Origin of the sequence: Roseateles chitinivorans (genome assembly GCF_050632235.1) — a bacterium.
GTDB classification, from domain to species: Bacteria; Pseudomonadota; Gammaproteobacteria; order Burkholderiales; family Burkholderiaceae_C; genus Roseateles; species Roseateles chitinivorans_A.
In genome coordinates this window covers 1,984,033-2,211,776 of record NZ_CP192584.1, presented here as the reverse complement: position 1 = coordinate 2,211,776, position 227,744 = coordinate 1,984,033, and the positions used below count along the sequence as shown (strand labels likewise).

At 67.9% G+C, this 227,744-nt stretch carries 183 protein-coding genes, 8 tRNA genes, 6 rRNA genes and 11 pseudogenes (2 of these 208 only partly in view); 81 read left to right on the top strand and 127 right to left on the bottom strand.

The features are described 5' to 3' along the window. From ACQ859_RS09920 to ACQ859_RS09910, 3 genes are all read right to left on the bottom strand, one after another. Positions 1 to 303, bottom strand: partial view of a polysaccharide deacetylase family protein gene (locus ACQ859_RS09920; RefSeq protein WP_431266507.1) — the start only. Its footprint begins 579 nt before the window's first position; only the first 303 of its 882 coding nucleotides appear in the window; its start codon is at positions 301 to 303; its stop codon lies beyond the left edge, outside the window. 116 nt (positions 304 to 419) lie between these two features. Beyond that, a complete protein-coding gene (locus tag ACQ859_RS09915; protein ID WP_431265626.1) occupies positions 420 to 1,433 on the bottom strand; it encodes a YncE family protein in 1,014 nt (337 codons plus the stop codon). Between the two features lie 339 nt (positions 1,434 to 1,772). Continuing rightward, positions 1,773 to 2,585 carry a TIGR00266 family protein gene (locus ACQ859_RS09910; RefSeq protein ID WP_088409026.1) on the bottom strand — a complete coding sequence of 271 codons (813 nt, stop codon included), beginning with the start codon at positions 2,583 to 2,585 and terminating at the stop codon, positions 1,773 to 1,775. 83 nt (positions 2,586 to 2,668) lie between these two features. On the opposite strand from ACQ859_RS09910, the gene ACQ859_RS09905 reads away from it, so the two are divergent. Next, a complete protein-coding gene (locus ACQ859_RS09905; protein ID WP_431258722.1) occupies positions 2,669 to 3,475 on the top strand; it encodes an IclR family transcriptional regulator domain-containing protein in 807 nt (268 codons plus the stop codon). A gap of 129 nt (positions 3,476 to 3,604) precedes the next feature. On the opposite strand, the pseudogene phbB reads toward ACQ859_RS09905, so the two are convergent. The 3 genes and pseudogenes from phbB to phaC form a co-directional block, all read right to left on the bottom strand. Next, positions 3,605 to 4,341, bottom strand: a pseudogene (gene phbB / locus ACQ859_RS09900) (acetoacetyl-CoA reductase). A 127-nt stretch (positions 4,342 to 4,468) separates the two neighbouring features. Beyond that, positions 4,469 to 5,656, bottom strand: coding sequence for an acetyl-CoA C-acetyltransferase (locus tag ACQ859_RS09895; RefSeq protein ID WP_431265625.1), 1,188 nt, complete (start codon positions 5,654 to 5,656; stop codon positions 4,469 to 4,471). 112 nt (positions 5,657 to 5,768) lie between these two features. After that, positions 5,769 to 7,541, bottom strand: coding sequence for a class I poly(R)-hydroxyalkanoic acid synthase (gene phaC, locus ACQ859_RS09890; protein ID WP_431265624.1), 1,773 nt, complete (start codon positions 7,539 to 7,541; stop codon positions 5,769 to 5,771). Between the two features lie 158 nt (positions 7,542 to 7,699). On the opposite strand from phaC, the gene ACQ859_RS09885 reads away from it, so the two are divergent. Next, positions 7,700 to 8,080 (top strand): hypothetical protein, encoded by a 381-nt coding sequence (locus ACQ859_RS09885; RefSeq protein ID WP_431265623.1) that lies wholly within the window; start codon positions 7,700 to 7,702, stop codon positions 8,078 to 8,080. Here ACQ859_RS09885 and pgeF read toward each other — a convergent pair. Next, positions 8,000 to 8,800 carry a peptidoglycan editing factor PgeF gene (gene pgeF / locus ACQ859_RS09880; protein WP_431265622.1) on the bottom strand — a complete coding sequence of 267 codons (801 nt, stop codon included), beginning with the start codon at positions 8,798 to 8,800 and terminating at the stop codon, positions 8,000 to 8,002. The genes ACQ859_RS09885 and pgeF overlap by 81 nt on opposite strands. Continuing rightward, positions 8,790 to 9,428, bottom strand: a complete 639-nt coding sequence (gene maiA / locus ACQ859_RS09875) for a maleylacetoacetate isomerase (protein ID WP_431266506.1) — start codon at positions 9,426 to 9,428, stop codon at positions 8,790 to 8,792. Before maiA ends, pgeF begins: the two co-directional genes overlap by 11 nt. A 52-nt stretch (positions 9,429 to 9,480) precedes the next feature. On the opposite strand from maiA, the gene ACQ859_RS09870 reads away from it, so the two are divergent. Further along, positions 9,481 to 10,029 (top strand): NUDIX hydrolase, encoded by a 549-nt coding sequence (locus ACQ859_RS09870; RefSeq protein ID WP_431265621.1) that lies wholly within the window; start codon positions 9,481 to 9,483, stop codon positions 10,027 to 10,029. Here ACQ859_RS09870 and ACQ859_RS09865 read toward each other — a convergent pair whose 3' ends face one another. The 4 genes from ACQ859_RS09865 to ACQ859_RS09850 all read right to left on the bottom strand — a co-directional run bounded on the left by ACQ859_RS09865 (position 10,030) and on the right by ACQ859_RS09850 (position 13,270). Beyond that, positions 10,030 to 10,320, bottom strand: coding sequence for a type II toxin-antitoxin system RelE/ParE family toxin (locus ACQ859_RS09865; protein ID WP_431265620.1), 291 nt, complete (start codon positions 10,318 to 10,320; stop codon positions 10,030 to 10,032). Further along, complete coding sequence (locus ACQ859_RS09860; protein ID WP_431265619.1) at positions 10,317 to 10,586, bottom strand: hypothetical protein; 270 nt, start codon at positions 10,584 to 10,586, stop codon at positions 10,317 to 10,319. Before ACQ859_RS09860 ends, ACQ859_RS09865 begins: the two co-directional genes overlap by 4 nt. A gap of 109 nt (positions 10,587 to 10,695) precedes the next feature. After that, positions 10,696 to 12,624 (bottom strand): EAL domain-containing protein, encoded by a 1,929-nt coding sequence (locus ACQ859_RS09855; RefSeq protein ID WP_431265618.1) that lies wholly within the window; start codon positions 12,622 to 12,624, stop codon positions 10,696 to 10,698. A 22-nt stretch (positions 12,625 to 12,646) separates the two neighbouring features. Continuing rightward, entirely contained in the window at positions 12,647 to 13,270 is a 624-nt protein-coding gene (locus ACQ859_RS09850) for a transglutaminase-like cysteine peptidase (protein ID WP_431261534.1), read from the bottom strand. Positions 13,271 to 13,489: 219 nt separating this feature from the next. Between ACQ859_RS09850 and ACQ859_RS09845 the strand changes: the two genes are divergently transcribed. After that, positions 13,490 to 14,356: an HDOD domain-containing protein gene (locus ACQ859_RS09845; protein WP_431265617.1), complete on the top strand. Its 867-nt coding sequence runs from the start codon at positions 13,490 to 13,492 to the stop codon at positions 14,354 to 14,356. A gap of 119 nt (positions 14,357 to 14,475) precedes the next feature. Here the strand turns inward: ACQ859_RS09845 and ACQ859_RS09840 are convergent, their stop codons facing one another. From ACQ859_RS09840 to aceE, 4 genes are read right to left on the bottom strand one after another with little or no spacing between them, the layout of a single operon-like run. Then, positions 14,476 to 15,360 (bottom strand): delta(1)-pyrroline-2-carboxylate reductase family protein, encoded by an 885-nt coding sequence (locus tag ACQ859_RS09840; protein WP_431265616.1) that lies wholly within the window; start codon positions 15,358 to 15,360, stop codon positions 14,476 to 14,478. Between the two features lie 17 nt (positions 15,361 to 15,377). After that, the gene (gene lpdA / locus ACQ859_RS09835) at positions 15,378 to 17,219 is read right to left on the bottom strand and encodes a dihydrolipoyl dehydrogenase (RefSeq protein WP_431265615.1); all 1,842 of its coding nucleotides are present in this window, start codon (positions 17,217 to 17,219) and stop codon (positions 15,378 to 15,380) included. 15 nt (positions 17,220 to 17,234) lie between these two features. Then, complete coding sequence (aceF, locus tag ACQ859_RS09830; RefSeq protein WP_431265614.1) at positions 17,235 to 18,929, bottom strand: dihydrolipoyllysine-residue acetyltransferase; 1,695 nt, start codon at positions 18,927 to 18,929, stop codon at positions 17,235 to 17,237. A gap of 24 nt (positions 18,930 to 18,953) precedes the next feature. Continuing rightward, positions 18,954 to 21,683 carry a pyruvate dehydrogenase (acetyl-transferring), homodimeric type gene (gene aceE, locus ACQ859_RS09825; RefSeq protein ID WP_431265613.1) on the bottom strand — a complete coding sequence of 910 codons (2,730 nt, stop codon included), beginning with the start codon at positions 21,681 to 21,683 and terminating at the stop codon, positions 18,954 to 18,956. Between the two features lie 435 nt (positions 21,684 to 22,118). Between aceE and ACQ859_RS09820 the strand changes: the two genes are divergently transcribed. The 3 genes from ACQ859_RS09820 to folD all read left to right on the top strand — a co-directional run bounded on the left by ACQ859_RS09820 (position 22,119) and on the right by folD (position 26,288). Continuing rightward, positions 22,119 to 24,680 (top strand): PAS domain-containing sensor histidine kinase, encoded by a 2,562-nt coding sequence (locus ACQ859_RS09820; RefSeq protein WP_431265612.1) that lies wholly within the window; start codon positions 22,119 to 22,121, stop codon positions 24,678 to 24,680. Continuing rightward, positions 24,677 to 25,309: a response regulator transcription factor gene (locus ACQ859_RS09815; RefSeq protein WP_067268997.1), complete on the top strand. Its 633-nt coding sequence runs from the start codon at positions 24,677 to 24,679 to the stop codon at positions 25,307 to 25,309. Before ACQ859_RS09820 ends, ACQ859_RS09815 begins: the two co-directional genes overlap by 4 nt. A gap of 121 nt (positions 25,310 to 25,430) precedes the next feature. Then, positions 25,431 to 26,288, top strand: a complete 858-nt coding sequence (folD, locus tag ACQ859_RS09810) for a bifunctional methylenetetrahydrofolate dehydrogenase/methenyltetrahydrofolate cyclohydrolase FolD (RefSeq protein WP_431265611.1) — start codon at positions 25,431 to 25,433, stop codon at positions 26,286 to 26,288. 301 nt (positions 26,289 to 26,589) lie between these two features. Here the strand turns inward: folD and ACQ859_RS09805 are convergent, their stop codons facing one another. Beyond that, positions 26,590 to 29,082 carry an ABC transporter permease gene (locus ACQ859_RS09805; protein WP_431265610.1) on the bottom strand — a complete coding sequence of 831 codons (2,493 nt, stop codon included), beginning with the start codon at positions 29,080 to 29,082 and terminating at the stop codon, positions 26,590 to 26,592. 276 nt (positions 29,083 to 29,358) lie between these two features. Between ACQ859_RS09805 and ACQ859_RS09800 the strand changes: the two genes are divergently transcribed. Next, complete coding sequence (locus tag ACQ859_RS09800) at positions 29,359 to 30,159, top strand: dioxygenase family protein (protein ID WP_431266505.1); 801 nt, start codon at positions 29,359 to 29,361, stop codon at positions 30,157 to 30,159. Positions 30,160 to 30,234: 75 nt separating this feature from the next. Here the strand turns inward: ACQ859_RS09800 and ACQ859_RS09795 are convergent, their stop codons facing one another. From ACQ859_RS09795 to ACQ859_RS09760, 8 genes are all read right to left on the bottom strand, one after another. Beyond that, positions 30,235 to 31,152, bottom strand: a complete 918-nt coding sequence (locus ACQ859_RS09795; RefSeq protein WP_431265609.1) for an aspartyl/asparaginyl beta-hydroxylase domain-containing protein — start codon at positions 31,150 to 31,152, stop codon at positions 30,235 to 30,237. Between the two features lie 30 nt (positions 31,153 to 31,182). Next, a complete protein-coding gene (locus ACQ859_RS09790) occupies positions 31,183 to 32,385 on the bottom strand; it encodes an MFS transporter (protein WP_431265608.1) in 1,203 nt (400 codons plus the stop codon). Positions 32,386 to 32,573: 188 nt separating this feature from the next. Further along, a tRNA-Gly gene (locus ACQ859_RS09785) sits at positions 32,574 to 32,648 on the bottom strand. Between the two features lie 48 nt (positions 32,649 to 32,696). After that, positions 32,697 to 33,206 carry a hypothetical protein gene (locus ACQ859_RS09780; protein ID WP_431265607.1) on the bottom strand — a complete coding sequence of 170 codons (510 nt, stop codon included), beginning with the start codon at positions 33,204 to 33,206 and terminating at the stop codon, positions 32,697 to 32,699. A 149-nt stretch (positions 33,207 to 33,355) separates the two neighbouring features. Further along, positions 33,356 to 34,186 carry a 2,5-didehydrogluconate reductase DkgB gene (dkgB, locus tag ACQ859_RS09775; protein ID WP_431265606.1) on the bottom strand — a complete coding sequence of 277 codons (831 nt, stop codon included), beginning with the start codon at positions 34,184 to 34,186 and terminating at the stop codon, positions 33,356 to 33,358. A 46-nt stretch (positions 34,187 to 34,232) separates the two neighbouring features. Then, positions 34,233 to 35,441, bottom strand: coding sequence for an MFS transporter (locus ACQ859_RS09770; RefSeq protein ID WP_431265605.1), 1,209 nt, complete (start codon positions 35,439 to 35,441; stop codon positions 34,233 to 34,235). A gap of 157 nt (positions 35,442 to 35,598) precedes the next feature. Continuing rightward, a complete protein-coding gene (locus ACQ859_RS09765; protein WP_431265604.1) occupies positions 35,599 to 35,793 on the bottom strand; it encodes a hypothetical protein in 195 nt (64 codons plus the stop codon). 64 nt (positions 35,794 to 35,857) lie between these two features. Then, entirely contained in the window at positions 35,858 to 36,367 is a 510-nt protein-coding gene (locus ACQ859_RS09760) for a type II toxin-antitoxin system RelE/ParE family toxin (RefSeq protein ID WP_431265603.1), read from the bottom strand. Positions 36,368 to 36,393: 26 nt separating this feature from the next. Here ACQ859_RS09760 and ACQ859_RS09755 point away from each other — a divergent pair, with 26 nt between their 5' ends. Then, the gene (locus tag ACQ859_RS09755; RefSeq protein WP_431265602.1) at positions 36,394 to 37,290 is read left to right on the top strand and encodes a LysR substrate-binding domain-containing protein; all 897 of its coding nucleotides are present in this window, start codon (positions 36,394 to 36,396) and stop codon (positions 37,288 to 37,290) included. 70 nt (positions 37,291 to 37,360) lie between these two features. Here the strand turns inward: ACQ859_RS09755 and ACQ859_RS09750 are convergent, their stop codons facing one another. After that, positions 37,361 to 38,839: an NAD-dependent succinate-semialdehyde dehydrogenase gene (locus tag ACQ859_RS09750; RefSeq protein WP_431266504.1), complete on the bottom strand. Its 1,479-nt coding sequence runs from the start codon at positions 38,837 to 38,839 to the stop codon at positions 37,361 to 37,363. Between the two features lie 271 nt (positions 38,840 to 39,110). Between ACQ859_RS09750 and alaS the strand changes: the two genes are divergently transcribed. Together alaS and ACQ859_RS09740 are read left to right on the top strand one after the other, a co-directional pair. Next, positions 39,111 to 41,744, top strand: coding sequence for an alanine--tRNA ligase (gene alaS / locus ACQ859_RS09745; protein WP_431265601.1), 2,634 nt, complete (start codon positions 39,111 to 39,113; stop codon positions 41,742 to 41,744). A 145-nt stretch (positions 41,745 to 41,889) separates the two neighbouring features. Further along, positions 41,890 to 42,642, top strand: a complete 753-nt coding sequence (locus ACQ859_RS09740) for a UPF0149 family protein (RefSeq protein WP_431265600.1) — start codon at positions 41,890 to 41,892, stop codon at positions 42,640 to 42,642. Between the two features lie 117 nt (positions 42,643 to 42,759). Here ACQ859_RS09740 and ACQ859_RS09735 read toward each other — a convergent pair whose 3' ends face one another. Next, on the bottom strand, positions 42,760 to 43,245 hold the full coding sequence (locus ACQ859_RS09735; protein ID WP_431258746.1) for an SET domain-containing protein: 486 nt from the start codon (positions 43,243 to 43,245) through the stop codon (positions 42,760 to 42,762). A 353-nt stretch (positions 43,246 to 43,598) separates the two neighbouring features. On the opposite strand from ACQ859_RS09735, the gene ACQ859_RS09730 reads away from it, so the two are divergent. Next, positions 43,599 to 44,204, top strand: a complete 606-nt coding sequence (locus tag ACQ859_RS09730) for a GNAT family N-acetyltransferase (protein ID WP_431265599.1) — start codon at positions 43,599 to 43,601, stop codon at positions 44,202 to 44,204. A 58-nt stretch (positions 44,205 to 44,262) separates the two neighbouring features. Here the strand turns inward: ACQ859_RS09730 and ACQ859_RS09725 are convergent, their stop codons facing one another. The 27 genes from ACQ859_RS09725 to polA all read right to left on the bottom strand — a co-directional run bounded on the left by ACQ859_RS09725 (position 44,263) and on the right by polA (position 79,717). Then, positions 44,263 to 46,152 carry a chemotaxis protein CheW gene (locus ACQ859_RS09725; RefSeq protein ID WP_431265598.1) on the bottom strand — a complete coding sequence of 630 codons (1,890 nt, stop codon included), beginning with the start codon at positions 46,150 to 46,152 and terminating at the stop codon, positions 44,263 to 44,265. Then, on the bottom strand, positions 46,068 to 46,874 hold the full coding sequence (locus ACQ859_RS09720) for a hypothetical protein (RefSeq protein ID WP_431265597.1): 807 nt from the start codon (positions 46,872 to 46,874) through the stop codon (positions 46,068 to 46,070). Before ACQ859_RS09720 ends, ACQ859_RS09725 begins: the two co-directional genes overlap by 85 nt. A gap of 201 nt (positions 46,875 to 47,075) precedes the next feature. Continuing rightward, positions 47,076 to 47,381: a hypothetical protein gene (locus ACQ859_RS09715; protein WP_431265596.1), complete on the bottom strand. Its 306-nt coding sequence runs from the start codon at positions 47,379 to 47,381 to the stop codon at positions 47,076 to 47,078. A gap of 24 nt (positions 47,382 to 47,405) precedes the next feature. Next, positions 47,406 to 49,478, bottom strand: a complete 2,073-nt coding sequence (gene pbpC, locus ACQ859_RS09710; protein ID WP_431265595.1) for a penicillin-binding protein 1C — start codon at positions 49,476 to 49,478, stop codon at positions 47,406 to 47,408. 214 nt (positions 49,479 to 49,692) lie between these two features. Continuing rightward, positions 49,693 to 51,837, bottom strand: coding sequence for an alpha-2-macroglobulin family protein (locus tag ACQ859_RS09705; RefSeq protein WP_431265594.1), 2,145 nt, complete (start codon positions 51,835 to 51,837; stop codon positions 49,693 to 49,695). Further along, positions 51,828 to 52,826: a hypothetical protein gene (locus tag ACQ859_RS09700; protein ID WP_431265593.1), complete on the bottom strand. Its 999-nt coding sequence runs from the start codon at positions 52,824 to 52,826 to the stop codon at positions 51,828 to 51,830. Before ACQ859_RS09700 ends, ACQ859_RS09705 begins: the two co-directional genes overlap by 10 nt. A gap of 1 nt (position 52,827) precedes the next feature. Next, on the bottom strand, positions 52,828 to 54,558 hold the full coding sequence (locus tag ACQ859_RS09695) for an MG2 domain-containing protein (protein ID WP_431265592.1): 1,731 nt from the start codon (positions 54,556 to 54,558) through the stop codon (positions 52,828 to 52,830). A gap of 1,122 nt (positions 54,559 to 55,680) precedes the next feature. Continuing rightward, positions 55,681 to 55,793, bottom strand: a 5S ribosomal RNA gene (gene rrf, locus ACQ859_RS09690). A 178-nt stretch (positions 55,794 to 55,971) separates the two neighbouring features. Beyond that, a 23S ribosomal RNA gene (locus tag ACQ859_RS09685) occupies positions 55,972 to 58,852 on the bottom strand. A gap of 302 nt (positions 58,853 to 59,154) precedes the next feature. Further along, positions 59,155 to 59,230 (bottom strand) — tRNA-Ala (locus tag ACQ859_RS09680). A 19-nt stretch (positions 59,231 to 59,249) separates the two neighbouring features. Next, positions 59,250 to 59,326 (bottom strand) — tRNA-Ile (locus ACQ859_RS09675). A 180-nt stretch (positions 59,327 to 59,506) separates the two neighbouring features. After that, a 16S ribosomal RNA gene (locus tag ACQ859_RS09670) occupies positions 59,507 to 61,035 on the bottom strand. A 366-nt stretch (positions 61,036 to 61,401) separates the two neighbouring features. Continuing rightward, positions 61,402 to 61,514: ribosomal RNA gene (gene rrf / locus ACQ859_RS09665) — 5S ribosomal RNA — on the bottom strand. A gap of 178 nt (positions 61,515 to 61,692) precedes the next feature. Continuing rightward, positions 61,693 to 64,572: ribosomal RNA gene (locus ACQ859_RS09660) — 23S ribosomal RNA — on the bottom strand. A gap of 302 nt (positions 64,573 to 64,874) precedes the next feature. Then, a tRNA-Ala gene (locus ACQ859_RS09655) sits at positions 64,875 to 64,950 on the bottom strand. A 19-nt stretch (positions 64,951 to 64,969) separates the two neighbouring features. Further along, a tRNA-Ile gene (locus tag ACQ859_RS09650) sits at positions 64,970 to 65,046 on the bottom strand. Between the two features lie 180 nt (positions 65,047 to 65,226). Next, positions 65,227 to 66,755 (bottom strand): 16S ribosomal RNA (locus ACQ859_RS09645). The 16S, 23S and 5S rRNA genes sit together here with 4 tRNA genes alongside, the layout of an rRNA operon. 554 nt (positions 66,756 to 67,309) lie before the next feature. After that, positions 67,310 to 68,818, bottom strand: coding sequence for a tripartite tricarboxylate transporter permease (locus ACQ859_RS09640; protein ID WP_431265591.1), 1,509 nt, complete (start codon positions 68,816 to 68,818; stop codon positions 67,310 to 67,312). 10 nt (positions 68,819 to 68,828) lie between these two features. After that, positions 68,829 to 69,296 carry a tripartite tricarboxylate transporter TctB family protein gene (locus ACQ859_RS09635; RefSeq protein ID WP_431265590.1) on the bottom strand — a complete coding sequence of 156 codons (468 nt, stop codon included), beginning with the start codon at positions 69,294 to 69,296 and terminating at the stop codon, positions 68,829 to 68,831. Positions 69,297 to 69,508: 212 nt separating this feature from the next. Continuing rightward, positions 69,509 to 71,389 carry a GspE/PulE family protein gene (locus ACQ859_RS09630; RefSeq protein ID WP_431265589.1) on the bottom strand — a complete coding sequence of 627 codons (1,881 nt, stop codon included), beginning with the start codon at positions 71,387 to 71,389 and terminating at the stop codon, positions 69,509 to 69,511. A 2-nt stretch (positions 71,390 to 71,391) separates the two neighbouring features. Further along, positions 71,392 to 72,225 carry a spermidine synthase gene (locus ACQ859_RS09625; protein WP_431265588.1) on the bottom strand — a complete coding sequence of 278 codons (834 nt, stop codon included), beginning with the start codon at positions 72,223 to 72,225 and terminating at the stop codon, positions 71,392 to 71,394. A gap of 40 nt (positions 72,226 to 72,265) precedes the next feature. Beyond that, positions 72,266 to 72,826: a DNA-deoxyinosine glycosylase gene (locus tag ACQ859_RS09620; protein ID WP_431265587.1), complete on the bottom strand. Its 561-nt coding sequence runs from the start codon at positions 72,824 to 72,826 to the stop codon at positions 72,266 to 72,268. Then, on the bottom strand, positions 72,819 to 73,652 hold the full coding sequence (locus ACQ859_RS09615; protein WP_431265586.1) for a TatD family hydrolase: 834 nt from the start codon (positions 73,650 to 73,652) through the stop codon (positions 72,819 to 72,821). The genes ACQ859_RS09620 and ACQ859_RS09615 overlap by 8 nt, the downstream gene beginning before the upstream one ends. A 45-nt stretch (positions 73,653 to 73,697) precedes the next feature. Next, entirely contained in the window at positions 73,698 to 74,588 is an 891-nt protein-coding gene (gene purU / locus ACQ859_RS09610; RefSeq protein ID WP_431265585.1) for a formyltetrahydrofolate deformylase, read from the bottom strand. A gap of 129 nt (positions 74,589 to 74,717) precedes the next feature. Continuing rightward, complete coding sequence (locus tag ACQ859_RS09605) at positions 74,718 to 75,452, bottom strand: ABC transporter ATP-binding protein (RefSeq protein ID WP_431265584.1); 735 nt, start codon at positions 75,450 to 75,452, stop codon at positions 74,718 to 74,720. Continuing rightward, positions 75,445 to 76,713, bottom strand: a complete 1,269-nt coding sequence (locus tag ACQ859_RS09600) for a lipoprotein-releasing ABC transporter permease subunit (protein ID WP_431265583.1) — start codon at positions 76,711 to 76,713, stop codon at positions 75,445 to 75,447. Before ACQ859_RS09600 ends, ACQ859_RS09605 begins: the two co-directional genes overlap by 8 nt. Before the next feature lie 226 nt (positions 76,714 to 76,939). Further along, on the bottom strand, positions 76,940 to 79,717 hold the full coding sequence (gene polA, locus ACQ859_RS09595) for a DNA polymerase I (RefSeq protein ID WP_431265582.1): 2,778 nt from the start codon (positions 79,715 to 79,717) through the stop codon (positions 76,940 to 76,942). A 113-nt stretch (positions 79,718 to 79,830) separates the two neighbouring features. On the opposite strand from polA, the gene ACQ859_RS09590 reads away from it, so the two are divergent. The 4 genes and pseudogenes from ACQ859_RS09590 to ACQ859_RS09575 all read left to right on the top strand — a co-directional run bounded on the left by ACQ859_RS09590 (position 79,831) and on the right by ACQ859_RS09575 (position 84,527). Continuing rightward, positions 79,831 to 80,181, top strand: a complete 351-nt coding sequence (locus tag ACQ859_RS09590; RefSeq protein ID WP_431265581.1) for a hypothetical protein — start codon at positions 79,831 to 79,833, stop codon at positions 80,179 to 80,181. A 54-nt stretch (positions 80,182 to 80,235) separates the two neighbouring features. Then, positions 80,236 to 81,218 (top strand): annotated as a pseudogene (locus ACQ859_RS09585) (homoserine kinase). After that, positions 81,196 to 82,059: a BPSS1780 family membrane protein gene (locus ACQ859_RS09580; RefSeq protein ID WP_431265580.1), complete on the top strand. Its 864-nt coding sequence runs from the start codon at positions 81,196 to 81,198 to the stop codon at positions 82,057 to 82,059. The pseudogene ACQ859_RS09585 and the gene ACQ859_RS09580 overlap by 23 nt, the downstream one beginning before the upstream one ends. A 251-nt stretch (positions 82,060 to 82,310) precedes the next feature. Then, entirely contained in the window at positions 82,311 to 84,527 is a 2,217-nt protein-coding gene (locus ACQ859_RS09575; RefSeq protein WP_431265579.1) for a PhoX family protein, read from the top strand. 1 nt (position 84,528) lies between these two features. On the opposite strand, the gene ACQ859_RS09570 is transcribed toward ACQ859_RS09575, so the two are convergent. The 3 genes and pseudogenes from ACQ859_RS09570 to ACQ859_RS09560 all read right to left on the bottom strand — a co-directional run bounded on the left by ACQ859_RS09570 (position 84,529) and on the right by ACQ859_RS09560 (position 88,652). Then, the gene (locus ACQ859_RS09570) at positions 84,529 to 85,767 is read right to left on the bottom strand and encodes a HipA domain-containing protein (protein WP_431265578.1); all 1,239 of its coding nucleotides are present in this window, start codon (positions 85,765 to 85,767) and stop codon (positions 84,529 to 84,531) included. Further along, positions 85,764 to 86,081, bottom strand: coding sequence for a helix-turn-helix transcriptional regulator (locus tag ACQ859_RS09565; RefSeq protein WP_088408724.1), 318 nt, complete (start codon positions 86,079 to 86,081; stop codon positions 85,764 to 85,766). Before ACQ859_RS09565 ends, ACQ859_RS09570 begins: the two co-directional genes overlap by 4 nt. Before the next feature lie 139 nt (positions 86,082 to 86,220). After that, a pseudogene (locus ACQ859_RS09560) lies at positions 86,221 to 88,652 on the bottom strand (UvrD-helicase domain-containing protein). 37 nt (positions 88,653 to 88,689) lie between these two features. Here ACQ859_RS09560 and ACQ859_RS09555 point away from each other — a divergent pair. Together ACQ859_RS09555 and ACQ859_RS09550 are read left to right on the top strand one after the other, a co-directional pair. After that, positions 88,690 to 89,147: pseudogene (locus ACQ859_RS09555) on the top strand (YchJ family protein). 324 nt (positions 89,148 to 89,471) lie between these two features. Beyond that, positions 89,472 to 90,233, top strand: a complete 762-nt coding sequence (locus ACQ859_RS09550; protein ID WP_431265577.1) for a pseudouridine synthase — start codon at positions 89,472 to 89,474, stop codon at positions 90,231 to 90,233. A 114-nt stretch (positions 90,234 to 90,347) separates the two neighbouring features. Here ACQ859_RS09550 and ACQ859_RS09545 read toward each other — a convergent pair whose 3' ends face one another. Both ACQ859_RS09545 and ACQ859_RS09540 read right to left on the bottom strand, forming a co-directional pair. Further along, positions 90,348 to 91,430 (bottom strand): WD40/YVTN/BNR-like repeat-containing protein, encoded by a 1,083-nt coding sequence (locus ACQ859_RS09545; protein WP_431265576.1) that lies wholly within the window; start codon positions 91,428 to 91,430, stop codon positions 90,348 to 90,350. 131 nt (positions 91,431 to 91,561) lie between these two features. Further along, a pseudogene (locus ACQ859_RS09540) lies at positions 91,562 to 91,830 on the bottom strand (MoaD/ThiS family protein). 70 nt (positions 91,831 to 91,900) lie between these two features. Here ACQ859_RS09540 and rarD point away from each other — a divergent pair. Then, positions 91,901 to 92,818: an EamA family transporter RarD gene (gene rarD / locus ACQ859_RS09535; protein ID WP_431265575.1), complete on the top strand. Its 918-nt coding sequence runs from the start codon at positions 91,901 to 91,903 to the stop codon at positions 92,816 to 92,818. Positions 92,819 to 93,029: 211 nt separating this feature from the next. On the opposite strand, the gene ahpF is transcribed toward rarD, so the two are convergent. The 3 genes from ahpF to lysA all read right to left on the bottom strand — a co-directional run bounded on the left by ahpF (position 93,030) and on the right by lysA (position 96,798). Then, a complete protein-coding gene (ahpF, locus tag ACQ859_RS09530; protein ID WP_431265574.1) occupies positions 93,030 to 94,583 on the bottom strand; it encodes an alkyl hydroperoxide reductase subunit F in 1,554 nt (517 codons plus the stop codon). 209 nt (positions 94,584 to 94,792) lie between these two features. Continuing rightward, positions 94,793 to 95,356, bottom strand: a complete 564-nt coding sequence (ahpC, locus tag ACQ859_RS09525; protein ID WP_067283909.1) for an alkyl hydroperoxide reductase subunit C — start codon at positions 95,354 to 95,356, stop codon at positions 94,793 to 94,795. A 179-nt stretch (positions 95,357 to 95,535) separates the two neighbouring features. After that, positions 95,536 to 96,798, bottom strand: a complete 1,263-nt coding sequence (gene lysA / locus ACQ859_RS09520; protein ID WP_431265573.1) for a diaminopimelate decarboxylase — start codon at positions 96,796 to 96,798, stop codon at positions 95,536 to 95,538. A gap of 121 nt (positions 96,799 to 96,919) precedes the next feature. Between lysA and ACQ859_RS09515 the strand changes: the two genes are divergently transcribed. Further along, positions 96,920 to 97,873, top strand: a complete 954-nt coding sequence (locus ACQ859_RS09515; protein WP_431265572.1) for a LysR family transcriptional regulator — start codon at positions 96,920 to 96,922, stop codon at positions 97,871 to 97,873. A gap of 51 nt (positions 97,874 to 97,924) precedes the next feature. Here the strand turns inward: ACQ859_RS09515 and dxs are convergent, their stop codons facing one another. The 3 genes and pseudogenes from dxs to xseB form a co-directional block, all read right to left on the bottom strand. Then, the gene (gene dxs / locus ACQ859_RS09510; protein ID WP_431265571.1) at positions 97,925 to 99,880 is read right to left on the bottom strand and encodes a 1-deoxy-D-xylulose-5-phosphate synthase; all 1,956 of its coding nucleotides are present in this window, start codon (positions 99,878 to 99,880) and stop codon (positions 97,925 to 97,927) included. A gap of 59 nt (positions 99,881 to 99,939) precedes the next feature. Next, a complete protein-coding gene (locus ACQ859_RS09505) occupies positions 99,940 to 100,800 on the bottom strand; it encodes a polyprenyl synthetase family protein (protein ID WP_431265570.1) in 861 nt (286 codons plus the stop codon). A gap of 27 nt (positions 100,801 to 100,827) precedes the next feature. Then, positions 100,828 to 101,087, bottom strand: a pseudogene (gene xseB / locus ACQ859_RS09500) (exodeoxyribonuclease VII small subunit). A gap of 311 nt (positions 101,088 to 101,398) precedes the next feature. On the opposite strand from xseB, the gene ACQ859_RS09495 reads away from it, so the two are divergent. The 4 genes from ACQ859_RS09495 (at position 101,399) to ACQ859_RS09480 (ending at position 105,076) form a co-directional block, all read left to right on the top strand. Continuing rightward, complete coding sequence (locus ACQ859_RS09495; protein WP_431265569.1) at positions 101,399 to 102,517, top strand: aromatic ring-hydroxylating oxygenase subunit alpha; 1,119 nt, start codon at positions 101,399 to 101,401, stop codon at positions 102,515 to 102,517. Between the two features lie 124 nt (positions 102,518 to 102,641). After that, positions 102,642 to 103,538 (top strand): DMT family transporter, encoded by an 897-nt coding sequence (locus ACQ859_RS09490; protein WP_431265568.1) that lies wholly within the window; start codon positions 102,642 to 102,644, stop codon positions 103,536 to 103,538. A gap of 6 nt (positions 103,539 to 103,544) precedes the next feature. Beyond that, entirely contained in the window at positions 103,545 to 104,465 is a 921-nt protein-coding gene (locus ACQ859_RS09485; protein WP_431265567.1) for a sulfurtransferase, read from the top strand. Positions 104,466 to 104,623: 158 nt separating this feature from the next. Further along, positions 104,624 to 105,076 (top strand): universal stress protein, encoded by a 453-nt coding sequence (locus ACQ859_RS09480; RefSeq protein WP_431265566.1) that lies wholly within the window; start codon positions 104,624 to 104,626, stop codon positions 105,074 to 105,076. A 52-nt stretch (positions 105,077 to 105,128) separates the two neighbouring features. Here ACQ859_RS09480 and ACQ859_RS09475 read toward each other — a convergent pair whose 3' ends face one another. Together ACQ859_RS09475 and ACQ859_RS09470 are read right to left on the bottom strand one after the other, a co-directional pair. Further along, positions 105,129 to 105,905, bottom strand: a complete 777-nt coding sequence (locus ACQ859_RS09475) for a ZIP family metal transporter (RefSeq protein WP_377156871.1) — start codon at positions 105,903 to 105,905, stop codon at positions 105,129 to 105,131. Between the two features lie 238 nt (positions 105,906 to 106,143). After that, on the bottom strand, positions 106,144 to 107,073 hold the full coding sequence (locus ACQ859_RS09470) for a dienelactone hydrolase family protein (protein WP_431265565.1): 930 nt from the start codon (positions 107,071 to 107,073) through the stop codon (positions 106,144 to 106,146). Positions 107,074 to 107,187: 114 nt separating this feature from the next. Between ACQ859_RS09470 and ACQ859_RS09465 the strand changes: the two genes are divergently transcribed. Then, the gene (locus tag ACQ859_RS09465) at positions 107,188 to 108,702 is read left to right on the top strand and encodes an exopolyphosphatase (protein WP_431265564.1); all 1,515 of its coding nucleotides are present in this window, start codon (positions 107,188 to 107,190) and stop codon (positions 108,700 to 108,702) included. Positions 108,703 to 108,894: 192 nt separating this feature from the next. On the opposite strand, the gene ppk1 is transcribed toward ACQ859_RS09465, so the two are convergent. Both ppk1 and ACQ859_RS09455 read right to left on the bottom strand, forming a co-directional pair. Further along, a complete protein-coding gene (ppk1, locus tag ACQ859_RS09460) occupies positions 108,895 to 110,955 on the bottom strand; it encodes a polyphosphate kinase 1 (protein ID WP_431265563.1) in 2,061 nt (686 codons plus the stop codon). 151 nt (positions 110,956 to 111,106) lie between these two features. Then, entirely contained in the window at positions 111,107 to 111,967 is an 861-nt protein-coding gene (locus ACQ859_RS09455) for a UDP-2,3-diacylglucosamine diphosphatase (protein WP_431265562.1), read from the bottom strand. An 81-nt stretch (positions 111,968 to 112,048) separates the two neighbouring features. Here ACQ859_RS09455 and ACQ859_RS09450 point away from each other — a divergent pair, with 81 nt between their 5' ends. Both ACQ859_RS09450 and recJ read left to right on the top strand, forming a co-directional pair. Beyond that, a complete protein-coding gene (locus tag ACQ859_RS09450; RefSeq protein ID WP_431265561.1) occupies positions 112,049 to 112,981 on the top strand; it encodes a hypothetical protein in 933 nt (310 codons plus the stop codon). Then, entirely contained in the window at positions 112,978 to 114,729 is a 1,752-nt protein-coding gene (gene recJ, locus ACQ859_RS09445; RefSeq protein WP_431265560.1) for a single-stranded-DNA-specific exonuclease RecJ, read from the top strand. The genes ACQ859_RS09450 and recJ overlap by 4 nt, the downstream gene beginning before the upstream one ends. Positions 114,730 to 114,785: 56 nt before the next feature. Here recJ and trxC read toward each other — a convergent pair whose 3' ends face one another. Further along, entirely contained in the window at positions 114,786 to 115,244 is a 459-nt protein-coding gene (trxC, locus tag ACQ859_RS09440; RefSeq protein WP_431265559.1) for a thioredoxin TrxC, read from the bottom strand. Between the two features lie 162 nt (positions 115,245 to 115,406). On the opposite strand from trxC, the gene ACQ859_RS09435 reads away from it, so the two are divergent. From ACQ859_RS09435 to ACQ859_RS09420, 4 genes are all read left to right on the top strand, one after another. Beyond that, positions 115,407 to 115,868: a host attachment protein gene (locus ACQ859_RS09435; RefSeq protein WP_431258784.1), complete on the top strand. Its 462-nt coding sequence runs from the start codon at positions 115,407 to 115,409 to the stop codon at positions 115,866 to 115,868. A 107-nt stretch (positions 115,869 to 115,975) separates the two neighbouring features. Beyond that, a complete protein-coding gene (locus tag ACQ859_RS09430) occupies positions 115,976 to 117,814 on the top strand; it encodes a bifunctional diguanylate cyclase/phosphodiesterase (RefSeq protein ID WP_431265558.1) in 1,839 nt (612 codons plus the stop codon). Positions 117,815 to 117,924: 110 nt separating this feature from the next. After that, positions 117,925 to 118,791: a 3',5'-nucleoside bisphosphate phosphatase gene (locus ACQ859_RS09425; RefSeq protein ID WP_431266503.1), complete on the top strand. Its 867-nt coding sequence runs from the start codon at positions 117,925 to 117,927 to the stop codon at positions 118,789 to 118,791. 147 nt (positions 118,792 to 118,938) lie between these two features. Beyond that, entirely contained in the window at positions 118,939 to 119,589 is a 651-nt protein-coding gene (locus ACQ859_RS09420; protein ID WP_431265557.1) for an L-threonylcarbamoyladenylate synthase, read from the top strand. A gap of 105 nt (positions 119,590 to 119,694) precedes the next feature. Here the strand turns inward: ACQ859_RS09420 and ACQ859_RS09415 are convergent, their stop codons facing one another. The 3 genes from ACQ859_RS09415 to ACQ859_RS09405 are packed head-to-tail and all read right to left on the bottom strand — an operon-like array spanning position 119,695 to position 121,328. After that, on the bottom strand, positions 119,695 to 120,045 hold the full coding sequence (locus ACQ859_RS09415; protein WP_431265556.1) for a RidA family protein: 351 nt from the start codon (positions 120,043 to 120,045) through the stop codon (positions 119,695 to 119,697). Then, complete coding sequence (gene plsY / locus ACQ859_RS09410; RefSeq protein WP_431265555.1) at positions 120,042 to 120,818, bottom strand: glycerol-3-phosphate 1-O-acyltransferase PlsY; 777 nt, start codon at positions 120,816 to 120,818, stop codon at positions 120,042 to 120,044. Before plsY ends, ACQ859_RS09415 begins: the two co-directional genes overlap by 4 nt. Positions 120,819 to 120,824: 6 nt before the next feature. After that, positions 120,825 to 121,328, bottom strand: coding sequence for an aminoacyl-tRNA deacylase (locus ACQ859_RS09405; RefSeq protein WP_431265554.1), 504 nt, complete (start codon positions 121,326 to 121,328; stop codon positions 120,825 to 120,827). A gap of 173 nt (positions 121,329 to 121,501) precedes the next feature. Between ACQ859_RS09405 and ACQ859_RS09400 the strand changes: the two genes are divergently transcribed. Further along, positions 121,502 to 122,611, top strand: a complete 1,110-nt coding sequence (locus ACQ859_RS09400; RefSeq protein WP_431265553.1) for a DNA alkylation repair protein — start codon at positions 121,502 to 121,504, stop codon at positions 122,609 to 122,611. A gap of 15 nt (positions 122,612 to 122,626) precedes the next feature. On the opposite strand, the gene ACQ859_RS09395 is transcribed toward ACQ859_RS09400, so the two are convergent. Then, positions 122,627 to 123,685 carry an aldo/keto reductase gene (locus ACQ859_RS09395; RefSeq protein ID WP_431265552.1) on the bottom strand — a complete coding sequence of 353 codons (1,059 nt, stop codon included), beginning with the start codon at positions 123,683 to 123,685 and terminating at the stop codon, positions 122,627 to 122,629. Between the two features lie 246 nt (positions 123,686 to 123,931). Between ACQ859_RS09395 and ACQ859_RS09390 the strand changes: the two genes are divergently transcribed. From ACQ859_RS09390 to ACQ859_RS09375, 4 genes are all read left to right on the top strand, one after another. After that, the gene (locus ACQ859_RS09390) at positions 123,932 to 124,483 is read left to right on the top strand and encodes a DUF2975 domain-containing protein (RefSeq protein ID WP_431265551.1); all 552 of its coding nucleotides are present in this window, start codon (positions 123,932 to 123,934) and stop codon (positions 124,481 to 124,483) included. 26 nt (positions 124,484 to 124,509) lie between these two features. After that, positions 124,510 to 124,752 (top strand): helix-turn-helix domain-containing protein, encoded by a 243-nt coding sequence (locus ACQ859_RS09385; protein WP_431265550.1) that lies wholly within the window; start codon positions 124,510 to 124,512, stop codon positions 124,750 to 124,752. A gap of 88 nt (positions 124,753 to 124,840) precedes the next feature. Beyond that, the gene (locus ACQ859_RS09380; RefSeq protein ID WP_431265549.1) at positions 124,841 to 125,455 is read left to right on the top strand and encodes a hypothetical protein; all 615 of its coding nucleotides are present in this window, start codon (positions 124,841 to 124,843) and stop codon (positions 125,453 to 125,455) included. A 142-nt stretch (positions 125,456 to 125,597) separates the two neighbouring features. Beyond that, on the top strand, positions 125,598 to 126,479 hold the full coding sequence (locus tag ACQ859_RS09375) for a hypothetical protein (protein WP_431265548.1): 882 nt from the start codon (positions 125,598 to 125,600) through the stop codon (positions 126,477 to 126,479). Positions 126,480 to 126,663: 184 nt separating this feature from the next. Here the strand turns inward: ACQ859_RS09375 and ACQ859_RS09370 are convergent, their stop codons facing one another. Next, positions 126,664 to 128,430: an acyl-CoA synthetase gene (locus ACQ859_RS09370; RefSeq protein WP_431265547.1), complete on the bottom strand. Its 1,767-nt coding sequence runs from the start codon at positions 128,428 to 128,430 to the stop codon at positions 126,664 to 126,666. 187 nt (positions 128,431 to 128,617) lie between these two features. Here ACQ859_RS09370 and arsC point away from each other — a divergent pair, with 187 nt between their 5' ends. After that, on the top strand, positions 128,618 to 128,968 hold the full coding sequence (arsC, locus tag ACQ859_RS09365; protein ID WP_431265546.1) for an arsenate reductase (glutaredoxin): 351 nt from the start codon (positions 128,618 to 128,620) through the stop codon (positions 128,966 to 128,968). A gap of 40 nt (positions 128,969 to 129,008) precedes the next feature. On the opposite strand, the gene ACQ859_RS09360 is transcribed toward arsC, so the two are convergent. Both ACQ859_RS09360 and ACQ859_RS09355 read right to left on the bottom strand, forming a co-directional pair. Continuing rightward, positions 129,009 to 129,584 (bottom strand): hypothetical protein, encoded by a 576-nt coding sequence (locus ACQ859_RS09360; protein ID WP_431265545.1) that lies wholly within the window; start codon positions 129,582 to 129,584, stop codon positions 129,009 to 129,011. A gap of 38 nt (positions 129,585 to 129,622) precedes the next feature. Continuing rightward, positions 129,623 to 130,117, bottom strand: a complete 495-nt coding sequence (locus ACQ859_RS09355; RefSeq protein ID WP_431265544.1) for a GNAT family N-acetyltransferase — start codon at positions 130,115 to 130,117, stop codon at positions 129,623 to 129,625. A gap of 120 nt (positions 130,118 to 130,237) precedes the next feature. Between ACQ859_RS09355 and ACQ859_RS09350 the strand changes: the two genes are divergently transcribed. After that, a complete protein-coding gene (locus ACQ859_RS09350) occupies positions 130,238 to 130,750 on the top strand; it encodes a hypothetical protein (protein ID WP_431265543.1) in 513 nt (170 codons plus the stop codon). 79 nt (positions 130,751 to 130,829) lie between these two features. Beyond that, positions 130,830 to 131,762, top strand: a complete 933-nt coding sequence (locus tag ACQ859_RS09345) for an alpha/beta fold hydrolase (RefSeq protein ID WP_431265542.1) — start codon at positions 130,830 to 130,832, stop codon at positions 131,760 to 131,762. A 28-nt stretch (positions 131,763 to 131,790) separates the two neighbouring features. Here ACQ859_RS09345 and ACQ859_RS09340 read toward each other — a convergent pair whose 3' ends face one another. Both ACQ859_RS09340 and ACQ859_RS09335 read right to left on the bottom strand, forming a co-directional pair. Beyond that, positions 131,791 to 133,026 carry an MFS transporter gene (locus ACQ859_RS09340; protein WP_431265541.1) on the bottom strand — a complete coding sequence of 412 codons (1,236 nt, stop codon included), beginning with the start codon at positions 133,024 to 133,026 and terminating at the stop codon, positions 131,791 to 131,793. A 132-nt stretch (positions 133,027 to 133,158) separates the two neighbouring features. After that, positions 133,159 to 133,935 (bottom strand): AraC family transcriptional regulator, encoded by a 777-nt coding sequence (locus tag ACQ859_RS09335; RefSeq protein ID WP_431265540.1) that lies wholly within the window; start codon positions 133,933 to 133,935, stop codon positions 133,159 to 133,161. Positions 133,936 to 134,025: 90 nt separating this feature from the next. Between ACQ859_RS09335 and ACQ859_RS09330 the strand changes: the two genes are divergently transcribed. Next, positions 134,026 to 135,996 (top strand): CocE/NonD family hydrolase, encoded by a 1,971-nt coding sequence (locus ACQ859_RS09330; protein WP_431265539.1) that lies wholly within the window; start codon positions 134,026 to 134,028, stop codon positions 135,994 to 135,996. Here the strand turns inward: ACQ859_RS09330 and ACQ859_RS09325 are convergent. Continuing rightward, on the bottom strand, positions 135,979 to 136,470 hold the full coding sequence (locus ACQ859_RS09325) for an acyl-CoA thioesterase (RefSeq protein ID WP_431265538.1): 492 nt from the start codon (positions 136,468 to 136,470) through the stop codon (positions 135,979 to 135,981). The genes ACQ859_RS09330 and ACQ859_RS09325 overlap by 18 nt on opposite strands. Positions 136,471 to 136,695: 225 nt before the next feature. Here ACQ859_RS09325 and ACQ859_RS09320 point away from each other — a divergent pair, with 225 nt between their 5' ends. Then, on the top strand, positions 136,696 to 137,556 hold the full coding sequence (locus ACQ859_RS09320; RefSeq protein WP_431265537.1) for a plasmid replication/partition related protein: 861 nt from the start codon (positions 136,696 to 136,698) through the stop codon (positions 137,554 to 137,556). Positions 137,557 to 137,813: 257 nt separating this feature from the next. On the opposite strand, the gene ACQ859_RS09315 is transcribed toward ACQ859_RS09320, so the two are convergent. After that, positions 137,814 to 138,134: a DUF4212 domain-containing protein gene (locus tag ACQ859_RS09315; protein WP_431265536.1), complete on the bottom strand. Its 321-nt coding sequence runs from the start codon at positions 138,132 to 138,134 to the stop codon at positions 137,814 to 137,816. Positions 138,135 to 138,312: 178 nt separating this feature from the next. Here ACQ859_RS09315 and prfB point away from each other — a divergent pair. The 3 genes from prfB (at position 138,313) to ACQ859_RS09300 (ending at position 143,317) form a co-directional block, all read left to right on the top strand. After that, positions 138,313 to 139,417 (top strand): peptide chain release factor 2 gene (gene prfB / locus ACQ859_RS09310; RefSeq protein WP_431265535.1). Its coding sequence is split into 2 segments (ribosomal slippage): positions 138,313 to 138,393 and positions 138,395 to 139,417, totalling 1,104 coding nucleotides; the frame shifts between segments, so codons are not numbered across the junction. 74 nt (positions 139,418 to 139,491) lie between these two features. After that, positions 139,492 to 142,224, top strand: coding sequence for an aminopeptidase N (gene pepN / locus ACQ859_RS09305; RefSeq protein ID WP_431265534.1), 2,733 nt, complete (start codon positions 139,492 to 139,494; stop codon positions 142,222 to 142,224). Between the two features lie 73 nt (positions 142,225 to 142,297). Further along, positions 142,298 to 143,317, top strand: a complete 1,020-nt coding sequence (locus ACQ859_RS09300) for a class 1 fructose-bisphosphatase (RefSeq protein WP_067283841.1) — start codon at positions 142,298 to 142,300, stop codon at positions 143,315 to 143,317. A 102-nt stretch (positions 143,318 to 143,419) separates the two neighbouring features. Here ACQ859_RS09300 and ACQ859_RS09295 read toward each other — a convergent pair whose 3' ends face one another. The 5 genes from ACQ859_RS09295 to ACQ859_RS09275 all read right to left on the bottom strand — a co-directional run bounded on the left by ACQ859_RS09295 (position 143,420) and on the right by ACQ859_RS09275 (position 147,877). Beyond that, entirely contained in the window at positions 143,420 to 144,805 is a 1,386-nt protein-coding gene (locus tag ACQ859_RS09295; RefSeq protein WP_431265533.1) for a DUF2130 domain-containing protein, read from the bottom strand. Positions 144,806 to 144,827: 22 nt separating this feature from the next. Next, positions 144,828 to 146,216, bottom strand: a complete 1,389-nt coding sequence (locus ACQ859_RS09290) for an alanine racemase (RefSeq protein WP_431265532.1) — start codon at positions 146,214 to 146,216, stop codon at positions 144,828 to 144,830. 95 nt (positions 146,217 to 146,311) lie between these two features. After that, positions 146,312 to 147,046 (bottom strand): hypothetical protein, encoded by a 735-nt coding sequence (locus ACQ859_RS09285; RefSeq protein ID WP_431265531.1) that lies wholly within the window; start codon positions 147,044 to 147,046, stop codon positions 146,312 to 146,314. Between the two features lie 204 nt (positions 147,047 to 147,250). After that, positions 147,251 to 147,326, bottom strand: a tRNA-Thr gene (locus ACQ859_RS09280). Positions 147,327 to 147,421: 95 nt separating this feature from the next. After that, positions 147,422 to 147,877: a MarR family winged helix-turn-helix transcriptional regulator gene (locus ACQ859_RS09275; RefSeq protein WP_431265530.1), complete on the bottom strand. Its 456-nt coding sequence runs from the start codon at positions 147,875 to 147,877 to the stop codon at positions 147,422 to 147,424. A 58-nt stretch (positions 147,878 to 147,935) separates the two neighbouring features. Here ACQ859_RS09275 and ACQ859_RS09270 point away from each other — a divergent pair, with 58 nt between their 5' ends. Next, positions 147,936 to 148,715: a siderophore-interacting protein gene (locus ACQ859_RS09270; protein WP_431265529.1), complete on the top strand. Its 780-nt coding sequence runs from the start codon at positions 147,936 to 147,938 to the stop codon at positions 148,713 to 148,715. A 75-nt stretch (positions 148,716 to 148,790) separates the two neighbouring features. After that, positions 148,791 to 149,180, top strand: coding sequence for a VanZ family protein (locus tag ACQ859_RS09265; protein WP_431265528.1), 390 nt, complete (start codon positions 148,791 to 148,793; stop codon positions 149,178 to 149,180). Here ACQ859_RS09265 and ACQ859_RS09260 read toward each other — a convergent pair. After that, on the bottom strand, positions 149,152 to 150,087 hold the full coding sequence (locus tag ACQ859_RS09260; RefSeq protein ID WP_431265527.1) for a helix-turn-helix domain-containing protein: 936 nt from the start codon (positions 150,085 to 150,087) through the stop codon (positions 149,152 to 149,154). The genes ACQ859_RS09265 and ACQ859_RS09260 overlap by 29 nt on opposite strands. A gap of 248 nt (positions 150,088 to 150,335) precedes the next feature. Between ACQ859_RS09260 and egtB the strand changes: the two genes are divergently transcribed. Further along, complete coding sequence (gene egtB / locus ACQ859_RS09255) at positions 150,336 to 151,619, top strand: ergothioneine biosynthesis protein EgtB (RefSeq protein WP_431265526.1); 1,284 nt, start codon at positions 150,336 to 150,338, stop codon at positions 151,617 to 151,619. Continuing rightward, the gene (gene egtD / locus ACQ859_RS09250; protein WP_431265525.1) at positions 151,616 to 152,530 is read left to right on the top strand and encodes an L-histidine N(alpha)-methyltransferase; all 915 of its coding nucleotides are present in this window, start codon (positions 151,616 to 151,618) and stop codon (positions 152,528 to 152,530) included. Before egtB ends, egtD begins: the two co-directional genes overlap by 4 nt. Before the next feature lie 69 nt (positions 152,531 to 152,599). Here the strand turns inward: egtD and ACQ859_RS09245 are convergent, their stop codons facing one another. The 4 genes from ACQ859_RS09245 to ACQ859_RS09230 form a co-directional block, all read right to left on the bottom strand. Further along, a complete protein-coding gene (locus tag ACQ859_RS09245) occupies positions 152,600 to 153,247 on the bottom strand; it encodes an N-acyl amino acid synthase FeeM domain-containing protein (RefSeq protein WP_431265524.1) in 648 nt (215 codons plus the stop codon). 574 nt (positions 153,248 to 153,821) lie between these two features. Next, complete coding sequence (locus tag ACQ859_RS09240; protein ID WP_431265523.1) at positions 153,822 to 155,201, bottom strand: lyase family protein; 1,380 nt, start codon at positions 155,199 to 155,201, stop codon at positions 153,822 to 153,824. 151 nt (positions 155,202 to 155,352) lie between these two features. Continuing rightward, positions 155,353 to 156,096 carry a SapC family protein gene (locus tag ACQ859_RS09235; protein WP_431265522.1) on the bottom strand — a complete coding sequence of 248 codons (744 nt, stop codon included), beginning with the start codon at positions 156,094 to 156,096 and terminating at the stop codon, positions 155,353 to 155,355. Continuing rightward, on the bottom strand, positions 156,093 to 157,394 hold the full coding sequence (locus ACQ859_RS09230; RefSeq protein ID WP_431258818.1) for a hemolysin family protein: 1,302 nt from the start codon (positions 157,392 to 157,394) through the stop codon (positions 156,093 to 156,095). Before ACQ859_RS09230 ends, ACQ859_RS09235 begins: the two co-directional genes overlap by 4 nt. 99 nt (positions 157,395 to 157,493) lie before the next feature. On the opposite strand from ACQ859_RS09230, the gene ACQ859_RS09225 reads away from it, so the two are divergent. The 5 genes from ACQ859_RS09225 to ACQ859_RS09205 all read left to right on the top strand — a co-directional run bounded on the left by ACQ859_RS09225 (position 157,494) and on the right by ACQ859_RS09205 (position 160,493). Next, complete coding sequence (locus tag ACQ859_RS09225; RefSeq protein WP_431265521.1) at positions 157,494 to 158,324, top strand: symmetrical bis(5'-nucleosyl)-tetraphosphatase; 831 nt, start codon at positions 157,494 to 157,496, stop codon at positions 158,322 to 158,324. Positions 158,325 to 158,419: 95 nt separating this feature from the next. Beyond that, positions 158,420 to 158,507, top strand: a tRNA-Ser gene (locus ACQ859_RS09220). 52 nt (positions 158,508 to 158,559) lie between these two features. Next, a complete protein-coding gene (locus ACQ859_RS09215; protein ID WP_431265520.1) occupies positions 158,560 to 158,994 on the top strand; it encodes a Panacea domain-containing protein in 435 nt (144 codons plus the stop codon). A 15-nt stretch (positions 158,995 to 159,009) separates the two neighbouring features. Continuing rightward, positions 159,010 to 159,612, top strand: coding sequence for a hypothetical protein (locus ACQ859_RS09210; RefSeq protein WP_431265519.1), 603 nt, complete (start codon positions 159,010 to 159,012; stop codon positions 159,610 to 159,612). Positions 159,613 to 159,617: 5 nt separating this feature from the next. Continuing rightward, the gene (locus ACQ859_RS09205; protein WP_431265518.1) at positions 159,618 to 160,493 is read left to right on the top strand and encodes a cyanophycinase; all 876 of its coding nucleotides are present in this window, start codon (positions 159,618 to 159,620) and stop codon (positions 160,491 to 160,493) included. A 7-nt stretch (positions 160,494 to 160,500) separates the two neighbouring features. Here ACQ859_RS09205 and ACQ859_RS09200 read toward each other — a convergent pair whose 3' ends face one another. Beyond that, complete coding sequence (locus tag ACQ859_RS09200) at positions 160,501 to 161,325, bottom strand: NAD(P)H-dependent oxidoreductase (protein ID WP_431265517.1); 825 nt, start codon at positions 161,323 to 161,325, stop codon at positions 160,501 to 160,503. Positions 161,326 to 161,425: 100 nt separating this feature from the next. On the opposite strand from ACQ859_RS09200, the pseudogene ACQ859_RS09195 reads away from it, so the two are divergent. From ACQ859_RS09195 to ACQ859_RS09185, 3 genes and pseudogenes are all read left to right on the top strand, one after another. Continuing rightward, positions 161,426 to 162,348, top strand: a pseudogene (locus tag ACQ859_RS09195) (LysR family transcriptional regulator). A 191-nt stretch (positions 162,349 to 162,539) separates the two neighbouring features. Continuing rightward, positions 162,540 to 162,965: a tripartite tricarboxylate transporter TctB family protein gene (locus tag ACQ859_RS09190; RefSeq protein ID WP_431265516.1), complete on the top strand. Its 426-nt coding sequence runs from the start codon at positions 162,540 to 162,542 to the stop codon at positions 162,963 to 162,965. A gap of 10 nt (positions 162,966 to 162,975) precedes the next feature. Further along, the gene (locus ACQ859_RS09185) at positions 162,976 to 164,532 is read left to right on the top strand and encodes a tripartite tricarboxylate transporter permease (RefSeq protein ID WP_431265515.1); all 1,557 of its coding nucleotides are present in this window, start codon (positions 162,976 to 162,978) and stop codon (positions 164,530 to 164,532) included. A 124-nt stretch (positions 164,533 to 164,656) separates the two neighbouring features. On the opposite strand, the gene ureG is transcribed toward ACQ859_RS09185, so the two are convergent. The 7 genes from ureG to ACQ859_RS09150 are packed head-to-tail and all read right to left on the bottom strand — an operon-like array spanning position 164,657 to position 169,695. Further along, positions 164,657 to 165,319: an urease accessory protein UreG gene (ureG, locus tag ACQ859_RS09180; protein WP_431265514.1), complete on the bottom strand. Its 663-nt coding sequence runs from the start codon at positions 165,317 to 165,319 to the stop codon at positions 164,657 to 164,659. Next, entirely contained in the window at positions 165,316 to 166,029 is a 714-nt protein-coding gene (locus ACQ859_RS09175) for an urease accessory protein UreF (RefSeq protein ID WP_431265513.1), read from the bottom strand. Before ACQ859_RS09175 ends, ureG begins: the two co-directional genes overlap by 4 nt. Continuing rightward, on the bottom strand, positions 166,013 to 166,648 hold the full coding sequence (gene ureE, locus ACQ859_RS09170) for an urease accessory protein UreE (protein ID WP_431265512.1): 636 nt from the start codon (positions 166,646 to 166,648) through the stop codon (positions 166,013 to 166,015). The genes ACQ859_RS09175 and ureE overlap by 17 nt, the downstream gene beginning before the upstream one ends. Beyond that, positions 166,649 to 168,367 (bottom strand): urease subunit alpha, encoded by a 1,719-nt coding sequence (gene ureC / locus ACQ859_RS09165; protein ID WP_431265511.1) that lies wholly within the window; start codon positions 168,365 to 168,367, stop codon positions 166,649 to 166,651. Then, a complete protein-coding gene (locus ACQ859_RS09160) occupies positions 168,367 to 168,672 on the bottom strand; it encodes an urease subunit beta (RefSeq protein ID WP_431048296.1) in 306 nt (101 codons plus the stop codon). The genes ureC and ACQ859_RS09160 overlap by 1 nt, the downstream gene beginning before the upstream one ends. A gap of 20 nt (positions 168,673 to 168,692) precedes the next feature. Then, positions 168,693 to 169,352 carry a HupE/UreJ family protein gene (locus ACQ859_RS09155; RefSeq protein WP_431265510.1) on the bottom strand — a complete coding sequence of 220 codons (660 nt, stop codon included), beginning with the start codon at positions 169,350 to 169,352 and terminating at the stop codon, positions 168,693 to 168,695. A 40-nt stretch (positions 169,353 to 169,392) separates the two neighbouring features. Next, on the bottom strand, positions 169,393 to 169,695 hold the full coding sequence (locus tag ACQ859_RS09150) for an urease subunit gamma (RefSeq protein ID WP_431258832.1): 303 nt from the start codon (positions 169,693 to 169,695) through the stop codon (positions 169,393 to 169,395). A 110-nt stretch (positions 169,696 to 169,805) separates the two neighbouring features. Here ACQ859_RS09150 and ACQ859_RS09145 point away from each other — a divergent pair, with 110 nt between their 5' ends. The 4 genes from ACQ859_RS09145 (at position 169,806) to ACQ859_RS09130 (ending at position 176,329) form a co-directional block, all read left to right on the top strand. Next, positions 169,806 to 173,273, top strand: a complete 3,468-nt coding sequence (locus tag ACQ859_RS09145; RefSeq protein WP_431265509.1) for a hybrid sensor histidine kinase/response regulator — start codon at positions 169,806 to 169,808, stop codon at positions 173,271 to 173,273. Between the two features lie 56 nt (positions 173,274 to 173,329). Beyond that, positions 173,330 to 174,379 carry a response regulator gene (locus tag ACQ859_RS09140; RefSeq protein ID WP_431265508.1) on the top strand — a complete coding sequence of 350 codons (1,050 nt, stop codon included), beginning with the start codon at positions 173,330 to 173,332 and terminating at the stop codon, positions 174,377 to 174,379. A gap of 170 nt (positions 174,380 to 174,549) precedes the next feature. Next, the gene (locus ACQ859_RS09135) at positions 174,550 to 175,371 is read left to right on the top strand and encodes an oxidoreductase (protein WP_431265507.1); all 822 of its coding nucleotides are present in this window, start codon (positions 174,550 to 174,552) and stop codon (positions 175,369 to 175,371) included. Positions 175,372 to 175,423: 52 nt separating this feature from the next. Next, positions 175,424 to 176,329 carry an AraC family transcriptional regulator ligand-binding domain-containing protein gene (locus tag ACQ859_RS09130; protein ID WP_431265506.1) on the top strand — a complete coding sequence of 302 codons (906 nt, stop codon included), beginning with the start codon at positions 175,424 to 175,426 and terminating at the stop codon, positions 176,327 to 176,329. Here ACQ859_RS09130 and ACQ859_RS09125 read toward each other — a convergent pair. Next, a complete protein-coding gene (locus ACQ859_RS09125) occupies positions 176,326 to 177,114 on the bottom strand; it encodes a hypothetical protein (RefSeq protein WP_431265505.1) in 789 nt (262 codons plus the stop codon). The two genes, ACQ859_RS09130 and ACQ859_RS09125, sit on opposite strands and share 4 nt — an antisense overlap. 2 nt (positions 177,115 to 177,116) lie before the next feature. After that, entirely contained in the window at positions 177,117 to 177,494 is a 378-nt protein-coding gene (locus ACQ859_RS09120) for a TA system antitoxin ParD family protein (protein WP_431265504.1), read from the bottom strand. Between the two features lie 124 nt (positions 177,495 to 177,618). Between ACQ859_RS09120 and ACQ859_RS09115 the strand changes: the two are divergent. Both ACQ859_RS09115 and ACQ859_RS09110 read left to right on the top strand, forming a co-directional pair. Continuing rightward, positions 177,619 to 178,088: pseudogene (locus ACQ859_RS09115) on the top strand (Rrf2 family transcriptional regulator). Continuing rightward, on the top strand, positions 178,078 to 178,971 hold the full coding sequence (locus ACQ859_RS09110; protein WP_431265503.1) for an NAD(P)/FAD-dependent oxidoreductase: 894 nt from the start codon (positions 178,078 to 178,080) through the stop codon (positions 178,969 to 178,971). Before ACQ859_RS09115 ends, ACQ859_RS09110 begins: the two are co-directional and overlap by 11 nt. Positions 178,972 to 179,056: 85 nt before the next feature. Here the strand turns inward: ACQ859_RS09110 and ACQ859_RS09105 are convergent, their stop codons facing one another. Next, positions 179,057 to 180,082, bottom strand: a complete 1,026-nt coding sequence (locus ACQ859_RS09105) for a hypothetical protein (RefSeq protein WP_431265502.1) — start codon at positions 180,080 to 180,082, stop codon at positions 179,057 to 179,059. Positions 180,083 to 180,278: 196 nt separating this feature from the next. Further along, positions 180,279 to 180,923 carry a prolyl hydroxylase family protein gene (locus tag ACQ859_RS09100; protein WP_431265501.1) on the bottom strand — a complete coding sequence of 215 codons (645 nt, stop codon included), beginning with the start codon at positions 180,921 to 180,923 and terminating at the stop codon, positions 180,279 to 180,281. A gap of 127 nt (positions 180,924 to 181,050) precedes the next feature. On the opposite strand from ACQ859_RS09100, the gene urtA reads away from it, so the two are divergent. The 5 genes from urtA (at position 181,051) to urtE (ending at position 186,970) form a co-directional block, all read left to right on the top strand. Beyond that, a complete protein-coding gene (urtA, locus tag ACQ859_RS09095; RefSeq protein ID WP_431265500.1) occupies positions 181,051 to 182,349 on the top strand; it encodes an urea ABC transporter substrate-binding protein in 1,299 nt (432 codons plus the stop codon). Between the two features lie 253 nt (positions 182,350 to 182,602). Continuing rightward, positions 182,603 to 184,198 carry an urea ABC transporter permease subunit UrtB gene (urtB, locus tag ACQ859_RS09090; protein WP_431265499.1) on the top strand — a complete coding sequence of 532 codons (1,596 nt, stop codon included), beginning with the start codon at positions 182,603 to 182,605 and terminating at the stop codon, positions 184,196 to 184,198. An 18-nt stretch (positions 184,199 to 184,216) separates the two neighbouring features. Further along, entirely contained in the window at positions 184,217 to 185,392 is a 1,176-nt protein-coding gene (urtC, locus tag ACQ859_RS09085) for an urea ABC transporter permease subunit UrtC (protein ID WP_431265498.1), read from the top strand. After that, positions 185,389 to 186,225 carry an urea ABC transporter ATP-binding protein UrtD gene (gene urtD / locus ACQ859_RS09080; protein ID WP_431265497.1) on the top strand — a complete coding sequence of 279 codons (837 nt, stop codon included), beginning with the start codon at positions 185,389 to 185,391 and terminating at the stop codon, positions 186,223 to 186,225. Before urtC ends, urtD begins: the two co-directional genes overlap by 4 nt. Positions 186,226 to 186,265: 40 nt before the next feature. After that, positions 186,266 to 186,970 carry an urea ABC transporter ATP-binding subunit UrtE gene (gene urtE, locus ACQ859_RS09075; protein ID WP_431265496.1) on the top strand — a complete coding sequence of 235 codons (705 nt, stop codon included), beginning with the start codon at positions 186,266 to 186,268 and terminating at the stop codon, positions 186,968 to 186,970. A 37-nt stretch (positions 186,971 to 187,007) separates the two neighbouring features. Here urtE and ACQ859_RS09070 read toward each other — a convergent pair whose 3' ends face one another. From ACQ859_RS09070 to ACQ859_RS09050, 5 genes and pseudogenes are all read right to left on the bottom strand, one after another. Beyond that, positions 187,008 to 187,934 carry a hypothetical protein gene (locus tag ACQ859_RS09070; RefSeq protein ID WP_431265495.1) on the bottom strand — a complete coding sequence of 309 codons (927 nt, stop codon included), beginning with the start codon at positions 187,932 to 187,934 and terminating at the stop codon, positions 187,008 to 187,010. A 157-nt stretch (positions 187,935 to 188,091) separates the two neighbouring features. Then, a complete protein-coding gene (locus ACQ859_RS09065) occupies positions 188,092 to 189,084 on the bottom strand; it encodes a Bug family tripartite tricarboxylate transporter substrate binding protein (protein ID WP_431265494.1) in 993 nt (330 codons plus the stop codon). A gap of 156 nt (positions 189,085 to 189,240) precedes the next feature. Then, on the bottom strand, positions 189,241 to 190,182 hold the full coding sequence (locus ACQ859_RS09060) for a hydroxymethylglutaryl-CoA lyase (protein WP_431266502.1): 942 nt from the start codon (positions 190,180 to 190,182) through the stop codon (positions 189,241 to 189,243). Positions 190,183 to 190,303: 121 nt separating this feature from the next. After that, on the bottom strand, positions 190,304 to 191,500 hold the full coding sequence (locus tag ACQ859_RS09055; RefSeq protein ID WP_431265493.1) for a CaiB/BaiF CoA transferase family protein: 1,197 nt from the start codon (positions 191,498 to 191,500) through the stop codon (positions 190,304 to 190,306). A 220-nt stretch (positions 191,501 to 191,720) separates the two neighbouring features. Further along, a pseudogene (locus ACQ859_RS09050) lies at positions 191,721 to 192,610 on the bottom strand (LysR family transcriptional regulator). A gap of 101 nt (positions 192,611 to 192,711) precedes the next feature. Here ACQ859_RS09050 and ACQ859_RS09045 point away from each other — a divergent pair. The 5 genes from ACQ859_RS09045 to mdoH all read left to right on the top strand — a co-directional run bounded on the left by ACQ859_RS09045 (position 192,712) and on the right by mdoH (position 200,036). Continuing rightward, positions 192,712 to 194,160: an ATP-binding protein gene (locus ACQ859_RS09045; RefSeq protein ID WP_431265492.1), complete on the top strand. Its 1,449-nt coding sequence runs from the start codon at positions 192,712 to 192,714 to the stop codon at positions 194,158 to 194,160. Positions 194,161 to 194,183: 23 nt separating this feature from the next. Continuing rightward, on the top strand, positions 194,184 to 194,711 hold the full coding sequence (locus tag ACQ859_RS09040) for a hypothetical protein (protein WP_431265491.1): 528 nt from the start codon (positions 194,184 to 194,186) through the stop codon (positions 194,709 to 194,711). 22 nt (positions 194,712 to 194,733) lie between these two features. Continuing rightward, complete coding sequence (locus ACQ859_RS09035; protein WP_088408824.1) at positions 194,734 to 196,095, top strand: sigma 54-interacting transcriptional regulator; 1,362 nt, start codon at positions 194,734 to 194,736, stop codon at positions 196,093 to 196,095. Between the two features lie 243 nt (positions 196,096 to 196,338). Then, the gene (locus tag ACQ859_RS09030; RefSeq protein ID WP_431265490.1) at positions 196,339 to 197,847 is read left to right on the top strand and encodes a glucan biosynthesis protein G; all 1,509 of its coding nucleotides are present in this window, start codon (positions 196,339 to 196,341) and stop codon (positions 197,845 to 197,847) included. A gap of 11 nt (positions 197,848 to 197,858) precedes the next feature. Continuing rightward, a complete protein-coding gene (gene mdoH / locus ACQ859_RS09025) occupies positions 197,859 to 200,036 on the top strand; it encodes a glucans biosynthesis glucosyltransferase MdoH (RefSeq protein ID WP_431265489.1) in 2,178 nt (725 codons plus the stop codon). Between the two features lie 306 nt (positions 200,037 to 200,342). Here mdoH and ACQ859_RS09020 read toward each other — a convergent pair whose 3' ends face one another. From ACQ859_RS09020 to ACQ859_RS08990, 7 genes are all read right to left on the bottom strand, one after another. Beyond that, positions 200,343 to 200,747 carry a GFA family protein gene (locus tag ACQ859_RS09020; RefSeq protein ID WP_088406050.1) on the bottom strand — a complete coding sequence of 135 codons (405 nt, stop codon included), beginning with the start codon at positions 200,745 to 200,747 and terminating at the stop codon, positions 200,343 to 200,345. 170 nt (positions 200,748 to 200,917) lie between these two features. Continuing rightward, positions 200,918 to 201,787: an urease accessory protein UreD gene (locus ACQ859_RS09015; RefSeq protein WP_431265488.1), complete on the bottom strand. Its 870-nt coding sequence runs from the start codon at positions 201,785 to 201,787 to the stop codon at positions 200,918 to 200,920. Then, positions 201,784 to 203,382 (bottom strand): ABC transporter substrate-binding protein, encoded by a 1,599-nt coding sequence (locus ACQ859_RS09010; protein WP_431265487.1) that lies wholly within the window; start codon positions 203,380 to 203,382, stop codon positions 201,784 to 201,786. The genes ACQ859_RS09015 and ACQ859_RS09010 overlap by 4 nt, the downstream gene beginning before the upstream one ends. Before the next feature lie 50 nt (positions 203,383 to 203,432). Next, positions 203,433 to 203,951: a hypothetical protein gene (locus ACQ859_RS09005; protein ID WP_431265486.1), complete on the bottom strand. Its 519-nt coding sequence runs from the start codon at positions 203,949 to 203,951 to the stop codon at positions 203,433 to 203,435. Beyond that, positions 203,912 to 204,547: an SDH family Clp fold serine proteinase gene (locus ACQ859_RS09000; protein WP_431265485.1), complete on the bottom strand. Its 636-nt coding sequence runs from the start codon at positions 204,545 to 204,547 to the stop codon at positions 203,912 to 203,914. The genes ACQ859_RS09005 and ACQ859_RS09000 overlap by 40 nt, the downstream gene beginning before the upstream one ends. A gap of 128 nt (positions 204,548 to 204,675) precedes the next feature. Beyond that, on the bottom strand, positions 204,676 to 205,947 hold the full coding sequence (locus ACQ859_RS08995; RefSeq protein WP_431265484.1) for an HD-GYP domain-containing protein: 1,272 nt from the start codon (positions 205,945 to 205,947) through the stop codon (positions 204,676 to 204,678). A 145-nt stretch (positions 205,948 to 206,092) separates the two neighbouring features. Then, a complete protein-coding gene (locus tag ACQ859_RS08990; RefSeq protein WP_431266501.1) occupies positions 206,093 to 206,800 on the bottom strand; it encodes a c-type cytochrome in 708 nt (235 codons plus the stop codon). 118 nt (positions 206,801 to 206,918) lie between these two features. On the opposite strand from ACQ859_RS08990, the gene ACQ859_RS08985 reads away from it, so the two are divergent. The 4 genes and pseudogenes from ACQ859_RS08985 to ACQ859_RS08970 all read left to right on the top strand — a co-directional run. Next, on the top strand, positions 206,919 to 207,761 hold the full coding sequence (locus tag ACQ859_RS08985; protein ID WP_088406056.1) for an AAA family ATPase: 843 nt from the start codon (positions 206,919 to 206,921) through the stop codon (positions 207,759 to 207,761). Between the two features lie 22 nt (positions 207,762 to 207,783). Further along, positions 207,784 to 208,008, top strand: coding sequence for a hypothetical protein (locus tag ACQ859_RS08980; RefSeq protein ID WP_431258859.1), 225 nt, complete (start codon positions 207,784 to 207,786; stop codon positions 208,006 to 208,008). 70 nt (positions 208,009 to 208,078) lie between these two features. Then, complete coding sequence (locus ACQ859_RS08975) at positions 208,079 to 208,687, top strand: GNAT family N-acetyltransferase (protein ID WP_431265483.1); 609 nt, start codon at positions 208,079 to 208,081, stop codon at positions 208,685 to 208,687. Then, positions 208,630 to 210,696, top strand: a pseudogene (locus ACQ859_RS08970) (S9 family peptidase); the annotation flags it as partial. The gene ACQ859_RS08975 and the pseudogene ACQ859_RS08970, both read left to right, overlap by 58 nt. 57 nt (positions 210,697 to 210,753) lie before the next feature. On the opposite strand, the gene ACQ859_RS08965 reads toward ACQ859_RS08970, so the two are convergent. Next, positions 210,754 to 211,449, bottom strand: coding sequence for an MHFG family PEP-CTERM protein (locus tag ACQ859_RS08965; RefSeq protein ID WP_431266500.1), 696 nt, complete (start codon positions 211,447 to 211,449; stop codon positions 210,754 to 210,756). A 319-nt stretch (positions 211,450 to 211,768) separates the two neighbouring features. After that, on the bottom strand, positions 211,769 to 213,061 hold the full coding sequence (locus ACQ859_RS08960; RefSeq protein ID WP_431265482.1) for an EAL domain-containing protein: 1,293 nt from the start codon (positions 213,059 to 213,061) through the stop codon (positions 211,769 to 211,771). Positions 213,062 to 213,191: 130 nt separating this feature from the next. Here ACQ859_RS08960 and ACQ859_RS08955 point away from each other — a divergent pair, with 130 nt between their 5' ends. The 4 genes and pseudogenes from ACQ859_RS08955 to ACQ859_RS08940 all read left to right on the top strand — a co-directional run bounded on the left by ACQ859_RS08955 (position 213,192) and on the right by ACQ859_RS08940 (position 220,783). Continuing rightward, positions 213,192 to 214,385: a vWA domain-containing protein gene (locus ACQ859_RS08955; RefSeq protein ID WP_431265481.1), complete on the top strand. Its 1,194-nt coding sequence runs from the start codon at positions 213,192 to 213,194 to the stop codon at positions 214,383 to 214,385. Next, a pseudogene (locus ACQ859_RS08950) lies at positions 214,382 to 216,315 on the top strand (autotransporter assembly complex protein TamA). The gene ACQ859_RS08955 and the pseudogene ACQ859_RS08950 overlap by 4 nt, the downstream one beginning before the upstream one ends. Positions 216,316 to 216,319: 4 nt before the next feature. Then, the gene (locus ACQ859_RS08945) at positions 216,320 to 220,630 is read left to right on the top strand and encodes a translocation/assembly module TamB domain-containing protein (RefSeq protein WP_431265480.1); all 4,311 of its coding nucleotides are present in this window, start codon (positions 216,320 to 216,322) and stop codon (positions 220,628 to 220,630) included. 78 nt (positions 220,631 to 220,708) lie between these two features. After that, positions 220,709 to 220,783: transfer RNA gene (locus tag ACQ859_RS08940), tRNA-Arg, on the top strand. A gap of 43 nt (positions 220,784 to 220,826) precedes the next feature. On the opposite strand, the gene ACQ859_RS08935 is transcribed toward ACQ859_RS08940, so the two are convergent. Further along, the gene (locus ACQ859_RS08935; protein WP_431265479.1) at positions 220,827 to 221,168 is read right to left on the bottom strand and encodes a cupin domain-containing protein; all 342 of its coding nucleotides are present in this window, start codon (positions 221,166 to 221,168) and stop codon (positions 220,827 to 220,829) included. Between the two features lie 335 nt (positions 221,169 to 221,503). Here ACQ859_RS08935 and ACQ859_RS08930 point away from each other — a divergent pair, with 335 nt between their 5' ends. Next, positions 221,504 to 222,949, top strand: a complete 1,446-nt coding sequence (locus ACQ859_RS08930) for a S41 family peptidase (RefSeq protein ID WP_431265478.1) — start codon at positions 221,504 to 221,506, stop codon at positions 222,947 to 222,949. Positions 222,950 to 223,238: 289 nt separating this feature from the next. On the opposite strand, the gene tatC is transcribed toward ACQ859_RS08930, so the two are convergent. From tatC to ACQ859_RS08885, 9 genes are all read right to left on the bottom strand, one after another. Beyond that, positions 223,239 to 224,033 (bottom strand): twin-arginine translocase subunit TatC, encoded by a 795-nt coding sequence (tatC, locus tag ACQ859_RS08925; RefSeq protein ID WP_431258867.1) that lies wholly within the window; start codon positions 224,031 to 224,033, stop codon positions 223,239 to 223,241. Further along, positions 224,030 to 224,515, bottom strand: coding sequence for a Sec-independent protein translocase protein TatB (tatB, locus tag ACQ859_RS08920; RefSeq protein WP_431265477.1), 486 nt, complete (start codon positions 224,513 to 224,515; stop codon positions 224,030 to 224,032). Before tatB ends, tatC begins: the two co-directional genes overlap by 4 nt. 11 nt (positions 224,516 to 224,526) lie before the next feature. Then, positions 224,527 to 224,757, bottom strand: coding sequence for a Sec-independent protein translocase subunit TatA (gene tatA / locus ACQ859_RS08915; protein ID WP_431048334.1), 231 nt, complete (start codon positions 224,755 to 224,757; stop codon positions 224,527 to 224,529). A gap of 172 nt (positions 224,758 to 224,929) precedes the next feature. Next, entirely contained in the window at positions 224,930 to 225,277 is a 348-nt protein-coding gene (locus ACQ859_RS08910) for a histidine triad nucleotide-binding protein (protein ID WP_431258869.1), read from the bottom strand. A 33-nt stretch (positions 225,278 to 225,310) separates the two neighbouring features. Further along, the gene (locus ACQ859_RS08905; RefSeq protein WP_431265476.1) at positions 225,311 to 225,712 is read right to left on the bottom strand and encodes a DUF4870 family protein; all 402 of its coding nucleotides are present in this window, start codon (positions 225,710 to 225,712) and stop codon (positions 225,311 to 225,313) included. Between the two features lie 10 nt (positions 225,713 to 225,722). Beyond that, entirely contained in the window at positions 225,723 to 226,097 is a 375-nt protein-coding gene (locus ACQ859_RS08900) for a phosphoribosyl-ATP diphosphatase (RefSeq protein ID WP_431266499.1), read from the bottom strand. Between the two features lie 83 nt (positions 226,098 to 226,180). Beyond that, the gene (hisI, locus tag ACQ859_RS08895; protein ID WP_431265475.1) at positions 226,181 to 226,573 is read right to left on the bottom strand and encodes a phosphoribosyl-AMP cyclohydrolase; all 393 of its coding nucleotides are present in this window, start codon (positions 226,571 to 226,573) and stop codon (positions 226,181 to 226,183) included. 58 nt (positions 226,574 to 226,631) lie between these two features. Beyond that, positions 226,632 to 227,117 carry an NUDIX domain-containing protein gene (locus ACQ859_RS08890; protein ID WP_431266498.1) on the bottom strand — a complete coding sequence of 162 codons (486 nt, stop codon included), beginning with the start codon at positions 227,115 to 227,117 and terminating at the stop codon, positions 226,632 to 226,634. A gap of 7 nt (positions 227,118 to 227,124) precedes the next feature. Beyond that, on the bottom strand, positions 227,125 to 227,744 hold the 3' portion of the coding sequence (locus ACQ859_RS08885; protein ID WP_431265474.1) for an ATP-binding protein. 319 nt of this gene lie beyond the right edge of the window; the window shows 620 of its 939 coding nt (coding positions 320–939); its start codon lies beyond the right edge, outside the window — the gene reads right to left on this strand; the stop codon is at positions 227,125 to 227,127.

Here is a 227,744-nt window from a genome sequence, read left to right as displayed (position 1 = left end):
GTCCGCCGACCAGGCGTCGTGGAACCAGGTGTGCGAGCCGAAATCATGGCCCTGCTCGGCCAGCTGCTTCCACCACGGCGCCCACTTGTCGTCGAGCGTCTGGCCGCCGTCCATCGTGGGCTCCTGCGCCAGGAAGAACGTGGCCTTCGCGTCGAAGCGCTTGAGCGTGTCGACGATCAGCGGCGCCACGCCCATGTGGCCGGTATCGAAGGTCAGGTAGACGGGCTTGTCGCAGGGCACGGCGGCCGGTGCCGATGCGCCTTGCGGTTGCGCCTGCACGACCGCGGTCAGGCCGACGAGCAGCGCCGCGCCATGACGCAGCGCGCCGCGCAGCAGAGGGCGGCGCAATGAGCGCAGTGAGCGCAGTGAGCGCAATATGGGCGAAGTCTTCACGGGCAGCAGCCTGGGTCGGGTCGCGCTCACTGGCGCGGCATCTGGTCCAGCGTCCAGACGCCATGCGGCGACTTGCCGACCTTGACCTGCTGCAGGATCTGCTTGGTCTGCAGGTCCATCACCGTCAGCTTGCGGGCCCAGCGCGAGGTGAACATCAGCGTGCGGCCGTCCGTCAGGATCTCCATGTCGTCCGGACCTCCGGGCGCCTTGAACGTCTCGACGACGCTGAAGTCCGCCAGCGCGATCTTGCTGATCGTGTTGGCCGCGCGGTTGCTCACCAGCACATGCTTCCGGTCGCCGAGCGCGCGGAACGAGTGCGCGCCGTCGCCGGTCTCGATGCGCTTCACCAGCTTGGGCTGCGCGGCGCTGACGTCGTAGACCTCGACGCTGCGCTCGCCGGTCAGCGCGACCAGCAGGTACTTGTCGTCGGGCGTCAGGTACAGGTCGGCGGGCAGCTTCCCGACCGGGATCTTCCAGCGCGGGGCCATCGTGTTCAGGTCGATGGACAGCAGCTCGCTGCTGTCCTGCAGGCTCGCGTAGACGACGCTGCTCTTGCTGTCGATGGACAGGTGGCTGGGCGTCTTCGGCGCGGAGAAGCGCTTGAACAGCGCCATCGGCTGCGCCGCGTTCTGCGGCTGCCATTTGTAGATGTCGACGTGGTCCAGCCGGTTGCCGGCCAGCACCAGCCACTTCATGTCAGGCGAGAAGCGCAGGTGGTAAGGATCGGGAATGCCGCGCACGGTGCGCTGCACCTCGGCCGTCACCGGGTCGAGGAAGGTCAGCGAATCGCCCAGCGCGTTGGCCACGACCATCGTCTTGCGGTCGGGCGTCAGGTAGAGGTGATGCGGTTCCTTGCCGGTCGGGATGCGCTTGAGCTCGCGGAAGTCCTTCGGGTCGATCACGCTGATGTCGGCGTCCAGCGAGTTCAGCACGAAGATGGGACTGCCGACGGACGCGAAGGCGGCCGGGGCCGCGGTCAGCGCGCCCAGGGCGGTGACGACCAGGGCGGCCCGCACGGGCCGCACGAGGGAAGACAGCATGGAGATCCTCAACAGGAGATGCACGGCGCGCCCAGCGCCACGCAGCCCTCAAGTGTAGGCGGGTTCACCCTAGGGTCCGGGCGGAACAGGACCGCGGAGCCCCTGTTGATGCGGGCTTGGGCGCCAGACGGGCCCGGTGCCTGAGCCGTTCTTGAGCGTTTCGAGGCGCCGCCTTCACGCGAGGTCGGCGCGAGGTCGGCGCAAAGTCGGCGCACTGTCGGCCGACGGCTCGCCGCCGAGGCGCCGTTGCATTCAGTTGCACCAGACTTGCCGCCAGGGTTGCGGCAAGTCTGCGCATGGCGAACTTTTTGAAACGCCTTCAGGACGCCTTGGGGCGCCTCACTCGTCGTCGCCGCCCAGCAATCCGCCCAGCAAACCGCCGCCGGCGAGGCCGGTCAACAGGCCGCCCTCCTCCCGGGAGCCCCCGCGCTGCGGGGCCGCGGCGAAGACGCGCGAGGCCAGGCGCGAGAACGGCAGGCTCTGCAGCCAGACTTCGCCGGGGCCGGTCATCTTCGCCAGGAACAGACCTTCGCCGCCGAACAGGGCGGTCTTGATCTTGCCTACGTACTGGATCTCAAAACTCACGCTGGGCGTGTAGGCGACGACGCAGCCGGTATCCACCAGCAGCGTCTGACCCGGCTGGAGCGTCCGTCGAACCACGGTACCTCCGGCATGCACGAAGGCCAGCCCATCACCATCGAGCTTCTGCATGATGAACCCTTCGCCACCGAAGAAGCCTGTCGACAGCCGCTGCTGGAGCGCGATCCCCAGCGACACGCCGCGGGCCGCGCACAGGAACGCGTCCTTCTGGCAGATCAGCGTGCCGCCGAGCTTGCCCAGATCCATCGGCAGGATCTTGCCCGGGTACGGCGCCGCGAAAGCGACCCGCAACTTGCCATGACTCTGGTTCGTGTAGACCGTGGTGAACAGCGATTCCCCGGTCACCAGCCGCTTGCCGGCGCCCAGCAACTTCCCGAAGAAACCGCCCTGGTTGGCGGACCCGTCGCCGAACACCGTGTCCATGCCGATACCGGCATCCATGAACATCATGCTGCCGGCTTCACCGATCGCCGCTTCGCCGGGGTCGAGTTCGACCTCGACGAACTGCATCTCGGCACCCTTGATTTCGTAGTCGACAACATCCATGGCCATGGTCTTCACCTTCTGTCTTATCACTTGGAAACGCGCGCGATATTAACGTTTCGCGGCCTTCCTCTACTGCGGTCATGACGCCCATGTCTCCTGACGAAAGCGAAACCAACACCCCCTTGAAGCCTGGCGACAGCTACGTGCAGTCCTTCGCACGCGGCCTGTCGGTGATCCGGACCTTCGACACCCACCATGCCCGGCAGACGCTGACGGAAGTCGCCAAGCGCTGCGGCCTGACGCGCGCCGGGGCGCGTCGCATCCTGCTGACGCTGCAGACGCTGGGATACGTGAGATCGGAGGGGCGGCTGTTCGAGCTGACCCCGAAGATCCTCGATCTCGGCTTCGCCTACCTGTCCTCGCAACCGCTGTGGCGCTTCGCCGAGCCGGTCGCGATCCAGCTGGCCAACGACCTGCGGGAGTCCGTCTCCATCGCGGTGCTCGACGACGATGACGCGGTCTTCGTGCTGCGCGCGCCGCTGCGCAAGATCCTGTCCGACCCGATGGGCGTCGGCAGCCGCCTGCCGGCGTGGGCCACGGCCACCGGTCGCGTGCTGCTCGCCTCGCTGACGGTCGAGGAGCGGGAGACCCGGGTCGCGCGGGTGCAGCTGGCGCGACGCGCGAGCAACACCGTGCGCTCCCACGAGGAACTGCGCGCCGCGATCGAGCAGGCGCGGCGCCAGCACTGGTGCCTGGTGGACCAGGAGCTCGAGGACGGCGTGCTGAGCGTCGCCGTGCCGATCACCGGCCGCGACGGCCGCGTCGTGGCGGCGATGAACGTCAGCACGCATGCGTCGCGGACGCCGCCGCAGCAGCTGCTCGAGCAGGCGCTGCCCAAGCTCCAGGCCGCGGCGCAGAACCTGTCGCAGCTGCTGGTGCTGATGAAGAAGGATTGAGGAGGAGACCTCGATGAAGAAGGGCTGCGGAAGCAGCCCTTCTTTGCCAGCGCCCGGCCTTCGGACCTGCAGTCCGACAGCCGTTCGTCGGCGTCGATCAGCCCACCGGGCTGATCTCGGTCCGACTCACTACCCCATGTGCAGCCCGCCGTTGCAGCTGAAGTCCGCGCCGGTGGTGAAGCCGGAGGTCTCCCCGCCAGCCAGCCGACGATGGACGCGATCTCCTCGGGCTCGCCGAGGCGCTTCACCGGGATGCCCGCCACGATCTTCTCGAGCACGTCGGGCCGCACGGCCTTGACCATGTCGGTGCCGATGTAGCCCGGGCTGACGGTGTTCACCGTGACGCCCTTGGCCGCCAGCTCCTGCGCCAGCGCCATCGTGAAGCCGTGCATGCCGGCCTTGGCGGCCGAGTAGTTGGTCTGCCCGACCTGGCCCTTCTCGCCGTTCACCGACGAGATGTTGATGATGCGGCCCCAGCCCTTGTCGATCATGCCCGGCACCACCTGCTTGGTGACGTTGAACATGCTGTTGAGGTTGGTGTCGATGACGGTGTCCCACTCGTCGCGGGTCATCTTCAGGAACATCCGGTCCTTGGTCACGCCGGCGTTGTTGACCAGGACCTCGATCGGGCCGTGCTCCGCGATCGCGCGGTCGAACGCCGCGACGGTCGAGTCCCAGTCGGCCACGTTGCCGACCGACGCATGGAAGGTGTAGCCGAGCGCCGACTGTTCACCCAGCCACTTGGCGTGGTCGCGGCTCGGGCCGCAGCCGGCGATGACCTTGAAGCCTTCCTTGTGGAGGCGCTGGCAGATGGCGGTGCCGATGCCGCCCATTCCGCCGGTGACGTATGCAACTTTCTGACTCATGCTTGCCTCCTGTATGGCACCACGGAGCGCCGCGTCCGCGGCCGGGGTGTCTGGAATATCGGAACGGGAAAGACGCGAAAGGGAATGGAAGATGCGCTGGGGATGCGCTGGGGATGCGGTGACGGGGTCAGCGCTCGACGCACAGGGCGACGCCCATGCCGCCGCCGATGCACAGGCTGGCGATGCCCTTCTTGGCATCGCGCTTGATCATCTCGTGCAGCAGCGTGACCAGGATGCGGGCGCCGGACGCGCCGATCGGATGGCCCAGCGCGATCGCACCGCCGTTGACGTTGACCTTGCTGACGTCCCAGCCCATCTCCTGATGGACTGCGCAGGCCTGCGCGGCGAAGGCCTCGTTGATTTCCAGCAGGTCCAGGTCCTTGGGCTGCCAGCCGGCGCGCTGCAGCGCCTTGCGCGAGGCCGGCACCGGGCCCATGCCCATGGTCTTGGGATCGACGCCGGCGCTGGCGTACGAGGCCAGGCGCGCCAGCGGCGTCAGGCCCAGCGCCTTCGCCTTGGCGTCGGTCATCAGCACCAGGCCGGCGGCGCCGTCGTTCAGGCCCGAGGCGTTGCCGGCGGTCACCGAACCGGCCTTGTCGAAGGCGGGCTTCAGGCCGGCCAGCGCCTCGGCATTGGACTTGCGGTTGATGAACTCGTCGGCGGAGAACACCACCGGATCGCCCTTCTTCTGCGGGATCGTGACCGGCACGATCTCGGCAGTGAAGCGGCCCGCGTCCTGCGCCGCGGCGGCCTTCTGCTGGCTGGCGAGCGCCAGTTCATCCTGCTGGGCGCGGCTGACGTGGTACTCCTTGGCCACGTTCTCGGCGGTGATGCCCATGTGGTACTGGTTGTACACGTCCCACAGGCCGTCGGTGATCATGGTGTCGACCAGCTTCCAGTCGCCCATGCGCTGGCCTTCACGCGAGCCCGGCAGCACGTGCGGGGCCAGGCTCATGCTCTCCTGGCCGCCGGCGATGATGATGTCCGAATCGCCGTCGCGGATCGCCTGCGCAGCCAGCATCACGGCCTTCAGGCCGGAGCCGCAGACCTTGTTGATCGTCATCGCCGGCACGGTCACCGGCAGGCCCGCCTTGATGACGGCCTGGCGCGCGGGATTCTGGCCGACGCCCGCGGTCAGCACCTGGCCGAGGATGACCTCGTTGATCTGGTCGGGCTGCAGGCCGCTTCTGCGCAGCAGTTCCTGGATGACGATCGCGCCCAGCTCGCTGGCGGGGGTCTTGGACAGCGTCCCTCCGAACTTGCCGATCGGCGTGCGCGCCGCGGCGACGATGACGATGTCTTGCGGTGAACTCATGACTCGCTCCTCTTTCGAAACTGCTGAACGTCGGACGTCAGCGGGTGAATGCCGGATGAACTTGCGGGATCAACTCTGAACCGGTTCGGTTCTCACTGCGCGGGAGTGGGTTTCACGCGCGCTGCTTCACATAGCGGCCTGGCGCCGGTTCGATGGCCTCGTGACCGCGGCCTCCCGGCTTGCGCGGCGCCGCCTTCTGCGGACCCGCGTGGCCGGCCAGCCACTGCGACCAGTCGGTCCACCAGCTGCCGGGATGCTCGGTGGCGGACTGCAGCCATTGCTGGTGGTCGGCCGGCAGCGCCGCGCCCTTCCCCAGCCAGTGGCTGCGCTTCTTCTTTTCCGGCGGATTGATGACGCCGGCGATGTGCCCGGACGCGCCGAGCACGAAACGCTTCTTGCCCTTGAACACCTGCGTGCTGCGGTAGGCCGCGTCCCACGGGACGATGTGGTCCTCGCGCGAGCCGTAGATGTAGACCGGGGCCTGGATCGCGCCGAGGTCGACCTTCTCGCCGCAGACCGTCAGCTGGCCCGGGATGCGCAGCTCGTTCTGCAGGTAGGTGTGGCGCAGGTACCAGCAGTACATCGGGCCCGGCAGGTTGGTCGCGTCGCCGTTCCAGTACAACAGGTCGAAGGCCGGCGGCGCGTCGCCCTTCAGGTAGTTGCCGACGACGTAGTTCCAGACCAGGTCGTTGGGACGCAGGAAGCTGAAGGTGGTCGCGAGCTCCTGGCCCTTGAGGAGGCCCGGGCCGCCCACGGCCTGGTCGCCCAGCGTCATCTCGCGCAGTTGCACGGCCTGCTCGTCGATGAACAGGTCCAGGATGCCGTTGCTGCTGAAGTCGATCAAGGTGGTCAGCAGGGTGACGCTCTCGGCCGGCTGCTCGCCGCGTGCGGCCAGCACCGCCAGCGCGGTCGCGAGGATCGTGCCGCCGACGCAGAAGCCCAGCGTGTTGATCGTGTCGGTGCCGGCGATCTCGCGCGTGACCTCGATGGCCTTGATCGCGGCCTGGCCGATGTAGTCGTCCCAGGTCCAGCGCACGCAATCGGCATCGGGATTGCGCCAGCTCACCACGAAGGTGCGGTGGCCCTGCGCCACGGCGTAGCGGATCAGCGAGTTCTCCGGCTGCAGGTCGAGGATGTAGTACTTGTTGATGCAGGGCGGCACCATCAGCAGCGGCCGTGCATGCACCTTCGCGGTGAGCGGCTTGTACTCGAGCAGCTGGAAGAACTCGTTCTCGAAGACGACATGGCCCTCGGTGGTCGCGACGTTGCGGCCGACCTCGAAGGCGGACTCGTCGGTCTGCGACACATGGCCGCGCTGCACGTCGGCCATCAGCAGCTGCAGGCCCCGGGTGAGGCTCTCGCCTTGCGTGTTCAGCGCGCGCTGCTGGGCTTCGGGATTCAACGCGAGGTAGTTGCTCGGCGAGGCCGCATCGACGAACTGCTGCACCGCGAAGCGGACGCGGGCGCGGGTCTTGTCGTCGGCCTGCACCTGATCCGCCATCCGCTGCAGCGTCTTCGCATTCAGCAGATAGAGCTGCGCGGTGAAATGGGCGAGCCGGTTCTCGTTCCACGATGCGTCGGCGAAGCGGCGGTCCTTCAACGGCGCCGTCTTGGCCGCGGCAGCGGCAGCGGGCGTCGTCGCGCCCTGCGCGGCGGCCTGGGAATCACCGAGCGCGGCGTTCCACAGCGCACTGGCCTGGCTGATGTATTCCGACTGCAGTTGCGACCACGCGTCGGGCGGGATCTGCATCGCCTGCAATTGCTTGAAGGCGTCGCCGAACCCGTGCGACAGGCCGCTGGCCGCCTGTTGGGCCTGCTGAGCCCAGTGTTCGAAACCGTGGACCGATGGGCCGGTGAATCCGGCGGCGGCGTTGTTCGCGCTCATGTGTCTCCTCTGGCCGACCTGTGCAAGAAGCTTGCCACAGCCGACCACGCGGAAGATGCGGATCGACGGGGAGGCTTCGCATATGCTCAGGCGCTTTGTAGCTCGATCAGCTTACCCCCGCGTGACGCTGCTGTCGCGAAGACCCGAGGAAATCGTTGATGTATCTGGTGGCCATCGCGTGGATGTATGTGGTGCTGATGATGGCGATCGTCGAGGCCTTCAGTTCGCAGGGCTCGGTGCTCGGCGCATTGATCACCTTCGTGTTCTACGGCGTGGTACCGCTATCGATCGTGATGTACCTGATGGGCACGCCGAGGCGGCGCGCCGCACGCCGGAAGGCCGAGGCGTCCGACAGGCCGCATGACGACGCTGAAGGCGCTGAAGGCGCTGTTGCGTCGATGCCGACATCGACATCCCCATCGCGTGCGACGCAGGCGGCCGCACCGTCGACGGATGCGTCAGCGCAGTCGGATGACGGCAGCCATGCGTCCGCTGCGCAGCCCGTCGACGCGCTCGTGGCGGAACGAAAAGAATCGTGACGGCTCGCTGAGCGTGCACCATCCACCGCCGCTGACGGCACCGATACCGAGCGCTTCGAGTCGGCGCCGCGCGAGGCCGTAGAGATCGGCTCGCCAACGCGCCTCGCCCTGTTCGTTCCGTTGGAAGCGGAACATCGGTTGATCCTGATAAAGCGGCTCGGCGCCGAAGGCGGCGAGCACATCGGCACCGACTTCAAACTGCGCCGGTCCGATGCACGCGCCCATCCAGGCGCTGATCTCGCCAGGCTCGCAACCCGCGGCCTCGCACATCGCCGCGGCGGTGTTCTCGAGCACGCCGCCCGCGAGCCCTCGCCAGCCCGCATGTGCGGCGCCCACCACGCCCGGTCCGGCGAACAGCACCGGCAGGCAGTCCGCCACCATCACCGCGCAGGCGAGCGTGGGATCGGTGCTGATCGACGCATCCGCCGGTTCAGGATCGGCGTCGGGCAGCGCGTGTTCGGCGCGCAGGCGCAGCACGGTCGTCCCATGCACCTGCTTCAGGAAAACCGGAGAGCCGCCGATCGCGGCGGCGACACGCCGGCGGTTCTCGACCACGTTCGTTGGATCATCCCCGACCGAGCGCCCCAGGTTGAGGCTCGCCAATCCGCGCTGCTCGTCCGGCGCCTGCGGGCCTCCGCTGACGCCGCCGGCGCGCGTGGTCATGAAGGCGTCGACGTGCGACGCGGCCCACGCGGGTCGCAGCCAGTCCTCATTCAGCATCGGGACAGGCGCTCGGCTGCGTCTTGCTGAAGGCGTCGAGTGCCATGCACTGCTCGAAGATCTTCATGACCGTCGGCACGTGATCGAGGCGGCTGTCGAAGCGCTGCGCGTTGAAGATCTGCGGCACCAGCACGCAATCGGCCATCGTCGGCGTGTCGCCGAAGCAGAAGCGGCCCGATCGTCCCTCGGCCTTCAGGCGGTGCTCGACGACCGCCAGGCCGCTCTCGACCCAGTGGTGGATCCAGCGGGTCTTGTTGTCGTCGCCGACGCCGAGGTCCTTCACCAGATAGCGGAGCACGCGCAGGTTGTTCAGTGGATGGATCTCGCAGGCGATGTCCTGCGACAGTGCGCGGATGTAGGCGCGGCTGAGCGCGTCGCCCGGCAGCAGCGGCGGCTCGGGGTGCGTCTCGTCGAGGTATTCGATGATCGCCATCGACTGCGTGACGAGCGCGTCGCCGTCCTTCAACAACGGGACCAGTCGCGACGCGGACACCGCGGCGTAGGACTCGTTGAACTGCTCGTTCTTCGCGAGGTGGACCGGCTTGTAATCGAAGTCCAGGCCCTTGAGCGCCATCGCGATGCGGACGCGGTACGAGGCGGACGAACGGAAGTAGTTGTAGAGCTCCATGGCCGGCGATGATGCCACGGGGTCCGCGATGGAGGCCGCTACACTGCGGCCCATGTTCCAAGCGCGGCGCTTCCAGCATTGCCCCACCTGCGGCGGCCAGATCGAATACCGCATCCCGGCCGATGACAACCGGGAGCGCGCGACCTGCACCGCGTGCGGCGCGATCCATTACGAGAATCCGCTGAACGTCGTAGGCACCTTGCCGGTGTGGGGCGAACAGGTGCTGCTGTGCAGGCGCGCGATCGAGCCGCGGCTGGGCAAGTGGACACTGCCGGCGGGCTTCATGGAACTCGGCGAGACACTCGCCGAAGGCGCGGCGCGCGAGACGGTCGAGGAGGCCGGCGCCCAGATCGAGCTGCAGAACCTGTACTGCGTGATGAACGTGGTCCGCGTCGGGCAGGTGCACACCTTCTACCGCGCGAAGCTGCTCAGCCCGGAATTCGATCCGGGTCCGGAAACCCTGGAAGCCCAGCTGTTCCACGAACACGAAGTGCCGTGGGACGAGATCGCCTTCCACACGATCCGCGAAGCGCTGCAGCGCTTCTTCGAAGACCGCCGCAGCGGCAACGGGTATCCGTTGCATACGGCGGATATCGACTAGTCATTGCAGATCGTGTTGGTGTGGCTCGTCGCGTGCGGCGTGCCACAGACGCAGCATGTAGACGTCTTCATCTTCGACGCGGTAGATCATCACGTAGTTCGGATGAGTGACCCACTCACGCGTCCCCCTCAGGACCCCTTCCCGGGCGATTTGAGGATGGTTACAGAGCAGTCGGGCATCCCTCTTGAACCGCTTGACCATCTCCAACGCCGCCGACGGATTGCGTGCCGCAATGTATCCATAGATCCGCCGTACGTCGTCACCGGCGCGTTCGCTCCAATGTGTGATCACTGGCCGCCTCCCACACGCTGACGAGCGTCTTCAATCAGTTCGTCGAAGACATCATCCATCTGCGCCTCGGTCAGCACGCGACCCTCGCGAATGTCGTCGTAAGCCTCGCCGATGGCTTCGCGCAGTTCCTGCTCGTAGGGCGTGAGCGCCGACACATCGGCGGCAGGCAAACGAAAGTCGGGAAAGGCTGGGCATCGAACCTGCGCCGACGACACCGACGCAGAAGTTTCGAGGCCTGTGGTCAGGGGATCTGGCGCGCGCTTCATCGGGTACCTTTCCATCAAACACCAAGGGGAAAGGCGAGGATTCTCAGAACTTCAAAACGCTTTGCAAGAGTGCTTGACGGAGGTCAAGCGATTCACCGACTTCGATGAGTCAGGGCTTGATTTCCTGTGCCGACGCCCACGGGCCGGTGATGCCGTCGAGTTCGCAATCCCACAGCGCCTGGGCATCGAGCGCATCGGTGACGCCTTCCGCATAGACCTTCAGGGAGAGGCTGCGCAGCATCACCACCAGGCTGCGCACGAACGCCGCCCGGCCCACGTCCGCCGACACCCCGCTGACCACCGAGCTGTCGAGCTTCACGTAGTCCAGTCCGGCCTGGAAAAGACGGTCGATTTGAGCCAGTCCGGCACCGGCGTGTTCAAGGCCGAGCTGCACGCCCAACGGACGCAGCTGGCGGCCGAGTTCCTGCAGCGCCTCGAAGTGTTGCACCGCCGCCGGCTCGGCCAGCTCCAGCCCGATCTGCCGACGCACCGCCGCCGGCGTTGCCTGCACCAGTTCGCGGGCACGGGCGATGAAGCTGCCGTCGTTCAGCGACGCCGGCGCCACGTTGACGCAACGCATGCGGCTGTCGCGCTGCGTGGCCTGCAGCGCCAGCGCCAGCGCCTGCAGGTCCGCCTCGGCACTCAGCCGGTGGCGCAGCGCCAGCGGCAGCCAGCGCGCCGCCGGCTCGAACTCGCCGACCGGGTTCAGCTTCAGCTGCAACGGGCACTCCAGATGCAAGACCTGACGCTCGCGGCCGATCAGCGGGAACTCCAGCAGCCGGCTGCGTTGATGCGCCAGCGCGTCCGAGATCAGCGCGCGCCAGGCGCGCTCGCCCTGTGCGACCTCGTCCGAGGGCGGCGCCTCGCGCAGCTCCAGCACGACGCCGTCGCCCTGCTCCGCCTTCGCCAGCGCCGCATCGGCTGCGGCGAACCAGGCGCTCATCGGCTGGTCGCGCATCAACTCGACCGCGCCCAGCGCGACGCCGACATTCGACCCGAGGTTCTGCAGGCCGGCCCGCAACGCATCGGCCAGCGCCTGCGCGGTGTCGCCAACCACGTTCGGCGCCGGCAGCCACAGCGCGAAGTCCGAGCCGTTCAGCCGTCCCGCGAGACAGCCGCGCACCTGCTCGGGATAGACGCGCAGCGCCTGCGCGATCGCCGTCAGCGCCTGATCCGTCGCCCCGTGACCAAGACGCTGGTTCAGGCCCGGCAGATCCCTCAGCCGCAACAGCACCAGCCCCGCGCGCAGCGGGCCGTCGTCGCGTTCCAGCGCCGAGTTCAGCTCCGCCACGAACTGCCGCCGGTGCGACAGCCCGGTGAGCTCATCGCACAGCAGCTGGTGATGCAAGGTGCGCAATTGCTCGGCCTGGGCCTCGAACATCTGCCGCGTGCGCAGCACCATCGTGTTCATCGCGCTCGTCAGCTTGCGCATCTCGGGGACGCGCGGCTCCAGCACGGTCTCGAAGCGCCCTTGCGAGACGCCCTCGGCCTGCCGCACGGCGGTATCCAGCGGCCGCCGCAGCCGGGACAGCACCGCCGCCGCCGCCACGCCCGTCGCCAGGCCCACCGCGAGCAGCCACAGCGCCGTGCTGACCGTCGCGCGCCACAGCGCCTCGTGCACGTAGCCGGTCTGGCCCCGCAGCTCGATCTCGCCGGCCGCCTTCCAGCCGTCCGACACCTTGGCCACGCCCGGCGCCACGTCCAGCGGGAGCAGTGCGACGAACCATCCCGGCGCATGGGAGACCTGCGGCGTTTCCAGATGGCGCTCGAAGACCTGCGCGCCGCTGCCGTCGCGCCAGCGCACGCTTTCATAGGCGCCGGCGTCGAACTGCGCCGAGATCAGCAGCGACATCAGCTCCGAGTCGCCTTTCTGCTGGGACAGCGCCAGCGCCAGCGCGTTCGCGTTGTCGGCGTTCTTCAGTTGCGCCTGGGTCTGCAGCAGCTCCCGCAGCGACCAGGTGCTCACCGCGACGCCGCCCAATGCCGAGGCCAGCACCGCGCCCAGGACCAGCCACCAGATTTGTCTTATCAGGGACATGTCTTGAATTCTCCGTCGCCCATCAGAAGCCCTCCGACTTCGCCTTCGCCAGCAGGTCGCGCCACAGCGACAGCCGCACCAGCGGGTTGCCCGCCGTCGTGCCGCCGACGCCGCTCCACAAACCCTCGCCGTTGAAACTGAACACCGGGGTCAGGTCGGGTCGCAGCGACGCGGGCCGGATCTCCGGGTTGATATTGTCCAGAATCAAGGGCTCCGCCTCCGGCTGCGCATAGTAGGCCAGGACCATGTGCGCCTGCGGCCGGCCCTGGAACTGCGCCCGCACGTACACCATCCTCAGCTTGGCCTGCGGCACGCCGGCACTGAGCAGGCTCATGTACTTGGCGATCGCGTAGTCCTCGCAGTCGCCCGCGCCCTTGTCCAGCAGCTCGAGCGGCGTGGCCCAGTAGTCGATCTGGCCCCACACCTCGATGTCGTCCTTGAACGCGATGCGCTGGTTGAAGAAGCTGTTGACCGTTGTCAGCCGGTCGCGCTCCTCGGGCATCGCCGCGGCGCGGTCCGCCATCTGGATCATGGCCTTCACCGCGGCCTGCGTCTTCGGCGAGAGCTTCGCCGCCGACTCGGTCAGCCTGTCCTTGTCCCAGCCCCAGGCCAGCGCGGACCACAGGCCCGCCACGCAGACCAGCACCGCCAACGCCCGTTGCGCCGGCCGGATTGTCCGGCCTGCGCGTGGCGCTGTACGAGTGACGAAACGTGACATGCGCTGCAATGTATCTGCCCCAGCCCGCTTCCGAGGGCGAAGTGCGCCAGGCGATGCGCCCCCGGGGACGCACCTTCGGACAAGCGGCAATTTGCCGCACCCCTTCACGCGCCGGGTCGGAGCGCACCGGGATAATCCGGCGCTCACATGAAGACCCAAGCCATCCGTCTGGAACTCGATCAGGCGCGCGCCAACGGCCCGCTGCGCCAGATCCAGATTCCGCCCTGCCCCGAGCTGCTGCAGCGCCTGCGCGCGGCGATGGCACTGCCTCAGCCCGACCTCAACGAAGTCGGCCGCGTCGCCGCCGCCGACGTGGCGATGTCCGCGACGCTGCTGCGCGTGGCCAACAGTCCGTTGCATCTGGTGGCAGGCCACGTGCCTTGCACCACCGTCGGCCAGGCGATGTACCGCCTGGGCCTGGACGAGAGTGTCGCGCTGATGCAGGCCTTCCTGGTCCGTCATGCGATCCCGGTCAACAGCCCGCACCTGCTGCGCTTCTGGCAGCGGTCGACCAAGCGATCGGTCGCGATGGGGTTCATCGCCGGCCAGTTGCCCGGCATGCGGGTCGACCTGGCGCAGAGCTATGGCCTGTTCTGTCACGTCGGCATGCCGGTGCTGCTGCAGAGCGTGCGCGGCTACGGCGCGACGATGGTGGAAGCCGGCGCGCGGATCGACCGCCCCTTCATCGCGACGGAGAACGCCAACCACCGCACCGACCACGCCGTCGTCGGCGCGCTGGTGATCAAGGTCTGGCACCTGGCGCCGGAGCTGATGACGGCCATCCGGCTGCATCACGACTTCGAGGCGTTGAAGGACGAGAGCATCGAACCGGAGATCCGCTCGCTGATCGCCGCCGGCCTGATCGCCGAGCATCTGATGCGTCAGCATGAAGGGCTGGACGAGGACGCCGACTGGGCCGCCAACCGCGACGCGGCGCTGGCCTGGCTGCACCTGTCCGAAGACGAGCTCGAGCAGTGGGACGACGCGTTGCGTCCGTTGCTGGACGAGGCCTGAGTTCGGCTGGCGGGGCCAGGGGCTGGCCCTCATACGTGTCACATGTTCCACAAATCGGGCCGGCCCCCTGGCCCCGCAAGCCTCCAGCTCGTGGTGGGCGTCGAGGTGGCGTGCGTTGGTCAGGTCGCGCGTACGGCCACACGGGCAGCAGCCAGGTCCCACCGCGCGCAACCGACGCTCTTGAAGAGCCGCGTGCGGCCGTCGTCGACGGGACGTTGACCGAGCACGAGATCGTCGATCGCGTCCTGCGGCTCGAAACGCCCGGCCGCCATCAGGTCGCCGGCCTCGGCTTGCGCGCCGATGGGGTCGTCGACCCAGATCTGCGCGCCGCGGACCAGTTCCTGCGGGAGCTCGACCATGTCGTCGCGGAACGCGCCGACACCGATCACCACCGCGCCTTCACCGACGCCAGGACGCAGCACCGGCACGCGACTGGTGGTCGCGCACACGATGACGTCCCAGGCGTGGCGCGTCTGGGATTCGGCCGGGAGCGGCTCGACACCGAGCTCCTCGACAAAACCTGGCACCGTCTGATGACCTTGCACATGGATCGTCGCCTGCGGATGCAGCGCCTGGAGCGCCTCCACGTGGGCGCGCGCCTGCACGCCGCCACCGACCACCAACACGCGGCGCGGCGCCTTGCGGAGGAGGTGCTGCAGCGCCAGCATGCTGACGGCGGCCGTGCGGCGCGCCGTCAACGCGGGACCGTCCAGCACCGCCAGGCGTGTGCCGGTGCGGCTGTCCAGCACGACCACCTCGCCCGAGATCGTCGGCAGGCCCAGCGCCGCGTTGAGCGGATGCACGCTGACGAGCTTGGTGATCGACAGCGTGTCGCTCAGGCAGGGCATCACCAGCAGCACGCCGTCCTGCCGCAGCGGCAGCACCTGCCGCGGCGGGCAGGTGAGCCGGCCGTCGCGGTGCTCGCGGCAGACGAGCGCGATCTCCTCCATCAGGAGGGACCAGGGCAACGCGCGCGCCGTCGCGGCGGCGTCGAGCACGAGCATGCGCGCGTGGTCTCCGCTTACTTGCGCGGCGGCGGCAGGTCGGTGCACGAGCCGTGCGCGACTTCCGCGGCCATGCCGATCGATTCGCCCAGCGTCGGGTGCGGGTGGATCGTCTTGCCGATGTCGACCGCGTCCGCGCCCATCTCGATCGCCAGCGCGATCTCGCCGATCATGTCGCCCGCATGCGTGCCGACGATGCCGCCGCCGATGATGCGGTGGGTCTCCTCGTCGAAGATCAACTTGGTGAAGCCCTCGTCGCGGCCGTTGGCGATCGCGCGCCCCGACGCCGTCCACGGGAACAGCCCCTTCTTGATCTTGAGGCCGCGCGCCTTGGCTTCGTCCTCGGTCACGCCGACCCAGGCCACTTCCGGATCGGTGTAGGCGACGCTCGGGATCACGCGCGCGTCGAAGCGCGACTTGGCCAGCGACTCGTCGCCGAGCAGTTCGCCGGCGATGACTTCCGCGGCCACGTGGCCCTCATGCACCGCCTTGTGCGCCAGCATCGGCTGGCCGACGATGTCGCCGATGGCGAAGATGTTGGGCACGTTGGTGCGCATCTGCACGTCGACCGGGATGAAGCCGCGATCGCTCACGACCACGCCGGCCTTGTCGGCGCCGATCTTCTTGCCATTGGGCGAACGGCCCACGGCCTGAAGCACCAGGTCGTAGACCTGCGGTTCCTTCGGGGCGCCCTCGCCTTCGAAGGTGACCTTGATGCCTTCGGGTGTCGCTTCGGCGGCGACCGTCTTCGTGTTCAACATGATGTTGTCGAAGCGCGGCGCGTTCATCTTCTGCCAGACCTTGACCAGGTCGCGATCCGCGCCGGTCATCAGCGTGGGCAGCATTTCCACGACATCCAGGCGAGCGCCCAGCGTCGAGTACACCGTGCCCATTTCCAGGCCGATGATGCCGCCGCCGACGATCAGCATGCGCTTGGGCTGGGTGGTCAGCTCCAGCGCGCCGGTCGAGTCGATGACGCGCGGGTCGTTCGGCATGAAGGGCAGGCGCACCGCCTGCGAACCCGCGGCGATGATGATCTTGCGGAACTTCAGCGTCTGGGTCTTGCCGGTGCGCTCCTGGGCCTCGCCGGCGGTCTCCTCGACCGACAGGTGGTTGGCGTCCAGCAGCGTGCCGTAGCCGCGCACGACGGTGACCTTGCGCATCTTGGCCATCATCGTCAGGCCGCCCGTGAGCTTGCCGACGACCTTGGACTTGTGCGCGGCCAGCTTGGGCAGTTCGACCTTGGGTTCGGCGAACTCGACGCCCAGGTCGGCGAAGTGCTTGACCTCGTCCATCACCGCCGCGACGTGCAGCAGCGCCTTGGACGGGATGCAGCCGACGTTCAGGCAGACGCCGCCCAGCGTGGCGTAGCGTTCGACGATCGCGACCTTCAGGCCCAGGTCCGCCGCGCGGAACGCGGCCGAATAGCCGCCGGGGCCGCTGCCGAGCACGATCACGTCGTACTCGCCTTCAGCGGGGCCGGTGTAGGTCGCGGCTTGCGGGGCCGGCGCGGCGGGAGCCGCGGCTGGCGCGGGAGCCGATGCAGCCGGAACAGGCGCTGGCGCAGGCGCCGCCGCGGCCGGAGCCGGTGCAGCAGCGGCGGGCGCCGGTGCGCCAGCCGCGTCGCTCTCCAGCACGACCAGCAGGTCGCCCTGGTTGAGCTTGTCGCCCAGCTTGACCTTGAGTTCCTTGACCACGCCGGCGGCGGAGGACGGGATCTCCATCGAGGCCTTGTCGGATTCGACGGTCACCAGGCTCTGTTCCTGCTTGATCGTGTCGCCGACCTTGACCAGGACCTCGATGATCGCGACGTCCTTGAAGTCCCCGATGTCGGGAACCTTGACTTCAACTTGTGCCATGTCCGGTCCTTCCGATCAGAGAGCGATGCGACGGAAGTCCGCCAGCAAGGACGCGAAGTACACGTTGAAGCGCGCGGCCGCGGCGCCGTCGATGACGCGGTGGTCCCAGCTCAGCGACAGCGGCAGGATCAGGCGCGGCTGGAACTGCTTGCCGTCCCACACGGGCTGCGTCGAGGACTTGCACACGCCCATGATCGCGACTTCCGGCGCGTTGATGATCGGCGTGAAGTAGGTGCCGCCGATGCCGCCCAGGGACGAGATCGAGAAGCAGCCGCCGGTCATGTCGGCCGGGCCGAGCTTGCCGTCGCGGGCCTTCTTGGCCAGCTCCGACATCTCCTGGCTGATCTGGAAGATGCCCTTCTTGTCGCAGTCGCGGATCACCGGCACGACCAGGCCGTTCGGCGTGTCCGCGGCGAAGCCGATGTGGAAGTAGTTCTTCAGGACCAGCGTGTCGCCGTCGAGGGACGCGTTGAACTCGGGGAACTTCTTCAGCGCGGCAACGGTCGCCTTGATCATGAAGGCCAGCATCGTGACCTTGATGCCGGACTTCTCGTTCTCCTTGTTCAGCTGGACGCGGAAGGCTTCCAGCTCGGTGATGTCCGCGTCGTCGTGGTTGGTGACGTGCGGGATCGTGACCCAGTTGCGATGCAGGTTGGCGCCGCTGATCTTCTTGATCCGCGACAGGTCCTTGCGCTCGACCGGGCCGAACTTCTCGAAGTCGACCTTGGGCCAGGGCAGCAGGCCCGGGAACGCGCCACCGGCAGCAGCGCCGCCGGCCGGAGCCGCCGCCTTCTGCGCGACGGTCTGCGCCGTGCCGGCCATGACGGCCTTGACGAAGCCCTGCACGTCGGATTCGGTGATGCGGCCCTTGGCGCCGGAGCCCTTGACCTCGTCGAGCGGCACGCCCAGTTCGCGGGCGATCTTGCGGATGCTCGGCGACGCATGCGGCAGCTTGCCCGACGGCTTGGTCGGCTCATGCGGCGGCAGCGCGGCGGTCGGGATCTGGCGATCCGCCGGAGCGGCCGCGGGCGCGCTCGCGGCGGCCGGAGCCGGCGCAGCGGCGGCTTGCGCCGGAGCGGGCGCTGCAGCAGCCGGCGCCGGGGCGGCAGCGCCGCCCGCGGCTTCGATCACGGCGATCTTCGTGCCCTTGGCAACCTTGTCGCCCAGCTTGACCAGCAGTTCCTTGATCACGCCGCCGTGCGACGACGGGATCTCCATCGAGGCCTTGTCGCTCTCGACGGTGATGAGGCTCTGCTCCTGCTTGACCGTGTCGCCGACCTTGACCAGCACCTCGATCACCGCGACTTCGTCGAAGTCGCCGATGTCGGGAACGATGATGTCGACGGCCCCCGCCGGTGCGGCAGCAGCCGGCGCGGCGGCCGGAGCCGCTGCGGGCGCGGCTTGCGGCGCGGGCGCCGGAGCGGCAGCCGCCGGTGCGGGCGCGGCAGCAGCCGGTGCCGGAGCACCCGCGGCATCGCTCTCGAGCACGACGATCAGGTCACCCTGGTTGATCGTGTCGCCGATCTTGACCTTCACTTCCTTGACGACGCCCGCCACCGACGACGGGATCTCCATCGAGGCCTTGTCGGACTCGACGGTGACGAGGCTCTGCTCCACTTTCACCGTGTCGCCGGGCTTGACCAGCAGCTCGATGATCGCGACGTCCTTGAAGTCCCCGATGTCGGGAACCTTGACTTCCACCAATGCCATTTGTGTTGTCTCCGGGTCCGCTGCTTAGGCGTACAAGGGGTTGATCTTGTCGACGTTGATGCCGTATTTCTTGAGGGCTTCCGCGACCTTGGCCTGCGGGATCTTGCCCTCGTCGGCCAGGCTCTTCAGCGCGGCGACGACGATGTAGTGGCGGTTGATCTCGAAGTGCTCACGCAGCTTGGAGCGGAAGTCGCTGCGGCCGAAACCGTCGGTGCCCAGGACCTTGTACGAACGGCCGGCCGGGATGAAGGCGCGGATCTGTTCCGCATAGTTCTTCATGTAGTCGGTCGACGCGATCACCGGACCCTGCACCTTGCTCAGCTGCTGCGTCACGTAGGGCACGCAGGCCAGTTCGGTCGGGTGCAGCAGGTTCCAGCGCTCGGCGTTCTGGCCGTCGCGGGCCAGTTCGTTGAAGCTGGGGCAGGACCAGACGTTGGCGCCGACGCCCCAGTCGGATTCCAGCAGCTTCTTGGCGGCCTGGCTTTCGCGCAGGATGGTGCCCGAGCCCAGCAGGTTCACCGTCAGCGGCTGCGCGCCTTGCGGCTGCACGGCCTCTTCCAGCAGGTACATGCCCTTGAGGATCTGCTCCTCGGTGCCGGCCTTCAGGCCCGGCATCGGGTAGTTCTCGTTGAGCAGCGTCAGGTAGAAGTAGACGTTCTCCTGGTTCTCGACCATGCGCTTCAGGCCAGAGTGCAGGATGACGGCGACTTCATGCGCGAAGGTCGGATCGTAGCTGATGCAGTTCGGGATGGTGCCGGCCAGGATGTGGCTGTGGCCGTCCTCGTGCTGCAGGCCTTCGCCGTTCAGCGTCGTGCGTCCCGAGGTGCCGCCCAGCAGGAAGCCGCGCGCCTGCATGTCACCCGCCGCCCAGGCCAGGTCGCCGATGCGCTGGAAGCCGAACATCGAGTAGTAGACGTAGAACGGGATCATCACGCGGTTGTTCGTCGAGTACGACGTCGCCGCGGCCACCCAGCTGGCCATGCCGCCCGCTTCGTTGATGCCTTCCTGCAGGATCTGGCCGGCCTTGTCCTCGCGGTAGTACATGACCTGGTCCTTGTCGACCGGCGTGTAGTTCTGACCCGCGGGGTTGTAGATGCCGATCTGGCGGAACAGGCCTTCCATGCCGAAGGTGCGCGCCTCGTCGACCAGGATGGGCACGGTGCGCGGACCCAGTTCCTTGTCGCGCAGCAGCGTCGTCAGGAAGCGGACGTAGGCCTGCGTCGTCGAGATCTCGCGGCCTTCGGCGGTCGGGTCCAGCACGGCCTGGAAGGTGGCCAGGTCGGGCACCTTCAGCGCTTCCTCGGCCTGCGGACGGCGCTTGGGCAGGTAGCCGCCCAGGGTCTTGCGGCGCTCGTGCAGGTACTGCATCTCCGGCGTGTCGTCGGCCGGCTTGTAGAACGGGATCTTGGACAGCTCGCTGTCCGGGATGGGGATGTTGAAGCGGTCGCGGAAGGCCTTGATGTCCTCGTCCTGCAGCTTCTTGGTCTGGTGCGCGGTGTTCTTGCCTTCACCGATCTTGCCCATGCCGTAACCCTTGACGGTCTTGATCAGCATGACGGTCGGCTGGCCGACGGTGTTCACCGCCTTGTGATACGCCGCGTACACCTTCTGCGGGTCGTGGCCGCCGCGGTTCAGGCGCCAGATGTCCTCGTCGGACATGTTCTCGACCATCTTCAGCAGCTCGGGGTGCTTGCCGAAGAAATGCTTGCGCACGAACGCGCCGTCGTTGGCCTTGTAGGCTTGGTAGTCGCCGTCCAGCGTCTCCATCATGACCTTGCGCAGCAGCTCCTGCTTGTCGCGGGCCAGCAGCGGATCCCAGTACGAACCCCAGATCAGCTTGATGACGTTCCAGCCGGAACCGCGGAACTCGCCTTCCAGTTCCTGGATGATCTTGCCGTTGCCGCGCACCGGGCCGTCCAGGCGCTGCAGGTTGCAGTTGACGACGAAGATCAGGTTGTCCAGCTTCTCGCGCGCGGCCAAGCCGATCGCGCCCAGGCTTTCCGGCTCGTCCATCTCGCCGTCGCCCAGGAAGACCCAGACCTTGCGCTGCGACGTGTCGGCGATGCCGCGGGCGTGCAGGTACTTCAGGAAGCGCGCCTGGTAGATGGCCATCAGCGGGCCCAGGCCCATGGACACCGTCGGGAACTGCCAGAACTCGGGCATCAGCTTCGGATGCGGGTAGCTCGACAGGCCCTTGCCTTCGACTTCCTGGCGGAAGTTGTTCAGCTGGTCTTCGGTGATGCGGCCTTCCAGGAAGGCGCGGGCGTAGATGCCGGGCGCGCTGTGACCCTGAATGTACAGCAGGTCGCCGCCGTGCACGCCGCCTTCGCCGGTGTCGTCGCCGTGCCAGAAGTGGTTGAAGCCGCAGCCCAGCATGGTCGCCAGCGAGGCGAAGCTGGAGATGTGGCCGCCCAGGTCGCCGCCGTCTTCCGGATGCAGGCGGTTGGCGCGCACGACCATGGCCATCGCGTTCCAGCGCATGAAGGCGCGCAGGCGCTCTTCCATCTCGATGTTGCCGGGGAAGCGCTCTTCCTTGTCGGCCGGGATGGTGTTGACGTAGGCCGTGGTGGCCGAGAAGGGCACGTCGATGCCGGCCTGACGCGCGTGGTCGATCAGGGTCTCGAGCAGGAAGTGGGCACGGTCGCCGCCTTCTTCACCGATGACGGCGGACAGCGCGTCCAGCCATTCCTTGGTTTCGAGGGCGTCGGTGTCATTGGCGGATGCGCCGAGGAACGACTGGGGCTGCGCGGACATGTCTTTGTCTCCTTGTCTCAATCACGGCCTTCTGATGGGCGTCTGGCGGGCTGGGTCACCGCGCGAGGCTCTCGGATCGAACGGGCCACTGTGCCCGAACTTGCGAGAACCGTCATGCGTGCGCCGTCATGCGTTCGCACGCGGCCAACCCCACCGGAAGGGCTATGGCGGCGGAGTGTCGCATAAGCCTTTCATTTTCCAAATAGCGCGATGCGTTTCCACATAATGAAATGCAATGACCTGCACGGGGGTCGTTTCGTGACGGATGTCTTTCACGATGCGATCCGGGAATGCCCGGATCGGGAATGCCCCGGGGCCGCCCTGGCCGGGTGGGACTGACGGCGCCGGGATAATCGCGCGCATGTTGTCCCGCCTCGATGTCCAAGGCTTTGCGCGCCGTGCCCTGAATCCCGTCAAACGCCTGGTGTCGGCGTGGTGGCGCCGGCAGTCCCCTCCCGGCAGGACCGCTTCGCGACGCTGGGGCCGCTGCTGTCGGTGGTGCTGTTCCTGGCGGCGATCGTGTCGGCCTTCTGGTACCTCCGCAACGAGGAGATCGAACGCGAGGCCGAGGCCGTCAAGCGCGACACCGAGATGGCGCAGCAGCAGATCCGCTCGCGCCTGATCGAGAACGAGGACTTCCTCATCCCGCTGCAGCGCGACCTGGCCAACCGCTCGATCGACAACCTCGAATTCACCCAGCGCGCGATGGCGATCGCGCGCAACCGGCCCGAAATCACCCACATCACCTGGCTGAACGCGCGCCGCGAGAAGCGGGTCAGCGTCGCGGCGATCGGCGAGCAGGCCGAGTCCCTGATGACGCTGGAGGGCAGCGACCCGTCCATGCCCAACGGCCATGCCAACAGCGAACCCGAACGCGCGTTTCAGGGCGCGCGCGACCGGCGCACACGGGTCTACTCGGCGTCCTTCGCCGACGCCAACAACACGACCGTCTTCCAGCTCCAGCTGCCGCTGAGCGACCGCGCCGGTTTCGCCGGCGTGCTGATCGCCGAGTACGCGGTCGAGGGCCTGCTGCGCTACTCGGTCCCCAACGAACTGACCTCGCGCCATGCGGTCGCGGTGCTCGATCCGCGCGAGCAGGTCGTCGCCAGCACGGTGACGCCGATGCCGGGCAAGCGCATCACGCGCGCCCCCATCTATTACGAGGTCCCGATGGCGCCCGCGCCCGGCCTGGTGCTGCGCGGCCAGGGCTACCGCACCTCGATCGGGCTGATCTCCAACACGCTGTTCTGGATGGTGATGGCGCTGTCGGTGCTGACCGTCTGGATGCTGCTCGGCACCTGGAAGCACATGCGCCGGCGCGCGCAGGTGCAGAACGCGCTGGCCGCGGAGACCAACTTCCGGCGCGCGATGGAGAACTCCATGCTGACCGGCATGCGGGCGATGGACCTGGAGACGCGCATCAGCTACGTCAACCCGGCCTTCTGCGCGATGACGGGCTTCGCCGAGTCCGAGCTGATCGGCCGCAAGCCGCCCTTCCCCTACTGGCCGCCCGACCGCTACGAGGAGAACCTGCGCCTGCTGCAGCAGGAGATGCAAGGCCGCAGCCCCGCCGGCGGTTCCGAGGTGAAGGTGATGCGCAAGGACGGCAGCATCTTCGACGCCCGCATGTACGTCTCGCCGCTGATCGACCCCAAGGGCAAGCAGAACGGCTGGATGACCTCGATGACCAACATCACCGAGGCCAAGCGGGTGCGCGACCAGTTGTCCGCGTCGCACGAGCGCTTCACCACGGTGCTGGAAGGCCTGGACGCGGCGGTGTCGGTGCTGTCGGTGCAGCAGGGCGAACTGCTCTTCGCCAACCGCAGCTACCGGCTGTGGTTCGGCGCCGATCCGAAGGGGCACGCGATGCTCGCGGGCTCGCAGCCGACCAGCCTGGCCGGCGCGACCAGCACGCAGGACGCGAGTTATGCCGAGGGCGCGAACAGCCACGGCGATCACGGCGACGATGACGATGTCGACGACTACGGCGGCCTGCCCGCGCAGCACCTGACCGAGGTCGGCGGCGATTCCCGCGAGGTGTTCATCGCGCAGCTCGACATGTGGTTCGACGTCCGCGCCCGCTACCTGCAGTGGACCGACGGCCGCCTGGCGCAGATGCTGATCGCCACCGACATCACCGCGCGCCGCCACGCCGAGGCCCAGCAGCAGCAGCAGACCGAGAAGGCCCAGGTCACCAGCCGGCTGATCACGATGGGCGAAATGGCCTCGAGCGTCGCGCACGAGCTGAACCAGCCGCTGACCGCGATCACGAACTACTGCAACGGCATGGTCTCGCGGGTGCGCGGCGACAACATCCAGAAGGACGACCTGATCGTCGCGCTGGAGAAGACCGCCAAGCAGGCGCAGCGCGCCGGGCAGATCATCCACCGCATCCGCGCCTTCGTGAAGAAGAGCGAGCCGCAGCGCCAGCCCGCGTTCGCGGCGTCGATCGTGGAGGACTCGGTCGAGCTCGCCGGCATCGAGCTGCGGCGGCGCAACGTGCAGATCCACACCTACGTCGCGCAGCGGCTGCCGGTGATGCGCGTCGATCCGATCCTGATCGAGCAGGTGCTGCTGAACCTGCTCAAGAACGCGGCCGAGGCGATCGACAACGCGGCGCTGCCGCCCTCGCGCCGCCACATCGAGCTGCGCGTCGTGCCCAAGCACACCGCCGAGCTCGGCGCCAACATCGAGTTCTCGGTGACCGACATGGGACCGGGTCTGCCGGTCGAGGTCATCGAGCGCATGTACGAGGCCTTCTTCTCCACGAAGGCCGATGGATTGGGGATCGGCCTAGGGTTATGCCGGTCCATCATCGAGTCCCACCAGGGTCGGATCCGTGCCGAGAACCTCTACAATGGCCCGTCCATCGTCGGGTGCCGGTTCGCGTTCACGATCCCCGTGGACATCCCGCGTCCGGAGTCTCCGCTCGCCCCTCTGGACAAGAGCGGCGATGCAGGGACGGGCACAGCACACAACACTGCCGCAACACCATGAGCTTGATTCCGAAGAAGGGTAATGTCTACGTCGTCGATGACGACGAGGCCGTCCGAGATTCCCTGCAATGGTTGCTCGAAGGCAAGGACTACCGGGTCAAGTGCTACGACTCCGCCGAGAGTTTCCTGAGCCGCTACGACCCGCGCGAAGTCGCCTGCCTGATCGCTGACATCCGCATGGAAGGCATGAGCGGCCTGGAACTCCAGGACAAGCTGATCGAACGCAAGAGCCCGCTGCCCATCGTCTTCATCACCGGCCACGGCGACGTGCCGATGGCGGTGCAGACGATGAAGAAGGGCGCGGTCGACTTCATCGAGAAGCCGTTCAAGGAAGAGGAACTGCTGTCGCTGGTCGAGCGCATGCTGGACCAGGCCCGCGGCGCCTTCGCCACGCAGCAGGAAGCGGCCAGCCGCGACGCGCTGCTGTCGCGCCTGACCACGCGTGAAGCGCAGGTGCTGGAACGCATCGTCGCCGGCCGCCTGAACAAGCAGATCGCCGACGACCTGGGCATCAGCATCAAGACGGTGGAAGCGCATCGCGCCAACATCATGGAGAAGCTCAACGCCAACACCGTCGCCGACCTGCTGAAGATCGCGCTCGGCGCGAACACGCAGGCCAAGGCCGGCTGATCGCTGCAAGACTTCAGAGGCCGCTGCGAAGCGGCCTCTTTGCATTCCGGGCAGAGCGATCCTCTGCCCTTGCGCTTTTCTGCTTTCCCCGTTTTTGAGTTCCTGAATTCGGAGTACCGACATGACCGCACAACTGATCGACGGCAACGCCCTCTCCAAGCAATTGCGCGCCGAAGTGGCGACCCGCGCCGCCGCGCTGACGGCCCAGGGCGTGAAGCCGGGACTGGCCGTGGTGCTGGTGGGCGAGAACCCCGCCAGCCAGGTCTACGTGCGCAACAAGGTCAAGGCCTGCGAGGACGCGGGCCTGCATTCGGTTCTGGAGAAGTACGCCGACACGATGACCGAGGCGGAGCTGCTCGCGCGTGTCGACGCGCTGAACAACGATCCGGCCATCCACGGCATCCTGGTGCAGCTGCCGCTGCCCAAGGGCATCGATGCACACAAGGTCATCGAGGCGATCGCACCGGAGAAGGACGTCGACGGTTTCCACGTCGCCAGCGCCGGCGCGCTGATGGTCGGGCAGGAGGGCTTCAAGCCTTGCACGCCGTACGGCTGCATGAAGATGCTGGAGTTCATCGGTTATGACACCAAGGGCAAGCATGCCGTCGTGATCGGCCGCAGCAACATCGTCGGCAAGCCGATGGCGATGCTGCTGCTGCAGGCCAATGCGACCGTGACCGTGTGCCACAGCGCGACGCCGGACCTGGCCCACTTCACGCGCCAGGCCGACATCGTCGTGGCCGCCGTCGGCAAGCGCAACGTGCTGACCGCCGACATGGTCAAGCCCGGCGCGGTGGTGCTGGACGTCGGCATGAACCGCACCGAGGAAGGCAAGCTCTGCGGCGACGTGGACTTCGACGGCGTCAAGGAAGTCGCCGGCTGGATCACGCCCGTGCCGGGCGGCGTCGGTCCGATGACGATCACGATGCTGCTGGTCAACACGATGGAGTCGGCAGAGCGCGCGGCTGCCGCTCGCTGATCCTCATCGCACCATGACAACGGGCGGCCACTGGCCGCCCGTTGTCGTTGAAGAGCGCCGCCGTACTGCCACCGCCGCTGGCCCTCACCCCGGCCCTCTCCCGCAAGCGGGAGAGGGAGTCGTTGAACCGAGTGTTGCGCCTTCCCGCAAGCGGGAGAGGGAGTCGTTGAACCGAGTGTTGCGCCTTCCCGCAAGCGGGAGAGGGGTAAGAAGTGAGCCGGTCGGACTCCCTCTCCCGCTTGCGGGAGAGGGTGGGGGTGAGGGCCAGCAGACTCGGCAGTCAACCGGGCCCGAAGTTCCGTCAGTTGGTATCCGCTTCGCGCAGCGTTTGAACCACCGGCCGCTGCAGCACCCCGCGCAGCGCCCACCAGCCGGCGAGTTGCGCCAGCACCGCGCCGCCGATCGTCGTGCCGATCAGCACCCAAGGCTTGAACTGCCATTCGAATTCGAACGCGTAGTGCGTCAGCGCCCATCCCAGCGCCTGCGCGGCGATCCCCGCGAGGAAGCCGGCCAGCGCCCCCAGCCCGAGCAGCTCCGCCCGCTGCACCGCCGCCAGCAGCGCGCTCGACGCGCCGAAGGCGCGCATCAGCGCGAACTCCCGCGTGCGCGCATCACGTGACCCCACGGCCGCCACCAGCAGCACGACCACGCCCAGCGCCAGCGCGACCGCGAACAGCAGCTGCACGGCCATGATCACCTGCTCCAGCACCTGCTGCACCTGCTTCAGCTCGGCGGAGACGTCGATCAGCGTCAGGTTGGGGAACTCGTTGACCAGCTTGCGGTCGAGCGCCACGGCCTCGCCCTGCCCTTGCGGCGAGCGGTACGCGGAGATGTAGCTCACCGGCAGCTCCGGCATCTGCGCGCGCGGGTACAGCACGAAGAAGTTGACCCGCATCGATCCCCAGTCGACCTTGCGCAGCGAGGTGATCTTCGAATCGACCAGCACGCCCGCGATGTCGAAGCGCATCGTGTCGCCGAGCTTCAGTCCGAGCTGCTCCGCGAGCCCCTGCTCGACGCTGACGCCCTCCTTGTCCTCCGGCGTCCACTTGCCGCCGGCGATCAGGTTGTGCGACGGCAGCTCGGCGCTGTGGCTGAGGTTGAACTCGCGCTCCACCAAGCGCTGCGCACGCTCCTCGGTGAAGCGGCTGGCCTTGATCGCCTCGCCGTTGATGGCGACCAGCCGGCCGCGGATCATCGGGTACCAGTCGTAGTCCTTGACGCCGGACTTGTCGAGATCGGCGCGGAAGCCCGGCCCCTGCTCCGGCTGGATGTTGATGACGAAGCGGTCCGGCGCGTTCACCGGCGTCGCCGCGCGCCAGCTCTCGATCAGGTCGGTGCGCATCAGCACCAGCAGCGCCAGCGCGAGCAGCCCCAGCGACAGCGAGCCCACCTGCAGCACGGCGAAGGCCGGCCGCGCGGCGACCTGCCGCGTCGCCAGCAGCAGCCAGCGCGGCGCGCCGGCCTGCGGCACGAGCCGCCGCAGCGCCAGCACCGCGCCGTACGCAAGCAGCGCGAAGAGGCCCAGCGCGACCGCGAAACCGCCGGTCGCGAACAGCCCCAGACGCCAGTCCGCCGACAGCGCCGTCAGCACCGCGGAGAACCCGATGACGCCGGCCAGCAGCACCGCGATCGAGCCCATCTTCGGACGGCCCAGCTCGCGACGGATCACGCGCAACGGCGGCACGGCGGCCAGCTGCAGCACCGGCGGCAGGCCGAAGCCCAGCAGCAGGCTCATGCCCATCCCCAGGCCCAGCAGCACCGGCCAGATGCCGGGCGCCGGCAGGTTGACCTCGATCAGTCCCGCGAGCATCGCGATGAAGCCGTAATGCAGCAGGAAGCCGAGCAGCACGCCGATCGCACTGCCGATGAAGCCGACGGTGGCGAACTCCAGCGTGAACACCCAGGTGAGGCGTCGCTGCGGCTGGCCAAGCACGCGCAGCATCGCGCAGTCGTCGAGGTGGCGGTTGGCGAATTCGCGTGCCGCGAGCGCGACCGCGATGGCCGCGAGCAACGCGGCCAGCAACGCAACAAGGTTCAGGAACTTGGTCGCGCGGTCCAGCGTCTGGCGCATCTCGGGGCGGCCAGTCTCGAGCGACTCCAGCCGCACGCCGCGCCAGTTGCCGTCCTTCAGCTGCTGGCGCGTCTGCGTGTTGAACTGCTGCACCGAGGTCGCGTCACCGATCACCGCGAAGCGGTAGGTGATGCGGCTCGCAGGCTGGATCAGCGCGGTCGCGGCGATGTCGGACTGCGCCAGCATCACGCGCGGCGCGAAGTTCATGAATCCGGCGCCGCGATCGGGCTCGTTCGAGATCTCGCCGGCGATCTTCAGCGTCGCATCGCCGAGCAGCAGCGGATCGCCGACCTTCAGGCCGAGCGCACTGAGCACGCCGGTGTCGACCCACACGGTGCCGGCTGCCGGCGCGCCCACTTGGCGACCATCCTTCAACGACAGCGCGCCGCGCAACGGATAACGCGGGCTGACCGACTTCACCGCCACCAGCCGGCTGCCGCCGCCCTGGTCCTCATTGGCGCGTGCCATGCTGGGGAAGTTCAGCGTTTCGACGCTGCGCAGGTTCAGCCGCTCGGCAAGCGCCCGCACCGGGACCGGCGTCGGTTGGTCACTGGCGACGACCGCGTCGCCGCCGAGCAGTTGCGCCGCGTCCCGGCGCAGGCCCTGGTCGAGCCGGTCCGACAGGAAGGCCACCGCGCACACGGCGGCGACGGCCAGCATCAGGGCCAGGATCAGCAGGTGGAGTTCGCCCGCGCGGAAGTCGCGCCAGGTCTGCAATCCCATCTGCCGCCACAGCGATGGCGGGCGGCGGCCCGTGGTGGAACCGGAAGCCGGTCGGGCCGCTGGCGCTCCGGCGGGGGCACCGTTGGGTGTGCCGGCGGGGGTGGCGGACGGAGAAGACGGGTGCGCGCTCATGCGCGGACTGTAGCGAACCGCATGCCCGCGCGCTGGCACGGGGGTGCGGCCATGCAATCGGCTTGAACAGTCCGTGCAACCGGTTTTGACGATGCGGCGGGCTCACGGGCGTTCAATGGACGTCATGAACACCCACTTCCCTCCCTGTTCGTCTCGCATGGCTCGCCGATGATCGCGCTGGAGCCGGGCGAGGCCGGTGCCTTCATGCAACGCCTCGGCCGGACGCTGGACGCCCACTGGGGCCGCCCGAAGGCGGTGCTGGCGATCTCCGCCCACACGACCGCGCGCGAGGCGGTCCTGCTCGGCACCGACCGCCATGAGGCGGTGTACGACTTCGGCGGCTTCCCGCCGGCGCTGTACCAACTGCGCTACGACGCCCCGGGTGACCGCGCGCTGACCGCACAGATCGGCGAGACGCTCGCCCTGCCCGTCTTCGACCACAGCGGCCTGGACCATGGCATCTGGACGTCGCTGCGATTCCTCTATCCCGACGCCGACGTGCCGGTCATCCCGCTGACGCTGACGGCGCACGCCTCGCCGGCGCAACTGATCGAACTCGGCGAGAAGCTACAGGCGCTGTCGCGCGAAGGCGTGCTGATCCTGGGCACGGGCAGCATCACGCACAACCTGCGCCTGCTGATGCGCGCGACGTCGGAAGGCGCGCCCGAGATGGCCGAATCGGCGGCCTTCCGGACCTGGTTCGCGGAGCGTTCCGCTGCCCGGGATTGGGAGGCGCTCGCGGCCTACCGGACGCAGGCGCCAAGCGCCGCGCTGATGCATCCGACGGATGAGCACCTGCTGCCCTGGTACGTCGCCGCGGGCGCGGGCGGTCGTGACGATGCGCCGATCCGCATCCACGACGGCGTCACCTTCGGCGCATTGGGGATGGACGCCTACGCGTTCGGTCCGCAGGCGCAGCGCCTGTCGCAGGCGCTGGCTGGCTGAACGAGCCGAGGCCCTCAGGGCCTCGGTGGCGTCGCGGCGGTGGGAACGGCCGCGACGGTCAGGGCGGTGGGACCGTCAGAGGAAGATCGCGGCCAGGATGCCGAGGATCAGCGCCCACTTGACGACGTAGTAGCCGGTGCGGGACTTCGCCTTGAACGCCTTGAAGAACAGGCGCACCTTGTAGGCGTGATAGAAGAACTTGTTGAGGCCGCCGATGGGCTCGCTCTCCAGGTTCTGCGTCGCGGCGGAGGTCATCACCAGCTTGCCGAACGCACGGTTCAGCCAGCGGATCGGCGCGAAGTGGACGGGACGCTCCACGTCGCAGAACAGGATCACGCGCTGGTGCGTGGTCGTGTTCTCGGCGTAGTGGATGAAGGTCTCGTCGAACATCACGTCCTCGCCGTCCTTCCAGTGGTACTTCTCGCCGTCGACGTCGATGTAGCAGCCGGGGTCGTTGGGCGTGGTCAGGCCGAGGTGGTAGCGCAGCGAGCCCGCGTAGGGATCGCGGTGGCGCACCAGCTTCGCCCCCGGCGGCAGCGACGCGAACATCGCCGCCTTCACGCCCGGGATCTGCCGGAGCAGCTCGACGGTCTTCGGGCACAGCGCGTTCGCCGAGGCCATGTCCCGGTCGTACCACTTCAGGTAGAAGCGCTTCCAGCCGGTGCGGAAGAACGAGTTGAAGCCGATGTCGTTGTAGCCCGACGCGGCCTTGATGTAGCCCTCGTCGTTGAGCTTGAGGGCTTCCTCGCGGATCACCTGCCAGTTGTCGCGCAGCAGGCTGAGTTCGGGGAAGGCCGAGGTCTTCAGGTAGGGCGTGGCCGGAGCGCGCGAGAACAGGTACATCACCGCGTTGATCGGCGAGATCAGCACGGTGAAGTCGGTCAGCGCGCGGGCCAGCTTGAAGCGGACACGGCCGCGGAAGTGGGCATACAGCGCCGAGGCGATGAAGATCGCCAGCACCCAGTAACGCGTGGGCGGCAGCCAGTCGGCCATGTGCGGGACTCCAGCAAGAGAAGCCGGCGATTATCGGCGATCGAGCGCCAGCGACACCGCCCAGAAGATCAAGCCCCCGAACGCCAGGGCGACACCCACCCATCCGGTGGACGTCCAGCCGTGTCCGGCGGCGATCGCCAGCCCGCCCAGCCAGGGGCCGAGCGCATTCGCCGCGTTGAAGGCCGAGTGGTTCAGCGCCGCGGCCAGGGTCTGCGCCTCGCCCGCGACGTCCATCAGCCGGGTCTGCAGCACGGTGCCGAGGCCGCCGCCGCAACCGATCAGGAAGACCACCGGCAGCAGGGTCCACAGGCTGCCGGCGGCGAACGGGTACAGCGCGAGCGACGCGGCGCTCCACAGCAGCAGCCCGCCGATGGTGGGCATCAGCGCGCGGTCGGCGGCCCAGGCGGAGACCAGCGTCCCCGCAGTCATGCCGATGCCGAACACGCTCAGCACGACCGGCAGCATGCCGGGGCCGGTGCGGGTGACCTCGAGCAGCGTGGAGCCGAGGTAGGTGTAGACGGCGAACATGCCGCCGAAGCCGATCGTCGCGATGCCCAGCGTCAGCCAGACCTGGCGGCGGCCAAGCGCGCCGAGCTCGCGCATCGCGCTCGCGCCGGGCTGCACGCGGTCGCGCGGCGCGTGCATCGCGACCAGCGCGGCGGTCGTCAGCGCCAGCACCGTGACGACGCCGAAGCCCCAGCGCCAGCCGGCCCACTGCCCCAGCCAGTTGGCCAGCGGCACGCCGATGATGGTCGCGACGGTCAGCCCCAGCATCATGAGACTGACGGCCTGCGAGCGCCGCGCCGGCGCCACGAGCGAGGCGGCGACCAGCGCGCCCACGCCGAAGTAGGCGCCGTGCGGCAGGCCGCTCAGGAAGCGGAACAGCAGCATCGCGTGATAGCTGGGCGCGAGCGCGCTCAGGCCGTTGCCGACGGCGAAGGCCAGCATCAGCAGGATCAGCAGCGTGCGCCGCGGCACCTTGGCGCCGAGCACGGCCAGCAGCGGCGCGCCGACGACCACGCCCAGCGCGTAGGCGCTGATCACGTGACCCGCGGCCGGCGCGTCGATGCCGAGGTCGGGCGCGAAGAACGGGACCAGGCTCATCGCCGCGAACTCGGTCGTGCCGATCGCGAAACCGCCGATGGACAGGGCGAGCAACGCCCACCCGGTGTGTGCCGCAGGCGTCGGGTCGTCGGAGAGCTGGGGAGAGGCGATCGGAGAAGCGGCGGACATGTCGGACGGCTGAAAGCGAACGCTCAGTGAGCGTTCAGGAAACGTTCAGCATTGCAACACGGATCGGGGAGCCGCACGGGCGGAGGGGACTGGAGAGCGCCCTGGGAACAAGGCCGGAAACGGCGTTCCGAGGCGATGCAGAGGCTCGTCCGACAGACGTTTGGCCATCGCGAGCCGAGGTCGGCCACTGGAGCGGGCGAAGGGAGTCGAACCCTCGTCATTGGCTTGGGAAGCCAAGGTAATAGCCGTTATACGACGCCCGCGGAGGAGGCGGATTATGACCCAAGCCAGGCGCAGGCCGGCCGGTCCGATCAGCGGCCGCGCTGACCGATCAACTGAGCCAGCAGGCGCTGGAGTTCTGCCTCCGCCAGCGGGTTCAGGCCCAGGAAACGGCAGCCGATGTGGACCTGCTCGCCGGCCAGGAACGACCGGAAGCTGCGACGGATGCGCACCTCGAGGTCGGCCGCCAGCACGAGCTGATCGCCGACCATCACCCGTGCCTGCGGGACCTTCTGGCCGAGGAACAGGCCGCGGCCCTCCTCGACCGTGCCGCGCAGGCCGAGCCCGCCCAGCGAGACGTCGTCGACATTGAGACTGCGGGCGCGGCCCAGCAACATGAACTCGACTCGCACGGCCGGGCCGAGCGGCACGTCACGGCGCGGCATGCCGCGGCGCTCGTCGCCCTCATCGCCGGATTCTGGAGACGGTGCATCGACGGTGCCGACGGCAATGGCCGCGTCCTCGACGACGGCCGCCGAGGCACGGACGGCGTGCGGGTCAACGGCGGGTGACGGTTTCGGGCGGAAGCGCAGGCGGAACATCGAAAAGTGGGAAAGCACAGGCTCCCGGGTTGTATGCGCTCCGGGTGAACGGCTTCATGTCTGGCCGGTCATGGAGCGTGCACGATTTCACGCTCGCGAACATCCGCTTACAGCCCCTGCCCGCCCGCGCGGCGGACGCGGTCCCGCCTTCAATCCCAGGCGGGCGCGAAGTCCGGGTTGGCCAGCCGCTCACCGCGATCCAGCGTCGCGATGCGGGCCAGGTCATCGTCGCTCAGGCGCAGCGTCAGCGCTTCGAGGTTGGCGGCCTGGTTGGCCGGTTTCGTCGACGACGGGATCACCGCGAAGCCCCGTTGCAGCAGCCAGGCCAGCGAGACCTGTGCCGGCGTCGTGCCATGACGGGCGGCGATGTCGAGCAGCACGGGGTCGGTCATGACCTTGCCGTAGGCCAGCGGCATGTAAGCCGTCAGATGCAGGCCCAGCGCCTTCGCGACGTCGACCACCTGCCGGTTCTGCAGGAACGGATGGATCTCGACCTGGTTGGTCGCGATCTCGCCGACGCCAACGAGACCGATCGCCTCGCGCATCTGCGCGACAGTGAAGTTGGACAGGCCGATCGCCCGCGTCAGGCCCAGGCGTTTCGCTTCGATCAGCGCCTCGAGCGTCTCCTTCAGCGGCACCGCGTTGCCCGGCGACGGCCAGTGGATCAGCGTCAGGTCGACCGCGTCCATGCGCAGCTTCGCGAGGCTCTCGCGCAGGCTCGGGATGACCCGGTCGCCGGCCAGATGCTCGGTCCAGATCTTGGTCGTGACGAACAGCCCGGCGCGGGACACGCCGCTTTCGGCGATCGCCTGGCCGACCTCGGCCTCGTTGCCGTAGATCTGGGCGGTGTCGATGTGGCGGTAGCCGAGCGAGAGGCCGCTCTTCACGGCATCGATGACGGTCTGGCCCTTCAGGCGGAAGGTGCCGAGCCCCAGCGCGGGCATCGGGATGGAGGAGACGGGGGAGGTGGTGGCGGTCATGAGGAACTCCAGGAAGTGATCGGGTGGATGGCGGGAGCGGGCGCGATCAATGGCCCACGGCGATCGGCGCGGCGCCGGCGGCACGGGCCGGCAGCGGGAAGCGACGGTCGAGACGCCCCGCCAGCACGGTGAGTGCGAAGGCGCCGAGCACGACGATGGCGCCGATCCAGGGCGTATGGACCAGCCCCAGGTGCTCGACGATCAATCCGCCGCCCCACGCGCCGCCGGCGATGCCGACGTTGAAGGCGGCGATGTTCAGGCCCGAGGCGACATCGACGGCCTTGGGGGCGTGGGCTTCGGCCTGCTGGACGACATAGACCTGCAGGCCCGGCACGTTGCCGAACGCGAACGCGCCCCAGGCGAGCACGGTCAGCACGGCGGCGATCGGCGATTGCGCGGTGACGCTCAGCACGAACAGAACCGCCGCGAGCCCGAGGAAGATCAACTTCAGCGCGCCGATGGGGCCGCGCTTGTCCGCGAGCTTGCCGCCCCAGACGTTGCCGACCGCCACCGAGATGCCGTACACGAGCAGCACCAGGCTGACGCCGTTGGCGGAGATGCCGCTGATCTGCTGGAGGATGGGCGCGAGGTAGGTGAAGGCGATGAAGGAGCCGCCGTAGCCGACCGCCGTCATCGCGTAGACGAGCAGCAGACGCGGCTGGCGCAGCGGTTCCAGCTGATGCAGCAGGCTGGCCGGCGCGGGCTGGGCGAGCTTGCGCGGCACGAAGGCCAGGCTGGCGACGAAGGCGACCAGGCCCAGCGCGGCGACGGCGAGGAAGGTCGCGCGCCAGCCGAAGTGCTGGCCGACGAAGGTCCCCAGCGGCACGCCGGTGACCAGCGCGACGGTGAGTCCGGAGAACATCGTCGCGATGGCGCTGGCGGCCTTGTCACGCGGGACGAGGCTGGTGGCGATCGTCGAGCCGATGGAGAAGAAGACGCCGTGCGCCAGTCCGGTCAACACGCGGGCGACGACGAGCGCGCCGTAGCCGGGCGCGAGCCATGCGAGCAGGTTGCCCGCGGTGAACAGCAGCATCAGCGCGAGCAGCAGCTGCTTGCGCGGCCAGCGGCCGGAGAGCGCGGTGAGGACGGGCGCGCCGATGGCGACACCCAGCGCGTACAGCGAGACCAGCAGGCCCGCGGACGGCAGGCTGACGCCGAGGTCGGCGGCCATGGTCGGGATCAGGCCCACGATGACGAATTCCGTGGTCCCGATGGCGAAGGCGCTGACGGTCAGCGCCCACAAGGCGATCGGCATGATGAGGCTCCTGCGAAGCGGGGAAGTTGGAGGAACGGCCGCCAGTGTGCGCATCCACCGCTTGCAGATAAAGCCTCGATTGACCAAATGATTATTGAATCAAACGCAACTCAAACCAGCACATCCAATCCGCGCTCCCGGATCAGGTGAAGCATTTTCAGCTCGGCCCCCGGGGCCGCGCCAGCCCTTGTTGCCAGCGCAGCACCAGACGTGGCGGCGTGTTCAGCAACCGCGCGAAGGTGAAGTAATGAAGATTCGACTGCGCCACCAGTCGACGTATCTGCGACGGCGTCATCGGATCGGGCAGCGGACTGCAACCCCGCTCGAACTCGCGCCACTGTTCGTCGCTCATCAACCCATGCTCATGAAGGCGTCGCGACGACGCCAGAAGCTCTGCCAACAGACGTGATTTACGTTTACGCATCACAAGCAACCTCCGAGATATCTCCGCGCTCCACCGCTGCCTTCAAGCCCATCGCATCCTGAGCCAACCAATGCATCGCAGCGGCGCGGCACATGGCGATTTCGTTGGGGTCCAGGCCGGCCCGACGGTTCTTGGCATAGCCATGGACAAAGAACCAGGAGCCCGCGTGCCGGTGCGCGACGATGGCGCGATAGCCGCCGCGCTTGCCGGAGCCGGATCGTGCGATCCGCTTCTTCCTCAGTCCATGACCGAGATCTGCATCGATCAGACCTCGTTTCATTTCGCCCACAGCCCGGCACAGATCGACTTCTGTCCAGCACCTGCTTGCGCATCCAACGACGAAAACCTTCGACCACGAATACCGCCATGCCGAACTCCGCGCATTGCTGCCATGACGGTCAGTGCGAGATCTTGCGCTGTCGTGTGTCGTCCTGAAGTTGGCCCTCCCTTGGGGGATGAGCGACGGGAATTCGAGCGCCTTTGTCGGGCTCCTATCATTCACGCCAGCCTCGCCTGTCCATTGCGCCCATGAAAAGCTCCCTCGATGAACTCGCCGTCCTCGCTGCCATCGTCGATGCGGGGTCGATCAGCGCGGCGGCGGAGCATCTCGGCCAGACGGTCTCGGCCGTCAGCCGCTCGTTGAGCCGCCTCGAGCAGAAGCTGGGCACGACCTTGATGCGGCGGTCGACGAGACGCCTCGAACTCACCGAGGAGGGGCAGTTCTTCCTCGCCCGCGCCCGCAACGTGCTCGCCGCGGTCGAGGATGCCGAGGAACAGCTGGCGCTGCGCCGCGACCAGCCGGCCGGGCGGCTGCGCGTGAACGCGGCCTCACCGTTCATGCTCCACGTGCTGGTGCCGTTGATCGGCGGCTTCCGCGAGCGCTATCCGCAGATCGAGCTGGAACTCAACAGCAGCGACCAGATCATCGACCTGCTGGAGCAACGCACCGACGTCGCCTTGCGCATCGGCACGCTGGCCGATTCCTCGCTGCATGCGCGGCCGCTCGGCAGCTTCCGGCTGCGGGTGCTCGCGAGTCCCGCCTATCTCACCGCGCACGGCCGCCCGACGAAGGTCGAGGCGCTCGCGAACCACGCGCTGCTCGGGTTCACCGCGCCGGAAAGCCTCAACACCTGGCCCCTGCGCTGGTCCGGCGGTGAGGGGTATCCGATCAAGGCCGCGGTGAGCGCCTCGTCGGGCGAGACGCTGCGCCAGTTGGCGCTGGCCGGCCAGGGCGTCGTGGCGCTGTCGGACTTCATGACCGCGCGGGACCGCGCCGACGGGACGCTGGTGCAGGTCCTCGCGACGCACACGGTCGACACGCGCCAGCCGGTTCACGCGGTCTACTACCGCAACACCGCGCTGGCTTCACGCATCACCTGCTTCCTCGACTACCTCGCCGTCGAGATGGCGACGCTCACCGCCTGAGCGGTCCGGGCGTTCTTGCCATCCGGGCCAGCCGCGCCGCCCGGGTGCGGCGCGGGGCGTCACGCCGCGATCACTTGTTCACGTCGCCCACGCACAGGTACTTCGTCTCGACGTACTCGTCGATGCCCTGGTGGCCGCCCTCGCGCCCCAGGCCCGACTGCTTGACGCCGCCGAACGGCACCTCGGCCGTGGAGATCAGGCCGGTGTTGATGCCGACCATCCCGTACTCCAGGCCTTCCGACACGCGGGTGATGCGGCCGATGTCGCGGGCGTAGAAGTAGCTCGCCAGGCCGAACTCGGTGGCGTTGGCCAGCGCGACGCCATCGGCCTCCGTGTTGAAGCGGAACACCGGCGCCACCGGACCGAAGGTCTCCTCTCGCGCGCACAGCATGTCGGCGGTCGCCTCCGACAGCACCGTCGGCTGGAAGAAGCGGTCGTGCAGCCGCGCGCCGCCGACCAGCACCTTGGCGCCCTTCTCCACCGCGTCGGCGACATGGCGCTCGACCTTCTCGACCGCGGCGTCCTCGATCAGCGGCCCTTGCGTCACGCCGGGCTCGAAACCGTTGCCGACCTTCAGCGCGCCGACCTTCTCGGCCAGCTTCGCCACGAACGCGTCGTACACGCCCGCCTGCACGTAGAGCCGGTTCGCGCACACGCAGGTCTGCCCCGCGTTGCGGTACTTGCTGGCGATCGCGCCCTCGACGGCGCTGTCGATGTCGGCGTCGTCGAAGACCAGGAACGGCGCATTGCCGCCCAGCTCCAGCGACAGCTTCTTGATCGTCGGCGCGCACTGCGCCATCAGGATCCGGCCGACCTCCGTGGAGCCGGTGAACGACAGGTGCCGCACCACGTCGCTCTCGCACAGGACCTTGCCGATGGCGATCGACTGCTCGCCGTCGCCGGTGATCACGTTCAGCACGCCGGCCGGCATGCCGGCACGCTGCGCCAGCTCCGCCGCGGCCAGCGCGGTCAGCGGCGTCTGTTCGGCGGGCTTGATCACCACCGGGCATCCCGCCGCCAGCGCCGGCGCCACCTTGCGGGTGATCATCGCCAGCGGGAAGTTCCACGGCGTGATGGCCGCGCACACGCCCACCGGCTGCTTGATCACCATGTAGCGCTTGGTCGCGTCGGTCGTCGGAACGATCTCGCCGCGCACGCGCTTGGATTCTTCGGCGAACCACTCGACGAAGCTCGCGCCGTAGGCGATCTCGCCGCGCGCCTCGGCCAGCGGCTTGCCCTGCTCGGCCGTCAGGATGCGCGCCAGGTCGTCCGCATGCTGCGTCAGCAGGTGGTACCAGCGCACCAGGATCGAGGCGCGCTCCTTGGCCGTCTTCGCCCGCCAGGCCGGCCAGGCGGCGTTCGCGGCCGTCACGGCGGCGTCAGCCTCCGACGCGCCGAGGTTCGCCACGTGCGTCAGCAGCACGCCGGTCGCCGGATCCACCACGTCGAAGCGGCTCGCGCCGCCCACCCACTCGCCGTTGATCAGCGCGTCGGTCTTCAGCAGGCTCGGGTCCTTGAGCTGCGCCAGCGGGGAGGTCTTGGGGTCCATCGTCGCCATGTCGTTTCTCCGGGGAAGGCCGGCATCCTAGCGGCGGCACCGTGACCGCCATGTCAACACCGTGTCAACGGCCTCGGCTCCTATAATCGAAAGCTTCGCGAAATCAAGCGCCAGGCCCCGCCATTCCTGAAGGAAGAGCGGCAAACCGCGCACCCGCGAAGATACAAACTGAATCCAGAAACCGATTCGACCCACCGATTCATGTCGCAGCCCCGGCTGCGCCACACCCGACCCCGCCAGGCCCATCAAGCAAAGGACAGGCATGAAAGCCGCAGAGATCCGCCACACCTTCCTGAAGTTCTTCGAGTCCAAGGGCCACCAGATCGTCGCGTCCAGCCCGGTCGTGCCCGGCGACGACCCGACGCTGCTGTTCACCAACGCGGGCATGAACCAGTTCAAGGACGTGTTCCTGGGCTTCGACAAGCGCGCCTACTCGCGCGCCACCACGGCGCAGAAGTGCATCCGCGCCGGCGGCAAGCACAACGACCTGGACAACGTCGGCTACACGGCGCGCCACCACACCTTCTTCGAGATGCTGGGCAACTTCAGCTTCGGCGACTACTTCAAGAAGGACGCCATCGGCTTCGCCTGGGAACTGCTGACCGAGCACTTCAAACTGCCCGCCGAGAAGCTGTGGGTGACGGTGTACTCCGAGGACGACGAGGCCTACGAGATCTGGAACCATCAGGTCGGCGTGCCCGCCGAGCGCATCGTGCGCATCGGCGACAACAAGGGCGGCCGCTACATGTCCGACAACTTCTGGATGATGGGCGACACGGGTCCCTGCGGCCCCTGCACCGAGATCTTCTACGACCACGGTCCGGACGTGGCCGGCGGCCCTCCGGGCTCGCCCAACGAGGACGGCGACCGCTACATCGAGATCTGGAACAACGTCTTCATGCAGTTCAACCGGACTGAAGACGGCGTGATGCACAAGCTGCCCAAGCCCAGCGTCGACACCGGCATGGGCCTGGAGCGTCTGGCGGCCGTGCTGCAGCACGTGCACTCGAACTACGAGATCGACCTCTTCGTGAACCTGCTGGCCGCGGCCAAGCAGAGCGTGGACGCCGCAACGCCGGGCACCGGCGACTGCGACAAGGAATCCCCGTCGCTCAAGGTCATCGCCGACCACATCCGCGCCTGCTCGTTCACCGTCGTCGACGGCGTGATCCCGGGCAACGCCGGCCGCGGCTACGTGCTGCGCCGCATCGCCCGCCGCGCGATCCGCCACGGCTACAAGCTGGGCGCGCGCGCGCCCTTCTTCCACAAGCTCGTGGCCGCGCTGGCCAAGGAGATGGGCGAGGCCTATCCGGAACTGCGCCGCGATGAAGCGCGCGTCACCGAGGTGCTGAAGCAGGAAGAGGAACGCTTCTTCAAGACCATCGCCACCGGCATGGAACTGCTGGAGTCGGCCCTGGCCGGCGGCGCGACGCAGATCGACGGCGACACCGCCTTCAAGCTGCACGACACCTACGGCTTCCCGGTGGACCTGACCGCCGACGTCTGCCGCGAGCGCGGCGTGACCGTCGATGAGGCTGAATTCAACCGCCTGCTGGAAGAGCAGAAGAACCGCGGCCGTCAGGCCGGCAAGTTCAAGATGGCGCAGGGCCTGGCGTACGCCGGCGCCGCGACCACCTTCCACGGCTACGACCACCTCACGCGTGAAGACGCCAAGGTCGTCGCGCTGTACGTCGACGGCAGCGCGGTGCAGAGCGCCGACGCGGGCGACGACGTCGTGGTCGTGCTCGACCACACGCCGTTCTACGCGGAAAGCGGCGGCCAGGTCGGCGACGCCGGCGAGCTGCGCAACGCGACGACCCGCCTGGTCGTCGACGACACGCTGAAGATCCAGGCCGACGTGTTCGGCCACCACGCGCAGGTCGCCGAAGGCACGGTCAAGGTCGGCGACGTCTTCGTCGCCAAGGTCGACGCCGAGCGCCGCGCGAAGACCATCCGCAACCACAGCGCGACCCACCTGATGCACAAGGCGCTGCGCGAAGTGCTGGGCGCGCACGTCCAGCAGAAGGGCTCGCTGGTCAACGCCGAGCGCACGCGGTTCGACTTCGCGCACACCGCGCCGATGACGGCCGAGGAGATCCGCAAGGTCGAGGCCATCGTCAACGCCGAGATCCTGGCCAACGCCGACACGCAGGCCACCGTCATGGCGCTGGACGACGCGCAGAAGAGCGGCGCGATGATGCTGTTCGGCGAGAAGTACGGCGAGACCGTGCGCGTGCTGAGCATCGGCTCGTCCAAGGAACTCTGCGGCGGCACGCACGTGCGCCGCACCGGCGACATCGGCCTGTTCAAGATCGTCGCCGAGAGCGGCGTCGCGGCCGGCATCCGCCGTGTCGAGGCCGTCACCGGCGACAACGCGCTGCATTACCTGCAGTCGCTGGAGTCCACCGTGCAGGCCGTCGCCGGCACGCTCAAGGCCGCGCCCGCCGAACTGGAACCGCGCGTGCAGGCCGTGCTGGAACAGCTGCGCGCGCTGGAGAAGGAACTCACCGCCGCCAAGAGCAAGCTGGCCTCCGCGCAGGGCGACGAACTGATGGCTCAGGCCGTCGACGTCAAGGGACTGAAGGTGCTGGCCGCGACGCTGGTCGGCGCCGACGCCAAGACGCTGCGCGAGACCATGGACAAGCTCAAGGACAAGCTCAAGACTGCCGCCATCGTGCTGGCCGCCGTCGACGGCGACAAGGTCCAGCTGGCCGCTGGTGTCACCGCCGACAGCATCGGCAAGGTCAAGGCCGGCGAACTGGTCAACTTCGTCGCGCAGCAGGTCGGCGGCAAGGGCGGCGGCAAGCCGGACCTGGCCATGGCCGGCGGCACCGACGCCAAGGCCCTGCCCGCCGCACTGGCGAGCGTGCAGGCCTGGGTCGGCGAACGCGTCTGACACACAACCTGGACAGACTCCGGGGACCCGGCGGCAGCCGTGCTGTCGTCGGGCGGCGATCGAACCGCCCGCCTCGGAGTCCCGACGAACCACCTCTTCAAGGGCCCCGGTCGGGCCCTTGTCGTTTCAAGCAACTGGAGCAAACATGACTGACACCCCGATGGACGACGACTTCGGCGACGCGATCGACGTCGAGAACGCGCAGCGCCTCGGCGAGCTGCTGGCCGTGCTGGCCGGGCAGGCCGATCCGGATGCGCCGGCGATCACGCTGGACACGATGGACGGCTACCTGACCGCCCTGCGCGTCGGCCCCGCGGACGCCGCGCCCATCCAGGCGATGGACGCGCTGTTCGGCGAGGACTGGCCCGCCGGCCTCGACGAGCAGGGCCTGACCGATGCGTTCATGGAAGCGCTGCATGTGCGCTGGAACGAGATCGGCGACAGCCTGGAGCCGCAGCCGCTGCTCGAAGCCCCCGAGCAGATGCACCTGACGCCGCTGATCTCCGAGTTCGACGAGGAGACCAAGGCCGAGCTCGTCGCGCAGGGCTCGATCACCGCGGAGCTGCTGGAGCGCATGCCCGCGCCTGGCGCGATGTGGGCCCAGGGCTTCCTGCAGGCGGTCGACGACTCGAACGCGTGGACGCTGCCCGCCGGCGACGGCGCCGACGACCTGCAGGCGATGCTGGAAGCGATCGAGGCCGTGACCCTGGCCGAAGACTCGACGCCGCGCGCCGAGTACGTCCAGCGCGCCTACGAAGAGCCGGAAGGCATCGACCAGAACGCGCTGATCGACGACATGCTGTTCACCGTGCAGGACCTGCGCCTGTTCTGGATGCAGCAACGCGTGCTGAAGGAAGCGATCTCCGGTCTGACCTCGGATCCGGACACGACGCACTGATCCGCCCGTCCGGGCGATCGACGGCGGACGCGCACCGCCTCGCACAGACGCCGGCCTCGCGCCGGCGTTTCTCATTCAAGCCGTCGAATGCCAGCCGAAGCGCAGCGCCCTCGACTCTCAGAGCCGGCCCTTGCAGTTCGGCGCGCCGCAGCGGCAGCGCAGGCGGCCCTCGTGGTGGCTCTCGCCGTAGTCCGCGCAGATCTCCTCGCCGGGGTCGATGTCACGCATCGCGTAGAACTCGGCCCGGCCCTGGCGGATGCGCAACACCGCGTTCGGCGCGCAGCTGTGATTCACGTGGCGCAGCGCGCAATCGGACTTCGTCGCATCGATCGCGGTCTTGTCGGTCACCTCGACCACGTGGATCCGGCGTCGACCCTCGATGCGCCGACGGGCTTCGCGCACCGGGACGATCTCGCCGCGCATCTCGCCGATCTTGCGGCGCGCCGGGATCGACTCAGCGGCGAACACCCCGAGCCCGTCGATCGGACTCTTGTCCACCGCCAGCGCGAAGCGCTCGGCCGGCTGCGGCTCGCCCTTCGGGCGCGAGGGCGCGTCGGTGGGAGCCGGGGTGGCGACGGCAGCGACGGAACTCAGTCGAGGCATGAAGCGGCGCGCGGCATCGGCCGCGACGGAAAGGGGAAACGCACATTGTCGCGCCGTTGCCACTGGTGCGGCGGAGGACGCGCTTGACGCCTCCGACACGCCACCAAGACACTGGTCCGCATGTCCTTCGCGATCCGCCCTTCCTGCCTGGTCCAGATGTGCTGCATGCATCCGCTGCAGGCGCCTCTGTGCGCACGCGGCCAGGGACGGCGTCGAACGCGGTAGACGCCCCCGAGGATCCAGGACCCACGGTCCCGAAGCGATCCCCAGAACTCCCCCGACAAGGCCCGCGCACCCCGCGGGCCTTGTTCATTTCCGCCCTCGGTCCTTCCATCCCACCAGGAGAACCTCCGATGCAGCCCTCGACGAATCCGCCCCGCTCCCTCGACGATCGCCCCTCCGGCCGCAGCGCCGTGCGCATCGCCGAGGGCCTCACGCTGCGCCGTCCACGCGCGGAAGACGCCCGTGCGCACGCCGAGTTGATGGGGCATCCCGGCGTCCAGCCGTCGCTGCTCCAGACGCCCTATCCGTCCGAGCAGGCATGGCAGGAGCGATTCTCGAAGGTGCCCGACACGAACAGCGGCGAACTCGTCCTGCTGGCCTTCCACGGCGAGCGGCTGGTGGGCTCAGCAGGCTTGCATCCCGTCGGGCCGCAGGTGCGGCGCCGGCACGCCATGATGCTGGGCATCGGGGTGCATCCCGAAGCCCATGGACGGGGCGTCGGCTCGGCGCTGATGGACGCGCTCACGCGCCAGGCGGACGATTGGCTCGGCGTGCTCCGGATCGAACTCACCGTGTTCGCCGACAACGCCAGGGCGATCCGTCTGTACGAGCGCTTCGGCTTCGAGCACGAAGGCCGACTGCGCGGCTATGCGTTGCGCGACGGCCGCTACGTCGATGCGTTCACGATGGCTCGGCTGCATCCGCAGCCGCCCGTGATCGAGAGCGCCGCGGCCTGAGCGAGGCCTGCGGCGACCGGCGCGCGCAGGCGCCGGTCGATCGGCGATCAATCCAGGATCAATCGACGGTCAGCGCTGGCGCCTGCGCCTCGACCACGCCATTGACCAGGCGCCACAAGTCGTCGCTGTCCAGCAGCGTCAGCATCTGCGGCCCGTGGCCCTTGAGCAGGTGGACCTGGGCCTGCGCGGCCCAGCCTGGCCGTGTCGGGCTGGGCTGCAGTTGCTCCGCGCCCGCCACGAACACCTGCCCCAGCTGCTGCACGGCCAGCACCAGGCGCTGGCCCGCACCGGTCTGGCAGACCATCAACGCGGCCTCATCGCCGCAGGGGCGGTGGAACAGCAACTGGCCCAGGTCCAGCACCGGCAGCATGCGGCCTTCGAATCCCAGCATGCCGCGCACGGCGGCGGGCGCGGTGGGCCAGGCGGTGATGCGCTGGCGCTCCAGCGCCGCGACGACCTGCATCGCTGGCAGGCCCAGCCACTGGTGGTCGACGAGGAAGCTGGCCACGTCGAGCGTCTTGGCACCGGCCGGCGGCATCGGCGTGAACGCCGCGGACATGACGCCAGCGCCGGACGATTCGCCGGCCGCCAGGCGCTCTCCCAGCGGCAGCATCACCAGCGCGGCCAGATCGGTCGCGTCGGGCGGCGTGAGGCGGCGGTACTCCCGGTACCCGCCCGACATCGCCAGGCCGTAGGCATGCACGCGACCGTCGAATTCAAGCTCGCCGGTCACATGCTGATCGGACGGCAGGGCGGCGAGCGCGGGCAGCGCCATCGGCAGCCGGTCGCCCGGCGACCAGCGCGCATCGCTGCTCGCGACGACCTCACCCGCGCGTGTCACCAGCAAGGCCGACGCCCCCGCCTGGTCCGGCAAGGCCGCGCGGAGCATCGCGCGGAACTGCGGCGCGCCGTCGAACACGATCGCAATGCCACCGGCCATCGCCGCACCGTCCGGATGCGGCACGCCCGCGGCATAGACGAGGCACGGGGCATGACCGTCGTCACCATAGAGGCCGGCAGGGGCGTGCGACGACACCACATACTGGCCGGCGTCGCGCAGGCCGAGCGCTCCGGACACCCACTCCCCTTGCAGGGAACGCCCGACGTGGTGCGCCTGGGCCGGGTCCGACACGGCGATCACACGTCCGGCGTTGTCGAAGACCAGCAGCAGCGAGTAGACGGTGTAGAGCGCATGGATGCTGGCGAGCACCGCGCCGGCCGAGGCCGCGTCGCCGGTCGCGAGCGCATGCTGCAGCCTCGCGTCGAGCGCCCACCATCGGCAGTCGTTGGCGCGTTCATAGAGGTTGCGATTGACGATCGAGATCGCCAGCTCCGCCTGGAAGCCGGCACCATCGAAGACCGCATCCAGCGCGCCGTCCTCGAGCTGCGCGATCGCGCGCTCGAACACCTGGCGCAACTGGTCGCCGGTGCGTTCGACTTCATTGAGCAGGGTCACGGCAAAGGCGTTGCCCCCGGCCTGGCCAGCCATGGCGCCCTCGCCGGCCCGCACACCGGACTGCGCATGGGCGCGGCTCCGGAGCTTGCCGTTCCACAACGAGCGCGACAGCTCGCGCTGGATCCGGCGTGCTTCGATGGGGATGCTGCGCAGTTCCTCGTCGAAGAGTTCGCGCGTGTCGAGGTCTCGGGCGCGGCCGGTCTGGCGCTCCGGCGGCGCGTCCGCGAAGGCGTGCTGCAGCGGCTGCAGCATCTGCGCCCGCCAGCCCGGTCCGAAATAGCCTTCGTAGCCGCTGGCCGTGCTCTCGCAGGCCAGGTAGTCGCGGCCGGCGAAATCCAGCCGCCATCCTTGCGCTTCGCCGGCCTCCGCCAGCGGCGCCCCGAGCGGGATCTGCCACGGATCCGAGGTCAGCAGCACACGGCCCTGCGCGTCCTTGAGCACCAGCACCGAGCGGGGCACGCCGGCACACAACGCGCGGAAGAGCCCCAGCATCTCGTCCTCGAGCTTGAACGACAGGCACAGCAGGCCACGTGCACCACCGGCGTCACCCCCTCGGGGCCATTCACCGCCGCTGCGTAGATCAGGCCGCCACGGCCGCCGAGCAGGCCCGTGGGTCCGTGCACTTCGACGAAGGCGCGTCCGGGCTCGAAGGCCTCCCGCAGACGCGGGTCGTCGACGACCGGCGCGCAGCTCGATTCATCCAGGGCCGCGAGACGCCGGCCATCGGCGGCCAGCAGCACGACCTGGTCGTAGACCGAGTACTTGGCGACATACGCAGCAAAGCGACGGCGCAGCGCCTCGACCTCGCCGGGGTCGACATCGCCTCCGGCCGCATCCGCCTGCAGCAACGCACGCAGCGGACCATCGCTGGCCAGGAAACCGACGTCGGCCGTCCGCTCGAAGAGATTGCGCACCAGGATGTCGATCGCGACCTGCGACCGCCCCTGCAGGTGCCCGACCGCGTGGCGCAGCTGCCGGCGCGCCAGGCTGTCCAGCAGGCGTCCCGTCAGGGCCTCGAACGCGGTGCGGGTGTCGGCCATGTCGGTGGCCGCGCCGCTCATCTGGCCCAGCAGCGCGAGGCTGTCCCAGGCGCCCTGCAGCCGCAGCAGCGGCTCCCGGTATTCCTCCAGCAGCGGCATGGCGGCCAGCAACGGGGCCACTTCGGCGCTGAACGGCAGGCCTTTTCGATAGACCTTGTTCGATCCCTGCGTCATCTCATTTCCTCCCAACGATCACGCCCTCGTGAGGCGACGCGCGGCAGTGTGGCGCGCGTTGACGACGTTGTCAGGGGAGAAACGCACGGTTTCCGAGACCAACTTCATTGATCGCACGCCGATCAGACGTGAAGTCCCTTGCTGGTGCGTCGGTGCCGCGACTTGGGGAGGAATCCGCCGTCGATGCGACAGCGTGGTGCGTCAGTCCATCGAGACTGCGGCACCCTCCGAGGTACGGCGCTGGGTCTGGGCGTGCAGTTCGCCGTCGGATGCACGGCTCTGGGGTTGGCCGCTGGCGTCGGTGCCACGTTCCGGGGTGGCCGGTTGCGGCGCCGGCGGGCGGCTGGGCTGTCGCTTGCCCGTGATCAGCAGCCGGGCCAGCTTGACGACCTCGCTGGCCTGGGCCGGCGCGGCTGGCATCCACAGGACGGCGCCGAGCACGGCCACGCCCAGCACCCTCCAGAGGGGCCGGTCGGCGTTCAGCGCTTGTTGTTGTCGGCTTTGCATGGTCTCCCCGCGCGAATCTGCATCTTAGCGACGATGAGAGGAGTATCGAAAGTCAGCTCCCGGGCCGCCAGGGGCCGGCGACGAACTGCGCCTTGGAGCGGTTGACTTGCGGAATGGGGGGACGGGAGTCGGGTTTGACCGGAGGGGCTGCCTCAGTCCGGCACCGCGGACCTCGAAGCGCACCGACTGGATCACCCGGCCCGCCCCGTCGAGCAGGGCCAGTTCGTGCCGGCCCGGCATCGGCAGCCAGTCCCAGGTCGCGCCGCGCCCGATGACGCGACCATCCAGCCGCCAGGCCGCGGTAGCGTCCCGCTCCAGCCGGCCCTCGTGCGTGAAGCGCAGTCGCTGCGCCATCGGCGGGATATCCGGATCCAGCGCATAGATGGCGCCATCGATCGGATTGCTGAGCGCCACGGCCGTGCCGGCGGACCGGATGACCGCCTGCTCGGTGCCCGCGACGAACCATTCCTGTCGCGCAGGCTCCTGGCCGCCGTCGAAACGCAGGTCCCGCCGCACGACGCCGGCTGGTGGCGTGAGCGGCGGCGGGATGCCGCCCGCATGCAGTGCCAGCATGACGTCACGCCACACCGGCGCCGCCCCGCTCACGCCCGACACCTGATGCATCGCCTCGCCGCTCGAGTTGCCGACCCAGACACCCACGGTGAACCGGCTGCTCCAGCCGACGCACCAGTTGTCGCGCATGTCCTTGCTGGTGCCGGTCTTCACCGACGCCGGGAACGGCAGCGCCAGTGCGCTCGACAGCCCGAAGGTCAGCGCGCGGGCGTTGTTGTCGGCCAGGATGTCGCCGACGATGAAACTCGCTTTCGGATCCGCGACGCGGCGCGATGCGCCGGGCGGACTGCCCGGATCGCGACGCGGCAAGCTTGCGTCGGCATATCGCCCGCCATTCGCCAGCGCACGGTACGCGTTCGTGAGGGCCAGCAGCGTCACGTCGGCGCTGCCCAGTGCCAGCGACGGGCCGTAGAAGCCGCCGGTTTCCGGCAACTGCAGGCCGAGGGCGTTGAGCCGCTCGAAGACCGCCTCCGGCGTCAGCATCAGCGACAGCCGCACGGCGGGCACGTTGAGGCTGTTGCCGAGCGAGGCCCGGGCGCTGATCCAGCCGCGGTACTGCTTGTCGTAGTTCTGAGGCAGATACAGCCCCGACCCGGTGGCGATCTGCGCCGGCGAGTCGTCCAGCAGGCTCGCCGCGGTGATCAGGCGGCGCTCGATCGCCAGTTCGTACAGGAAGGGCTTCAGTGTCGATCCGGGCTGCCGGCGCGCGGTCACATGGTCCACCTGGGCGGCGTCCGACCACTGGCTGCCGCTGGATCCGACCCAGACGCGGACCTCGCCGCTCGCGTTGTCGAGCACGAGCACCGCGCCGTCCTCGACCTGCCGACCGGACAGCTCGGCCAGGTGCCGCCGCAGCGACTGGACCGCGACGCGTTGCCAGGTCGCGTCGAGCGTGCTGCGTTGTGCCGGCGGTCCGTCCGCGCGCAGGGCCAGACGGGCGTAATGCGGCGCCCATTGCGGCGCATCCGCCACCGACAGCGCCTTTCGACGCAGCACGGCGTCGACCTCGTCGACGAGCCCGTCGCAGCCTTGCCCCATCGTCCGCAGCACCCCGCAGGCGCGCGTCGAGAGCGTTTGCGCCGAGGCGTTCGGCCCGCGCAACATCGCGGCGAGCAGCGCGGACTCCCGCGCGTCCAGTCCGCCGGGTCGCTTGCCGAAGAGCGCCTGTGCCGCGGCGGGCACGCCGACCAGTTCGCCGCGAAGCGGCACGCGATTCAGGTAGGCCTCGAGGATCTGGGCCTTGGTCCACCGTTTCTCCAACCGCCCCGCGACCCACGCCTGCCCGAGCTTCTGCGTCATGCTGCGACCACCGCGCCGGGCCAGGTCGTCGTCGAGCAGGCCCGCGAGTTGCATGGTCACCGTCGACGCGCCGCGCGTGCGCGTGTTCCAGAGATTGGCCCAGGCACTGGCGGCGACGGCCGACCAGTCCACCCCGCTGTGCTCGTAGAAGCGCTGGTCCTCGGAGACCAGCATCGCCCGCAGCAGCGAGGGCGACATCTGATCCAGCGACACCCAGGCCAGCACGCGGCGGCGGGATCCATGCGCAGGGTCTGCAGCGGCTCGCCCCGCCGATCGAGCAGCTGGAGATCCGACAAGGGATGCGACGCCCGCGTCTGCGTGAACGAGGGCAGCTCCGCCGCCCTCGTCGCCACGCCGCCCCCGTCACCAAGGAGCACGAAGGCCAGCGCGGTGGCCCATCGCGCAGGGCCGCCGCGCACGCGGACGGCCCTGGGCGTCATCACGGTTGCACCTCCAAGGTCGCATTCGGCACTTCCCCGAAACGGTCAGGCGAGTACATCGCCTCGGCGCGCGTGGTCGGCAGCTGGAATCGCCCGGCGTTGTTCAGGCGGACCGTGTACTCGAGGACATGCTTGCCTCGCGGCAGGAAACCGAAGTAGGCGCGCCACGCGGTGAAGCTGCGTTCGATGAAACTGGGCCACGCCTGCCCTTCGGCGCGCTCGCCCTGCGTGTCGATCGTGCCCTCGACCACGGCCGCGCCGGTGGGCAGCGGATCGCTGAGCACCACCCAGGACATGTCGGCGGCAGCCTCGACCTCCAGCCGCACCCGCATCACGTCACCGCGGGACCAGCGGGGCGCGGCCTTCTGCGAGACGGCGGTGATCGTCCGCTTGATCGCATAGCCTGAAGAGAGCGGCGCCTTCAACGGCACGGCAGACAAGGCCTGCACCGTGGCCCAGGGGCGTCCGTCGCCCGCCTGTGTGACGATCAACGTTCCATGGCCGGCGGCGGGCCAGGCCAGGCGGAGCTCACCGCCGTCCGGCTTCGTCGACCAGTCGAGCGCCACGCCCGCGCTGCCCAGTCGGGCCTCCGTCTTTCCCTTCACGGGCTGCGATTCGAAGCGGGCGGAGAATTTCTCGAGCGCCAAGGCGCCCCACAGGTTCGCCGTCGTATTGAACCAGGCCCCCCGTTCCTGACGCGCCAGCGCGCCGACGACCAGCCGCGGCAGATCCTCCTTCCAGCCCGGATCGTCCACCAGGGCCAGGATCGCTCGCGCCGCCGTCGCGTCGGCGCTGCCCATCAGCCACCACCAGGCGTCGGACTCCTCGTTGACGAAGCGCAGCGTGGTCCCCGCGAAGCTCAGGCGACTGCGCAACTGGTTCTGCGCCGCCGCGATCTGGTTGGCACGATCCGGCGCATCGGTCATCCGTTGATGCAGCACCAGCCAATCGACGACGGTGCCGGTGGGCCATGTCATCAGGTTGCGCCCTTCCACGGTGCCCAACTGCCGCGGCGTCGCCTTGCCGTAACGGGACAGGGCGGCGAGCGCGGCAATGCGTCGCGGTTCGTCGTCAGGACGTGGGGACCAATGGCGGCGCTCCAGCCGTCCTTCGACGAAAGCGGCCAGGCCGTCGAGCGCCTTGCCCAGTTGCGCCGCCGGCAGCGGCCGACCGGCTTCCTGTGCCACCGACAACAGATGGGCCGTCAGCACGTCGCTCCCCTGCGTCAGATGTCGCGAGAGCGGGAAGTACGCGAAGAGCCCGTCCGTGTCCTGATAGGTCGCCAACTGCCCCATCAGCCCGTCCCAGGCCGGGGTGTCATGCAACGCGATGAACTTCGAGCTCTGCTGTTCAAGGCAGGTGTACGGGTACTGCTCGAAATAGCGACGGATGCCGGGCAACGCCGTCGACAGCTTCGGTTGCAAGCCGATCTGGAGTCCGCCCCGCTTGATGCCTTGCGCGGGCAGCCCATCGGCAGGCGCCGCGACCGGGAGGCTGATCGGGGCGTCGAGCTGCCGCAACGTCGCCTGGAGCACCCGCACCGGGACCGCCGGCTCGACGGCTTGCGTGGTCCGCATCGCATCCTTGGCGCTGCCGCCCTGCTCCTGGGCCTGCGCCTCCCAGACGATCCGCTGGACGCCCTCGGGGACCAGGACATCCCAGGTCAGCTCCTGCGCCTGGCCTGCAGCCAGCTTCACGGTTCGAGCGTCGGCGGGCACCGTCAGATCGCCACCCTCGCCGCTCGCCTTGCCTGCCAGCGTCACCTTGAGATCCATCGCCCGATTCGTCGCGTTGCGCAGGGTGAGCATGGCCTGCACGCGGTCGCCCTCCCGCACCAGCGGCGGCAGACCGGAGAGCAGTTGCAGGTCCTGGCTCACGTTGATGCTGCCCTCCCCGGTGCCGAAGCGCTGCCCCGGCGCATCCGCCACCGCCACGAGCCGGAAGCGCGTGAGCGAATCGTTCAAGGGCACGCGCACGCGGGCTTCGCCGCGCGCATCGACGGTCACCAGCGGCTGCCAGGTCAACAGCGTGTCGAACAGCTCACGGGTTGCAAACCCGCCGCCCCCGCCAGCGGCGACCGCCTTGCGGCCGTAGTGCCGCCGGCCGATGATTTCACTGTGTCCCGTCGCTGTCGTCACCCCCATGGACGTGTCTGGATCATGCTGTCCAGCAACTTCCAGCTCTGGTTGGGAGCGAGGGCGAGCAGCCCTTCGTCGACGGCCGCGAAGGCGATCTGGGCATCCGGGACCGGCTTGCCGTCCTGCGTCACGCGCAGTGTCACTTGAGCGCTCTGCCGGACGCCGTATTGCGCCTGCTGCGGCACGACCTCGACCTGCAACCGGTGCCTGGCCTGACCGACCTCGATCGCTGCCATGCCCAGCTTGAAGGACGGCTTGGACAGGTCGACCATCGCCGTGGGCGCCTGATAGTCCCCCGAGGCTCGCCACTCCCGCCACCAGTTCACCGGCTCGCGCCACCCCCAGGAAAAGAACGAATACCACGGCACCTCGCGCAGGCGGCCTCGCAGCACCATCACGCTGATGAAGGCATTCGGCGTCCAGTCGGGGTCGATCTTCAACTCGACCCAGGGGTCGCGCCCCGACAGACGCCGGACCTCGCTGTGCAGCACGCCCTCCCGCTCGACCGTGATCAACGCGGTCGCTTCGCGATAGGGCATGCGGACCTGGAACCTCGCGGTTTCTCCCGGTTCATAGCGCCGCCGCTCCGGGATCACATCGATGCGGTCGTCGTTGTCCTGCGCAAACCAGAGTTCGCCGGCTTTTGTCACCCAGAGGGATCGGGCGGCTTGCGCCATGCGGCCGCCGTCGTCCTTGGCGGAACCGATCAACTCGATCTGCCCGCCTTGACTCAGCTTGACCTCGCAACGCATGAATCCAAGCGCGTCGGTCGTGCCGCTGCAGAGCTCGCCGAGATCCTTCAGCGTGCGCTGATGTTCGTACGCATAGAAACCACCGACCAGCCGCTTTCGCGTGCTCAGTGTCTGGATCTGACGCGCACCGACGGTGATTTTCCGATTGGCCATCGGCTTGCCGTTGGTGTCGAGCGCCACGGCCTGAATCGCCAGCGCCTGCCCGTTGGCCACCCAGGTGGCCGCGCGCAGGCCGACGATCACATCACCGGGCCACACGACCTGGGAGGCCGCGCGGGTATGCGTCTGTCCGTCGGGATCCCGGTAGTTCAGTTCGACGCGCAGTTCGGTGGGGCGATCGACGCTGCCCTTCAGCGGTACCTTGAACGAGACCCCCCTTCGCGTCGGTCTGCAGAGCCAGCTTGTCCAGCACCAGCCGGCTTGCTCCGTGGGGCCCACCGCCAGACTCCCCGTCGCCCTCGTCCATCTCGTCCGCGCCGTCAGCATCCGGCGGTCCCTCCGCTGCTGGTGGCTCGAAGGCGAAATCATCGAAGCCTGGAAAGTTGCTCCAGCGAGGTTGCAGCATGGCACTGACCGTCACCGGCGACTTCGCCATGGCGCCTCCCGCCATGTAGTTCAATTGGGCAGCCCAGGTCTGCTCCTTCGCGCCCGCAGAAGGGGCCTTGGGCGGAATGAGGCGCGCATCGACGAGCGGCACCCTGAATTCCTCGACACGAACGCTGCCGCTGTCCCAGCTACGACGTCCGCCGCGCGAATCCTCGCGCTCCATGACAAAACGGTATCGACCCAGTTTGGCCCCAGGAGGCACCTTCCACGTGCTCAGCGCATAACGGGCCCCCTGCCAGCGCAGGTCCAGCGTGGCGATGTCCTCACCCGTGCCTTCGAACACGACACGCAACTTGTCCGGCAACTGGTCTGGCGTGGCATCGCTCAGACCCTGAACCGTCTCCAAGCGGAAGAAGTGCTTCATGGACAGCGTGTCACCGGCGCGCAGCAGCGGACGATCGGTGACCGTGTGCGCACGCGCCACCCGCTCCGAGCCCCAGGCAATGGGCACATTGAAGCGCCAAGGCTCGATGCCACGACTCCAGCCGCTGAACATGAAGGACTGGTCCAAGGCCTTCCCTGACTGCGAGAAACGCGCCGTGATGAAGAGCCCCGATTCGGCGATGCATTGGCCGCTTCCGCTGTCGCCATCCAGGTTCGGGCGATCAATCCGCGCGAGGCCCTGCCCATCGGTCCGTCCACGCCACAGCGATTTGCCACGACAGTCGTAGACCGACACTTGGGCGCCCTCGACCGGCTTGCCCTTGTCGAGCGATGTCACCCATACGAGGCTGTCGTCCTTCCCCACCTTGACGTGGAGTCCAAGATTGGTGACGAGTGCACCCGTCCGCACGAACATCGGCTGGATTGGATCGAGGAGCGCCTGGCCCAGTCGCGGCGACTTCAGCTCGAGCACGTGATAACCGGGTTGTGACAGCGGCACCCCGATCACATCAATGACCTTGTCCGGATTCGGTGGCGGCACCGTCATCGACTGAAGATCCGCGGCGTCCTTCAGCCACTCTGACTTGCGATCCTCCCATTCGTTCTGATGGAAAAGCCGCCCGTACCACTTCAGGATCTCGACATCGTCGGTCAGCCTTCTGATCCGCAAGTGCCCGCTGGAACTAGGCTGCAGGTCAGCCTGGACATGGCGCAGGCTGAGGGGTACCAGACTGGGCCCCGCCGCCTCCCACTCGACGATGCCGAATGGCGCCGCTGCAAACTTCGCAAGCGGCGGCGCTTCGGACGTTCGAACCTTCAACGGGAAGCTGGCAGCGTTTGACAGAGGCCGACCACTCTCGTCCTTGATTCCATCGGGAAGCTCAAGAAGATAGTCCTGCTGCTCTGCCAGTGGCACAGGGAAACGCACGGTCGCCAACCATTTGGCCGACTGCGGCTCCTGCTCGGTCGGCATCACCGGCGTCACGGTGGCGCCGTTCGGCGCCCTGAGTCGAACCTTCAGCGCTTGGTCTCGCGCAATCGGCTCAGAGAAGCTGACCGTGATCGGACGAACTGACAGGCAGGGTGCATTTGCTCGTTCGCGTTCGCATGACAACTCTGCGGTCAGCGGCGAGCGAACTGAAAAGCGGAAACGTCGGTCGGCTCGAGTTCGTACTGAGTCGTTTCCCGCGGCAGCGATGCCAGCTCCCCACACAAGACTGGCCTCCGCGCCTGCCGGCAGTGGCCGCGAGCATCCGACAAGGATCCACCTCTGATCCTTTGCGTCGCCCATCTTCAGCGCACGGAGTAGCGCGTCACGTTCGGCAGCATCGCCAAGTACTACCGGAATGCGCTCGCCAAGCGCCTTCGATTCGCACCACATGTGGGGGGCAATCGTCTCAGTCCTGGCGTCACCAGAAAGTTGAAGAAGGAATCGCTGATCCTCCTCGATCTTTCCACCTTCCCAAGGACTCACCCGCCTGACCGTCGGCGCGCTGAGCTGGAAAGAGAACTCGCGAGCGCCGCTCCATCCCGGAGCCGCACCGGGCGCCGTGGGTTGGAAACCCTCGCTGGCCCTGACCACGCACTTCGTCCCTGCAGCGAGTGGGCGAGCGAAATCGAAAACCCATTCCCGCTCGTTGGTCCAGCGCCCGCTTCCCTGCGGAGCGCGCTCTCCACAACGGATCGTCACGGGAGCAGCGAGGCGCGGATCGCCAAACTTTGACGTTGCCGCGCCGAACCTCACGACAACGTTCTGGATTTGCCCCACTTCGCCCTGGGGCGCGACAGAGGCGATCTCCGCTGCGCGCGCCGGTGGACCAGACAGCGAGACAGCGAGTGCGGCCAAGGCAAACAATGGGGAAGGCCTCACGCCACTCCAGAAATGCTGCATAAACCCCTCGCCATGCTCAAACGTGAGGCGCAGTCTATTCCGAGGCTCTAAAAAAAACAGTCCCACAAAAGGGGCGAATACATACACGAATCTGGCGCTGCACTACCGAGATTAGCGGAGCAAACGTATGCATCCAAAATCAAAACCATTCAAATCGAAGCCCCACAAAGCAAAACCCCTCGATCATTGCTGACCGAGGGGTTTGGCGGGATATTAGCCTGACGATGACCTACTTTCACACGGGAATCCGCACTATCATCGGCGCTGAGTCGTTTCACGGTCCTGTTCGGGATGGGAAGGGGTGGGACCGACTCGCTATGGTCATCAGGCTTGACTGGTTGGCTTGCTGAGGAGCTCAGCAGGCCCAATTCGGTAGAGTCAAATCAGCTTGGTTTGATTGCGTCTTCAGGGATTGAAGAACGGTTTTGATCGGGCATTCCCAGCATAAGCGGGATGCGCTGCGATCTGCGTGACCACTCACCTTGACGTTTTGAGTGTCAAAGTTATAGGGTCAAGCCTCACGGGCAATTAGTACTGGTTAGCTTAACGCATTACTGCGCTTCCACACCCAGCCTATCAACGTCCTGGTCTTGAACGACCCTTCAGGGGGCTCTAGGCCCCGGCAAGACTCATCTTGAGACGAGTTTCCCGCTTAGATGCTTTCAGCGGTTATCTCTTCCGCACTTAGCTACTCGGCGATGCCACTGGCGTGACAACCGATACACCAGAGGTGCGTCCACTCCGGTCCTCTCGTACTAGGAGCAGGCTCTCTCAATCTTGCAGCGCCCACGGAAGATAGGGACCAAACTGTCTCACGACGTTTTAAACCCAGCTCACGTACCTCTTTAAATGGCGAACAGCCATACCCTTGGGACCGGCTACAGCCCCAGGATGAGATGAGCCGACATCGAGGTGCCAAACACCGCCGTCGATATGAACTCTTGGGCGGTATCAGCCTGTTATCCCCAGAGTACCTTTTATCCGTTGAGCGATGGCCCTTCCATACAGAACCACCGGATCACTTTGTCCTACTTTCGTACCTGCTCGACTTGTCAGTCTCGCAGTCAAGCACGCTTATGCCAATGCACTATCAACACGATTTCCGACCGTATTTAGCGTACCTTCGAACTCCTCCGTTACACTTTGGGAGGAGACCGCCCCAGTCAAACTGCCCACCATACACTGTCCCCAACCCGGATAACGGGCCAAGGTTAGAACCTCAAACACACCAGGGTGGTATTTCAACGTTGGCTCCACCTGATCTAGCGACCAGGTTTCAAAGCCTCCCACCTATCCTACACAGATCTGTTCAAAGTCCAATGTAAAGCTACAGTAAAGGTTCATGGGGTCTTTCCGTCTTTCCGCGGGGAGATTGCATCATCACAAACATTTCAACTTCGCTGAGTCTCTGGAGGAGACAGTGTGGCCATCATTACTCCATTCGTGCAGGTCGGAACTTACCCGACAAGGAATTTCGCTACCTTAGGACCGTTATAGTTACGGCCGCCGTTTACTGGGACTTCAGTCAAGAGCTTGCACCCCATCATTTAATCTTCCAGCACCGGGCAGGAGTCACACCCTATACGTCGACTTTCGTCTTTGCAGAGTGCTGTGTTTTTAATAAACAGTTGCAGCCACCGATTCTCTGCGGCCTCATTGGGCTAACCAAGTAAATGGATCACCTACTAAAGGCACACCTTCTTCCGAAGTTACGGTGTCAATTTGCCGAGTTCCTTCTCCAGAGTTCTCTCAAGCGCCTTAGAATACTCATCTCGCGCACCAGTGTCGGTTTGCGGTACGGTCGTCAATAGCTGAAGCTTAGTGGCTTTTCCTGGAAGCAGGGTATCACTCACTTCGTCTGCAAGCAGACTCGTTATCACCCCTCATCTAAGCCCGGCGGATTTGCCTACCAGGCACGACTACAGGCTTGAACCGGGACATCCAACACCCGGCTGAGCTAACCTTCTCCGTCCCCACATCGCACTATTGATCGGTACAGGAATATTGACCTGTTTCCCATCAGCTACGCATCTCTGCCTCGCCTTAGGGGCCGACTCACCCTACGCCGATGAACGTTGCGTAGGAAACCTTGCGCTTTCGGCGAGGGGGCTTTTCACCCCCTTTAACGCTACTCATGTCAGCATTCGCACTTCTGATACCTCCAGCAGGCCTCACGACCCACCTTCACAGGCGTACAGAACGCTCTCCTACCACGCACAGTAAACTGTGCATCCGCAGCTTCGGTAACTGGCTTAGCCCCGTTACATCTTCCGCGCAGGACGACTCGATCAGTGAGCTATTACGCTTTCTTTAAATGATGGCTGCTTCTAAGCCAACATCCTGACTGTTTTAGCCTTCCCACTTCGTTTCCCACTTAGCCAATTTTAGGGACCTTAGCTGGCGGTCTGGGTTGTTTCCCTCTTGAGTCCGGACGTTAGCACCCGGTGCTCTGTCTCCCAAGCTGTACTCTTCGGTATTCGGAGTTTGCATAGGTTTGGTAAGTCGCCATGACCCCCTAGCCTAAACAGTGCTCTACCCCCGAAGGTAATACTTGAGGCACTACCTAAATAGTTTTCGGAGAGAACCAGCTATCTCCAGGTTTGTTTAGCCTTTCACCCCTATCCACAGCTCATCCGCTAGTTTTGCAACACTAGTCGGTTCGGACCTCCAGCACCTGTTACGGTACCTTCATCCTGGCCATGGATAGATCACCTGGTTTCGGGTCTACACCCAGCGACTAATTCGCCCTATTCGGACTCGATTTCTCTACGGCTACCCTATTCGGTTAACCTCGCCACTGAATGTAAGTCGCTGACCCATTATACAAAAGGTACGCAGTCACCCTTGCGGGCTCCTACTTTTTGTATGCATGCGGTTTCAGGATCTATTTCACTCCCCTCCCGGGGTTCTTTTCGCCTTTCCCTCACGGTACTTGTTCACTATCGGTCGATTACGAGTATTTAGCCTTGGAGGATGGTCCCCCCATATTCAGACAGGATTTCACGTGTCCCGCCCTACTCTATTCGTGCCTAGTTCCACAATCGACATTTCTCATACGGGGCTATCACCCGCTATGGCCGGACTTTCCATTCCGTTCTGATATGCCAACTGCTAAAACACGAGGGCTACTCCGATTTCGCTCGCCACTACTTTCGGAATCTCGGTTGATGTCTTTTCCTCGAGCTACTGAGATGTTTCAGTTCACCCGGTTCGCCTCGCATACCTATGTATTCAGTATGCGATACCTCTAAACGAGGTGGGTTTCCCCATTCGGAAATCTCCGGATCAAAGCTTATTTGCCAGCTCCCCGAAGCTTATCGCAGGCTATCACGTCCTTCGTCGCCTGTAATCGCCAAGGCATCCACCACATGCACTTAGTCACTTGACCCTATAACTTTGACATCCGCAGATGTCGTCAAGGACAGATGCTCAACAACTTGAGCATTTATTTGAGTATCACGCGTTCGCCGTTCTTCAATTTCTACTCTTTTCAGAGTTGAAGTTTGTTGACGCAATCAAATGTCGCTGGCGGCACGGTGCCGGTCACCCCTTTACGAGTGCCGAGCTTTCCGCCAGCAACGCTGATTCGACTCTACGAATTGTTAAAGAACAACAGCCGACTAAAAAGTCGAGACTGGCAAACCACAACGTCATTCTTGACGCTGTGGTTTGCCAACCTTGTGAAGTGATTGGTGGAGGATGACGGGATCGAACCGACGACCCCCTGCTTGCAAAGCAGGTGCTCTCCCAGCTGAGCTAATCCCCCAAGATCTTGACGATCATCGTGGTGGGTCTGGCTGGATTCGAACCAGCGACCCCCGCCTTATCAAGACGGTGCTCTAACCGACTGAGCTACAGACCCACGCGTTTCTTGCGTGCTCCTGCAATCGCGCCAACCGGCAAGGCCAGCTCGCCAGGCTCACGCGTTTTCTCACTCACTGTTGTGTGTCTACAGCCGATAAGTGTGGGCGCGCTGAACTCGCTTATGTGGACTCGACTCAATTCTCTGACCTAGGCCAGACAACGGTCTCGTCATCTCTAGAAAGGAGGTGATCCAGCCGCACCTTCCGATACGGCTACCTTGTTACGACTTCACCCCAGTCACGAACCCTGCCGTGGTAATCGCCCTCCTTGCGGTTAGGCTAACTACTTCTGGCAGAACCCGCTCCCATGGTGTGACGGGCGGTGTGTACAAGACCCGGGAACGTATTCACCGCGGCAAGCTGATCCGCGATTACTAGCGATTCCGACTTCACGCAGTCGAGTTGCAGACTGCGATCCGGACTACGACCGGGTTTCTGGGATTAGCTCCCCCTCGCGGGTTGGCAGCCCTCTGTCCCGGCCATTGTATGACGTGTGTAGCCCTACCCATAAGGGCCATGATGACCTGACGTCATCCCCACCTTCCTCCGGTTTGTCACCGGCAGTCTCATTAGAGTGCCCTTTCGTAGCAACTAATGACAAGGGTTGCGCTCGTTGCGGGACTTAACCCAACATCTCACGACACGAGCTGACGACGGCCATGCAGCACCTGTGTCCAGGTTCTCTTTCGAGCACTCCCACATCTCTGCAGGATTCCTGGCATGTCAAGGGTAGGTAAGGTTTTTCGCGTTGCATCGAATTAAACCACATCATCCACCGCTTGTGCGGGTCCCCGTCAATTCCTTTGAGTTTCAACCTTGCGGCCGTACTCCCCAGGCGGTCAACTTCACGCGTTAGCTACGTTACTGAGAAGAAACCCTCCCAACAACCAGTTGACATCGTTTAGGGCGTGGACTACCAGGGTATCTAATCCTGTTTGCTCCCCACGCTTTCGTGCATGAGCGTCAGTACAGGTCCAGGGGATTGCCTTCGCCATCGGTGTTCCTCCGCATATCTACGCATTTCACTGCTACACGCGGAATTCCATCCCCCTCTACCGTACTCTAGCCATGCAGTCACAAATGCAGTTCCCAGGTTGAGCCCGGGGATTTCACATCTGTCTTGCATAACCGCCTGCGCACGCTTTACGCCCAGTAATTCCGATTAACGCTTGCACCCTACGTATTACCGCGGCTGCTGGCACGTAGTTAGCCGGTGCTTATTCTTCAGGTACCGTCATGAACCCCCAGTATTAGTAGGAGTCTTTTCTTCCCTGACAAAAGCGGTTTACAACCCGAAGGCCTTCTTCCCGCACGCGGCATGGCTGGATCAGGGTTGCCCCCATTGTCCAAAATTCCCCACTGCTGCCTCCCGTAGGAGTCTGGGCCGTGTCTCAGTCCCAGTGTGGCTGGTCGTCCTCTCAGACCAGCTACAGATCGTAGGCTTGGTAGGCCTTTACCCCACCAACTACCTAATCTGATATCGGCCGCTCCAATTGCGCGAGGTCTTGCGATCCCCCGCTTTCACCCTCAGGTCGTATGCGGTATTAGCTGCTCTTTCGAGCAGTTATCCCCCACAACTGGGCACGTTCCGATATATTACTCACCCGTTCGCCACTCGTCGCCAGGTTGCCCCGCGTTACCGTTCGACTTGCATGTGTAAGGCATGCCGCCAGCGTTCAATCTGAGCCAGGATCAAACTCTACAGTTCGATCTTGAATAAACTCAACGGAATCGAACAAAGACTACTTTCATAGCTTCATTCTTTCTTCCGTGAGCATCTAGCGATTTAACCTTCTCAGGTCGCTCGTCCAGACGCCCACGCTTATCGGCTGTAAATTCTTAAAGAACATCGAAGCAGCTTCCGCTTACTTCGTCGCGTCGCTGACTTGTCGTCAGCAGCGCAGAAGCGAGACTATAAACGAGTTCGTTTGAACTTGTCAAGCATCTTTCGAAATCATTTGCATGATCAGATCGATGCCGTCTCAGCCTCAGAGATCAACGCTCCGCAAAGCGCTGATCTCTGCAAGCAGAGAAAGGAACGCCCGGTCATCCGACCGGGCGTCTCCGGATATTAGCCTGACGATGACCTACTTTCACACGGGAATCCGCACTATCATCGGCGCTGAGTCGTTTCACGGTCCTGTTCGGGATGGGAAGGGGTGGGACCGACTCGCTATGGTCATCAGGCTTGACTGGTTGGCTTGCTGAGGAGCTCAGCAGGCCCAATTCGGTAGAGTCAAATCAGCTTGGTTTGATTGCGTCTTCAGGGATTGAAGAACGGTTTTGATCGGGCATTCCCAGCATAAGCGGGATGCGCTGCGATCTGCGTGACCACTCACCTTGACGTTTTGAGTGTCAAAGTTATAGGGTCAAGCCTCACGGGCAATTAGTACTGGTTAGCTTAACGCATTACTGCGCTTCCACACCCAGCCTATCAACGTCCTGGTCTTGAACGACCCTTCAGGGGCTCTAGGCCCCGGCAAGACTCATCTTGAGACGAGTTTCCCGCTTAGATGCTTTCAGCGGTTATCTCTTCCGCACTTAGCTACTCGGCGATGCCACTGGCGTGACAACCGATACACCAGAGGTGCGTCCACTCCGGTCCTCTCGTACTAGGAGCAGGCTCTCTCAATCTTGCAGCGCCCACGGAAGATAGGGACCAAACTGTCTCACGACGTTTTAAACCCAGCTCACGTACCTCTTTAAATGGCGAACAGCCATACCCTTGGGACCGGCTACAGCCCCAGGATGAGATGAGCCGACATCGAGGTGCCAAACACCGCCGTCGATATGAACTCTTGGGCGGTATCAGCCTGTTATCCCCAGAGTACCTTTTATCCGTTGAGCGATGGCCCTTCCATACAGAACCACCGGATCACTTTGTCCTACTTTCGTACCTGCTCGACTTGTCAGTCTCGCAGTCAAGCACGCTTATGCCAATGCACTATCAACACGATTTCCGACCGTATTTAGCGTACCTTCGAACTCCTCCGTTACACTTTGGGAGGAGACCGCCCCAGTCAAACTGCCCACCATACACTGTCCCCAACCCGGATAACGGGCCAAGGTTAGAACCTCAAACACACCAGGGTGGTATTTCAACGTTGGCTCCACCTGATCTAGCGACCAGGTTTCAAAGCCTCCCACCTATCCTACACAGATCTGTTCAAAGTCCAATGTAAAGCTACAGTAAAGGTTCATGGGGTCTTTCCGTCTTTCCGCGGGGAGATTGCATCATCACAAACATTTCAACTTCGCTGAGTCTCTGGAGGAGACAGTGTGGCCATCATTACTCCATTCGTGCAGGTCGGAACTTACCCGACAAGGAATTTCGCTACCTTAGGACCGTTATAGTTACGGCCGCCGTTTACTGGGACTTCAGTCAAGAGCTTGCACCCCATCATTTAATCTTCCAGCACCGGGCAGGAGTCACACCCTATACGTCGACTTTCGTCTTTGCAGAGTGCTGTGTTTTTAATAAACAGTTGCAGCCACCGATTCTCTGCGGCCTCATTGGGCTAACCAAGTAAATGGATCACCTACTAAAGGCACACCTTCTTCCGAAGTTACGGTGTCAATTTGCCGAGTTCCTTCTCCAGAGTTCTCTCAAGCGCCTTAGAATACTCATCTCGCGCACCAGTGTCGGTTTGCGGTACGGTCGTCAATAGCTGAAGCTTAGTGGCTTTTCCTGGAAGCAGGGTATCACTCACTTCGTCTGCAAGCAGACTCGTTATCACCCCTCATCTAAGCCCGGCGGATTTGCCTACCAGGCACGACTACAGGCTTGAACCGGGACATCCAACACCCGGCTGAGCTAACCTTCTCCGTCCCCACATCGCACTATTGATCGGTACAGGAATATTGACCTGTTTCCCATCAGCTACGCATCTCTGCCTCGCCTTAGGGGCCGACTCACCCTACGCCGATGAACGTTGCGTAGGAAACCTTGCGCTTTCGGCGAGGGGGCTTTTCACCCCCTTTAACGCTACTCATGTCAGCATTCGCACTTCTGATACCTCCAGCAGGCCTCACGACCCACCTTCACAGGCGTACAGAACGCTCTCCTACCACGCACAGTAAACTGTGCATCCGCAGCTTCGGTAACTGGCTTAGCCCCGTTACATCTTCCGCGCAGGACGACTCGATCAGTGAGCTATTACGCTTTCTTTAAATGATGGCTGCTTCTAAGCCAACATCCTGACTGTTTTAGCCTTCCCACTTCGTTTCCCACTTAGCCAATTTTAGGGACCTTAGCTGGCGGTCTGGGTTGTTTCCCTCTTGAGTCCGGACGTTAGCACCCGGTGCTCTGTCTCCCAAGCTGTACTCTTCGGTATTCGGAGTTTGCATAGGTTTGGTAAGTCGCCATGACCCCCTAGCCTAAACAGTGCTCTACCCCCGAAGGTAATACTTGAGGCACTACCTAAATAGTTTTCGGAGAGAACCAGCTATCTCCAGGTTTGTTTAGCCTTTCACCCCTATCCACAGCTCATCCGCTAGTTTTGCAACACTAGTCGGTTCGGACCTCCAGCACCTGTTACGGTACCTTCATCCTGGCCATGGATAGATCACCTGGTTTCGGGTCTACACCCAGCGACTAATTCGCCCTATTCGGACTCGATTTCTCTACGGCTACCCTATTCGGTTAACCTCGCCACTGAATGTAAGTCGCTGACCCATTATACAAAAGGTACGCAGTCACCCTTGCGGGCTCCTACTTTTTGTATGCATGCGGTTTCAGGATCTATTTCACTCCCCTCCCGGGGTTCTTTTCGCCTTTCCCTCACGGTACTTGTTCACTATCGGTCGATTACGAGTATTTAGCCTTGGAGGATGGTCCCCCCATATTCAGACAGGATTTCACGTGTCCCGCCCTACTCTATTCGTGCCTAGTTCCACAATCGACATTTCTCATACGGGGCTATCACCCGCTATGGCCGGACTTTCCATTCCGTTCTGATATGCCAACTGCTAAAACACGAGGGCTACTCCGATTTCGCTCGCCACTACTTTCGGAATCTCGGTTGATGTCTTTTCCTCGAGCTACTGAGATGTTTCAGTTCACCCGGTTCGCCTCGCATACCTATGTATTCAGTATGCGATACCTCTAAACGAGGTGGGTTTCCCCATTCGGAAATCTCCGGATCAAAGCTTATTTGCCAGCTCCCCGAAGCTTATCGCAGGCTATCACGTCCTTCGTCGCCTGTAATCGCCAAGGCATCCACCACATGCACTTAGTCACTTGACCCTATAACTTTGACATCCGCAGATGTCGTCAAGGACAGATGCTCAACAACTTGAGCATTTATTTGAGTATCACGCGTTCGCCGTTCTTCAATTTCTACTCTTTTCAGAGTTGAAGTTTGTTGACGCAATCAAATGTCGCTGGCGGCACGGTGCCGGTCACCCCTTTACGAGTGCCGAGCTTTCCGCCAGCAACGCTGATTCGACTCTACGAATTGTTAAAGAACAACAGCCGACTAAAAAGTCGAGACTGGCAAACCACAACGTCATTCTTGACGCTGTGGTTTGCCAACCTTGTGAAGTGATTGGTGGAGGATGACGGGATCGAACCGACGACCCCCTGCTTGCAAAGCAGGTGCTCTCCCAGCTGAGCTAATCCCCCAAGATCTTGACGATCATCGTGGTGGGTCTGGCTGGATTCGAACCAGCGACCCCCGCCTTATCAAGACGGTGCTCTAACCGACTGAGCTACAGACCCACGCGTTTCTTGCGTGCTCCTGCAATCGCGCCAACCGGCAAGGCCAGCTCGCCAGGCTCACGCGTTTTCTCACTCACTGTTGTGTGTCTACAGCCGATAAGTGTGGGCGCGCTGAACTCGCTTATGTGGACTCGACTCAATTCTCTGACCTAGGCCAGACAACGGTCTCGTCATCTCTAGAAAGGAGGTGATCCAGCCGCACCTTCCGATACGGCTACCTTGTTACGACTTCACCCCAGTCACGAACCCTGCCGTGGTAATCGCCCTCCTTGCGGTTAGGCTAACTACTTCTGGCAGAACCCGCTCCCATGGTGTGACGGGCGGTGTGTACAAGACCCGGGAACGTATTCACCGCGGCAAGCTGATCCGCGATTACTAGCGATTCCGACTTCACGCAGTCGAGTTGCAGACTGCGATCCGGACTACGACCGGGTTTCTGGGATTAGCTCCCCCTCGCGGGTTGGCAGCCCTCTGTCCCGGCCATTGTATGACGTGTGTAGCCCTACCCATAAGGGCCATGATGACCTGACGTCATCCCCACCTTCCTCCGGTTTGTCACCGGCAGTCTCATTAGAGTGCCCTTTCGTAGCAACTAATGACAAGGGTTGCGCTCGTTGCGGGACTTAACCCAACATCTCACGACACGAGCTGACGACGGCCATGCAGCACCTGTGTCCAGGTTCTCTTTCGAGCACTCCCACATCTCTGCAGGATTCCTGGCATGTCAAGGGTAGGTAAGGTTTTTCGCGTTGCATCGAATTAAACCACATCATCCACCGCTTGTGCGGGTCCCCGTCAATTCCTTTGAGTTTCAACCTTGCGGCCGTACTCCCCAGGCGGTCAACTTCACGCGTTAGCTACGTTACTGAGAAGAAACCCTCCCAACAACCAGTTGACATCGTTTAGGGCGTGGACTACCAGGGTATCTAATCCTGTTTGCTCCCCACGCTTTCGTGCATGAGCGTCAGTACAGGTCCAGGGGATTGCCTTCGCCATCGGTGTTCCTCCGCATATCTACGCATTTCACTGCTACACGCGGAATTCCATCCCCCTCTACCGTACTCTAGCCATGCAGTCACAAATGCAGTTCCCAGGTTGAGCCCGGGGATTTCACATCTGTCTTGCATAACCGCCTGCGCACGCTTTACGCCCAGTAATTCCGATTAACGCTTGCACCCTACGTATTACCGCGGCTGCTGGCACGTAGTTAGCCGGTGCTTATTCTTCAGGTACCGTCATGAACCCCCAGTATTAGTAGGAGTCTTTTCTTCCCTGACAAAAGCGGTTTACAACCCGAAGGCCTTCTTCCCGCACGCGGCATGGCTGGATCAGGGTTGCCCCCATTGTCCAAAATTCCCCACTGCTGCCTCCCGTAGGAGTCTGGGCCGTGTCTCAGTCCCAGTGTGGCTGGTCGTCCTCTCAGACCAGCTACAGATCGTAGGCTTGGTAGGCCTTTACCCCACCAACTACCTAATCTGATATCGGCCGCTCCAATTGCGCGAGGTCTTGCGATCCCCCGCTTTCACCCTCAGGTCGTATGCGGTATTAGCTGCTCTTTCGAGCAGTTATCCCCCACAACTGGGCACGTTCCGATATATTACTCACCCGTTCGCCACTCGTCGCCAGGTTGCCCCGCGTTACCGTTCGACTTGCATGTGTAAGGCATGCCGCCAGCGTTCAATCTGAGCCAGGATCAAACTCTACAGTTCGATCTTGAATAAACTCAACGGAATCGAACAAAGACTACTTTCATAGCTTCATTCTTTCTTCCGTGAGCATCTAGCGATTTAACCTTCTCAGGTCGCTCGTCCAGACGCCCACGCTTATCGGCTGTAAATTCTTAAAGAACATCGAAGCAGCTTCCGCTTACTTCGTCGCGTCGCTGACTTGTCGTCAGCAGCGCAGAAGCGAGATTATGAACGATTTCTTTCGAATCCGTCAAGCAGTCAGAGAAATTATTTTCATCACCGACTGCGAGAATCTCGCCGCCAAATGAAAACCGGCTTTTGCTGATTATTCACCTGACACCCCCGACAGTTCCTTCGGGGGCCGCTGCAAGACATTTGTCTGTGCAGCGAAGACAGCGACTGTAGCACGGTCTTCGAGCGGCTCGCAAGAACTACAAGGGAAAGTTGTTGACAGTTGGCCGCGTCTCGCACGGAGCGTCCTTAAGCCATTGATTCTTCTGGAAGCGTACCGGCGGCTCACCAAGAAAAAGACCCGCCGAGGCGGGTCTTCGATGAGGCTGAAGCCAGAAGTCTGGTCAGTCCGCGTCCTGGAACGCTTCCTCGCGCTTGTTCTTGATGGACGGCAGCATCACCACCACCACCATCAACGCCGCGGCGATGAGCAGGCCCGCCGACAGCGGGCGCGACATGAAGGTCATCCAGTCACCGCGGGACAGCAACAGCGCGCGACGCAGGTTCTCTTCCATCATCGGGCCGAGGATGAAGCCCAGGAGCAGCGGAGCCGCTTCGCAGCTCAGCTTGTAGAAGAGATAACCGATCACCGCGAACGCCGCCGTCATATAGACGTCGAAGTTGTTGTTGTTCAGCGTGTAGGTGCCGATGCAGCAGAAGACCGCGATCGCCGGGAACAGGAAACGGTAGGGCACCGTGAGCAGCTTGATCCAGATGCCGATCATCGGCAGGTTCAGGATCACCAGCATCAGGTTGCCGACCCACATCGACGCGATCAGGCCCCAGAACAGTTCCGGATTGCTGGTCATGACCTGCGGACCGGGCTGGATGCCCTTGATCGTCATCGCACCGACCATCAGCGCCATCACCGCGTTGGGCGGGATGCCCAGCGTCAGCATCGGGATGAAGGAAGTCTGCGCGCCGGCGTTGTTGGCCGACTCCGGACCTGCCACGCCCTGGATGGCGCCCTTGCCGAACTTCTCCGGCGTCTTGGAGACCTTCTTCTCCAGCGTGTAGGCCGCGAACGAGGCCAGCAGCGCGCCACCGCCGGGCAGCACACCCAGCACCGAACCCAGCGCGGTGCCGCGCAGCACCGCCGGCCACGCGTCGTGGAAGTCCTGCTTGGTCGGCCACAGGCCCTTCACGCTCTTGGTGAAGACCTCGCGGTGCTCGGCCGGCTGGCCGAGGTTCGCGATGATCTCGCCGAAGCCGAAGACGCCCATCGCGATCACGACGAAGTTGATGCCGTCCGTCAGCTCTGGCACGTCGAACGAGAAGCGCGGCGTTCCCGAGATCACGTCCGTGTTGATCTGTCCGAGCAGCAGGCCCAGCACGATCATCGAGATCGCCTTGATGAGCGAGCCCGAGGCCAGCACCACCGCGCCGATCAGGCCCAGCACCATCAGCGAGAAGTATTCGGCGGGGCCGAACTTGAAGGCCAACTCGGTCAACGGCGGCGCGAAGGCCGCGATGATGACGGTGCCCACGCAGCCTGCGAAGAACGAGCCCAGGCCCGCCGCCGCCAGAGCCGGACCGGCACGCCCTTGCCGGGCCATCTGGTAGCCGTCGATCGCCGTCACGACCGACGAGGACTCACCGGGCACGTTGATCAGGATGGCCGTCGTCGAGCCGCCGTACTGCGCCCCGTAATAGATGCCGGCGAGCATGATCAGCGCCGGCGTCGCATCCAGCGAGTAGATCGACGGCAGCAGCATCGCGATCGTGGCGACGGGGCCCAGGCCCGGCAGCACGCCGATCAGCGTGCCCAGCACGGCGCCGCCGAAGGCGTACAGGAGGTTCTCCGGCGTGAACGCCGTGCCGAACCCCAGCATCAGGTTGTTGATCAGATCCATGCGTGACTCCTCAGCCGCCCAGGAAGGTCGGCCAGATGGGGATCACCAGATTCAGACCCCAGATGAAGATGGCGTAGCTGCCTGCGGTCAGGACCACGCTGCTGAGCAGCGCGTCGCGCCACCGGAATTCGTCGCTGGCAAAGGAGCACATCGTGATCAGCAGCGGCAGCGTGATGATCATGCCCAGGCGCGGCAGTGCGAATCCGAACATCACGATGGCGCCCACGACGATCATCAGCGGCTTCCAGGCGAAAGCGCCGACGGGCTGGCCGCCTTCCGATTCAATGGTGAGCGCCTTGAACACCACCACCGCCCCCATGAGGGCGAGCAGGACGCCCAGCCCGAACGGGAAATAACCAGGCCCGGGGCGGGCGGACGTGCCAAAGCTGTAGTTGATGATCGAGCCGGCCGCGAACGCGGCGCCAACGACCAAGAACATCAGCCCTGACCAGAAGTCGCGTTGACTCTTGATCTTCATGGAGGGACCCTCTATCGGCTTGAATGGCCGCGATTCTAGGAATCGGGTCCCTATCGGGGTCTGTGGTTATCACGTAAGGGGAGACGCCGCGCATCGCACGGGGCGTATGGCGATCTTCACGCACCCGCACGGCACGGGGGCTGCGCGTTGTCTGCGCGGGCTTACCCGCCCCCGTGAGCCTGGGGGGCGGCCTGCGGATGAATCCGGCGACCTCAGGTTTCCCAGGTCGGGGTGCTGCGCAGCACTTCATCCATCGTCGTGAGCCCCTCGGCCACCTTCATCGCGCCGCCGAGGCGCAACGGGCGGAGCCCTTCCTGGACCGCCTGACGGCGCAGCGCCGTCATGTCGGTGACCGGGTGAAGATGCTTGCGGATGCTGTCGGTCAGCAAGAGCAGCTCATACAGGCCAGCACGGCCGCGGAAGCCGGTGTTGCGGCAGTCCAGGCATCCCACCGGCCGGTAGGGCTTGACGCCACCGTTCAGGCGCCAGGGCTTGAGCATCTCGTTGAGCGACTCGCGCGTGACGTCCGGGTCCGGCTCCTTGCAGTTCGGACACAGCGTGCGCACGAGACGCTGCGCCAGCACCCCGATCACGGTCGCGTCGATCAGGTAATTGGGCACGCCCAGGTCCACCATCCGGGTGATGGCGGACGCCGAGTCGTTCGTGTGCAGCGTCGAGAACACCAGGTGACCGGTCAGCGAGGCCTGGATCGCCATCTCGGCGGTCTCCAGGTCGCGGATTTCGCCGACCATGATGATGTCCGGGTCCTGCCGCATCAGCGCGCGCAGGCCCTCGGCGAAATTGAAGTCGATGGCGGGCTGCACCTGCGACTGGTTGAAGGCGGGCTCGATCATTTCGATCGGGTCCTCGACGGTGCAGACGTTGACCTCCTCGGTCGCCAGGCGCTTGAGCGTCGAGTAGAGCGTCGACGTCTTGCCGCTGCCGGTCGGGCCGGTCACGAGGATGATCCCGTGCGGGCGCGCGGTCAGGCGGTTCCAGCGGTCCGCGTCGTGGGTCGAGAAACCGAGCTGGGACAGATCCTTGACGGCGGTGTCGGGATCGAAGATCCGCATCACCATCTTCTCCCCGAACGCGGTGGGCAGCGTCGACAACCGCATTTCCACTTCGTCCCCGGCCGGGTTGCGCGTCTTGATGCGGCCGTCGAGCGGGCGTCGCTTCTCGACCACGTCCATGCGCCCCAGCAGCTTGATGCGCGCGGTCATCGCGCCCATCACCGTGGGCGGCAACTGGTAGACCGTGTGCAGCACGCCGTCGATGCGGAAGCGGATCACGCCCATCTCGCGGCGCGGCTCCAGGTGGATGTCGCTGGCGCGCTGGTCGAAGGCGTACTGCCACAGCCAATCCACGACCTGCACGACCCCCTGGTCGTTGGCGTCCAGCTGGCGGTTGCTGCGGCCCAGCTCGACGAGCTGTTCGAAACTCGCCTGCTGGCTGGATTCGCCGGATTTCGTCGCCGCGCGCACGGAGCGCGCCAGCGTGAAGAACTCGGTCGTGAAGCGCGTGATCTCCTGCGGATTGGCCAGCACGAGCTTCACGCGCTTGCGCGTGTGCGACTCGATCTGCGGCACCCAGCTGGTGTCCTGCGGCTCGGCGACGGCGATGGTCACCTCGGTCAGTCCGACCTGGATCGGCAGGCAGCGGCGCGCCTCGGCGTAGCTGGCGGACATCACGTCGGCGACGCGGCCGACGTCGACCTTCAGCGGATCGATGCGGACGTACGGCAGCTTCAGGCGACCCGCCAGCCATTCGGTCAACGCCTCGATATCCAGGGGACGGCCATTGGCGACACGCACCAGGCCGGCCGCGCCGAGCCGGATCAGCGGATGCTGAGCGCTGTGGCCGGCCCCGAAGCGCGCCTCGGTGCGCTGCACCTGCTCCTGGTCGATGACACCGTCCTCGGCGAGCCAGTGCAGCAGCTGTCGCCACTCGAGCCGGGCGACGCCAGCCTCGGCGGCCTTCGGCCTGGCGGGCGCCGCCGATGACGCGGGCGTCGGCGGCTGGCCAGCGGTCTTCGGGGCGGACGCGGACGAGCCGCTCTTGTCCTTGGGGGGCGTCGACGTGTTGTGTTTCATGGTCAGTGGTCCGTGTCGACGGCCGCGGCCGCCTGGAGCTGATGGATCACGTTCATCGGCAGCGGCCGCACCAGCTTCAGCCATTTGGTCGCCGGCAGATCATGGCGGGCTTCGATGTGGGCGGCGCGCTGCTCGAGCACCTCGCGCTCCGGCACGGTCACGCCGCGTCCCGCGACGACGATGGTATTGCCCTCGCGGGTCGGCGTCAGATGCCAGACCTGGTCGGAGCCGAAGACCTTCGCGATCCGGGACGCGCTGCGCGTGAAGCTGGCACTGCGGCCGAACAGGTTGACCGTCATCAGCCCGCCGTCGGCGAGCACCCGGTGGCAGTCGGCATAGAAGGCCTCGTCGTCGAGGACCGGCGCCGCCGCCTCGTGGTCGTACAGATCGACGTTGAGCACCTGCGCATTGCCCCAGTTGGCGGCGTCGGCGACCCAGGCGCCCGCATCCTCGTTGACCACGCGCAGCCGCTCGTCGTCGTCGGGCAGGTGGAACCAGTGCCGGTTGGCGCTGATGACGGTCGGATTGATCTCCACCGCCGTGGTCTTCATCTTCAGCTGCTTGCGGCAGAAGCGCGTCAGCGCGCCGGCCCCCAGGCCGAGCTGCACCGCCTGCCCTTGCGTCATCTCGCGGACATCACGCCACAGCATCCAGGCCATCATCCGCTGGACGTATTCCAGCTCGAGCTTCTCGGGCTTCTTGAGGCGCATCGCCCCCTGGACCCAGATCGAGTCGAGGTGGAGGAAGCGCACGCCGTCGAATTCGCTCAAGGTCGCCTCGACCCATTCGGCCTGTCTGCCGCCCTTGTCCTTCTTCGAATCCCGGTGCTTGCTCACGGCTGTCGTTCCCCTGCCGGGTCTGCGAGGCCCGGTCTCGTCATCTGTCGCTCGAAGGCCCGGCGAGCTCCCGCCAGGCGCGAAGCTTGTCATCGTAGGGCATCGTGTAGGCGGGGCTGGAGCTCGGCAGCCCCAGGACACGGTAACGGGCTGCAAGAGGTCCGAGCTGCTTCAACCCGAGGCGCAAGGCCGTGCCGCCGTTGAAGCCGATCGTGCGCAGCGCCGGCAACTGCTGGATCAGGCGTCCGAGATCGCTGGCGAAGGGATTGCGGATCGCGCTGTCGAGGCTGCCTTCGCGCTCGGTCTCGGTGATCACGTCCCACACGGCGACGCGATGGGCACCCAGGGCGGCGAGGCGCTCGGGGTAGGCCATCGCGACCAGATCGACGCTGAAGACCTCGCCGACCAGCCGCCAGAACTGGTTGCGCGGGTGGCCGTAGTACTGCTGCGCGCGCAGCGAGGCCACCCCGGGGAAGCTGCCCAGCAGCAGCCATTCCGCGTCCGGCGCATGGACGGGCGCGAGTCCCCGCCAGCGGGCAGGCTCGTCCGGTCCGGGCGATGGCGAACCCGGCGATCCGGACGGGTCGATCGCATCAGCCATGCGCGCGGGCAGCCTCCAGGGTGTCCAGCCGCGGCAGTGCGGCGCGCGCATTGCGCCCGGTGATCGCGGCCGTTTCCTGAATCGTCCAGCCGCGCAGTCCGGCGAGGACCTCCCCGATGCGCGGCAGCTCGCCCGGCTCGTTGCGCGAGGTGGCGCCCGCCGCGCGCTCTTCGGCAGTCCGGTACAGCCAATGAGGTGGAATGTCTGGCGCATCCGTCTCGAGGACCAGCGCCTCGGCGGGCAACTCCGCGGCAAGCCTGCGGATCTGCAGAGAACGGTCGAAGGTCAGCGTGCCGCCGAAGCCGAGCTTGAAGCCCAGTTCGAGGAAGGCGTCGGCCTGCTGCCGGCTGCCGTTGAACGCATGGCCGATGCCACCGGTCTGCAGACCGATGCGGCGCAGTCCGCCGAGCAACTGGTCCGCGCTGCGGCGCACATGGAGGATCACCGGCAGCCCGTGCCGTTTCGCAAGCTTGAGCTGCTCCCCATAGAAGTGCTGCTGCGTGGCCGCGTCGAGGTCCTTCACGAAGAAATCCAGGCCGATCTCGCCGACGCCGACCAGACGCGGGTCGTCGCGGCACTCGGCCAGCATCCGGTCGAGGCGGCCGAGGTCCTCGTCGCGCGCGTGCATGACGTACAGCGGATGGATGCCCAGGGCATAGCTGAAGCCATGCGCATGCGCGAGCGCCCTCACCTGCTCGAAGTTTCCCGCGACGACCGCCGGGATCACCACCTGCGACACGCCGGCCGCCACGGCGCGCGCGACGACGGCGTCGCGGTCGACGTCGAACTCCGAGGCGTCGAGGTGGCAGTGCGTGTCAGTCCACATGGCGACCGCTGGGGGTGGAGGAAGGTCGACGGACGGCCGTCGCGTTCAGCGGAAGACGACCGTGCGATGGCCGTTGAGCAGCACGCGATGCTCGGCATGCCACTGGATCGCGCGGGCGAGCGTCACGCACTCGACGTCACGTCCGATCGCCACGAGCTGGTCGGGCGTCATCGAGTGGTCGATGCGGGCCACATCCTGCTCGACGATCGGTCCTTCGTCCAGATCCGAGGTCACGTAGTGCGCGGTCGCGCCGATCAGCTTGACGCCGCGCTCATGCGCCTGGTGGTAAGGCCGCGCGCCCTTGAAGCTGGGCAGGAAGCTGTGGTGGATGTTGATCGCGCGCCCTTCCAGGAAGCGGCACAGCTCCGGCGACAGGATCTGCATGTAGCGCGCCAGCACGACCAGGTCGATCTGCTGTTCCTCGACCAGCTCGCGGATCTTGCGCTCCTGCGCCTGCTTCTGCTCGTCGCTCGCCTGCAGCAGCGGCAGGTGATGGAACGGGATGTCGTGCGACGCGGCCAGCTGATAGAAGTCGCGATGGTTCGAGACGATCGCGGGAATCTCGATCGCCAGATGCCCGGTCTGCACGCGGAACAACAGGTCATTCAGGCAGTGTCCGAGCTTGGACACCAGCAGCAGCACACGCGTCTTGCGCTGCGCGTCGACCAGCTCCCAATCCATGGCCAGTCGCGCGGCCAGCGGCGCGAACGCCTCGCGCAACGCCGCCGCCGGACGGGCTTCGGCGCACTCGAACTCGATGCGCATGAAGAAGCGGCGGTGATCGGCGTCGCCATGCTGCGCCGAGGTCAGGATGTTGGCGCCCTGCTCCAGCAGGACGCCGGTGACGGCGTGGACGATGCCGGACTGGTCGGGACAGCTGAGCTTCAGGATGAAGCGGGTGGACGGGGATTCCGGGGAGGGCTTCGAGGCGGTCATGATGACGCGCATCGTAATCCAGCGATCACGCGGCGCCGGGGCGGGCCCAGGGGGAGCGACCGCCCGCGGCCTCGCCATCCGGCAACCCAGCCTCGGTTCGAGCGCCGGCCGGAGGCCTGCGACGGCCGCTCAGGCCGCGAGCGGCTGCAGCGCGCCGCCGACCAGCCGGCGCTGATGCTCGCAACGTGCCGCCAGGTCCTGGTCATGCGTCACCATGACGAAGGCGGTGCCCAGTTCGCGGGCCATCTCCAGCATCAGCTCGAAGACCGTTGCGGCCGTCGAACGGTCGAGGTTACCGGTCGGCTCGTCGGCCAGCACGCAGGCCGGACCGGTGACCAGCGCCCGCGCGATCGCCACGCGCTGGCGCTCGCCCCCGGACAGCTCGCCCGGACGATGCAGCACGCGAGGGCCCAGACCCACGCGCGTCAGCACCTTCTCGGCCTGCTCGCGCGCCTGCTCCTGCGGCATGCGGCGGATGCGCAGCGGCATCGCGACGTTGTCCAGCGCGCTGAACTCCGGCAGCAGGTGGTGGAACTGGTAGATGAAGCCGAGGTGCTGGTTGCGCCAGTCGCCGCGGGCCTTCTCGCCGAGCTCGCCGAGGTCGCGGCCCATCAGCTCGACGCGTCCGGCGGACGGCTTGTCCAGCCCGCCGAGCAGGTGCAGCAGCGTGCTCTTGCCCGATCCCGAGGCGCCCAGCACCGCCAGCGTCTCGCCGGCCCTCACGCTGACGTCGAGGTTGTGGAAGACCTGCACGTCCAGCGGCCCTTCGACGAAGCGCTTGCCGAGGCCCTGCCCCTGCAGCACCACCTGTCCGGCGGGAATGCGGGCGCCGGCCGGCGCCGCGCTCTTCTGGACGTCATTCATAACGCAGCGCCTCCGCGGGCTGGACGCGGCTGGCGCGCCAGCTCGGGTAGACCGTCGCGACGAACGCCAGGATCAGCGACGTCACGGTGATAGGCACGATGTCCGACCACTGCGGGTCGCTCGGCATGTGGCTGATGACGTAGATGCTGGCCGGCAGGAAGGTCGTGTGCAGCAGCTTCTCGATGGTGGGGACGATCACGTCCAGGTTGTGCGCGACCACCAGCCCCAGGCCCAGGCCACCCAGCGTGCCGATCACGCCGGCCAGCGCGCCCTGGATCATGAACACGCCCATGATCGAGCGCGGGCTGGCGCCCAGCGTGCGCAGGATCGCGATGTCGGCCTGCTTGTCGGTGACGGTCATCACCAGCGTCGACACCAGGTTGAATGCGGCGACCGCGACGATCAGCGTCAGGATGATGCCCATCATGCGTTTCTCGACCTGGACCGCGTCGTACCAGTTGGCATTGGTGCGGGTCCAGTCGCGGACATAGATCGCCTGACCCGCCTGCAGCAGGTCGCGCTGCAGCTGCGCGCCGACCTGGCGGGCCAGTTGCACGTCGCGCAGCTTCAGCTGCACGCCGCTCGGCGTGCCGGTGCGGAAGAGCCTCGCGGCATCGCCGACATGGATGAGCGCCAGACCGCTGTCGTATTCGTAGTGGCCGGCTTCGAACACGCCGACCAGCGTGAACTGCCGCAACGTCGGCTGCACGCCCAGCGGCGTCACCTGCCCCGACGGGATCGCCAGCGTGATCTTGTCGCCGCGCTGCACGCCGAGCTGGCGCGCCAGCTCGACGCCCAGGATGATGTTCCATTGACCCGGCTGCAGGCGCTCCAGCAGACCGTCCTTGGCGAGCTTCTCGGCGATCGGCGTCACCGTCGGCTCCAGCGCCGGATCGATCCCCCGCACGATCGTGCCCCGCATGTCCGAACCCCGCGCAATCAGCGCCTGACCGGACACGAACGGCGCCGCGGCGACAACCTCGGGGTTCTTCTTCGCCTGGTCCGCCACGGCGCGCCAGTCGGGAAGGCCCTCGCCGGTGTCGTTCAGCAGTTCCACATGCGCGATGACGGACAGCATCCGTTCACGGACCTCCTTCTGGAAGCCGTTCATCACCGACAGCACGATGATCAACGCGGCAACACCCAGCGCAATGCCGAACATCGACACGCCGGAGATGAAGGAGATGAAGCGGTTGCGGCGCCCTCCACGCCCGGCTCGCGTGTAACGCCAGCCGATCTGCAACTCATAGGGCCAATTCATAGGGGGTGGATGCTAACCGCTCGACCTGGGGAAGAGGCTTAGGGCCGGCTGATGGTTCTTCAAGACGCTGAAGGCTTCAGCACTTCCACCGCCGCTGGCCCTCACCCCTGCCCTCTCCCGCAAGCGGGAGAGGGAGAAAGAGGAGCAGATGCTGCGAGTGGGGCCGGTGGGACTCCCTCTCCCGCTTGCGGGAGAGGGCGGGGGTGAGGGCCAGCAGACGTGGCAGTCAGTGGGCCTCGTCCCAATTGGCGCCGACGCCGACTTCCGCCAGCAACGGCACCTTCAGCGCGGCGACGCCGGCCATCAAGGTCGGGATCTCGGCTTTCACCCAGTCCAGTTCCTCGTCCGGCACCTCGAAGACCAGTTCGTCGTGCACCTGCATGACGATCTTCGTCTTCTTGCCCTGCTCGTCCAGCGCCTGCTGCACGGCAATCATCGCCAGCTTGATCAGGTCGGCCGCCGTGCCCTGCATCGGCGCGTTGATCGCCTGACGCTCGGCGCCGCTGCGACGCGGGCCGTTGCCCGAGTTGATCTCCGGCAGCCACAGGCGCCGTCCGAAGACGGTCTCGACGTAGCCCTTCTCCTTGGCGAACTGCTTCGTGTCGTCCATGTAGCTGCGAACGCCTGCGAAACGCGTGAAGTAACGGTCGATGTAATCCTTCGCCGCCTTCTGCTCGATGCCCAGCGACTGCGCCAGCCCGAACGCGCCCATGCCGTAGATCAGTCCGAAGTTGATCGTCTTGGCGTAGCGGCGCTGCTCCGGCGTGACCGCGTCCAGACCGCCGCCGAAGACTTCGGCGGCCGTCGCGCGGTGCACGTCCTGGCCTTCCTGGAAGGCCTTCAGCAGGCCCGGGTCCTCGCTCATGTGCGCCATGATCCGCAGCTCGATCTGCGAATAGTCCGCGGACACGATGCGATGCCCGGCCGGCGCGATGAAGGCCTCGCGCACCCGGCGGCCATCTGCCGTGCGGATGGGGATGTTCTGCAGGTTGGGTTCGTTGCTGGACAGCCGTCCCGTCACCGCCACCGCCTGCGAGTAGGTCGTGTGCACGCGGCCGGTCTTCGGGTTGACCATCAGCGGCAGCTTGTCCGTGTAGGTGCTCTTGAGCTTGGACAGCCCGCGGTACTCCAGGATCTTGGCCGGCAGCGGAAAGTCCGCCGACAGCTTCTCCAGCACCTCCTCGTCCGTCGACGGCGCGCCAGTCGCGGTGCGCTTGACCACCGGCAGGCCGAGCCGGTTGAACAAGATCTCGCCGATCTGCTTGGGCGAGCCGATGTTGAACGGCTGCCCCGCGATCTCGTAGGCGGCCTGCTCCGCCGCCACGATGCGCTGGCCCAGGTCGGCGCTTTGCGCCTGCAGCACCGCGGCGTCGATCAGCACGCCGGTGCGCTCGATGCGCGCCAGCAGCGCCGACACCGGGATCTCGATCTGCTCGTAGACGAACTTCAGGCCGGCATCGGCCTCCAGGCGCGGCATCAGCGTCTGGTGGACATGCAGGCACATCTCGGAGTCCTCGCAGGAGTACTCCGCCGCCTTCGCCACCTCGACCTGCGAGAACGGGATCTGGTGCGCGCCCTTGCCGCACAGGTCCTCGTAGCTCAGCCCCTTGCGGCCCAGCACCCGGTCGGCCAGCGCCTCCAGGCCGTGGCCGCGGTGGGCCTCCAGCACGTAGCTCTCCAGCATCGTGTCGTAGGCCGTGCCCTGCACGGTGATGCCGTGGTTGGCCAGCACATGGGTATCGTACTTGACGTTCTGCGCGACCTTCTTCTTCAGCGGATCCTCGAGCCAGGGCTTCAGCTTCGCGAGGACCTCGTCCATCGGCAGCTGCTCGGGCGCGTCGGGACCGTCGTGACGGATCGGGATGTAGGCGGCCTCGCCCGGCTTCACGCTGAAGCTGATGCCGACGATCCGCGCCTGCATCGGGTCCAGCGAATCGGTCTCGGTGTCGAAGGCGGCCAGCGCCGCGGCATTCAGCTGCTCGACCCAGGCATCGAGCCGGGCCATGTCGATGAGGGTCTCGTAGCGCTTGTCCACGGGGATCGCCGGGTGCGCGACCTCCGCATACGGGTCGGTCGCGCCCGCCGCGCCGACATCGGCTTCCGGCTTGACCCGCTTGGGCGCGTCGCCGCCGAGCTTGCCTTCCAGGTCGCGCTTCCAGGTCTTGAAGCCGTTGCGCGTGTAGAAGTCGAGCAGCCCCGCCTCGTCGACCGGGTTGAAGGCCAGCGCCTCCAGCGCCGGCCAGCCGGCGACATGCGTGCACAGGTCGCAGTCGACCTTCACCGTCACCAGCTTGCGGCCCATCGGCAGCCAGTCCAGCGCCTTGCGCAGGTTCTCGCCGGCCACACCCTTGATCTGGCCCGCGTTGGCGATCACGCCGTCCAGCGAGCCGTGCTCCGCGATCCACTTGGCCGCAGTCTTCGGGCCGACCTTCTCGACGCCGGGCACGTTGTCCACGGTGTCGCCCATGAGGGTGAGGTAGTCGATGATGCGGTCCGGCGGGACGCCGAACTTGGCCAGCACGCCAGCCTCGTCCAGCTTCTCGTTGCTCATCGTGTTGATCAGCGAGACGTCCGGCGTCACCAGCTGCGCCAGGTCCTTGTCGCCGGTCGAGATCACCACCTGGTGCCCCGCCTGCGCCGCCACCCGCGACAGCGTGCCGATGCAGTCGTCGGCCTCGACGCCGGGCACCGTCAGCACCGGCCAGCCCAGCAGCTTCACCACCTCGTGGATGGGGTCGATCTGTTCGCGCAGCGCGTCGGGCATCGGGGCGCGCTGGGCCTTGTAGTCGGGGTACCACTCGTCGCGGAAGGTCGGGCCGGAGGCGTCGAAGACGCAGGCGGCATGCTCCGCGCCGTAGTCGTCGCGCAGCTTCTTCAGCATGGCCACCATGCCGTGGATGGCGCCGGTGGGCTGCCCACCCGGACCGCGCAGGTCGGGCATGGCGTGGAATGCGCGATAGAGGTAGCTGGATCCGTCGACCAGCAGCATCAGAGGTTTGCTCATCCCGACATTGTTGCAGGCGCGCGGCACCCCGCCTGTCAGGAGGCCGGGCCTTCAACCGGCACTCGCCCGGGGGACGGGGTTTTCCTGGGGCCAAGCTTAGAATCGACGTCACCATGAAAACCACCCGCCTCGCCCCGCTGCTGGCCGTCCTGGCCGCCTTTGCGCTCCAGGCCCACGCCGCCGGTGCATCGACGCCGACCCCGACGCCCATTCCCGCCGAGCCGCTGAAGTTCCGCGACGTGCCCGAGGTGAAGATCGAGCAGCTCGTCAGCGAGGACGACAGGGTCCGCATCGAGGAGACGCGGGTGCGGGGCCTGACCCAAAAGGTCGTGGTCAAGAACAAGGACAGCAAGGCGCCCGAGTACGAGATCCTGCTCGGCGACACCGGCCGTGACATCCCCACCCGCCAGGGCGACGACCGCGGCAGCGCGGGCGCGCGGGTCTGGCGCCTCTTCAATTTCTGACCGGGGCGGGCCGATCCGTTCCGGTCGGCCTCCGGTCCGTTCTTTTTCCTTTTCATGGCCGTATTCACCGACGTCTCGACCGAGCAGGCGCAAGCGCTGCTGGACACGCTGAGCCTGGGCGAACTGCAATCGCTCAAGGGCATCACTGCCGGCATCGAGAACACCAACTACTTCGTCACCACGACGCGCGACGGCCAGCAGCACGACTACGTGCTGACGATCTTCGAGCGCCTGAGCTTCGAGCAGCTGCCGTTCTACCTGGAGCTGATGCGCCACCTCGCGCGCAAAGGCGTGCCGGTCCCGGCGCCGCAGCCCGACGCGCAGGACCGCATCCTGCATACCGTGGCCGGCAAGCCGGCGGCGGTGGTGGACAAGCTCCTCGGCGGCCATCAGCTGGCCCCGGACGTGTTCCATTGCGAGCAGGTCGGCGCCGGCCTCGCCCGGATGCACCTGGCCGGCCAGGACTTCCCGTTGCACCAGGACAACCTCCGCGGCCTGCCGTGGTGGCGCGAGACCGTGCCGGTCGTGCTGCCGCACATGACGCCTGAACAGGCCGGGCTGCTGAGCGCCGAACTGGCCTTCCAGGAACAGCTCGCCGACGCCGCCGCTGCGTTGCCGCGCGGCCCCGTCCACGCGGACCTGTTCCGCGACAACGTGATGTTCGACGGCCTGCCCGGCCGCGAACGGCTCAGCGGCTTCTTCGACTTCTACTTCGCCGGTGTCGACAGCTTCCTGTTCGACCTCTGCGTCTGCCTGAACGACTGGTGCATCGACCTGGACAGCGGCCGGCTCGACGAGCAGCGTGCCGGCGCCTTCGTCAAGGCCTACGAGTCGGTGCGCCCGCTGACCGGCGCCGAGCACCGCCTGCTGCCCGGGCTGCTGCGCGCGGCGGCGCTGCGCTTCTGGATCTCCCGGCTGTGGGACTTCCACCTGCCCCGCGAGGCCAGCCTCCTCACCCCCACGATCCCACCCATTTCGAGCGCGTCCTGCGCGAGCGCATCGCCAGACCCTGGCATGCGCTGGAGTCCCTGCCATGATCCTGCACCTGCAAACGGTCCCGCCGCGCAACGGCCTGCTCTGGGTGCGCCACGGGCTGAAGGTGCTGCGGCGCAAGCCGATCGCGCTGATCGGCCTGTTCGCCGTGTTCCTGCTGGTGTCGACGCTGCTGCAGCTGGTGCCGCTGCTGGGGCAGCTCGTCGTGCTGGCGGCGCTGCCGCTGGTGTCGCTGTCCTTCATGCTGGCCTCGCACCAGGTCCTGCAGTCGCACACGCCGACGGCCGCGGTCTTCGCGCAGCCGCTGCAGCTGACCAAGGAACGCCGCCGCGACCAGTTGATCCTGGGCCTGCTCTACGCGCTCAGCACGATCGCCGTGATGTTCCTCGCCCATTGGCTGGACGGCGGCGCCCTGGTGCGCGCGGTCGAACAGGTGGCCACGGCGGGGGCGCCGGTACCGGCAAGCCCGACCCGAAGGCCATCGAGGCCACGATGGCCGACCCGTCGCTGACCACCGGCATCGGCCTGCGGCTGCTGCTGACCGGACTGATCTCGATCCCGTTCTGGCACGCGCCGGCGCTGATCCATTGGGGCGGCCAGGGCGTGATGCAGGCGCTGTTCTCCAGCACGCTGGGCGTGTGGCGCAACAAGGGGGCGTTCGCGCTGTCCGGCCTGGTCTGGGTCGGCCTGACCTTCGGCGCGACGATGGCGCTGACCATCGTCGGCATGCTGCTGGGCCTGGCCAACCTCCTGCCCTTCCTGCTCGTGCCGCTGGCGATGATCCTGACGACGGCGTTCTACTGTTCGCTGTACTTCACCTTCATCGACTGCTTCATGTTCGGCGCGCCGAAGGACCTCCCGGAAACGCCGATCACCCCGGTTTGATGCCGGTCTGACGCCGTACTGACGCCGGCCGGGCACCTGTCCGCCCCTCGGGTTCGATCAAGTCCACCGCCTCCCGTCACCCCGAAGCCGGTGACAGGTCTTGCCCCTGCGACGGCCCGTCGCTTCCCCGGCATTTGCTTCGCCATTCGCACCGACAGGCCGCGAAGGATTTGCTAACGGCTTTTTCACGGCACCGTCACTTGCCCTTCGCAGAATCCGCCCGCCTTTCCATTGCAGCGGAGCCTTCACGAATGAGCAAGCAGCACGACATCGTTGCCAGCCAAGACAGCATCAACGAGTACGACGAGGACGCGGTGGTCAATCCGTCCGCCAACCCGCATTTCGAAGACATCCTCGCCGCGCGCCTGTCGCGGCGCGTCGCCCTCAAGGGCGGCATCACCACGGCGGCCTCCGCGCTGCTCGGCGGCTCGATCCTGAGTGCCTGCGGCAGCAGCGACGACGCCCCGGCCCCCGCGCCGGCACCGACGCCCGCACCGCTGAAGATCGGCTTCAACGCCGTCGCCAAGAACAAGAACGACCTGGTGACCGTGGCCGACGGCTACAACGTCAGCATCCTGCACGCGCTGGGCGACCCGCTGCAGTTCGGCGAAGAGTCCTGGAAGGACGACGGTTCGGAAACGGCCGACTCGTACAACCGCCGCATCGGCGACGGCCATGACGGCATGTACTGGTTCGGCATGAGCGACGCCGGCGCGTTCGACGCCAAGCGCTCGGACCGCGGCCTGCTGGCCGTCAACCACGAGTACGTCGTCGCGCCGTATGCCCTGCACCCGGCCGGCCGCGCCACCGGCGCCGCGCGCAACGCCACCGAGGTCGAGAAGGAGATCTACGCCCACGGCGTCTCCATCTGCGAAGTCAAGCGCGACGCCACGGGCACCGGCATGAGCATGGTGCGCGGCTCGAAGTACAACCGCCGCGTGACCTCGGCCACGACGATGGACCTCACCGGTCCGGCCAAGGGCAACGTGCAGCTGCAGACCTCGTTCAGCCCGACCGCCGTGCAGACCCGCGGCACCAACAACAACTGCGCCAACGGCTACACCCCGTGGGGCACCTACCTGACCTGCGAGGAGAACTATCTCAACGTGATCAGCCGGGCCGCCGGCGACGACGCGCAACGCAGCGCCAAGGAAGTGGCCAGCCTCAACCGCTACGGCCTGCCCCAGAACCGCAAGAGCCCCTACCTGTGGGAAACGGCCGGCACGACCGACCTGTTCACCCGCTGGAACTCCTCGGTGACCGGTGCCGCCGCGACCGCCGACTTCCGCAACACGATCAACACCTTCGGCTGGGTGGTCGAGATCGATCCGTTCGTGACGGACTCGGTCCCGGCCAAGCGCACCGCGCTGGGCCGCTTCAACCATGAAGGCGCCTGGCCCGCCGAGGCGGTCGCCGGCAAGCCGATCGTCATCTACATGGGCGACGACTCGCGCAACGAGTACATCTACAAGTTCGTCTCCAAGGCCAACTGGGATGCGGCCGACATCGGCAAGGGCATGGCGGCCGGCGCGAAGTACCTGGACGAAGGCACGCTGTACGTGGCCAAGTTCAATGCGGACGGCACCGGCAACTGGATGCCGCTGACCTTCGGCGCGAACGGGCTGACCGGCACCAACACGACCTATGCCTTCGCCGACCAGGGCGACGTCGTGATCAATGCGCGCATCGCGGGCGACATCCTCGGCGCGACCAAGATGGACCGCCCCGAGTGGGGCGCGGTGCACCCGACCAACGGCGAGGTCTACATGACCTTGACCAACAACAACGACGCGAACCGCGTGGCGCCCACGGCCACGCCGACGGGTCGCCAGGCCAAGCCGGACGCCGCCAACCCGCGCTACTACGAGGACCTGAAGGGCACGGCCTCGCAGAAGGGCAACCCGAACGGCCACATCATCCGCTGGAAGGAAGACGCGACCGACGTCACCAAGCTGACCTGGGACGTGTACCTGTTCGGCGCGCAGGCCGATGCGGCCGCGGACGTGAACCTGTCGGCGCTGGCCGACAGCAACGACTTCTCGAGCCCGGACGGCCTGTACTTCGACAAGCGCGGCATGCTGTGGATCCAGACCGATGACGGCGCCTACACCGACATCACCAACTGCATGATGCTGGCGGCGTTGCCGGGCAAGGTCGGCGACGGCGGCGTGGTGAACGCTGCGGGCGGCACGCAGACCCGCGCGGGCGCCAAGGCGACCTCGGACACCCTGCGCCGCTTCCTGGTCGGCCCGAAGGAATGCGAGATCACCGGCATCGCGATGACGCCGGACTACAAGACGCTGTTCTTCAACGTGCAGCACCCGGGCGAGGAGTCGACGCCGGACTGGAACGCGAAAACCTTCGGCAGCTACTGGCCGGCCAACCAGGCCGACCCGACGGTGAAGAAGCGTCCGCGTTCCGCGACCGTGGTGATCACCCGCAAGGACGGCGGCGAGATCGGCATCTGATCTAGCGGGCGATCTCCGAAGCGAGCGCGGCCTGACGGTCGCTCTCGCCGAGGAGACGTCCGAGCACACGCTCGATCACGGGCTGCGGCACGTCGTCCGCGAGCTCACGAGCCACCCCTTCCGCCTGTGCGCGCACCAGCTCGCACAGGCGTTTCAATTCCAGCGTGATGCTGCGAGGCGCGATGTCGCAGTCGCGACCGAAGCCCGCCCACGCCTGCGCATCGAACGCACCGGCTTGCCCGGTCCCGCGGGTGAAGCCATGCGCCGGGGCCACGCGCAACCCGCCGTGATCGACGAAGAAGGACAGGTCCGTCGCGCCCGTGCCTTCGCAGCCGATGAGCTGGCGGAACACCGTCCAACGCAGCAGCGCGCGGCTGTCGACCAGCGGCGTGGGGCTGTGCGCCAGCAGCGAGAAGAGCTGCGCGAACGTCACCCCGCCCTGATCGGCCGGCGGCACGCCGAGCGCCTGGCAGGCGTTGATCGCATGCAGGCGCCGCACGCGACCATCCTCGAGCCGCTGCCGATCGAAGCGCTCGACCAGCACTACCGGTTCCGGCACGGTGTGCAGCTGCACTGGCGCCACGTCCAGGCCCACGCGCGCGGCGAGCCGCATGCAGAAGAATTCGTCGAAGAACTGGTCGTCCCCCACATTCGCGTCGGACGCCGGTTTCAGCACATGCGTCGAGGCCACCTGCGGTCCGTCGACGAAGTACCAGCTGCCGTCCCGTTCGACGTAGATCCCAAGCTTGTCGCGCTCGCCGCCGAGTGCGCCCCGCACCTGGCCATCCCAGACCGCGAAGGGCCGTTCATCGCGATGGCGGAGGCGCTCCGAGAGCTCGTCAGGCGAGATCCCCCGTTGCACCGGCCCCGCCGGACGTTGAAGTCCCTCCGCGATCAGCCGCACGGCGCCCGCGAGGTCCCGGCCCATCAGGCGCAAGGCGCCGTAGCTGTCGTCGGGCGTCAGCCCCTGCGCCGCCAGGATCCGCCGCCGGGCATTGCCGGCGGGCAGCAGATGGTCGAAGAACGCGAGCACCTCCTGCGCCGAGGACTCGCTGCCCGGACCGCCGCGCGGCGGCATCGGCAGCGACGGTGCCAGCGGAAACGCCAGCACTTCCGAGGTCCATCGTTCGAGGTAGGCCAGCGACAACCGGCGCGGTGCGTCCGTTGCAGCGGGCTGGACGTCCGTCGGCTTCAGCCAGCCGACCTCATGCTCGTCGAGCCAGACCTCCACACGGTTCATGCGTCGTCCAGGTCGGAGAACTTCGAGTCGCGCGCGGTGCGGATCGCGCGTCGGACGACCTCCCGCTGCTGCGACGGCACGGCGAAGAGGCTCACGCCGAGCGCCCTCGCCGCCTTGAGCACGGTGGACAGGCTCACGCCGCCCTGGCCCGTCTCGATGTTGATCAGCGTCTGGCGCGACATGCCCAGCGCCTCGGCGGCCTCTACCAGCGGCAGCCGCGCGGTGGTCCGGGCGGCGCGGACGGCGGCGCCCAGCGCCAGGGCATCCTCGACCATCGGGTCGTCGGGCGGATCGATCGGTACAACAGTGCGCATGGAGATTCCAGGATCAAAGACGGATTCGTCGGATCTCCCTCCCGGGCAATCGTGATTCCTGTTTGCTGGAATCTTTATCGCTCACCGCCCATTCTGCGCCTGGAGACACGCCTCGCGGCGTGCTCCGTACGATATCCGCTCAGTCGATCGGGGTGAGCTTGGCGACGCTGAGCGCCAGCCACTTCGTGCCATGCCGGCCGAAGTTCACCTGCGCGCGCGCATCCGGTCCGCTGCCTTCCAACGTGAGCAGCACGCCCTCGCCGAACTTGTTGTGGAACACGCCCTTGCCGACGCGCAGGCCGCCGTGTTCGTTGCCGGTCTTCTCGGCCGCCGACTGCTTCATCGCCTGGGGCACCGGCGCCTGCGGGAAGGCCGATGGGTCGACGCGGCCCGCGCCCACCATCGACTTCAGTCCCGAGCCGCGCTGCCACGCCTGCTGGTAGTCCTTCGCGAAGCCCGAGCCGAAACCCTGGTTGCGCGGCGTCAGCCACTTCAGGGTCTCCTCGGGGAGTTCCTCCATGAAGCGACTCTTGATGTTGTAGCGGGTCTGGCCATGCAGCATCCGCGTCTGGCAGAAGCTGATGTACAGCCGCTGTCGCGCGCGCGTGATCGCGACGTACATCAGCCGGCGTTCTTCCTCCAGCCCGTCCGAGTCGGACAGCGAGTTCTCATGCGGAAACAGGCCTTCCTCCATGCCGGTGATGAACACCGCATCGAATTCCAGGCCCTTGGCCGAATGCACCGTCATCAGCTGGATCGCGTCCTGGCCGGCCTGCGCCTGGTTGTCGCCGGCCTCCAGCGACGCGTGCGTCAGGAAGGCGGCCAGCGGCGACATGATCTCGCCGGTCTCGGCATCCGGCGTCGCCGGCGCGGCCGCGGCCACCGCCGCCGGCAGCCCGTCCGCGATCGCGCCGGGCGAGTGCTCGTCCACCGGCAGCGCCACCGCGTCCTTGCCGAAGCCCTCCTGCGTCACGAAGGCCTCGGCGGCGTTCACGAGTTCGCTCAGGTTCTCCAGCCGGTCCTCGCCTTCCTTCTCGGCGCGATAGAACGCGGTCAGGCCGGAGTGCTCGATGATGTGCTCGATGATCTCGCGCAGCGTGAGTCCCGCCGTGGCCTCGCGCATCGCGTCGACCAGGCCGACGAAGCCCGCCAGGCTCGCGCCACCGCGGCCGCCGACCGCGCCGATGCTCTGCACCAGCGAGCGTCCGCTCGGCCGCGCCGCGTCCTGCAGCTGCTCGATGGTGCGCGCGCCGATGCCGCGCGCCGGGAAGTTGACGACCCGCAGGAAGCTGGTGTCGTCGTTGGGGTTCTCGATCAGGCGCAGGTAGGCCAGCGCGTGTTTCACCTCGGCGCGCTCGAAGAAGCGCAGCCCGCCGTACACGCGGTACGGAATGCCGGCGTTGAACAGCGCCGACTCGATCACCCGCGACTGCGCGTTGCTCCGGTAGAGCACCGCGATCTCCTTGCGTTCCAGCCCTTGGCGGTGCAGCGCCTGCGCCTCCTCGAGCAGCCACTGCGCCTCGGCGAAGTCGCTGCTGGCCTCGTGCACGCGCACGGGCTCGCCCGGACCGGCCTCGGTGCGCAGGTTCTTGCCCAGCCGGTGGCTGTTGTTGCTGATCAGCGCGTTGGCCGCGTCCAGGATGTTGCCGAAGCTGCGGTAGTTCTGTTCCAGCTTCACGACCTGACGCACGCGGTACTCGCGCTCGAAGTCGGCCATGTTGCCCACGCGCGCGCCACGGAAGGCGTAGATGCTCTGGTCGTCGTCGCCGACCGCGAACACCCCTGCCCGCGCCCCGGCGGCGCGAACATCTTCAGCCACGCGTACTGCAGCTTGTTGGTGTCCTGGAACTCGTCGACCAGCACGTACTGGAAGCGGCGCTGGTAATGCTCGCGCACCGCCTGGTTGTCGCGCATCAGCTCGAACGAACGCAGCATCAACTCGGCGAAGTCGACCACGCCCTCGCGCTCGCACTGGTCCTGGTAGGCCTGGTAGATCTCGACCAGCTTGCGGGTCTGCTCATCGCGCAGGTCGATGTCCTTGGGACGCATGCCGTCCTCTTTCGCGCCGGCGATGTACCAGGAGACCTGCTTGGGGACGAAGCGTTCCTCGTCGAGCTTCATCGCCTTGATGACGCGCTTGACCGCGGACAGCGTGTCGCCCGAGTCCAGGATCTGGAAACCTTGCGGCAGGCCGGCCAGTTTCCAGTGCGCGCGCAGGAAGCGGTTGCACAGCCCGTGGAAGGTGCCGATCCACATGCCGCGCACGTTCACCGGCAGCATCGCGGACAGGCGCGTGACCATCTCCTTGGCCGCCTTGTTGGTGAAGGTCACCGCCAGCACCGAGGCCGGCGTCGCATGGCCCTGGCTCATCAGCCAGGCGATGCGGGTCGTCAGCACGCGCGTCTTGCCGGAACCGGCACCGGCCAGGATCAGCGCAGGCTCCTGGCCCAGCGTGACCGCGGCGTACTGCTCGGGGTTGAGGTTGTCCAGCAGGCCGCGCGGCGCGCGCGGCGTGAACAGGTCCTCTTGCGGCGGGGTCGGGCGCTCGTCGCCAAAATCCTGGGAATTCATCCAGCCATTCTAGAGAGGCTGGCATCATGGCGGCCTCATGAAGACAGAAAAATCCAAGACTGCGGCGAACAGCGCGGCCGGCCAGTTGAATCGCGTGGGATCAGAAGCGGGCTTGTGCGCCTGCGGCAGCGGCCGCCCGTACGCCGCGTGCTGCGGCGCCCTGCACCGGGCCTTCGCCGAGACCGGCGCGCTCATCGCGGCGGACGCGCAGGCGCTGATGCGCTCGCGGTACACGGCCTACACGATGGACCTGATCGAGTACTTGCTCGCGACCTGGCATCCGAGCACCCGTCCGGCGTCGCTCGACCGGGGGAGCAGGACCTGAAGTGGCTGGGCCTGGAGGTGCGTCGCCACACGCGCGAGGACGCCGACCACGAGACGGTGGAGTTCATCGCGCGCAGCAAGGTCGGCGGGCGCGCGCACCGCATGCACGAGATCAGCCGTTTCGTGCGGGAGCGCGGGGCGTGGTTCTACGTGGACGGCCAGATCGACTGACCAGCCGCACCGCCGGCGTGCGACGCACGACGCCGCCCAAGGCCATGACGAGCCGGTCCAGGAAGGACCGGTGACCGATGTGAAACTCCTGGGGCATGGCGAACTCCTGCTGGCGACGGCGGTGCGGATCGAGGGTCCCGCCATCGACGATCGATGGCGCTGAAGGCCTGCTGCGATGATGCGCAGTCGGCATGACAGGATTTTGGCGAACCACCCTGTGACTGGCCCCTCCCCCCAAACGGGGAAAAGAGGGCAAAAAGCGCTCCAGGCGTGCGCACACCGTCCCCTTCAGCGATGACATCCCCCACTCCTCCGCATCCGCTCATGCGGTCTTTCGTGCCGACTCGCACCGGCATGGCAGCACCCGGCTCATCCCCGCCGTCGGCCGCCGCCTCGCGCGCGCTGCCGCTTCTCCACCTGGATGAGCACCTCGCAGTGATCGACAAGCCCGCCGGGCTGCTGGTGCACCGCACCGCGATCGACGCCCACGAGGAAGACGCCGCGCTGCAGCGTCTGCGCGACCAGCTCGGCCGGCCGGTCTGGCCGGCGCATCGCCTGGACCGCGGCACGTCGGGCGTGCTCGTCTTCGCTTTGAGCGCGGAGGTCGCCAGCCTGCTCGGCGTGGCACTCGCCGAGCGCCGCACGCACAAGCGCTACCTGACGCTGGTGCGGGGCTGGCCTGCCGCGGATGCCGGCGTCATCGACCATCCGCTCGCCCGCGACCCGGAGCTGCCGTCCGCCGGCCAGCCGCATCTGGACGCGCAGACCGAGTGGACCTGCCTGCGTCGGCATGAAATCCCGGTCAGCACCGACCCGCGCTTCGCGACGACGCGACTCGCGCTGCTCGCGTGCGAGCCGGTGCAGGGACGACGCCATCAGATCCGTCGCCATCTGAAACACATCGCGCATCCCATCGTCGGCGACGCCAACCACGGCAAGGGGCCGCTCAATCGCGCGCTCGCTGCGCATTTCGGGCTGCAGCGCCTGTGGCTTCACGCGCAACGACTGACCCTGACGCATCCGATGACGGGGGCGACGCTGGAACTCGAAACAGCGCCCGGCGCGGAGTGGGCGCCATTCCTCTGATCCGCGTCGCAGCACTGCCACCGCCGCGGGCCCTCCCCCTGCCCTCTCCCGCAAGCGGAGGAGGGAGTAAGACAGGCGCGGCTCCCTCCCGCAAGCGGGAGAGGGAGTGAGCGTTCAGCCGAAACGCAGCGCGTAGATCGGCGGCAGGTGTCCGGACACGAGCGACCATCGGTCTCCGGCATCGTCGGTCGCCCACAGGTTCCCGGTCGTGCTGCCCATCAGCAGGCGTCGGCCGTCGTCGTGCGCGGCCAGGCCGTGACGGTAGACGAGGTCGTAGCAGTTCGACTGCGGCAGCCCGGTCCGCAGTGTCTCGAAGGTCCTGCCGCCGTCGCGCGTTCGGTTCACCACCAGCGCGCCGTCGACGGGCAGGCGCTTCTCGTCCTTCACGCCCGGCACGAACCACGCGGTGTCGGGATCGCCGGCATGCGCGGCCACCGCGAAGCCGAAGCCCGACAGCGGCGGCTTGATCTCGCCCCAGTGCGCGCCACCGTCCACCGAGCGCCAGACGCCGTTGTGATGCTGGCACCAGAGCACGTCCGGATCCGCCGCGCTGGCGACGATGCGGTGCGGGTCCTGGGTGTTCTCCTCGCCCTGCTGCTCCGGCGGCAGAAAGTCGGCGCGCATGCCCTTGGCGCTGATGTGCCAGCTCGCGCCGCCGTCCTCGCTGCGCCAGGCGCCGCCGCAGGAGATGCCCAGGAGCAGCCGCTTGGGATCGCGCGGGTCGACGTTGATCGAATGGATGCCCGGTGCGTCGTAGCCGCCACCGAACCAGCCCAGCCGCTCGGGCTTGTCCCACAGCGTGTCGACGAGTTGCCAGGTCTCGCCCTGGTCGTCGCTGACGAAGAGACCGCCGGGGATGGTGCCGGCCCAGAGCCGCCCGTCGCCGCCGCGCTCCAGCGCCCAGATCTGCTGGAGCTTCCAGGGCGGGCCTTCGGCGCCCTCCGGCTGCTCGGGGAACGCGGGCGAAGCGAGCTCGCGCCACGTGGCGCCGCCGTCGTCCGACGCCTGCAGCTTCGCGCCGAAGTGCCCCAGGTTGAGCGCCGCGAGCATCCGCCCCCCACCCGCCGGCGCGGGCAGCACCATGCTGACGGGGTCCCCCACGAAGCTGTGGCGGCCGATCGACCACCCGCCGCCGGCGGGATCGCTTCGCAGTTCGAACAGACCCTTGCGGGTCGCGGCCCAGGCGGTGACGGTCATCGGAGTCTCCTTGCGATGGCTGGTGTTGCGATGGCGGGTATGGCGATGGTGGACAGCACCTCTCACGACGAACGGGCGTCGCGGTTCTCGACAGACTGCGGGCGGTGGCGCGCAGTGGCGCCGGCCGGCGCTCAGCCGCCCGACAGCGCCTGCAGCACGTAGACCTTGGACTGCGCCGTCAGCGGATCGCTGAGGGCCTGGCGATCCTGCGCGCGGTGGCCGTCGATGAACACGGCGACGTGCGTGCGCAGGTGGCCCTGCTCGTCCAGGATGTAGCCGCGCAGGCGCGGATTGCAGTCGAAGGCGAGCGTGAGCGCCTCCCCCAGGGTGCCGGCGTCGCAGTCCAGCTGGGGGTGTCGACGAAGCGATGCAGTTGCGACGTGAATTCGACGTGGGCCATGGTGTCCATCCTGCGACGAAGCGGGCCGCGTGAAAAGAGCAGAATCGCGGGCCCTCGCGCCTGCAGAACCATGACCAACGCCACCCCGCCCCTCGCCGACCACCGCGCCGACATCCGCCACGCCCGCACCGGCATGCTCTACGCCGCGCTGGCCTACATCGCGTGGGGCCTGTTCCCGCTGTACTTCAAGCGCTTGAGCCACGTCAGTGCGTTCGAAATCATCGCGCACCGGACACTGTGGTCCATGGTCTTCGTCGCGATCCTGCTGACGGCGCTGCGCCGCTGGGCCTGGCTCGGTCCGGTGCTGCGTTCGCCCAAGCTGCTCGGGACCTGCGCGGTGTCGGCGCTGCTGCTGTCGACCAACTGGCTGGTCTATGTGTGGGCAGTGCAGCAGGGACACGTGGTCGAGGCCAGCCTGGGCTACTTCATCAACCCGCTGGTCAACGTGATGCTGGGTTTCGTGTTCCTGCGCGAGCGGCTGCGCCCGGTGCAGTGGCTGGCGATCGGACTCGCCGCGGCCGGCGTGGTCTGGCTGACGGTGACCGCCGGACGGCTGCCGTGGATCGCGCTCGTGCTGGCGCTGAGTTTCGGGATCTACGGGCTGATGCGCAAGACGGCGCATCTGGGCGCGCTGGAGGGCCTGACGCTGGAGACGCTGATCCTCTCGCCCTTTGCCGCCATCGCGCTGTTCTGGTGGACCAGCCAGGGCACCAGCGCGTTCGCGACCGGCGACGCCGGCCACATCGCCTGGCTGCTGCTCGCCGGACCGCTGACGGCCGTGCCGCTGCTGCTGTTCGCCGCTGGCGCGCGCCGCATCACGCTGACGACGCTCGGCCTCGTGCAATACCTGTCCCCGACGATCCAGTTTCTGCTCGGCGTGTGGCTGTATCACGAGCCGCTCGCCGGCGCGCGACTCGCCGGCTTCGTGCTGATCTGGTCGGCGCTCGCGGTCTACAGCGCGGAGAGCCTCTGGCGCAGTCGGCGGTGATCAACGGCCGCTGGCCCTCACCCCCACCCTCTCCCGCGGTGCGGGAGAGGGGGCCACACCAATGGTCCTGCGCCGAATGCCTCGGTGCATTCTCACTCCCTCTCCCGCTTGCGGGAGAGGGCGGGGGTGAGGGCCAGCGGCGGGTGCAGGAAGACAGCCCCAAACGACTGACGCCCCTTTCGGGGCGTCAATCAGGTGGGCTGAACCGGGATCAGTTGCGGATGATGTGGTCGAAAGCGCTCAGGGCCGCCTTCGCGCCGTCACCGGCCGCGATGATGATCTGCTTGAACGGCACGGTCGTCGCGTCGCCCGCGGCGAACACGCCCGGCACCGAGGTCTGGCCCTTCGCGTCGACGATGATCTCGCCGTGCTTGGACAGCTCGATCGTGCCGCGCAGCCACTCGGTGTTGGGCACCAGGCCGATCTGCACGAACACGCCTTCGACCTCGACGCGCTTGCTCTCGCCGGTGGCGCGATCGATGTAGTTCAGACCGTCGAGCTTGCCCGCCGTGCCGGTGAACTCGCTCGTCTGCGCCTGCTTCAGGATCACGACGTTGGGCAGGCTCTCCAGCTTCTTCACCAGCACCGCATCCGCGCGCAGCTGATCGCCGAATTCCAGCAGCGTCACATGCGACACGATGCCGGCCAGGTCGATCGCCGCCTCGACGCCGGAGTTCCCGCCGCCGATCACCGCCACACGCTTGCCCTTGAACAGCGGGCCGTCACAGTGCGGGCAGTAGGCCACGCCCTTGTTCTTGTATTCCTGTTCGCCGGGGACGTTGACGTTCCTCCAGCGCGCGCCGGTGGAGATGATCACCGTCTTGCTCTTGAGCGAGCCGCCGTTGGCCAGCTTCAGTTCGACCAGGCCGCCCGGCGTCGTCGCCGGAATCAGCGCTTCACCGCGCTGGAGGTTCATCACGTCGACGCCGTAATCCTTGACGTGCGACTCCAGCGCCATCGAGAACTTCGGACCGTCGGTGGACAGCACGGAGATGTAGTTCTCGATCGCCAGCGTGTCGTTGACCTGGCCGCCGAAACGCTCGGCCGCGATACCGGTGCGGATGCCCTTGCGAGCGGCATAAACAGCCGCCGCCGCGCCGGCCGGGCCGCCGCCGACGATCAGCACGTCGTACGGATCCTTGGCCGACAGCTTGGCCGCGTCCTTCTCCGCCGCGCCGGTGTCCAGCTTGGCGGCGATCTCTTCCACGGTCATGCGGCCCGAGCCGAATTCCTGGCCGTTCAGGTAGATCGTCGGCACCGCCATGATCTCGCGGGCGTTGACCTCGTCCTGGAACAGCGCGCCGTCCACGACCACCGTCTTGACGCGCGGATTCAGCACCGACATCAGCGACAGCGCCTGCACGACGTCCGGGCAGTTGTGGCAGGTCAGGGACATGTAGACCTCGAAGAGGTAGTCCCCGTCCAAGCCCTTGATCTGGTCGATGGTGGACTGCTCCACCTTCGGGGGATGGCCGCCCGTCCACAGCAGGGCCAGCACCAGCGAGGTGAACTCATGGCCCAGCGGAATCGCGGCGAAGCGCAGGCTCTGTTCCGTGCCCGTGCGCTTCAGGCTGAACGACGGCTTGCGTGCATCGTTGCCATCGAGGTTCAGCGTGATCTTGTCGGACATCGCCGCGATGTCCTGCAGCAGCTGCTTGAGCTCTGCGGCGCTCTCGGAGTCGTTCAACGAGGCTTCGATCTCGAACGGCAGCGTGACCCGCTCCAGGTAGGCCTTGAGCTGCGCCTTCAGGTTGTCGTCCAACATCGTTGCTTCCTTCCAATATTCTTAAGCGACTTCGAGAACCGGCCTCCCTGTCAGATCGAAGGGGCGGCCGAGCACACGCCCGCGGACCGGATCGGTCCACGCGAGGCGCGTTTGCAGTGAGGGGAGAGGAACATCCTCATCCGGATCACCGGTCCGGGGGAGAGACGATCCGGTCCGGATCGTCCGCTTCCCCCGTGAGGGCGAGATCCTTAGATCTTGCCGACCAGGTCCAGCGACGGGGCGATGGTCTTGTCGCCTTCGTTCCACTTGGCCGGGCAGACCTGGCCAGGGTTCTTGGCGACGTACTGGGCCGCCTTCAGCTTGCGCAGCGTTTCCTTGACGTCGCGGGCGATCGCGTTGTCATGCACTTCCAGGGTCTTGATGACGCCGTCCGGATTGATCACGAAGGTGCCGCGCAGGGCCAGGCCTTCTTCCGGGATGTGCACGCCGAAGGCGTTCGTCAGGGCGTGCGTCGGGTCGCCGACCAGCGGGAACTTGGCCTTGCCGACGGCCGGCGAGGTTTCGTGCCACACCTTGTGCGAGAAGTGGGTGTCGGTCGTGACGATGTAGACCTCGGCGCCCAGCTTCTGGAACTCGCCGTAGTTGTCCGCCGCGTCTTCGACTTCCGTCGGGCAGTTGAAGGTGAAGGCGGCCGGCATGAAGATCAGCACGGACCACTTGCCCTTGAGCGACTCTTCAGTGACCTCGATGAACTTGCCGTTGTGGAACGCTTGGGCCTTGAAGGGTTGGACTTGGGTGTTGATCAGGGACATTTGCTTCGTTCTCGCTGTCTGGGGTTGATGGGATGGAAAGAATGATAGGGGGCCGAGGCTATCGGTGGGTTTGAATTCCCCAATGCAGCCTATTGCGATTCCCTATTGATCGAAACTATCAAAAATCGCTTGTGCGATAGCAAAAACGTCATATCGCCGTCAAACCGCTCACATCGCCCTCACACCGCTTCCAGGGCCAGCAATTCCTCGACGGTCTGGCGGCGGCGGATCAGGCGATCCGAGGCGCCGTCGACCATCACCTCGGCGATCAGCGGCCGGCTGTTGTAGTTGCTGGACATGGATGCGCCGTACGCGCCGGTGTCGTGGATGACCAGCAGATCGCCGACCCTGGCTTGCGGCAATTCCCGCGCCAGGACGACGCCGCCCTCCGCCTGGGTGAACACGTCGCCGGATTCGCACAGCGGACCGGCCACGACGGTCTCCTGGACCGGGCGGCGCTCGCCGTCCGCAGGGATCAGGCTCATCGCATGGAAGCTGCCGTACATCGCCGGCCGCATCAGTTCATTGAAGCCGGCATCGACCAGCAGGAAGTGCTGACGTCCCTGCGCCTTGACCGCGCGGACCTCCGCCAGCAGCACGCCGGATTCCGCCACCAGGTAGCGCCCCGGTTCGATCTCGAGTGCCAGCGGATGGCCGACGACGTTCTCGGCCTCCTTGCGGGCGGCATCCCACAGGCTGAAGTAGTGCGCAGTGTCGATGCGCTCGCCGCCCTCCTGATAAGGAATCGACAGGCCGCCCCCGGCCGAGATCGCCAGCAGATCCAGGCCGCTGCCTTTGACCGTCCGGACCAGGTCGACCATGGCGCTGCCGACGCGACCCAGATGCTCGTAATCGACGCCCGAGCCGATGTGCATGTGCAGCCCGATCAGCGTCAGCCCGCGACGCGCGATGACGGCCAGCGCGTCCGTCAGTTGCTCGTGCCAGATGCCGTGCTTGCTGTGTTCGCCGCCGGTGTTGGTCTTGTTGCTGTGGCCGTGGCCGAACCCGGGATTCAGGCGCAGCCAGACCGGGTGGCCGGGCGAGACCTCGCCGAGCTGCTCCAGCATGTCGATCGACCCGGCGTTCACCGGAACGCGGTGCTCGACGACCGTCTTCAGCGTCTCGCGGTCCAGCAGGTCGGCGGTGAACACGATGTCCGAGTGGACCGCATCCGCGCCGGTGCCGACGGTGAAGCCGGCAGCGAAGGCGCGCAGCAGCTCGCCGCGCGACACGGAGTCCACCTTCACCCCCTGCGCCCGCATCAGCCGCAGGATGTGCGTGTTGGAGCAGGCCTTCTGGGCGAAGCGGACCGTGTCGAATCCACCGAGCGCGGTGATGCGCTCGCGGATCACCGCGGCGTCATACACCCACAGCGGGGTGCCGTACTTCGTGGTGAGCGCTTGCAGCTGCTGTTCGCGGGCGGGGGTCAGGGCTTGCGGCATGTCAGGAATCCTTCAGGCAGAGGCTGGAACTACCGCAAGCATCCGTCGGACGTCATATTCAATCAAATGCTTTGTTTTGCCGATTGAATTCATTTCTGATATGCACTGATATCCTGCCGGGATGGCCCTCCCGATCACGCACCGCCACATCGAAGTCTTCCGCGCCGTCATGACCGCCGGCAGCGTGACCGGCGCCGCGGAGCTGCTGTTCACCTCCCAGCCCACGGTCAGCCGGGAGCTGGCACGGATGGAATCGCTGCTCGGCTACGCGCTGTTCGATCGCACCGCGGGGCGGCTGCGCCCGACGGCCCGCGCGTTGGCCTTGTTCGATGAAGTCCAGCGCGCCTACCAGGGCCTGGACCAGGTCGTCGCCCGCGCGCAGTCGCTGGGCCGCGCCGAGGACGAACGCCTGCGCGTCCTGACGCTGCCGGCGCTGGCGCACGCGCTGCTGCCGGACGCGAGCGCCGACTGGCTGGCCCGGCACCCCCAGGCGGAACTGACGCTGACGCCGCAGGAGTCGCCGCTGCTCGAGGAATGGATGGCCGCGCAGCGCTTCGACATCGGCCTGAGCGAGGTCTCCACCACCGTGCCGGGCACGCGCAGCGAAACGCTGGCCGAGCTCGACGAGGTCTGCGTCCTGCCCGCGGGTCACCGCCTGCTGGAGCGCGCGGTGCTCACGCCGCAGGACTTCGAGGGCGAGCGCTTCGTCAGCCTGTCGGCCGAGGACCCCTATCGCCGCCAGTTCGACGCCATCTTTGCAAGTGCCGGCGTGCGGCGTCGTCTGCAAATGGAGACACACAGCGCGATCGCCGTGTGCGCGCTGGTTCAGAAAAACCTGGGCATCGCGCTCGTCAATCCGTTGACGGCGCGGGCGTGTGCCGGCCCCGATCTGCACCTGCGACCGTTCTCGGTGTCGGTCCCCTTCCGCATCCAGGCGCTGTGGCCGCTGCACCGCGCCGCGCATGCGCTGACGCAGGACTTCATCGATGCGGTGAAACGCGCGCTCGCGCCCGCGACGCTCAGGTCGCCCCACCGAGCGGAGCTGCAGGCGGCCGGAAAAGCGAAACGGCGCTGACCGCGAGGCCAGCGCCGTTCGAAGGACAGCGCCAGGGAGCGCGTGCGCCGCTCAGGCGGCCTTGATCGCCACCGGCGCCACGGTCGTCAGGAAGCGCTCGCGGATCGAGCGCTCGATGCCGGCAGCGTCCAGGCCGCACTGGGCCATGAGCTTGCCGGGTTCGCCATGCTCGACGTACTCGTCGGGCAAGCCCAGCTGCAGCACCGGCAACGACAGGCCTTCGGCCTGCAGCGCTTCCAGCACCGCGCTGCCGGCGCCACCCATGATGCACCCGTCCTCGACGGTCACCAGGGCGTCGTGCGTGCGGACCAGTTCCTTGACCAGCTCGACGTCCAGCGGCTTCACGAAACGCATGTTGGCGACGCTCGCGTCGATCGCCTCCGCCGCCTTCAGCGCCGGATGCAGCAGGGTACCGAAGGCCAGGATCGCCACCCGCGGCGCATGGGCGCCGGCGCGACCGCCGGTCGACGGCTGCGCCGAGGTGCGGCGCATCTCGCCCTTGCCCCAGGGCAGCGCGACCATCTCCTTCTGGATCTCCGCCCCGATGCCGGCGCCGCGCGGATAACGGACCGTCACCGGCCCGTTGTGCACATGGCCGGTGTACAGCGCCTGGCGGCACTCGTTCTCGTCCGACGGCGTGATCACGCTCATGTTCGGAATGCAGCGCGTGAAGGCGATGTCGTAGTTGCCGGCGTGCGTCGCGCCGTCGGCGCCGACCAGGCCCGCACGGTCCAGCGCGAACAGCACCGGCAGGTTCTGCAGCGCCACGTCGTGGACCAGCTGGTCGTAGCCACGCTGCAGGAAGGTCGAGTAGATCGCCACCACCGGACGCAGGCCCTCGCAGGCCAGGCCGGCGGCGAAGGTCACCGCGTGCTGCTCGGCGATGCCGACGTCGTAGTACCGGGTCGGGAAGCGCTTGTGGAACTCGACCATGCCGGAGCCCTCGCGCATCGCCGGCGTGATGCCGACCAGCGTCGGATCGGCTTCGGCCATGTCGCACAGCCAGTCGCCGAACACGGTCGTGAAGGTCTTCTTCGCCGGTGCGGTCGACGGCTTGATGCCCTCGGCCGGGTTGAACGGCGTCGGGCCGTGGTACTTGACCGGGTCCGCCTCCGCCAGCTTGTAGCCCTGGCCCTTGCGCGTGACCAGGTGCAGGAACTGCGGGCCCTTCTTGTCGCGCAGGTTCTCCAGCGTCGGGATCAGCGCATCCAGGTCATGCCCGTCGATCGGACCGACGTAGTTGAAGCCGAACTCCTCGAAGATCGTCCCGGGCACGAACATGCCCTTGGTGTGCTCCTCGAAGCGGCGCGCGAACTCGTACAGCGGCGTGTGCTTGAGCACCGACTTCGCGCCCTCGCGCGCGGCGGCGTAGAACTTGCCGCTCATCAGCCGGGTGAAGTACTTGTTCAGCGCGCCGACCGGCGGGCTGATCGACATGTCGTTGTCGTTCAGGATCACCAGCACGTCGCCGAGCAGGCCGCCATGGGCGACGCCGGCATTGTTCAGCGCCTCGAAGGCCATGCCGGCCGTCATCGCGCCGTCGCCGATGATCGCGACCGCGCGGCGCGACTCGCCCTTGATCCGGGCCGCCATCGCCATGCCGTGCGCGGCGGAGATCGAGGTGCTCGAGTGCGCGGTGCCGAAGGTGTCGTACTCGCTCTCGTCGCGGCGCGGGAAGCCGGAGATGCCGCCCTGCTGGCGCAGCGTCGCCATCGCGTCGCGGCGGCCGGTCAGGATCTTGTGCGGATAGGTCTGGTGGCCGACGTCCCACACCAGCCGGTCGCGCGGCGTGTCGTAGACGTAATGCAGCGCGACCGTCATCTCCACCGTGCCGAGGTTCGACGACAGATGGCCGCCGGTCTTGGACACGCTGTTGAGGATGTGCGCGCGGACCTCGTCGGCCAGTTGCGGCAGTTGGCCGCGCGACAGCCGGCGCACGTCCGCGGGGCTCTCGATGGTCGACAGCAGCGTCTGCGCGGCTGTCGCGTTCGATGGGTTCTCGCTCATGGCGTCGCCTCTCCTTGTCGCAGCGTCCCGCCGGATCCTTGCCGGATCCGGCCAGGATCTCAGTTGTCGCGCTCCACCACCTTGTCAGCCAGCAGGCTGAGCCAGGCGGTGTCGGCCAGGCCGCTGCCGGCGAGCGCCTGGTGCGCCTCGTCCCGCAGGCGGAGCGCGTACGCGCGGGCGGGCGCCAGGCCCAGCACGCTGACGTAGGTCGGCTTGTTGTTGTCCTGATCCTTGCCGGCGGTCTTGCCGAGCACGTCGCTGTCCTGGGTGACGTCCAGGATGTCGTCGACGACCTGGAAGGCCAGGCCGATCGCCGCGCCGTAGCGGCTCAGCGATTCCCACGCGGCCGGCGTCAGCTCGCCGCATGCGGCGCCCATCAGGACGCTGGCCTGCAGCAGCACGCCGGTCTTGCGGCGGTGCATGTCGCGCAGCGACGCCTCGTCCAGCGGCTTGCCGATGCTGGCCAGGTCGATCGCCTGGCCGCCGGCCATGCCGTCGTAGCCGCTGGCGCGCGCCAGCAGCCGGCACAGCCTGGCCTGCAGCGCGGGCGCGACGCCCTCGTCCGGCGTCAGCACGTCGAACGCGAGCGCCTGCATCGCGTCGCCGGCCAGCATCGCCTGGGCCTCGCCGTACTGCACGTGCAGCGTGGGCTTGCCCCGGCGCAGCACGTCGTTGTCCATGCACGGCATGTCGTCATGCGCCAGCGAATACGCGTGGATCAGCTCCACGGCGCAGGCCGCGCGCATCGCGGCCTCGCGCTGCCCGCCGGCGGCGTCGGCCGCGGCCAGCACCAGCAGCGGGCGCAGGCGCTTGCCCGCCCCGAGGACGGCATACCGCATCGCTTCGCCAAGACCGGCCGGCGCTGCTTCCGGCACCCAGGCCTCCAGCGCCACCTCGACATCCTCGAGTGACTGTTTCACCCAACGTTCGAAAACACCCGCATCCACTTATTCATCTCCCCAAGCCTGCGCGCCGCCACCTTCAATGACCTGTACTTGTTGTTCGACGGCCTGAAGCCGGGTGCGGCAGTATTTGAGCAAGGTGGCCCCCGCTGGTAGCTGGCCAGCAGCTGATCCAGCGGCAGTTGACCGGCTTCCATGGCCTGCACCAGACGTTCCAACTCCTCGACCGCCAGCTCATAGCTGGCAGGCTCCTGCTCGTGGATCGCGGGCTGCGCCGATTTGGCGCTGGCGGAAGGCTTGCTCATTTCAAAACGCGAAAATGAGGATTGTAAGCACCGCCAACGCCCCCTCCGCCTTCCGACCGTCGGGGGATGTGAGCCGAGCGCCACAGGCGTCAGCGGCTGTTTCCTGCGCTGGGTAAAGCTTGACACCCTCGCATTTCCCCTCCATTGGCAGCCCGGGTACAATCACCGGTTCCCTTGCCCGCTCCGTTCCCCTAAAAGGGGCCAACACGGGGCCGGCGATCAGTACCACTCAGTCCCACGCATGCCGGCCCGTCCAACCTGGGGGGCGGCCGTCACGGTTGACATTGGAGTCTTGGAGACCCTCTTGGATCATGTCCGACCTGAGCATCCCTCTCAGCGCGCTTGAACGCAGCACGGCATCCAGCCACCCCCAGCTACCGGTCACCTCCTACTTCGACGAGGACCTGTTCCGCCGCGAACAGGAACTGATCTTCCAGCATGGCCCCCGTTACCTCGGTCACGCGCTCGCCGTGCCGGAGGTCGGCGACTACTACGCCCTGCCGCAGGAGGGTGAAGGCCGCGCCATCGTGCGCAGCGCGCAAGGCCTGGAACTGATCTCCAACGTCTGCCGGCACCGCCAGGCGGTGATGCTGCGCGGCCGCGGCAACACGCAGAGCAACATCGTCTGCCCGCTGCACCGCTGGACCTACGACCTCAAGGGCGAACTGGTCGGCGCGCCGCATTTCAAGCAGGACCCCTGCCTGCACCTGAACCGCTACAAGATCCGCGAGTGGAACGGCCTGCTGTTCGAGGACAACGGCCGCGACATCACCGCCGACCTGGCGAAGCTGGGCCCCCGCGGCGCGCTGGACTTCAGCGGCTACCAGCTCGACAAGGTCCATGTCCACGAGTGCGACTACAACTGGAAGACCTTCATCGAGGTCTACCTGGAGGACTACCACGTCGGCCCGTTCCATCCGGGCCTGGGCCACTTCGTCACCTGTGACGACCTGGCGTGGGAGTTCGGCCGGGACTACTCGGTGCAGACGGTCGGCGTGAACAAGGCGCTCGAGAAGCCGGGCTCCGAGGTCTACGCCAAGTGGCACGACCAGGTGCTGGGTTTTTCCGGCGGCCGGTCGCCGGACCAGGGCGCGATCTGGATGACCTACTACCCCAACATCATGGTGGAGTGGTACCCCAACGTGCTGGTGGTGTCGACGCTGTTCCCCAAGGGGCCGCAGAAGACGACCAACATCGTCGAGTTCTACTACCCGGAAGAAGTCATCGCCTTCGAGCGGGACATGATCGACGCCCAGCAGGCCGCCTACATGGAGACCTGCGTCGAGGACGACGAGATCGCGCTGCGCATGGACGCCGGCCGCAAGGCGCTGATGGAGCGGGGCGACAACGAGGTCGGCCCGTACCAGACGCCGATGGAAGACGGCATGAAGCACTTCCATGAGTGGTACCGCGGACTGATGAAACGCTGACAGCACGCCGGCGCCCCGCCCTCGCACCCGTCGAGGTGCGCACAACGCCCCGCTCTTGCGGGGCGTTCGTTTTTGCGGCTCCCCACAACAGGCCGGACCGGCCTTCGGCGCGAGAATCGCTCACATGTCTGCACCCCTTCTGATGGTCCTGGCGACACTGCTGTTCGCCACCATGGGTGTCTGCGTCAAGTTGGCTTCGGCCTACTACGGCGCGGGCGAGATCGTCATGTACCGCGGCCTGGTCGGCACGCTGTTCCTGTTCGCGCTCTCGCGCGCCAAGGGGCTGTCGCTGAAGACCGCCGTGCCGGCGATGCACTTCTGGCGCAGCCTGTCGGGGGTGATTGCGCTGTCGCTGTGGTTCTTCGCGATCAGCAAGCTCCCGCTGGCGACGGCGATGACGCTGAACTACATGTCGTCGGTGTGGATGGCGCTGTTCCTCATCGGCGGCGCCGTGCTGATGGGCGCGGCCAAGGTCGACCCGCGGCTGATCATCACCGTGCTGCTGGGCTTCGTCGGCGTCGGACTGGTGCTGCAGCCGGCGATGGAGGACCAGCAGGTCTGGCACGGCCTGGCCGGCCTCGCCTCCGGCATGCTGTCGGCGATGGCCTACCTGCAGGTGACCTCGCTGGGCCGCGCGGGGGAGCCCGAGTTCCGCATCGTCTTCTACTTCTCGATGGGCGGCGTGGTCGCCGGCGCGCTGACGACGATCGTGTCGCACGGCGGCTGGCACGGCCACACCTGGACCGGCGCGGCGCTGCTGCTGGCCGTCGGCGTGCTGGCCACTGCCGCCCAACTGCTGATGACGCGCGCGTACGGCACCGGCAAGCCGCTGGTGAACGCATCGCTGCAGTACCTGGGCATCGTGTTCTCGGCGTTGTATGGTGTGCTGATCTTCGGTGACCTGCTGGGCCTGCTCTCGTGGATCGGCATCCTGCTGATCGTCGTCGCGGGCCTGGGGGCGACGCTGCTGCGCGCCCGAAACACGCCCAAGGACGCCCAGCATTCTGTCCAGGAATCTTGAACGGCCATGACGACTTCAGCGACGCCCCTCCCGGTTTCTCCCTCGACCTCCCCAAGCGCGACCGCGTCGGCGGGCTTTGACGGCCTGGTGTCGGTCGGGCAGTTGCAGGCGTTGATGAACTCGTCCGCGCCGCCGCTGATCGTCGACGTGCGCTTCGACCTGGCCGACACCGCCGCCGGGGAACGCGCCTACGCGGCCGGCCACCTGCCCGGCGCGTTCTACTTGAACCTGGATCGCGACCTCAGCGGCCCGAAGCAGGACGCCTTCGGCGCGTTCCGCGGTCGCCACCCGCTGCCGGAGCGCGAGGCCTTCGCCGCCCGCCTGCGGGCCATCGGCATGACCCCGGGCCGGCAGCTCGTCGCCTACGACGCCGCCGACGGCATGTATGCGGCCCGCGTGTGGTGGATGCTGCGCTGGCTGGGCCATGCGCAGGTGGCCGTGCTCGACGGCGGGTTCGCGGCCTGGCAGCAGGCCGGCGGCGTGGTGACGTCGGAGGTGCCTCCGGCCGGCGCCACCGCTTCCTTCGAACCCTCGGCGCCACTTGAGGCGCCATGGTCCGCCCAGGAACTGCTCGCCGGGCTTGGAAAGGTCCGCCTGATCGACGCCCGCGCGGGCGAGCGTTTCCGGGGCGAAGTCGAACCGCTGGACGCCCAGGCCGGCCACATTCCCGGCGCGACGAACCGGTTCTTCAAATCCAACCTGACGCCGGAAGGCCGCTTCAAGCCGGCCGACCAACTGCGCGAGGAATTCAGCGCGCTGCTCGGCCCGCAGGGCGCGGACGGGACGGTGCATCAATGCGGCTCAGGCGTGACCGCCTGCCACAACCTGCTGGCGATGCATCACGCCGGGCTGCCGGGCAGCCGGCTATACCCCGGATCCTGGAGCGAATGGAGCGCCAACCCGCGCCTGCCGCTCGCAAAAGGCTGACTGAAGGGCTGACCGACGTGCTGACGCCGGCCCTTATTGACATTGCGCATGGCGCGAGCACCATGGGAAGCTCAGACTGCGAAGGCAAGCCCTGACCCCGCCTGTGGTGGGGGTCGGGTCCACCCAGCCCCACCCCGTTCGCTCGAAGGAGGCTCGCCATGTTCCAGCGCATCCTGATTCCCACCGACGGTTCCGACATCACCGCCAAGGCGATCTCCACCGCCATCCAGCTGGCGAAGTTCCACAACGCCCGGCTGTTCGCCATCAGCGTGAAGGAGCCTTTCCCCTACAGCGCCGTCTCGGAGATGCAGCCGACGCCGCCGCAGGAGTTCTTCGACGCCCAGGAGCGCATCGCGCAGGAGCGTCTGGCCCACGTGCTCTCGCTGGCGCGGGCCGAAGGCCTGGAGATCGACGCCCACAGCGTGGAGGCGCTCCACCCCTGGGAAGCCATCATCGAACACGCCAAGCGCGTCAACGCCGACCTGCTGGTGATGGCCACGCACGGCCGGCGCGGGCTGCAGGCGCTGCTGCTCGGCAGCGAGACGCAGAAGGTGCTGTCGCACTGTGCCTTCCCGGTGCTGGTGGTGCACGGAGAAGGCGCGCCGCAATGAGCCTCCGGGCAGGTTGACCGGAGAGCGCCCTCCCGGGCGCCTCCGGCCGGCGTCAATGGGCGTGCTTGCCGCCCACGACGATCAGCACGAACACGATCCCCACGCCCAGCCACAGCAGCTGCAACGCGGTGTCCTTCCAGGGCAGCCGGCGCTGCAGCTGCGGGATCAGGTCGGCGACCGAGACGTAGACGAAGCTGCTCGAGGCCGCCACCAGCAGGTAGGGGAACAGCTGCTGCCACGGCCCCACCACGTAGTAGCCCACCAGCCCGCCGACCACCGCCGCCATGCCCGACACGGCATTGAAGAACAGCGCCTTCTTCCGCGTGAAGCCGGCGTTCAGCAGCACGATGTAGTCGCCGACCTCCTGCGGGATCTCATGGGCGACGATCGCCATCGCGGTGACCCAGCCCAGGTGGTGATCCGCCAGGAAGGCCGCGGCGATGATGATGCCGTCGCAGAAGTTGTGGATGGAGTCCCCCACCAGCACCGACAACCCACCCCGACCCGCCTGCTCCTGGTCGAAATGATGGTGGTGGTGGTGCCCGTCCCCCTCATGGTGGTGCGTGTGGCGGTACAGCTCGGCCTTCTCCAGCAGGAAGAAGAACATCAGCCCGCCCAGCAGCGCCAGGAACAGGTTGTGCGGATCCGCCCCGCTTTCGAACGCCTCCGGCAGCACGTGCAGCAGCGCGGTCGACAGCAGCACGCCGGTGGACAGGCTCACCAGGTGCTTGACGATGCGGCTAAGCAGGCCGACCGTCAGCATCGCCGCGATCGTCACGGAGGCGAGACCGCCGGCGAAGGTCACCAGCAGGATGTAGGTCAGGGTCATGGATAAAAAAGGCGCACCACTGAGGGTGGTGCGCCGGTTGGGTTCCCAAAATTGTCTCAGACTCGTCAAGCCCCCGCTTTCGAAGGCTCTGCATCACGGTAGGCGCAGGGAGCGCAGGCTCGCGGAATGACTCCGGGGAGCCGAGCGCGGGCTCTCCACGGGGCATGAGGGCTCCCTCCTGGACCCTCAAGCCCCATTCCGGCCCCAGCATCTCTCGCTGACTTCGGGCCTTTGGCGTTCAGACGCCGTGCTGCTTGAACCAGGTCTGGCAGCGGGCCCAGCCGTCCTTGGCAGGCTCGGGCTTGTAGCTCGGGCGGTAATCGGCGTGGAAGGCGTGGCCGGTGTCGGGGTAGACGACGAACTCGCTCGCCTTGGCGGCTGCGCTGCCCTGCTTGAGCGCCTCCTGCATCGCCGCCACCGTGGAGACGGGAATACCGTTGTCCTGGGCGCCGTACAGGCCCAGCACCGGCGCGTTCAGTTGACCGACGACGTCGATCGGATGCTTCGGCGTCATCGCATTGGTCTGGCCCTGCAGGCGGCCGTACCAGGCCACGCCGGCCTTCACCGCCTTGCTGTGCGCCGAGTACAGCCACACGATGCGGCCGCCCCAGCAGAAGCCGGTGATCGCCAGCTTCGAGGTGTCGCCGCCCTGCTGCTTCGCCCAGGCGACCGCCGCATCCAGGTCGTTCATGACCTGCGCATCCGGCGTGCGCTGGATGATCTCGCTCTGCAGCTTGGCAATGTCCGAATAGACCTTCGCGTCGCCTTGCCGCGCGAACAGGTCGGGCGCGATCGCCAGATAGCCGAGCTTCGCGAAGCGCCGCGCGACGTCGGCGATGTGCTCGTGCACGCCGAAGATCTCGCTGATCACGAGCACGACGTGTGCGTTCTTCTTGCCCGCCGGCTGCGCGACGTAGGCCGGCATCTTGAAGTCGCCGACCGGGATGGTCACCGGCCCCGCATCCAGGCCCTGCGTGTCGGTGGTGATCGTCTGCGCCGACACCGGCAGCACCGCCGCCGCGAAACCGCTGCCCACCGCCGTGCCGACGAACGCCCGGCGGCTGAAGGCGCGGCCCGGGGCCAGCGTGTCGATGTCGTCGCGGATCGCGTCGACCAGTTCAGGGGACACGCCAGCGGCGCCTTCGGCGCGGGAATCGGAATTCGTCATCTGCGGCTCCTCGGTTGGGATGCGGGGTGGACGGAACGCCGGATGCTAGCGCGAGTGAAGATGAAAGCACTTCGTTCCCGGAAGGGACACCAAACACCGCGACAATCGCGCCCCATGACGCAAGCGCAAGTTCCCCTGACCCTGGCCGCCATCGACATGGGCTCCAACAGCTTCCGTCTGGAACTCGCCCAGTTGCAGCACGGGCAGTACCGCCGCCTGGACTACCTGAAGGAAACGGTGCGCCTGGGCGCGGGCCTGGATGCGATGAGCATGCTGACCGAGGAAGCCACCGAGCGCGGCCTCGCCTGCCTGCGCCGCTTCGCGGAACGACTCTCAGGCCTGCCTGGCCGCCAGGTGCGCGCGGTCGCGACGCAGACCTTGCGCGAGGCTCGCAACCGCAACGCGTTCCTGGCGCGCGCGCAGGAAGTGCTGGGCCATCCGATCGAGGTGATCTCCGGCCGCGAGGAAGCCCGCCTGATCTACGCCGGCGTGGCCCGGCTGCAGACGGCCGAGGATCCGCGGCTGGTCATCGACATCGGCGGCCGCTCCACCGAGATGATCCTGGGCCGCGGCCCGCAGCCGGTGAGCACCGAATCCTTCCAGATCGGCAGCGTCAGCCTGTCGATGCGCTTCTTCCCGGACGGCCGCTTCACGGCCGAGGCCTTCCGCGCCGCGCAGGTCGCCGCGGGCGCTGAACTGGAAGAAGCCATCACGCAGTTCTCCCGCCAGTCGTCGCAGCCGCGCTGGCAGCAGGCACTGGGCTCGTCGGGCACCGTGGGCGCCGTCTCGCAGATCCTGGCCGCCAGCGGCGTGAGCCCGGACGGCTCCATCACCCTCGACGGCCTGCGCTGGTGCATCGAGCAGTGCCTGGCCGCCGGCCGGGTCGACGCGCTCAAGCTGCCCGGGCTGAAGGAAGACCGCCGCGCCGTCGTCGGCGGCGGCCTGTGCATCCTCTACACGCTGCTCACGCACTTCGACATCGACCGCCTGTATCCGGCGAAGGGCGCCCTGCGCCAGGGCGTCATCTTCGACCTCGCGGAACGCCTCGATCCGCGTCTGCTGGCCGCCGGCCGCGACATGCGCGAGCAGTCGGTCGCCGAACTGCAGCGCCGCTTCGCCGTCGACCGGGCCCAGGCCGGCCGCGTGCAATCGCTCGCGCAACGGCTGCACGCGCAGCTGTCACCCAAGGCCGAGGAAGAACACCGTCGCGAACTGTCCTGGGCCGCCGCCCTCCACGAGATCGGCATGATGGTCTCCCATCACGACCACCATCGCCACAGCGCCTACCTGCTGTCGCATGTCGACGCCCCGGGCTTCTCGCAGAACCAGTTGCGCCGCCTCGGCGACCTCGCGCTCGGGCAGCGCGGCGGGCTGCGCAAGCTGGAAGAGCAGTTGCAGGAAGAACCGATGGTCTGGCAGCTGCTCGCGCTCCGGCTCGCGGCCATCAAGTGCCACGCACGCACGAACGTCGATGCGGCCGATATCAAGATCCGCCGAGAAGGGATGGACGTCACCATCGAGATGCGCAAGGGCTGGGCCGACACCCACCCCCGGGCGCACTTCCTGCTCCGGGAGGAGCTGGAGGCCTGGGCCAAGGTGGGGAAGGTGCAGCTGGCGCTGGAGGACTGAAGAGCGAGCGCGACGGGCATGGCCCGGACCGGCGCCGGGCGTCGAGCGGGCGCCAACTCGCTCTGCTCACCTGCGGTTCGCGCCGCTCGGACAGACGGCGCCCCAGTCAGTTTTTTGAAGCTCGACTTCGTCGCCGGTCCGGGCCATGCCCGTCCACCGGGAACGAGGACTTCAGGGAGCGTCTGAGCGCCGTCAGAGCTCTTCGCGGTACAGGCGCATCAGCGCCTGCTGTGCGCAGACGCTGTTTGGGTTGTCTTCGGTGCCGATGCGCTGCGACGTGCCGTCCGGACCCAACTGCCACGCGTCCAGGCTGTCGTACAGATAGGGCGTGAGACCCTCGTCGATCACGCGTTGACGCAGCTTCGCGTCGGTGATCGGCCACGCGACCTCGATGCGTCTGAGCATGTTGCGCGCCATCCAGTCGGCGCTCGACAGGTACAGCGCCTCCTGCTCGTCCTTGCCCCAGCGGAAATAGAAGATCCGCGAGTGCTCGAGGAAACGGCCCACCACCGAGCGCACCAGGATGTTGTCCGTCTCGCCCGGCAGGCCCGGCGGCAGCATGCAGGCCCCCCGCACGATCAGGTCGATCTTCGCGCCGGCCTTGCCCGCCCGGATCAGGCCGTTGATCAGCTCGGCATCGGTCAGCGCGTTGATCTTCAGGACCACGCGCGCCGTCTCGCCGCGCTTCGCCGCTTCCTCGACCTGCGTCAGCAGCTCGCACATCGTGCGGTGCAGGTTGAACGGCGCGAGCAGCAGCTTCTTCGGCGCCTTGAACTTGGACAGCGACGCCAGCTGGCTGAACACCAGGTCCATGTCGGCCGTGATCTCGGCGTCCGCCGTCAGGTAGCCCAGGTCGGTGTAGAACCGCGCGGTCTTCGGGTTGTAGTTGCCGGTCGACAGATGCCCGTAGCGACGCAGCTTGCCGCCCTCGCGGCGCGTGATCAGCATCAGCTTCGCGTGCGTCTTCAGGCCGACGATGCCGTACACCACCTGCGCGCCGACGGCCTCCAGCCGCTCCGCCCAGTTGATGTTGGCCTCCTCGTCGAAACGCGCCTTCAGCTCGACGACCGCCAGCACTTCCTTGCCGCGGCGCGCCGCCTCGATCAGCAGGTCCGCCAGCACCGACTGGCTGCCGGTGCGGTAGATCGTCTGTTTGATCGCGAGCACGTCCGGATCCTCGACCGCCTCGCGCAGCAGCTGCACCACCGGATCGAAGCTCTCGAACGGGTGATGCAGCATCACGTCGCCCTTGGTCCGCAGCTTGTCGAAGATGGACTTGCCGCGCGGCAGCCGGCCCTTGGGCCAGCTCGGCTCGTAGGGCTGGAAGCGCAGGTCCTCCGCGTCGGTCTGGTCGATCAGCTCGTTCAGGCGCACCAGGTTGACCGGGCCGTTGACGCGGTACAGCGCCGCCTCGGGCAGGTCGAACTGCTCGAGCAGGAACCGCGACAGCTCCTCGGGGCAGGTGTTGACCACTTCCAGCCGCACCGCGCGGCCGAAGTGGCGCGTCGTCAGGCCGGAGCGCAGCGCGTGGCGCAGGTTGGCGATCTCTTCCTCGTCGACTTCCAGGTCCGAGTCGCGCGTGACGCGGAACTGGGAGAAGGCCTCGACATGCCGCCCTGGGAACAGCTCTTCCAGGTGGGCGCGGATGACGCTGGTCAGCAGCACGAAGCTCTGCTTGCCGCCGCTGATGGCCGCCGGCACCTTGATCACGCGCGGCAGCACACGCGGCACCTTGACGATGGCGATGCGGTTGTCGCGGCCCAGCGCGTCCTTGCCCGACAGCCGGGCGATGAAGTGCAGGGACTTGTTGCCGACCTGCGGGAACGGATGCGCCGGGTCCAGGCCCACCGGCACGAGCAGGGGACGCACTTCGCGCTCGAAGAACTTGGCGACCCACGCGCGCATCTCGTCGGTGCGGTCGGCGTGGTTCAGGATCTGGATGTTGTGCTCGCGCAGGGCGGGCATGACCTGGTCGTTGAAGATGGCGTACTGCTCGTCGATCAGGTCGTGGGCGGCGCGGCCGACGCGCTCGACGTCGCGCGGCGTCACCAGCCCGCTGCCGTCGCGCTGCATGTCCAGCATGTCGGCGAAGCGCACCTCGAAGAACTCGTCGAGGTTGCTGGACACGATGCAGATGTAGCGCAGCCGCTCCAGCAGCGGCACGTCGACGCGCTGGGCCTGGGCCAGGACGCGCCGGTTGAACTCGAGGATCGCGTTTTCGCGGTTGAGCAGCGGGACGTCGGGCAGAGTCATGAACTGATTCTATGAAGCTGGTGTGACAGCCCAATGACCCTCTTTCGGGCGGGTTCCGCACGGTTTCACCGACGTCGGGCCGTCCCGTCGGCGGACGACAGGCATCGTCGTCGAGCGGGCGGCGCGCGACGATGAAGCGAGGGAGGAGGCGTCAGGCCGGCTGGCGCATCGCCGCGGCCAGCGCTTCGGCAGTTCCCTGCTCCGCGAGCATCCGCTGGCGCTCGGCCCAGTCCAGGATCTCGAGATGGCCGTCCGGGTGCTCGACCAGCGCGGTGAGGCTCTCGACCCAGTCGCCGTCGTTGGCGTAGGTGATGCCGTCGATGTCGCGCAGCTCGGCGTGGTGGATGTGGCCGCAGACGACGCCCTGCACGCCGCGCTTGCGGGCCTCGCGGGCGAGCGCCTGCTCGAACTCGCCGATGAACGAGACCGCGCGCTTGACCTTGAGCTTCAGGTACTTGCTCAGGCTCCAGTACGGCAGGCCCATCCGGGCCCGCAGCGAGTTGAGGTGGCGGTTCAGCTTCAGCGTGAACTCATAGAGCGTGTCGCCCAGATGGGCCAGCCACTTGGCGTGCTGGATGACGCCGTCGAAGAGGTCGCCATGGGTGACCCAGAACTTGCGGCCGTCGGCCGTCTCGTGGATCCACTCCTGCGCGACCTCGATGCCGCCGAAGCTGTGCTGCAGGTACTTGCGGGCGAATTCGTCGTGGTTGCCGGGCACGTAGATCACGCGGGTGCCCTTGCGCGCCTTGCGCAGCAGCTTCTGGACGACGTCGTTGTGCTCCTGCGGCCAGTACCAGCTGCGGCGCAGCTGCCAGCCGTCGACGATGTCGCCGACGAGGAAGAGCTGTTCGCACTCCACCTCCCGCAGGAAGTCGAGCAGCGCCCGGGCCTGGCAACCCGGCGTGCCCAGGTGCAGATCGGAGATCCACACCGTGCGCACGCGGATGGATCCGCCGTCTTCGGGTTCCGCCGCCTCGGCCCCAGGCGGTTCGTTCGAAATCGCGGCGGCCATGAGCGTGTCGGTCAGCATGGCCCCACAGGTTGCCGACCCTGGATGAAAGCTTGATGACCGGACCCCCGATAATCCCCCGCCATGCACCTGATGATCCCCTTCGCCAGTTCGCTGGACCCTCATTTCGAGGGCGCCCTGCGCGAACTGGAGCTGCCGAACCTGAGTCGCCTGCTCGGGTTGCTGGCCCCGGTGGAGGATGTCGGCGACGCCGACGAGACCGCCCCGTTCCCCCCGCACGAACTCTTTCTGGCGCGCCGCCGCGGCGTCACCGACGACCATCCCCCGATCGCCGCGTGGCGCGTGCGCGCCGCCGGGCAGGATCCCGCCGGCGCCGCCTGGGCGCTGCTGACGCCCGCCCATTTCGCGATCGGCACCGAGGGCGTCACGGCGCTCGGCCCCGAGACGCTCGATCTGGACGATGCCGAATCGCGCGCCTTCCTCGATGCGCTGTCGGCCGCGCTGTTCCCCGCCGCCGAAGGCTGGCGGACCGCGTGGCTGTCCAGCGGCGAATGGGCGATCGCCCATGAGGATCTCGACGGCCTCGACGCCGCCAGCGCGGACCGCGTGCTCAACCGGGGCGTCGAGACCTGGTACCCGCGGGCCCGCCGCCTGCGCACGCTGCTCAACGAGGCGCAGATGCTGCTGCACGACCACCCGCTCAACCAGGCGCGCGAGCAACGCCGCCTGCGGCCGCTGAACGCCGTCTGGATCGGCGGCGGCGCCCGGGAGCGCGGTCATGCGCTGCCCGCCGACCTCGTGATCGACGACCGCCTGCGCGCGCCGATGCTGACCGGCGATCTCTACACCTGGAGCGAAGGCTGGAAGGCGCTGGACCAGGGGCCGATCGAGCAGGCGTTGAACGCCGCGCGCGCCGGCGAGCCGGTCTCGCTGACGCTGAGCGGCGAGCGGCTGGCGCGCACCTGGAGACGCCAGCCCGCGAGCAGCTGGCAGCGCCTGAAGGAAAAATTCTCGGCGCCAAGCGCGTCCGTCGCCACCGCCTTGGAGCCCCTGTGAGCAGCAGCCCTCGCCTCCTGACCCGCGACGTCCCGCCGGACTCCGCCCACGCGCTGCAGGAAGCCGGCTTCTCGCCGCTGCTGTCGCGCCTCTTCGCGGCACGCGGCGTCCTGTCGCGCGACGAACTCGACCCCGACCTGAAGCACCTGCTCCCGCCCGAGGGCCCGTTGGGCATGCTCGGCATCGACAAGGCCGCCGTGCTGCTGGCCGACGCGATCACCGCGGGCGAGCGCATCTGCATCGTCGCGGATTACGACTGCGACGGCGCCACCGCCTGCGCGGTGATGCTGCGCGGCCTGGCGTTGCTGGGCGCGCAGCCGGGCACGGTCAGCTACGTGGTGCCCGACCGGGCAGTGCACGGTTACGGCCTGACGCCGACCATCGTCGAGCTGGCGCTGAAGCATGAGCCCCAGCTGCTGGTGACGGTCGACAACGGCATCGCCAGCCACGCCGGCGTGGCCTTCGCGCGCGCACTGGGCCTGAAGGTCCTGGTCACGGACCATCACCTTCCCGCGGTCACCGCCGACGGCCAGCCGACCGTGCCCGATGCCGATGCCCTGGTGAATCCCAACCAGCCGGGCTGCCCCTTCCCCGGCAAGAGCCTGGCGGGTGTCGGCGTGGCGTTCTACGTGCTGACGGTGCTGCGCGGCGAGCTGCGCCGCCGCGGCGCCTTCGGTGAAAACCCGCCGCCGCGGCTCGACGGCCTGCTCGACCTGGTCGCGCTGGGCACCGTCGCCGACGTGGTGAGACTCGACGCCAACAATCGCCGCCTGGTGGCGCAAGGCCTGCGGCGGATGCGGGCCGGCCGCATGCAGCCGGGCGTGCAGGCGCTGTTCACCGCGGCGAGCCGCGACGCCTCGCGCGCCAACAGCTTCGACCTCGGCTTCGCGCTCGGTCCCCGCATCAACGCCGCCGGCCGCCTGGACGACATGACGCTGGGCATCACCTGCCTGACGACGAACGACAGCGAGCAGGCGCTGGCCCTCGCGCGCGAGCTCGACCGCATCAACCGCGAGCGCCGCGAGATCGAGGCCGGCATGCAGGAGCAGGCGCTCGCGCTGCTCGAACGCCTGATGACGGACCCGCGCCTGAACGGCGCGCCCCCGCCCGCGCTGGCGCTGTTCGACGCCGATTTCCACGAAGGCGTGGTCGGCATCGTGGCCTCGCGGATCAAGGACAGACTGCACCGCCCGGTGTTCGTCTTCGCCGAGGGCGCCGACGGCCAGCTCAAGGGATCGGGCCGATCGATCCCCGGCTTCCATCTGCGCGACGCGCTGGACCTCGTGTCCAAGCGTCATCCCGAGCTGCTGAAGAAATTCGGCGGCCATGCGATGGCGGCGGGCTGCACGCTGGGCCCCGGCGGCGTCGACGCCTTCCGCGCCGCCTTCGAGGACGTCGCCCGCGAGTGGCTGGACGAGGCCTCGCTCACCCGCACGCTGCGCACCGACGGTCCGTTGCCGCCGGAAGCCTTCTGCGCCGAGACGGTCCGGGAACTGGAGGCGCAGGTCTGGGGCCAGGCCTTCGAGGCACCGCTGTTCTGCGACCGCGTGCAGGTCGTGAACCAGCGCATCGTCGGCGAGCGCCACCTCAAGCTGCGCCTGCGCCAGGGCGCCTGGATCCGCGACGCCATCTGGTTCGGCCACACCGAGCAGTTGCCCGAGCAGGTGACGCTGGCCTACCGGCTCAGCCTCGACGAGTTCCAGGGGCAGCAGCGCGTGCAGATGGTCGTGGAGGCGATGGCCGAGTAGGTCGGCCGCGCGGATCCACTGCGCTGATCGACCGGTCCGATCAACGGAACGATCGATCAGCCGAGCAACTGCTGTCGAACCCACTCCACGATCGCCTGAGCCGGCATCGCGCCGGACTCGCGCGCAATTTCCTGCCCATCGAGGAACAGCAGCATCGTGGGAATGCTGCGGATGCCGTAGCGCGCGCTCTGCTGCGGCGCAGCCTCGGTGTCGAGCTTGACGAAGCGCACCTCGGGCAGCATCGCAGCGGCCTTCTCGAACTGCGGCGTCATCATCCGGCAGGGACCGCACCACTCTGCCCAGCAATCGACGACGACCGGCAACTCGGTGCCGGCGATGAACTTGTCGAACACTTCCGGCGTGAGATCCACGGCCTGCGCCTGCATCAGCGGCGTGCTGCAGCGCCCGCAATCGGGCGACTCGCTGAGCCGCTCGCGTGGCACACGGTTCTTGGCGCCGCAGGACGGGCAGACGATGTGGAGGCTGACGGCGGCAGTGGGGTGGTCGGTGGCCATGGCGGTCTCATGTCGAAGGAGCCGGTGCAATGTACCGGCGGGCAAGCCATGTTCCCTGCTCCTGGCTCGCTCATCGACGCTGTGGACCGCCCAGCGTCGGGCGGACCGAGGTACGGCGATTGCCTCCCTTCCCTCAACGAGAACTCTGTTGAAGGAACCAAGATGGCTGCATACAAGGACGATGGGAAGCTGTGGGTGCTGGTGGCCGACGAGGGCGTGGCGCGTCTGCTGAAGCTGCCGGAGGAAGGCGGCGACCTGGAGGACGTCACGACGCTGAGCGACGCCGCCGCCCATGCGAACAACGCCGACCTGCGCCGCGATGCCGAAGGCCGTCGCGGCAACAACGTGACCTCGTCGGCGGGTGTCGACGAATCGCACCAGGAAGCCATCAGCTTCGCCGCGCGTGTGGCCAAGACGCTGGACGACGGCTACAACAACGGCGAGGTGACGCAGCTGCGCGTCGTCGCCGCGCCGCGCTTCCTGGGCCTGCTGCGCAAGGCGCTGAGCCCGCAGATCGCCAAGATCGTCATCGACGAGACCAACGTCGACGTCGTCCACGAGAGCCTGGGCGCGCTGACGACGCGGCTGTTCCCCGAGCGGGACTTCAGCAAGCAGAAGCCGTGAGGTCCTTCACACCTGACCCCTGCTGTAACAGTTTGTCAAATCGATGACATAGAGGCCACCCAGAATGGGGACACCACACGGCGCACCGTCCGTCGTGGTGTCTCCCCATGCCGACCACCCATCTGCTTCCGCCCGACCCGCTCAGCATCGCCCTGTCCGCCATCATTCGCGACGGCGCTTTGGACATCCACTTCCAACCGCTGGTCGAGGTCGAACGCGCGAACATCCTCGGCTACGAAGCGCTGACGCGGGGGCCCGCAGACACTCCGCTGCACTCGCCGCTGGTGCTGTTCGAAACCGCCGCGCGGCTGGGCCGGCTCGTGGAACTGGAACGGATCGTCGTGCGCCGCGCGCTGCGCCGCTTCAAGGAACTCAACCTCCCCGGCCAGCTGTTCCTCAACCTGACCGCCGACACGCTGCAGGCCACCAGCGACCGCGGCACGCTGATCGCGCGCGAGTTCGCGCAGCTCGACCTGCCCGCGTCGCGCGTGGTGATCGAACTCACCGAGACGCGTCCCATCCTCGAACCCGAGCGGCTGCAGGACGCCATGCGCAGCCTGCGCGAACTGGGCTTCGTCGTCGCGCTGGATGACCTCGGCGAGGGCTTCGCCAGCCTGAAGCGCTGGATGGACATCCGGCCGGACTTCGTCAAGATCGACCGGCACTTCATCGACGGCATCGCGCAGGAACCGCTCAAGCAGCAGTTCGTGCGCTCGATCCTGGAGATGGCGGCCAGCTCCGGCTGCACCGTCGTCGCCGAAGGCCTCGAACAGCTGAGCGACCTCACCGTGCTGCGCCGCCTGGGCGTGCCGGTCTGCCAGGGCTACCTGCTCGCGCGTCCGAGCGCCGCGCCGCGTGCCGCGCTGCGAGCCGAGGTGGACGCGCTGCTCGCGCCCGAACACCGCCGCCGCAACGCCGACTGGATGCGGCTGCCGCCCGACGCGATCACGACGGCCGCGCAGCTGGCCCGCCGCAGCCACACGGTCACGCCCAAGCTCAACTGCCAGACGGTCGCGGACATGTTCCAGCGCGACGAGCAGTTGTTCTCGATGCCGGTGCTGGACGACTCGAACCGCCCGATCGGCATCCTGCGGTCGCTGCAGGTGCTCAAGCGCAGCGCGGAGCGCTACTTCATGGACATCCATGAGAAGCGCTCCTGCACTGCGCTGATGGATCCGCAGCCGCTGATCTTCGACGCCAGCACCTCGCTGCGCGAGATGAGCGACGCGATCTCCAGCCTGGACGACCGGCTGATGGTCGATGGCTTCATCGTCACCCGCAACGGCGAGTACTTCGGCACCGGCCGCAGCACCGACCTGCTCAAGGCCGTGTCCGACCTGCAGGTCCACAGCGCTCGCTATGCCAACCCGCTGACGCTGATGCCGGGCAACGTCCCGACCGACCAGCATCTGGACGCGCTGCTGCACGAGGCGCGCGAGTTCGTCGTCGTCGCGTGGGACATCGACCACTTCAAGCCGTTCAACGACGTCTACGGCTACGCCGCCGGGGACGACATCATCAAGCTCTGCGCGCAGATCCTGCAGGACGCCGCCGACCCCTCGGTGGACTTCGTCGGCCACATCGGCGGCGACGACTTCGTGATGGTGCTGGGCTCGCCCGACTGGACCGCCCGCGTCACCCGCGTCTGCCGCGAGTTCGACCGCCAGATCCGCCCCTTCTTCTCCGCCGAGCACCAGGCGCTGGGCGGCTACGTGACGCTGAACCGGCAGAACCAGGAATCCTTCAATCCGCTGCCGACGCTGAGCGCCGGCGTGATCCAGGTGCAGCCCGGCGCCTTCGACAGCGTCCGCGCGCTGTCCGCCGCGCTGGCCGAACCCAAGCACGTCGCCAAGTGCGGCACCGGGCCGAGCCGCTACTTCGTCGACCGCCGCCGATCCAGCACGGGCGTCACGGACATGGCGCCGCTCCTAGAATCGACGGGGTGAACACCCCTTCCCCCGTTTCGACGACGCCACCGGCTCCGCCGGCCTCTTCCGCCGCCAACGACGCGCCGCCGGCTCCCGCCGCCGTGCCCGGCGGCATCGGGCGGCCGGCGCTGCACGCGCAGACGAACGCGGATCTCCATTGCCACTCGACCGTCTCCGACGGCACGCTGGCGCCCGAGGCCCTGGCCGCGCGCGCCAAGGCCAACGGCGTCGAACTCTGGGCGCTGACGGACCACGACGAGGTCGGCGGCCAGTCGCGCGCGATGGCGGCGGCGAAGGCGGCCGGGCTGCCCTACCTGACCGGGGTCGAGATCTCGGTGACCTTCGCCGGCAAGGTCGTGCACATCGTGGGACTGGGCTTCGACCATGAAGACCCGCGCATGGCCGCCGGCCTGCGCGCCACGCGCGGTGGCCGCGGCGCACGGGCGAAGGAGATGTCGGACGATCTGGCCAAGGCCGGCATCCATGGCGCCTATGAAGGCGCGCTCAAGTTCGCCGGCAATCCGGAGCTGATCTCCCGTACCCATTTCGCGCGCTTCCTGGTGGAAACCGGCCAGTGCTCGGACGTGCCGGAGGTCTTCCGCCGCTACCTCACCGAAGGCAAGCCCGGCTTCGTGCCGCACCGCTGGGCGGCGCTGCGCGACGCGATCGGCTGGATCGTCGACGCAGGCGGTCTGGCCGTGATCGCGCACCCGGGCCGCTACGGCTTCACGCCGACCGAGGAATACGCGCTGATCACCGAGTTCATCGCCCACGGCGGACGCGGCATCGAAGTCGTCACCGGCAGCCACACCGCGGCGGACATGATCCAGTACACCGACACGGCGCTCGAATTCGACCTGCTCGCGTCGCGGGGCTCCGACTTCCACAGTCCGGAGGAAAGCCGCGTCGACGTCGGCAAACTCGACCAGCACCTCTCCGGCCGGTTGAAACCGGTGTGGGGCGCGCTCGAACACCGCATCCACTGGCCGGACTGATCCTCGCGGATCGCGGCCCCGGACGCTGCGGATGACGGCGGATCGTTTCGGATCGACCGGCATCCCGACCCCGCATCAACGGCATCATCCGCCGGCGCAGACCGGCTCCATGATCGGCCCGCACGCCGATTGCCCCAGGTGAGGACCATGGCCCAGATCTTCGAAGTCCATCCCGACAACCCGCAGCCCCGCTTCTTGCGCCAGGCGGCGCAGATCCTGAGCCAGGGCGGCATCGGCGCGATCCCGACGGACTCCAGCTACGCGCTGGTCTGCCAGCTCGACGACAAGGCCGCCGCCGAGGCGCTGCGCCGCATCCGCGGCGTCGACGACAAGCACCACATGACGCTGTTGTGCCGCGACCTCAGCGAGCTCGGCAGCTACGCGCGCGTCGACAACAAGCAGTACCGGATGATCAAGACGGCCACGCCGGGGCCGTTCACCTTCATCCTGGAGGCGACCAAGGAAGTGCCGCGGCGCCTGTCGCACCCGTCGCGCCGCACCATCGGCCTGCGCGTGCCGGACCACCGCGTCACGCAGGACCTGCTGGCGCTGATCGGCGGCCCGCTGCTGGCGACCACGCTGATCCCGCCCGGCGAGCACGAGCCGATCAACGACCCCGAAGAGATCACCGCCCGCTACGACAAGCTGATCCAGCTGATCATCGACGCCGGCGCCTGTCCGATGAAGCCGACCACGGTGGTCGACCTGACGGCGGAGCCGCCGGTGCTCGTGCGGCGAGGCTGCGGCGATCCGGCCTGCCTGGGCCTGGAACTCGAAGAGGCTGACGCCGACGAGTGAAGAGTGAATCGCGCGAGGCGATGAGACGCCCGTTCGAGGCCCCATGAAAAACGCCGGCACGAAGCCGGCGTTTTTTCTTGAAGAGGCCCGTGGCCTCGCCGAGGCTCAGACCGCCGCGGTGATCACGATCTCGATCTTCCACTCCGGCTTGGCCAGCTTGGCCTCGACCGTCGCGCGCGGCGGCGTGTGGCCGGCCGGCACCCAGGCGTCCCAGGCGGCGTTCATGCCGGCCAGGTCCTGGACGTCGGCGATGTAGAGCTGCGCGCGCAGGATCTTCGTCTTGTCGCTGCCGGCGCGGGCCAGCAGCTTGTCGATCATCGCCAGCACCTGTTCGGTCTGGCCCTTGACGTCGGCGGTGGCGTCTTCCGGAACCTGGCCGGCCAGGTAGACCACGCCGTTGTGGATGGCCATCTCGGAGAGACGCGCGCCGACGTCGAAGCGTTCGATGTTGCTCATTTGCTGTGCTGGTTGGGCTTGTTGGAAGGCTTGGAATTCAGCTTGGGGTCGCGCGGGGCATTGCCCTTGTGACCTCGCTTGTGCTCATGCCGGTGTGCGCGCGACTCTTCGTGTCGATGGGACTTGGCGACGGGCACGCCGGGGACCGGGGCCGACTTCTGGCCGAGCTTGCTCTCGGTCCCTGCCATCAACTTCTTGATGTTGGGCGCGTGACGCCAGATCAGCAGCAAGCTCATCAGCGCGATGGCCGGCAGCTCCGGACCGACGTCCCAGATCAGCATCTGCAGCAGCGGAGCGGCTACGGCGGCCGACAAGGACGCCAGCGACGAATAGCGGAACACCGCCGCCATCACGATCCACACGCCCAGCACGGACAGGCCGAGCCACGGGTTGATCGCGAGCAGCACGCCGGCCGCGGTGGCGACGCCCTTGCCGCCGATGAACTTGAAGAAGACCGGCCACAGGTGGCCGATGAAGGCCGCCAGGCCGACTAGCGCGGCTGTGCCCTCCTCCAGGCCGTACGGCGGGCCGAACTTCAGCACCAGCACGACGGGGATGTAGCCCTTGAGCGCGTCGAAGACCAGCGTCAGGATCGCCGCGGCCTTGTTGCCGGAGCGCAGCACGTTGGTGGCGCCCGGGTTGCCGCTGCCGTAGCTGCGCGGATCGGACAGGCCCATCAGCCGGCTGACGATCACCGCGAAGGACAGGGAGCCGATCAGATACCCGGCCAACACGGCCAACACGGCCAACAAGGGGAACAGGACACTTTGCATGGGGCGCTATTCTGCCCCGGACTTCAGCGCGCACTCGACCGGACGGGCCTCGAGCAGCTCCGTCAAAACCCGGGGTTCGATGCTGACGAGGTAACCGCGGCGCCCGCCGTTGATCAGGACCCGGGGCAGCGCCAGCACCGTGGACTCGACGAACACCGGCATCGCCTTGCGCGTCCCGAAGGGCGACGTGCCCCCGACGAGGTAGCCGCTGTGGCGCTGCGCGACGTCGGGCTTGCAGGGCTCGACCTTCTTGCAAGGGATCTGGCGGGCGAGTTCCTTCAGGCTGACGGTGCAGTCGCCGTGCATCAGCACGATCAGCGGCTGCGCCTTCTCGTCCTGCATCACCAGCGTCTTCACGACCTCGTGCTCGGGCACGCCGAGCTGCTTGGAGGACTCGCCGGTGCCGCCGTGATCGACGTAGTCGTAGACATGTTCCCCGAACGCGATCTTGTGCTGGCGCAGCATCTGCGTCGCCAGCGTCTCGCTGACATGGGCGGATTTCTTGCTCATGGCGCGATTCTCCGCGCTGGCCGCGCCAGGTGCTTGTACGAGCTTGCTGCGCGCCGCACCTGCCGCAGGTGCCGCACGTGCCGAGCGGGCGGCCGTCCCTGCGCAAGGCCTGCTGACAACCGATGGCAGCGCCCGCGCTACGCTCCGGCGCACTTCGTGTTCACCGGACCCTCATGACGGACGCCGCCTCGACCTCCAGCTACAACCTCAAGGACCTGATCGGCGAAACGGCGCTGCGATCGCTGGCGACCGTGTTCGCCGAATCGGCCCCAGGCTTCCAGCGCAAGCGCTTCCTCGCCGTGGCGACCGAGGGACTCGAGCCGCTGTCGATCACGCAGCGCGTCCATCGCGTGGCGGAGGCACTCGACGCCGCGCTGCCCGGCAGTTTCGCGGCGAAGCTCGATGCCGTCGTCGCGGCAGCGCCGAAGACCGGCGGCGCGTTCATGAACATGGGGCTGTGCGACTTCGTCGGAAGCTACGGCCTGCACGATCCCGCCGCGTCGCTGAAGGCGCTCAAGCGGATGACCGGACACGGCACCGCCGAATTCGCGATCCGGCCCTTCCTGCGTCAGGACCTGGCCGGCACGTTGAAGACGATGACGCGCTGGACCACCGATCGTGACGAACACGTCCGCCGCCTCGCCAGCGAGGGCAGCCGGCCGCGGCTGCCGTGGTCGTTCCGGCTCGACGCGCTGGTCGCCGACCCGGCGCCGCTGGCGGAGATCCTCCAGGCGCTGCGCGCCGACGACAGCCTCTACGTGCGGCGCTCCGTCGCCAACAACCTGAACGACATCACCAAGGACCATGCGGACTGGGTCTTCGCGCACGTGGCCGATTGGGACCTGACGGACGAACGCAGCGCGTGGATCGTCAAGCATGCGCTCCGATCGCGGATCAAGCAGGGCGACGCGCGGGCGCTGAAGCTGATCGGCGCGAGCGAGGGCGCGATGGCTGTCGTGGAACGGCTCGCGATCGAGCCGTCCCGCGTGGCGCTCGGCGGCGAGGTCGAGATCGCTTTCGAGTTGCGCTCCACCGCCGAGACGACGCAGAGATTGGTCGTCGACTACGCCGTGCACTACGTGAAGAAGAACGGCCGCGCGTCGCCGAAGGTCTTCAAGCTGAAGACGGTGGAGCTCGAACCTGGCGCGTCGACGCCCATCCGCATCCGTCGCGCGTTGCGAAACTTCACGACGCGCACGCACTACGCGGGCACGCACGCGATCGAGGTGATGGTTAACGGCCAGAAGCTGGCCGGGGGCACGTTCGAGCTGCTGATCGATTGATCGGCCGACCCGCGTTCACTGCGCCGGGTCGCGGATCTCCCAACGGATGCGGTCGATGCGGGCCAGCGTGTCGGCATCGAGGGTCCGGCCGAGCGCCGCGATGTTCTCATCCAGCTGCACCGCCGTCGTGACGCCGATCAGCGTGCTCGCCGTCTGCCAGCGCGAGCTCACCCACGCGATCGCCAACGTCGACGGCGTCATCCCCAGCTCCGCCGCCAACGCGTTGTAGCATCGCGCCGCGGCCAGCGTCTCGGGCCGCGCCCAGCGCTGCTTCTTCATGCTCTCGAAGATCGCCAGCCGGCCCGGCTTGGCGGGGTCGGTCAACCCATGCTGGTCGTACTTCCCCGTCAGCGAACCGAAGCCCAACGGCGAATACGCCAGCAACCCGACCTGATGCCGGTACAGCGCCTCGTCGAGGCCGTTCTCGACGATCCGGTTCACCAGGCTGTAGGGGTTCTGCACGCTGGCGATGCGCGGCAGCCCGTGCTGCGCGGCCAGGTGGACGAATTCGCCGACGCCATAAGCCGTCTCGTTGGACAGGCCGACGTGGCGGATCTTCCCGGCGCGCTGCAGCTGCGCGAGCGCTTCCAGCTGCTCATGGATGGACGCGACCGGCTTGTCCTTCACCGGCTCGAAGTAGACGCCGCCGAACATCGGCACATGCCGCGCCGGCCAATGGATCTGGAACAGATCGATGGTGTCGAGCTGCAGCCGCTTCAGGCTGTCCTCGCAGGCCTGCACGATCTGCGCCCCGGTGAGGTCCAGGCTGCCGTCGCGGATCCAGTCGTAGCCGCGCGACGGGCCCGCGACCTTGGTCGCGACGACGACCCGCTCGCGCATCCCGGGCCTCGCCTTCAGCCAGCGGCCGATGATCTCCTCGGTCCGGCCGAAGGTGTCGGCGCGCGCGGGCACGGGGTACATCTCGGCGATGTCGAGCAGGGTGATGCCGGCGGCGACCGCACGATCGAGCAGCGCCTGGCTGCCGGCCTCGTCGACCTGCTCGCCGAAGGTCATCGTGCCCAGGCCGATGCGGCTGACCGAGAGATCGGACTGTCCAAGGGTGACGCGTTCCATCTTGTTCTCCATGACATGCGCGGCGCGATCGAAGACCGGGGACACGGGTCATCGCCGATGACCCGCCTGCCGAGAAGCGCGCGCCGCAACCGGCCAGTCTGCATGAGGCGGCCCGCCATCGCCGGAGGTCGGCGCGATGGCCGGGCGATCGGCGCGCGAGGACTTGCGCATGCCTTTACGCGGTGAGTCATTGCGCCAGATAAATTATTGTTTTACAGTAATTTCTTGCCACCCGACGGTAAGACCATGAGCGACACGACCCTCCCCGCCAGCCTGCGGCGCATCCGCTGGATCGCCCACTGCGTGCGCACGATGGCGCTGATCGCGATGGCGGTGGTGGTCGGTTTCCACGCGATGTTCTGGACCAATCGCGGCCTGGTGGAGCGCACCGCGCGCAAGGACTGGTGCCTGGACTGCACGATGCAGTTCGATGCCGTCTCACGTGCCTGGGGCTTGGCGGTCAACCTGCCGCAGGCGCTGCTGACGCTGTTCGCGCTGCTGTGCCTGTGGCGCCTCTTCGGTGCCTATCTGCGGGGCGAGGTCTTCACCGACGGCGCGACGCGTCATCTGCGGCGCCTCGGTCAATCGGTGACGGCGATGGCGCTCGTGATGCCGTTGACCGACACGGTCACCATCCTGGCGCTGACGCTCGGCAACCCGCCGGGACAACGGATGCTCTCCGTCCACCTCGGCAGCCAGCACTACGTCGTGCTGCTGCTCGGCCTGGTGCTGACCGCGATGGCGATGGTGATGCGCGAGGCCCAGCGCATGGCGCAGGAGAACGCCGAGTTCGTCTGAACGGACCGGCGCAGGAACCCCCGTCCATGCCCATCGTCGTCCGACTCGACGTGATGCTCGCGCAACGCAAGATGCGCTCGAAGGAGCTCGCCGAGGCCATCGGCATCACCGAGGCCAACCTCTCGCTGCTGAAGTCCGGCAAGGTGCGCGGGGTGCGCTTCGACACGCTGTCGAGGATCTGCGCGGTGCTGCAGTGCCAGCCCGGCGATCTGCTCGCCTGGGAGCCAGGCGAAGAACCCGAGGACGGAGGCCCCGATGGCGGCGCTTGATCCAGCGGCTTCGCGTAGCGGGGTTGCTTCGCCTGGCCCGGGTGCATCCAAGCGACGCGTCGGTCCACGCGCGCTCGCGCTCGGCGCGGTGCTGCTCCTGCACGTCGCGCTGATCGCTTGGCTGCAGCACGCCTGGCACCGGGCCGAGGCGCACCGCGAGCAACGCAGCTCGACCGTGCGGATGGTGACGATCCAGTTGCCGCCGCCGTCAAAGCCAGCCCCGACAAAGACGCTCACGACGAAGACGATGACGGCGGCCCGATCGCCCGAGCGTCGAGCAAATCCTGACCCCAAGGTGCCGCCTCCCGACGGCGCTCCGTCGACGCGTCCGTCGGCCCGTGTCCAGTCGCCCCGGCCCGACGTCGATCGCCACGAGGAAGAGCCACGTTCCACCGTCGTGATCGCCGCGCCCGCGCCGGCCTCCTCGAGCGCGTCCGGTCCGAGCGGCCGGGACCTGATGTACGGCGCCGCGACGCAGCGCGCGGTCCGTCAGGGGACGCAGGGCCAGCCGCTGCTGGCCGAGCGGGCCGACAACGCGAGCCTCGCGCCCGACCGGATCGACGCGTCGACGAAGCTCGGCAACGAGATGATGAAGGGCGCCACCGGCGACTGTCTGAAAGGCGAGTTCGCCGGCGCCGGCGCGGGCCTGCTCAGCCTGCCGTTCTGGGCGCTCGCCGAGGCGCGCGGCAAATGCCGGCGCTGAGCCCGATCACGGGCGAGAACGCGCGAGTGATCGTTGAAGCCCCGATGCGGGACAGGTGTCTCGTCAACCCATGCCGGCCGCGCACCGTTCAGCGCAGATCGCCTCCGCGACACCCGTCTTGCGACACAGGGAGAGAGTTCAAGTGAAGCCCCAGCAGTTCACCCGCGCGGCGCGCCGCGTTCCGGTCGTCGCGATCGCGGTCGCCGTGATGAGTCTCCTCGCCGCCTGCGATCCGGTCGCCGCGGCGACCGCCGCGGAAGCCGTTCCGGCGGTACCGGCGGTTCCAGCGGCACCGGAGAGTCCCGCCGCTTCGTCGGTCGCGGCCTCCAGCGCGATCGCCCTGCCCGCCGTGCAGAGCGACATGAAGCGCGGGGCCTCCTTCCCCTACAAGCGGCTCAACGAGCTGCTGTCCAAGCTGCGTACCGAGGGCGAAGGCCTGTTCGTGAGCCGCTTCGTGCTGACCGACGCGAAGGACAACACCAAGCCGCCGCCGGCCGGCACCAAGCTCGCGCTGATGAGCGACGACGACTACATTCCCATCCCCGTCGACGACCAGGGGCGCTTCGACCTGCCGACCTTCTCCGAGCAGCGGGTCAAGGACATGGACTTCGGCACCAACGTGCCCAAGGGCGACCTGGGCGTGCGGCTGAGCATCGACCTCGCGACGCCGCCCGAGATGCTGGACATGGCGACAGTGCGCCGCATCGTGTCGGTCGGCCAGCGGCTGCGCACCGAGCTGCTGCCCTGGTACGTGCGCTGGATGTTCCCGCAGATCGACGGCGTCATCGTGTGCAGCGACCAGCCGCAATGGACCCTCGACTGGATGGAGGGCGGCCAGCACCTGCGGCTGCCGCTGCCGTCCGAGGCGAAGCAGCGCGAGCCGGAGACGCCCAAGGACAAGCCGTCCCGCGCCTGCACCGTGCTGACCGGCCAGGAGCAATGGCCCGACGCTGCGCTGCTGCAGCCGCAACCGGGCGCCAACACCAAGCTCTACGTCAAGCTGCGCAACACGCGCGCGAGTTGAGCAGCCGCAAGGCCTGACGGTGGTTCGTGCGTGAGGCTGCCGGCCCTCACCCCGCCCTCTCCCGCAAGCGGGAGAGTGAGCCACCCCAGTGCTCCTGCCCCGAATGGCTCGGTGCATTCTTACTCCCTCTCCCGCTTGCGGGAGAGGGTGGGGGTGAGGGCCAGCGGCCGGTGCAGTCAACGGATCAGACGGCGCGTCCCGTCGCCCGGTCCGCTTCCAGCTGCCGCAGCACCCGGCGCTGCACCTTGCCCGTGGTCGTCATCGGCAGCGCGTCGAGGAACTCGATCTCCTTCGGATACTCGTAAGGCGCCAGCCGCTGCCTGACGAAGGCCTGCAGCTCCGCCGTCAGCGCGGCCGACGGCTGCCGCCCCGGCGCCAGCACGACGAAGGCCTTCACCAGCGCGCCACGCTCGGCATCCGGCTTGGGCACGACGGCCGCGTTGGCGACGGCGTCGTGACGTACCAGGCAGTTCTCGATCTCGCCCGGGCCGATGCGATAGCCCGCGACCTTGAACTGGTCGTCGGCGCGCCCCTGATACCAGAGATAGCCGTCCTCGTCGGTGCGGGCGAGGTCGCCGGTGCGGCACCAGCTGTCTGCCGGATCGCCGGTGAACTTCGCGGCCGTGGCCGCCTCGTTGCCCCAGTAGCCGAGGAAGAAGATCGGATCCGGCGTGCCGTTCGCGTCGCGACTATGCACAGCCACTTCGCCGATCTGCCCCGGGGGACAGACCTGACCCTCCTCGTCGATCACCGCGACGCGATGGCCCGGATAGGCGCGCCCCATGCTGCCGGGTTTGGCCGGCCACAGACGCGCGCAGTTGCCGACGACGTAGTTGATCTCGGTCTGGCCGAACATCTCGTTGATCGTCACGCCGAGTTCGCGCTGGCCCCACTCGAAGACGGCATCGCCGACGGCCTCGCCCGCGCTCATCACGGCCTGCAGATGCAGCGTGTAGTGCTCGGCCGGATGCGGCACGGCCTTCATCATCGCCTTCAGCGCCGTCGGGAACAGGAAGGTATGGCTGACGCGGTAGTGCTGCATCAGCTCGAACGCCTTCTCCGGCGAGAAGCGGCCCTGGTAGCCGAGGATGGGCCGGCCGAAGCAGAGCGACGGCAGCAGCGCATCCATCAGGCCGCCGGTCCAGGCCCAGTCGGCCGGGCTCCAGAACACGGCCTCGCTGCGCACCGAGGGATCGTGCGGATCGAAGCCGAACCAGTTCTGGCTCGCGATGAAGCCGGTCAGGTTGCCGAGCAGCGCACGCTGCGGCAGCAACGCGCCCTTGGGCGCGCCGGTCGTGCCGCTGGTGTAGATCAGGATCGCGGGATCCTCGGCCGCGTTGTCACGCGCGGCGAAGCGCGCGTCCTCCGGCTGCAGCGCGGCCATCCAGCCGGCCTCGCCCTCGCGGGCGTCGGACTCGCCGACGACCAGCACGTGGCGCAGCGCCGGGCACGACGCGCGCACCGAGCGCAACGCGTCGAGCGCGCCGCCTTCGACGATGGCGGCCTTGGCCTCGCTGTCCTTGAGCCGGTACTCGAGCGCATCGGGGCCGAAGAGCATCGACAGCGGCATCGCGACCGCGCCGAGCTGGTTGATCGCGATGTGCGCGACGGCGGTCTCGAAACGCTGCGGCAGCACGATCGCGACGCGGTCGCCGGCCTCGACGCCGAGGCGCCTGAGCGCGTTGGACAGCCGGTTGGCCGCGCGCTGCAGCTGGCCGAACGAGTACTGCGCGCGGCAGCCGCTGTCGCTGTCGAAGAAGATGGCGGGCGCATCGGGCGTCTCGCGGGCCCAGCGTCCGCAGCAGAGTTCGGCGATGGCGAGCCGCTCGGGCACCTGCCAACGGAAGGCGCCGTGGACCAGCGCATAGGCGTCCGGCGCGGCACGCGTCGCCGCGGAGGGCACGGTGATGCCGTCGGCCGGGCCGGCGTCCTTGGCGGTCTTGCCGGTCATCGTGTCTCCATCCTGGTCTGGCACAAGAGCGTGGATGCTAGCGAGCGGGTCCTGGGCGGTCTTCATGGAAAGCCCGTAGCGCCATGTCGGTGCCTGGCGTGAACGGCGATGCCCGCGAGAGGTGCATGGGAGGGCGGTGGGCGATCCGCATATCGATATCCGGATCGTGCCTCCTACACTGGTCCGTATGACGCTCAAGATCCTGCACAACCCCCGCTGCTCCAAGTCGCGCGAGGCGCTCGCGCTGCTGGAGTCCCGTGGCCTCACGCCCGAGGTCGTCGAATACCTCGAGACGCCGCTGACGCTGCCCGAGCTGCAGACGCTGCACCAGCAGCTCGGCACGCCGGTGCGCGCGATGGTGCGCGACAACGAGGACGACTATCGCGAGCTGGATCTGGCGGACACGTCGCTCACCGACACGCAGCTGCTGCAGGCGGTCGCGGACCGTCCGAAGCTGCTGCAGCGGGCGATCGTCGTGCAAGGCGAGCGCGCGCTGATCGCGCGTCCGCCGGAGTTGCTGAACGACTGGCTGAAGTGATCGGCCGGGGCTGGGTCAGCCGGTGCTCTTGCCGGCAGCCTCAGTCCCCGCGCTTGTTGCTTTCGGATTCGTAGAGCGTCTCCACCGGGTTCGCCGCCTCTTCCCACTTCAGCAGTGGGCTGAAGGATCGTGCGTCCTCGCGGCGAGGCCCGAATTGCACAAGATCTCGCGAGAAGGAAGGCGGGTCGGAGAGGGGATTGCGGCATTCCGCGTTCATCACCACCTTCTCGCCTCGCACGACCGAGAGCCGGCCATCACTCGTGCAATTGCCACCTGAGCATTCAGTCATCAGATAACGCACGTTTCCGCGGTCGAACCAGACTTGATTGATCCGGGCGCGTGGATCGATCTGTTGCGAAAACGCGGAGAAGGTCTTGCCGTTGTTGGGCGCCGCGGAGTATTCAAGCTCGACCTTCTCGGCGGTGCCAAATCGATAGGTCAACGCCTGCACCTCACCACTTGCTGGAGCGGCGCACAGGGAAGCCGACTTCTTTCCGATCAGGCAGTGGTACGTGACGGTTTCGTCAGGCCGGCAAAGAGCGTCCGGCGACGCCGTCGCTGCGAACGGCGCAAACAATACCGCCGCAAGTCCGCAGAGGCCGATTGACTGCTTCACAGGACTGCTCCGATGGAATCTCTCAACCACTGAAATGGTCAGCCCTTGAACCGCGCCAGCGCATCGCCGGCCAGACGGCACAGCCGCCAGTCCGGCATGATCGTCGCGCCCATCTTTTCGTAGAAGCGGATGGCGTTCTCGTTCCAGTCGAGCACGCACCATTCGAAGCGGCCGTAGTCGCGCTCGATGGCGATCTGCGCCAGGCGCGTCAGCATGCGCTTGCCCAGTCCCGCGCCGCGATGCGCGGGCTGCACGTACAGGTCCTCGAGGTACATCCCCGGCTTGCCGAGGAAAGTCGAGAAGTTGGTGAAGGTCAGCGCGAAGGCGACGACGGTGCCGCTGTCGTGCTCGGCGACCATGGCCTCGCAGACGGGGCGCTCGCCAAAGAGATGCGGGCGCAGCTTTTCCGGCGTCACGTCCATCAGGTGCGTGAGGTGCTCGAAGTCGGCGAGCTCGCCGATCAGGCCGACGATGGCGGTCAGGTCGTCGGGGCGCGCGGGTCGGAGGGTGTAGGCATCGATCGTGTCGGTCATGCGGACATTGTGGCGCCGGTGCCGGACCTCCCGCCATGATCTACTGTCGGCATGTCCATTGCGCCGCCCCGTCATCAGGATCCCCGCCCCTTCCCGCAGCGATCGCGACGCCATCTGATCGTGTCGCTCGTGGTCCTGTCCCTCCTCCTGGCCGGCCTGCCCCTGTGGCTGGTCTTCGACGAGCACTTCCTCGGCGCCTACCGTGCCCATCCGGCAGTGCTCCTTCCCTCGCTGTTCGTGCTGGGTCTGCTGGTGGCGATCCGTCCGTCCATGGACGCGTCATTGGAGATCAGGACACCGACGCCCTGGGTCCGGACCCTGCTCAAGCCGGTCGTCGCGCTGTTGCTGGCCGGCGCCCTGTATGTCATCGGCTGCGGGTGGGTGGCCGCGACGAGCCGCCTGCTGGCGCGTACGCCGGCGACCATCGTGCTCGAGGTGCTGAACATCGACCGTGACGAGACCCGACGTTCGACCTGCCTGCAACGGGTCGAGCTGAGCTACCAAGGCCGCTGGCACCGTGTCTGCGTCGATGAACTGCCGGTGCGGGGTCACCTGGTCGCAGGCACGACGCTCGCAGGCATCGGCCGCGTCTCGCCGCTCGGCTTCCATCTCGAGGCGTTGCGCGCGCCGTAGTTGCGAGACGGCGCCGGGGGATCGCGGTTGTCTCCATGGCGAAAGCGCCGATGAGCGCGCGGCACTACAGTCGCGCTCCATGAGCACCGCACCGAGTTCCTCGCCCTCGTCCGAGTACACCGTCCGCCGCCCGCATCGCAGCGGATTCCTGACGCTGCGCGGCCTGCGCCACCACGTGTTGCGCTGGGGTCCGGAGTCCGACGGGCAGCGGCCGCTGCTCGTGATGGTCCACGGGTGGATGGACGTCGGCGCCTCGTTCCAGTTCATGGTCGACGCGTTCCGCGAGGACCGCAGCGTCGTCGCCATCGACTGGCGCGGCTTCGGGCTCACCGATTCCAACGGCGGCGACGCGTACTGGTTCCCGGACTACCTCGGCGATCTGGACGCGCTGCTCGACGCCGTCAGTCCGGATGCGCCCGTGGACCTGCTCGGTCACAGCATGGGCGGCAACATCGCGATGACCTATGCGGGCGTGCGCCCGCAGCGGCTGCGCAAGCTCGTGAACCTCGAAGGCTTCGGTCTGCCGGACACGACGCCCGACATGGCGCCGACGCGGCTCGCGAGCTGGCTCGACGAGCTCAAGGCGCCGCAGAGCCTCAAGACCTACGACAGCGTCGAGGGCGTCGCCCAACGGCTGATGAAGACGAATCCGCGGCTCTCCGCCGACAAGGCCGCGTGGCTCGCGCCGCATTGGTCGCGCCAGGGCGACGACGGGCGCTGGCACATCCTCGGCGACCCCGCGCACAAGCGGACCAATCCGGTGCTCTACAAGAAGGCCGAGGCCCTCGCCTGCTGGTCGCGCATCGAAGCGCCGACGCTGTGGGTCGAGGGCAGCGAGACCCAGCTCTCGCAATGGTGGGGCGACCGCTATCCGCGCGAGGACTTCGAGACGCGGCTGAGCGTCGTCAAGGACCTGCGGCGCGTCACGCTCCAGCAGGCGGCGCACATGATGCATCACGACCAGCCCGAGGCGCTGGCGCGGGCGGTGCAGGAGTTCCTGGGGTCGACTTGAAGCGCCCGGAAGGCGGAGGCCCGCGGCCTCAAGCCCCCACGCGGGCCGGACCGCCGCGATAGCGCCAGAACGTCGGCAGCAGGAAGCCGGTGGCCACCACGCCGGCCACGCAGATCACTCCGCCGACCCAGATCGCACTGAACACGCCGATCGCGTCCGCGCTGAAGCCGGCGCGCGCATTCCCGATCAGCGGACCGGCCAGGTAGCTGATCATCTCGATGCCGGCCAGCCGGCCGCGCAGGTGGTTGGGGATCGTCTCGTTCCAGATCGTGCCGCGGAAGACCCCGCTCACCATGTCCGCGGCGCCCGCGACCGCCAGGCAGACCATGGCCCACCAGAGTCCGGGCGCGAATCCCAGCGCCACCGTCCCCGCCGCCCAGACGACCGCGGCCACGACGACCGCGCGGCCGTGCCGCGTCACCCGCCCGGTCCATCCGCTGAAGGTGGCAACGACCAACGCGCCGATCGACATCGAGGACAGCAGCCAGCCGACCGACTCCGTCTGGCCGTAGGCCTGCGCCATCGCCGGAAACAGCGCCACCGGGAACGCGAACGCCATGGCGACGTTGTCGACGATGTAGGTCCCCAGCAGCTCCGGCTTGCTGCGGGCGTAGCTCACGCCTTCCGCCAGATCCGCCAGCAGGTGCGGCGCCTCCAGCCCGCGCTTCGCATCGTCCACGAGCGCTCGCGGCAACCGTGCCAGCAGGGCCATCGACAGCACGAACGAGGCGCAGTCGAACACGTAGGCCCACACGGCGCCGCCCGCCGCCAGCAGCACGCCGGCGAGGGCGGGACCCGCCACCATGCCGAAGGTGCCTCTCAACGACGACAACGCGGCCACGGCCGCGTATTCATCGGGCCGCGCCGCCTTCTGCGTCAGCGCCTCCAGCGCGGGACGATGGAAACCGCTGGCCCCCTGCAGCACGGCCACCAGCAGGTAGATCGCCACGACGCTCGGGGCTTCCGCATGCGCATTGAGCAGCAGTCCGGACACGCACAAGGCCATCACGGCCTCGGACCCGATCAGCAGGCGCTTGCGATCGACCCGGTCCGCGACCGCGCCACCCAGCAGCCCGCAGATCACCACCGGTCCGAGCTGCGCCAGGCCCAGCAGCCCGACCTGCATGTTGGAGCCCGTCAGCTGGTACAGCTGCCAGGGCACGGCCACGTAGCTGACCATGGTGCCCAGCGCGGAAAAGAACTGGCTGAGGAACAGCAGGCGGAAGGCCGGGTTGCGGCGAAGGGGACCGATGTCGATGAGCATGGAGGTCGACGTGACGCGGATGGGCGCGGATGAAAAGGGGAACGTCGACGGTATCCGGCGCTTCGTCGTTGCGACGTCGACGCCATGACAACTTCTGTCGATCGACGGACAGGATCGCAGAGGAGCCGCGCGCTAACGGAAGTATCTGGACGGCGTGGTCCCGAACATCGCGTGGAAGGCCGCCACGAAACTCGAGGTGGACTCATAACCGACCTGCTGCGCCACCTCGGTGACGGTCTCGCCATCGGCCAGCAGCTCGATCGCCGCGAGCATCCGCCTGCGCAGACGCCACGCGCCGAAGGACATCCCCGTCTCCTCGACGAACACCCGCATCAGCGTCCGTGCGCTCGCGCCCACCCGCCCCGCCAGCACGTCGGCGGACTCCCGGTTCCCCGGCTCGGCCGCGAGCAGATCCGCCACCTTGCGGGCGCGCCGGTCCTTCGGGAGCGGCACGTCGACGCGCGCCTCCGTCGCAGGCACGGCCTCATCCAGCAGCACGCCCGCCAATCTCGCCTGGGCCGCATCCGTCTCGTCGCCGTGGTCCCGCGTCGCGCATTTCAGGATGACCTCCCGCAGCAGCGGGGACACCTCGACGAGCAGGCACTCCGCGCCCGGCGGCAGCGCATGGACCTCGGGACTGACGTACATCAGCTTGATCTCGGCCGTCCGCTTCACCGTCAGCGCGTGCTGCACGCCGGCGGCGATCCACAGCGCCCGGCTCGTCGGGAGGACCCAGGAAGCGGTCCGCGTCTCGACGTGAACCACGCCGTCCGACGCGTAGATGAGCTGATGCCGATCGTGGGCGTGGAAGCCGAGGCCGCCAGGTTTCCACCGCTCCGACAGACCGACGACGTGCGCGACGGCGAAGGCCTTGCGCACGGCCGGACTGAGTTGGCGATTGATCGACATGGGACGTCATCCTATCGATATCCGGACGACGGGCCCGTCGCTACGCTGAAGCCCAGGCTGCTGCCACGACTCGTCACCAGGAATCCCGACATGCAACGACCCCAGCGTCACCCCCTGACCGCCCTTCCCGCGCTCTGCACGCTCTGCGCGCTCTGCGCCGTCCTGACGGCGTTGTCCCCGCCGAGTACCGCGGCGGCCATCGGCTCGCGCGCCGTGATGCCCGACGGCGTCGATGTCTACGAGCGCGTCCGACCGGACGCCGACCACGTGCGTCGCGAAGTCATGATCCCGATGCGCGACGGCACGCGGCTCTTCACGGTGATCCTGATGCGCAAGGGCACGTCGAACGCGCCGCTGCTGCTGTCGAGGACGCCCTACGACGCGAAGTCCACGACGAACCGGCTGCCGAGCCAGCGCCTGGCGGATCTCGTGCCGGTCGCCGACATCGAGTTCGTCAACGACGGCTACATCCGAGTGCTGCAGGACATCCGCGGGACCCATCGCTCCGAGGGCGATTTCGTGATGACGCGGCCGATCGCCGGCCCGCTCAACGACTCGGGCGTCGACGAGTCCACCGATGCCTACGACACCATCGACTGGCTGGTCCGCCATGTCTCCGAGAGCAACGGCAAGGTGGGCGTGATCGGGAGCAGCTACCTCGGCTTCACGACGCTGATGGCCGAGATCGATCCGCATCCGGCGCTGAAGGCCGCCGTCGCGATGAGTCCCCAGGTCGATGCCTGGATCGGTGACGACTACTTCCACAACGGCGCGTTCCGCGTCGGCAGCCTCGACTACGTCGTCTCGCAGAGCACCGGGAAAGGGGCCGCCGGCGCCGCCATCGCGCGCGGCACGGGCGACGACTTCACGGCCTACCTCGAGGCCGGATCCACCGGCGACTTCGCGCGTCGCTGGGGCGTCGACCGATTCCCCTATGCCCGCAAGCTGATGGAGAATCCGGCCTACACGGCGTTCTGGTCGTCACAGGCCGTGGACCGCTGGCTGGCGCAGCGGCCGCTGACCGTGCCGACCATGCTGGTGGTCGGACAGTGGGACCAGGAGGACAGCTACGGTGCCACCGCGGTCTACCGCGCGCTCGCACCGAAGGATGTCCGCCACGACATGGTGTCGCTCGTCATCGGCCCATGGCGTCACTCGGGCGTCAACCACTACGGCCACGACCTCGGCCCGTTGACCTTCGCCGGCGACACGGCGCTGCAGTTCCGGACGGAGACGATGAAATCCTTCCTCGACCGGCATCTCAAGGGCGTCGACGGCCCGCGGACGCCGCCCGTGCTGAGCTACGCCACGGGCATCCATCGGTGGCAGGTCTCGGAGCGTTGGCCGGTGGGCCAGCTGACGCCGCTGTTCCTCGACGGGCAGTTCACCGCGAGCTTCGATCGGCCCGAGCGCCAGGGTCACGACGACTACGTCTCGGATCCTGCCCGCCCCATCCCCTTCGTCGCACGGCCGGTGCACCTCAATGCATCGACCACGCAATGGCGGACCTGGCTCGTGCAGGACCAGCGCTTCGTCTCGGATCGCCCCGACGTCCTGTCCTACCGCACCGCCCCGCTGCGCCAGTCCGTCCAGATCATGGGCGCGCCGGAGGTCAGCCTCTTCGCGGCGACGTCCGGCACCGACAGCGACTGGGTCGTGAAGCTGATCGACGTCTATCCGGACGAGGCGCCGGAAGGCGCGGACCAGGGCGCCAAACCGACGATGGCCGGTTATGAACTGCCCATCGGCATCGAGATCTTCCGCGGGCGTTATGTCCACGGCTTCGCGACGCCGGCGCCGCTGACGCCGGGCCAGGCGGAGCACTACCGCTTCGCCCTCCCGAACGTCAACCACGTGTTCCTGCCCGGCCACCGGATCATGGTGCAGGTGCAGTCCAGCCTCTTCCCGGTGTACGACCGCAACCCGCAGACCTACGTCGACAACATCTTCAACGCCGCGCCGCAGGACTACCGGCCGGCCACGCAGCAGATCCACCGGGGCGGCGCGAAGGCCAGCGCCCTCCTGCTGCCGATCGTCGGCGGCTCAGACGCCGTCCGATGACGGACCGGCCACCACCGCCGCCTGATACGCCGCGACGAACTCCGGCGGCATCCGTTTCGGACGGCCGCCGCTGATGTCGATGCAGACCAGGTCCCAGCGACCGCGCATCAGCGTCTGGCCGTCGCTCGCGCGGCGCAGCTGGAAGCGGCGTTCCATCGCGAGCTTGCCGTCGCCGGAGGTCAGCCAGGTGCCCAGCACCAGTGCCTCGCCCTCGAAGGACGGCAGCAGGTAGTCGTAGCCGCCGTGGCGGATCGCCATCGCGCGGTCCAGCCGGCGGTAGTCCTCCAGGTCCAGCCCCAGTGCCACCGAGTGCGACCACGCCACCTGCTCGCACCACTTCACGTAGACCGCGTTGTTGGTGTGATTCAGGCCGTCGATGTCCGCCGGTTGGGGGCTCACGGCCAGCCGGTGAGGGGACAGGTAGTCCCAGCCGCTGGACAGAGGATCGACGGGGTCCTGGATCACTTCGCTCATCGGGGGGCGCTCATCTTGGGGGTGGGTTCCGTGGGATTTCCGACGCTCGTGCTCGGAGAGCGACAGGGTAGCGCCGCGAGGCAGGCAGAATGCCGCCCTTTTCCGGCGTCGTCCGTCGCCCGTGCGACCCGCGCGACAGTCGCACATTCCACAGCATTCCGACCATCGCGCCGACAGGGCCCGCCCTGCCGGCTCCGCCTCCCCGCCGTCCCGCTGCCCGTCCCCATGAACATCATCGTCACCGAAGAACTCAAGGCCTACATCGATCCCCTGACCGAGGACGAACATGCCGCGCTCGAGCGCAGCATCCTCGCCGAGGGCTGCCGCGACGCGCTGGTGCTCTGGGGGGACATCCTCGTCGACGGCCACAACCGCCACGGCATCTGCACCAAGCACGGCATCCCCTTCCAGACGGTCCAGAACACCCGCTTCAAGTCGATGGAAGACGTCCACCTGTGGATGATCGACCAGCACCTGGGGCGCCGCAGCGTGTCCGACTTCCAGCGCGGCGTGCTCGCCCTGCGCAAGAAGGAGATCATGGAAGCGCGCCGGCTGGCCGTGCTCAACGACCCGGCGCCTGAGGCGCCGGCCGCCGACGCGACCGCAACGCCCGTGCCCGACGCCCCGCCGCTGAAGAGCCGCGAAGCCATCGCGCGCGCCGCGCGCATCAGCAGCGCGACCGTGACGCAGATCGAGAAGATCCAGAAGGCCGCCGCGCCCGAGCTCGTCGCCGCCGTGCGGTCGGGCGAGGTCTCGATCAGCGCCGCCGCCGTCATCTCCGACCTGCCGGCCGAGGAGCAGGCCGCCGCCGCCGCCGGCGGCAAGAAAGAACTGCGCCAGGCCGCCAAGCGCGTGCGCGAGTCCAAGGTCGGCAAGAAGGCCGCGGGCGATGCGGTCTCCGAAGTGGCGGTCGCCCTGCTGGACGTGCCGACGAACGAGGACGGTGAGCTCGAAGCCGATCCGGCCGTCGCCCTGCTGCGTGCCCAGGTCGGCGCGTTGCAGGACGAGAACATCAAGCTGCGCGCGCAAGTCGCGGAACTGCAGGCGCAACTCGCCGCCGCGAAGCAGGACGCGTCGCCGTTCTGAGCCTTTGACCCCGCCGTCGGCGGAAGCCGGGGTGGGGTCTCCTCATACGTCTCGCAGGCTCCACAAATCGTCGACCCCACCCCGGCTTCCGCCGCCTCGAACCGAGCCCCCGCACGAGGCGCCCCCCGAAGTCCTCGGTAGCAAATCCGTGGAAGGACGGCAGTGGTCGGGGACGGTGAGGTGTGGGGTTTCCGCGCTTGCCGCGGGGGCCCCATACCTCGGCGGCCAACGCACCAGACCGGGCAGGTGGGCGGTCTTCAGAACCCCGTGATCGGCCCGGAGCGCTCCTTCTCCGGGCGCTTCGACTCCAGCTCGTCGAAATACGGTGCCGGGTCTTGCACCCCCGCCTCCGCCTCCCGGCGGTTCATGACGGCCGCATAGATGACCACGATCGCCACGTAGACGATCAACGCCCCCTGCGATCCCACCCAGAAGCTGAACGGCCAGCCGAAGAAGTCGAAGCTGAGCGCCCGGGCGAAGTACGCGACCCCGAAGGTCACCAGCGCCCACACGACGAGCAGCATCAGCGTCAGGCGCCAGTTCCCGCGGCGCACCCAGCGGCGCCGGGCGCGGAACATGCCGGAGGGGGTGCCGGCGGGGGCGGCTCCGGGACTTCCGGAGCGGTAACCCGCATCGGGGACAGGTGGTTTCGGACGCATCCCGTCATCTTAGGGAGCCCCTTCGCCTCAGCATGAGAAAATACCCGGCTTCGGGCCCCTTGTCGGGGCTCCACCCTTCGAACGCTTCGAACGAATCATGGACATCGAACACATCAATGCGATCGGCAACACGCTGACCGATCTGCAAGCGCGTACCGACGCGCTAAGGGGGTACCTTTGACTACGACCGCAAAGCACTGCGGTTGAATGAAGTCAACGCCGCCCTGGAGAACCCCAACGTCTGGAACGACCCCAAGCGGGCCCAGGAGCTCGGCAAGGAAAAGCGTTCGCTGGAACAGGTCGTCGAGACCCTCAATCATCTGACGTCCAACCTCTCCGACAACCTCGAGCTGTACGAGATGTCGAAGGACGACAACGACATCGCCGGCATCCAGACCATCGAGGCCGAGTCCGCCAAGCTGGCCGAGAAGGTCGAGGAACTCGAGTTCCGCCGGATGTTCAACAACCCGGCCGATCCGCTGAACTGCTTCATCGACATCCAGGCCGGCGCCGGCGGCACCGAGGCCTGCGACTGGGCCGGCATGCTGCTGCGCCAGTACCTGAAGTATTGCGAGCGCAAGGGCTTCAAGGCCGACGTCGAAGAGCAGACCGACGACGAGATCGCCGGCATCAAGAGCGCCACCATCAAGGTGGAAGGCGAGTACGCCTTCGGCCTGCTGCGCTCCGAGTCCGGCGTGCACCGCCTGGTGCGCAAGAGCCCGTTCGACTCCTCGGGCGGCCGCCACACCAGCTTCGCCTCGCTGTTCGTGTATCCGGAAGTGGACGATTCGATCGAGATCGACATCAACCCGTCGGACGTCCGCACCGACACCTACCGCGCGTCCGGCGCGGGCGGTCAGCACATCAACAAGACCGACTCGGCGGTGCGCCTGACCCACATCCCGACCGGCATCGTCGTCCAGTGCCAGGACGGCCGCAGCCAGCACAGCAACCGCGACGTCGCCTGGAAGCGCCTGCGTTCGCGCCTGTACGACCATGAGATGAAGAAGCGCATGGCCGAGCAGCAGAAGCTCGAGGACAGCAAGACCGACGTGGGCTGGGGTCACCAGATCCGCTCGTACGTGCTGGACCAGAGCCGCATCAAGGACCTGCGCACCAACGTCGAGATCTCCAACACCCAGAAGGTGCTGGACGGTGATCTCGACGCATTCATCACCGCGTCCCTGAAGCAGGGCGTGTAAGCAAAACAAGAGACAAATGCCCCGGTGCTCGATCCCCGGCCCGGGGCTTCTTCATTCCTACAAGGAAGTCCGCCATGCGTGAAGGCACTGCCACCCTGATCCGCCGCGCCGATTACGTCGCGCCGATCTTCTGGATCCGCACCGTCGACCTGAGCTTCGACCTCGATCCGGTGAAGACGCTGGTCGCCAGCAAGATGCGCCTGGAACGCAACGCCGCGGTGCCTCACGGCCCCCTGCGCCTGCATGGCGAGGAGCTGAACCTGCTGCGCGTGCTGATCGACGGCGAGAGCGTGTCCTTCCGCCAGGAAGGCCATGAGCTGATCATCGACAACGTGCCCGACGCGGACTTCACGCTCGAGATCCGCAACACCTGCTGCCCCGAGAAGAACACGACGCTGTCGGGCCTGTACACCTCCGGCGGCAGCTTCTTCACGCAGTGCGAGGCCGAAGGCTTCCGCCGCATCACCTACTTCCTGGACCGCCCCGACGTGATGGCGGTCTACACGGTGACGATGCGCGCCGACAAGGCCAGATTCCCGGTGCTGCTGTCCAACGGCAACCTGGTCGAGTCGGCCTCGCTGGACAACGGCCGCCACCTGGCCAAGTGGCACGACCCCTTCCCCAAGCCCAGCTACCTCTTCGCGATGGTCGCCGGCGACCTGGTCGCGCGCGAGCAGCGCATCCGCACCCGCGGCGGCAAGGACCACCTGCTGCAGGTCTACGTCCGCCAGGGCGACCTGGAGAAGACCGAACACGCGATGAACTCGCTGATCGCGTCCGTCGTGTGGGACGAGGCGCGCTTCAACCTGCCGCTGGATCTGGAGCGCTTCATGGTCGTCGGCGTGTCCGACTTCAACATGGGCGCGATGGAGAACAAGGGGTTGAACATCTTCAACACCTCGGCGCTGCTGGCCTCCCCCGCCACCGCGACCGACGCGGACTTCGCCCGCATCGAGTCCATCGTCGCGCACGAGTATTTCCACAACTGGACCGGCAACCGCGTCACCTGCCGCGACTGGTTCCAGCTGTCGCTCAAGGAAGGCCTGACCGTCTTCCGCGACCAGGAGTTCAGCCAGGACATGGCCGCCACGCCGAGCGCGCGCGCGGTCTGCCGCATCGAGGACGTGCGCGCGCTGCGCGCCCGCCAGTTCCCGGAAGACGCCGGCGCGATGGCCCACTCGGTCCGTCCCGACGAGTACGTCGAGATCAACAACTTCTACACCGCCACCGTCTACGAGAAGGGCGCGGAAGTCGTCCGGATGTACCAGACGCTGGTCGGCCGGGACGGTTTCGCCAAGGGCATGGCGCTGTACTTCGAGCGCCATGACGGCCAGGCCGTGACCTGCGACGACTTCGCGCAGGCGATCGCGGACGCGAATCCGGGCTCGCCGCTGACGACGCGCCTGGACGCGTTCAAGCGCTGGTACGCGCAAGCCGGCACGCCGCGCCTGCAGGCCCGCGGCGTGTACGACGCCGCCGCGCAGACCTGGACGCTGACGCTGACGCAATCGAGCGCGGCCGCGCAGGGCCAGGCCGCCAAGCTGCCGCAGGTGATCCCCGTGTCGCTGGGCCTGCTGTCGCGCGACGGCCAGTCGCTGCCGCTGATGCAGCAAGGCGAAGACGGCGCCGCCGGCGCCACCGACACCGAGCGCGTGCTGGTGCTGGACCAGGCCGAGCAGTCCTTCGTCTTCGTCAACGTGCCGTCCGAGCCGGTGCCGTCGCTGCTGCGCGGTTTCTCCGCGCCGGTGGTGCTGGACGACGGCCTGGGCGACGCCGAACTGCTGGTGCTGCTGAAGCACGACAGCGACGCCTTCAACCGCTGGGAAGCCAGCCAGCGCCTGGCGCTGAACCGTATCCTGGGCGCCGTGCGCTCGGGTCAGCCGCTGGTGCTGGACGCCGCCTACCTCGACGCGATGCGCGCGGTGCTGCGTCATGCCGAGCTGGATCCCGCCTTCAAGGCGCTGGCGCTGCAACTGCCCGACGAGGCCTACATCGCCGAGCAGCTCGACGTCGTCGACCCGCAGGCCATCCACGCCGCCGTCGAAGCGGCGCAGACCCAGCTGGCCTCGGCGCTGCAGGCCGACTGGGCCTGGGCCTTCGACGCGCATCAGGTCACCACCGGCTACAACCCGGACCCGGTGCAGAGCGGCAAGCGCGCGCTGGTGAACCTGTCGCTGGCGATGCTGGTCCTGAACGCGACCCGCGGCGGCGACGGCGTGTGGCCGGGCCGCGCGTACCAGCGTTTCAAGGACGCGACCAACATGACCGACCGCATGGGCGCGCTGTCCGCGCTCGTGAACGCGCACGCGGAGCTGGCCGACAGCGCGCTGGCGCGCTTCCACGCCCAGTTCAAGGGCGAGGCGCTGGTCATCGACAAGTGGTTCGCGCTGCAAGGCCGCGCGGCCGAGCGCGACGGCAAGACCTTCGCCAAGGTCAAGCAGCTGATGAAGCACGCCGACTTCACGCTGAAGAACCCGAACCGCGCGCGCAGCCTGATCTTCTCGCTGGCGATGTTCAACCCGGCCGCCTTCCACCGCGCCGACGCGGCGGGCTACGTCTTCTGGGCCGAGCAGGTGCTGGCGCTGGACGCGATCAACCCGCAGGTCGCCGGCCGCCTGGCGCGCGTGATGGACCGCTGGACCGCGCTGGCCCAGCCGTACCGCAGCGCCGCCCGCGAAGCCATCGCCCGCGTGGCCGCCAAGCCGGACCTGTCCAACGACGTGCGGGAGATCATCCAGCGCGCGTTGGCGTCGGACACGTCGGCCCCCGCGGTCAACGCGACGACCGCGGGCGCGCCGCAGCCCTGATTCCGCACCCGGAGCGGTCCGCGCGCCGGGCCGTTCCGCGGCGCACGAGATTTGCAACCATCGGAGTCGTTTCATGAGTCAACGCGTCAGCCTGACCCAATACCTCGTCGAGCAGCAGCGTCTGCACGGCCACATCCCCCAGCAGCTGCGGCTGCTGATCGAGGTGGTCGCGCGGGCCTGCAAGCGCATCGCCATCAGCGTCAACAAGGGCGCGCTGGGTGACGTGCTGGGCACGGCCGGGTCCGAGAACGTGCAGGGCGAGGTCCAGAAGAAGCTGGACATCATCGCCAACGAGGTGCTGATCGAAGCCAACGAGTGGGGCGGCCACCTGGCCGCGATGGCCTCGGAGGAGATGGAGAGCATCCACCTGGTGCCTAACCGTTTCCCGCAGGGCGAGTACCTGCTGATGTTCGATCCGCTGGACGGCTCGAGCAACATCGACGTGAACGTGTCGATCGGGACCATCTTCTCGGTGCTGAAGAAGGTCGAAGGCAGCAAGGGCGTCAGCGAGGAAGACTTCCACCAGCCCGGCACCGCGCAGGCGGCGGCGGGCTACTGCGTCTACGGACCGCAGACGACGCTGGTGCTGACGGTGGGCGACGGCGTGGCGATGTTCACGCTGGACCGCGAGCAGGGCTCGTGGGTGCTGACCGCGGACGACGTGAAGATCCCCGCGGACACCAAGGAGTTCGCGATCAACATGTCCAACATGCGGCACTGGGACGAGCCGGTGAAGCGCTACATCGACGAGTGCCTGGCCGGCACGACCGGTCCGCGCGGCAAGGACTTCAACATGCGCTGGATCGCGTCCATGGTCGCGGACGTGCACCGCATCCTCACGCGCGGCGGCGTGTTCCTGTACCCGTGGGACAAGCGCGAGCCGAACAAGGCCGGCAAGCTGCGCCTGATGTACGAGGCCAACCCGATGGCCTTCCTGGTCGAACAGGCCGGCGGCGCGGCGACCAACGGCCGCCAGCGCATCATGGACCTGCAGCCGGGCAAGCTGCACGAGCGCGTCTCGGTCGTGCTGGGCTCGAAGAACGAGGTCGAGCGGGTGACGCAGTACCACCTGGAAGCCGACAAGGCCAAGTGATCCCTCCGAGGTGACCTGACGCCGCGATCCGGCACGCGCCGGATCCAGCGCATCCATCAACGAAGGCCGCTCGATGAGCGGCCTTCGTGCTTTCCGGCGGTCTCAGAACAACTGGCCGTCGTCGTCGTTGCCGCGGTCGTCGGCTGCAGGCTTGTCCGCCGCGGGCTTGTCGGCTGCGGCATGGTCGTTGCCCTTGAGCTCGGCGAACTTGCCGGCCATCGTGGGATTGCCCTTGGTCAGCTTCTTGATCGTCACGTCCTGGGCCTTGTCGTTGGCCAGGCGCAGGTTGCGATCGGTGCCGAGCAACGCTTCCTTGGTCTTCTGCAGGTGGTCGATGGACTTGTCGATCTCGTCGATCGCGGTCTGGAAGCGCCGCGACGCCAGTTCGTAGTTCTTGCCGAACGCCGACTTGAAGCTCTCGAGCTGCGTCTCGAAGTGGGTGATGTCGATGTTCTGCGCCTTGACCAGCGCGAGCTCCGATTTGTACTTGAGCGAGTTCATCGCCGCGTTGCGCAGCAGCGTGATGATGGGCAGGAAGAACTGCGGCCGCACGACGTACATCTTCGGATAGCGGTGGAACACGTCGACGATGCCGGTGTTGTAGAGCTCGCTTTCGGGCTCCAGCAGCGAGACCAGCACCGCGTACTCGCAGCCCTTCTCGACGCGGTCCTTGTCGAGCTCCTTGAGGAAGTCCTCGTTGCGGTTCTTCGTGGCGGTGCGGTCGTTCTCGTTCTTCATCTCGAACATGATCGAGACGATCTCGGTGCCGGACTCGTCGGCGTCGCGGAAGATGTAGTCGCCCTTGCTGCCGCTGCGCGCGTCGTTGTCCTTCTCGAAGTAGGCGCGCGGGAACGCGGTGGCGCGGATGCGATTGAACTCGGTTTCGCAATGCAGCTCGAGGGTCTCGCCGACCATCTTGGTCGACAGCCGCGCCTTCATGTCGCGCAGACGCTCGATGGCATCGTCGCGGTCCTTGATCTGCGTCTCGTACTTGTCCTTGAGCGACTTCTCGGAGAGCTGCTTCTCGAGTTCGGCGCGCTCGAGCCCGCTGCGGAGCTGGTCGCGTTCCTTCTCCACCGCGCCGACGGCCTGCGACATCGCCAGCTGCTGCGTCACGCCGACCGCATCGAGCTTCGCTTTCAGGCGCTGGATCTCGGCGTCCTTCGCCGCGGCGGCCTGCTGCGCCTCCTTCTCCAGCGCACCGAGCGCCTCGGCCACGGCCAGCTTGCGCTGCACCTCGCCGGCATCGAGCCGCGCCTTCAGTTCCTGGATCTCGCCGTCCTTGAGCGCGGCGGCCTTCTGCAGCTCGCCGGCGGTCTTCGCCTGCGCGAGCTCGACGGCATTGCGCTTGTCCTGCTCGGCCAGCGCGAGGCGTTCGTGGAGCTGCTTCTCGAAGTCGGTGTCGCGGACCTGCTTGAGGATGTCGGCGTAACCCGCCTCGTCGATCTTGAAAGCCTTGCCGCAGTGCGGGCAGATGATGTCATGCATGGCGCGGATTCTCGCCGTCGATTCAGAAGAAGGTCCGCACGCCGCCGATGACGCGGTAGCTGTCGTCGACCGTGTAGAGCAGCGGCCACTTGTCGAAGGTCGTGCAGGGGTGGCCGACGCCGAAGGCGATCAGGTCGCCGACCTGCAGCAGCAGCGCGCCGCCGTCCGTGCCGCTGCCGCCCTCTCCCCCGGCATCGACATACGCATGCTGGTCGTTCAGCTTGGTGACCGCCCAGTGGGCCGGCGTCGCCCGCGGCGCGTCATGCAGGCTCGGCCGGTACCACCACAGCGGTTGCGGCAGGCAGGCGTCGTAGCTGAGATCGCGACGGCCGGCCGTGCAGATCGCGCGGCCGGGTTCAGGCACCGACTGCACGTAGGCCCAGACCTCGATCGCGTTGCGCAGGCCGGGACCTTCGCCCCACAGCGCGCCGGCGCGTTGCCGCATGCGGCCCTGCATGCGTTCGTACTGCAGGCTGTCGTGGCTGAGGTAGCAGCCGCTGCGCAGCACCACGCGCAGCGCGTGACCGGTGCCGGCCGCTTCGACCGAGGCCAGCGTCTTCGCCGCCATGTCGAAGAACGCCGAGCCGCCCGCCGTCAGCAGCACCTCGTCCGCGGCGAACCAGCCTTCGGCGCAGCCCAGTCGCGTCAGCTCCGCCACCGTCTCGATCATCGTCAGCGCGCCGAGTTCCACGCGCGCCGTGTCGTCGCCGCTGTAGACGCCCTCGAACGCCTCCACGCCGCGCAGCACGATCGTCGGCGCGGCATCGCGGATGAGGCGACCCAGCGTGGCCCCTTCCGCCATCGTCCGGACGCCGGTGCGCCCGCCCGGCGTACCGACTTCGAGCAGCACTTGAAGCGGCCGTTTCAGTCCACGCTCCTCGGCCGCGCGGCGCAGCAGATCCAGGCCTGCGGCGGAGTCGACCAGCAGATAGAACTCGAAATCCGGGGAGGCTTCCAGCTCGCGGAACACGAGCTCCAGGTCCGCCTTGCCGATCAGCTGATTCGCGAGCAGCACACGCGGCACGCCGAAGCGCCGGTAGGTGCGCACATGCGCCGCGGTCGCCGCCGTCATGCCCCAGGCGCCTTCGTCGAACTGGCGCTGGAACAGCTGCGGGGACATCGTCGTCTTCCCGTGCGGCGCGAGGCTCACGCCGGCACGCGCGGTGAACTCACGCATCCAGCGCGCGTTGTGCGTCAGCGCGGAGTCTTTCAGGATTGCCGCGGGCAGCGGCAGGTCGCCAGCCAGCAGCGACAGCCCCAACGCGCCAAGCCCGCCCAGCGGCACGCCTTCAGCGACCGCAGGCAGTCCCTTGAACGTGCCGGGCAGCGGCTCGGCCTCGAGGGCGGCGAGCGTGAGCGTCACCGGCGCGAGGCCGGGCTGATCATCATGGTCTTGGTCGTGTGGGCTCATGGCGCGCCATGTTGCCACCGTCGGCGCGCAACGGTGGCGCGACGCGCCCGGTGATCATCGAGGTGATGGCCGGACGAGCGCCGGACGGGCGCCGCTCAGCGCGTCGAACGCTGCCGGCGTCGCTGCCAGAACAGCGCGCCTCCCGCGGCGAAGGCCAGCGCGAGCGAATCCGGCTCCGGCACCTCGGCCGCGCGGAACGCGATCGAATCGACCTTCAACGCGCTCCAGCCGTTCGGATCCTCGGTCTGTTGCACGCCGATGAAGATCGACCACAGGCCGCCCTGCGCGAAGGTGTAGGACGAGACGTTGCCGCGCAGATCGACTGCCGCTAGCGTGCTGCCGTTGTAGGCCACGAAAAAGGCGTTGTCGACAACGCCGGGACCCACGCCGCCGACGGCTACCTCTCCCAGTCGTTGAGAGACCCAGTCCAGCGTGTCGCCCACCGCCACATTGACGTCCTGGGCGATGAAGCCGCCGCGCAGGAAACGTCCGGCCACGTCCTGTGAGAAGAAGGTCGGCGCGCCCGCGCCCGAAGGAGTGAACTGCACGGGCAGCGGACAGTGGACATTCCAGATGTCCGAAGCGCAGGTCACGTTCGGCCCCAGCCCCTGCAACGACATCGCCACGATCAGCGCCGAGTTGTTGCCGGCCAGCGCCGGATAGCCGTTGCCGGCGTTGACGATGGCGGTCGAGGATCCGTTGACGTTGGATCCGGAGGCGTACCAGCCGCTGAGGCTCCCGCCTTCGAAGTCGCCGTTCACCACGGCGGCGCCGTGCGCCGACATGGCTGCGACCGCGCTCAACAGCGCGATGCTCAATGCTCGTTTCATGGCTCTCTCCCTGTTTGCGACGCGCGAACTGCGCGACCGCAAATGCTAGGAAGGGTCGAGGACCACGACCATCATCAAGAGTGAGGACGCCCGTCCCCGATCAAAGGCTGCGAGAATCGTCTGCGACCGGGACGATCAGCGTCTCACCGGAAAAGGAAAAAGCCGCTTGGGAATCCTGCGGATTTTCCAAGCGGCTTTCCAGATTGGTGCCGATGAAGAGAGTCGAACTCCCGACCTTCGCATTACGAATGCGCTGCTCTACCAACTGAGCTACATCGGCGCTGTCGCGAACAACAGAGTCTGCGACTATAGCGCAGATTTTCGACGTCGACAATTTCCGCGCCTGCGTCGCTCAGAGACAACGCCGCGCCCGATTCACTCCTCGCCCAGATTCGCCTGCACGCGCTTCAGCAGCGCCGCGAGCTGCGCCTGCTCGTCCGTGCTCAACCCGGCCAGCGCCTGCACCGACACCTGCTTCGCCTGGCGCTTGAGTTCACGCTGCACCGTCATGCCGGCCTCGCTGACGCTCAGCCGCACCTGCCGGCGATCGACCTCGTCGGTCTTCGCGTCCAGCAGGCCCTTGTCGCGCAAGGTCTTGATGAGCCGCGCCAGCTGCGCCTTGTCCCGCCCGCTGTGTGACGCGAGATCGCTCTGCGTGGCCTGCGGATGCCGCTCGAAGAAGAACAGCACCTTGCCTTCCATGTGCGTGATGTCCTGCGGGCCGTCACGCAGGAAGCGGTACTGCAGCGAGCGGTAGCGATGCATCACCGAATGCACCAGCTCCAGCACGTCGTCGTCCTTGCCCCTCCGGCCAGTGGTGTTAGTTGACATTGTCAATCGTTCCGTCGCAAGATGGATGACATTGTCAACGAAACAGAGACCACCGGCAATGAAGCCCGACACCCTGAACACCCCGAACCTCCCCAACCCCTCCGCCCCCGAGCCCGCCGCGAGCCGCGTCCAGCGCGTGCGTCACGAACTCAAGCGCCGCGAACTGACCGTGACCGGCGTCGACGACGTCACGCCGAACTTCCGCCGCGTGACGCTGACCGGCGACTCGCTCGTCGACTTCATCAGCGCCTCCTTCGACGACCACGTGAAGCTGATCTTCGAACCCGAGGCCGACGGCGCCCCCGTCATGCGCGACTACACACCGCGCCGCTTCGACAATGCGGCGCGCAAGCTGGTCATCGAATTCGCCCAGCACGGCGACGGTCCCGCAGCGGCCTGGGCCGCGCAGGCACGACCGGGCGACACGCTGACCGTCGGCGGACCGCGCGGCTCCTTCATCATCCCGACGGACTTCGCCTGGCACCTGCTGATCGGCGACGAGACCGCCCTGCCCGCCGTCGCGCGCCGCCTCGAGGAACTGCCCGCCGGCACACGCGTCATCGCGCTGCTGAACGTGCCGGAGAGCGACCGCCGCGACTTCGGCACGCCGGCCGGACTCGACCTGCGCTGGGTCGACGGCGACGACGCGCTGCTGGCCGCCACCCGCGCGTTGGACCTACCGTCCGGCGAGGGCTACGCCTGGTGCGCCGGCGAGGCCGCGGCCATGGCCGCCGTGCGCCGCATCCTCGTCGACGAGAAGGGCCACGACCGTCATGCGATCCGTGCCTCGGCCTACTGGAAGCGCGGCGCGAGCCACCATCACGAACATCTGGAGTGAACGGCGGCGGTGGCGACGGCGCACTCGGCGCGTCGCCTCACGTTCGCTTCACACGTGCGTGGCACACTGACCCGCATGTCTGAAGTCCTGCATGACCCGCGCTGGCGCAACGCCTGGCGCTTCCTCTTCCTGGCGGTGGTGGCCGGCGCGAGCTGGCTGGCGTTCTCGCCCCATCCGCCGCCCGCGGCCGACCTCGGCTGGGACAAGGCGAACCACTTCACCGCCTTCGGCACGCTGGCCTTCATCGGCATGCAGTGCCTGGCCGCCGGTCCGCGCCGCCGCTGGATCGTGCTGGCGATGCTGCTGGCCTACGGCGTGGCGATCGAACTGGTCCAGTCGCAGATCCCCGGTCGCGACGCGGACGCACAGGACGTGCTCGCCGACATGATCGGCGCCGTCATCGGCGTCGCCGTGCATGCGCTGGTGCTGCGCCTCTTCACGCCGCGGGCGACTCCGGCTCGCTGAGTTCCCGGCGCGACATCGCGATCGCGACCGCCTGCGCGCGGTTGTTCGCGCCCAGCTTGCGCAGGATCTTGCGCACGTGGTTCTTGACCGTGAACATGCTGATGCCCAGCTGGATCGCGATCCCCTCGTTGCTCAGGCCCGCGCGCAGACCCTCGACGATCTGCTGCTCGCGCGGCGTCACCAGCGATCCCGCGCGTCGCGGCAAGGCCTGACCCCGCGGCTGCAGCCGCGCGCGCCGCCAGGCCGCGTGCAGCGCCGGCGTCAGCAGTTCCAGCCGGCGCAGATGGTCGTCCTGCCAGCCCTCGCCCGCGAAGAGGAACAGGCTCTGCGGCCGCTCCCCGTCGGCGGCGACGCCGTGCAGCGCCAGTTCGCGCAGTCCTGCTTCCAGCAGCGGCTGGAACAGCGCCAGCTCGGACTCCCGCGTCAGGTCGATGTGCAGCGGCCGCCGACCGTCGCCCCAGCGCCGGATCAGGTGCAGCCACAGGCCGTGGTCGGCCGACTCGAGCTGCGTGTGCAGCCCGTCGCCGATGGGCTTCAGGTGGAAGAGCTGCGCCGCCAGCCGCGGTGAGGGCGGCTGGTCGCCGACGCAGACCATCAGCCGGTGCGGCAGCAAGGGCTGCAGGCGGCTCTGGCTCCACACGAAGAACTGCGCCGGGGTCGCGGGCTGGCGCGCGCTCCACAGCGCCTCCAGCAGACGCTCGGCGAGCACGTGGTCCTGCAGCCAGGACAAAGGCAGTCCGTCCCCGTCGATGCCGCCGTACAGCGGCATCGCCGTCGCCACCGCGGAAAGCAGGGACGGCGGGGTCGCGGGCCCGGCTCCCGACGGCAGGGCGGGCGCGGCAGTCGTGGGCTGCAACGACGGCAGCGGTGGCAGCGACGGAGACATCGAGGGCGGCATCATGGGCATGGGCAGTGGCGTGAGCCGGGTCGCCGTGAGCCTGCCCGCGCGGCGTGACGCGCCGATGAATCGCCGCCGCGGCGACACGCGGTGGCCCGTGGCGCGCGGCGGGTACCCGACTTGCCCTACCTGACATCGGGTGGCAGTTGAGCCGTCCCGCCCGCGTCCGCCAAGCGGCCCGCGCCGGGCGTGGACAAGGCAAATCGGCTACCGTTGTCGTCCGGTCCTTCCTCCCCGGGACCGCAGGAGTTGCTTGCATGTCGGATCACGATCTGCCGCTGTCGCGGCGCGATCTCGCGCGCCGTTTCGAAGCGGTCCGGCGCCATACGCTGACGCTGGCGGAGCCGCTGTCCGCCGAGGACCAGGCCGCGCAGTCGATGCCGGACGCGAGCCCGGCCAAGTGGCACCAGGCCCACACGAGCTGGTTCTTCGAGGCGCTGCTGCTGCGTCCGCACCTGCCGGACTACCGGCCGCTCGACGAGTCCTTCCACTTCCTCTTCAACTCGTATTACGAAGGCCTCGGCCCACGCCATCCGCGCCCGCAGCGCGGCCTGCTGACGCGTCCCTCGCTGGACGAGGTGCGCGCCTACCGCCGCCATGTGGACACGCACATCCAGCAGCTGATCGCGCGCTGCAGCGACGCGGTGTGGGAGGACATCGCCCCGACGCTGGAGCTCGGCCTGCATCACGAGCAGCAGCATCAGGAGCTGCTGCTGACGGATGCGCTGCATCTGCTCTCCTGCCATCCGTGGCGGCCGGCGCTGATCGATGCCCCGCCCGCCCCGATCGCGGGTGGCACGAGCGACTGGCTGCCGCACGACGGCGGTCTCGTCGAGATCGGTCGTGACGTGCGCGCGGGAGGCGGCCCGGAGACAGGTTTTGCCTTCGACAACGAAGGCCCGCGCCATCGTGTCTGGCTGGAGCCCTTCGAGATCGCGAGCCGCCTCGTGACCTGCGGCGATTTCCAGCGCTTCATCGACGACGGCGGCTATCGCGAGCCGCGCTGGTGGCTGTCCGATGGCTGGGCCACGGTGCAGCAGCAGGGCTGGAAGGCGCCGCTGTACTGGGTCGACAGCAGCGATGGCAACAACGACGGCGACGCGGCCGGCGCGGGGTCGCGCTGGTCGGTGTTCGGCCTGCACGGCCTGCGTCCGATGGATCCGGCGGCGCCGGTGATGCAGCTCAGTTTCTACGAAGCCGCGGCCTACGCCGAATGGGCCGGCGCGCGCCTGCCCAGCGAGCCGGAATGGGAAGCCGCCTCGGCCTTGCCCGGCATGGCGCAACTCGACGATCAAGCCTGGCAGTGGACCCGCTCGGCCTATCACCCGTATCCCGGGTTCCGCCCGCTCGACGGCGCGGCCTCCGAATACAACGGCAAGTTCATGGTCGGCCAGTTGGTGCTGCGCGGCGGCAGCCTCGCGACGCCGCCCGGCCACACGCGCCGGACCTACCGCAACTTCTTCCCGCCGGCCGCCCGCTGGCAGTTCACCGGGCTGAGACTGGCCCGCGATGCGCGCCCGCGCACGGAGACCCACGCATGAGCAGTTTCGCCGAGGACCTTCACGCGGCGCTCGCCGGCCCCGAGCACGCGATCTCGCCCAAGTACTTCTACGACGCCCAGGGCTCCGCCCTCTTCGAACAGATCTGCGAGCTGCCCGAGTACTACCCGACCCGCACCGAGCTCACGCTGCTGCGCCGGTACGCCGGCGACTTCGCCGCCCGCATGGGCCCCGGCGCGCAGCTGATCGAGTACGGCGCCGGCGCGCTCGTGAAGGTGCGCCTGCTGCTGGAACGCACCGAGGGCCTGCACAGCTTCGTTCCCGTGGACATCTCCGGCCCGCACCTGCTGGCCGCCTGCGAAGCGCTGCAACGCGAGCATCCCGCGCTGCGCATCCTCCCGGTGGTGGCGGACTTCACCCGCATGCATGTGCTGCCCGATGCCCCGGCGGACGGACGGCGGGTCGGCTTCTTCCCGGGCTCCAGCATCGGCAACTTCAACCCGGACGAGGCGCTCGACTTCCTGCGCCTGCTGCGCGAGGAACTCGACGGCGGCGCGCTGCTGATCGGCGTGGATCTGATCAAGGACCCGGCCCGGCTGCACGCGGCCTACAACGACGCGCAAGGCGTGACCGCGCGCTTCAACCTCAACCTGCTGCGCCATGCGCAGCGCGAGCTGAAGCTGGAATGCGACCCGGCCGGTTTCGACCATTACGCGTTCTACGACCCACGCCAGCACCGCATCGAGATGCACCTGCTGCCGCGCGGCGAGCAGCACCTGCAGCTGCAGGGCCGGCGCTACACGCTGGCGCCCGGCGAGAGCCTGCACACGGAGAACTCGTACAAATACAGCGTGGAGAGCTTCCAGGCGCTCGCGCGGGAAGCCGGCTTCAAGCCGTCACAGCATTGGACGGACGAGCAGCGCTGGTTCAGCCTGCATTGGCTGGAAGCTTGAACAAGGGAAACCGTCGGGAGGCGGTCCCGCCGGGATCGGGAGGCGCCTGCGTTCAGGCGCGACGCCCGTTCAGGCGTCGTAGCCGTACACGTCCGCGAGCTTGCTCAGCAGCGAGGGCTCATCCTTCGGGGAGAAGGCATACGGATACAGCGTGCGGGAGCGGTTCTGGTCGTCGTTCAAGGTGCCGCCATGCTTGCGGACCTTGCCCTCGACATAGTTCAGCGACAGGCTCATCAACACCGCCGGGGCGCCGACGCTGCGGTGCATGCGCTGTTCGCCATGCGGTTGGAAATCCAGCATCCGGCGGTAGAACGCGGTATGACGCGGATTGACCTCGATCACCAGGAACTCCGCGCCCCAATGATGGGCGGCATGCAGGTAGGCCAGATGGAACAGGCTGGCCAGCACCAGCTTGGACGGGCCTTCCGGGTCGGCGGCCAGCCGCGTGAATTCGCACAGCTGCCAGCCCTGCTGACGCATGCCGGACATCTCGCCGGGGAAGCTCTGGTCCGCGGCGAGGTTGCCGCCGTCGCGGCGCAGCCCGAGCGTGGCCACCAGACGGCCTTCCCAGTAGGCCCCCAAGGTCACGTCGGCGGAACGGCTCAGCCGGTAACCCCGTGACGCGTACCGGCGCTCCAGCAGCGCATGACCCGTGCCTTCCATGAGCGCACGGATCTCGATGCGGCCGAACTCCGTATCGCGGGAAACGAGCTCCACGGAATCAGAGCGGACAAACGACATCCCCGAACCAATGGACTGCAGCGCCTGCAAGGGGCTTGCGGGCGCTTCCAATTCAATGTTCGACATGCGAGATTCGTCGCTCATTCCCAACTCCAGACTGCTTGGTTATCAAGGGCGAGTCTATGGCCCACTCAAAGTAATTACTGCAGGCCGCTACGATAGTTAACAAATGCGACCCTCGTCTTACGGGTCTGTCCCGGGTTCTTACGGGGGTCAATCCCTTGCCAGGCCGAAACCCCGCATTCGAGGGAATTCGGTTACATCCCGGGCATGACATCGGGAAGCAGGGTTTGGCTTCGCCCTCGCACGTATTCATCGACTGCCCCGTCCTGCGTCACCGTCCCTCCCGGCCTCTCATTTGTTGCAGGTGTAACCAGATGCGTTTCGTTCAAATAACGAATTCATGGGACACGCCACTCCACTTTTTGCGGAAAGCCGTACGACATCTGGGGATATTTGTCGCTTCCCCGGCGATTTGAACGCTGAGCGACCAGGAAGTTCGTATCGCGTTGCGTCCAGCCGTGGCTCGTGAAACAGGTCACGAACCGGCTCACGCGCAGGGCCGGGCGGCCAGCGCGTCGAGGCGCTGACGCGCCTCGGCCATCAAGGCGTCGACACGGCCATCGGCCTGGGCCGCGATGGCCTCCAGGTCGAACATGGCGGAAAGTTCACTGTCCGAAATCGCCATCGACGGCAGATCGCCGACCTCGAGCGCCGTGCGCAGCAACTGCTCCAACGATCCTTCGCCTTGGCGGACGCGATGGATCAAGTCGCGGATCATCGCGCCGGTGCGCTGGCGACCCAGGCGCGGCATCAGCAGATGTTCGAGGCGTTCGCTGGCCACCAAGCCCTGGCGCTCGAGGACGTGCGCGCGCATCCGGTCGGCACGGATAACGGGTTCGGCCAGCGCACGGTTGAGCGCCTGCACCGCCGCGTGAGCGCCGCCCATGAGTCCGCTCCATTCCGCCAATTCGGCCTGGTGCTGACCGAGCCCGCGTTCATGCTCCGGCGTCATGCAGCCCATCAGCCCGGCCACGCGCTGCGGCGCGCGCTGCACCGCCGCCATCGCCTGCAACGCCGCGACCGGATTCTTCTTGTGCGGCATCGACAGGCAGGCGCCATAGCCTTCGCCCGGCGGCTCGTGGAGCTCGTCCACCTCAGCCTGGGCCATCAGCGCGAAGTCCTGCGCCAGCTTGCCGAGGTTGCCGCAGAGCAGGCCGACCTCCAGCCCCAGCCGCAGCCAGCGGTCGCGCTGCGTGTGCCAGCACATGTCGGGTCGCGGAAGCGAGAGTTCGGCGGCCACGGCGGTCAGCATCTCGTCCGCGCGATCGCCCATCGCGTCCAGCGTGCCGACCGCGCCGCCGAGCTGCAGCAGCAGCGACGCCTCGCCCTGCTCGCGCAAGCGTTCGGCGCTGCGCAGCAGCGGCATCAGCCAGTTCATCAGCTTGAAGCGCAGGCTGATCACCTGCGCCGGCTGCATCATCGTGCGGCCCAGCATCGGCACCGCGACGTGACGCTCGGCCAGATCCAGCAGCTGCCCGCAGAGCTGCTGCAGGTCGTCGTCGATCAGGCGCAGCGCCTCGCGCGTGCGCAGCACCATCGCGGTGTCGACGAGGTCCTGGGCGGACGCGCCGCGATGCACGTAGACCGCGGCGGCAGGATCGAACAGCGCGACCGTCTCGCGCAGACGCTGCACGACCGGCAGCGCCAGGTTGCCGCTGTGCGGCGCGGCGGCGATCAGGGCCGGCACGTCGTAGAGCTCGGCGCGGCACAGGCTCGCGATGGCCTGCGCGGCCGGTGACGGGATCAGGCCCACGCGGGCCGCCGCGCGGGCGAGCGCGGCCTCCACATCCATCATCGACTGGACCACCGCGGTCGGCGAGAACACCGATTCCATCGCGGTGGACGACAAAAAAGCCTCGAACAGCATCCAACGTCCTTTAAGGACTTCCGATGCTATCGAGGCTCCCGTGTACGCCGTACTCAAGCAAACCCGCTTGGGGTTTGTCTCAGCCGGTGATCGCCCGTCCGGCGCCTTGTCGATGGGTCGTCGAGGGCCGTTCGGGCGAGGGTCGCGCCGCTCAGTTCGCCGGCACGTACATCTGCGCCAGGCGGCTCATCAGACGCAGCGACAGGCGATGCATCGTGATGACCTCCAGCAGGCCGTTGCGGTGCAGCTCGACGATCTTCGCGTCGGGCAGCTCGGCCAGCGCCTTCTCATTGATGGTCAGGAAGCCGTCCACGTCCAGCTTCTCGCCGCTGGGCAGCTGCGCCTCAAATCGCATGTCCTGCAGCAGGTCCAGGTCCTGCAGCAGTTCGCAGGCCTGGCGGGTGCGCTCGGCTTCGCGCTCGAAGTCCTCGCAGAACTGCTTGGCGTTGAGCAGCAGTTCGGTGGCTTCGCCGTCCGCCTTGAACAGCGGCTCGCCGTCGGTCTCGGAGAACGCGCCGGAGCCCATGTCCAGGCACAGCGCCATGTCGGAGGTGCTCTCCTCGATGCGGGCCATCGCGAACGGCCAGCGGCGGATGTAGGCCGGCACGTAGCGGCCGGTCCACTGGCCGTCCTTGATGAACAGGTTGCTGCCCTGGCGCAGGCCGAACACCGCCAGCGGGGCGACCGCCGGACGCTGGCCGTCGACAGCCTGGCCGACGCGCACGAACACCACCGGGTACTCGAGGCTCGCGTCGGCGAACTCGGCCACGGCGACGAACAGCGAGTTCAGCTGCGTCACGCGGTCCAGCACCGGAGCGCCGACCTTCATGCGTGTGTTCTTGTGCTGCACCCGGTCCACCGGGACCAGGTTCTCATACATCGGGGGGTTGCTCATTGATTCACTCCATCGTCCGCCAGTCGCGAGACCAGCACCTTGTCCACACGCTTGCCGTCGAGGTCGACCACCTCGAATCTCCACGCGTCCCACTCCGCCACGTCGGCCGTGCGCGGCAAGCGCCCCAGCAGCAGCATCACCATGCCGGCCAGGGTGTTGTAGCGCCCACGGTCCTCCTCGGGCAGTTCCTTCAGATCCAGGCGGTCCTTCAGCTCGGTGACGGGGATCAGGCCGTCCATCAGCCAGCTCCCGTCCTCGCGCTGGACCGCCCAGGCGTCTTCGCCATCGGACGAGTTGAACTCGCCCGCGATGGCCTCCAGGACGTCGCGCATCGCGACGACGCCTTGCACTTCGCCGTATTCGTCGACGACGAACACGAGCGGCGTTTCCGCGCCGCGCATGTGCGCGAGCAGTTCCATGCCGGACAGCGTCTCGGGCACGAACACCGGCGGTTCCAGGCCGGTCGACAGGTCCAGCGATTCACCGGCCAGCGAGCGCGCCAGCAGGTTCTGCGCGCTGACCGTGCCGACCACGTCATGCAGTCCGCCGCGGCAGACCGGGTAGCGGCTGTAGCCGTGCGCGCGCAGGATCTGCAGCATCTGATCCGGGCGGTCGCTGATGTCCAGCCACGCGATCTCGGCGCGCGGGATCATCATCGAGCCGATCTGGCGTTCGTCCAGGCGGAACACGTTGCGCACCATCTGGTGCTCGTGTTCCTCGATGACACCGGCGTCCAGGCCTTCCTCGAGGCTGGCGGCGATCTCCTCTTCCGTCACGGCGCGGTTGGCGCGGCCGCCCATGCCGAGCAGCTTGAGCGTGAACTCGGTGCAGAAGCTCAGCAGCTTGACGAAGGGCCGCGTCACCAGCGACATGATCTCCATCGGCGGCGCGACCAGGCGCGCGACGTTCTCCGGGTACATCTGGCCCAGGCGCTTGGGGACCAGCTCGCCGAAGATGATGGTGACGAAGGTCAGCACCAGCACGACCAGGCCGGTGGCGGTGATGTCGGCGGCGCGGGCGCTCAGCGGCGTGCTGGCGCGCAGCACGTCGGCCAGCGGGCCGGAGAAGGCGGCCTCGCCGACGATGCCGTTGAGCACGCCGATGGAGGTGATGCCGATCTGGACCGTGGAAAGGAACTTCGTGGGGTTCTCGTGCAGGTCCATGGCGGCCTGCGCGCCGCCTTCCCCGCTTTCCACCATCACTTGCAAGCGTGCCTTGCGGGACGCCGTGAGGGCCATCTCCGACATGGCGAACAAACCGTTGAGCAGGATCAGGAAGAGAACTAGGGCGGTATCCATTGACAGCGCGGACCGGGTACTAACCCCGAGTCGCGCCCAAAACACAAGGTCGGCAAGGTTAGCAGAGCCTGTGTGACATCGGCACCGCAAAATCCCGCTATGCATTACCTCATCGGCGATCTCCAAGGCTGCTGCGACGCGCTGGCGCGACTCCTGGACAAGATCGATTTCTCCCCGTCCCGCGACCGGCTCTACCTCCTGGGGGACCTCGTCAACCGCGGCCCCGATTCCCTGACGACGCTGCGGCGTCTGCAGTCGCTGGGCGACGCGGCGCAGTGCCTGCTCGGCAACCACGACCTGCACCTGCTCGCGACCGCGGCCGGCGTGCGGGCCCCGCACAAAGGGGACACGCTGGACGCGATCCTGCAGGCGACGGACCGCGAGGCGCTGCTCGAGTGGATGCGCGGGCAGCGTCTGGCGATGCGGGCGCAGGGCTGGCTGATGGTGCACGCGGGCGTGGTGCCGCAGTGGGACGCGGACCAGACGCTGGCGCTGGCGGACGAGGTGCACGCGCTGCTGCGCGGCCCGGACCTGGCGGAGTTCCTGCCACAGATGTACGGCAACGAGCCGGATCGCTGGAAGGACGACCTGACGGGCGTGCCACGGCTGCGCTTCATCATCAACGTGCTGACGCGGATCCGCTTCTGCAACGCGAAGGGGCGGCTGGACTTCAAGACCAAGGAAGGCCTGGGGACCGCGCCGGAAGGCTTCATGCCCTGGTTCGAGGTGCCGGAGCGGCGCACGGCGGGTCATCCGATCGCGTTCGGGCACTGGTCGACGCTGGGCCTGGTGCAGCGGCCGGACCTGCTGGCGCTGGACACCGGCTGCGTCTGGGGCGGCCGGCTGACGGCCGCCCGCGTGGCGGAAGGCCAGGCGCTGGAGATCATCCAGGTCGACTGCGTGCAGGCGAAGAAGCCGGGAGCGGATTGAGGCGCACTCGATGGCGGCCTCTCCAGGCACGCTTAGAATGTCTGCTTCTCCTGTGACAGGAGACGTGGCTCGATGTGTCAATCGGCCGCACTGAAGGAAGCGTGGCCGAGTGGTTTAAGGCACTGGTCTTGAAAACCAGCGACGGGCAACCGTCCGTGAGTTCGAATCTCACCGCTTCCGCCACTCAATTTCCGAACGCGTCCCGCCTTTCAGCCTGCAGTTGAGGAGCTCATTGATGGCCTCCACATTCGACGTTGCCAAGTACATCACCGAGCGCACGGGCGAGGTCTCGGCCATGAAGCTCCAGAAACTGATGTTCTACGCACAGGCTTGGAATCTGGTCTGGGAAGAGGCGCCGCTGCTCGACGAGGACTTCCAGGCATGGGCGAACGGCCCCGTGCTGCCTAGCCTTTATCAGAAGCATCGCGGCATGTTCAAGGTCGACGCGACCCTGTTCCCGACGGCGGACAGCGCGCGCCTCTCGCAGGAAGAACGCGGCAACATCGATCGGGTGCTCGCGTTCTACGGCGACAAGACCGCCCAGTGGCTCAGCAACCTGACGCACCAGGAAGATCCGTGGAAGAAGGCTCGCGGCGATACGCCGGTGGGTGACCCCTCGACCACGGTGATCAGCCAGGGTGCGATGCACGAGTACTACTCGTCCCTTTGACGGGTTGAAGGCTCGATGGGCAAGAAAAGCGAGGAACGCGCCCGCAGGAAGGCCGTCGCCCAGGCCAGGTTCGAGGCTGGCAAACCGGCGATGCTCGCCCGGGTTCCGGCAACGGACACGCCGCGTCATGCCATGGCGCCCGCCCCCAACGCCGCCCCCCGTCTGGCCCCACATCTCGCCCGAGCGGCAACTGCCGCTGCGCACACGCCAAAGACGCGCGAGGACGGCAGCCGCTTCCATGCCCGAATGACCTGGTGCACCACGCGCGCGGACGTGGACGACCGCTGGTCCTGGGGTGAACCTCGCGCATGGTCAGAGGAAGAGTGGGACGAGACGATCCATCCGCCGATGCGCGACCTCGCCGGGCTCACGTGGGGCGAGATCGACAAGCTCGCCTCAGGGACAGGCCACAAGATGCATCACCTGCACGAAGTGGGTGATCTGATTGAAGAAGCCCAGCAACGCTGGGTGAGCCTTGACCTTGATCAATTCGACTCGGTCTTCCGGTTTCGTCTCAGCGGCCAGAAACGTCGCGCCTGGGGATTCATCGTCGACGCGCACTTCCACTTCGTGTGGTGGGACCGCGAACACTCCCTGTATCCGACCGAGCCCCATTGAACGCCATGTCCTCCAGTCCGTCCCCCCACGTCCCTGCCCTGCTCGCCCTCATCGGCGGCAACGAGGACCGGCTGACGCCGGGGACGGTGCTGCGCGAACTGATCGCGGCGTGTCATGACGGGCGTTCTGCCACCGCGCCGCTGCAGCCGCTGCAGGTCGTCGTCCTCAGCACCGCGAGCGGCGAGCCCGACCTGCTCCGGTCCCAGTACGAACCCGCCTTCCGCGCACTCGGTGCCGAGCCGCGCTGGCTCGATCCACGTGACCGTGGCGCGGCCGGCGCCACCGATACGCTCGACGCCATGCGCGCCGCTGATCTGCTCTTCATGACCGGCGGCGATCAGGAGCGGCTGGTCGACGTGATCGTCGACACGCCGTTGCATGCGCTCATCCGCGAACGCCATCGCGCCGGTGAACTCGCCATCGCCGGCACCAGCGCCGGAGCGTCGGCACTCGGCGCGCACATGCCGGTGGGTGATCTCGACGAGCAGTTCGCCGGTCCGCCGCAACCGCTGCACCGCGCGCTCGGGCTGATGCCCGCGCTCGTCGTTGATCAGCATTTCGCACAGCGCAAGCGCCATGCTCGGCTGCTGCGGCTCGTGTCGCTCGATCCGAGACGGCTCGGCGTCGGCATCGACGAGGACACCGCGCTGCTCGTTCGTCCGGATGTCGGCCTGCAGGTCGTGGGCAGCGGCGCGGCGACCGTCATCGACGCCGGCCGCGCCAGCGATCGACGCGAGCCCGCCGGCGTCATCGCATTGGAGAACCTCGGCTTCTATCTGCTCGCCGCGGGTACCTCGCTGAGCTTCAACGATCCGGCCGTGCCGCCGCATCTGCTGCGCGTGCTGCACGCGATCGCCGCCTCGGCCTCGCTGCGCGACTGACGGGCGATCAGAGACCAGCGGCCACGTGCGCCGCGAATCCGGTGACGCCCGGCGCGACCTCGTCGCCCAGCTCGTGGCCATCGGGATAGTCCCCGCCGTTCTGCGCGCGGAAGGCCACCGGCGCTTCGTCGAAGACATGAGCCAGCCGCTCGCGCCACGCAGCGGCGGCGACCTCGACCGCTTCCGGCGTCATCCGCCCCGCCCCGTGCACCGCGTGCGTCTTCAGCACCGACATGCCGGGATAGAACAAGGTGCCATGCGTGATCGGGAACAGCAGCTGATCGATCGGCCCGTTGATGCCACGCGGGCCGTAATCGGCGGCCGGACCACCGGTCGTGACCGACACCATCGCGCGCCGGCCTTCGAATCCGCCCTCGCCGTAGCGCACGCGGTTGCCTTGCCCGTTGCGCCCGTAGGCCAGACCGCGCGCCCAGACGCGGTCGATCCAGCCCTTCATGATCGCCGGCATGCCGAACCACCACAGCGGGAACTGCAGGATCACCAGATCCGCAGCGAGCAGCTTGCGCTGCTCCTCGACGACGTCGGCCGGTTGATGCCCATGCTCGAAAGCGTGGCCCGACTCGCGCACGAAGTCCAGGCGGTCGGCGTCGGTGCGGACCGGAAAGTCCTGCTCGTCGTAGACGGCCTTCCAGCCCATCGCATAGAGGTCGGACTGCAGCACCTCGTGGCCGGTGGCACGCAGCGTCTGCCCGGCGACGTCGACCAGCGTGCGCGTCAGCGAGGTCCGCTCCGGTTGGGCGTGGACGATCAGCACGGTCTTGCGATCGGAGGTGTCGGCATCGGGGAAGTCGGTATCGGCGGAACGGGTCATGTGAGGCTCCAGGAAGTGGAAATGGTTCGGGAATGAACGCAGTCTGACGATCCGATCCCCATCCGTGAAATCACGACTTCTCTGTCCTACTATCGATGCAATGGATACCAGCCGCCTCGACCTGAACCTGCTCGTGACGCTCGAAGCGCTGCTGAACGAGCGCAACGTGACCCGCGCCGCCGCACGCCTGAGCCTGAGCCAGCCCGCCGTCAGCGCGCAGCTCGCGCGGCTGCGCGATGTCTTCGAGGATCCGCTGCTGCTGCCCGCGCAGCGCGGCATGACACCGACGGCGAAGGCCCTGTCACTGCTGGAGCCGCTGCGCCTGGCGCTGGACCAGGTGCGCAACGTCGCGAGCTCGCACCTGAACTTCGACCCGGCCACTGCCGACCTCACCGTCACGATCGCGGCCTCGGACTACCTGCAGGCCAGCGTCCTGCAGCCGCTGGTGCTGCGGCTGCGCCGCGAGGCGCCCGGCATCCGCATCGCCGTGCGTCACATGGACCCGGCCCAGCACGCCGCGCAGATGGCGCGCGGCGATGTCGACCTCGGCCTGATGCAGCCGATCGAGGCCGCACCGAGCCTGCGCATGCGCGCGTTGTTCCACGAACGCTATGTGCTGATCGCCCGCCGCGGTCATCCGGCGCTGGCAGGCAAGCCGGGCGGGAAGGCGATCGGCAAGCTGAGCGCGAAGGCCTTCGCCAGGCTGGAGCAGGTCATCGTCTCCCCGCGGGCGGCGCGTTCTCCACGCCGGTCGACCAGGCCCTGGCCGGCCTCGGCCTGAAGCGCCAGGTCGTGCTCTCCGCCGCGTCCTTCCTCTTCGTGCCGGACATCGTCAGCCGTTCCGACCTGGTGGCGCTGGTGCCGGAACGCCTCGTCAAGGGCCGCGCCGCCGGTCTGCAAGTCCTGGCCCCGCCGTTGCCCATTGAGGGTTTCGACATCGCCATGGTCTGGCACGAACGCAACCAGGGTCACGTCGCGCAACGCTGGCTGCGCGAGCAGATGCTGGCGGTGGGTGGGACGTGACGACGTCGTGAATCAACGACGTTTCGACGTCGTCGAAACACCCATACAACGTATGTCAAACAGCTTCTTAACTTGAAGCTGTCGGCAAGCTGTCGAGACGCGCTCGACAGCCTCCCGCTGCGCAGAAATGCGTACGACACGCGGAAGCCGCGCCGGAACCATGGGCACATCTCGATACCTCCCGGTGTGCCATGACCCTCAATCGTTCACTCGCCCGAGGCCTGTTCCTCGCCGCGGTGGCCCTGTTCTTCGGACTGGGCGCGCTGCGTTATCCCATCGGCCGCATGGACCATGCCGGCGCCGGCATGTTCCCGCTGATGATCAGCATCCTGCTGGGCCTGGTGGCCGTGGCCACCATCGTGCGCGGCGTCGTCGCCGGCGGCCCCGGCCTGGAGTTCAAGGTCAAGAACATCGGCCTGATCCTGGCCGCGCTGTGCGCGTTCTCGCTGACCTCGCGCTTCGTCAACATGTCCGCCGGCATCGTCGTGATGGTCTTCATCGCGACCGCCGCCGGCAGCAACTACTCCTGGAAACGCAACGTGGTGATCTCGATCGGCCTGCTGGCCATCGCCTTCGCCTTCCAGAAGTTCCTCGGCCTCAACCTGCCGCTGCTCTAAGGCACCGACCATGGACATCCTCCACAACCTCGCGTTCGGCTTCGAGCACGCGCTGACCTGGCAGAACCTGATGTTCTGCGCGATCGGCTGCGTCGTCGGCACCCTCGTCGGCCTGCTGCCGGGCCTCGGCCCGCTGGCCACCATCAGCGTGCTGCTGCCGCTGACCTACTCCATCCCCGTCAACGGCGCGCTGATCATGCTCGCCGGCATCTACTACGGCGCGCAGTACGGCGACAGCGTCAGCGCCATCACGATGAAGATCCCGCATGCGAGCTCCATCGTGGCCTGCATCGACGGGTACCAGATGACCTTGAAGGGGAAGACGGGTCTCGCCCTCTTCACCGCGGGCATCTCGAGCTTCATCGGCGGCACCGTCGCCATCGTCGTGCTGGCCTGCCTGGCACCGACGCTGGGTGAAGTGGCCTTCCTGTTCGGCCCGGCCGACTACTGCTCGCTGATGCTGCTCGGCTTCCTCTGCGTGAGCTTCGTGACCACCGGCAGCCTGCTCAACGGCCTGGCCATGTGCCTGATCGGCGTGCTCTTCGGCCAGATCGGCACCGACGTCAACAGCGGCCTGGAGCGCTACACCTTCGACATGCCCTTCCTCGCGGAAGGCGTGGGCCTGGTGAGCATCGCGCTGGGCTGCTTCGGCATCGCGGAGATCTCCAAGAACCTGGACGCCAAGAACGAGCGCACGCCCTTCAACGGCAAGATCCACCTGATGCCGACCTGGCCCGAGTTCAAGCGCATCATCCCGAGCGCCCTGCGCGGCAGCGTGATCGGCTCGGTGCTGGGCATCCTGCCCGGCGGCGGCCCGACGATCGCCCAGTTCGCGGCCTACGCCGTGGACAAGAAGGTCAGCAAGTACCGCCACGAGATCGGCGACGGCGCCATCGAAGGCGTGGCCGGCCAGGCCGCGGCCGACGAGGCCGCCGCCCGCACCAGCTTCATCCCGCTGATGTCCATCGGCATCCCGGAGAACCCGGTGATGGCGCTGATGATGGCCGCGTTCATCATCAAGGGCATCCAGCCGGGTCCCAACATGATCGGCGGACACCCGGACATCTTCTGGGGCCTGGTCGCCTCGATGTGGGTGGGCAACGTGTTCCTGGTCGTGCTGAACGTGCCGCTGGTGCGCTACTGGCTGTCGGTCTTCAAGATCCCGTACAACGTGCTGTTCCCGTCGATCCTGTTCTTCTGCTGCATCGGCACCTTCAGCGTCAACAACAACCTCGACGACATCTTCGTCACCGCGGCCTTCGGCCTGGCCGGCTACATCTTCATGCGGCTGGACATGGACCCCGCGCCGCTGATGCTGGGCTTCATCCTGGGCCCGATGCTGGAAGAGAACTTCCGTCGCGCGATGCTGATCAGCCGCGGCCACTTCGACGTCTTCGTGCAGCGCCCGATCAGCGCGACGCTGCTGGCGATCATCGCGTTCTTCATCGCGTGGCAGTTCATCGCCTTCATCCTGTCCAACCGCAAGGGCGCGAAGGCCGCGGGTGGTCATGACGACGACGACACCAAGGGCAAGGACGGCGGCGGGGTGACGCCGCAGGTGGCTTGATTCTCCCCCACCGGCGCGGCGACCACCGCCGCGCCGGGCGCGTTCGGGCGCGCTCCGCCACCTTCAGCCGCCGGTCGTGATCACGACCGGCGGCATTTTCTTCCCGCGCCGGCGTGCGCCGGGCTCAGGCCGTGCCCAGCATGCCCTTCTGCTCGATGAACGCGACCACCTGGTCCAGCCCGCTCAAGGTCTTCAGGTTGGTCATCACGAAAGGCCGGGTCGGCCGCATGCGTTTCGTGTCCGCTTCCATCACGTCGAGGTTGGCGCCGACGTGCGGCGCGAGGTCGGTCTTGTTGATCACGAACAGGTCGCTCTTCGTGATGCCGGGACCGCCCTTGCGCGGGATCTTCTCGCCGGCGGCGACGTCGATCACGTAGATCGTCAGGTCGCTCAGCTCCGGACTGAAGGTTGCGGCGAGGTTGTCGCCGCCGGACTCGATGAACACGACGTCCGCCTCGGGGAACTGGGCCAGCATGCGGTCGATCGCCTCGAGGTTGATCGACGCGTCCTCCCGGATTGCCGTGTGCGGGCAGCCGCCGGTCTCCACGCCCAGGATGCGCTCCGCGGGCAGCGCTCCGCTGATGGTCAGCAGGCGCTGGTCTTCCTTCGTGTAGATGTCGTTGGTGATCGCGACCAGGTCCCACTTCTCGCGCATCGCCTTGCAGAGCATCTCCAGCAGCGTCGTCTTGCCGGAGCCGACCGGTCCGCCGATGCCGACGCGCAACGGTGGCAGGCGCTTGGTGCGACCGGGGACGTGATGGAGGGCAGTGGTGGAAGTCGTGCTCATGATCGGAACAACCGGGAGTACTGGGTTTCGTGGCGCGCCGCGAGGACCGACAGCATCGGCGCGAACAGCTGCCGCCGCGCGGGCGGCGTGGCGATGGCCTCGGCCACCGCGGCGGGGATCTCGGATGCGAGGCGCGTCAGCACGCGCTGGCCGGCGGTCTGGCCCAGCGGCACGGCCTTGAGCGCCGCCTGGACCTGGTTCTCCGCCCAGCCGAAGGCCTGCGAGAACAGGGCCTGTTCGACGGGGACATCGATCGTGGCGAGCGCCAGCGACATGACGAAGGCGTAGGGCAGCGGCTGCCCGTCGGCGCAGGCCGTGAGCAACGCGAGCTGCGCGGGCGAGGCCATCGGCTGGCCGCGCAGCCAGACCAGCAGCGACTGGCCCATCTGCTCGCTCTGCAGGCGGGCCTCGGCGCCGTCGCGCGTCATGCGCATCCAGCGGACGATCTCGCGCAGCGCGGGGTCGTCGCCGGACCGCCAGGCCGCGATGCCCTGGGCGATCGCCGCGAGGTCGCCGCGCGCGAGCAGCCACAGCTGCTGGCTGAGCCACGCGCCGGCGCTGACGTCGTCGTGCACGAGACCGTGCTCGACCGCCGCCTCCAGCACCTCCGAATACGAGAACGCGCCGATCGGCAAGGCCGGCGACGCGAGCCACGTCAGCCGCAGCAGCGGCGGAACGGGATCGACGACGGGATCAGTGGTCGTGACCACAGCCCGGACCGTGCACATGGGGCGCCGGAGCGGCCTGGATCGCGATGGTCTTCCTGCCGGCGGGCTTGTGGTCGTGCGCGTGGCCTTCGTCGTGCGAATGCCCGTGACCGTGGTCGTGGCCGGCGCCGTGCGAGTGACCGTGGTCATGCGCGTGGCCGTGGCCGCCGGCCGCGTAGGCGCCGGCTTCGGGCTCGAAGGTCTCCTCGACCTCGTTCACGATCAGGTGCATCGCGCGCAGCATGTCGGCGAGCACGTGATCGGGCTCGATCTTGAGGTGATCCGGCTTCAATTCGATCTGCACGTGGCGGTTGCCGAGGTGATACGCCGCGCGCACCAGATCGAAGGGCGAGCCGTGCGCCGTGCAGGCGGTGATGCGGAGCAGCGCCTGCGGCGCCGCGACGACGCGCACCAGCGAGCCGTCTTCCGCCACCAGCACGTCGCCGCCGCGCACCGTGGTGCCGCGCGGCAGGAAGACGCCGAGCTCGCGGCCCTGGCTGTCCGTGGCTTGGAAACGGCTCTTCTGGCGCGTGTCCCAGTCGAGCGTCACGGCGGCGGCGCGCTTGAGCAGGACGGGCGCCAGGCCGGCGCCCTGGGCGAGCAGTTTGGAGACTTGGATCATTCAGAACAGGAAGTAGCGCTGCGCCATCGGAAGCACCGAGGCAGGCTCGCAGTGCAGCAACAGGCCGTCGGCGCGCACCGCATAGGTCTGGGGGTCGACCTCCATCCGCGGGGCATAGTCATTGTGGACCATGTCCTTCTTGCCCACGCCGCGGATGCCCTTCACCGCGACCGCGGTCTTGGCCAGGCCGTAACGCTGCGGCGCCCCCGCCGTGATCGCCGCCTGCGACACGAAGCTCAGCGACGCCCGCGCCAGCGAGCCGCCGAAGCTGCCGAACATCGGCCGGTAGTGCACCGGTTGCGGCGTCGGGATCGACGCGTTGGGATCACCCATCGCGGCCATCGCGATCACGCCGCCCTTGAGGATCAGCGACGGCTTCACGCCGAAGAAGGCCGGCTTCCAGATCACCAGGTCGGCCCACTTGCCGACCTCGATGCTGCCGACCTCGTGGCTCACGCCGTGCGCGATCGCCGGGTTGATCGCCAGCTTGGCGACGTAGCGCTTCACGCGGCCGTTGTCGTGGCGCTCGCTGTCGCCCGGCAGCTGGCCGCGCTGCTGCTTCATCTTGTGCGCGGTCTGCCAGCAGCGCAGCACCACCTCGCCCACGCGGCCCATCGCCTGCGAGTCCGAGCTGAACATGCTGATCGCGCCGAGGTCGTGCAGGATGTCCTCGGCCGCGATCGTCTCCTTGCGGATGCGGCTCTCGGCGAAGGCCAGGTCCTCCGCGATCGCGGGGTCCAGGTGGTGGCACACCATCAGCATGTCGACGTGCTCGTCGAGCGTGTTGATCGTGTAGGGCCGCGTCGGGTTGGTGGAGCTCGGCAGCACGTTGGCCTCGCCAACGACTTTCAGGATGTCGGGCGCATGGCCGCCGCCGGCACCCTCCGTGTGGAAGGTGTGGATGGTGCGGCCCTTGAAGGCGGCCACCGTGTCCTCGACGAAGCCGCTCTCGTTGAGCGTGTCGGTGTGGATCGCCACCTGCGTGTCGGTGACCTCGGCCACGTCCAGGCAGTTGGAGATCGCGGCGGGCGTCGTGCCCCAGTCCTCGTGCAGCTTCAGGCCGATCGCGCCAGCCTCGATCTGTTCGACGAGGCCTTCGGGCCGGCTCGCGTTGCCCTTGCCCAGGAAGCCCAGGTTCATCGGGAACGCGTCGGCGGCCTGCAGCATGCGCTCGATGTGCCACGGCCCCGGCGTGCAGGTGGTGGCGAAGGTGCCGGTCGCCGGACCGGTGCCGCCGCCCAGCATCGTCGTCACGCCGCTGGCGAGCGCCTCCTCGATCTGCTGCGGGCAGATGAAGTGGATGTGCGAGTCGATCGCGCCGGCGGTGACGATCGCGCCCTCGCAGGCGATGACCTCGGTGCCGGGGCCGATGACGATGTCCACGCCCGGCTGCGTGTCCGGATTGCCGGCCTTGCCGATCGCGACGATGCGGTGGTCCTTCAGGCCGATGTCGGCCTTCACGATGCCCCAGTGGTCGAGGATCAGCGCGTTCGTCATCACGGTGTCGACGGCGCCCTGCGCGCGGGTGCGCTGCGACTGCGCCATCCCGTCGCGGATGGTCTTGCCGCCGCCGAACTTCACTTCCTCGCCGTAGCCGCCGGCGCGCAGGGTCAGGTCCTGCTCGACCTCGATGACGAGATCGGTGTCGGCCAGCCGGACACGGTCGCCGACGGTCGGGCCGAACATCTCGGCGTAGGCACGTTTGCCGATGCGGGCCATCAGAGCGCTCCCTGGATCAGTCCGCGGAAGCCCCAGACCTCGCGGCTGCCGGCGTAGTCGACCAGCTCCACGGTGCGTTGCTGGCCGGGCTCGAAGCGCACGGCGGTGCCGGACGCGATGTTCAGGCGCATGCCGCGCGCGGCTTCGCGGTCGAAAACCAGCGCGCCGTTGGTCTCGGCGAAGTGGTAGTGGGAGCCGACCTGGATGGGCCGGTCCGCGCCGTTGACCACGGTCAGCGTCAGCGTGCGGCGGCCCGGGTTGAGCATCAGCTCGCCATCGTCGACCAGCAACTCGCCGGGCGTCATGCCGGGCGTCATGCCGGGCGTCATGCGACCACCACGCGGGCGAGCAGCCCCAGACCGAGCAGCGCGATCGCGCCGCCTGCAGCGCGCGACCACACCGGCGCCAACGAACGCAGCTTCATCCCGATGGCGAGACCGCCCGCATGCAGCAGCGCGGTCGCCAGGACCATGCCGGCAAGCGCGGCGCCGCCTTGCAGCTCGGCGCCGTGCGCCAGGCCGTGGAAGACCGCGAAGGCGCCGACCAGTGCGGCCGACATCGTCGTGCCCAGCCGCCAGCGCGCGGCGGCGACCAGTCCCAGCACGAGCACCGAGGCGGCGACCATGGGCTCAACACCTGGCACCTGGAAGCCCTCGTCCGCGAGCGCGAATCCGGTCAGCGCGCCCGCCAGCAGCAGCCCGGCGAAGGCGAACGGCGCCGCCAGCATGCGGCGTCCGGTCTGCGTCAGCGCGCTCCACAGGCCGACGGCGAGCATCGCGGCCAGATGGTCGAGCCCGGTGAACGGATGGGAGAAGCCGGCGCCGAACACGGCAACGGCGCTCTGGGTGCCGTGGTCGTGCGGAACGCCTTCGCCGGTATGGGCGAAGACGAAGACGGGCAGCACGGCGGCGACGGTCAGGGCGAGCGCCTGGAGGGCCGTCACGGCGGCGTCGGCGAAGGACGCGGGAAGGAGTCGAGCGGTCATCGCGGTCCTCAGGGGAATCAATGGATCGGGGGCTCGTCGATCAGGGGATCGGCTGGTGGACGGTGACGAGCTTGGTGCCGTCGGGGAAGGTGGCCTCGACCTGGATGTCGGGGATCATCTCGGCCACGCCGTCCATGACGTCGTCGCGGGTGAGGAGCTCGCGCCCCTCCTTCATCATCTGGGCGACGGTCTTGCCGTCACGGGCGCCTTCCATGACGGCGGCGCTGAGGAAGGCGACGGCTTCCGGGTAGTTGAGCTTCAACCCTCGCGCCTTGCGCCGCTCGGCGAGCAGCGCGGCGGTGAAGATCAGCAGCTTGTCTTTTTCGCGGGGCGTGAGTTCCATGGCCGGCGGTGATGTGGCGACGATGCGCCATTCTTGGTCCCGGTCCTGTCTCTAGCAAGCCCCATGCCGGTGCGGGCACGGTTCATGCATTTCCTGGACGGCCCCCGCCCATGGACGCTCCCCTGCCCTCCCAAGACGCCCCGCAGCACATCATCAAGCTGCGGCGGGACTACAACGCCTGGGTGGCGCGGGAGACGATGGAGGACTACGCGCTGCGCTACACGCCGCAGCGCTTCCGGCGCTGGTCGACCTGGCGCGTGGCCAACACCGCCTTCGGGGCCGCGTCCTTCCTGATCCTGGAAGCCGTCGGCGCGACGCTGCTGCTGCACTACGGCTGGACCAACGCGGCGCTGGCGATCCTGGCGACCGGGCTGATCATCTTCCTGGCCGGCCTCCCGATCAGCGTCTACGCGGCCCGCCACGGTGTCGACATGGACCTGCTCACGCGCGGCGCGGGCTTCGGCTACATCGGCTCGACCTTGACCTCGCTGATCTACGCGAGCTTCACCTTCATCTTCTTCGCGCTCGAAGCTGCGGTGATGGCCTACGCGCTGGAGCTGGCGCTCGACATCCCGCCGCAGTGGGGCTACCTGATCTGCGCGGTGGTCGTCATCCCGCTGGTGACCCACGGCATCTCGGCGATCAGCCGGCTGCAGCTCTGGACCCAGCCACTGTGGCTGGCGCTGCTGGTGCTGCCCTTCGCGTGGGTGGGGTGGCGTCATCCTGGTGCATTCGACGGCATCACGACCCAGGTTGGGTCGCAGTCGGGCACCGCGGCCTTCGACGTGCACGCCTTCGGTGCGGCACTGACCGTCGGCGTGGCGCTGATCACCCAGATGGGCGAGCAGGCCGACTACCTGCGCTTCATGCCCCGCCAGACGAAGGAGAACCGCCTGCGCTGGTGGGCCGCCGTGCTCGCCGGCGGACCGGGCTGGATCGTGCTGGGCGTACTGAAGATGCTGGGCGGCGCGCTGCTGGCCTACCTGGCCGTCAGCCATGCGGTGCCCGCCGAGCGCGCCGTCGATCCCAACCAGATGTACCTGGCCGCCTACGAGTACGTGTTCCCGCAATACGGCTGGGCGGTGGCGGTGACGGCGCTGTTCGTCGTCGTGTCGCAGCTCAAGATCAACGTCACCAACGCCTATGCGGGCTCGCTGGCGTGGAGCAACTTCTTCTCCCGGCTGACGCACAGCCATCCGGGCCGCGTCGTGTGGGTGGTCTTCAACACGCTGATCGCCTTCATGCTGATGTCGATGAACGTGTTCGAGGCGCTCGGACACGTGCTCGGCCTCTACGCCAACATCGCCATCGCCTGGATCATGGCCGTCGTCGCGGACCTGGTGATCAACAAGCCGCTCGGCCTCTCGCCGCCCGGGATCGAGTTCAAGCGCGCCCACCTCTACGACGTCAATCCGGTCGGCGTCGGCGCGATGGCGCTGGCCTCGGTGCTGTCGGTGGCGGCCCACCTGGGCGTGATGGGCACGCTGGCGCAGGCGTGGTCGGCGGCGATCGCGATGGTGACCGCGCTGATCACGGCGCCGCTGATCGCCTGGGCGACGAAGGGGCGTTACTACCTCGCGCGGCCGGCGGCGGAGATCGCCGCGGCGAAGACGGAGGGCGTGCGCCGCTGCGTGATCTGCGAGCGCGACTACGAAGGCCCGGACATGGCGCACTGCCCCGCCTACCGCGGTCCGATCTGCTCGCTGTGCTGCACGCTGGACGCGCGCTGCGGCGACCTGTGCAAGCCGCAGGCGAGCCTGGCCGCGCAATGGACCGCCGCGCTGCGCCGGGTGCTGCCGCAACGCAGCTGGCGCTACATCGACACCGGGCTCGGCCACTACCTGCTGCTGATGGGGGTGATCACGCCGCTGCTGGCGACGCTGTTCGGGCTGCTCTATCACCAGCAGCTGCAGCAGTTGCCGCCGCTGCTCGATCTGGCGGCCCAGGAGGCCCTGCGCGTCAGCCTGCGCTCCGGCATGCTGAAGACCTTCCTCGCGCTGCTGCTGGTGGCGGGCACCGTCGCGTGGTGGCTGGTGCTGGCGCATCAGAGCCGCGTGGTCGCGCAGGAGGAATCCAAGCGCCAGACGCAGGCGCTGATGCGCGAGATCGCCTCGCACCGCCGCACCGACGAGGCGCTGCAGGGCGCGCGGCTGCAGGCCGAGCGCGCGCAGGCCGCGGCGGAAGCCGCCAACCAGGCCAAGAGCCGCTACATCAGCACCATCAGCCACGAGTTGCGCACGCCGCTGAACAGCATCCTCGGCTACGCGCAGCTGATGGCGGCGGATGCCTCGCTGCCGCCGCAACGGCGTCAGGCGGTGCAGGTCATCAAGCGCGGCGGCGAGCACCTGATGCAGCTGATCGACGGCACGCTGGACATCGCGCGCATCGAGGCCGGCCGGCTGAGCCTGGAGCCGGCGCCGGTGCGCTTCGACGAGCTGCTGCGCGAGCTGGCCGACATGTTCGAGCCGCAGGCGGCGGCGAAGGGCCTGCGCTTCCGCTTCGAGCCGCAAGGCTCGCTGCCCGAATGGGTGCGCGCGGACGAACAGCGGCTGCGTCAGATCCTGATCAACCTGCTGGGCAACGCGATCAAGTTCACCGGCGAGGGCGAAGTCACGCTGCGCGTGCGGCACGGCCGCGAGATGGCGACGCTGGAGATCGCCGACACCGGTCCCGGCATGGACGCGGCGGAGCTGGCGCGGATCTTCGAGCCTTTCGCGCGCGGCACCAGCGGCGCCGGTGGCGCGCCGGGCGCGGGACTCGGATTGACGATCTCCAAGATGCTCACGGCGTTGATGGGTGGCGAGATGTCGGCGATCAGCGAACCCGGCCGCGGATCGACCTTCAAGGTCCGCCTGTTCCTGCCGGAGCTGCACGGCCGCATCTGGGACACGCCGCGCATGCGCCGCGCGGCGAAGGAGCGGCTCGGCCTGGACGGCGTGTCGCCGCGGGTGCTGATCGTCGACAACGAGTCGGACGATCGCCAGCTGCTGATCGAGTTGCTGGAGCCGCTCGGCTTCACGGTGCGCGATGCCTCGAGCGGCCATGACGCGCTCGACCTCGTCGCGGCGGGCTGGGTGCCGGACGCGGTGCTGATGGACCTCGCGATGCCGGGCATCGACGGCTGGGAAACGATCCGGCGGCTGCGCCGGATGCTGGGCGACCTCGGCGTGAACGCGCCGGCGGTGGCGGTGGTCTCGGCGAATGCATTCGAGCGTGGCCAGGAGAACGACGCCGGCATCGCCGCGCGCGACTTCATCCTGAAGCCGGTGCGGCACGAGCTGCTGCTCGACTGGCTGACCGAGCAGCTGTCGCTGTCGTGGCGCGTCGGCCCCGAGCGCGCGACACCCGATCCCCAACCGGCCGCCGTGCCGGTGAACGTGCCGCCGATCGAACGGCTGAGCGGCTTGCGCGAGGCGCTGCAGCTCGGCTACTACCGCGGCGTGCTGCAGCAGCTCGACGGGATCGAAGCGGCCGACGCCGCGTGGCGGCCCTTCTGCGAAGCGCAGCGCGCATTGGCGCGGCAGTTCCAGTTCGAGGCGATGCTGCGCGGACTGGCGCGCAGCGAGAACCCCGCGTGACCGCGGCCATGACGGTGAGCGTGGCCTTGACCCCGACAGATGTTGGACGACCTGCGATGAACTCTCCACTCCCTTCCGCCGTGGCCGCGCTGCTGGACCAGCAGCAAGGCGATCGTGTCCTGATGGTGGACGACGTGCCGGACAACCTGTCGCTGCTGCATGACGCGCTCGACGAGCACGGCTACATCGTGCTGGCGGCGACCAGCGGCGAGGCCGCGCTGGCCTGCGTGCAGCAGGGCCGGCCCGACATCGTGCTGCTGGACGCGATGATGCCGGGCATGGACGGCTTCGAGGTCGCGCGGCGGCTCAAGGCCGATCCCTCGACCGCGCACATCCCGATCATCTTCATGACCGGGCTGACGGAGACGGAGCATCTGGTCGCCGCGCTGCAGGCCGGCGGCGTCGACTACGTGACCAAGCCGCTGGACCCGCGCGCGGTGCTGGCGCGGATGCAGGTCCACCTGCAGGGCGCGCGGCAGGCGCGGCAGACGCGCCAGGCGCTGGACGCCTTCGGCTACGCGAGCATCGCGGTGCGTGCGTCGTCGGGCCGACTGCTGTGGCAGACGCCGCTGGCGCGCGAGCTGCTGCAGCTCTACTACGGCACGATCGCGCCACAGACGCCGGCGCCGGTGCTGGCCTGGCTGCGCAAGACGCTCGACGAGATGGCGAGCCACTCGCCCGCGGACGGCATGCCGCCTCCGGAACCTGCCCGGCTGTGCGCCGAGCTCGGCGCGCGTCGGCTGAGCTTCCGGCTGCACCACTGCATCGGCGAGGAGACACCCGGCGGCGGGCCCGGGGCAGGTCCCGCGGTCGGCGCGGCGGCTGGCGGCGACTGGCTGATCGTGATGCGCGAGGTCTCGGACGTCGCGGTGATCCGCTCGCTGGGGCTGGCCTTCAGCCTCACGGCGCGCGAGGCCGAGGTCCTCTACTGGGTCGTGAAGGGCAAGATCAACCGTGACATCGGCGAGATCCTCGGCGCCAGCCCTGCGACGGTGAAGAAGCACCTGGAGCGCATCCACGCCAAGCTCGGCGTGGAGACTCGCACGGCAGCGGCCTCGATGGCGCTCACGCGGGTCAGGGAGATGCATCCGCAGTGGGAGGTCTGAGGACCGGGGCCGGGTCACCGGCAGTCCGGCGCGGTTCTGACGCGGTCTGACACGTTTAGAGCAATGGCGCGATCAGGTGGCGCGATCGGATGACAGGCTGGCGGAATCGGATTGGCGCGCGGGGCACCGCTCGCGGACCATGGCGGCACATCAACCTCCAGTCCCTCGACATGCGTCCCCAACAACAACCCGTGGCCCTCGTGACCGGCGCCTCCTCCGGCATGGGCAAGGATTTCGCCTTGCGCCTGATCGCCGAGGGCTACCTCGTCTACGCCACCGCCCGCCGGTTCGACCGGCTTGAAGCGGTCCGCGCGGCCGGCGGCAGGACGCTGGCCATGGACGTGACCGACGACGACTCGATGTCGTCGGCCGTCGAACGGATCCTCGCGGAGCAGGGACGCATCGACGTCCTCATCAACAACGCCGGCTACGGCCAGTACGGCGCGCTCGAGGATGTGCCCCTGGCCGAAGGCCGCCGGCAGATGGAGACCAACCTGTTCGGCGCGGCGCGGCTGGTCCAGCTCTGCCTGCCCGCCATGCGGGCGCAGGGCCGCGGGAAGATCATCAACATCTCGTCGATCGGCGGCAAGCTCGCCTCGCCGATGGGCGGCTGGTACCACGCCTCGAAGTTCGCGCTGGAAGGCTACTCGGACGCGCTGCGCAATGAGGTGGCACAGTTCGGCATCGACGTGGTCGTCATCGAGCCGGGCGGCGTGGCCTCGGAATGGGCCGGCATCGCTTCGGAGGAGGCGCTGCGGCACTCCGGCACCGGCGCCTACGCGGGGCTCGCCAACAAGTTCAACGACCTGCAGAAGCAGATCACCAACAACCCCGGGCCGAAGGTGATCAGCGATCTGGTGATCCAGGCGCTCAAGGCCAGACGCCCGAAGGCCCGGTACCACGGCGGCTTCCTCGCCGCCCCGATGCTCTTCCTGCGCTACGTCCTGTCCGACCGGCTCTTCGATCGCATGATCAGGATGGCGATGCGATGAAAGAGGTGCGTTGAGGGAGACGCGATGAGAGAGATCCGATGAGGGAGATGCGATGAGAGCGACCCACATCCCGATGGTGGCGTCCGTCTCGGCGCGGCTGGCGGCACTCGGCCTCGACGTGGACGTCGTCGCCGCACGGGCTGGCATCCCGACGGGATTCAACCGGCGACCGGGCACGGGTCTGGACACCCGGCAGTTCTTCGCCTTCTGGCGCGCGGTCGCCGAGTTGTCGGGCGACCCCTTGATCGGATTGAAGATCGGCGGTGAGGTCGGTCCGTCGCAGCTGGAGGCGGTGTCGGTGGCGGCGCTGCATTCGGCGACCTTCGGCGACGCGCTGGCCCGGCTCGCGCGCTACAAGGGCCTGTGCTGTCCTGAGGAAGTACGCGTCGAGCGCGCGGGCGGCGGCGGCGGCGGCGGCGGCGGCGGCGGCGGCGGCGGCGGCGAGGCCGACGGTGAACGCGATCTCGCTCGCCTGAGCTTCCATTGGATCCTGGCCAAGGAGTCCTGCCCGCCGATCATCAGCGACGCGGCCTTCGCCTCGGCTCACGCGCTGGCGCGTGTGGGCACCGGCCGGACGGTCGTCCCCCGCCGCCTGGAGCTGATGCGGACGCCGTCGGACACCGCGCCTTACGCGGCGCATTTCGGTTGCGAAGTCCGCACCGGTTGCATCGGCGATGCGCTGGTCTACGACGCACAGGCGCTGGATCTCCCCTTCGTCACGCGCAACGAGGATCTGCTCGCGGTGCTCGTGCCGGCGCTCGACGCCCAACTCGACGCACTGGGCGAGCCCGACATCGAGGCGCGGGCCCGCACGGTGCTGATGAAGAGGATGCGCGGCGACCGCCCCACCATCGACACGCTCGCGCGCGAGCTCAACATGAGCGCCCGCTCGCTGCAGCGCCGGCTCGGCGAGGCCGGCACCAGCTACCAGACGGTGCTGGATCACGTTCCTGCCTAGCCACGCAGCTTCATCCGCTGATCCTGCATCACCCGTACTCCGTCCAGCTGCGGTGCACAAGCAGGCACGATCGCCTGCAGCAGATCCGCGTCGATCGCGTCGAGCACGTCAATGTCCAATTCGCGCCAAGCGCGCCGGCCGGGTGCGCTTCGAGCCAGACGAAGAATCTGCTGGACCTTCACCCCAACCCTCGCCTGGAACTCGCCTTTCCCGAAGGCGTGCAGCAACAGGGCCGCTTTCGCGACATCAATGGCCCACCGCGCCTGGGTCAGCACATGCGGCCCCTTCCTGTCGATGTCCGAGAAACCGACCGCGTTCTGAAGCCGGGACTCAAGCAGGTCGAAGGGTTCCATCACCCGGATGGTGAAGCCCTCATGCAGTTGCACCGGCATCGCGTTTGCAATCACACGCCGTGTGAACTCGACCGTCTTCTTCGGTGTGCTGACCGTATACAGCTGGTGCAGCACGTCGATGTTGCCGAACTTCCCCGCAGCACCGGACATTCGAATCTGCGCCACAAGCGCGGAGCGAGCCGTTGACGGTGTCTTCATCAATCGAGCGTTGAGTCCGTGGGCAAGCTCGGCTGCCTGCTGGATGTTTCCGATGAAGTCCGCGTCATTGGTAACGACAGCGCCTTTGGACGAAATGCCGAAGCGTTTCATCCAGAAGTTCAAGGCTTGCCCGCCGACAAGGATCAATCCGTCCCCCGCGATCGAGAGGATCCGATCGATGGCCGCATCGGTCAGAGGAACTTCATCGGCGGGAAGCTTCGGCGACGTGGTCATGCTCAGTAGGGCGAGTTGGGAATCTCAGCCTGCTTGACGCGCTTGGAGGAGAACCAGCCCATCGCCATCGCCGGCACCTTGCCCGCGTTCACGTTCGCGATGTCCTTCGCCTGCTTTGCGCGCTTGTGTGCCCAGAGTTCTTCTTCACTGACAACCTCGACAGCCAGCGAGCGCTTTGCCTTGGGTGCCTTTGCGGCTCTGCTCGCCGTGCCTCGCAGCACCGCGAGCATTTCATCGGTCGACAGGCCGGCCTCTTCCAAGGCCCTTCCCAGCCGAGCCCAATGCTCCACCTGCTGCGCCGCTGACCGCATCATTTCCTCGCCCTGCTCCTGGGCGGACTGGAAAAGCTCAGCGCTGACGCGGACAGAATTCGAAGACATGGGAACTCCTGTGGCAATTTGCCTCAGCCTAGCACTACTCGTGAACAGTTCCCAGATGCGATGTCGCACGGGCGCTAAATCCCCTCGTCGAACATTGACAATGTCTCGCAACTCATAATGTTGCATGAAATCCAACAGCCAGCTGTCCGACGTCCTCCACGTGCTGCTGCACATGGCCGAGGGGAAGGCCCTTCCACGTCCGAGTCGCTCGCCGCCGCGATGCAGACCCACCCGGTCGTGCTGCGCCGCCTGATGGGCGGCCTGCGCGAAGCCGGCTTCGTCGCCTCCGCGAAGGGGCACGGCGGCGGCTGGGTGCTGTCGTGCCCGCTGGAGCGCATCACCCTGCGCGACGTCCACGAGGCGCTCGGCGGTCCATCGCTGGTGTCCCTCGGCTTCCGCGAGGAGCACCCGGAGTGCCTCGTCGCCCGCGCCGTCAACGACGCGCTCGGCACCGCCGTGCAGGAAGCCGAGGCGCTCCTGCTGAAGCGGCTGGGCGCCGTGACGCTGGCCACGCTGTCCCGCGACTTCCACCAGCGCATGGTCGAGCTCGGCCACGCGCCTCACCGACTCGAGGAGCATCACCATGAAGATTGATTTCGCCGTCATCGGGGGCAGCTACGCCGGCATGGCCGCCGCGCTTCAACTGGCGCGGGCGCGACGCCAGGTGCTCGTCGTCGACGCGGGTCGACGCCGCAACCAGTGCGTCGACGACCACGACGGTGAGGCGCACGGCTTCCTGACGCAGGACGGGCGAGCGCCCGCCGCGATCGCCGAGGAAGCCCGCCGCCAGCTGCGGCTCTATCCGACGGTGCAGTGGATGTCCGGGCTCGCCGACGACGGCCGCGTGGCGCCCGACGGCAGGCTCGAATTCCGCGTCGGCGATGTCGCGGTCAGCGCCGGACGCCTGATCCTCGCCACCGGCGTCCGCGATGAACTGCCGCCCGTGCCCGGCCTGGCCGAGCGCTGGGGACGCAGCGTCTTCCATTGCCCGTACTGCCACGGGTACGAGCTGGACCAGGGCCGGATCGGCATCGTTGCGGCCTCTCCGCTGGCGCAGCATCATGCGATGATGCTGCCGGACTGGGGCGTGCCGACGCTGTTCCTGAACGGTGTCTACGAGCCCAGCGCCGAGGACCTCGATGAGTTCGCCCGCCGCGGCACACGTGTCGAGCCGACGCCGATCGTCCGCATCGACGGGTTCGCCGACGTGGTCCTGCGTGACGGCCGGACGCTGACGATGGACGGTCTCTTCACCCAGCCCCGCACGACGCCGTCGAGCACCATCGCCGCGCAGCTCGGCTGCGCGATGGAGGACGGGCCCATGGGGCCTTTCATCAAGGTGGGAACGATGCAGGACACCAGCGTGCCGAACGTCTTCGCCTGCGGCGACGCGGCCCGCGCGGCCGGCAGCGTCACGCTCGCCGTGTCCGACGGCGCGATGGCCGGCTTCGGCGCGCACCGCTCCACGATGTTCTGAAACGACGAAGGCCCCACTCGGGGGCCTCGTCATCCGGCGCTCGATCGCCGGGCATTCATGCGGCCGCCGGAGCGGCCTGCCGGATTCAGGGCAACCGGATCCGGTCGCCTTCGCGCACTTCGCGGGTCTGCTCCCCGCTGCGGCCCACCGTGAAGGTCACGCGCAGCGTCTTGGTCTCGCCGCTGGCGGGATCGGCGCCGATCAGGTCATTGTCGACGCGGACGTCGAGCACGCCGCCACGGATGTTGCCGCGCAGGCGCTCCGTCACGTCGAGGACGCGGATCCCCTTGCCGTAGGTGGCACGCACGATGTTCAGGCGCTGCCCTTGCGACGGGCCCTGTCCGCCGGGGTTGTAGCCGCCCGGGTTGCCGCTGCCGGGCCGGCCGTCCCAGCCGCCGTTCCAGCCGCCCTGGCCCCAGTCGCCGCGGCCCCAGCCGGTGAACTGGCCGCCGTCGATCCAGGCGCCCTCGCGGTAGTCGAAGGTGCGCACCTGGCCGTTGCGCTCACGCGCATAGATGCGCAGCGTCTTCGTGCGGCCCACCGCCGGATCGTCGCGGAACAGGTCGTTGGTCACGCGCACCTTGGCGTCGCGGCGCGCCAGCTCGCGCAGGCGGCCGGTGACGTCGATGCTGGCCTCGGGGATGCCGTACCGCGCGCCCAGGATCGCGTAGGCGCCGTCATCGTGACCGCCGCCGCCTTCCCAGTTGCCGTTGCCGCCGCCGTGGCCCCAGTCGCCGCCGCGCCAGCCGGTGAAGTCGTTGCCGTCGATGACGCTGCCCTCGCGGAACTCGAAGGTGCGGTTGTCGCCGTTGCGGTTGCGCGCGTAGATGCGCAGCGTCTTCGTCTGGCCGTAGGCCGGATCGTTGCCGAACAGCTCGTTGGTCACCCGCACGCGGTCGTCACGCCGCGCCAGGTCGCGCAGCCGGTCGGTCACGTCCATGTTGCGCTGCGCGGTGCCGTAGCGCGCGCTCAAGACCTGCCACTGGCCGTCATCGCGCGCCGCCCAGGCCGACGCGCCCGTCAACATCGCCACCAGCAGCATCAGCGCCGCCAGCAGCGCCCGGCTCATCTGCGCGATCGCGCCCGCCGGCCTCGGGGCCGTCCTCGTCATTCCAGTCATTCCAGTCATCGCAGCCATCGCAGTCATCGCAGTCCTCGTCATCGCGGGTCCTCCTGGTTCTTTCCTGTTGTTCGGCGTTGTTCTTCCGCCCTCATCCCCCGAGGTGTTGACCTCGTCCCGGGAAGGAGGGGCATGTTGCATCAACGACAGGCCCGCGCCAGCGGTGCACGCACACGTCGTCGAGGTGTTACGAGCGGTCACCGCCGCCGAAGGTCGAATCGAAGCGCGAGTCGAACCGCGAATCGAAGCCGGAGTCGAACTTCGAATCGAACCTCGAATCGGTGACATCGACCGACGGCGCGTACATCACGTCCGAGCGCAGTACGTACTTGGTCCCCGAGGTCACGGGCGCGCCCTCATGCCAGGTGTCGTGGACGAAGACCAGCGCGCCGCCGGTCCGGGGCCGCACGGCGAAGTCGCGGAAGGCCGTCTCGCCGCCCTCGAAGCCCTCGTTCAGGTAGACCAGGAAGGTCAGCCGGCTCACCAGGCCGTCCTCGCGCCACGGCCCGTCCTTGTGCATCCGGAACCGCTGGCCCGCCGAGTACTTGTAGAAGCGCAGCTCCCGCGGCAGGCCCACCGGGCGCGAGCCGTCGAGCTCGGGCAGCGGCAGCTGCCGCAATCGCGCCCACAACCGGCCGACCCAGGCGGCGCTGGCCACCAGGGTCCGCTCGTTGTTGCGGATGTGGGCCAGCAACTGCTGCCCCGCCTCGAGCCGGACCGTCGCGGCGTCGAAGCCGCTCTGCTCCGCCAGCGCGATCACCTCGGTGCATTCCTCGGGGGAGAGGAAACCCGGCACGGTGAAGACGCGATCGTTGTGGGTCTGGATCTGCATGACCCATTCTCACCGCATGTACGCCATCCGCCGTATATCCCCCGCGTCCCCTCCTTCCTAGCATCCGCTCACTTCCCGAAGTCCTGCGAAGTCCGTCGACGTCTTCCTTCATCCACCGGAGCTCCCCATGTCCTCGCATCCGTCGAAATCCCATCGCCCCCAGCGCCGCCACGCGCTCAAGACCCTGGCCGTCGCCGGCGCGCTGACCGGCCTGAACCTGGCCGCCCTGCCCGCCTTCGCCGCCGACACCATCAAGGTCGGCGTGCTGCACAGCCTGTCGGGCACGATGGCGATCTCGGAGACGGTCCTCAAGGACACGGTCCTGATGGCCATCGACGAGATCAACGCCAAGGGCGGCGTGCTGGGCAAGAAGCTGGAGCCCGTGATCGTCGACCCGGCCTCCAACTGGCCGCTGTTCGCCGAGAAGACCCGCCAGCTGCTGACCCAGGACAAGGTCGCGGTGATCTTCGGCTGCTGGACCTCGGTGTCGCGCAAGTCGGTGCTGCCGGTGGTCGAGGAGCTCAACGGGCTGCTCTTCTACCCGGTGCAGTACGAGGGCGAGGAACTCAGCAAGAACGTGTTCTACACCGGCGCCGCGCCCAACCAGCAGGCCATCCCCGCGGTCGACTACCTGATGAGCAAGGACGGCGGCGGCGCCAAGCGCTGGGTGCTGCTGGGCACCGACTACGTCTACCCCCGCACGACCAACAAGATCCTGCGCGCCTACCTGAAGAGCAAGGGCGTGAAGGACTCGGACATCGACGAGAAGTACACCCCCTTCGGCCACAGCGATTACCAGACCATCGTCGCCGACATCAAGAAGTTCTCGGCCGGCGGCAAGACGGCGGTGGTCTCGACGATCAACGGCGACTCCAACGTGCCGTTCTACAAGGAACTCGGCAACGCCGGCCTGAAGGCCAAGGACGTGCCGGTGGTGGCGTTCTCCGTCGGCGAGGAGGAACTGCGCGGCGTCGACACCAAGCCGCTGGTCGGCCATCTGGCGGCGTGGAACTACTTCATGTCGATCAAGAATCCGACCAACGACGCGTTCATCAAGAAGTGGTCGACGTATGCGAAGGCCAAGAACCTGCCGGGTCACAAGGACAAGCCGCTGACCAACGATCCGATGGAGGCCACCTACATCGGCATCAACATGTGGAAGCAGGCCGTGGAGAAGGCCCAGTCGACCGACACCGACAAGGTGATCGCGGCGATGGCCGGCCAGACCTTCAGCGCGCCGTCGGGCATCACGTCCAAGATGGACGAGAAGAACCACCACCTGCACAAGTCGGTGTTCATCGGCGAGATCCGGGCGGACGGGCAGTTCAACGTGGTGTGGAAGACGCCCGCGCCGGTCAAGGCCAAGCCGTGGAGCCCGTACATCGCGGGCAACGAGGGCAAGCCCGACGAGCCGGCGAAGAAGTAAATCCGCGCTGCCTGACTGCCCAGACCCCGCGCGCCGCGCGCGCCAACAGCTCTCCCGCAAGCGGGAGAGAGGACAGGAAGGGCGCCGCATGACTTCCCAGACCCCGCGCGCTGCGCGCGCCCCTCACCCCTACCCTCTCCCGCAAGCGGGAGAGGGGGTCAGCAGTGAGCCAGTCGGACTCCCTCTCCCGCTTGCGGGAGAGGGTGGGGGTGAGGGCCAGCGGCCTTCGCAATCCACCAAACCGGAACGATCGATGTCCCTGTTCCTGCGCCTGCTGACAGCAGTCCTCCTGGTGTTCTCCGCTGCGGCCCATGCGTTGACGCAGCCGCAGGCGCTGTCCGTGGCGCAGGGCGAGACCGATGACCGCATCGCCGCGCTCGGCAGGCTCGTCGCGGCGCCGGACGCTCGCACGGCCATGCTGCTGCAGGCGCTGTCCGATGAACGCGTGAAGCTCGGTCCCGATCAGCGCGTGCTGATCACCACCGAGGCCGGCGTCGTCGACGCCGTCACCGGCGCGGCGGTGACGCTGTCGCCGGACGCCCAGTCCTCGCTCGAGGACGTGATGCTCAACAACCGGCTGCGCGGCGAACTCGACGGCGCGCTGGCCGCGCTTCATCTCTCCAGCGCAGACAAGGCCGAACGCCTCGGCGCAGCCAAGGCGCTGATGGAAGCCGGCGGCGACGACGCCCGCGTCGCGCTGCTGGAGACCGCCATCGCCAAGGAACAGGACGCGACCGTCCTCGACGCCCTGAAGCTCGCCCGCGCCGCCGCGCTCGCCGCGAGCCCCGACGCCGCCAAGCGCCTCGCCGCCGCGAAGCTGCTCGGCGAATCGCACAGCCCCGAGACGCGGCTGCTGCTCAACCAGCGCCTGTCCGACGAACAGGATCCCGAGGTCAAACGCGCGCTGCAACGCTCGCTGCGCGCCGTCGAGGACACCCTCGCCAGGGGCGAACGCCTGGGCGCGCTCTTCACCGGCATCAGCCTGGCCAGCATCCTGCTGCTGGTCGCCCTGGGCCTGGCCATCACCTACGGCCTGATGGGCGTCATCAACATGGCCCACGGCGAGCTGATGATGATCGGCGCCTACGCGACCTACCTCGTGCAGGTCGCCTTCCGCCAATGGCTGCCGGGCTGGTTCGACGCCTACCTGATCGTCGCCATGCCGGTCGCCTTCCTCGCCTCGGCGCTGGTCGGCGCCGCGCTGGAACGCACCGTCATCCGCTGGCTCTACGGCCGCCCGCTGGAGACGCTGCTCGCCACCTGGGGCTTGAGCCTCGTCCTGATGCAGGCGGTGCGCTCGCTCTTCGGCGCGCAGAACGTCGCGGTGGAAAGCCCGTCGTGGATGGGCGGCTCGCTGGCGCTCATGCCCGGACTCGCGCTGCCCGCCAACCGCCTCGTGATCATCGCCTTCTCGCTGGTGGTGCTCGGCGGCATGTCGCTGCTGATCGCGCGCACGCGGCTCGGCCTGTTCGTCCGCGCCGTCACGCAGAACCGCCCCATCGCCTCCTGCATGGGCGTGCCCACCGCGCGCGTGGACACCTACGCCTTCGCGCTCGGGTCCGGCCTGGCGGGACTGGCGGGCTGCGCGCTCAGCCAAGTCGGCAACGTCGGCCCGGACCTCGGCCAGAGCTACATCGTCGACGCCTTCATGGTCGTCGTGCTCGGTGGTGTCGGCCAGCTCGCCGGCACGGTGCTGGCCGCCCTCGGGCTGGGCCTGGCCAACAAGGCGCTGGAAGGCGTCGTCGGCGCGGTGCTCGCCAAGATCGCCGTGCTGCTCTTCATCATCGTCTTCATCCAGAAGCGGCCGCAGGGCCTGTTCGCGGTCAAGGGCCGCGCCCAGGAGTCCTGAATGCGCAGGAATCCCCTCATGACCGCGACCTCTCCCGCGTCCACCGCGCCACCCGCGGCGCTGCTGCTGCCTCAGCGCCCCGCCCTGCTGAGCCGCGGCGGCTGGCTCGCCGTGCTGGCGGCCCTGACCGTCGCCTGCGTGCTGCTCCCGTCGCTGAACCTGCTCGTACCGGCGGGCCATCCGCTGCACGTCGACGGCTACTGGATCAGCCTGCTCGGCAAGTTCTGCTGCTACGCGATGTGCGCGCTGGCGATGGACCTGATCTGGGGCTTCGCCGGCATCCTGTCGCTGGGCCACGGCCTGTACTTCGCGCTCGGCGGCTACGTGATGGGCATGTACCTGATGCGCCAGATCGGCACCGACGGCCAGTACCGCAGCGCGCTGCCGGACTTCATGGTCTTCCTCGACTGGAAGGCACTGCCCTGGCACTGGGCGCTCAGCGACAGCTTCCTCGCCACCATGCTCCTCGTGGCGCTGGTGCCGGGCGGCATCGCCTTCGTCTTCGGCTTCTTCGCCTTCCGCTCGCGCATCAAGGGCGTGTACTTCTCCATCATCACGCAGGCGATGACCTACGCCGCCATGCTGTTCTTCTTCCGCAACGAGAGCGGCTTCGGCGGCAACAACGGCTTCACCGACTTCAAGCGCCTGCTCGGGCTGTCGATCACGACGCCGGGCATGCGGATGGCGCTGTTCGTGCTGAGCGCCGTGGCGCTGGTCGGCTGCTACCTCGGCCTGCGCTGGCTGACCCGCGCGAAGTTCGGCCGCGTGCTGAGCGCCGTGCGCGACGCCGAGTCGCGGCTGATGTTCTGCGGCTACTCGCCGCTGCCCTACAAGCTGGCCGCCTGGGTGCTGTCGGCGCTGATCTGCGGCCTGGCCGGCGCGTTGTACGTGCCGCAGGTCGGCATCATCAACCCCGGCGAGATGAGCGTCGCCAACTCGATCGAGGTCGCCATCTGGGCGGCCGTCGGCGGACGCGGGACGCTCGTCGGCCCGATCGTCGGCGCCTTCGCGGTCAACGGTGCGAAGAGCTGGCTGACGCAGGTCGCGCCGGAGTACTGGCTGTACCTGCTGGGCGCGCTGTTCGTTGCGGTCACGCTGTTCATGCCGGACGGCATCGCGGGGCTGCTCAAGCGCAGGTTCGGGAAAAAGACCGACGGTCCTTCCGCCAGCGCCGCCGAGGAGACCACGCCATGAACCCCGACCTGCTCGAACAAGGCGCCGAGCGGCTGCGTGCCGCGAGCGGCCCGGGCTACGGCCGCGTCGTGCTGCCGGGACAGCTGGACCTGGCGCACGGCCGCATCCTGTACCTGGAGGACGTGCACGTCAGCTTCGACGGCTTCCACGCGATCAACGGCCTGTCCATCGACATCGCGCCCGGCGAGCTGCGCTGCATCATCGGCCCGAACGGCGCGGGCAAGACCACGATGATGGACATCGTCACCGGCAAGACCCGGCCCGACACCGGCACGGTGTTCTTCGGCGGCACGATCGACCTGCTGCGCCACAGCGAGGCCGAGATCGCGCAGCTCGGCATCGGCCGCAAGTTCCAGCGCCCGACGGTGTTCGAGGCGCTCAGCGTCTACGAGAACCTCGAGCTCGCGCTGCAGGGGTCGCGCGCGCTGCGGGCCTCGCTCTGGGGCGTGCTGAGCGGCGCGCAGAAGGACCGGCTCGCGGAGGTGCTGACGCTGATCCGCCTGCAGGACCGGATGACGCGCGCTGCGGGGCTGCTGAGCCACGGGCAGAAGCAGTGGCTGGAGATCGGCATGCTGCTGGTGCAGGACCCGAAGCTGCTGCTGCTCGACGAGCCCGTGGCCGGCATGACCGACCAGGAGACCGAACGCACCGCCGAGCTGATCCTCACGCTGAAGGGCAGGCACAGCATCATCGTCGTCGAGCACGACATGGGCTTCGTCGACCGGATCGCCGAGAAGGTGACGGTGCTGGCCGAAGGCTCGGTGCTGGCGGAAGGCACGCTCGCTCAGGTGCAGGCGGACGAACGAGTCATCGAGGTGTACCTTGGACGTTGAACTTCAGGACCGGACCTCGACGGTCCCTGCCCTCGCCCCGATGCTCGAAGCGACGGGCATCCAGCAGTACTACGGCGGTTCTCACATCCTGCGCGACGTGTCCGTGAGCGCGTCGCCGGGGCGCATCACGGTGCTGCTCGGACGCAACGGCGTCGGCAAGACCAGCCTGTTGAAGAGCCTGATGGGGCTGGTGCCCATCCGCTCGGGCAGCGTCGCGCTGGCCGGCGCGGACATCACGCGTGCGACGCCGTACCAGCGCGCGCGTGCCGGCATCGGCTACGTGCCGCAGGGGCGCGAAATCTTCGCGCGGCTGACGGTCGAGGAGAACCTGCGCATGGGCCTGGCCGGCAAGCCGGGTGGCACGCCGGTGCCGGAGCACCTGTACGACCTGTTCCCCGTGCTGAAACAGATGCTGAGGCGACGCGGCGGCGACCTGTCGGGCGGCCAGCAGCAGCAGCTCGCGATCGCGCGGGCGATGGCGGCATCCCCGAAGCTGCTGATCCTCGACGAGCCCACCGAGGGCATCCAGCCCAGCATCATCAAGGACATCGGCCGCGTCATCCGGCGCCTGGCCGACGAGGGCCTCGACGGCCACCCGGTCGCGATCCTGCTGTGCGAGCAGTACTACGACTTCGCGGCGGAGCTGGCCGACGAGTTCCTGGTGCTGGAGCGCGGCAGCGTCATCGCGCGCGGCGACAACGCGGCCATGCAGACCCCGGAGATCCGCGGTCTCGTGGCGATCTGACCGCCCCTTCGCGCCGCCCGGCCCGCATGCGGAGCGCTCAGCGCGCGGTGCCGCTCGCGGCCGGCTCCGACTCGCTCAGCTTGGGCGCGGTGACCTCGACGCTGGACTTGCCACGCACCGACTGGAACGCGGAACGCTCGGCCAGCGCCAGCAGCTTCTCCTCGAGCAGTTCGTTGCCGATCTCGACGCCCTGGCCGTTGAACTTGTTCGCGTCGAACTGCGACTTGCGGGCGAGGACGACCAGGGTCCTGGCGTCCAGCGTCACCCGCTCGAAGTACATGTAGGGCGCGATGTAGGTCGTCGCGCGGACGATCGTGCCGTTGTGCGGGTTGACGACCTTCTCGCCGCCGGTGCCCTCGGCCGCGCCGGTCCAGTCGCCGCTCATCTCGTCGAGCGCGTCGCCGCCGCGCTTGAGGCCATGCACGTACAGACCGATCCCCTGCAGCTTGCCGACGATGCCGGGGCGTTCGAACGGGCTGAAGCGCGGCAGGATCACCTCGACGCGATCCCATTGCGCGCGGCCGGGCGAGGCGCGCAGCACCTCGATCACGGCGCCCAGCAGTTCTTCGTCGCGCTCGCGGCCCTTGACCTTGTCGAGCGCCTCGGCCAGGGCCGGCGACGGACTCCAGCGCAGCAGCACGCGCTCGGCCTGCGGCTCTTCCTGCTCGATGCCGCGGTCCAGGCCGCGCAGCACGGCCACGTTCAGCGCGTCGTCCGGGATCGAACTCACGATGCGCAGGTGCGGGTCCACGTTGGAGCCGACGGTTCGCTGCTGCTTCACGACGGTGAAGCGGTCGCCGACGGCGGCCATCAGCGCGATGACCTTTGGACGTTCGGTGCCGGCGGCCGTGGACGGGCTCTCGTTGGCGGCCGATGCGGCCAACACGCCGCCGGCCATGAATCCGCCGGCGCCCAGGGCCAGCACACCCGCCGCGATGACGGCGCGCAGTCGATGCTTGTTCATTCGCTCCTCTCCTTGACGCCCGCGATCGGTCAGGGGTCCGTCCTCGGACGGCGGGCGCGGGGATTATGGAGCGCACCCCTTCGGAACTTCATTCCTCATGGGGGCCCCCGTGAGGGGGATGGACGGGTCGCGGCAGATCGAACGCGCGGCGGCTGGCTCAATCCGCCTGGATCTTCGCCGAGGAGATCACCTTGCCCCAGCGCTGGAACTCCGCGTCCGAATGCGCCTGCAGCTGCTGCGGGTTCATGTAGTCGGCGGTCGCGCCCAGCTCGGCGGCCTTCTTCTTGAATTCGGGCGTGGCCATGATCTTCTGGATCTCGCTGGTCAGCTTGTCGACGACCGCCTGCGGCGTCTTCGCCGGCGCGAAGACGGCGAACCATGAGCCTGCATCCAGGTTGGGCAGCCCGGCCTGCGTGGCGGTCGGCACGTCGGGCAGCGAGGACAGGCGTTCCTTGCCGGTCACCGCGACCGCGCGCAGCTTGCCCGCCGCGATGAAGGGCATGAACGGCGGCGGCGTGCCGAAGGTCAGGTCGACCTGGCCGCCCAGCAGGTCCTGCAGCGCCGGCCCCGTGCCCTTGTACGGGACGTGGATCATCTGGATGCCGGCCTGCTGCTCCAGCATCACGCCGGTGACGTGTTGCAGCGAGCCATTGCCCGAGGACGCGAACGACAGCTTGCCCGGGTTCTTCTTCGCGTAGGCGATCAGCTCGGCGGTGTTCTTCGCGGGCACGCCCTCGCGCAGCACGATCAGCTGCGGCGCGGTCAGCACGTTGGCGACCGGCCGCAGGTCCTTCAGCTCCCAGGCGCCTTTCTGGATGTGCGGCGTGATCACGTGGTAGCCGGAGTACTGCATCAGGATCGTGTAGCCGTCCGGCTCCGCGCGCTTGGTCGCGACGGCGGCCAGCGCGCCGCTGGCGCCCGAGCGGTTGTCCACCACCACCGTCTGCCCCAGCGCCTTGCCCAGCGGCTCGGCCAGCATGCGCGCCGCGATGTCGGTGGTACCGCCAGGCGCGGCGCCGACCAGCATCGTGATCGGCTTGTTCGGGTAGGACTGCGCCTGCGCGGCGGTCATCGGTGCCAGCGCGGCGGCGGTCGCGATCAACGCGAAGGCAGGAGCGGCCACGGCGAGGCGGCGGCGGATTCGGTTCATGGTCTTGTCTCCGGGGAAGCCGCTCGGGGCGGCGTTGTCGTTGGGGGTGAAGCGGGAAAGGTCGTGCGGGAAAGGTCGTGCGGGAAAGGTCGTGCGGGAACAGGTGCAGCGCGCAGGAAATCGGGCAGGAAATCGGGCAGGAAGGCGGACCGGAACTCAGGCGTCGCGGGCCAGCGCGCGCTCGCGGATCGCGTCGAAGTCGCGTGGACGCGGATGCAGGTCCAGCCGGCGGCCGGCGCTGACGATCTGGCTCGGCACCGCGTGGCCGATGAGCGGCGGCAGGCGCCTGGCCGCGGCGATCAGCCGCTCCAGGTCCACGCCGGTGTCGCAGCCCATGCACTGCAGCGCATGGACGATCTCCTCGGTGCAGACGTTGCCGGTCGCGCCCGGCGCGTACGGACAGCCGCCGATGCCGCCCAGCGACGCATCGAAACGGTCCGCGCCCGCATCGATCGCGGCGATCACGTTGGCCAGGCCCATGCCGCGCGTGTTGTGGAAGTGCAGCGTGAGCTGGGCCTCGGGCCAGCGCTCGCGGAAGGCTCGCACCAGCGCGACGACCTGCGTCGGATAGGCCATGCCGGTGGTGTCGCACAGCGTCACGCCGCGGGCGCCCAGATCCTCCAGGAAGTGGCCGCACCAGCCCAGCACCGTCTCGAACGGGACGTCGCCCTCCATCGGGCAGCCGAACGAACACGACAGCGACACGTTCACCGCGATGCCGGCCTGATGCGCCATCGCGGCGACCTCGGCCAGCCCGGCGAAGGACTGCTCACGCGTCATCCGCAGGTTGGACAGGTTGTGGCTCTCGCTGGCGGACATCACCAGGTTGAGCTCGTCGGCGCGGGCCTCGATGGCGCGCTCCGCGCCTCGGACGTTGGGCACCAGCACCGTGTAGATCACGCCCGGCCTGCGCGTGATGCCGGCCATCACCTCGGACGCGTCGGCGAGCACCGGGATCGCCTTCGGTGACACGAAGGCCGTGACCTCGACCTTGGCGAGACCGGCCTCCGACAACGCGTCGACCAGCGCGATCTTGTCGGCGGTCGGCACGAAGATCGTCTCGGCCTGCAGGCCGTCGCGGGTGCCGACGTCCTGCATGAAGATGCGACGTCCGGCGCCGGTCCAGACATCGGAAGGCACGCGGGCGGCGACGCCCGCCACGGAAGGGGACGCGGAAGTGGTCGCAGGAAGGGAAGCGGAAGCAGTCATCACGGAGCCTTCAGGAAACGATCTTGCGGTCGCGGAGCGCGGCGATCTGCCCGTCGGTGAGGCCGATCTCGCGCAGCACCTCGTCGGTGTCACCGCCCAGGCGCGGCGCGGCGCGGCGCACGGCGCCCGGTGTGCCCATCAGCTTGGGCACGATGCCCGGCACGTCGAGCTCGTGGCCGTCGCGCGTCTGCTGCTTGATGATCATGTCGCGGGCGCGGAAGTGCGGGTCCTCGACGATGTCCTTGGCGGTGTAGACGCGGCCCGCGGGAACGCTGGCCTCGCCCAGCGGCGCCAGCACCTCCTCGACGGTGCGCGTCGCGGCCCAGGCGCCGATCGCGGCGTCGATCTGCTCGACGCGGGCGACGCGGCCAGCGTTGTTGGCGAGCGCCTCGTCGTTGGCGAGGTCCTCGCGGCCGATCACCTGCATCAATCGCTTGAAGATTGAATCGCCGTTGCCCGCGATCAGCACGACGCCGTCGGCGCAGGGATAGGCGTTGGACGGCGCGATGCCGGGCAGCGCGGAGCCGGCCGGTCCGCGCACGGCGCCGAAGGCGCTGTACTCGGGGACGAGGCTCTCCATCACGTTGAGCACGGCATCGGTGAGCGCGACGTCGATGACCTGGCCGCGGCCGCCGTTGACCTTGCGGTGGTAGAGCGCGGTGAGCACGCCGATCGTGCCGTGCAGCGCGGCGAGCGTGTCGCCGATGGAGATGCCGCAGCGCACCGGCACGCGGCCGGGCTCGCCGGTCAGATGACGCAGGCCGCCCATCGCCTCGCCGATCACGCCGAAACCCGGCAGGTCGCGGTAGGGACCGGTCTGTCCATAGCCGCTGATGCGCAGCATGATCAGGCCGGGATTGGTCTTCGCGAGTTCCTCATAGGACATGCCCCAGCCCTCGAGGGTGCCAGGTCTGAAGTTCTCGATCAGGACGTCGGCTTCGGCGATGAGCTGCCGCGCGATGTCCTGGCCGTCCTTCTGGCGGAGGTCCAGGGCGATCGAGCGCTTGTTGCGCGACTGCACCTGCCACCAGACAGAGGTGCCGTCCTGGATCATGCGCCAGTTGCGCAGCGGGTCGCCGCTGCCGGGGGCCTCGATCTTCACGACGTCGGCGCCGAAGTCGCCGAGCGTCTTCCCGGCGAACGGACCGGCGATCAATTGCCCCATCTCGACGATGCGCAGCCCGTGCAGCGCCTGCAGACCTTCCATGGCTCGATGTCTCCTTGTAATGGAGACGGATTCTGGGAAGGTCCGCCTCCGGGGGAATGCCGGAGTGGCGGCGCCAGCTTTCACGGATCGCGAAAGCGGGGGCGGGTTCTCCCTCGTCTTGCCTCTGCTGCGAAAGAGAGCGCCTTCAGGTCAACTCGGTGCACTCTCGCTCCCTCTCCCGCTTGCGGGAGAGGGAGTAAGAGAAATCGCCGAGCGGTGATTACAAGCAGAGATGGTCGATGAACACCCGCACATGCCTCGGCAGCGCATCCAGATCACGCACCCCGATGAGCAGCGTCCGGTCGGACCAGGCCTCGTCGAGTCCCACGCGCCGCAGGTTCAGCGGCTTGAGCAGCGGTTCGACCGCCACGTCCGGCAGCACCGCGATGCCCATGCCCGCGGCGACCATGCGGCACATCGCGTCGAAGCTGCGCACCTGGATGCGGTTCTTCAGGCGCCGGCCGAGCTTCTCGGTCTCCATCTCCAGCCGCTTCTGCAGCGAGGTCGCCTTCGCCAGCGTCACGAAGTCGTGTTCGACGGCCTGCTCCCAGCGGACCGTCTTGCGTTTCGTCAGCGGATGCCCGACCGGCGCCACCAGCACCAGCCGGTCGTGCCGGTAGTTGAGGACGTGCAGGCCCAGCGCCGGCGTGCGGTCCGCGAAGATGCCGAGGTCCGCGCGGCCGTCCAGCACCGCGACCACGATCTCGTGGCTGTCCGCTTCTTCGAGCTCGATGCGGATGCGCGGGTTGTCGCGCACGAAGGCGGACACCTGCTCCGGCAGGAACTGCGTCACCGCCGAGGTATTCGCCCACAACCGCACGACGCCGGTCAGGCCCGACGCGTAGTCGGACAGGTCGGCCGTCATCTGGTCCACGTCGCTGAGGATGCGCTGCGCATGCTGCTGCAGCGCCAGGCCCGCCGCGGTCAGCGTCACGCCGCGAGAATGGCGCTCCAGCAGCGTGGCGCCCAGCGAATGCTCCAGGTCGCTCAGGCGCTTGCTCGCCGCGCCCACCGCCAGCGCGGCCAGCGCCGCCCCTTGCTGATGCTGCCCGTGCGGGCCACCAGGCTGAAGAGCGACAGCGAGACGAGATCGACGCGATGCAGATTCATGGCGGGCGAAGTATCCGTCCGTCTCCGGATCGTCGCCGGCGACAGCCCTTGGCGGGGCGCCTCGGCGGCCGGTCCCGAGGCGACCGCTAACATGCCGCCCGATGCTCAATCGCATTTCCTTCCGCCAGATGCTGCTGATCGGCTTCCTGTCGATCGCCGGCCTGCTCGCCGCCGCGTCGCTGGGCGGCCTGCTGACGCTCGAACGCCTCACCGTGCAGAGCCGCGAGGCCGTCGTGCGCGCCGCGCGCATGAGCTCCGAGGTCCAGCAGCTCGGCGACCGCGGCGTCAGCATGGAGCGTGCCGCGCGGCAGTACGCCGTACTGGAAGACCACGTGCTGCGCCAGCGTTTCGAGGAGGACGCCGACGACGCCGAGCGCCTGCTCGGCCTGCTGCGCGGACAAGGCCTGGCCCCCGCGCCGCTGGACGCATGGAAGACCAAGCTCGCCGAGGTCCGCGCGCTGATGGACACGCCACGCGGCCTCAACCCGCGCAAGCGCGAGACCGACCTGATGACGCGCTTCCGCGAACTCGGCGGCCTGACCGGCGGCCTGGCCGACGACGTGCGCAAGCACGCCGAGTCCAGCAACCGCGTGCTGCAGGACAAGCTCGAGAACAACCGCGTGCTGCTCGGCCAGCAGGTGCTGGGCGCGATCGGCATCGCCGCGCTGCTGTCGCTGGTGTTCGGCATCTTCCTGACGCGGCCGCTGCGCCACCTGGCCCGCGCCATCAAGGGCCTCGGCGAGAACCGCCTGGACGACCGCATCGAGATCCGCGGCCCCGCCGACCTGCGCGTGATCGGCCAGCGCCTGGATTGGCTGCGGCTGCGGCTGGCCGAGCTGGATGCCGACAAGGCGCGTTTCCTGCGGCATGTCTCGCACGAGCTCAAGACCCCGCTGGCCGCGCTCCGCGAAGGCACCGCGCTGCTGGAGGACGAGGTCGCCGGCCCGCTCAACGAGAAGCAGAAGGAAGTGACGCGCATCCTGCGCGACAACACCGCCGTGCTGCAGCGCCAGATCGAGGACCTGCTGCGCTTCAACGCCGCCGCCTTCGAGGCGCGCGACCTCAAGCCGCAGCGCACCGAGCTCGTGTCCCTGATCCAGGGCACGATCGACCACCAGCGGCTGCAATGGCAGGCACGCGGATTGCAAGTGACGCTGTCCGGCGGACCGCTCGAGGCGGAAGTCGACCCGGCCAAGATCGCGGCCGCCGTCGGCAACCTCCTCTCCAATGCGATACGCTTCGCCCCGCCCGGCGGCCGCGTCGACATCGACCTCGCGCGCCAGGGCGGCCAGCTCACCATCGACCTGCGCGACAACGGCCCGGGGGTCGCACCGACGGACCAGGCCCGCATCTTCGAGCCGTTCTACCGCGGCGAACGCCAACCCGACGACGCGCTCAAGGGCACCGGCATCGGCCTGTCCATCGTCACCGAATACATCGCCGCCCATGGCGGTCACATCGACCTGCTGCCTGCCGATCAAGGCGCCCATTTCAGAATCACGCTGCCATGCGCCCACACGCCCCGGTTCCTGAAGTCCTCGAACGCATGACCTCCGCGACGCGGACTCTCGCCGTGACGCTTGCCGCGGCGCTCGCCGCCGGCTGCGCGCAGCAGCCGCCCAAGACCATCATCAAGGAGGTCCGCGTGCAGGTGCCGGTGCAGGTGCCCGTCGTCGCGCCGACCGACAACGCCGCGCGCATCGTGCTCAACCTCAACGACCGGCTGCGCCAGATGAGCCCGCTGGAACTCGCGCAGGAAGTCGCCCCGCGCGACGATGCGTCGCTGCCGCCCGGCAACGCCGTGCAGCTCGCGCTCGCGCTGATGTTCAGCCACGCCAACGGCGAGACCTTCCGCGCCCAGACGCTGCTCGACCAGGTCCTGCGCGACGCGCGTCCCGAGGCCGACGAGTGGCGCCCGATGGCGCAGTTCCTCGTCGACCGCGTCGCGGAACAGCGCCGCATGGAAGGCGAGCTCGACAAGACGCGTCTGGCTCGCGACGACCTGCAGCGCCGCCTGGACGACGCGAACCGCAAGCTCGAGGCGCTGAAGGCGATCGAACGCAGCCTGGGCGGCCCGCGCTCCGCGTTGGACAAGCCATGAGCGCCGCAGACAGGGAATACGCATGAGCGGCGGCGCGAGGCTCCTGATCGTCGACGACGACGCCGACCTGCTGAAGCTGCTGCAGATGCGGCTGGAGGCCGCCGGCTACGACGTCACCGCCGTCGGCAGCGCCGAGGCGGCGCTGGCCAAGCTCGACGTGCAGCGGCCCGCGCTGGTGCTCAGCGACGTGCAGCTGCCAGGCATGGACGGCCTGGCGCTGTTCAACACGATCCGCGAGCGCCACCCCGCCCTGCCCGTGATCCTGCTGACCGCGCACGGCACCATCCCCGACGCCGTCGCCGCGACCGCACAGGGCGTCTACACCTACCTGACCAAGCCCTTCGACGGCCGCGCGCTGCTCGACACCATCGCGCAAGCCCTGACCCTCACCGCCGTCCACCAGGACGACAGCCCCGACCAGCTCTGGCGCGAATCCATCGTCAGCCGCTCCAACGTAATGGCCGAGGTGCTGGCCGAGGCGCGGCTGGTCTCCGCCTCGCAGGCGCCGGTGCTGATCCGCGGCGAGAGCGGCAGCGGCAAGGAGCTGCTGGCCCGCGCGATCCACGCCGCCAGCCCTCGCGCCAAGCGGCCCTTCGTCGCCGTCAACTGCGGTGCGATCCCGGAACCGCTGCTGGAGTCCGAGCTCTTCGGCCACGTCAAGGGCGCCTTCACCGGCGCGCTGGCGAACCACCGCGGCCTGTTCCAGGCCGCCGACGGCGGCACGCTGCTGCTCGACGAGATCGGCGACATGCCGCTGCCGCTGCAGGTCAAGCTGCTGCGCGTGCTGCAGGAGCACCAGGTGCGCCCGGTCGGCGCCAGCGCCTCGGTGCCCATCGACGTCCGCATCCTGTCCGCGACCCACCGCGACCTCGAGGCCGCGCTGGCCGAAGGCCAGTTCCGCGAGGACCTCTACTACCGCCTCAACGTCGTCAGCCTGACGCTGCCCACGCTGGACGAGCGCCGCGAGGACATCCCGCTGCTGGCCCAGCACTTCCTGCAGAAGCTCGCGACCAAGTACGACAAGCGCCTCAACGGCTTCGCGCCCGATGCGCTCAAGGCGCTCACCATGGCCGCCTGGCCGGGCAACGTGCGCCAGCTCCACAACGTCGTGGAGCAGGTCAGCGCGCTGGCCACCTCGCCGCTGATCCCGCTCTCGCTGGTGCAGCGCGCGCTGCGCTCGCCCAGCATCGAAGTACTTCCTTACGCCGAGGCGCGACAGCGCTTCGAGCGCGAGTACCTGGTGGGCCTGCTCAAGCTCACCGACGGCAACGTCGCCGATGCGGCGCGGCTCGCCGACCGCAACCGGACCGAGTTCTACCGCTTGCTGCAGCGCAACGGACTGGACCCCTCCATGTTCCGCGCCGATGGGCCTGTCGCCGAATAGCGACAAGAAAATCCCTTTCAAATCAATCACTTGGAAGAACCGGCGGCAATCGCGTCGCCCTCCGGCGACAGAAATTCCCGTGTGCGGCACCGCACCAACGACATAAGTTGTTGATTTAGAACATATTTCCCATGTGGCACAGGCCTTGCAGTAGGTGTGTCACATGAGAAATATTCACACCCCTCCTCTCGGGTCCTCATCCAGGCGGCCAGTGCCCGCCTCCAGGCCGGCCAGCGTCGGTGGATGGGGTCGTTCTTCGGACTCGCGGTCGGCGCCGCGCTGCTGGCGGCCACCGCCGCGGCGCACGCCTTCGGCTTCGACGAGGTGGCCGAGCGCGCCAAGGCGCTCGCGGCCAAGCCCTACGTCGCGCCGCCGGACACGCTGCCGGCCGAGTTGAAGAACCTCAACTACGACCAGATGCGCGACATCCGGTTCAAGCCGGCGCGCGCGCTGTGGCGCGAGGAGAAGCTGCCCTTCGAGCTGATGTTCTTCCACCTGGGCCACTACCAGACCCAGGCCGTGCGCATCAACGAGATCGTCGGCGGCCAGGCAAGACCTGTCCCCTTCAAGCGGGAGGACTTCGACTACGGCAAGAACAGCCAGCTGTCGCCTCAGAAGTGGGGCGACGTCGGCTACGCCGGGTTCCGCGCGCACTACGCGCTCAACAACGACAAGTACAAGGACGAGCTGGCCGTCTTCCTGGGCGCGAGCTACTTCCGCGTCCTGGGCGCCAACCAGCATTACGGCCTGTCGGCCCGCGGCCTGGCCATCGACACCGTCGGCGGCAAGGGCGAGGAATTCCCGCGCTTCACCGAGTTCTGGATCGAGCGCCCCGCGGCCGACGCCAAGTCGCTGACCGTGCATGCGCTGCTGGACTCGCAACGCGCCAGCGGCGTCTACACCTTCGTGATCAAGCCGGGCGCCGAGACCGTGGTCGAGACGCGCGTGCGCCTGTTCATGCGCTCGCCGGTCGCCACGCTGGCGATGGCCCCGCTGACCAGCATGTACCTGTTCGGCGAGAACCAGCCGCAGAAGGGCGACTTCCGGCCCGAGGTCCACGACAGCGACGGCCTGATGGTCGCCAGCTCGACGGGCGAATGGATCTGGCGTCCGCTGATCAACCCGAACGGCACGCTGACCACCTCGTTCACCCTGCCCGGCGTGAAGGGCTTCGGCCTGATGCAGCGCGACCGCAAGTTCGCCAACTACGAGGACACCGAAGCGCGCTACGAGATGCGTCCCTCCGCCTGGGTCGAGCCGACCAGCGATTGGGGTCCGGGCCGCGTCGAGCTGATGTCGCTGCACACGCCCGACGAGACGCACGACAACATCGTCGCCTACTGGGTGCCCGCCAAGCAGCCGGCCCCGGGCCAGCCGCTGGACTACTCGTACCGCCTGCACCTGCAGGGCGAGCAGCAGCAGCGCCCGCCCGGCGCCTGGGCCGTGCAGTCCCGCACCGGCTACAGCTACGCCAAGCTCGACAAGAACGAGCAGCAGTTCATCGTCGACTTCGAAGGCCCGTCGCTGGCCGCGCTGCCGGCCGGCGCCGAGGTCAAGGCCGTCGCCAGCACCAACGGCAACGGCGAGGTCACCGAGGTCAACGCCTACCCGAACCCGGTCACCGGCGGCTGGCGCATGGCCGTCCGCATCAAGCAGGTCCGCCCCGGTCAGTCGACCGAGCTGCGCGGCTTCCTCCAGACGAAGCAACAGGTCCTCACCGAGACCTGGAGCCTGATTCTTCCTCCCCAGTGAAGGAGCACGACATGATCGAATCCACGCACACCGCCACCGTGCACCAAGCCGCCGCCGCCCCCGGGCCGGTCGGTCCGAGCGCCCCGGCGATCAAGCGCGGCGCGATGGTGCCCCGCGCCTGGGGCCTGCGCAATCCGCCGGTCGAATCGCTGCCCGGCGCCGAGCCGCCCGAGGCTTGGGAGACCGCCGCGAGGAACCGTCGCAACGCGCTGAAGCTGTCGATCCTCGGCGCCACCGCGCTGGCGACCGGCGTGCTCTGGCAGACGCACCGCGGCTGGGCCGCCGATCCGTTCGCCTTCGCGCTGCAATGCGTGCACCTCGGGCTGTTCGCGCTGCTGTTCGCCTGGGTCAGCGCCGGCTGCGTCACCGCGGTGATGGGCTTCTGGGTCATGCTGCGCGGCGACAAGCACGCCATCAGCATCAAGGACGCCGGCAATGACGCGCTGGGCGCCGACGCGCGCACCGCGCTGGTCATGCCGATCTGCAACGAGGACGTCACCACCGTCTTCGCCGGCCTGCGCGCCAGCTGCGAGTCGCTCGCGGCGGCCGGCGCGCTGCGTCTGTTCGACGTGTACATCCTCTCCGACAGCTCCGACCCCGAGCGTCGCACGCAGGAACTGGCCGCCTGGGCCGAGCTGCGCGCGCAGTTCGCCGGTCGCGGTCGCATCCACTACCGCTGGCGCCAGCGCCGGGTGAAGAAGAAGGCCGGCAACGTGGCCGACTTCTGCCGCCGCTGGGGCCGCAACTACCGCTACATGGTGGTGCTGGACGCCGACAGCGTGATGAGCGGCGACTGCCTGCTGGGCCTGGTGCGCCTGATGGAGAAGCATCCGCGCGCCGGCATCCTGCAGGCCGCCAACCAGGTCTGCGGCCACGACACGCCGCACGCCCGCGCGCAGCAGTTCGCGAGCCGCGTGACCGGTCGCCTGTTCGCCGCCGGCATGCAGTTCTGGCAACTGGGCGAAGCCCACTACTGGGGCCACAACGCGATCATCCGCGTCGAGCCCTTCATGAAGCATTGCGCCCTGGCCCCGCTGCGCGGCAAGGACATCATGTCCCATGACTTCGTGGAAGCCGCGCTGATGCGCCGCGCCGGCTACCAGGTGTGGCTGGTGGCCGACCTGCCGGGCAGCTATGAACAACAACCGCCGCATCTGCTGGCGGAGCTGCAGCGCGACCGCCGCTGGTGCCAGGGCAACATCCAGAACGCCGGCCTGATCGCCGAACCGGGTCTGCACGGCGTCCACCGCGCGATGCTGGTCACCGGCGCGCTGTCCTACCTCGCGGCCCCGCTGTGGCTGCTGTACGTCGGCCTGGGCGTGCTGCTCTGGAACGTCGGCGGCAACGAGGCCTTCCAGCCCTTCCTGGAAGACGGCTCGCTGGCCCCGGGCGTGGCCGCGCTGTGGCTGGGCACGATCGGCATGCTGGTCCTGCCGCGCCTGCTGTCGGTGGCCGCGCTGATCCTGCGCGGCGAACAGTCGCAGTACGGCGGCTCGCTGAAGCTGGTGGCCTCCTGCGCCACCGAGGCCGGCATGTCGCTGCTGCAGGCGCCGCTGCGGATGGTCGCCCACTCGATCTTCTGCGTGGTCGCGCTGACCGGCATCTCGCTGGACTGGAAGTCGCCCCCGCGGGCCGCCGAGGACGTGTCCTGGCGCGAGGCCTTCGCCGCCTACGGCCGCATCAGCCTGGTGACGCTGGCCATCACCGCGGTGATCGGCGCGCTGAGCCCCTCGACGCTGATCTGGATCGCCCCGATCGCCCTGCCGCTGCTGCTGGCCGCGCCGATCACGGTGCTGTCGAGCCGGGCCAGCCTGGGCGAGCGCATGCGCAGCGCCGGCCTGCTGGTGATTCCGGAAGAGAGCCTCACGCCGACGGTGCTGCGCAACGCCTGGGCCTATGGTCGCCAGGAGCGTCGTCTCCCCGGCTTCGCCGACCTGCTGGCGAGCCGCCGCCTGACCGCGCTGGCGGCTGAGGCGATGGGTCGCCGCGACGTCGGCCTGGGCAAGCGCGCCGAGGTGCGCGCCCGCCGACTGGGCGAACTGACGGCGCAGCCGGGCGTCGTCGACGCGATGAGCAACGCCGACCGCATGCGCTTCCTGAGCGAGCCGAATCACCTGCTGCGCCTGGCGCAGCCGCTGCGCCCGTCCACGCTCACCGAAGTGCGTCCGGACCTGCGTCTGGCCGCCTGACCGGCAAGAAGAACGCCCCATCGGCCCGGGTGCCCCGCCGACGAGTCATGGCGGAGGCGCGGTGCCCGGGACCGGTGGATGCGTACTGCCACCGCCGCGGGCCCTCACCCCTGCCCTCTCCCGCAAGCGGGAGAGGGAGTAAGAAGAGCGGCGCGGTGGCTTCTTCTCCCGCAAGCGGGAGAAGCGCAAGAAGGAGTCCAGTCGGACTCCCTCTCCCGCTTGCGGGAGAGGGTGGGGGTGAGGGGCGCGCGCAGCGCGCGGGGTCCAGGTAGTCCTGCAGCGCCCTTCGCCCGACTTCATCCCCCGCTACATCGGATCCTTGTCATAGGTTCTGACCTCCTCCGGCAAGCGGACCCAGCCGTGCATGCGGCAGGTGTAGACCGAGTCCTGGGGCGGCGGGAACGAAGGATCTCCGAACCCGCCGACCGCGACGCCGACGGAGCCTTCCACGCCTTCCTCCGTGTGGAAAACGTTGCTCCCGCAGACGGGGCAGAAGTGGAAGCGGAAGCGTGCGCCCTGATCGCCGGCGCGCACGAACTCGGTGGCGATGCCGACGACCTCGTAAGGCTCGGCGAAAGCCGCCAGCGTCGCGAAGACACTGCCCGTGCGACGCTGGCACGCCAGGCAGTGGCAGAGGCCGGTTCCCAGCGGCTCTCCCTGCACCACGATCTTCAATTGGCCGCAACTGCAAGAAGCGGTACGTGAAGCCATGCGATCACCTCCCTGGAGACCGTCTGTGGAGAGGCCATGCTAAGCGCTGGCTTGGTGCGCTGGCTACAACTCTGAGACATCGTTGCCACAGCGACATCAGCGGGCGTCCCCAGAGTGGGGGATGCGCCCGGGCCGGGGTCTTGCCCTGGATGCCGGTGGCGCGCGCCCCGCTACATCGCCCAGAGGCGCGGCGCGGCTCCGTCCAGGCCCCACAAGACCTGACGCCAGGCGGCCCAGCAGCGGCGCAGCAGCAGCGAGACCGGCTCGACGACCGGGCCCAGTGCGCGCACCACCAGCACGCCGTCCTGGGCCGCCGTCGCACCGGCGGTGAGGCGCAGCGGATCGGCCTCGATCAGCGCGCGGACCGCGTCCAGCGCCTGTTCCCGGCGTTCGCGACCGATCGCGGCGCCGGCCGCGAACACCAGCGTGCCCAGGCATCGATGGCCTGCGAGCCCGAGGTCGCCGTCCATCAGCAACGCGTCGGCGGCGTCCAGCAGTCCGCGTTCGATCCAGACGCCGGGGATTTCCAGATGCTGCTGGAAGCGTCCCGACGCATACGGTTGCCCTGCGCCGGGCAGCCCGAGCGCGGTGATGTCCCAGGCGAACAGCTCCGCCGTCGGCGCCAGCGTGAAACGGGCGTCATTCAACGCCTCGCAGCCAGGATAGGCGATGGCTTCGAGCGGCAGCCACTCCAACCGCGCGCGATCGCCCAGCGTCGCCTGCACACGCTGCGTGGCCAGCGCACCGGTCGGGCTGCGATAGAACCGCGTCGCACCCGGCGTCGTCACCAGCGCATGAGCGCCCTCGCCCACCGTCACGACGATGTCCAGCGTATCGCCGCCGACCAGCCCGCTCGGCGGATGCACCAGCACGCTGTGGCAGATCGCTTCGCCCTCCGGGTAGAGGCTCTTCAGCAGGCGCAACGGCCCTTCATGCTCGTGGCTGACGACGCAGCGTCCTCGTTCGTTCCGGTAATCGGCGCGTAGCCGCGCCAGCCATTGCTTCTCGACGCTGACGATCATCTCAGGAGGGCCATTCATTTCGGCAGTGTCACCCAGGCGTAGTCCAGCCAGTTGTCGGCGCGATGCACGGCCTTCACGCCCTGCCGGACCGCCCAGGGCGCCGCCTGCCGATGCAGGGGCAGGACGTGGATCTGCTCGCGGTACTCCTGCAGCGCCGCGCGGATCAGCTGCTCGCGCTTGGCGGGATCGGCTTCCGTGGAGGACGCGCCCGCCAGTTGATCGAACTTCGGGTTCCTCGACCGGCCGTAGTTGTAGTAACCGGCGCCGGAGGGCCTGTCCTCGCTGCGGTAGACCGGCGTCAGGATGGTCTCCGCATCGGTGATCGCGCCGCCCCAGCCCATCAGGTAGAGGCTGGTCTCGTAGCGTTCCAGCTTCGGGAAGTACAGGACACGCGGCATCGCGTTGACCTTCACCTTCACCTTGATCTGCGCCCACATCGACGCCAGCGCGAGGCAGATCGCCTCGTCGTTGACATAGCGGTTGTTGGGGCAGTCCAGCGTCACCTCGAAGCCGTCGGCGTAGCCGGCGTCCGTCATGGCCTTGCGCGCGGCGGCGAGGTCGAAGGGCAGCCGCGTCTCCAGCGCCGGATCGTTGAAGGCGCCGAGCGGCGACGGCGTCAGCCCGCCGGTGGGCTGCGACAGGCCGTTCATCAAGCGCTTGTGGATGGCGTCGATGTCGATCGCCTGGTACATCGCGCGCCGCACGCGCAGGTCCTGGAACGGGTTCTTGCCGTTGGGCGCGCGGCCGTAGACCAGCGTGTCGCGCGCCTGGTCCATGCCGACGAACACCAGCCGGTTCTCGAGTCCCTCGATGACCTGCACGCCGGGCGTCGCGCGCAGCCGCGGCACGTCGCGCGGCGCCGGGTCGAGCAGCAGGTCGACCTCTCCGGAGACGAGCGCGGCGAGCCGCGTCGCGTCGTTGGAGATCGGCGTGAACTGCACCTCCTGCACGTTGCCCTCGAAGCGGCCCCACCAGTTGGGATTGCGCTTGTAGACGGTGCGGATGCCGGGCTGGCGGCGGACCAGCATGAACGGACCGGTGCCGTTCATGTTGAAGCCGGCGAAGCTCTCCTCGTTGTCCTTGAAGCTGAGCGGCTTCGTCACCTTGTGCTGCTCGCTCCAGGACTTGCTCATGATGAAGAGCAGGTCCAGGTGCTGCAGGAAGATCGGGTTGAAGCGCGGCTGGGTGATCTCGACGGTGAGGTCGTCGATCTTGCGCGCGGTGCCGACGGCATTGGCGTAGACGGCGACCTGCGAGGTCGGCGCCTTGGCACGCTGGATCGAGAAGACGACGTCGTCGGCGGTGAACGCGGAGCCGTCGTGGAACTTGACGTTGGGACGCAGCTTGAAGCGCCAGACCAGCGGGCTGACCTGGGTCCACTCGGTGGCAAGACCCGGCACGATGTTGAGCTGGCGGTCACGGGCGGTGAGGCGCTCGTAGACCTGCGAGTTCATCCCGTTGGTCAGGCTCTCGTTCTGCGAGTGCGGGTCCATCGTCTGGGCGTCGCCCTGGCTGGCCCATCGCAGCGTCTGCGCGTGGGCCGGCGACGCGCCGCCGACCGTTCCTCCGACCACGCCGGCGCACAGCGCCAGCAGCATGAGCCTTCGTGTCATCCCGCGCTCCCCGACGTCGTGTGATGTCGCGGAGTGTAGGGAGCGCAGGGTCAACGGGAGGTCGGGGTCTTTCCGGACGGCCTTTGATCCGCCGGCTTTCGATTGGGCTCGAACAGCCTGGGGTTCGACGCGATGATGTACTTCAGCATCCGTCGCTTGGACTGCATGATCAGGTCAAATGGCAGCGTGGTCTTGATCATCAGAACAGTCCTTGAGGTCAAAGGGAAGGATTGAAGAGAAACGACAGGGCTCGTCTCCTGCGCCCCAGCAGCCAACCAATGGGCATATCGTTTCGCGATAGATCGAAAGGGGTCGCCGACGTGCCAGACCCTTCGGAAGAGCGTCCGTGCTTCCTTTCGGTCGATCACAAAGGAATGACAGGGATATCCGGACACAAGTTCCGCCAGCTTTTCCTGCTCGATGTTGCAGCCACGCTCCGCCAGCCGTTGCCCGTAGGCATGGGCAATCGACACCGCGCGATGCATCTCCGCCAGACGTTGCGGGTTGACCTGCTCGGCCAACGGTCGAATCAGTTTCGCGGCAAGTCCGGCCGCGATGTCCGAGGCCACTTGGTGGAAAGCCCATGATGGGACAAGTCCGCCATTGAAACCTTGAAAACGTCCAGGTACTGCAAGAGCAAGATGTCCGCTGCGGTACGCTGCTCCAGGCCCGAACTTGTTGCACCGATCTCGTCGCCGCGAGCGACCTGGATATCCAGCGGCCCCAATTCGCTCCGGTCATCCATGTAAAGCGCCGACGCCCCGAGGGCGATCAAGGTGCCGGCTCTCTTGCAATAGCGGGGGATCAAAGCATGCACACGGCCATAGTGGAATCCCAGCGCGCGGGCGATGCGAAATGCAGCATCGGGATCCCCGCCAGCGGTTTCCAGGATCAGCAGCACGTCCTCGTTTCGCTTCTTGCTTTCGAGAAGGTCGCTCAGGCGCTCGTACCCGCCAATGGTGACGGGGCCAGCATAGGCAACGACGTCAAACGGCGCCTGCAGCGGAACCTCGTCGACCTCGACCTCGGCGGCCAAAGATTCGGAAGTTGATGTGCTGGCCACGTCCACGCCGCCGTCTTTCCAAAGTACTGCCATCGGATGCCCTCCAGCGCCATTCATCAGCGCGAGGTCTGCATCTTCCGGCGGACGGTTCAGACGAACCATGGCCTGAACTAGGAGACTTTCGCCTCAGAGATTGAAGAGCGTTGCCGCTCTGAGTCAGTGACGACTACCGAGACTTGCGCTCGCCGTGCGCGCAGTCTCTCCCGAGACCGCGCGCCTCGGCCACGGCATCACTTCGCCGGCGCCTGCCAGAGTTCGTCGAGCCGCTGGAAGCCCCAGGTGGCCGGGTCTTCGCGGCCGACGATGCGGTCGCCGGCATTCTGCGAGGACAGGTCGAGCACCAGCGTCGGGATCGGCATCTGCGACTTGGTCGAATAGAACACCCGCACCCGCGGCGCCGTCAGCGCCGTGGCGTTCTGCTCCAGCACCACGCCCAGCCGGCCCGACTGCAGCTTCACCAGCGTGCCCACCGGATAGATGCCCACGCACTTCACGAAGGCCTGGAACACGCGGGGGTCGAAATGCCCCGTCCACTGCGCCATCCGCGCCAGCGACGAGGCCGGATCCCACGCGTTCTTGTAGGGGCGGTTCGAGGTGATCGCGTCATAGACGTCGCAGACCGCGCCCATGCGCGACAGCAGGCTGATCTGCTCGCCCGCCAGCTTGCCCGGATAGCCCGAGCCGTCCATCTTCTCGTGGTGCCGCAGCGCGACGTCCAGCGCCGCCTCCGGCACCGAGGTGCCTTCCTTGAGCATCTCGAAGCCGCGTGTCGGGTGGTCGCGCATGATCGCGAACTCGTCGTCGGTCAGCGCGCCCGGCTTGTTCAGCACGTCCAGCGGCATCATCATCTTGCCGACGTCGTGCAGCAGGCCCGCCAGGCCGGCCTCGCGCGTCTGCGGCTCGTCCAGGCCCATCTGCCGGGCCAGCGACACCATCAGCGCGCACACCGCCACCGAGTGCATGTAGGTGTAGTCGTCCTTGGTCTTCAGCCGCGCCAGGCTGATCAGCGCCGACGGATTGCGGACCACCGAGCTCGCCACCTCCTCCACGAGGGGCAGGCATTGCTCGGCGTCGATCGCCTTGCCCAGCCGCGCCTCGCCGAACAGGTGCATCACCGCGCGCTTGGAGCGCTGCATCACCTGCGTGGCGCGTTCGAGTTCCTCGCCCATCGACGCGGGCGCGGTGCTGAGTTCGAGCCGGGGAGATGCCGCCACGACGGCGGGGGCGGCCGGCGGCTCCGCGGCGGCCGGCGCTGCCGCCGCAACGGGCGCAGACGCCGGCGGTGCCAGGGACGCCTTCGGCGCCTCGGGCGCGTCGACATCCAGGCCCTTGGACGCGTCGATCCAGCAGAACGGCACGCCGCTGGCCTTCAGCGCCTTCAGGTCCTCGGGATCGGTGAGGACGAATTTCGTCTTCCAGAAAGGGTGCGACAGCCACGACCCTTCCATCCCCTGCAGGAACATGCCCAGCTTCACCTGGGTCGTGGGAATCTTCTTCAGCATGACTGGCGTTTTCGTCCAGGACAACACAGTATGGCGCCCTCCTTGGCGCACGCACAGTCAGATCAACCATGAAAAAACCGCCCCGGTGGGCGGTTTGGCTACTTCTCTTCGCTTGAACCCGAGGCTGGCTGAAAGCCTGCCACGTTCAGCGGAACCGCGATTGCGGGACTGTACGTAGTTCGGACGGCAAACCCGCCAGATACTGTGAAAGAAGCTTCAGTTCCGCGTGACTGAATTGCTTGACCTGCCCTGCCATCACCGCGTTGGTGCGTCCGTGATACGGCTTGCCCTCGATCTGGTAGGACTTCAACGCGACGTAAAGATAGTCGGCGTGCTGGCCCGCGATCTTCGGGTAGGTGCCGTCGATCGGCTTGCTGAAGTTGGCGCCGTGACAGCTCGCGCAGGCGCCCTTGTCCAGCAGTTTCTTGACGTCGGCCGGCGCCTCGACCGTCGCGGGCACCGGATCGACCTTGGCCAGGCCGGCGTAGTAGTTGGAGATCTCGGCGATGTCCCGGTCGCCCAGCGGCAGGGCGATGCCGCGCATCGTCGGGTGCTTGCGATCGCCCTTGGCGTAAGCCGCCAGCGCGTTGGCGATGTACTGGGCGTTCTGCCCCGCGATCATCGGCACCTTGTGCACTTCGGGGAAGGTGGCCTGGTAGCCGGGGATGCCGTGGCAGCCGATGCACATGGCCACCTTGGCCTGAACGTTGGCCTGGGGGCCAGGTGCGGCCTGAGGGCCAGGTGTTGCGGCGGCTGAAGCGCCAGGGTTGGTCGTCGACGGCGCTTGTCCCGGCGCGGGCGACGAAGGAGCGTTGGACTGAGCGGCTACAACAAACGCACTTCCGGCCAGCATCAACGCGAGGGAGATCTGCAGTTGTCTTCTCATGGTCCCGATCTTCTAGGATTTGGGGCGGCGCGATTATAGGGGGCCCTATATACTGGTTTTCACCCCTGCGCTAGAGAAGCCCCTCATGAAATTCCAAGGTTCCCAGGACTACGTCGCCACGCCCGACCTGATGCTGGCGGTCAACGCGGCCATCACGCTGACGCGGCCGCTGCTGGTCAAGGGGGAACCGGGCACCGGCAAGACGCTGCTGGCCGAGGAGGTCGCCAAGGCCCTGGGGCTGCCGCTGCTGCAGTGGCACGTGAAGAGCACGACCAAGGCGCAGCAGGGCCTGTACGAGTACGACGCCGTCAGCCGGCTGCGCGACAGCCAGCTCGGCGACGACAAGGTGCGCGACATCGCCAACTACATCGTCAAGGGCACGCTGTGGGAGGCCTTCGCGTCCGACACGCCGGTGGCGCTGCTGATCGACGAGATCGACAAGGCCGACATCGAGTTCCCCAACGACCTGCTGCGCGAACTCGACCGGATGGAGTTCTACGTCTACGAGACCCGCGAGTGGGTGCGGGCCAAGCACCGGCCGCTGGTGTTCATCACCTCCAACAACGAGAAGGAGCTGCCGGACGCCTTCCTGCGCCGCTGCTTCTTCCACTACATCAAGTTCCCCGAGGCCGACACGATGCAGGCCATCGTCGACGTCCACTTCCCGGGCCTGAAGAAGGACCTGCTGGCCGCCGCGCTGAAGACCTTCTACGACGTGCGCAAGCTGCCGGGGCTGAAGAAGAAGCCCTCGACCTCGGAACTGATCGACTGGCTCAAGCTGCTGCTGGCCGAGGACATCCCGCTGGAGGCGTTGCAGACCCAGGACGACAAGGTCGCGATCCCGCCGCTGGTGGGCGCGCTGCTGAAGAACGAGCAGGACCTGACCCTGTTCGAGAAACTCGTCTACATGCAGAGCCGCAACCGTTGATCGCCGCCCGTACGATCCGCGCATGAGTCAAGACTTCAACACCGCCTGGCGCGCCGCGCTGGCCGACGCGCTCGGATTCGTCGGCGGCGGCGTGATCGGCCTGCTGGCCGGCCGCGCGCTGGGATGGGAATTCATCGGCGAACCCGGCTGGGGACCGACGCAGATCCTGGGCCTGCTGACGATCCTCGTCGGGATGGGCGGCTGCCGCTGGGCGCTGCGCCGGCTGCTGCTCGGCAACAGGGGCTGAGGATTCCCCCTCGCCCTTGCCTGCACTTCACCTCTTTCCTCGCACTGCCGGCCGAGGGTCGGCTCGATCCATGACCGCACCCAACCCCTTCACTGTGCCGGTCTCGCTGACCGGCCCGCATGCGCGGCTCGAGCCGCTCTCCCCGGACCACCGCGAGGCGCTCGTCGACGCGGTCGCCGACGGCGAGCTCTGGAAGCTCTGGTACACCAGCGTGCCGACGCCTGAGCGCATGGGCGCCGAGATCGACCGCCGGCTCGGCCTGCGCGACGCCGGCTCGATGAACCCGTTCGTCGTCTTCGACGCCGACGGCCGCGTCGCCGGCATGACGACCTACATGAACATCGACGCGGCCAACCGCCGCGTCGAGATCGGCTCGACCTGGACGCGCGCATCCAGCCAGCGCAGCGGGCTGAACACGCAGTGCAAGCTGCTGCTGCTGAAGCACGCCTTCGAGACTCTCGGCTGCATCGCGGTGGAGTTCCGCACCAACCGCCTGAACACGCAGAGCCGCCGCGCGATCGAGCGCCTGGGCGCGCAGCTCGACGGCGTCCTGCGCTCGCACATGGTCATGCCCAACGGCCTGCCGCGCGACACCGCCGTCTACAGCATCACCGCGGCCGAATGGCCGACCATCCAGACCCACCTGCAGTGGCTGATCGACAAACCCCGGAGCGCCTGATGGCCACCTCGAAGAAGAAGCAATCCGCCGACCTGAAGACCTTCGACGTCGATGCGCTGTGGGCGCTGGCGCGCATCGGCGCGCCCAGCCTGTCGCCGGACGGCGCGCAGGCGGTCGTGCCGGTCACCCGCCACGACATGGAGAAGAACAAGGGCGCGACCTCGCTGTGGCTGCTGTCGACGCTGGGCGGCGAGCCGCGCGCGCTGACCTCCGCCGGCGAGAAGGACGGCCAGCCGCGCTGGAGCCCGGTCGGCGATGCCATCGCCTTCATCGCGCGCCGCGAGCAGGAAGGCGACAAGGACGAGGCGCCGCAGCTCTACGTGATCCCGCCCGACGGCGGCGAGGCGCGCCGCGTGACGAAGCTGCCCTTCGGCGTCGAGTCCTTCAAGTGGTTCCCGGACGGCAAGCGCCTGGCCTTCGTGTCCTGGGTCGACCCGGGCCTGAAGGGCCAGGCCGCGCAGGCCGAACGCCGCAAGGCGGACAAGGATCGCAAGGACTCGGCCTACGTGACCGAGGAAGGCTTCTACCGCTTCTGGGACCACTCGCTGCCGATGAACCGCGTGCCGCACCTGCACGTGATCGACCTGGCCAGCGGCGAGGTCCGCGACCTGTTCGAGGGCACCGACTTCGAACTCAGCCGCGCCGAGCCCGATGCCGACACCTTCGACGTCTCGCCGGATGGCCGGCGCATCGTGTTCAGTTTCGACCCCGAGACGCCCAAGACGCTGGAACACCGCAACGCGCTGGCCGAGATCGACGTCAGATCCGGCCGCACCCAGGTGCTGCTGCAGGAGCCGGGCTGGGACCTGGTCGCGCCGGTCTACAGCCACGCGGGCCATCACATCGCCTTCATCGCGACCCATCAGGGTTTGAAGCACACGATGCCGCAGCAGTTGGCGGTGCTCGACACGCACGGCAACTGGGCCGTGCTGTCGGAAGAATGGGACCACGACGTCGCCGCCCCGCTGCGCTGGGACGAGGACGACCTCGGGGTGATCTTCTGCGCCGAGGACCAGGGCCGCCGCCACCTCTACCGCTTCGACGTGAAGACGCTGCACGCGTTCCCGCTGTGCGAGGGCGGCCATGTCGGCGCGTTCGCGCTGGAGGCCGGCACGCTGGTCGTGCTGCACGACAGCGCGTCCTTCCCGCCACAGGTGTCCGTCGTCGATCGCGAGGGCGACGCCGAGGAGCAGGTGCTGCACCGCATCGAGTCCTTCAACGACGAGGCGCTCGCCGCCGTGCGCTTCGGCGAGGTCGAGGAGCTCTGGTACGAAGGCGCGCTGGGCGAACTCGTGCAGATGTGGCTCTACCACCCGCCCGGCTTCGATCCGAAGCAGAAGACCAAGGTGCCGCTGATGCAGCTGATCCACGGCGGCCCGCACACGGCAATGGGCGACAGCTGGCACTGGCGCTGGAACCATCAGGCGATGGCGTCGCAGGGCTACGTCGTCGCCTGCGTGAACTACCACGGCTCGTCGAGCTTCGGGAACCGCTTCGCCGACTCGATCACCGGCCGCTGGGGCGAGCTGGAACTGCAGGACGTGGAGATCGCGACCGACCTGCTGCTCAAGCAGCCCTGGGCCGATCCGAAGCGGGTCTTCGCCACGGGCGGCAGCTACGGCGGCTACATGGTCGCGTGGATGAACGGCCACGTGCCGGCCGGCCGTTACCAGGCCTACATCTGCCACGCGGGCTGCTTCGACTGGACGGCGATGTTCGCGAACGACGCCTACCTGTGGCATGCCAAGGAGCTGGGCACGGCGTACTGGAAGGATCCGGCCAAGGTCGCCGCGCAGAGTCCGATCGGCTACGCGCAGCACTTCAACACGCCGACGCTGGTCATCCACGGCCAGCTCGACTACCGCGTCCCCGACGCGCAGGGCCTGGCCTACTACAACACGCTGAAGGCGCAGGGCGTCGACGCCCGCCTGGTCTGGTTCCCGGACGAGAACCATTGGGTCATGAAGCCGCGCAACTCCAAGCTCTGGTACGGCGAGTTCTTCGATTGGCTGAAGCGCCACGACACGGCGGGCGCGAAGGGGGCGCCAAGGCAGCGAAGGCAGCGGTCAAGGCCGGCGCGAAGGCTGACGCGAAGAAGAAGCGCGCCTGACCAGCCACGCCAGCAACGCGAGACCCGCCGCGGCCATCGCGAAGGTCGAGGGCTCCGGCACCGCCGGCGGCGGGAGCTCATCGACACGCGGCGGCAGCACGAACAACGGCGTCGGGATCGGCGTCGGCGGCGGTCCCGCGGCCGGCGGGCCGATCGACACGCGCGGCGGGTTCGCGAACGAGCCGGGCGGCGTGGCCGGCAGCCCCGTCAGCAGCGGCGGGGGCAAGGTCGACAAGGGCGGCACCACTTCCGGCACCGGCGCCGGCGCGCCGGCCCCCGGCGGATCGAACGGCAGTTCACCCTCGCCCGGCGGCGGCACGGGGCCGCCCCCGCTGCCCGGCACCCGCGCGATGCGGCTCACGTTGCGGCAGACGGTCGGCACCATCACGCAGGCCGTCCCCTCGCAGTAGACCAGCGCGCGTTCGCGTTGCTCATCGGACCAGCGGTCCCGGCTCACGCTCGCACACACGCGGCCTTGTCCGAAATGCATGTCGCGGATCTGCGGCTCGTAGCTCGCGTCGCCCGCGATCCGATCACGCGAGATCTCGACGATGTCGTTGTAGTCGTGCGCCCGCATGCGCGCCTTCAAGCGCTCGCGCACATCCGGCGCGATGTCCGTGTAGCGATCGACGGCGGCGGGCACATCGCCCATGAAACTGTCGTGCCCCGGCCGGTCCCATGAACAGGCGGCAGGCGCCGCGGCCCTCGCAGCGCCCCAGCCGCAAGCGCGGCAAGCAGGTACTGCAGTCGTGACATGGGAGGGCAGCGGCCCCGCAGGACCTCGGCGGAAGTGGACCCGCCCTCCTTTGGCAAGTCCTGGACCCGGGGACAGGCCTTGCGGGAGTCGTACTCCGTATGGCCAAGCGCGGGCACTCCACGGCGCAGGGGCGTCCCTCCGGGAACCCCCAGCACCATTCCGGCCCCACCCTCTCCCGCTGACCGCGGGCCTGGGGAGTGCGAGTGACGTCTGACTAGACCTCGTCCCAGTCCAGATCACCGCACAGGACGCGCAGGCGACCGTCCTGCCAGTAGGCGACCGACACCGTCACGCACATCCTGGCACCGTGCAGGCTCAGGTAGGGACGCGTGGTCTGGACCTCGCCGACGGTCTCGACCGCGCGGCGGAAGTACGGTCGACGCGCCCAGCGCGCATCGCCGGCACGCTCCATCGGCAGGAAGCGCGGGTCGATCGCCGCCGGGCCCGAGGCCGGCACCGCGCGGGCACCGATCTCGCGGCCGTCGTCATCGAGCAGATAGGTCATCTGCGCGCCGTCCAGCTGGAGGAAGGAGCGGCAGGCCTCGGCCAGCGGCCGCCCCTGCTGCACCGCCTGCAGCGACAGCGCGAGCGCCGTGCGGAACGGCGTCAGCCGGTCCAGGTGGTCGCGCCGCAGCTGCGCCTGGCGTTCGTTGAACAGGCTCCAGACATCCTCGAGCGCGGACACGCCCGCCCCGTCGCGCAGGAACGGCGCCGGATGCCCGAAGGCAAAGCCCTGCACCAGGTCCACGTCCGCATCCATCGCGAGCTGCGCGTCCTCGACGGTCTCGATGCCCTCCAGCAGGACCAGCGATCCGCATTCGTGCAGCAGCGCCACCATCTGCGACAGCACCCGCGCCATGCGACGCGACCCGCGCGAGCGCATCAGCAGCGAACGGTCCAGCTTGACGATCTCCGGCCGGATCCGCCAGATGCGGTCGAAGTTCGAATGCCCCACGCCGAAATCGTCCAGCGCCAGCAGGCAGCCGGTGGCGCGGGCGGCCTCGACCGCTTCCTCGAAGCTGTCGTCGCGCGCCATCACGGCCTCGGTGACCTCGAAGACCAGGCGATGCGTGGGCAGGCCCAGCTGATGGACCACCTCCACGGCGCGCGCCAGCATGCGCACCTGCAGCGCCGCATGCATGAAGACGGCCGGATGGATGTTCAGGAAGAGCCAGCAGTCCGGCTGCCGCTGCGCGACGAAGTTGTGCACGTGCAGAAGCCGGCACAGGCGGTCCAGCCAGATCTGCTGCTCGAAGTTGCCGACACCCTCGAAGGCGGTGACCGGGGTGATCGGGCGGCCGCGTTCGTCCTCGACCCGGATCAGGCCTTCGTAGCCGACCGGCCGGCGGTGCGGATAGCTGTAGACCGGCTGGAACGCGCTGGTCAGCCGGTAGTTCTGGAAACTGCCGACCCAGCGGCCACGTTCCTCGCCGATCGCGCCATACAGCGCCTCCAGCATGCCTTCGACCTCGGCGTTGTCGTCGCCGCTGCCTGTCCCGTGATCCATTCGCCCGACCCCAACGTTGGAGGCGCCCCAGTCCCGCGACCGCAGCGCCGTGTTTGTCGCCGATGCTACGCCTGCGACCCGCCGGCCGGCATGGATAATGCCCTGATGCCCCGGAGTCTAGGGGAGGCCCATGCTGATCCAGTTCTTCTACACGCTGCGCGCCGCCAAGCTGCCGGTCTCCGTCAAGGAGTACCTGACCCTGCTCGAAGCGATGAAGGCCGGCGTGCTCGACGACACCGACATCGGCGGCAGCGGCCCGACGGTGGACAAGTTCTACGCGCTCGCCCGCACCTCGCTGGTCAAGGACGAGGCGCTGTTCGACAAGTTCGACCGCGCGTTCGCCGCCTACTTCAAGGGCGTCGAGCTGATGGGCGACCTGTTCAAGGCGCTCCCCCAGGACTGGCTGACGAAGCAGCTCGAACGCGAACTGACGCCCGAGCAGTTGGCGCAGCTGAAGGCGCTGGACTGGGACGAACTGATGGACACGCTGCGCCAGCGGCTCGAGGAACAGCAGGAACGCCATGAGGGCGGCAGCCGCTGGATCGGCACCGGCGGCACCAGTCCCTTCGGCAATGGCGGGGCGAACCCGCGCGGCGTGCGCATCGGCGGCCCCGGCGGCCAGCGCAGCGCGGTCAAGGTCTGGGACCAGCGCGCGTACAAGGACTACGACGACAACATCGAGCTGGGCACGCGCAACATCAAGGTGGCGCTGCGCCGGTTGCGGCGCTTCGCGCGCGAGGGTTCGGAACTGGAACTCGACCTCGACGACACCATCCACAAGACGGCCGCCAACGCCGGCATGCTCGACATCCGGATGATCCCGGAGCGCCACAACAAGGTGAAGCTGCTGCTGCTGATGGACGTCGGCGGCACGATGGACGAACACGTGCACCGCGTCGAGGAACTGTTCTCCGCGGTCAAGAGCGAGTTCAAGCACCTGGAGTTCTTCTACTTCCACAACTGCGTCTACGACTTCGTGTGGAAGAACAACCGTCGCCGCTTCGCCGAGAAGACCTCGACCTGGGACCTGATCCACAAGTACAACCGGGACTACAAGCTGATCTTCGTCGGCGACGCCACGATGAGCCCCTACGAGATCCTCCAGCCCGGCGGCAGCGTCGAGTACAACAACGAGGAAGCCGGCGCCGAATGGCTGCAGCGGCTCACCGCCCATTTCAACAAGCACGTCTGGATCAATCCCGAACCGGCCGGGGTCTGGCAGTACCGCCAGAGCATCTCGCTGATCCAGCAGTTGATGCAGCAACGCATGATGCCGCTCACCATGGGCGGCCTCGAACAGGCGATGCGCGTGCTCAATCGATGACGGCGACGACCCCGACGTTCCCGGTGACTCGATGGCTGCGGCGCGCGCTGCCGATCTTCACGATCGGCGCGGCGCTGGCGCTGCTGGGCGGCTGCTCGCTGCTGCCCACCGATCGCAAGGCGCAGGTGAAGGTGGCCGCGACCGAAGAGGCCGACGCGAACAACCCGTACGTGACCAGCACGCGCAAGATCTCGGCCTACGAGCTGACCATCGAGGCGCCGCCCGAGCTGCGCTCGCTGCTGATGGAACACCTGGACCTGGCACGCTTCCGCGACACCCCGGAGGACATGCGCCTGACCGCCGGCGAGTTGCGCCGGCTCGCCGCCGTCGCCCCCGAGCAGGCGACCAAGCTGCTAGAGACCGCCGGCTACTTCAACGCCAAGGTCCGCACCGAGGAAGTGGGCGACCTGTCCGACGGGGTGCGCAACCTGCGCCTGATCGTCGATACCGGCCCGCGCGCGCTGGTCCGGCAGATGGACCTGCGTGTGGAAGGGCCGTTGAAGACTGCCGCCGAGCGCGGCGACAAGCTCGCGACCGCGCTCGACCGCACGCTGACGCAGAGCTGGCTGCTGCCGCCGCAGACCGGCTTCAGCCAGGGCGACTGGGCCGCCGCCAAGAACGCGCTGCTGACGCGGGCGCGGGCGCAGGGGTATCCGCTGGCCCGGATGACGCACAGCGAGGCCGTCGTGCAGGCCGACGACAACCAGGTCGACATCGCCGTCACGCTGGAGAGCGGGCCGCTGTTCACGCTCGGCGAGCTGACCGTCGAGGGCCTGAACCACCAGCCCGAGGAAAGCGTGCGCCGGCTGGCCGGCTACCAGCTGCACCAGCCCTACAACGAGAAGCTGCTGCTCGACTTCCAGGAACGCCTGGTGGGCACGCAGCTGTTCGACAGCGCCAGCGTCGAGATCCAGCCCGAGAGCGTCACCCCGCCGCCCGGCGCCGAGACGGTCGAGGTGCCGGTGACGGTGAAGATCCGCGAGGCCGCGCGCCAGCAGGTGGTGCTCGGTGTCGGTTACCGGACCGTCGACGGTCCGAGCACCAGCATCGAATACACGCACCGCAAGCCGTTCGGCCTGAACATCCGCGAGCGCAGCAAGCTCGAGCTGTCGCGCGTGCGCCAGGCGCTGGACACGGAAATCAGCTCGCACCCGCAGCCCAACATGCAGCGCAGCCTGGCGCTGGTGAAGGTCGAGCGCATCGACGACAACGACCAGGTCAACCTCAACCTCAGCACGCGCTTCGGTTATGCGAAGGAGACCGAGCCCGAGGACCGGCTGACCTATGTCGAGGTGATCCGCGCCTGGGAACACAAGCCCGACCTCCCGACGACGGTGGCCGGCGCGGTCTCGCTGAACCAGCAGATGACGTGGCGGCGGCTGGACTCCCGCGTGCTACCGACCAAGGGCTGGAGTGCCACGGCCACGGTCGGCGGCGGCTGGGCCGACAGCTCGGCGGAGAAGAACGGCCCGTTCGCGCGGGCGACGGGCAAGATCTACTGGTACTCGCCGCTGTCGGGGCGCTGGCTGTTCTCGACACGGCTCGAGGGTGGTCAGATCCTCGCGAAGGGCAAGCTCGGCCTGCCCGAGGCGCTGCGCTTCCGCACCGGCGGCGACGACAGCGTGCGCGGCTACGGCTACAACGACCTGGGGCCTGTGAACTCGACCGGCGCGCAGACCGGGGGCGCGTGATGCTCAACGGCAGCGTCGAGGTCTCGCATCCGCTCACCCCGCGCATCCCGCAGCTGATGGGCGCCGTGTTCATCGACGCCGGCCAGGCCGCGCAGAACTGGGGCGACTACCACCCCGCCTGGGCCTACGGCACCGGCCTGCGCTACCGCAGCCCGGTCGGCGTGCTGCGCTTCGACTTCGCCAAGGGCAACCTGGTCGACAAGTGGCGCCTGCATTTCAGCGTCGGCATCAACCTGTAATCCGATGAGCGACCCGCGCGACGATCTCCCTTCGCCAGCGTCTGCGGACGCCGCGCCTGCCGGCGCGCCCGTGCCACCCGTGCCGCCCTCCGGCCCCGCCGCCGCAGGATCGGCAGCCTCAGACCCCGCGCCGCGCCGTCGTCGTCGTCGCGGCCGAGGCCTGCTGTGGGTGCTGCTCGCGGTGCCGGTGCTGATCGGCCTGGTCGTGCTCGCGCTGACCTGGGCGCTGAAGACCGAAGGCGGCACCGCCTACGTGCTGGCCAAGGTGCCGGGCCTGTCGCTGCAGAACGCGCGCGGCCGGCTGCTGGGCGATTTCGACGTCGACCGTGCCGAGCTCGTCCTGCCCGGCACCGAGGACCGCATCGTCCTCGAACAGCTGCAATGGCGGAACGTGCGCCTGGTCTGGAACCGTTCGCCGCTGCTGTGGGGCGAGGTCCGGGCGGACCGGCTCGCGATCGCGCGCCTGCGGGTGCAGGTCGCGCCCAGCGCCTCGGCCGAGCCGGCCAAGCCGCCGCTCAGCCTGCTGTCGCCGGTCGCGATCACGATCGCCGATCTGGAGATCGGCGAGGTGTTCGCCCCCGGACTGACGCAGCCGCTGCACGGCCTCCGCGGCAGCGCGTCGCTGGGCACGGAAGGCGGCAAGCAGCACGCGATCACCGTCAAGTCGCTGGGCTGGCAACAGCTGACCCTCGCCGGCGAAGCGCGGATCGCGACACAGGACGACCTGAAGCTCGCCAGCCGCTGGACGCTGAGCCAGCCCTCTGGCGACCTGCCGTGGACGGCGCCGTTCCAGCTCGACGGCCCGATCGCGGACCTGACGTTGAAGGGCTCGCTCGAAGCGGCGAAGCAGCGGCTGCAGGTACAGGCGCGCCTGCAGGCGTTCGCGCCCTTCCCCGTCGCGCAGCTGGAGACGCAGGCGAAGGACCTGGACCTCGCCGCGCTGCTGCCCGGCACCGACGGCGTGCCGCACACCGGTCTCAGCGGCAAGGTCACGATGACGCCGAACGCGGACAAGTCGCTCAGCGTCAAGGCCGACCTGGACAACAGCGCCGCCGGCCGCCTCGACCGGGATCGACTGCCGCTGCGTCAACTGCAGCTGGACCTGCTGCTGGATCCCTCGAACTGGACCCGGCTGCGCCTGCCGCGGCTGGATGCGCTGGTGGCCGGCGGCGGCCGGCTGCAGGCGGTGGGCCAGACCAGCCAGGCCGACGGCAGCGTGCTGACGCTCCGGCTGACAGGTCTGGACAGCCGCCAGATCGACGCGCGCTGGCCCGTGGTCCAGGCGCGCGGCGAGCTCAAGCTCAGCACGAAGGCCAACCTCGTGAAGGCCTCCGCGGACCAGTCGCTGCAGGTCGAAGGCGATCTCACCGGACAACTCGGCCAAGGCAAGCTGCAGGCGCCGCTGGCGGTGACGCTGGCCGCGGAACTGCGCACCCAGTCGATCGACCTGCAACGCCTTCAGGCGCGCTCGGGCCCCGCCACGCTGAACGCCGAGGGCGAATTCACGCTGAACGAGGCGCTCGACTTCGCGTCGGGCTGGAAGACACGCGTGGAAGCCTCGGTGCAGGGCCTGGATCCGCGCCGCCTCAGCCCGGCCCCGTTGCCCGACGGCGCCGCGCCCCAGGCGCTCAACGGCCGACTGAAGGCCGCGCTGCAGTCGGTGCGCGGCAGCCTGTGGCCGCAGGGCAAGGCCGAACTCGATCTGCAACCCAGCCAATGGCAAGGCCTGCCCCTCAGCGGACAGGTCCGGTACAGCCGTAACGGCACCGCGGCGCCGGACCTGCTGGCCGACCTGCGCCTGGCCGACGCGACGCTGCAGGCGCGCAGCCGCATCAACGCCGCGGCCCGTCGCGAGCAGGTCGACCTGTCGATCAACGTGAATGCCCCCAAGCTCGCCAGCCTGCAGCCGATGCTGCGGGCGCAGTTCCCGCAGGCGACGATCGTCGGCAGCGCGCAGGCGCAGGCGACCGTCGTGCTGGTCCAGCCGGGCGCGCGCCAGGCGCAGTACGGCAGCGACGGCAAATGGCAGGTGCAGGGCTTCGGGCTCTCCGGCGTGCCGGGCCTGCCGGCCAACTCCGGGAGCCGGCCGGCGCTGCAGCTCGACAGCGCCTCGGGCCAATGGACGCTGTCCAGCCTCAAGGACGCCAAGCTCGCGTGGACCACGCAGCTGCGCACCCTGCGGCTGCCGCAGCAGAGCATGCGGCTCGACGAACTGCAGCTGGAGCTCTCCGGCAGTTGGGCGCAGCACCGCCTGACGCTGACGACGCAGGGCCAGGTGCCGCTGCCGCCGGTGCTCACGCAGCCGACGCCGACGAAGGTCGTCGCGCGGGCGCAGGCCGCGAGCGCGAACGGTTCCGCCCTGGCGCAGACGGTGCCGCTGGATCCTCAGGGGGCACGTGCCCGGCTCGCGCTGGACGGCACCCTCGAAGCCGACCCGCTGCAGGCCTGGCGCCAGGGTGGCGTTTGGCAGGCGCGCGGGTTGACGCTCGCGCTGGAGGCCAGCCAGCAGCCCACGCCGCTGCTGAAGGCCGGACCGCTGGCCCTCGCGCTGCGCTTGGATCCGGGGCTTGATCCACGTCAGGCGACGCTGGCGCCGGGACGGATGGAACTGCTCGGCGCCGGCCTGCGCTGGGACCGGATGATGTGGCAGAGCTCCAACCAGCCGCACCTGCCCTCCGGCGAGTGGGACGTGCAGGCCGTGATGGAGCCGCTGGCCGCCGCGCCGGTGCTGAACAAGCTGCAGCCCGACTTCGGCTGGGGCGGCGACCTGCAGATCGAAGGCCGGTTCAAGTCGCGGCGCGACGCGCGCGGCCTGACCGTGGACGCGATGATCGAGCGCACCAAGGGCGACCTGACCGTCACCGACGAAGTCAGCACCCAGCGGCTCGCGCTCACCGACCTGCGCCTGGGCGTGCTCGCGGACCAGGGCGTGTGGCACCTGGTGCAGGGCGTGGCCGGCGAGAACATGGGCGCCATCGGCGGCGCGGTGACCTTCCGCACCGCCAATGCGCACGCGCTGCCGACGCCGGGCGCCAAGCTCGAGGGCGGCATCGAGGCCAAGGTCGACAACATGGGCAACTGGGGCCCGTGGCTGCCGGCCGGCTGGCGCCTGGGCGGCAGCCTCGCGGCGACGCTGAACTTCGGCGGCACGCTGGGCGCGCCGGAGGTCCGCGGCCAGGCCGGCGCGCAGAAGCTGTCGCTGCGCAACCCGCTGATGGGCGTGGACATGCAGCAGGGCGAACTCGCGCTGACGATGAGCGGGCGCGAGGCCAAGCTCGAGAAGTTCACCGCGCGCGCCGGCAACGGCACGGTCAACATGGACGGCACCCTGCGCTTCGGCGCGCAGCCGAGCGCGGAGCTGTCGCTGAAGGCGGACACCTTCGCGCTGCTGCAACGGGTGGACCGGCGCGTCGTCGCGACCGGCGCCGCGCAGCTCAAGGCCAGCGCGCAGCTGCTGGACCTGAAGGGGCAGTTCGTCGTCGTCGAGGGCCTGTTCGACTTCTCGCGCGGCGACGCGCCGCAGCTCGACAGCGACGTGCAGGTCGTGCGCCAGAACGCGCCGCCCAAGGCCGTCGACGGCAGCGGCAAGCCGATGCGGCTCAAGCTCGATCTGGACCTGGACCTCGGCCGGCGCCTGCAGCTCAAGGGCTACGGCATCGACACGAAGCTGCGCGGCCTGCTGCATCTGGCGCAGGACGGCCAGCCGCGGCCGCAGATGACCGGCGAGGTCCGCAGCGAGGGCGGCACCTTCAACGCCTACGGCCAGAAGCTGGTCGTGGAGCGCGGCATCTTCAGCTTCGTCGGACCGTTGGACAACCCGCGGCTGGACGTGCTCGCGATCCGGCCCGACATGGAGAACGAGACCGTGCGCGTCGGCGTGACGGTCACCGGCACGGCCAGCAGCCCGCGGATCAAGCTCTATTCCGAGCCCGACCTGAGCGAGACCAGCAAGCTGTCGTGGCTGGTGCTGGGGCGCGCGCCGGACAACCTGGGCCGCAGCGACACCGCGCTGATGCAGCGCGCCGCGATGGCGCTGATCAGCGGCGACGGCGAGAGCGCCAGCGACAAGCTGATCCACAACATCGGACTGGACGAGCTCTCGTTCAGCGGCGAGGGCGACGATGCGCGCGGCACCGTGGTGCGCCTGGGCAAGCAGGTCAGCCGCAACGTGTTCGTCGCCTACGAGCGCGGCCTGAATGCGACCACCGGGTCGTGGCAGGTGATCTACAAGCTCGCCCAGCGCTTCACGCTGCGGGCGCAGGCCAACGAGTACCAGCAGGGCCTGGACGTGATCTGGCAGTGGAAGTGGGAGTAGCGGCGGCAGCCGCGCTTTCTTCCATGCGAGAATCCGCCGCTTTCGCGGACAGGGCCCACCCGGGCCGGTTCACGCGGGCTCTCCGTAGTTCAATGGATAGAACGGCCGCCTCCTAAGCGGCAAATACAGGTTCGATTCCTGTCGGAGGGACCAACGCTTCGCGTTGGTTCCGGCGCCTCCCGGCGCTGTTCAGTGCTCATCGCTTCAGCACGATCGTCACCAGCGCCGACGCGTCCACGACGCCGGTCACCGCGTGCACCACGCCCCCTTCGAGATAACACAGCTGCCCGGCGCGCAACGCCTGGCGCTGCTCCGCGCCGTCGCGCTGGACGCTCAGCTCGAGTTCGCCTTCCAGGCAGTGCAGCGTGATCTCGCCGTCGACCTTGTGCGGCGGCAGCGACTTGCCCTTGGGCAGGACGATGCGCATCACTTCCAGGCCTTCCGACTTGAACAGCGCGGAAGAAGGCGTCGTGGTCAACGCGGCACCCAGCGGCGCGACGTCGACGGGCTGGGCGGGGGCGGCATGCGGCAAGGCCATGGAACTCCTCCTGGTGGGCGGGCGACTGCGGCACGACAAGGTCGTGCCGCGGCTGGCGTTGCATCGATCATGGCACCGACCGTGCCCGATCGCACCCCTGGTCCGGCCACACCCTGCCGGAAGTCATTCCCCGGTCACCAGCCGTTGCCACGGCACACCCGGAATGCGCGCAAGATGCGCGCGATACGCGTAAATGCGGGGTAAACCGGCGGTTGATGCCGGGCCGGGTTTTTGCCGGACACATATACTGGGAACGCCTTTGTTCCGTCCCGCGCAACGGGGACGGACCATGCGGCGCCAAGCAGCCAGGCTGTACTGATTCAAGGTTTTTCATCATGGGCGCCAAACTGAAAGTCGCGGGCTGGGTCGCATTGGGTGCGATGGCCGGTGTCATGACGACGATGCAGCTGCAGGCCAATGCCCGCAGCACCACCAGCCCCCTTCCGCTCGAGGAACTGCAGCAGCTCGCCGCCGTCTTCGGGATCGTGAAATCCGACTACGTCGAATCCGTCGACGAGAAAAAGCTGATCAACGATGCCATCTCCGGCATGGTCAGCGGCCTGGACCCCCACTCCCAGTTCTTCGACAAGAAGAGCTTCAAGGAATTCCGCGAAAGCACCTCCGGCAAGTTCGTCGGCGTCGGCATCGAGATCGGCATGGAAGACGGCCTGGTCAAGATCGTCTCGCCGATCGAAGGCAGCCCCGCCTTCCGCGCCGGCCTCAAGAGCGGCGACCTGATCAGCAAGATCGACGAGACCGCGGTCCGCGGCCTGACGCTCGACCAGGCGGTCAAGAAGATGCGCGGCGAGCCGGCCACCAAGGTCACGCTGTCGATCTACCGCAAGTCGGAAAGCCGCACCTTCCCCGTCACGATCAGCCGCGAGGAAATCCGCGTGCAGAGCGTGCGCGCCAAGCTGGTCGAGCCGGGCTACGCCTGGGTCCGCGTGAGCCAGTTCCAGGACCGCACCGTCGAGGACTTCACCCAGAAGCTGGCCGAGCTCTACAAGCAGGACCCGAAGATCAAGGGCGTCGTGCTGGACCTGCGCAACGACCCGGGCGGCCTGCTCGAGGGCGCGGTGGCGATCTCCGCGGCCTTCCTGCCCAAGGGCGTCGAGGTCGTGTCGACCAACGGCCAGCTCGCCGAATCGAAGGCCAGCTACCGCGCCGATCCGGACTTCTATGCCCGCCGCGGCTCCGGTGACCCGCTGCGCCGCCTGCCCGACGCGATCAAGAACGTGCCGATGGTGGTGCTGGTGAACGAGGGTTCCGCCTCGGCCAGCGAGATCGTCGCCGGCGCGCTGCAGGATCACAAGCGTGCGACCGTGATGGGTCTGCAGACCTTCGGCAAGGGCTCGGTGCAGACCGTGCGTCAGCTGGGCCCGGACACGGCGGTCAAGCTGACCACCGCCCGCTACTACACGCCGAGCGGCCGCTCCATCCAGGCCAAGGGCATCGTGCCGGACATCCCGCTGGACGAGACCGCCGAAGGCAACGTGTTCGCCGAGCTGCGCATGCGCGAGGCCGACCTCGAGAAGCATCTCCACGGCTCGGACGAGAAGACGGAAGAGACGCGCTCCAAGGAACTGGAGAAGATCCGCGAGGAACGCCGCCAGAAGCTGGAAGCCGACTACGCCAAGCGCGCCGAAGCGCCGAAGCCGCTGCCCGAGTTCGGCAGCGCCGAAGACTTCCCGCTGCGTCAGGCGCTGAACCAGCTGCAAGGCAAGCCGGTCGCGGTGTCGAAGGTCGCGCAGGAACGCAAGGCCGAAGCGAAGACGGAATGATCGAAGCCGGCGAAAGCCGGTTCCGCAAAGACAAACGCCCGATGCTTGCATCGGGCGTTTTGCTTGGTGGGTGCTGAAGCGCTGGGCTGAGACCGCCCAACTTCGCTGGGCCAAGCGCGGGCTCTCCACGCATCAGGGGGCATCCCTCCGGGAACCCCCAGAAGCATTCCGGCCCCACCCCCATCAGCAGACTTCAACGGCTTGGGGCGGAGGACTGCGGGGGAGTCTTCTGGTGCTTCAATGAAAAACGCCCGATCGTGATCGGGCGTTTGCCTGGGGCACTGCGGCGTCAGCCGGTGGTGCCGTTGCTTTCTTCCGCTTCGGCGTCCGGGGCCTTCGAGTATCTCGCGAAGGCATTGGCGGCCCAGAGGCCCACTTCGTAGAGCAGGCACATCGGGATCGCGAGCGCGAGCTGCGAGACGATGTCCGGCGGCGTGATGACCGCCGCGATGACGAAGGCCAGCACGATGAAGTAGCCGCGGAACTGCTTGAGCTGCGGGACCGTGACCAGACCCATGCGCGCCAGGACCACCACCACCACCGGCACCTCGAAGGCCGCCCCGAAGGCGATGAACATGTTCATCACGAAGCCGAGGTAGGCCTCGATGTCCGGCGCCGCCGTGATGCTCTTGGGGGCGAAGCTCTGGATGAAGGTGAAGACCTTGCCGAACACGAAGAAGTAGCAGAACGCCACCCCCGCGAAGAACAGCAGCGTGCTCGACACCACCAGCGGCATCACCAGCCGCTTCTCGTGCGAGTAGAGGCCCGGCGCCACGAAGGCCCAGACCTGGTACAGCACCACCGGCAAGGCCACCAGGAAGGCCGCCAGCAGCGTGATCTTCAAGGGCACGAGGAACGGCGAGAGCACGTTCGTCGCGATCATGGAGCTGCCCTGCGGCAGGTGCGACACCAGCGGCACCGCCAGCAGGTCGAAGAGACCGCCGGGACCGGGCCACGCGCACAACACCCCGAACGCGACGGCGACCGCGAGCAACGCCCGGATCAACCGGTCGCGCAGCTCCATCAGGTGGGACACAAAGGGCTGTTCGGTGCCGGCCAGTTCGTCTTCTTGGGGGCTGCTCATGGGGCTCGGCGGGAAGGACGGAAGCGCGCCACGCGGGCCGCGCCGGATTGGGCGTGGCGACGCACGCCCTGCTGCTGCTTGAACCAGACCGGCGTGGCGCCCCGCTTGAGACGCCAGTTCTTCTTGGGACGCTCGTAGACCGGCACCGGGCTGCCGTAGCCGCCGATCGTGCCGTCCGCGTTCGTGCCGTCCACGGACAGGTCGGACCAGGTGGACTGCAGCGACTGGTTCGCGGCGTCCATCTGCTCCTGCACGCTGGACTGCACGTCGTTGACGGCCGTCTGGAACTGGCCCTTCATCTTCTGGAGTTCCTCCAGTTCGATGGACCGGTTCACTTCCGCCTTCACATCGGACACGTAACGCTGCGCCTTGCCCAACAGCGTGCCCACGGTGCGGGCGACGCGCGGCAGGCGCTCAGGGCCGAGCACGACCAGCGCCACGGCGCCGATCAGCACCAGCTTGTCAAAGCCGAAATCGACCATGCGGGCCGCGCTCAGTTGCGCGTCTTGGCGTCGACGTCGACGGTGTTCGGATCAGCCGCCTTGTTGGCGTTGGCCACCTGCTGCGGCGGCGCGTCGGACGAGGTGCCGTCCTTCATGCCGTCCTTGAAGCCCTTGACGGCAGCACCCAGGTCGCCGCCGACGTTGCGCAGCTTCTTGGTGCCGAAGACGGCGATCACGACGACCAGCACGATCAGCCAGTGCCAAATACTCAAACCACCCATGACAATCTCCAGAGTCGGAAGCCGAAATTCTACGGTGCGCGCATGACAGGCATGTCGGCGATCAATGCCCGTCCATGACCGCATCAGCGGCTTATGGACCTGTCGCTACCCGCTGAGCGAACACCAGCAGCGGAAAACCGGCGCAGCGGCGCTCGTTAAATGAGGCTGGCGCTCAGCCTTTCAACCAGGGACGCGGGCCGCCGACGGCATGCATGTGGAGGTGGAACACCTCCTGGCCGCCATCCGACCCGGTGTTGATCACGGTCCGGAAACCATTCGTGACGCCGAGTTCCTTCATCAGCTTCGGCACCAGCACCGACATCTTGCCCAGCAGCGGCGCGTGTTCAGGTTGCAGCTCGGCCATGCTGGCGATGTGCTGCTTGGGGATCAGCAGGAAGTGCACCGGCGCCCACGGGTGGATGTCGTGGAAGCCGATCACGTCGTCGTCCTCGTAGACCTTCTTCGCGGGGATCTGGCCCTGGACGATCTTGCAGAACAGGCAGTGGGGGTCGTGGCTCATGGTCGGAGACGGTGGGATGCGGTCAGGACAGGGTCAGAGCGGCATGGGCCGGCGGTCGTTCATGGCCAGCCAGCCGCGCACGATGCGGTAGAGGAACCAGATCGAGATCAGGCACCAGGCGATCCAGCCGGGAACGACCAGCAGGAACCACAGCGGGATCGTGATCACGTACAGGATGCCGCACCACAGCACGCTGCGCAGCCGCCAGGAGAAGTGCGTGGCCTGCCAGGTGCCGGCGGCCTCGTCGCGCTTCACCAGGTCGACGATCACCGCGACGATCAGCAGCACGATGCTGGCCTGCACGCCGGGCAGCAGCGCGCCGATCGCGACGACCGCGTGCAGCGCGTAGCTGATGATGCCGATGGTGCGCAGGCTGGCTTCGCGCTCGGGATCGAGCACAACGTCGGGCGACTGCGGTTCGAACGTCTGGGTCATGCGGTCTCCTTCATGCGGCCTCTTGTGAAGCGGGGGCGGGGCTTCGGCGGGCGAATTCCTCGAGGCCGGACAGGCCTTCGCGGCGGGCCAGCTCGGCCAGCACCTGCTCGGGTCGCAGGTCGAAGGCGGCCAGCGCGACGATCGAATGGAACCACAGGTCGGCGACCTCGTAGACCACCTTGTCCGGCGCGCCGTCCTTGGCCGCGAGCACGACCTCGGTCGCTTCCTCGCCGACCTTCTTCAGGATCTGGTCCAGGCCCTTGGCGAACAGCTTGGCGACGTAGCTCTTGTCGGGATCGCCCTCGGCGCGGCGCTGGGCGACGACGTCGCCCAGGTGCGCCAGGACGTCCGTGCCGTTCAGCGGCGCCGTAGCCGGATCAGTCAGCGGGGCCGTCACCGCAGGCGACGGGCTGTCGGGCGGGAAGACCGAGTCCAGTGAATCAGGCGTGGGAGAAGTGGCCATGTCGCTCAAGCCTTGTAGATGCTGGCCGGGTCCTTGAGGACCGGCTCGACCGCCGTCCACTGCCCCTTCTCCAGCTTCTGGAAGAAGCAGCTGTGGCGGCCGGTGTGGCAGGCGATGCCGGGCTCGTGGCCGTGCTGCGTGACGCTCAGCAGCACGACGTCGTTGTCGCAGTCCAGCCGGATGCCGTGGACCTGCTGCACATGGCCGGACTCCTCGCCCTTGTGCCACAGCCGCTGTCGCGAGCGGCTCCAGTAGACCGCCTCGCCGACCTCGGCGGTGCGGCGCAGCGCCTCGCGATTCATCCACGCGAACATCAGGATGTCGTTCGAGCCCTGCTCCTGGGCGATGACGGGCACCAGCCCGTCACGGTCCCACTTGATCTGATCCAGCCAGTCCATCGCGGCAGTGTAGTCCGCGGTCGCTGCGGCGGCATCGGTCACACCGTCGGTCGTGCCTTCAGACGACATGGGTCGCCCCGACGTGGAAGCGCTCGGCGGCGAACCACTGCAGCACCGGGATCGTGCCCGGCAGCACCGGCTGCACCTGCACCGGCAGGTGCTGCCAGCTCATCGACTGGCCTTCGCGCATCTCGAACTCGCCGTGCCACTCGTACACCTTGCAGAAGTGCAGGCGCACCTTGGCGTGCGGATACTCCATCAACTCGATCTTCCAGGGCTGCGCGGCACCGATGGTGATGCCGAGCTCCTCGTGCAGCTCGCGGCGCAGCGCCTGCTCCACCGTCTCGCCGGCCTCGAGCTTGCCGCCGGGGAACTCCCAGTAGCCGGCGTAGACCTTGCCCTCGGGACGCGAGGTCAGCAGGAACTCGGTCTCGCGGCCATTCGGCTCGCGGCGCACCAGCACGCCGACGGCCACGTCCACCGGCACGCGATCGCTCGCGGCGGAGGGGCTGTGCGGGTTCGCGGATTCGTTGTTTTCAGTCATGGGTTGGTCAGACATGGTCGAGGCCTTCCGGCACATCGCCGTCCCGGGCCGGCGCGGAGGTCCCTTCCGCGGCGCCGCCGCGCCCCGCCAGATCGCGGGCGAACTGGTAGGCGACGCGCCCCGAGCGCGATCCACGCTCCAGCGCCCAGACCAGCGCCTCCTGGCGCGCAGCCTCGATGCGGGCGGCGTCCAGGCCGAAATGCGTCAGCCATTGCGCGACGATCGCCAGGTACTCCTGCTGGCTGAAGCTGTAGAAACTGATCCACAGGCCGAAACGTTCGGACAGCGAGATCTTCTCCTCCACCGCCTCGCCCGGATGCACCTCGACGTTGCCGTCGCGCTCCGAGTAGGTGGAAGCCAGGTTGTCCTTCATCTGTTCGGGCAGCAGGTGGCGGCGGTTGCTGGTCGCGTAGATCAGCAGGTTGTCGGTGGCCGCGGCGACGGAGCCGTCCAGCATCGACTTCAGCGCCTTGTAGCCGGCCTCGCCTTCGTCGAAGCTGAGGTCGTCGCAGAAGATCACGAAGCGCTCGGGCCGGTCGGCGACCAGGTCGGCCAGGTCCGGCAAATCGACCAGGTCGCCCTTGTCGACCTCGATCAGGCGCAGGCCCTGCCCGGCGAATTCATTGA

What these genes read in the sequence shown, in the direction of transcription:
- ACQ859_RS09275 (WP_431265530.1), bottom strand. Translation starts at nt 147,877, where the DNA reads ATGTCAACTAACACCACTGGCCGGAGGGGCAAGGACGACGACGTGCTG.
- ACQ859_RS09620 (WP_431265587.1), bottom strand. Translation starts at nt 72,826, where the DNA reads ATGGCTGATGCGATCGACCCGTCCGGATCGCCGGGTTCGCCATCGCCC.
- tatA (WP_431048334.1), bottom strand. Translation starts at nt 224,757, where the DNA reads ATGGGTGGTTTGAGTATTTGGCACTGGCTGATCGTGCTGGTCGTCGTG.
- ACQ859_RS09770 (WP_431265605.1), bottom strand. Translation starts at nt 35,441, where the DNA reads ATGCCGATCGCCTTGTGGGCGCTGACCGTCAGCGCCTTCGCCATCGGG.
- ACQ859_RS09615 (WP_431265586.1), bottom strand. Translation starts at nt 73,652, where the DNA reads ATGTGGACTGACACGCACTGCCACCTCGACGCCTCGGAGTTCGACGTC.
- ACQ859_RS09910 (WP_088409026.1), bottom strand. Translation starts at nt 2,585, where the DNA reads ATGGCCATGGATGTTGTCGACTACGAAATCAAGGGTGCCGAGATGCAG.
- ahpC (WP_067283909.1), bottom strand. Translation starts at nt 95,356, where the DNA reads ATGTCCCTGATCAACACCCAAGTCCAACCCTTCAAGGCCCAAGCGTTC.
- ACQ859_RS09635 (WP_431265590.1), bottom strand. Translation starts at nt 69,296, where the DNA reads ATGAAGATCAAGAGTCAACGCGACTTCTGGTCAGGGCTGATGTTCTTG.
- ACQ859_RS09190 (WP_431265516.1), top strand. Translation starts at nt 162,540, where the DNA reads ATGACCCTCAATCGTTCACTCGCCCGAGGCCTGTTCCTCGCCGCGGTG.
- aceE (WP_431265613.1), bottom strand. Translation starts at nt 21,683, where the DNA reads ATGTCCGCGCAGCCCCAGTCGTTCCTCGGCGCATCCGCCAATGACACC.
- ACQ859_RS09545 (WP_431265576.1), bottom strand. Translation starts at nt 91,430, where the DNA reads ATGACCGTCACCGCCTGGGCCGCGACCCGCAAGGGTCTGTTCGAACTG.
- ACQ859_RS09630 (WP_431265589.1), bottom strand. Translation starts at nt 71,389, where the DNA reads ATGAAACACAACACGTCGACGCCCCCCAAGGACAAGAGCGGCTCGTCC.
- ACQ859_RS09340 (WP_431265541.1), bottom strand. Translation starts at nt 133,026, where the DNA reads ATGCTCATCGACATCGGTCCCCTTCGCCGCAACCCGGCCTTCCGCCTG.
- ACQ859_RS08930 (WP_431265478.1), top strand. Translation starts at nt 221,504, where the DNA reads ATGGGCGCCAAACTGAAAGTCGCGGGCTGGGTCGCATTGGGTGCGATG.
- ACQ859_RS08955 (WP_431265481.1), top strand. Translation starts at nt 213,192, where the DNA reads ATGCTGATCCAGTTCTTCTACACGCTGCGCGCCGCCAAGCTGCCGGTC.
- urtB (WP_431265499.1), top strand. Translation starts at nt 182,603, where the DNA reads ATGTCCCTGTTCCTGCGCCTGCTGACAGCAGTCCTCCTGGTGTTCTCC.
- ACQ859_RS09110 (WP_431265503.1), top strand. Translation starts at nt 178,078, where the DNA reads ATGAAGATTGATTTCGCCGTCATCGGGGGCAGCTACGCCGGCATGGCC.
- ACQ859_RS08935 (WP_431265479.1), bottom strand. Translation starts at nt 221,168, where the DNA reads ATGGCCTTGCCGCATGCCGCCCCCGCCCAGCCCGTCGACGTCGCGCCG.
- ACQ859_RS09400 (WP_431265553.1), top strand. Translation starts at nt 121,502, where the DNA reads ATGACGGACGCCGCCTCGACCTCCAGCTACAACCTCAAGGACCTGATC.
- ACQ859_RS08995 (WP_431265484.1), bottom strand. Translation starts at nt 205,947, where the DNA reads ATGCTGAAGAAGATTCCCACGACCCAGGTGAAGCTGGGCATGTTCCTG.
- ACQ859_RS09415 (WP_431265556.1), bottom strand. Translation starts at nt 120,045, where the DNA reads ATGAGCAACATCGAACGCTTCGACGTCGGCGCGCGTCTCTCCGAGATG.
- ACQ859_RS08985 (WP_088406056.1), top strand. Translation starts at nt 206,919, where the DNA reads ATGAAATTCCAAGGTTCCCAGGACTACGTCGCCACGCCCGACCTGATG.
- ACQ859_RS09325 (WP_431265538.1), bottom strand. Translation starts at nt 136,470, where the DNA reads ATGAGCGAAGTGATCCAGGACCCCGTCGATCCTCTGTCCAGCGGCTGG.
- ACQ859_RS09150 (WP_431258832.1), bottom strand. Translation starts at nt 169,695, where the DNA reads ATGGAACTCACGCCCCGCGAAAAAGACAAGCTGCTGATCTTCACCGCC.
- ACQ859_RS09705 (WP_431265594.1), bottom strand. Translation starts at nt 51,837, where the DNA reads ATGGGGGTGACGACAGCGACGGGACACAGTGAAATCATCGGCCGGCGG.
- tatC (WP_431258867.1), bottom strand. Translation starts at nt 224,033, where the DNA reads ATGAGCAGCCCCCAAGAAGACGAACTGGCCGGCACCGAACAGCCCTTT.
- ACQ859_RS09905 (WP_431258722.1), top strand. Translation starts at nt 2,669, where the DNA reads ATGTCTCCTGACGAAAGCGAAACCAACACCCCCTTGAAGCCTGGCGAC.
- pgeF (WP_431265622.1), bottom strand. Translation starts at nt 8,800, where the DNA reads ATGCTGAATGAGGACTGGCTGCGACCCGCGTGGGCCGCGTCGCACGTC.
- ACQ859_RS09020 (WP_088406050.1), bottom strand. Translation starts at nt 200,747, where the DNA reads ATGGCTTCACGTACCGCTTCTTGCAGTTGCGGCCAATTGAAGATCGTG.
- ACQ859_RS09570 (WP_431265578.1), bottom strand. Translation starts at nt 85,767, where the DNA reads ATGAACCGTGTGGAGGTCTGGCTCGACGAGCATGAGGTCGGCTGGCTG.
- urtA (WP_431265500.1), top strand. Translation starts at nt 181,051, where the DNA reads ATGTCCTCGCATCCGTCGAAATCCCATCGCCCCCAGCGCCGCCACGCG.
- ACQ859_RS09740 (WP_431265600.1), top strand. Translation starts at nt 41,890, where the DNA reads ATGACTGACACCCCGATGGACGACGACTTCGGCGACGCGATCGACGTC.
- ACQ859_RS09015 (WP_431265488.1), bottom strand. Translation starts at nt 201,787, where the DNA reads ATGAATGGCCCTCCTGAGATGATCGTCAGCGTCGAGAAGCAATGGCTG.
- ACQ859_RS09300 (WP_067283841.1), top strand. Translation starts at nt 142,298, where the DNA reads ATGAGTCAACGCGTCAGCCTGACCCAATACCTCGTCGAGCAGCAGCGT.
- ACQ859_RS09240 (WP_431265523.1), bottom strand. Translation starts at nt 155,201, where the DNA reads ATGCTGTTCGAGGCTTTTTTGTCGTCCACCGCGATGGAATCGGTGTTC.
- ACQ859_RS09640 (WP_431265591.1), bottom strand. Translation starts at nt 68,818, where the DNA reads ATGGATCTGATCAACAACCTGATGCTGGGGTTCGGCACGGCGTTCACG.
- ACQ859_RS09185 (WP_431265515.1), top strand. Translation starts at nt 162,976, where the DNA reads ATGGACATCCTCCACAACCTCGCGTTCGGCTTCGAGCACGCGCTGACC.
- phaC (WP_431265624.1), bottom strand. Translation starts at nt 7,541, where the DNA reads ATGAGCGCGAACAACGCCGCCGCCGGATTCACCGGCCCATCGGTCCAC.
- trxC (WP_431265559.1), bottom strand. Translation starts at nt 115,244, where the DNA reads ATGGCCACCGACCACCCCACTGCCGCCGTCAGCCTCCACATCGTCTGC.
- ACQ859_RS09355 (WP_431265544.1), bottom strand. Translation starts at nt 130,117, where the DNA reads ATGACCGACACGATCGATGCCTACACCCTCCGACCCGCGCGCCCCGAC.
- ACQ859_RS09485 (WP_431265567.1), top strand. Translation starts at nt 103,545, where the DNA reads ATGACGACTTCAGCGACGCCCCTCCCGGTTTCTCCCTCGACCTCCCCA.
- ACQ859_RS08990 (WP_431266501.1), bottom strand. Translation starts at nt 206,800, where the DNA reads ATGCTGGCCGGAAGTGCGTTTGTTGTAGCCGCTCAGTCCAACGCTCCT.
- ACQ859_RS09260 (WP_431265527.1), bottom strand. Translation starts at nt 150,087, where the DNA reads ATGCCCATGATGCCGCCCTCGATGTCTCCGTCGCTGCCACCGCTGCCG.
- polA (WP_431265582.1), bottom strand. Translation starts at nt 79,717, where the DNA reads ATGAGCAAACCTCTGATGCTGCTGGTCGACGGATCCAGCTACCTCTAT.
- ACQ859_RS09120 (WP_431265504.1), bottom strand. Translation starts at nt 177,494, where the DNA reads ATGTCTTCGAATTCTGTCCGCGTCAGCGCTGAGCTTTTCCAGTCCGCC.
- ACQ859_RS09795 (WP_431265609.1), bottom strand. Translation starts at nt 31,152, where the DNA reads ATGGCCGACTGGCTGCCGCCCACGCGTTACTGGGTGCTGGCGATCTTC.
- ACQ859_RS09330 (WP_431265539.1), top strand. Translation starts at nt 134,026, where the DNA reads ATGCAACGACCCCAGCGTCACCCCCTGACCGCCCTTCCCGCGCTCTGC.
- ACQ859_RS09815 (WP_067268997.1), top strand. Translation starts at nt 24,677, where the DNA reads ATGAGCTTGATTCCGAAGAAGGGTAATGTCTACGTCGTCGATGACGAC.
- ahpF (WP_431265574.1), bottom strand. Translation starts at nt 94,583, where the DNA reads ATGTTGGACGACAACCTGAAGGCGCAGCTCAAGGCCTACCTGGAGCGG.
- ACQ859_RS09790 (WP_431265608.1), bottom strand. Translation starts at nt 32,385, where the DNA reads ATGTCCGCCGCTTCTCCGATCGCCTCTCCCCAGCTCTCCGACGACCCG.
- ACQ859_RS09465 (WP_431265564.1), top strand. Translation starts at nt 107,188, where the DNA reads ATGACGCAAGCGCAAGTTCCCCTGACCCTGGCCGCCATCGACATGGGC.
- mdoH (WP_431265489.1), top strand. Translation starts at nt 197,859, where the DNA reads ATGATCGAATCCACGCACACCGCCACCGTGCACCAAGCCGCCGCCGCC.
- ACQ859_RS09780 (WP_431265607.1), bottom strand. Translation starts at nt 33,206, where the DNA reads ATGTTCCGCCTGCGCTTCCGCCCGAAACCGTCACCCGCCGTTGACCCG.
- ACQ859_RS09480 (WP_431265566.1), top strand. Translation starts at nt 104,624, where the DNA reads ATGTTCCAGCGCATCCTGATTCCCACCGACGGTTCCGACATCACCGCC.
- ACQ859_RS09405 (WP_431265554.1), bottom strand. Translation starts at nt 121,328, where the DNA reads ATGAGCAAGAAATCCGCCCATGTCAGCGAGACGCTGGCGACGCAGATG.
- ACQ859_RS09135 (WP_431265507.1), top strand. Translation starts at nt 174,550, where the DNA reads ATGCGTCCCCAACAACAACCCGTGGCCCTCGTGACCGGCGCCTCCTCC.
- ACQ859_RS09605 (WP_431265584.1), bottom strand. Translation starts at nt 75,452, where the DNA reads ATGAATGACGTCCAGAAGAGCGCGGCGCCGGCCGGCGCCCGCATTCCC.
- folD (WP_431265611.1), top strand. Translation starts at nt 25,431, where the DNA reads ATGACCGCACAACTGATCGACGGCAACGCCCTCTCCAAGCAATTGCGC.
- ACQ859_RS09370 (WP_431265547.1), bottom strand. Translation starts at nt 128,430, where the DNA reads ATGACCGGCAAGACCGCCAAGGACGCCGGCCCGGCCGACGGCATCACC.
- ACQ859_RS09210 (WP_431265519.1), top strand. Translation starts at nt 159,010, where the DNA reads ATGGGCAAGAAAAGCGAGGAACGCGCCCGCAGGAAGGCCGTCGCCCAG.
- ACQ859_RS09755 (WP_431265602.1), top strand. Translation starts at nt 36,394, where the DNA reads ATGAAAAGCTCCCTCGATGAACTCGCCGTCCTCGCTGCCATCGTCGAT.
- ACQ859_RS09870 (WP_431265621.1), top strand. Translation starts at nt 9,481, where the DNA reads ATGTTCCAAGCGCGGCGCTTCCAGCATTGCCCCACCTGCGGCGGCCAG.
- ACQ859_RS08905 (WP_431265476.1), bottom strand. Translation starts at nt 225,712, where the DNA reads ATGACCCAGACGTTCGAACCGCAGTCGCCCGACGTTGTGCTCGATCCC.
- dxs (WP_431265571.1), bottom strand. Translation starts at nt 99,880, where the DNA reads ATGAGCGAGAACCCATCGAACGCGACAGCCGCGCAGACGCTGCTGTCG.
- ACQ859_RS09060 (WP_431266502.1), bottom strand. Translation starts at nt 190,182, where the DNA reads ATGCAGGACGTCGGCACCCGCGACGGCCTGCAGGCCGAGACGATCTTC.
- ACQ859_RS09130 (WP_431265506.1), top strand. Translation starts at nt 175,424, where the DNA reads ATGAGAGCGACCCACATCCCGATGGTGGCGTCCGTCTCGGCGCGGCTG.
- aceF (WP_431265614.1), bottom strand. Translation starts at nt 18,929, where the DNA reads ATGGCATTGGTGGAAGTCAAGGTTCCCGACATCGGGGACTTCAAGGAC.
- ACQ859_RS09915 (WP_431265626.1), bottom strand. Translation starts at nt 1,433, where the DNA reads ATGCTGTCTTCCCTCGTGCGGCCCGTGCGGGCCGCCCTGGTCGTCACC.
- ACQ859_RS09470 (WP_431265565.1), bottom strand. Translation starts at nt 107,073, where the DNA reads ATGACGAATTCCGATTCCCGCGCCGAAGGCGCCGCTGGCGTGTCCCCT.
- purU (WP_431265585.1), bottom strand. Translation starts at nt 74,588, where the DNA reads ATGACCGCCTCGAAGCCCTCCCCGGAATCCCCGTCCACCCGCTTCATC.
- ACQ859_RS09430 (WP_431265558.1), top strand. Translation starts at nt 115,976, where the DNA reads ATGCCGACCACCCATCTGCTTCCGCCCGACCCGCTCAGCATCGCCCTG.
- ACQ859_RS09565 (WP_088408724.1), bottom strand. Translation starts at nt 86,081, where the DNA reads ATGCGCACTGTTGTACCGATCGATCCGCCCGACGACCCGATGGTCGAG.
- ACQ859_RS09550 (WP_431265577.1), top strand. Translation starts at nt 89,472, where the DNA reads ATGCGGTCTTTCGTGCCGACTCGCACCGGCATGGCAGCACCCGGCTCA.
- ureC (WP_431265511.1), bottom strand. Translation starts at nt 168,367, where the DNA reads ATGGCCCGCATCGGCAAACGTGCCTACGCCGAGATGTTCGGCCCGACC.
- ACQ859_RS09155 (WP_431265510.1), bottom strand. Translation starts at nt 169,352, where the DNA reads ATGACCGCTCGACTCCTTCCCGCGTCCTTCGCCGACGCCGCCGTGACG.
- urtE (WP_431265496.1), top strand. Translation starts at nt 186,266, where the DNA reads ATGCTCGAAGCGACGGGCATCCAGCAGTACTACGGCGGTTCTCACATC.
- ACQ859_RS09065 (WP_431265494.1), bottom strand. Translation starts at nt 189,084, where the DNA reads ATGAACCGAATCCGCCGCCGCCTCGCCGTGGCCGCTCCTGCCTTCGCG.
- ACQ859_RS09735 (WP_431258746.1), bottom strand. Translation starts at nt 43,245, where the DNA reads ATGCCTCGACTGAGTTCCGTCGCTGCCGTCGCCACCCCGGCTCCCACC.
- ACQ859_RS09235 (WP_431265522.1), bottom strand. Translation starts at nt 156,096, where the DNA reads ATGAGCAACCCCCCGATGTATGAGAACCTGGTCCCGGTGGACCGGGTG.
- ACQ859_RS09855 (WP_431265618.1), bottom strand. Translation starts at nt 12,624, where the DNA reads ATGTCCCTGATAAGACAAATCTGGTGGCTGGTCCTGGGCGCGGTGCTG.
- ACQ859_RS09750 (WP_431266504.1), bottom strand. Translation starts at nt 38,839, where the DNA reads ATGGACCCCAAGACCTCCCCGCTGGCGCAGCTCAAGGACCCGAGCCTG.
- ACQ859_RS09200 (WP_431265517.1), bottom strand. Translation starts at nt 161,325, where the DNA reads ATGACCCGTTCCGCCGATACCGACTTCCCCGATGCCGACACCTCCGAT.
- ACQ859_RS09490 (WP_431265568.1), top strand. Translation starts at nt 102,642, where the DNA reads ATGTCTGCACCCCTTCTGATGGTCCTGGCGACACTGCTGTTCGCCACC.
- alaS (WP_431265601.1), top strand. Translation starts at nt 39,111, where the DNA reads ATGAAAGCCGCAGAGATCCGCCACACCTTCCTGAAGTTCTTCGAGTCC.
- ACQ859_RS09105 (WP_431265502.1), bottom strand. Translation starts at nt 180,082, where the DNA reads ATGACGAGGACGGCCCCGAGGCCGGCGGGCGCGATCGCGCAGATGAGC.
- ACQ859_RS09580 (WP_431265580.1), top strand. Translation starts at nt 81,196, where the DNA reads ATGCGCTGGAGTCCCTGCCATGATCCTGCACCTGCAAACGGTCCCGCC.
- ACQ859_RS09385 (WP_431265550.1), top strand. Translation starts at nt 124,510, where the DNA reads ATGCCCATCGTCGTCCGACTCGACGTGATGCTCGCGCAACGCAAGATG.
- ACQ859_RS09035 (WP_088408824.1), top strand. Translation starts at nt 194,734, where the DNA reads ATGAGCGGCGGCGCGAGGCTCCTGATCGTCGACGACGACGCCGACCTG.
- ACQ859_RS09265 (WP_431265528.1), top strand. Translation starts at nt 148,791, where the DNA reads ATGTCTGAAGTCCTGCATGACCCGCGCTGGCGCAACGCCTGGCGCTTC.
- ACQ859_RS09295 (WP_431265533.1), bottom strand. Translation starts at nt 144,805, where the DNA reads ATGCATGACATCATCTGCCCGCACTGCGGCAAGGCTTTCAAGATCGAC.
- pepN (WP_431265534.1), top strand. Translation starts at nt 139,492, where the DNA reads ATGCGTGAAGGCACTGCCACCCTGATCCGCCGCGCCGATTACGTCGCG.
- ACQ859_RS09010 (WP_431265487.1), bottom strand. Translation starts at nt 203,382, where the DNA reads ATGACACGAAGGCTCATGCTGCTGGCGCTGTGCGCCGGCGTGGTCGGA.
- urtD (WP_431265497.1), top strand. Translation starts at nt 185,389, where the DNA reads ATGAACCCCGACCTGCTCGAACAAGGCGCCGAGCGGCTGCGTGCCGCG.
- ACQ859_RS09030 (WP_431265490.1), top strand. Translation starts at nt 196,339, where the DNA reads ATGGGGTCGTTCTTCGGACTCGCGGTCGGCGCCGCGCTGCTGGCGGCC.
- ACQ859_RS09215 (WP_431265520.1), top strand. Translation starts at nt 158,560, where the DNA reads ATGGCCTCCACATTCGACGTTGCCAAGTACATCACCGAGCGCACGGGC.
- ACQ859_RS09335 (WP_431265540.1), bottom strand. Translation starts at nt 133,935, where the DNA reads ATGTCGATCAATCGCCAACTCAGTCCGGCCGTGCGCAAGGCCTTCGCC.
- ACQ859_RS09125 (WP_431265505.1), bottom strand. Translation starts at nt 177,114, where the DNA reads ATGACCACGTCGCCGAAGCTTCCCGCCGATGAAGTTCCTCTGACCGAT.
- tatB (WP_431265477.1), bottom strand. Translation starts at nt 224,515, where the DNA reads ATGGTCGATTTCGGCTTTGACAAGCTGGTGCTGATCGGCGCCGTGGCG.
- ACQ859_RS09205 (WP_431265518.1), top strand. Translation starts at nt 159,618, where the DNA reads ATGTCCTCCAGTCCGTCCCCCCACGTCCCTGCCCTGCTCGCCCTCATC.
- egtD (WP_431265525.1), top strand. Translation starts at nt 151,616, where the DNA reads ATGAGCAGTTTCGCCGAGGACCTTCACGCGGCGCTCGCCGGCCCCGAG.
- ACQ859_RS09600 (WP_431265583.1), bottom strand. Translation starts at nt 76,713, where the DNA reads ATGAATTGGCCCTATGAGTTGCAGATCGGCTGGCGTTACACGCGAGCC.
- rarD (WP_431265575.1), top strand. Translation starts at nt 91,901, where the DNA reads ATGACCAACGCCACCCCGCCCCTCGCCGACCACCGCGCCGACATCCGC.
- ACQ859_RS09000 (WP_431265485.1), bottom strand. Translation starts at nt 204,547, where the DNA reads ATGGTTCGTCTGAACCGTCCGCCGGAAGATGCAGACCTCGCGCTGATG.
- ACQ859_RS09840 (WP_431265616.1), bottom strand. Translation starts at nt 15,360, where the DNA reads ATGCTCGTGCTCGACGCCGCCGCGACGGCGCGCGCGTTGCCCTGGTCC.
- plsY (WP_431265555.1), bottom strand. Translation starts at nt 120,818, where the DNA reads ATGCAAAGTGTCCTGTTCCCCTTGTTGGCCGTGTTGGCCGTGTTGGCC.
- ureE (WP_431265512.1), bottom strand. Translation starts at nt 166,648, where the DNA reads ATGATCCAAGTCTCCAAACTGCTCGCCCAGGGCGCCGGCCTGGCGCCC.
- ACQ859_RS09885 (WP_431265623.1), top strand. Translation starts at nt 7,700, where the DNA reads ATGTATCTGGTGGCCATCGCGTGGATGTATGTGGTGCTGATGATGGCG.
- ACQ859_RS09805 (WP_431265610.1), bottom strand. Translation starts at nt 29,082, where the DNA reads ATGGGATTGCAGACCTGGCGCGACTTCCGCGCGGGCGAACTCCACCTG.
- ACQ859_RS09725 (WP_431265598.1), bottom strand. Translation starts at nt 46,152, where the DNA reads ATGCTGGGGCTCTTCCGCGCGTTGTGTGCCGGCGTGCCCCGCTCGGTG.
- dkgB (WP_431265606.1), bottom strand. Translation starts at nt 34,186, where the DNA reads ATGACCGCCACCACCTCCCCCGTCTCCTCCATCCCGATGCCCGCGCTG.
- ACQ859_RS09225 (WP_431265521.1), top strand. Translation starts at nt 157,494, where the DNA reads ATGCATTACCTCATCGGCGATCTCCAAGGCTGCTGCGACGCGCTGGCG.
- ACQ859_RS08975 (WP_431265483.1), top strand. Translation starts at nt 208,079, where the DNA reads ATGACCGCACCCAACCCCTTCACTGTGCCGGTCTCGCTGACCGGCCCG.
- ACQ859_RS08890 (WP_431266498.1), bottom strand. Translation starts at nt 227,117, where the DNA reads ATGACTGAAAACAACGAATCCGCGAACCCGCACAGCCCCTCCGCCGCG.
- ACQ859_RS09270 (WP_431265529.1), top strand. Translation starts at nt 147,936, where the DNA reads ATGAAGCCCGACACCCTGAACACCCCGAACCTCCCCAACCCCTCCGCC.
- ACQ859_RS09715 (WP_431265596.1), bottom strand. Translation starts at nt 47,381, where the DNA reads ATGCAAAGCCGACAACAACAAGCGCTGAACGCCGACCGGCCCCTCTGG.
- arsC (WP_431265546.1), top strand. Translation starts at nt 128,618, where the DNA reads ATGACGCTCAAGATCCTGCACAACCCCCGCTGCTCCAAGTCGCGCGAG.
- urtC (WP_431265498.1), top strand. Translation starts at nt 184,217, where the DNA reads ATGACCGCGACCTCTCCCGCGTCCACCGCGCCACCCGCGGCGCTGCTG.
- ACQ859_RS09290 (WP_431265532.1), bottom strand. Translation starts at nt 146,216, where the DNA reads ATGAGCCCACACGACCAAGACCATGATGATCAGCCCGGCCTCGCGCCG.
- ACQ859_RS09145 (WP_431265509.1), top strand. Translation starts at nt 169,806, where the DNA reads ATGGACGCTCCCCTGCCCTCCCAAGACGCCCCGCAGCACATCATCAAG.
- ACQ859_RS09285 (WP_431265531.1), bottom strand. Translation starts at nt 147,046, where the DNA reads ATGAAACGAGCATTGAGCATCGCGCTGTTGAGCGCGGTCGCAGCCATG.
- egtB (WP_431265526.1), top strand. Translation starts at nt 150,336, where the DNA reads ATGTCGGATCACGATCTGCCGCTGTCGCGGCGCGATCTCGCGCGCCGT.
- ACQ859_RS09860 (WP_431265619.1), bottom strand. Translation starts at nt 10,586, where the DNA reads ATGAAGCGCGCGCCAGATCCCCTGACCACAGGCCTCGAAACTTCTGCG.
- ACQ859_RS09475 (WP_377156871.1), bottom strand. Translation starts at nt 105,905, where the DNA reads ATGACCCTGACCTACATCCTGCTGGTGACCTTCGCCGGCGGTCTCGCC.
- ACQ859_RS09315 (WP_431265536.1), bottom strand. Translation starts at nt 138,134, where the DNA reads ATGTTCCGCGCCCGGCGCCGCTGGGTGCGCCGCGGGAACTGGCGCCTG.
- ACQ859_RS09320 (WP_431265537.1), top strand. Translation starts at nt 136,696, where the DNA reads ATGAACATCATCGTCACCGAAGAACTCAAGGCCTACATCGATCCCCTG.
- ACQ859_RS09070 (WP_431265495.1), bottom strand. Translation starts at nt 187,934, where the DNA reads ATGAACAAGCATCGACTGCGCGCCGTCATCGCGGCGGGTGTGCTGGCC.
- ACQ859_RS09575 (WP_431265579.1), top strand. Translation starts at nt 82,311, where the DNA reads ATGAGCAAGCAGCACGACATCGTTGCCAGCCAAGACAGCATCAACGAG.
- ACQ859_RS09055 (WP_431265493.1), bottom strand. Translation starts at nt 191,500, where the DNA reads ATGGAAGGTCTGCAGGCGCTGCACGGGCTGCGCATCGTCGAGATGGGG.
- ACQ859_RS09455 (WP_431265562.1), bottom strand. Translation starts at nt 111,967, where the DNA reads ATGGCCGCCGCGATTTCGAACGAACCGCCTGGGGCCGAGGCGGCGGAA.
- ACQ859_RS09045 (WP_431265492.1), top strand. Translation starts at nt 192,712, where the DNA reads ATGCTCAATCGCATTTCCTTCCGCCAGATGCTGCTGATCGGCTTCCTG.
- ACQ859_RS09590 (WP_431265581.1), top strand. Translation starts at nt 79,831, where the DNA reads ATGAAAACCACCCGCCTCGCCCCGCTGCTGGCCGTCCTGGCCGCCTTT.
- ACQ859_RS09230 (WP_431258818.1), bottom strand. Translation starts at nt 157,394, where the DNA reads ATGGATACCGCCCTAGTTCTCTTCCTGATCCTGCTCAACGGTTTGTTC.
- lysA (WP_431265573.1), bottom strand. Translation starts at nt 96,798, where the DNA reads ATGCCGCAAGCCCTGACCCCCGCCCGCGAACAGCAGCTGCAAGCGCTC.
- ACQ859_RS09395 (WP_431265552.1), bottom strand. Translation starts at nt 123,685, where the DNA reads ATGGAACGCGTCACCCTTGGACAGTCCGATCTCTCGGTCAGCCGCATC.
- ACQ859_RS08980 (WP_431258859.1), top strand. Translation starts at nt 207,784, where the DNA reads ATGAGTCAAGACTTCAACACCGCCTGGCGCGCCGCGCTGGCCGACGCG.
- ACQ859_RS09895 (WP_431265625.1), bottom strand. Translation starts at nt 5,656, where the DNA reads ATGAGTTCACCGCAAGACATCGTCATCGTCGCCGCGGCGCGCACGCCG.
- ACQ859_RS09345 (WP_431265542.1), top strand. Translation starts at nt 130,830, where the DNA reads ATGAGCACCGCACCGAGTTCCTCGCCCTCGTCCGAGTACACCGTCCGC.
- ACQ859_RS09515 (WP_431265572.1), top strand. Translation starts at nt 96,920, where the DNA reads ATGGCCCTCCCGATCACGCACCGCCACATCGAAGTCTTCCGCGCCGTC.
- ACQ859_RS08960 (WP_431265482.1), bottom strand. Translation starts at nt 213,061, where the DNA reads ATGGATCACGGGACAGGCAGCGGCGACGACAACGCCGAGGTCGAAGGC.
- maiA (WP_431266506.1), bottom strand. Translation starts at nt 9,428, where the DNA reads ATGGAGCTCTACAACTACTTCCGTTCGTCCGCCTCGTACCGCGTCCGC.
- ACQ859_RS08965 (WP_431266500.1), bottom strand. Translation starts at nt 211,449, where the DNA reads ATGGGCGATGTGCCCGCCGCCGTCGATCGCTACACGGACATCGCGCCG.
- ACQ859_RS09420 (WP_431265557.1), top strand. Translation starts at nt 118,939, where the DNA reads ATGGCCCAGATCTTCGAAGTCCATCCCGACAACCCGCAGCCCCGCTTC.
- ACQ859_RS09450 (WP_431265561.1), top strand. Translation starts at nt 112,049, where the DNA reads ATGCACCTGATGATCCCCTTCGCCAGTTCGCTGGACCCTCATTTCGAG.
- hisI (WP_431265475.1), bottom strand. Translation starts at nt 226,573, where the DNA reads ATGGACTGGCTGGATCAGATCAAGTGGGACCGTGACGGGCTGGTGCCC.
- ACQ859_RS09720 (WP_431265597.1), bottom strand. Translation starts at nt 46,874, where the DNA reads ATGACGCAGGGATCGAACAAGGTCTATCGAAAAGGCCTGCCGTTCAGC.
- ACQ859_RS09100 (WP_431265501.1), bottom strand. Translation starts at nt 180,923, where the DNA reads ATGCAGATCCAGACCCACAACGATCGCGTCTTCACCGTGCCGGGTTTC.
- ACQ859_RS09390 (WP_431265551.1), top strand. Translation starts at nt 123,932, where the DNA reads ATGAGCGACACGACCCTCCCCGCCAGCCTGCGGCGCATCCGCTGGATC.
- ACQ859_RS09495 (WP_431265569.1), top strand. Translation starts at nt 101,399, where the DNA reads ATGTCCGACCTGAGCATCCCTCTCAGCGCGCTTGAACGCAGCACGGCA.
- lpdA (WP_431265615.1), bottom strand. Translation starts at nt 17,219, where the DNA reads ATGGCACAAGTTGAAGTCAAGGTTCCCGACATCGGGGACTTCAAGGAC.
- ACQ859_RS09845 (WP_431265617.1), top strand. Translation starts at nt 13,490, where the DNA reads ATGAAGACCCAAGCCATCCGTCTGGAACTCGATCAGGCGCGCGCCAAC.
- ACQ859_RS09160 (WP_431048296.1), bottom strand. Translation starts at nt 168,672, where the DNA reads ATGACGCCCGGCGAGTTGCTGGTCGACGATGGCGAGCTGATGCTCAAC.
- ACQ859_RS08945 (WP_431265480.1), top strand. Translation starts at nt 216,320, where the DNA reads ATGAGCGACCCGCGCGACGATCTCCCTTCGCCAGCGTCTGCGGACGCC.
- ACQ859_RS09435 (WP_431258784.1), top strand. Translation starts at nt 115,407, where the DNA reads ATGGCTGCATACAAGGACGATGGGAAGCTGTGGGTGCTGGTGGCCGAC.
- ureG (WP_431265514.1), bottom strand. Translation starts at nt 165,319, where the DNA reads ATGAGCACGACTTCCACCACTGCCCTCCATCACGTCCCCGGTCGCACC.
- ACQ859_RS08910 (WP_431258869.1), bottom strand. Translation starts at nt 225,277, where the DNA reads ATGAGCCACGACCCCCACTGCCTGTTCTGCAAGATCGTCCAGGGCCAG.
- ACQ859_RS09730 (WP_431265599.1), top strand. Translation starts at nt 43,599, where the DNA reads ATGCAGCCCTCGACGAATCCGCCCCGCTCCCTCGACGATCGCCCCTCC.
- ACQ859_RS09140 (WP_431265508.1), top strand. Translation starts at nt 173,330, where the DNA reads ATGAACTCTCCACTCCCTTCCGCCGTGGCCGCGCTGCTGGACCAGCAG.
- ppk1 (WP_431265563.1), bottom strand. Translation starts at nt 110,955, where the DNA reads ATGACTCTGCCCGACGTCCCGCTGCTCAACCGCGAAAACGCGATCCTC.
- ACQ859_RS09765 (WP_431265604.1), bottom strand. Translation starts at nt 35,793, where the DNA reads ATGAGCGACGAACAGTGGCGCGAGTTCGAGCGGGGTTGCAGTCCGCTG.